The 230,686-nt window shown below is 55.5% G+C and carries 192 protein-coding genes, 4 tRNA genes, 2 rRNA genes, 5 pseudogenes, 1 riboswitch and 1 other annotated feature (2 of these 205 cut by a window edge); of the genes and pseudogenes, 114 read left to right on the top strand and 89 right to left on the bottom strand.

Going from position 1 to position 230,686, the window contains the following annotated elements:
* From PW844_RS25095 to PW844_RS25085, 3 genes are all read right to left on the bottom strand, one after another.
* A protein-coding gene (locus tag PW844_RS25095) for a YbaK/EbsC family protein (protein WP_084872445.1) crosses the window boundary here: on the bottom strand, positions 1–359 show its 5' portion. Its footprint begins 106 nt before the window's first position; only the first 359 of its 465 coding nucleotides appear in the window; it begins with the start codon at positions 357–359; its stop codon lies off the left edge, out of view.
* Positions 360–454: 95 nt separating this feature from the next.
* Positions 455–1,249, bottom strand: coding sequence for a siderophore-iron reductase FhuF (gene fhuF, locus PW844_RS25090; protein WP_299457609.1), 795 nt, complete (start codon positions 1,247–1,249; stop codon positions 455–457).
* A gap of 114 nt (positions 1,250–1,363) precedes the next feature.
* Positions 1,364–2,458, bottom strand: a complete 1,095-nt coding sequence (locus PW844_RS25085; protein WP_299457607.1) for a diguanylate cyclase — start codon at positions 2,456–2,458, stop codon at positions 1,364–1,366.
* Between the two features lie 229 nt (positions 2,459–2,687).
* Here PW844_RS25085 and PW844_RS25080 point away from each other — a divergent pair, with 229 nt between their 5' ends.
* On the top strand, positions 2,688–2,972 hold the full coding sequence (locus tag PW844_RS25080) for a DUF1435 domain-containing protein (RefSeq protein WP_084872451.1): 285 nt from the start codon (positions 2,688–2,690) through the stop codon (positions 2,970–2,972).
* 86 nt (positions 2,973–3,058) lie between these two features.
* On the opposite strand, the gene PW844_RS25075 is transcribed toward PW844_RS25080, so the two are convergent.
* The 4 genes from PW844_RS25075 to rsmC all read right to left on the bottom strand — a co-directional run bounded on the left by PW844_RS25075 (position 3,059) and on the right by rsmC (position 4,555).
* Positions 3,059–3,145, bottom strand: a tRNA-Leu gene (locus PW844_RS25075).
* A gap of 28 nt (positions 3,146–3,173) precedes the next feature.
* Positions 3,174–3,260: transfer RNA gene (locus PW844_RS25070), tRNA-Leu, on the bottom strand.
* Between the two features lie 33 nt (positions 3,261–3,293).
* Positions 3,294–3,380, bottom strand: a tRNA-Leu gene (locus tag PW844_RS25065).
* Positions 3,381–3,523: 143 nt separating this feature from the next.
* Positions 3,524–4,555 carry a 16S rRNA (guanine(1207)-N(2))-methyltransferase RsmC gene (rsmC, locus tag PW844_RS25060; RefSeq protein ID WP_299457604.1) on the bottom strand — a complete coding sequence of 344 codons (1,032 nt, stop codon included), beginning with the start codon at positions 4,553–4,555 and terminating at the stop codon, positions 3,524–3,526.
* Positions 4,556–4,661: 106 nt separating this feature from the next.
* Here rsmC and PW844_RS25055 point away from each other — a divergent pair, with 106 nt between their 5' ends.
* The 4 genes from PW844_RS25055 (at position 4,662) to yjjJ (ending at position 7,614) form a co-directional block, all read left to right on the top strand.
* Positions 4,662–5,072, top strand: a complete 411-nt coding sequence (locus tag PW844_RS25055; RefSeq protein WP_299457602.1) for a DNA polymerase III subunit psi — start codon at positions 4,662–4,664, stop codon at positions 5,070–5,072.
* Positions 5,044–5,484: a ribosomal protein S18-alanine N-acetyltransferase gene (gene rimI, locus PW844_RS25050; RefSeq protein WP_299457600.1), complete on the top strand. Its 441-nt coding sequence runs from the start codon at positions 5,044–5,046 to the stop codon at positions 5,482–5,484. Before PW844_RS25055 ends, rimI begins: the two co-directional genes overlap by 29 nt.
* Positions 5,485–5,504: 20 nt before the next feature.
* Positions 5,505–6,188, top strand: a complete 684-nt coding sequence (gene yjjG / locus PW844_RS25045) for a pyrimidine 5'-nucleotidase (protein WP_299457598.1) — start codon at positions 5,505–5,507, stop codon at positions 6,186–6,188.
* A gap of 103 nt (positions 6,189–6,291) precedes the next feature.
* Positions 6,292–7,614 (top strand): type II toxin-antitoxin system HipA family toxin YjjJ, encoded by a 1,323-nt coding sequence (gene yjjJ / locus PW844_RS25040; RefSeq protein ID WP_299457596.1) that lies wholly within the window; start codon positions 6,292–6,294, stop codon positions 7,612–7,614.
* Here the strand turns inward: yjjJ and PW844_RS25035 are convergent.
* A complete protein-coding gene (locus tag PW844_RS25035) occupies positions 7,611–8,270 on the bottom strand; it encodes a YtjB family periplasmic protein (protein WP_299457594.1) in 660 nt (219 codons plus the stop codon). The genes yjjJ and PW844_RS25035 overlap by 4 nt on opposite strands.
* 107 nt (positions 8,271–8,377) lie before the next feature.
* Between PW844_RS25035 and serB the strand changes: the two genes are divergently transcribed.
* The 3 genes from serB to nadR are packed head-to-tail and all read left to right on the top strand — an operon-like array spanning position 8,378 to position 12,040.
* Positions 8,378–9,355, top strand: a complete 978-nt coding sequence (gene serB, locus PW844_RS25030) for a phosphoserine phosphatase (RefSeq protein WP_299457592.1) — start codon at positions 8,378–8,380, stop codon at positions 9,353–9,355.
* Between the two features lie 13 nt (positions 9,356–9,368).
* A complete protein-coding gene (gene radA / locus PW844_RS25025) occupies positions 9,369–10,751 on the top strand; it encodes a DNA repair protein RadA (RefSeq protein ID WP_084872470.1) in 1,383 nt (460 codons plus the stop codon).
* 50 nt (positions 10,752–10,801) lie between these two features.
* A complete protein-coding gene (nadR, locus tag PW844_RS25020; RefSeq protein ID WP_299457589.1) occupies positions 10,802–12,040 on the top strand; it encodes a multifunctional transcriptional regulator/nicotinamide-nucleotide adenylyltransferase/ribosylnicotinamide kinase NadR in 1,239 nt (412 codons plus the stop codon).
* A gap of 31 nt (positions 12,041–12,071) precedes the next feature.
* Here the strand turns inward: nadR and PW844_RS25015 are convergent, their stop codons facing one another.
* The 3 genes from PW844_RS25015 to ettA form a co-directional block, all read right to left on the bottom strand.
* Positions 12,072–13,358 carry an MFS transporter gene (locus tag PW844_RS25015; RefSeq protein WP_299457587.1) on the bottom strand — a complete coding sequence of 429 codons (1,287 nt, stop codon included), beginning with the start codon at positions 13,356–13,358 and terminating at the stop codon, positions 12,072–12,074.
* Positions 13,351–14,508, bottom strand: coding sequence for a mandelate racemase/muconate lactonizing enzyme family protein (locus PW844_RS25010; RefSeq protein WP_299457585.1), 1,158 nt, complete (start codon positions 14,506–14,508; stop codon positions 13,351–13,353). Before PW844_RS25010 ends, PW844_RS25015 begins: the two co-directional genes overlap by 8 nt.
* A gap of 324 nt (positions 14,509–14,832) precedes the next feature.
* Positions 14,833–16,500: an energy-dependent translational throttle protein EttA gene (ettA, locus tag PW844_RS25005; protein WP_299457583.1), complete on the bottom strand. Its 1,668-nt coding sequence runs from the start codon at positions 16,498–16,500 to the stop codon at positions 14,833–14,835.
* 174 nt (positions 16,501–16,674) lie between these two features.
* Between ettA and PW844_RS25000 the strand changes: the two genes are divergently transcribed.
* Entirely contained in the window at positions 16,675–17,622 is a 948-nt protein-coding gene (locus PW844_RS25000) for a 2-hydroxyacid dehydrogenase (protein ID WP_299457581.1), read from the top strand.
* On the opposite strand, the gene deoR is transcribed toward PW844_RS25000, so the two are convergent.
* The 9 genes from deoR to atzF all read right to left on the bottom strand — a co-directional run bounded on the left by deoR (position 17,619) and on the right by atzF (position 30,050).
* A complete protein-coding gene (gene deoR, locus PW844_RS24995; protein WP_299457579.1) occupies positions 17,619–18,383 on the bottom strand; it encodes a DNA-binding transcriptional repressor DeoR in 765 nt (254 codons plus the stop codon). The two genes, PW844_RS25000 and deoR, sit on opposite strands and share 4 nt — an antisense overlap.
* A 50-nt stretch (positions 18,384–18,433) precedes the next feature.
* Positions 18,434–19,132, bottom strand: coding sequence for an urea ABC transporter ATP-binding subunit UrtE (urtE, locus tag PW844_RS24990; RefSeq protein WP_299457577.1), 699 nt, complete (start codon positions 19,130–19,132; stop codon positions 18,434–18,436).
* Between the two features lies 1 nt (position 19,133).
* Positions 19,134–19,925, bottom strand: coding sequence for an urea ABC transporter ATP-binding protein UrtD (gene urtD / locus PW844_RS24985; RefSeq protein WP_299457575.1), 792 nt, complete (start codon positions 19,923–19,925; stop codon positions 19,134–19,136).
* A complete protein-coding gene (urtC, locus tag PW844_RS24980) occupies positions 19,918–20,994 on the bottom strand; it encodes an urea ABC transporter permease subunit UrtC (RefSeq protein WP_208713939.1) in 1,077 nt (358 codons plus the stop codon). Before urtC ends, urtD begins: the two co-directional genes overlap by 8 nt.
* Positions 20,994–22,559, bottom strand: coding sequence for an urea ABC transporter permease subunit UrtB (gene urtB, locus PW844_RS24975; protein WP_299457571.1), 1,566 nt, complete (start codon positions 22,557–22,559; stop codon positions 20,994–20,996). Before urtB ends, urtC begins: the two co-directional genes overlap by 1 nt.
* Before the next feature lie 61 nt (positions 22,560–22,620).
* A complete protein-coding gene (urtA, locus tag PW844_RS24970) occupies positions 22,621–23,889 on the bottom strand; it encodes an urea ABC transporter substrate-binding protein (RefSeq protein WP_299457570.1) in 1,269 nt (422 codons plus the stop codon).
* A gap of 30 nt (positions 23,890–23,919) precedes the next feature.
* On the bottom strand, positions 23,920–24,621 hold the full coding sequence (locus PW844_RS24965; RefSeq protein WP_299457568.1) for a GntR family transcriptional regulator: 702 nt from the start codon (positions 24,619–24,621) through the stop codon (positions 23,920–23,922).
* Between the two features lie 9 nt (positions 24,622–24,630).
* A complete protein-coding gene (gene uca / locus PW844_RS24960) occupies positions 24,631–28,251 on the bottom strand; it encodes an urea carboxylase (RefSeq protein ID WP_299457566.1) in 3,621 nt (1,206 codons plus the stop codon).
* 2 nt (positions 28,252–28,253) lie between these two features.
* On the bottom strand, positions 28,254–30,050 hold the full coding sequence (gene atzF, locus PW844_RS24955) for an allophanate hydrolase (protein WP_299457564.1): 1,797 nt from the start codon (positions 30,048–30,050) through the stop codon (positions 28,254–28,256).
* Between the two features lie 258 nt (positions 30,051–30,308).
* On the opposite strand from atzF, the gene sltY reads away from it, so the two are divergent.
* Both sltY and trpR read left to right on the top strand, forming a co-directional pair.
* Positions 30,309–32,228: a murein transglycosylase gene (gene sltY / locus PW844_RS24950; protein ID WP_299457562.1), complete on the top strand. Its 1,920-nt coding sequence runs from the start codon at positions 30,309–30,311 to the stop codon at positions 32,226–32,228.
* A 44-nt stretch (positions 32,229–32,272) separates the two neighbouring features.
* Positions 32,273–32,596 (top strand): trp operon repressor, encoded by a 324-nt coding sequence (gene trpR, locus PW844_RS24945; RefSeq protein ID WP_084872518.1) that lies wholly within the window; start codon positions 32,273–32,275, stop codon positions 32,594–32,596.
* Here trpR and yjjX read toward each other — a convergent pair whose 3' ends face one another.
* Positions 32,597–33,115, bottom strand: coding sequence for an inosine/xanthosine triphosphatase (yjjX, locus tag PW844_RS24940; protein WP_299457556.1), 519 nt, complete (start codon positions 33,113–33,115; stop codon positions 32,597–32,599).
* A gap of 51 nt (positions 33,116–33,166) precedes the next feature.
* On the opposite strand from yjjX, the gene gpmB reads away from it, so the two are divergent.
* Positions 33,167–33,814 carry a 2,3-diphosphoglycerate-dependent phosphoglycerate mutase GpmB gene (gene gpmB / locus PW844_RS24935; protein WP_084872523.1) on the top strand — a complete coding sequence of 216 codons (648 nt, stop codon included), beginning with the start codon at positions 33,167–33,169 and terminating at the stop codon, positions 33,812–33,814.
* Between the two features lie 42 nt (positions 33,815–33,856).
* On the opposite strand, the gene robA is transcribed toward gpmB, so the two are convergent.
* A complete protein-coding gene (robA, locus tag PW844_RS24930) occupies positions 33,857–34,738 on the bottom strand; it encodes an MDR efflux pump AcrAB transcriptional activator RobA (RefSeq protein ID WP_299457550.1) in 882 nt (293 codons plus the stop codon).
* Between the two features lie 195 nt (positions 34,739–34,933).
* Here robA and creA point away from each other — a divergent pair, with 195 nt between their 5' ends.
* Complete coding sequence (gene creA, locus PW844_RS24925) at positions 34,934–35,407, top strand: protein CreA (RefSeq protein ID WP_084872528.1); 474 nt, start codon at positions 34,934–34,936, stop codon at positions 35,405–35,407.
* A 48-nt stretch (positions 35,408–35,455) separates the two neighbouring features.
* Here creA and arcA read toward each other — a convergent pair whose 3' ends face one another.
* Positions 35,456–36,172, bottom strand: a complete 717-nt coding sequence (gene arcA / locus PW844_RS24920; protein ID WP_208713949.1) for a two-component system response regulator ArcA — start codon at positions 36,170–36,172, stop codon at positions 35,456–35,458.
* A 609-nt stretch (positions 36,173–36,781) separates the two neighbouring features.
* Here arcA and PW844_RS24915 point away from each other — a divergent pair.
* From PW844_RS24915 to thrC, 5 genes are all read left to right on the top strand, one after another.
* The gene (locus PW844_RS24915; RefSeq protein ID WP_299457544.1) at positions 36,782–37,486 is read left to right on the top strand and encodes a tRNA/rRNA methyltransferase; all 705 of its coding nucleotides are present in this window, start codon (positions 36,782–36,784) and stop codon (positions 37,484–37,486) included.
* A 185-nt stretch (positions 37,487–37,671) separates the two neighbouring features.
* Positions 37,672–37,743 (top strand): thr operon leader peptide, encoded by a 72-nt coding sequence (gene thrL, locus PW844_RS24910; RefSeq protein WP_084878310.1) that lies wholly within the window; start codon positions 37,672–37,674, stop codon positions 37,741–37,743.
* Positions 37,679–37,801 (top strand) — a sequence feature (Thr leader region). It overlaps the preceding gene by 65 nt.
* Before the next feature lie 26 nt (positions 37,802–37,827).
* Positions 37,828–40,290 (top strand): bifunctional aspartate kinase/homoserine dehydrogenase I, encoded by a 2,463-nt coding sequence (gene thrA / locus PW844_RS24905; protein ID WP_299457542.1) that lies wholly within the window; start codon positions 37,828–37,830, stop codon positions 40,288–40,290.
* Between the two features lie 2 nt (positions 40,291–40,292).
* Positions 40,293–41,222, top strand: coding sequence for a homoserine kinase (gene thrB / locus PW844_RS24900; RefSeq protein WP_299458316.1), 930 nt, complete (start codon positions 40,293–40,295; stop codon positions 41,220–41,222).
* A gap of 3 nt (positions 41,223–41,225) precedes the next feature.
* Positions 41,226–42,509, top strand: coding sequence for a threonine synthase (gene thrC / locus PW844_RS24895; RefSeq protein WP_299457540.1), 1,284 nt, complete (start codon positions 41,226–41,228; stop codon positions 42,507–42,509).
* A 56-nt stretch (positions 42,510–42,565) separates the two neighbouring features.
* On the opposite strand, the gene yaaA is transcribed toward thrC, so the two are convergent.
* Entirely contained in the window at positions 42,566–43,342 is a 777-nt protein-coding gene (gene yaaA, locus PW844_RS24890; protein ID WP_299457537.1) for a peroxide stress protein YaaA, read from the bottom strand.
* 214 nt (positions 43,343–43,556) lie between these two features.
* Between yaaA and tal the strand changes: the two genes are divergently transcribed.
* The 3 genes from tal to PW844_RS24875 all read left to right on the top strand — a co-directional run bounded on the left by tal (position 43,557) and on the right by PW844_RS24875 (position 46,658).
* Positions 43,557–44,510: a transaldolase gene (tal, locus tag PW844_RS24885; protein WP_299457535.1), complete on the top strand. Its 954-nt coding sequence runs from the start codon at positions 43,557–43,559 to the stop codon at positions 44,508–44,510.
* 136 nt (positions 44,511–44,646) lie between these two features.
* Positions 44,647–45,234 carry a molybdopterin adenylyltransferase gene (gene mog, locus PW844_RS24880; RefSeq protein WP_299457532.1) on the top strand — a complete coding sequence of 196 codons (588 nt, stop codon included), beginning with the start codon at positions 44,647–44,649 and terminating at the stop codon, positions 45,232–45,234.
* A gap of 113 nt (positions 45,235–45,347) precedes the next feature.
* Entirely contained in the window at positions 45,348–46,658 is a 1,311-nt protein-coding gene (locus PW844_RS24875) for an MFS transporter (protein WP_299457530.1), read from the top strand.
* A 35-nt stretch (positions 46,659–46,693) separates the two neighbouring features.
* Here PW844_RS24875 and satP read toward each other — a convergent pair whose 3' ends face one another.
* A complete protein-coding gene (gene satP / locus PW844_RS24870) occupies positions 46,694–47,260 on the bottom strand; it encodes an acetate uptake transporter (RefSeq protein ID WP_299457527.1) in 567 nt (188 codons plus the stop codon).
* A gap of 276 nt (positions 47,261–47,536) precedes the next feature.
* On the opposite strand from satP, the gene dnaK reads away from it, so the two are divergent.
* From dnaK to nhaR, 4 genes are all read left to right on the top strand, one after another.
* On the top strand, positions 47,537–49,447 hold the full coding sequence (gene dnaK, locus PW844_RS24865; RefSeq protein WP_299457525.1) for a molecular chaperone DnaK: 1,911 nt from the start codon (positions 47,537–47,539) through the stop codon (positions 49,445–49,447).
* A 100-nt stretch (positions 49,448–49,547) separates the two neighbouring features.
* On the top strand, positions 49,548–50,693 hold the full coding sequence (gene dnaJ, locus PW844_RS24860) for a molecular chaperone DnaJ (protein WP_084872557.1): 1,146 nt from the start codon (positions 49,548–49,550) through the stop codon (positions 50,691–50,693).
* A gap of 176 nt (positions 50,694–50,869) precedes the next feature.
* Positions 50,870–52,042, top strand: a complete 1,173-nt coding sequence (nhaA, locus tag PW844_RS24855; protein ID WP_299457522.1) for a Na+/H+ antiporter NhaA — start codon at positions 50,870–50,872, stop codon at positions 52,040–52,042.
* Between the two features lie 21 nt (positions 52,043–52,063).
* A complete protein-coding gene (nhaR, locus tag PW844_RS24850; protein WP_084872563.1) occupies positions 52,064–52,957 on the top strand; it encodes a transcriptional activator NhaR in 894 nt (297 codons plus the stop codon).
* Between the two features lie 60 nt (positions 52,958–53,017).
* Here the strand turns inward: nhaR and rpsT are convergent, their stop codons facing one another.
* Entirely contained in the window at positions 53,018–53,281 is a 264-nt protein-coding gene (gene rpsT, locus PW844_RS24845; RefSeq protein ID WP_208713961.1) for a 30S ribosomal protein S20, read from the bottom strand.
* A gap of 318 nt (positions 53,282–53,599) precedes the next feature.
* Between rpsT and ribF the strand changes: the two genes are divergently transcribed.
* From ribF to folA, 10 genes and pseudogenes are all read left to right on the top strand, one after another.
* A complete protein-coding gene (ribF, locus tag PW844_RS24840; protein ID WP_299457516.1) occupies positions 53,600–54,541 on the top strand; it encodes a bifunctional riboflavin kinase/FAD synthetase in 942 nt (313 codons plus the stop codon).
* A gap of 57 nt (positions 54,542–54,598) precedes the next feature.
* The gene (gene ileS / locus PW844_RS24835) at positions 54,599–57,418 is read left to right on the top strand and encodes an isoleucine--tRNA ligase (RefSeq protein ID WP_299457513.1); all 2,820 of its coding nucleotides are present in this window, start codon (positions 54,599–54,601) and stop codon (positions 57,416–57,418) included.
* Positions 57,418–57,918, top strand: coding sequence for a signal peptidase II (gene lspA, locus PW844_RS24830; RefSeq protein WP_299457510.1), 501 nt, complete (start codon positions 57,418–57,420; stop codon positions 57,916–57,918). Before ileS ends, lspA begins: the two co-directional genes overlap by 1 nt.
* Positions 57,919–57,927: 9 nt before the next feature.
* Positions 57,928–58,372: pseudogene (fkpB, locus tag PW844_RS24825) on the top strand (FKBP-type peptidyl-prolyl cis-trans isomerase); the annotation flags it as partial.
* 6 nt (positions 58,373–58,378) lie between these two features.
* Positions 58,379–59,332 carry a 4-hydroxy-3-methylbut-2-enyl diphosphate reductase gene (gene ispH, locus PW844_RS24820; RefSeq protein WP_299458314.1) on the top strand — a complete coding sequence of 318 codons (954 nt, stop codon included), beginning with the start codon at positions 58,379–58,381 and terminating at the stop codon, positions 59,330–59,332.
* 205 nt (positions 59,333–59,537) lie between these two features.
* The gene (gene dapB / locus PW844_RS24815; RefSeq protein WP_299457508.1) at positions 59,538–60,353 is read left to right on the top strand and encodes a 4-hydroxy-tetrahydrodipicolinate reductase; all 816 of its coding nucleotides are present in this window, start codon (positions 59,538–59,540) and stop codon (positions 60,351–60,353) included.
* 470 nt (positions 60,354–60,823) lie between these two features.
* Positions 60,824–61,972 carry a glutamine-hydrolyzing carbamoyl-phosphate synthase small subunit gene (carA, locus tag PW844_RS24810; RefSeq protein WP_299457506.1) on the top strand — a complete coding sequence of 383 codons (1,149 nt, stop codon included), beginning with the start codon at positions 60,824–60,826 and terminating at the stop codon, positions 61,970–61,972.
* Between the two features lie 13 nt (positions 61,973–61,985).
* Positions 61,986–65,210 (top strand): carbamoyl-phosphate synthase large subunit, encoded by a 3,225-nt coding sequence (gene carB, locus PW844_RS24805; RefSeq protein ID WP_299457504.1) that lies wholly within the window; start codon positions 61,986–61,988, stop codon positions 65,208–65,210.
* Positions 65,211–65,446: 236 nt separating this feature from the next.
* On the top strand, positions 65,447–66,589 hold the full coding sequence (locus PW844_RS24800; protein WP_299457503.1) for a porin: 1,143 nt from the start codon (positions 65,447–65,449) through the stop codon (positions 66,587–66,589).
* Positions 66,590–66,877: 288 nt separating this feature from the next.
* Positions 66,878–67,360: a type 3 dihydrofolate reductase gene (gene folA, locus PW844_RS24795; protein ID WP_299457502.1), complete on the top strand. Its 483-nt coding sequence runs from the start codon at positions 66,878–66,880 to the stop codon at positions 67,358–67,360.
* Between the two features lie 57 nt (positions 67,361–67,417).
* Here folA and apaH read toward each other — a convergent pair whose 3' ends face one another.
* From apaH to lptD, 6 genes are read right to left on the bottom strand one after another with little or no spacing between them, the layout of a single operon-like run.
* The gene (gene apaH, locus PW844_RS24790) at positions 67,418–68,269 is read right to left on the bottom strand and encodes a bis(5'-nucleosyl)-tetraphosphatase (symmetrical) ApaH (protein ID WP_299457501.1); all 852 of its coding nucleotides are present in this window, start codon (positions 68,267–68,269) and stop codon (positions 67,418–67,420) included.
* Between the two features lie 51 nt (positions 68,270–68,320).
* Complete coding sequence (gene apaG, locus PW844_RS24785) at positions 68,321–68,698, bottom strand: Co2+/Mg2+ efflux protein ApaG (protein WP_084872598.1); 378 nt, start codon at positions 68,696–68,698, stop codon at positions 68,321–68,323.
* A gap of 4 nt (positions 68,699–68,702) precedes the next feature.
* The gene (gene rsmA / locus PW844_RS24780) at positions 68,703–69,527 is read right to left on the bottom strand and encodes a 16S rRNA (adenine(1518)-N(6)/adenine(1519)-N(6))-dimethyltransferase RsmA (protein WP_084872600.1); all 825 of its coding nucleotides are present in this window, start codon (positions 69,525–69,527) and stop codon (positions 68,703–68,705) included.
* Entirely contained in the window at positions 69,520–70,512 is a 993-nt protein-coding gene (pdxA, locus tag PW844_RS24775) for a 4-hydroxythreonine-4-phosphate dehydrogenase PdxA (protein WP_299457497.1), read from the bottom strand. Before pdxA ends, rsmA begins: the two co-directional genes overlap by 8 nt.
* Positions 70,502–71,797, bottom strand: coding sequence for a peptidylprolyl isomerase SurA (surA, locus tag PW844_RS24770; RefSeq protein WP_299457494.1), 1,296 nt, complete (start codon positions 71,795–71,797; stop codon positions 70,502–70,504). Before surA ends, pdxA begins: the two co-directional genes overlap by 11 nt.
* Before the next feature lie 54 nt (positions 71,798–71,851).
* Entirely contained in the window at positions 71,852–74,227 is a 2,376-nt protein-coding gene (gene lptD, locus PW844_RS24765) for an LPS assembly protein LptD (RefSeq protein ID WP_299457492.1), read from the bottom strand.
* A gap of 182 nt (positions 74,228–74,409) precedes the next feature.
* On the opposite strand from lptD, the gene djlA reads away from it, so the two are divergent.
* Entirely contained in the window at positions 74,410–75,225 is an 816-nt protein-coding gene (gene djlA, locus PW844_RS24760) for a co-chaperone DjlA (RefSeq protein WP_084872607.1), read from the top strand.
* Positions 75,226–75,319: 94 nt separating this feature from the next.
* On the opposite strand, the gene rluA is transcribed toward djlA, so the two are convergent.
* The 3 genes from rluA to polB form a co-directional block, all read right to left on the bottom strand.
* A complete protein-coding gene (gene rluA, locus PW844_RS24755; protein ID WP_299458312.1) occupies positions 75,320–75,979 on the bottom strand; it encodes a bifunctional tRNA pseudouridine(32) synthase/23S rRNA pseudouridine(746) synthase RluA in 660 nt (219 codons plus the stop codon).
* Between the two features lie 30 nt (positions 75,980–76,009).
* Entirely contained in the window at positions 76,010–78,916 is a 2,907-nt protein-coding gene (gene rapA / locus PW844_RS24750) for an RNA polymerase-associated protein RapA (RefSeq protein WP_299457488.1), read from the bottom strand.
* A 153-nt stretch (positions 78,917–79,069) separates the two neighbouring features.
* On the bottom strand, positions 79,070–81,430 hold the full coding sequence (polB, locus tag PW844_RS24745) for a DNA polymerase II (protein ID WP_299457485.1): 2,361 nt from the start codon (positions 81,428–81,430) through the stop codon (positions 79,070–79,072).
* A gap of 167 nt (positions 81,431–81,597) precedes the next feature.
* Between polB and PW844_RS24740 the strand changes: the two genes are divergently transcribed.
* The gene (locus PW844_RS24740) at positions 81,598–82,359 is read left to right on the top strand and encodes a DedA family protein (protein ID WP_299457483.1); all 762 of its coding nucleotides are present in this window, start codon (positions 81,598–81,600) and stop codon (positions 82,357–82,359) included.
* On the opposite strand, the gene thiQ is transcribed toward PW844_RS24740, so the two are convergent.
* The 4 genes from thiQ to sgrR form a co-directional block, all read right to left on the bottom strand.
* On the bottom strand, positions 82,356–83,057 hold the full coding sequence (gene thiQ / locus PW844_RS24735; RefSeq protein ID WP_299457480.1) for a thiamine ABC transporter ATP-binding protein ThiQ: 702 nt from the start codon (positions 83,055–83,057) through the stop codon (positions 82,356–82,358). The two genes, PW844_RS24740 and thiQ, sit on opposite strands and share 4 nt — an antisense overlap.
* Entirely contained in the window at positions 83,041–84,651 is a 1,611-nt protein-coding gene (gene thiP, locus PW844_RS24730; protein ID WP_299457477.1) for a thiamine/thiamine pyrophosphate ABC transporter permease ThiP, read from the bottom strand. Before thiP ends, thiQ begins: the two co-directional genes overlap by 17 nt.
* On the bottom strand, positions 84,627–85,613 hold the full coding sequence (thiB, locus tag PW844_RS24725; RefSeq protein ID WP_299457474.1) for a thiamine ABC transporter substrate binding subunit: 987 nt from the start codon (positions 85,611–85,613) through the stop codon (positions 84,627–84,629). The genes thiP and thiB overlap by 25 nt, the downstream gene beginning before the upstream one ends.
* A gap of 47 nt (positions 85,614–85,660) precedes the next feature.
* Positions 85,661–85,758, bottom strand: a riboswitch (TPP riboswitch).
* Positions 85,759–85,793: 35 nt separating this feature from the next.
* A complete protein-coding gene (gene sgrR / locus PW844_RS24720) occupies positions 85,794–87,455 on the bottom strand; it encodes an HTH-type transcriptional regulator SgrR (RefSeq protein WP_299457472.1) in 1,662 nt (553 codons plus the stop codon).
* 258 nt (positions 87,456–87,713) lie between these two features.
* Here sgrR and PW844_RS24715 point away from each other — a divergent pair, with 258 nt between their 5' ends.
* Positions 87,714–88,892 (top strand): MFS transporter, encoded by a 1,179-nt coding sequence (locus PW844_RS24715; protein WP_299457470.1) that lies wholly within the window; start codon positions 87,714–87,716, stop codon positions 88,890–88,892.
* A gap of 76 nt (positions 88,893–88,968) precedes the next feature.
* On the opposite strand, the gene leuD is transcribed toward PW844_RS24715, so the two are convergent.
* The 5 genes from leuD to leuL all read right to left on the bottom strand — a co-directional run bounded on the left by leuD (position 88,969) and on the right by leuL (position 93,823).
* A complete protein-coding gene (gene leuD / locus PW844_RS24710; RefSeq protein WP_299457468.1) occupies positions 88,969–89,574 on the bottom strand; it encodes a 3-isopropylmalate dehydratase small subunit in 606 nt (201 codons plus the stop codon).
* A 3-nt stretch (positions 89,575–89,577) separates the two neighbouring features.
* Positions 89,578–90,984 carry a 3-isopropylmalate dehydratase large subunit gene (leuC, locus tag PW844_RS24705; RefSeq protein ID WP_299457466.1) on the bottom strand — a complete coding sequence of 469 codons (1,407 nt, stop codon included), beginning with the start codon at positions 90,982–90,984 and terminating at the stop codon, positions 89,578–89,580.
* Between the two features lie 4 nt (positions 90,985–90,988).
* The gene (leuB, locus tag PW844_RS24700; protein WP_299457464.1) at positions 90,989–92,080 is read right to left on the bottom strand and encodes a 3-isopropylmalate dehydrogenase; all 1,092 of its coding nucleotides are present in this window, start codon (positions 92,078–92,080) and stop codon (positions 90,989–90,991) included.
* A gap of 2 nt (positions 92,081–92,082) precedes the next feature.
* Entirely contained in the window at positions 92,083–93,645 is a 1,563-nt protein-coding gene (gene leuA, locus PW844_RS24695) for a 2-isopropylmalate synthase (RefSeq protein WP_084872644.1), read from the bottom strand.
* A 94-nt stretch (positions 93,646–93,739) separates the two neighbouring features.
* Positions 93,740–93,823, bottom strand: a complete 84-nt coding sequence (gene leuL / locus PW844_RS29500; RefSeq protein WP_367187773.1) for a leu operon leader peptide — start codon at positions 93,821–93,823, stop codon at positions 93,740–93,742.
* A 735-nt stretch (positions 93,824–94,558) separates the two neighbouring features.
* Between leuL and ilvI the strand changes: the two genes are divergently transcribed.
* From ilvI to mutT, 22 genes and pseudogenes are all read left to right on the top strand, one after another.
* Complete coding sequence (gene ilvI / locus PW844_RS24690) at positions 94,559–96,283, top strand: acetolactate synthase 3 large subunit (RefSeq protein WP_084872647.1); 1,725 nt, start codon at positions 94,559–94,561, stop codon at positions 96,281–96,283.
* Positions 96,284–96,285: 2 nt separating this feature from the next.
* Positions 96,286–96,777, top strand: a complete 492-nt coding sequence (ilvN, locus tag PW844_RS24685) for an acetolactate synthase small subunit (RefSeq protein WP_084872650.1) — start codon at positions 96,286–96,288, stop codon at positions 96,775–96,777.
* Positions 96,778–96,974: 197 nt separating this feature from the next.
* Entirely contained in the window at positions 96,975–97,985 is a 1,011-nt protein-coding gene (gene cra / locus PW844_RS24680; protein ID WP_299457461.1) for a catabolite repressor/activator, read from the top strand.
* Between the two features lie 490 nt (positions 97,986–98,475).
* A complete protein-coding gene (gene mraZ / locus PW844_RS24675; RefSeq protein ID WP_299457460.1) occupies positions 98,476–98,934 on the top strand; it encodes a division/cell wall cluster transcriptional repressor MraZ in 459 nt (152 codons plus the stop codon).
* 2 nt (positions 98,935–98,936) lie between these two features.
* Positions 98,937–99,788 (top strand): annotated as a pseudogene (rsmH, locus tag PW844_RS24670) (16S rRNA (cytosine(1402)-N(4))-methyltransferase RsmH); the annotation flags it as partial.
* Positions 99,789–99,794: 6 nt separating this feature from the next.
* Positions 99,795–100,115: a cell division protein FtsL gene (gene ftsL / locus PW844_RS24665; protein ID WP_299458309.1), complete on the top strand. Its 321-nt coding sequence runs from the start codon at positions 99,795–99,797 to the stop codon at positions 100,113–100,115.
* 28 nt (positions 100,116–100,143) lie between these two features.
* A pseudogene (locus PW844_RS24660) lies at positions 100,144–101,905 on the top strand (peptidoglycan glycosyltransferase FtsI).
* Positions 101,892–103,379, top strand: a complete 1,488-nt coding sequence (gene murE, locus PW844_RS24655; RefSeq protein WP_299457458.1) for a UDP-N-acetylmuramoyl-L-alanyl-D-glutamate--2,6-diaminopimelate ligase — start codon at positions 101,892–101,894, stop codon at positions 103,377–103,379. Before PW844_RS24660 ends, murE begins: the two are co-directional and overlap by 14 nt.
* Positions 103,376–104,737 carry a UDP-N-acetylmuramoyl-tripeptide--D-alanyl-D-alanine ligase gene (murF, locus tag PW844_RS24650; RefSeq protein ID WP_299457456.1) on the top strand — a complete coding sequence of 454 codons (1,362 nt, stop codon included), beginning with the start codon at positions 103,376–103,378 and terminating at the stop codon, positions 104,735–104,737. Before murE ends, murF begins: the two co-directional genes overlap by 4 nt.
* Positions 104,731–105,813 (top strand): phospho-N-acetylmuramoyl-pentapeptide-transferase, encoded by a 1,083-nt coding sequence (gene mraY / locus PW844_RS24645; protein ID WP_084872672.1) that lies wholly within the window; start codon positions 104,731–104,733, stop codon positions 105,811–105,813. Before murF ends, mraY begins: the two co-directional genes overlap by 7 nt.
* A gap of 2 nt (positions 105,814–105,815) precedes the next feature.
* Positions 105,816–107,132, top strand: a complete 1,317-nt coding sequence (gene murD / locus PW844_RS24640) for a UDP-N-acetylmuramoyl-L-alanine--D-glutamate ligase (RefSeq protein ID WP_299457453.1) — start codon at positions 105,816–105,818, stop codon at positions 107,130–107,132.
* Positions 107,132–108,346 (top strand): cell division protein FtsW, encoded by a 1,215-nt coding sequence (ftsW, locus tag PW844_RS24635; protein WP_299457451.1) that lies wholly within the window; start codon positions 107,132–107,134, stop codon positions 108,344–108,346. Before murD ends, ftsW begins: the two co-directional genes overlap by 1 nt.
* Entirely contained in the window at positions 108,343–109,401 is a 1,059-nt protein-coding gene (gene murG, locus PW844_RS24630) for an undecaprenyldiphospho-muramoylpentapeptide beta-N-acetylglucosaminyltransferase (protein ID WP_299457450.1), read from the top strand. The genes ftsW and murG overlap by 4 nt, the downstream gene beginning before the upstream one ends.
* A 70-nt stretch (positions 109,402–109,471) precedes the next feature.
* Positions 109,472–110,947: a UDP-N-acetylmuramate--L-alanine ligase gene (gene murC / locus PW844_RS24625; RefSeq protein ID WP_299457449.1), complete on the top strand. Its 1,476-nt coding sequence runs from the start codon at positions 109,472–109,474 to the stop codon at positions 110,945–110,947.
* A complete protein-coding gene (locus PW844_RS24620; RefSeq protein ID WP_084872685.1) occupies positions 110,940–111,860 on the top strand; it encodes a D-alanine--D-alanine ligase in 921 nt (306 codons plus the stop codon). Before murC ends, PW844_RS24620 begins: the two co-directional genes overlap by 8 nt.
* A gap of 1 nt (position 111,861) precedes the next feature.
* Positions 111,862–112,701 carry a cell division protein FtsQ gene (ftsQ, locus tag PW844_RS24615; RefSeq protein WP_299457448.1) on the top strand — a complete coding sequence of 280 codons (840 nt, stop codon included), beginning with the start codon at positions 111,862–111,864 and terminating at the stop codon, positions 112,699–112,701.
* Complete coding sequence (gene ftsA / locus PW844_RS24610) at positions 112,698–113,954, top strand: cell division protein FtsA (protein WP_013507861.1); 1,257 nt, start codon at positions 112,698–112,700, stop codon at positions 113,952–113,954. The genes ftsQ and ftsA overlap by 4 nt, the downstream gene beginning before the upstream one ends.
* 71 nt (positions 113,955–114,025) lie before the next feature.
* Entirely contained in the window at positions 114,026–115,180 is a 1,155-nt protein-coding gene (gene ftsZ / locus PW844_RS24605; protein WP_299457442.1) for a cell division protein FtsZ, read from the top strand.
* 101 nt (positions 115,181–115,281) lie between these two features.
* The gene (lpxC, locus tag PW844_RS24600; protein WP_084872691.1) at positions 115,282–116,199 is read left to right on the top strand and encodes a UDP-3-O-acyl-N-acetylglucosamine deacetylase; all 918 of its coding nucleotides are present in this window, start codon (positions 115,282–115,284) and stop codon (positions 116,197–116,199) included.
* Positions 116,200–116,469: 270 nt separating this feature from the next.
* Positions 116,470–116,976: a secA translation cis-regulator SecM gene (secM, locus tag PW844_RS24595; protein ID WP_299457439.1), complete on the top strand. Its 507-nt coding sequence runs from the start codon at positions 116,470–116,472 to the stop codon at positions 116,974–116,976.
* Positions 116,977–117,044: 68 nt separating this feature from the next.
* Positions 117,045–119,750, top strand: a complete 2,706-nt coding sequence (gene secA, locus PW844_RS24590) for a preprotein translocase subunit SecA (protein ID WP_299457436.1) — start codon at positions 117,045–117,047, stop codon at positions 119,748–119,750.
* 100 nt (positions 119,751–119,850) lie between these two features.
* A complete protein-coding gene (gene mutT, locus PW844_RS24585; RefSeq protein WP_299457434.1) occupies positions 119,851–120,246 on the top strand; it encodes an 8-oxo-dGTP diphosphatase MutT in 396 nt (131 codons plus the stop codon).
* A 25-nt stretch (positions 120,247–120,271) separates the two neighbouring features.
* Here the strand turns inward: mutT and yacG are convergent, their stop codons facing one another.
* The 3 genes from yacG to coaE are packed head-to-tail and all read right to left on the bottom strand — an operon-like array spanning position 120,272 to position 121,834.
* Complete coding sequence (gene yacG, locus PW844_RS24580; RefSeq protein WP_299457432.1) at positions 120,272–120,469, bottom strand: DNA gyrase inhibitor YacG; 198 nt, start codon at positions 120,467–120,469, stop codon at positions 120,272–120,274.
* Positions 120,470–120,477: 8 nt separating this feature from the next.
* The gene (gene zapD, locus PW844_RS24575; protein WP_299457430.1) at positions 120,478–121,221 is read right to left on the bottom strand and encodes a cell division protein ZapD; all 744 of its coding nucleotides are present in this window, start codon (positions 121,219–121,221) and stop codon (positions 120,478–120,480) included.
* A 4-nt stretch (positions 121,222–121,225) separates the two neighbouring features.
* Entirely contained in the window at positions 121,226–121,834 is a 609-nt protein-coding gene (gene coaE, locus PW844_RS24570) for a dephospho-CoA kinase (protein WP_299457428.1), read from the bottom strand.
* A gap of 229 nt (positions 121,835–122,063) precedes the next feature.
* Between coaE and PW844_RS24565 the strand changes: the two genes are divergently transcribed.
* Positions 122,064–123,104, top strand: coding sequence for a GMP reductase (locus PW844_RS24565; protein WP_299457426.1), 1,041 nt, complete (start codon positions 122,064–122,066; stop codon positions 123,102–123,104).
* A 33-nt stretch (positions 123,105–123,137) separates the two neighbouring features.
* Here the strand turns inward: PW844_RS24565 and hofC are convergent, their stop codons facing one another.
* The 4 genes from hofC to nadC all read right to left on the bottom strand — a co-directional run bounded on the left by hofC (position 123,138) and on the right by nadC (position 127,219).
* Positions 123,138–124,337 (bottom strand): protein transport protein HofC, encoded by a 1,200-nt coding sequence (gene hofC, locus PW844_RS24560; RefSeq protein ID WP_299457424.1) that lies wholly within the window; start codon positions 124,335–124,337, stop codon positions 123,138–123,140.
* Positions 124,330–125,718 carry a type II secretion system protein GspE gene (gene gspE / locus PW844_RS24555; RefSeq protein ID WP_299457422.1) on the bottom strand — a complete coding sequence of 463 codons (1,389 nt, stop codon included), beginning with the start codon at positions 125,716–125,718 and terminating at the stop codon, positions 124,330–124,332. Before gspE ends, hofC begins: the two co-directional genes overlap by 8 nt.
* Entirely contained in the window at positions 125,705–126,160 is a 456-nt protein-coding gene (gene ppdD / locus PW844_RS24550) for a prepilin peptidase-dependent pilin (RefSeq protein ID WP_299457421.1), read from the bottom strand. The genes gspE and ppdD overlap by 14 nt, the downstream gene beginning before the upstream one ends.
* Positions 126,161–126,322: 162 nt before the next feature.
* Positions 126,323–127,219: a carboxylating nicotinate-nucleotide diphosphorylase gene (gene nadC, locus PW844_RS24545; protein WP_299457419.1), complete on the bottom strand. Its 897-nt coding sequence runs from the start codon at positions 127,217–127,219 to the stop codon at positions 126,323–126,325.
* A gap of 182 nt (positions 127,220–127,401) precedes the next feature.
* Between nadC and ampD the strand changes: the two genes are divergently transcribed.
* Together ampD and ampE are read left to right on the top strand one after the other, a co-directional pair.
* Positions 127,402–127,953 (top strand): 1,6-anhydro-N-acetylmuramyl-L-alanine amidase AmpD, encoded by a 552-nt coding sequence (gene ampD / locus PW844_RS24540; protein ID WP_299457417.1) that lies wholly within the window; start codon positions 127,402–127,404, stop codon positions 127,951–127,953.
* Positions 127,954–127,969: 16 nt separating this feature from the next.
* Positions 127,970–128,831 (top strand): annotated as a pseudogene (ampE, locus tag PW844_RS24535) (beta-lactamase regulator AmpE).
* Here the strand turns inward: ampE and PW844_RS24530 are convergent.
* The 3 genes and pseudogenes from PW844_RS24530 to aroP all read right to left on the bottom strand — a co-directional run bounded on the left by PW844_RS24530 (position 128,813) and on the right by aroP (position 132,712).
* Positions 128,813–129,775, bottom strand: a pseudogene (locus PW844_RS24530) (family 43 glycosylhydrolase). The pseudogenes ampE and PW844_RS24530 overlap by 19 nt on opposite strands.
* Entirely contained in the window at positions 129,772–131,184 is a 1,413-nt protein-coding gene (locus tag PW844_RS24525) for a glycoside-pentoside-hexuronide (GPH):cation symporter (RefSeq protein WP_299457415.1), read from the bottom strand. Before PW844_RS24525 ends, PW844_RS24530 begins: the two are co-directional and overlap by 4 nt.
* A 172-nt stretch (positions 131,185–131,356) precedes the next feature.
* Positions 131,357–132,712: an aromatic amino acid transporter AroP gene (gene aroP / locus PW844_RS24520; RefSeq protein WP_299457413.1), complete on the bottom strand. Its 1,356-nt coding sequence runs from the start codon at positions 132,710–132,712 to the stop codon at positions 131,357–131,359.
* A gap of 505 nt (positions 132,713–133,217) precedes the next feature.
* Between aroP and pdhR the strand changes: the two genes are divergently transcribed.
* From pdhR to lpdA, 4 genes are all read left to right on the top strand, one after another.
* Positions 133,218–133,982, top strand: a complete 765-nt coding sequence (gene pdhR, locus PW844_RS24515) for a pyruvate dehydrogenase complex transcriptional repressor PdhR (RefSeq protein ID WP_013507880.1) — start codon at positions 133,218–133,220, stop codon at positions 133,980–133,982.
* Between the two features lie 128 nt (positions 133,983–134,110).
* The gene (gene aceE, locus PW844_RS24510; RefSeq protein WP_299457410.1) at positions 134,111–136,777 is read left to right on the top strand and encodes a pyruvate dehydrogenase (acetyl-transferring), homodimeric type; all 2,667 of its coding nucleotides are present in this window, start codon (positions 134,111–134,113) and stop codon (positions 136,775–136,777) included.
* A gap of 14 nt (positions 136,778–136,791) precedes the next feature.
* Positions 136,792–138,672 (top strand): pyruvate dehydrogenase complex dihydrolipoyllysine-residue acetyltransferase, encoded by a 1,881-nt coding sequence (gene aceF / locus PW844_RS24505; protein ID WP_299457408.1) that lies wholly within the window; start codon positions 136,792–136,794, stop codon positions 138,670–138,672.
* Between the two features lie 174 nt (positions 138,673–138,846).
* Positions 138,847–140,271, top strand: coding sequence for a dihydrolipoyl dehydrogenase (gene lpdA / locus PW844_RS24500; protein WP_084878317.1), 1,425 nt, complete (start codon positions 138,847–138,849; stop codon positions 140,269–140,271).
* Positions 140,272–140,413: 142 nt separating this feature from the next.
* Here the strand turns inward: lpdA and PW844_RS29495 are convergent, their stop codons facing one another.
* Positions 140,414–140,560, bottom strand: coding sequence for a Hok/Gef family protein (locus PW844_RS29495; protein ID WP_367187771.1), 147 nt, complete (start codon positions 140,558–140,560; stop codon positions 140,414–140,416).
* A gap of 254 nt (positions 140,561–140,814) precedes the next feature.
* Positions 140,815–141,732 carry a LysR family transcriptional regulator gene (locus tag PW844_RS24495; RefSeq protein WP_299457406.1) on the bottom strand — a complete coding sequence of 306 codons (918 nt, stop codon included), beginning with the start codon at positions 141,730–141,732 and terminating at the stop codon, positions 140,815–140,817.
* 98 nt (positions 141,733–141,830) lie between these two features.
* Here PW844_RS24495 and PW844_RS24490 point away from each other — a divergent pair, with 98 nt between their 5' ends.
* The 3 genes from PW844_RS24490 (at position 141,831) to yacL (ending at position 146,203) form a co-directional block, all read left to right on the top strand.
* Entirely contained in the window at positions 141,831–142,832 is a 1,002-nt protein-coding gene (locus tag PW844_RS24490; RefSeq protein ID WP_299457404.1) for an aldo/keto reductase, read from the top strand.
* 237 nt (positions 142,833–143,069) lie between these two features.
* Positions 143,070–145,667, top strand: coding sequence for a bifunctional aconitate hydratase 2/2-methylisocitrate dehydratase (gene acnB / locus PW844_RS24485; protein ID WP_299457402.1), 2,598 nt, complete (start codon positions 143,070–143,072; stop codon positions 145,665–145,667).
* Positions 145,668–145,840: 173 nt separating this feature from the next.
* Entirely contained in the window at positions 145,841–146,203 is a 363-nt protein-coding gene (gene yacL / locus PW844_RS24480; protein ID WP_084872746.1) for a protein YacL, read from the top strand.
* A gap of 45 nt (positions 146,204–146,248) precedes the next feature.
* Here the strand turns inward: yacL and PW844_RS24475 are convergent, their stop codons facing one another.
* Genes PW844_RS24475 through PW844_RS24460 form a run of 4 tightly spaced genes read right to left on the bottom strand, consistent with a single transcriptional unit; the run spans position 146,249 to position 150,669 of the window.
* A complete protein-coding gene (locus tag PW844_RS24475; RefSeq protein WP_299457397.1) occupies positions 146,249–147,559 on the bottom strand; it encodes an MFS transporter in 1,311 nt (436 codons plus the stop codon).
* A gap of 45 nt (positions 147,560–147,604) precedes the next feature.
* Complete coding sequence (locus PW844_RS24470; protein ID WP_299457395.1) at positions 147,605–148,558, bottom strand: phosphoglycerate dehydrogenase; 954 nt, start codon at positions 148,556–148,558, stop codon at positions 147,605–147,607.
* A 60-nt stretch (positions 148,559–148,618) separates the two neighbouring features.
* Positions 148,619–149,503, bottom strand: a complete 885-nt coding sequence (locus tag PW844_RS24465; protein WP_299457393.1) for a dihydrodipicolinate synthase family protein — start codon at positions 149,501–149,503, stop codon at positions 148,619–148,621.
* A gap of 17 nt (positions 149,504–149,520) precedes the next feature.
* Positions 149,521–150,669: an iron-containing alcohol dehydrogenase gene (locus PW844_RS24460; RefSeq protein ID WP_299457390.1), complete on the bottom strand. Its 1,149-nt coding sequence runs from the start codon at positions 150,667–150,669 to the stop codon at positions 149,521–149,523.
* Positions 150,670–150,861: 192 nt separating this feature from the next.
* Between PW844_RS24460 and PW844_RS24455 the strand changes: the two genes are divergently transcribed.
* From PW844_RS24455 to PW844_RS24445, 3 genes are read left to right on the top strand one after another with little or no spacing between them, the layout of a single operon-like run.
* On the top strand, positions 150,862–152,133 hold the full coding sequence (locus tag PW844_RS24455; RefSeq protein WP_299457388.1) for a four-carbon acid sugar kinase family protein: 1,272 nt from the start codon (positions 150,862–150,864) through the stop codon (positions 152,131–152,133).
* Positions 152,126–153,106 (top strand): D-threonate 4-phosphate dehydrogenase, encoded by a 981-nt coding sequence (locus PW844_RS24450; RefSeq protein WP_299457386.1) that lies wholly within the window; start codon positions 152,126–152,128, stop codon positions 153,104–153,106. The genes PW844_RS24455 and PW844_RS24450 overlap by 8 nt, the downstream gene beginning before the upstream one ends.
* A 6-nt stretch (positions 153,107–153,112) precedes the next feature.
* The gene (locus PW844_RS24445; RefSeq protein WP_299457384.1) at positions 153,113–153,874 is read left to right on the top strand and encodes a DeoR/GlpR family DNA-binding transcription regulator; all 762 of its coding nucleotides are present in this window, start codon (positions 153,113–153,115) and stop codon (positions 153,872–153,874) included.
* A gap of 47 nt (positions 153,875–153,921) precedes the next feature.
* On the opposite strand, the gene speD is transcribed toward PW844_RS24445, so the two are convergent.
* The 3 genes from speD to PW844_RS24430 form a co-directional block, all read right to left on the bottom strand.
* Positions 153,922–154,728, bottom strand: coding sequence for an adenosylmethionine decarboxylase (gene speD / locus PW844_RS24440; RefSeq protein ID WP_299457382.1), 807 nt, complete (start codon positions 154,726–154,728; stop codon positions 153,922–153,924).
* A 28-nt stretch (positions 154,729–154,756) separates the two neighbouring features.
* Entirely contained in the window at positions 154,757–155,620 is an 864-nt protein-coding gene (gene speE, locus PW844_RS24435) for a polyamine aminopropyltransferase (RefSeq protein WP_299457380.1), read from the bottom strand.
* Positions 155,621–155,728: 108 nt separating this feature from the next.
* Complete coding sequence (locus tag PW844_RS24430) at positions 155,729–156,076, bottom strand: YacC family pilotin-like protein (RefSeq protein WP_084872772.1); 348 nt, start codon at positions 156,074–156,076, stop codon at positions 155,729–155,731.
* A 176-nt stretch (positions 156,077–156,252) separates the two neighbouring features.
* Here PW844_RS24430 and cueO point away from each other — a divergent pair, with 176 nt between their 5' ends.
* On the top strand, positions 156,253–157,872 hold the full coding sequence (gene cueO / locus PW844_RS24425) for a multicopper oxidase CueO (protein WP_299457377.1): 1,620 nt from the start codon (positions 156,253–156,255) through the stop codon (positions 157,870–157,872).
* On the opposite strand, the gene PW844_RS24420 is transcribed toward cueO, so the two are convergent.
* Positions 157,869–159,149, bottom strand: a complete 1,281-nt coding sequence (locus PW844_RS24420; protein WP_299457375.1) for a cystathionine gamma-synthase family protein — start codon at positions 159,147–159,149, stop codon at positions 157,869–157,871. The two genes, cueO and PW844_RS24420, sit on opposite strands and share 4 nt — an antisense overlap.
* Before the next feature lie 155 nt (positions 159,150–159,304).
* Between PW844_RS24420 and hpt the strand changes: the two genes are divergently transcribed.
* From hpt to PW844_RS24405, 3 genes are all read left to right on the top strand, one after another.
* Positions 159,305–159,841, top strand: coding sequence for a hypoxanthine phosphoribosyltransferase (hpt, locus tag PW844_RS24415; RefSeq protein ID WP_299457373.1), 537 nt, complete (start codon positions 159,305–159,307; stop codon positions 159,839–159,841).
* A 228-nt stretch (positions 159,842–160,069) separates the two neighbouring features.
* Entirely contained in the window at positions 160,070–160,996 is a 927-nt protein-coding gene (locus PW844_RS24410; RefSeq protein ID WP_299457372.1) for an ABC transporter ATP-binding protein, read from the top strand.
* Positions 160,993–161,763 carry an ABC transporter permease gene (locus PW844_RS24405; RefSeq protein WP_084872784.1) on the top strand — a complete coding sequence of 257 codons (771 nt, stop codon included), beginning with the start codon at positions 160,993–160,995 and terminating at the stop codon, positions 161,761–161,763. The genes PW844_RS24410 and PW844_RS24405 overlap by 4 nt, the downstream gene beginning before the upstream one ends.
* Positions 161,764–161,877: 114 nt before the next feature.
* On the opposite strand, the gene panD is transcribed toward PW844_RS24405, so the two are convergent.
* The 9 genes from panD to thpR all read right to left on the bottom strand — a co-directional run bounded on the left by panD (position 161,878) and on the right by thpR (position 168,914).
* Positions 161,878–162,258 (bottom strand): aspartate 1-decarboxylase, encoded by a 381-nt coding sequence (gene panD / locus PW844_RS24400; RefSeq protein WP_013507914.1) that lies wholly within the window; start codon positions 162,256–162,258, stop codon positions 161,878–161,880.
* A 28-nt stretch (positions 162,259–162,286) separates the two neighbouring features.
* On the bottom strand, positions 162,287–163,141 hold the full coding sequence (gene panC, locus PW844_RS24395; protein WP_299457366.1) for a pantoate--beta-alanine ligase: 855 nt from the start codon (positions 163,139–163,141) through the stop codon (positions 162,287–162,289).
* 15 nt (positions 163,142–163,156) lie between these two features.
* Positions 163,157–163,951, bottom strand: a complete 795-nt coding sequence (panB, locus tag PW844_RS24390; RefSeq protein ID WP_299457364.1) for a 3-methyl-2-oxobutanoate hydroxymethyltransferase — start codon at positions 163,949–163,951, stop codon at positions 163,157–163,159.
* An 81-nt stretch (positions 163,952–164,032) separates the two neighbouring features.
* Positions 164,033–164,518, bottom strand: a complete 486-nt coding sequence (gene folK, locus PW844_RS24385; protein WP_299457362.1) for a 2-amino-4-hydroxy-6-hydroxymethyldihydropteridine diphosphokinase — start codon at positions 164,516–164,518, stop codon at positions 164,033–164,035.
* Entirely contained in the window at positions 164,515–165,927 is a 1,413-nt protein-coding gene (gene pcnB, locus PW844_RS24380) for a polynucleotide adenylyltransferase PcnB (RefSeq protein WP_208617307.1), read from the bottom strand. Before pcnB ends, folK begins: the two co-directional genes overlap by 4 nt.
* A 38-nt stretch (positions 165,928–165,965) precedes the next feature.
* Positions 165,966–166,895, bottom strand: coding sequence for a tRNA glutamyl-Q(34) synthetase GluQRS (gene gluQRS, locus PW844_RS24375; protein ID WP_299457360.1), 930 nt, complete (start codon positions 166,893–166,895; stop codon positions 165,966–165,968).
* A 72-nt stretch (positions 166,896–166,967) separates the two neighbouring features.
* Positions 166,968–167,423 (bottom strand): RNA polymerase-binding protein DksA, encoded by a 456-nt coding sequence (dksA, locus tag PW844_RS24370; protein WP_084872798.1) that lies wholly within the window; start codon positions 167,421–167,423, stop codon positions 166,968–166,970.
* 246 nt (positions 167,424–167,669) lie between these two features.
* On the bottom strand, positions 167,670–168,374 hold the full coding sequence (gene sfsA, locus PW844_RS24365) for a DNA/RNA nuclease SfsA (RefSeq protein ID WP_299457356.1): 705 nt from the start codon (positions 168,372–168,374) through the stop codon (positions 167,670–167,672).
* Positions 168,375–168,914 (bottom strand): RNA 2',3'-cyclic phosphodiesterase, encoded by a 540-nt coding sequence (thpR, locus tag PW844_RS24360; protein WP_299457353.1) that lies wholly within the window; start codon positions 168,912–168,914, stop codon positions 168,375–168,377. It lies immediately after the preceding gene.
* A gap of 25 nt (positions 168,915–168,939) precedes the next feature.
* On the opposite strand from thpR, the gene hrpB reads away from it, so the two are divergent.
* The 6 genes from hrpB to fhuB all read left to right on the top strand — a co-directional run bounded on the left by hrpB (position 168,940) and on the right by fhuB (position 180,107).
* Positions 168,940–171,417 carry an ATP-dependent helicase HrpB gene (gene hrpB / locus PW844_RS24355; RefSeq protein ID WP_299457352.1) on the top strand — a complete coding sequence of 826 codons (2,478 nt, stop codon included), beginning with the start codon at positions 168,940–168,942 and terminating at the stop codon, positions 171,415–171,417.
* Between the two features lie 96 nt (positions 171,418–171,513).
* Positions 171,514–174,006 carry a bifunctional glycosyl transferase/transpeptidase gene (gene mrcB, locus PW844_RS24350; RefSeq protein ID WP_299457351.1) on the top strand — a complete coding sequence of 831 codons (2,493 nt, stop codon included), beginning with the start codon at positions 171,514–171,516 and terminating at the stop codon, positions 174,004–174,006.
* Between the two features lie 205 nt (positions 174,007–174,211).
* Positions 174,212–176,404 (top strand): ferrichrome porin FhuA, encoded by a 2,193-nt coding sequence (gene fhuA / locus PW844_RS24345; RefSeq protein ID WP_299457349.1) that lies wholly within the window; start codon positions 174,212–174,214, stop codon positions 176,402–176,404.
* Positions 176,405–176,446: 42 nt separating this feature from the next.
* Positions 176,447–177,241 carry a Fe3+-hydroxamate ABC transporter ATP-binding protein FhuC gene (gene fhuC, locus PW844_RS24340; protein WP_299457347.1) on the top strand — a complete coding sequence of 265 codons (795 nt, stop codon included), beginning with the start codon at positions 176,447–176,449 and terminating at the stop codon, positions 177,239–177,241.
* An 8-nt stretch (positions 177,242–177,249) separates the two neighbouring features.
* Positions 177,250–178,128 carry a Fe(3+)-hydroxamate ABC transporter substrate-binding protein FhuD gene (fhuD, locus tag PW844_RS24335; protein WP_299457346.1) on the top strand — a complete coding sequence of 293 codons (879 nt, stop codon included), beginning with the start codon at positions 177,250–177,252 and terminating at the stop codon, positions 178,126–178,128.
* Positions 178,128–180,107 carry a Fe(3+)-hydroxamate ABC transporter permease FhuB gene (fhuB, locus tag PW844_RS24330; protein WP_299457345.1) on the top strand — a complete coding sequence of 660 codons (1,980 nt, stop codon included), beginning with the start codon at positions 178,128–178,130 and terminating at the stop codon, positions 180,105–180,107. The genes fhuD and fhuB overlap by 1 nt, the downstream gene beginning before the upstream one ends.
* A 30-nt stretch (positions 180,108–180,137) precedes the next feature.
* On the opposite strand, the gene hemL is transcribed toward fhuB, so the two are convergent.
* The gene (gene hemL, locus PW844_RS24325) at positions 180,138–181,418 is read right to left on the bottom strand and encodes a glutamate-1-semialdehyde 2,1-aminomutase (protein ID WP_299457343.1); all 1,281 of its coding nucleotides are present in this window, start codon (positions 181,416–181,418) and stop codon (positions 180,138–180,140) included.
* A 221-nt stretch (positions 181,419–181,639) separates the two neighbouring features.
* Here hemL and erpA point away from each other — a divergent pair, with 221 nt between their 5' ends.
* Positions 181,640–181,987: an iron-sulfur cluster insertion protein ErpA gene (gene erpA / locus PW844_RS24320; RefSeq protein ID WP_084872819.1), complete on the top strand. Its 348-nt coding sequence runs from the start codon at positions 181,640–181,642 to the stop codon at positions 181,985–181,987.
* Between the two features lie 28 nt (positions 181,988–182,015).
* Here erpA and PW844_RS24315 read toward each other — a convergent pair whose 3' ends face one another.
* The 3 genes from PW844_RS24315 to mtnN form a co-directional block, all read right to left on the bottom strand.
* The gene (locus PW844_RS24315; protein ID WP_299457340.1) at positions 182,016–182,267 is read right to left on the bottom strand and encodes a hypothetical protein; all 252 of its coding nucleotides are present in this window, start codon (positions 182,265–182,267) and stop codon (positions 182,016–182,018) included.
* Between the two features lie 106 nt (positions 182,268–182,373).
* Positions 182,374–183,186, bottom strand: a complete 813-nt coding sequence (btuF, locus tag PW844_RS24310) for a vitamin B12 ABC transporter substrate-binding protein BtuF (RefSeq protein WP_299457337.1) — start codon at positions 183,184–183,186, stop codon at positions 182,374–182,376.
* Positions 183,179–183,877: a 5'-methylthioadenosine/S-adenosylhomocysteine nucleosidase gene (gene mtnN / locus PW844_RS24305; protein ID WP_299457335.1), complete on the bottom strand. Its 699-nt coding sequence runs from the start codon at positions 183,875–183,877 to the stop codon at positions 183,179–183,181. Before mtnN ends, btuF begins: the two co-directional genes overlap by 8 nt.
* A gap of 99 nt (positions 183,878–183,976) precedes the next feature.
* Here mtnN and dgt point away from each other — a divergent pair, with 99 nt between their 5' ends.
* The 4 genes from dgt (at position 183,977) to PW844_RS24285 (ending at position 189,616) form a co-directional block, all read left to right on the top strand.
* On the top strand, positions 183,977–185,470 hold the full coding sequence (gene dgt / locus PW844_RS24300; RefSeq protein ID WP_299457332.1) for a dGTPase: 1,494 nt from the start codon (positions 183,977–183,979) through the stop codon (positions 185,468–185,470).
* A gap of 137 nt (positions 185,471–185,607) precedes the next feature.
* The gene (degP, locus tag PW844_RS24295) at positions 185,608–187,047 is read left to right on the top strand and encodes a serine endoprotease DegP (protein ID WP_299457330.1); all 1,440 of its coding nucleotides are present in this window, start codon (positions 185,608–185,610) and stop codon (positions 187,045–187,047) included.
* 167 nt (positions 187,048–187,214) lie between these two features.
* Positions 187,215–188,372 carry a CdaR family transcriptional regulator gene (locus PW844_RS24290; protein WP_084872832.1) on the top strand — a complete coding sequence of 386 codons (1,158 nt, stop codon included), beginning with the start codon at positions 187,215–187,217 and terminating at the stop codon, positions 188,370–188,372.
* Entirely contained in the window at positions 188,372–189,616 is a 1,245-nt protein-coding gene (locus tag PW844_RS24285; RefSeq protein WP_299457325.1) for an alginate lyase family protein, read from the top strand. The genes PW844_RS24290 and PW844_RS24285 overlap by 1 nt, the downstream gene beginning before the upstream one ends.
* A 28-nt stretch (positions 189,617–189,644) precedes the next feature.
* On the opposite strand, the gene PW844_RS24280 is transcribed toward PW844_RS24285, so the two are convergent.
* The 4 genes from PW844_RS24280 to map form a co-directional block, all read right to left on the bottom strand.
* Complete coding sequence (locus tag PW844_RS24280; protein ID WP_084872836.1) at positions 189,645–190,037, bottom strand: DUF3461 family protein; 393 nt, start codon at positions 190,035–190,037, stop codon at positions 189,645–189,647.
* 276 nt (positions 190,038–190,313) lie between these two features.
* Positions 190,314–191,138 carry a 2,3,4,5-tetrahydropyridine-2,6-dicarboxylate N-succinyltransferase gene (dapD, locus tag PW844_RS24275; protein WP_084872838.1) on the bottom strand — a complete coding sequence of 275 codons (825 nt, stop codon included), beginning with the start codon at positions 191,136–191,138 and terminating at the stop codon, positions 190,314–190,316.
* Between the two features lie 76 nt (positions 191,139–191,214).
* Positions 191,215–193,869, bottom strand: coding sequence for a bifunctional uridylyltransferase/uridylyl-removing protein GlnD (gene glnD / locus PW844_RS24270; RefSeq protein ID WP_299458302.1), 2,655 nt, complete (start codon positions 193,867–193,869; stop codon positions 191,215–191,217).
* Between the two features lie 69 nt (positions 193,870–193,938).
* Positions 193,939–194,733: a type I methionyl aminopeptidase gene (gene map / locus PW844_RS24265; protein WP_299457323.1), complete on the bottom strand. Its 795-nt coding sequence runs from the start codon at positions 194,731–194,733 to the stop codon at positions 193,939–193,941.
* A gap of 315 nt (positions 194,734–195,048) precedes the next feature.
* Between map and rpsB the strand changes: the two genes are divergently transcribed.
* From rpsB to PW844_RS24160, 21 genes are all read left to right on the top strand, one after another.
* Positions 195,049–195,774: a 30S ribosomal protein S2 gene (rpsB, locus tag PW844_RS24260; protein ID WP_013507942.1), complete on the top strand. Its 726-nt coding sequence runs from the start codon at positions 195,049–195,051 to the stop codon at positions 195,772–195,774.
* A gap of 183 nt (positions 195,775–195,957) precedes the next feature.
* Positions 195,958–196,809, top strand: coding sequence for a translation elongation factor Ts (tsf, locus tag PW844_RS24255; RefSeq protein ID WP_299457321.1), 852 nt, complete (start codon positions 195,958–195,960; stop codon positions 196,807–196,809).
* A 158-nt stretch (positions 196,810–196,967) separates the two neighbouring features.
* On the top strand, positions 196,968–197,693 hold the full coding sequence (gene pyrH / locus PW844_RS24250; RefSeq protein ID WP_084872843.1) for a UMP kinase: 726 nt from the start codon (positions 196,968–196,970) through the stop codon (positions 197,691–197,693).
* 160 nt (positions 197,694–197,853) lie between these two features.
* Positions 197,854–198,411 carry a ribosome recycling factor gene (gene frr / locus PW844_RS24245; protein WP_084878324.1) on the top strand — a complete coding sequence of 186 codons (558 nt, stop codon included), beginning with the start codon at positions 197,854–197,856 and terminating at the stop codon, positions 198,409–198,411.
* A 137-nt stretch (positions 198,412–198,548) separates the two neighbouring features.
* A complete protein-coding gene (gene ispC, locus PW844_RS24240) occupies positions 198,549–199,751 on the top strand; it encodes a 1-deoxy-D-xylulose-5-phosphate reductoisomerase (RefSeq protein WP_299457319.1) in 1,203 nt (400 codons plus the stop codon).
* Between the two features lie 166 nt (positions 199,752–199,917).
* On the top strand, positions 199,918–200,670 hold the full coding sequence (gene ispU / locus PW844_RS24235; protein ID WP_299457318.1) for a (2E,6E)-farnesyl-diphosphate-specific ditrans,polycis-undecaprenyl-diphosphate synthase: 753 nt from the start codon (positions 199,918–199,920) through the stop codon (positions 200,668–200,670).
* A gap of 18 nt (positions 200,671–200,688) precedes the next feature.
* On the top strand, positions 200,689–201,546 hold the full coding sequence (gene cdsA / locus PW844_RS24230; RefSeq protein ID WP_084872849.1) for a phosphatidate cytidylyltransferase: 858 nt from the start codon (positions 200,689–200,691) through the stop codon (positions 201,544–201,546).
* Positions 201,547–201,558: 12 nt separating this feature from the next.
* The gene (gene rseP, locus PW844_RS24225; RefSeq protein WP_299457317.1) at positions 201,559–202,908 is read left to right on the top strand and encodes a sigma E protease regulator RseP; all 1,350 of its coding nucleotides are present in this window, start codon (positions 201,559–201,561) and stop codon (positions 202,906–202,908) included.
* Positions 202,909–202,959: 51 nt separating this feature from the next.
* Positions 202,960–205,371 carry an outer membrane protein assembly factor BamA gene (bamA, locus tag PW844_RS24220; protein ID WP_299457316.1) on the top strand — a complete coding sequence of 804 codons (2,412 nt, stop codon included), beginning with the start codon at positions 202,960–202,962 and terminating at the stop codon, positions 205,369–205,371.
* 106 nt (positions 205,372–205,477) lie between these two features.
* On the top strand, positions 205,478–205,978 hold the full coding sequence (locus PW844_RS24215) for an OmpH family outer membrane protein (protein WP_299457315.1): 501 nt from the start codon (positions 205,478–205,480) through the stop codon (positions 205,976–205,978).
* A 3-nt stretch (positions 205,979–205,981) separates the two neighbouring features.
* Positions 205,982–207,007: a UDP-3-O-(3-hydroxymyristoyl)glucosamine N-acyltransferase gene (gene lpxD, locus PW844_RS24210; RefSeq protein ID WP_299457314.1), complete on the top strand. Its 1,026-nt coding sequence runs from the start codon at positions 205,982–205,984 to the stop codon at positions 207,005–207,007.
* 193 nt (positions 207,008–207,200) lie between these two features.
* Positions 207,201–207,656, top strand: a complete 456-nt coding sequence (gene fabZ / locus PW844_RS24205; RefSeq protein ID WP_013507953.1) for a 3-hydroxyacyl-ACP dehydratase FabZ — start codon at positions 207,201–207,203, stop codon at positions 207,654–207,656.
* 3 nt (positions 207,657–207,659) lie between these two features.
* Positions 207,660–208,448 (top strand): acyl-ACP--UDP-N-acetylglucosamine O-acyltransferase, encoded by a 789-nt coding sequence (gene lpxA / locus PW844_RS24200; protein ID WP_299457295.1) that lies wholly within the window; start codon positions 207,660–207,662, stop codon positions 208,446–208,448.
* A gap of 3 nt (positions 208,449–208,451) precedes the next feature.
* On the top strand, positions 208,452–209,600 hold the full coding sequence (gene lpxB, locus PW844_RS24195) for a lipid-A-disaccharide synthase (protein WP_299457293.1): 1,149 nt from the start codon (positions 208,452–208,454) through the stop codon (positions 209,598–209,600).
* On the top strand, positions 209,593–210,219 hold the full coding sequence (gene rnhB / locus PW844_RS24190) for a ribonuclease HII (protein ID WP_299457291.1): 627 nt from the start codon (positions 209,593–209,595) through the stop codon (positions 210,217–210,219). Before lpxB ends, rnhB begins: the two co-directional genes overlap by 8 nt.
* A 31-nt stretch (positions 210,220–210,250) precedes the next feature.
* Positions 210,251–213,733, top strand: coding sequence for a DNA polymerase III subunit alpha (gene dnaE / locus PW844_RS24185; protein ID WP_299457289.1), 3,483 nt, complete (start codon positions 210,251–210,253; stop codon positions 213,731–213,733).
* A gap of 12 nt (positions 213,734–213,745) precedes the next feature.
* Positions 213,746–214,705 carry an acetyl-CoA carboxylase carboxyl transferase subunit alpha gene (gene accA, locus PW844_RS24180; protein ID WP_299457286.1) on the top strand — a complete coding sequence of 320 codons (960 nt, stop codon included), beginning with the start codon at positions 213,746–213,748 and terminating at the stop codon, positions 214,703–214,705.
* A 134-nt stretch (positions 214,706–214,839) separates the two neighbouring features.
* Positions 214,840–216,990 carry a lysine decarboxylase LdcC gene (locus PW844_RS24175; protein ID WP_299457283.1) on the top strand — a complete coding sequence of 717 codons (2,151 nt, stop codon included), beginning with the start codon at positions 214,840–214,842 and terminating at the stop codon, positions 216,988–216,990.
* Positions 216,991–217,065: 75 nt separating this feature from the next.
* Positions 217,066–217,455, top strand: a complete 390-nt coding sequence (locus tag PW844_RS24170) for a VOC family protein (RefSeq protein WP_299457281.1) — start codon at positions 217,066–217,068, stop codon at positions 217,453–217,455.
* Between the two features lie 52 nt (positions 217,456–217,507).
* The gene (tilS, locus tag PW844_RS24165; RefSeq protein ID WP_299457279.1) at positions 217,508–218,809 is read left to right on the top strand and encodes a tRNA lysidine(34) synthetase TilS; all 1,302 of its coding nucleotides are present in this window, start codon (positions 217,508–217,510) and stop codon (positions 218,807–218,809) included.
* Positions 218,810–218,823: 14 nt separating this feature from the next.
* Positions 218,824–219,132 carry a cytochrome c gene (locus PW844_RS24160; RefSeq protein ID WP_299458300.1) on the top strand — a complete coding sequence of 103 codons (309 nt, stop codon included), beginning with the start codon at positions 218,824–218,826 and terminating at the stop codon, positions 219,130–219,132.
* Positions 219,133–219,173: 41 nt separating this feature from the next.
* Here the strand turns inward: PW844_RS24160 and rof are convergent, their stop codons facing one another.
* Positions 219,174–219,437 (bottom strand): Rho-binding antiterminator, encoded by a 264-nt coding sequence (gene rof, locus PW844_RS24155; protein ID WP_084872879.1) that lies wholly within the window; start codon positions 219,435–219,437, stop codon positions 219,174–219,176.
* The gene (locus PW844_RS24150; protein WP_013507964.1) at positions 219,424–219,624 is read right to left on the bottom strand and encodes a YaeP family protein; all 201 of its coding nucleotides are present in this window, start codon (positions 219,622–219,624) and stop codon (positions 219,424–219,426) included. Before PW844_RS24150 ends, rof begins: the two co-directional genes overlap by 14 nt.
* 216 nt (positions 219,625–219,840) lie before the next feature.
* On the opposite strand from PW844_RS24150, the gene arfB reads away from it, so the two are divergent.
* Positions 219,841–220,251 carry an alternative ribosome rescue aminoacyl-tRNA hydrolase ArfB gene (arfB, locus tag PW844_RS24145; RefSeq protein WP_084872881.1) on the top strand — a complete coding sequence of 137 codons (411 nt, stop codon included), beginning with the start codon at positions 219,841–219,843 and terminating at the stop codon, positions 220,249–220,251.
* A 35-nt stretch (positions 220,252–220,286) separates the two neighbouring features.
* Here the strand turns inward: arfB and proS are convergent, their stop codons facing one another.
* The 6 genes from proS to metN all read right to left on the bottom strand — a co-directional run bounded on the left by proS (position 220,287) and on the right by metN (position 225,861).
* Complete coding sequence (gene proS / locus PW844_RS24140; protein ID WP_299457276.1) at positions 220,287–222,005, bottom strand: proline--tRNA ligase; 1,719 nt, start codon at positions 222,003–222,005, stop codon at positions 220,287–220,289.
* A 91-nt stretch (positions 222,006–222,096) separates the two neighbouring features.
* Positions 222,097–222,804 (bottom strand): tRNA (N6-threonylcarbamoyladenosine(37)-N6)-methyltransferase TrmO, encoded by a 708-nt coding sequence (gene tsaA, locus PW844_RS24135; RefSeq protein WP_299457275.1) that lies wholly within the window; start codon positions 222,802–222,804, stop codon positions 222,097–222,099.
* Complete coding sequence (gene rcsF, locus PW844_RS24130; RefSeq protein ID WP_299457274.1) at positions 222,801–223,202, bottom strand: Rcs stress response system protein RcsF; 402 nt, start codon at positions 223,200–223,202, stop codon at positions 222,801–222,803. Before rcsF ends, tsaA begins: the two co-directional genes overlap by 4 nt.
* Before the next feature lie 129 nt (positions 223,203–223,331).
* Positions 223,332–224,147 (bottom strand): MetQ/NlpA family lipoprotein, encoded by an 816-nt coding sequence (locus tag PW844_RS24125; RefSeq protein WP_084872890.1) that lies wholly within the window; start codon positions 224,145–224,147, stop codon positions 223,332–223,334.
* Positions 224,148–224,183: 36 nt separating this feature from the next.
* On the bottom strand, positions 224,184–224,837 hold the full coding sequence (locus tag PW844_RS24120) for a methionine ABC transporter permease MetI (RefSeq protein WP_013507970.1): 654 nt from the start codon (positions 224,835–224,837) through the stop codon (positions 224,184–224,186).
* Positions 224,830–225,861 carry a methionine ABC transporter ATP-binding protein MetN gene (gene metN, locus PW844_RS24115; RefSeq protein WP_299457268.1) on the bottom strand — a complete coding sequence of 344 codons (1,032 nt, stop codon included), beginning with the start codon at positions 225,859–225,861 and terminating at the stop codon, positions 224,830–224,832. Before metN ends, PW844_RS24120 begins: the two co-directional genes overlap by 8 nt.
* 188 nt (positions 225,862–226,049) lie before the next feature.
* Here metN and gmhB point away from each other — a divergent pair, with 188 nt between their 5' ends.
* From gmhB to PW844_RS24095, 4 genes are all read left to right on the top strand, one after another.
* Positions 226,050–226,610, top strand: coding sequence for a D-glycero-beta-D-manno-heptose 1,7-bisphosphate 7-phosphatase (gmhB, locus tag PW844_RS24110; RefSeq protein ID WP_084872894.1), 561 nt, complete (start codon positions 226,050–226,052; stop codon positions 226,608–226,610).
* A 382-nt stretch (positions 226,611–226,992) separates the two neighbouring features.
* Positions 226,993–228,534: ribosomal RNA gene (locus tag PW844_RS24105) — 16S ribosomal RNA — on the top strand.
* Positions 228,535–228,623: 89 nt separating this feature from the next.
* Positions 228,624–228,698: transfer RNA gene (locus PW844_RS24100), tRNA-Glu, on the top strand.
* 216 nt (positions 228,699–228,914) lie between these two features.
* A 23S ribosomal RNA gene (locus PW844_RS24095) occupies positions 228,915–230,686 on the top strand; it runs 1,132 nt beyond the window's last position.
* Together the 16S and 23S rRNA genes with 1 tRNA gene alongside form the textbook arrangement of a ribosomal RNA operon.

Here is a 230,686-nt window from a genome sequence, read left to right as displayed (position 1 = left end):
TCCTCAAAGCCGCGCAGTGACACATCGCAATACACGGTCAGCGGGTTTTCCAGCCCGAACGGGCAGACGCCGCCAACCGGATGGCCGGTCCAGTTCACCACTTCATCGACGCTCAGCATGCGCGCTTTGGCACCCAGTGCGGCTTTCAGTTTGCGGTTGTCGAGGCGCGCATCACCGCGCGTGACGATCAGCACCACGTTATCTTTCACCTTTAACGACAGGGTCTTGGCGATCTGCCCCGGCTCCACGCCGTGGACGCGGGCGGCCAGTTCAACGGTGGCGGTGCTTTCTGGCATCTCGATGATGTCGACATCCGGTGCGTGTTCGGCAAAGAAGTGCCGTACCGATTCCAGGCTCATTTTTTTCTCCGGCAAAAACGAAGCCTAAAAGCTGCCATAAGCCTTTTCTGCTGTAAACGGGAGAAAGGGAGAATCTGTAACAGAATGCGCAGGCTTTACACCGCTTTTAACGTGCAGTTACCACAGCGCTCAACATCGGGAATACGATAGCGCTGGCAGCAACTCTTGCGTTCCATCTCGCCGTGACGCGGGATCATGGTGCGGTACAGCGGATTGTCGCTGCCATCCAGCAGGGACTGGCTGAAAAACCATGCCTGCTCCAGCTGTGACGCCAGCCCGGCAGGCAGCCGCGTTTTCAGTTCGCTGAGGAACCACCAGAAGGAGAAACCCATGTTGTTCCAGATAAGCCTGGCGTTGATGTCGCCGTGCTGCGTCATGCCGTTCACTGCCGGGATCAACAGCTGCTGAATCAGGCGGTCAATGCGTTGTTGCGGATTCAGGTAGCGTGCGTCTTCATCTTCCTGCACATCAATCCAGAAGGCACAGGGATGGCCGTTTTCATGGAACTCAACGTGGATCAGATGGGGCGAGCAGTTCAGCGCCCGCGGCTCCAGCAGCAGCGCCAGCATCAGCGGGGGCAGCAACAGGCCAAAATACCATTGCGCCCACAACGACTGGAGCGGTTTGGCTTCCTGCTGCACATCGGGATGATTACGGTAGAGATGATCGCTGTAGCGTTGTGTCAGACGGCGGTAATGCGGGGTGGCAGACCAATCGGCCAGCGTCAGCGTACCTGACGGAGCGGGCTGGCCGAGTTTGATGGTTTCCAGCATATAGCTGCGCTGCTCACGCATCAGATCTTCCAGCGCGCTCGCAAGCCCGCGGTCGCTCTGCATAAAGATCAACGGATGTTCGCTGAAGCGATGATCCTGACGAGTGATAATGGCCATGCCGATCCTGAATGAAAACGGTAAGCGAAAAACAAATGATAATCGTTCCTGCTTAACCTCACAAGACTGTCGGCGGAAGGATTCAACGCCTTTGCGCGGTGAATCCCCGGTTTTTCAGGCCAAATCCTGGCTACTCAGCGCAGTTTTCGGTAAATCTTCCCAGGCAAGAATGGTGTTACGTCCCTGATTTTTCGCCACATACAGAGCACGGTCGGCATTGGATACCGCCTGATCAAAATCGTCAGCAAAAATCGGGGCGATGCCTGCACTGATGGTCACGTGGGTGGAAACCCGCTCATTAAACCGATGGGGAATCTCCAGGTTGAGCACATACTGGCGAATCCGTTCCGCCAGTTTCATGGCAATGGAAGCATTCACGTTGGTCATCAGCACCAGAAACTCTTCGCCGCCGTAGCGGGTCACCACATCCCGCGAGCGTACTGCATCGCGAATCGCTACGGAAACCCGAGCCAGTGCCTGATCGCCCATCGCATGACCATAATTATCGTTGTAAGCCTTAAAATGATCGATATCCAGCAGCAGCACAAAGTGGCTGCCTGCGTGGTTTTCCAGAATGGTATCGAGTCGATTTTTCAGCCCGCGGCGGTTATACAAACCGGTTAGCGGGTCCAGCATACTTAAATCGCTAAAACTTTCTTTTTCTTCATACAGCTGGCGCACCAGACGGCGGGTGAAATGATCGAAGCGGCGACGCATCAGATGGTGTAATGAAAAACCGATCAGCGGCAGGGTGATGGTGAACAAAATCATCACTAAATGCTGGCCATCATCCAGCAGTAAAACGGTTAATACGGGCGGCGTGATATGTAAACTGAAAGCAACTAAATAATCACTGAGCGCAATAGCACTGACAAAAAATACGCTTAACAGACTGATTATTAAAAAACTGCCATCAAAATAAAACACCAGATGGTACTTATGGTCAATGTGCCATGCCCATAATGCACCGAATAACAGCGCAACAGGATTTAATAGCGGGAATTTAAGTTTTGGAATGATTAAACAAACGGTAAGCAAGGTGATGCTAAAGCCCGCCACCAGTGCTGCTGGCAATGACCAGGTGCTGGAACCCTCCCCTAAAAATGGTAACAAACTAAATAGCGAAACAGCGACATTAAGAAACAGAAAAAGCATCACTGAAAGACGATATTTGCTGTGTTTCAATTCATCGTAAGATTGTAATTTCATTATTATTACTCGTGACAGCCCTGAAATATCAAAGCGCTATCCGGCCGAGATATTCTCTCCACCAGATACTGAGCACATTATTGCTGTGTTTTCGAAATAGTTATCGGCGGCAATTTAGCATTTTCCAGTAGCAGTGTCATCCGCATGGCACCGCACATAAAAAATCCGCTGCAAGATGAGAAGTATTATCATATGATAATGGGAATACTTATCATTTGAGGGTTGCGCGATGATCATGGCGATGATAGCTGCCTGCGGGCTGTGGGGCGTGAGCTGGATGATGGGCAAACGTCTGGATAGCGGCTGGGGCGTGTTGTTACCGTGCGCGGCGATGCCGGTCTTCGCGTTGTGGGAACCCAGCTTCAGTCAGTGGCGTGTGGTGATGATGGTGGCACTGTTGCTGACGGTGGTGATGTTGTTTCATCATCGCCTGCGTCACTATCTGCTGTTGCCTTCCTGCCTGGCGCTGGCAGGTGGACTGGCTGCGGTATCGGTGAATTTTCACCTGATCTGAAAAGCAGAAACGACAAAATCACGCCAGAGCGTGTTCAGGAATAATGAAAAATCTGAGGGAGATAACACCGGGAAGGATGACAACGTTGGTGCGAAGAGAGGGACTTGAACCCTCACGTCCGTAAGAACACTAACACCTGAAGCTAGCGCGTCTACCAATTCCGCCACCTTCGCATCGAGTTGTCTGTTTATATCATCGCATTGGTGCGAAGAGAGGGACTTGAACCCTCACGTCCGTAAGGACACTAACACCTGAAGCTAGCGCGTCTACCAATTCCGCCACCTTCGCGCAGTGCGCTACGATATAAACTTTGTGGTTTTTTGGTGCGAAGAGAGGGACTTGAACCCTCACGTCCGTAAGGACACTAACACCTGAAGCTAGCGCGTCTACCAATTCCGCCACCTTCGCATACCTGCAACACCTTAGAGTATTGCTAACCACGGAGGCGCATTTTAGAGATTTTACTCAATGCGTCAACACATATTTCGCGACGGTGAAACGATTGCTGCAAAAAGCAACGTTTCTGCCGCCGCGTCAGCCACATCGCTGAATTAACGCGCTTTCGCGCCGCGTCCGTAAACCGCACGATAAACCTTAAAGCGTCCGGTTTGCGCCAGCACTTCATGATTACCGAAGGTTTCATCCAGCACCTGCGGATAGGGCAGGAAGGCGTTGGCGACAATGCGCAGCTCACCGCCGGTGCTGAGATGCTTCAGCGCGCCCCGGATCAGCGTGTTTGCCGCATCCAGGCTGGTTTGCAGGCCATCGTGGAACGGCGGGTTGGAGATGATCAGATCGAAACGGCCATTCACATCAGAGAAGACGTTGCTGGCAAACACTTCACCTTCGAGACCGTTGGCCGCAAGGGTGGCTTTACTCGCGGCAATCGCGGCGGCATGCACGTCGCACAGCCACAGACGCACTTTCGGTGAGTGCTGCGCCAGTACCGTCGCCAGCACACCGCTGCCACAGCCGATATCCAGCACTTTCCCTTTGGTATGCGGCGTCAGCGTAGACAGCAACAGCGCGCTGCCAGCATCGAGGCCGTCACGGCTGAAGACACCCGGCTGGGTATGGATGGTGAGATCGTCCAGCATGTAGCTGTCACCGAACGCGGCAGCATCAAAGGCCGGTTGCTGCTCCAGCTGGCCGTGATACAGGCCGCAGCGGCGTGCGCTGTCGATCTTCTCTAATTTGGCCCAGGGTTCGATCATGCCTTCCGCGCTGCGGACACCGCTGCGGTTTTCACCCACCACAAAGATATCGCTACCAACCGGCAGCAGAGAGAGCAGGTTTTGCAGCTGGAACTGGGCTTCTGGTTTGTTCTTTGGCCAGAAGTAGATCAGGGTATCGCAACCGGCAACATCGTCGGCGCTTGCCACCAGACCATACACCGCGCGCTCTGCGAGGCGACGGCTGAGGTTCTGCCAGTGATGATATTGCTGGGTATGCACGCGCGTTGAAGCGGTTTCCAGCTGGGCGGGCAGGTCATCCTGCAAATCGCCAGCAAATAAAACGTGGCGGGCGGTAAATTCATCACTGTGGCGCAGAATCACTTCGCTGGCCGGGGTTAAAGCTGACATGAATGGCTCCTGTTAAATCAGAGCGGGGATTATAGTGCTTTGTTGGCGCATGTTCGATGGGTTTGCTAGCATAGCGTCGCATTATGGCCGCACAACGGGTAACAGCATGACATCAAGGCGCGACTGGCTTTTACAGCAAATGGGGATTACGCAGTATCAATTGCGGCGTCCGCGCGTGCTCCAGGGCGAAATAGCGGTGAGTCTTTCGCCCGATACCCGACTGGTGCTGGTGGCCGAACACGCGCCCGCCTTGCACGAACCACTGGTGCAGGATGTGCTGCGTACGCTGCATCTTCAGCCCGCTCAGGTGATGACGCTCACCCCGGAACAACTGCCGATGCTGCCGGAAAAGGTCGATTGCGCAGGCTGGTTGCTGGGTGTTGACGGCGCGCATCCTTTTAATGGCGTCACCTTCACGACTGCCGCTTTCAATGAATTAATCAGCAGCGGCGCGGCGAAACGCGCCCTCTGGCAACAGATGTGTAATCATGACAGCCATCTCTTTAATCACCCCTGAAGACCAGCCACAACTGCTGGCGATTGAACGCCGCAGCCACGCTTTTCCCTGGAGCGAACAGACGTTTGCCAGCAATCAGGGCGAGCGGTTTTTAAATTTACGTTTTGAAGCGGAAGGCAAGCTGGTGGCCTTTGCCATCACCCAGGTGGTGCTGGACGAAGCCTCGCTGTTCAATATCGCGGTCGATCCTGATTTTCAGCGCCGGGGTTATGCGCGCCAGCTGTTGCAGCATCTGATTGCCGAGCTGGAGAAGCGCGAGGTGATGACACTGTGGCTGGAAGTGCGCGCGTCCAACTTGCCTGCCATTGCTTTGTATGAGCAGCTGGAGTTTCACCAGGTCAGCCGCCGCCCGAATTATTACCCCACTGCCAGCGGACGAGAAGATGCCATCATCATGGCATTAACGCTGTAGCCCTTTGGCTTAGGAGATCTATGTTAAACGATTGGGACTGCATTATTTTTGATGCGGATGACACGCTGTTTCACTTCGACGCCTATGCCGGCCTGCAACGTATGTTTGCCGGTTATGATGTGCAATTCACCGACCAGGACTACGCCGATTATCAGGCGATCAACAAGCCGTTGTGGGTCGATTATCAGAACGGTGCGATTTCGGCCTTGCAGCTACAGACACGTCGTTTTACCGGCTGGGGCGAGAAGCTCAGCGTAGCGCCGGAAGTGCTGAATCACGGCTTCCTCACTGCGATGGCCGAGATCTGTCTGCCTTTGCCGGGCGCGACCAGTCTGCTGAACGCGCTGCACGGTAAGGTGAAAATGGCGATCATCACCAATGGTTTCACCGCCTTGCAACAGGCGCGGCTGGAACGCACCGGTTTCCGTGATTATTTTGCTACCGTGGTGATTTCTGAGCAGGTAGGTGTGCCGAAACCCGATCGCGCCATCTTCGATCACACGCTGGAGCTGCTGGGTAATCCGGCGCGTGAGCGCGTGCTGATGGTGGGTGACACGCCGGAGTCGGACATTCTCGGCGGCATCAATGCCGGATTGAAAACCTGCTGGCTGGATCACGGCACGCGTCCGCTGTCACAGGAGATTATCCCAGACTGGCGGGTAACCTCGCTGTCTGAGCTGGAGAGCTTACTGACGCAGCGTTAAAAGTATCTATTCATCATTGCGATGAGTCTGCGCCTGAAGGCCCGCTGAGCGGGCCTTTTTTTATGATAGTATCTATTCATAAATCTATTCATTTGGGGGCGAGATGGCGGATATCACTTCACAACTGCTGGATGGCCCACTGGGCGCGCCTGAACTGGTACGCCGTCTTGGTATCAGCCAGGCAACGTTGTCGCGCCAGTTACGTCAGCAGGATCAGATCGTCAGATGGGGCAAAGCGCGCGCCACACGTTATGCGCTATTGCGGCCGCTGCGGGGTGAAAGCCGTTTTCCTCTCTATCGGGTGCTGCCGTCGGGGCAAACGGTGCAAACGGGCTGGCTGGTGCGTACCTGGCCGCAGGGCAGCTGCCTCCATCTTGATGCACAGGACAACGGGACGTTTTACGAAGGATTGCCGTGGTTTCTCAGCGATATGCGCCCGCAGGGTTTTCTCGGACGGCTTTGGGGGCGGGAGAATGCGCAATCCCTTGGGCTGACCGAGGATCTGCGTGTATGGAGTGATGAACAGTGCCTGATGGCGCTGACGGTAACCGGCATGGATATGCCAGGCAATTGCCTGCTGGGGGCTACCGCATATCAGCGCTGGTTGCAGCAATCGGCTCCCACGGTGTTGAGTGCCGGGCAAAAAATCATGCGTTATCCGCAGCTGGCGCAGCAGGTGCTGGACGGTGATGAAGTGGGATCGTCGGCAGCGGGTGAGCAGCCCAAATTTCTTTGTTATGCCGAAACCACCTCCGGACAGCGCCATTGTCTGGTCAAATTTACCGTGGCGCGCCAGAGCGAAAGCAGCCAGCGCTGGCGCGATTTGCTGCGTGCGGAGGATCGAGCGCTGCGGCAACTGGCGGCGGCGGGGCTGGCGGCGGCAAATAGTCAGATTCTCGAACAGGGCGGTCAGCTGTTTCTTGAGGTCCAGCGCTTCGATCGTGAAGGTGAGCGGGGCCGTCGGGGCATGTGTTCCCTTGAGGCGGTCAGTGCCGAATTTTTAGGGCGACAGCAGCACTGGCCGGATGCGCTGCGCGAGCTGGCGCAGCAGCAGCGCATTGATGAGGCGTCAGTGCAGCGCGGCACGCTGCAATGGGCGTTTGGTCGCCTGATCGCCAATAGCGACATGCATGCCGGGAATTTGTCATTTTTTACTGATGGCGAGCGGCTGCAACTCACCCCGGCTTACGACATGTTGCCGATGGCGCTGGCGCCGAATTCGCTGGGACACATGCGCGACGAAGTGAATTTAACCCTCGATTTCTCATTGCCGGGAGATGTCTGGCGGGCTGCCAGCGCAATGGCGAAAAGTTACTGGCAGACGATTGCGGCAGAGGGGGCGTTTAGCGACGGATTCCGGCAGATTGCACGCCAGGCGCAGCAACAGCTGGCTGCGCTGGATGTGACTATCGAAAAAATGGCCTAAGATTTGGTTTCTTCGGTGGCCGTTTCTTCTTCTTTATCTTCCTTCACTGGCGTACTGGCGGTAAGCAGGAAAGGGGATTGCTGCCAGCGGGTACGGCGGTCGCGCAGCAGGGTACGGGTCAGGATGATACCGATCGCCAGCGCCAGCAGCATCATCAGGCGCAAAATATTGGTGGTGTTATCCACCTGGCGTGATTCGGTGACCAGCACGTGGGTATCCAGCGTGACGCGCAAAAAACCCAGCGGGCCATCTTTGCCGTTGAGCGGCTGGACAATCTGGTGGTTGAAGTAACTCCCGGCGCGTTTGCCGTCGAGCGCCAGGCGATCCCGCACATTGATGTTTTCACCGCTATGCGCCACCAGGCTGCCATCATCGTCATAGACGGAGGCATCCAGAATACGGCTGTTATCGGTGAGCTGATTGAGGATGGCTTCAATCTGCGGGCGATTGTCGTCGCTGTTATCCATCAGGGGTTGCAGGCTGAACGCCACCTGTTTGGTCAGGGTACGTGCGAGTTCATCCACCTGTTCGGAGCGTGCCATTTGATGGCCGAGACTAAACCAGGATGCACCCTGCATCAGCACCACTAACAGGGCCAGCGAGATAAGAACAATTACCGTGCGGTGCAGGCGAAATTTCAGTGCCGTTTTAACCATCAGAAACCCGTGTGACATAACAACAGAAAGCCTGGCAATTATGTTGCCAGAACCCGCGCAGACAAGGTAGCCTCTTGCGTGGTTTTGTTGTCCCTACAGGAGCTGTAATGCCAAATCGTCTTACCTGGTGCGATCTGCCTGCCGATGTGTCCCTCTGGCCGGGCTTACCCCTTTCCCTCAGCGGTGATGAAGTGATGCCGCTGGATTACCGTGCCGGTCGGACTGGCTGGTTACTGTATGGGCGCGGGCTTGATAAACAAAAGCTGACCGACTACCAGCATCAGCTGGGGGCGGCGATGGTGATCGTCAGCGCCTGGAATGTCGATGAGTACCAGGTGATGCGTCTGGCTGGCTCGCTGACGCCGCGTGCCATGAAACTGGCACATGATGCCGGTTTTGATGTGGCGCCGCTCGGCAAGATCCCGCATCTGAAAACGCCTGGCCTGCTGGTGATGGACATGGATTCCACCGCGATTCAGATCGAATGCATCGATGAAATCGCCAAACTGGCGGGCTGTGGTGAGCAGGTGGCGGAAGTCACCGAGCGTGCGATGCGCGGCGAACTGGATTTCAAAGCCAGCCTGCGTGAACGCGTCGGCACCCTGAGCGGGGCGGATGCTAATATCCTGAAGCAGGTACGCGATACGCTACCGCTGATGCCGGGCCTGACCACGCTGGTGCAAAAGTTGCAGGCGCTGGGCTGGCAGGTAGCGATAGCTTCCGGCGGCTTCACCTACTATGCCGATTATCTGCGTGACACGCTGCATCTGGCAGCGGCCATGGCAAATGAGCTGGAAATCCGCGACGGCAAGCTGACCGGCCAGGTGCTGGGACAGATTGTCGATGCCCAATTTAAAGCCGATACCCTGAACAATCTGGCGCAGCGTTTTGCCATTGCGCCGGAGCAGACCGTGGCGATTGGCGACGGGGCTAACGACCTGCCGATGATTAAAGCCGCGGGTCTGGGTATCGCCTATCATGCTAAACCGAAAGTGAATGAGCAGACGGAAGTGATTATCCGCCATGCTGACCTGATGGGGGTGTTCTGCATCCTGAGCGGCAGCCTGATTCACGAAGAGCGTTAATTAAGGAACTGATTTGGCCAAAGCGGCAAAACGCGCGTTCGTTTGTAATGAATGCGGCGCTGATTATCCGCGCTGGCAGGGGCAATGCAGCGCCTGCCACGCCTGGAATACCATCACCGAGGTACGTATTGCGGCCTCGCCTGCGAGCGCGCGTAACGAGCGTCTGAGTGGCTATGCCGGTAGCGCGGGCACCAGCCGGGTGCAGAAGCTTTCTGAGATCAGCCTTGAGGCGTTGCCACGCTTCTCCACCAGTTTTAAAGAGTTTGACCGTGTGCTCGGCGGCGGCGTGGTGCCGGGCAGTGCTATTCTGATTGGCGGCAATCCCGGTGCCGGGAAATCGACGCTGCTGTTGCAGGTGATGTGTAAGCTGGCGGAAGGGATGAAAACCCTGTACGTCACTGGCGAAGAATCCCTGCAACAGGTGGCGATGCGCGCCCATCGTCTGGGATTACCCACCGAAAACCTGAATATGCTGTCGGAAACCAGTATCGAGCAGATCTGTCTGATCGCCGAGCAGGAACAACCGAAGCTGATGGTGATCGACTCGATCCAGGTGATGCATATGGCGGAGATCCAATCTTCGCCCGGTAGCGTGGCGCAGGTACGCGAAACCGCCGCCTACCTGACTCGCTTCGCCAAAACGCGTGGCGTGGCGATTGTGATGGTGGGACACGTCACCAAAGATGGCTCGCTGGCGGGCCCCAAAGTGCTGGAACACTGCATCGACTGTTCAGTGCTGCTGGATGGCGATGCCGATTCCCGTTTCCGCACCCTGCGCAGCCATAAAAACCGCTTTGGTGCGGTGAACGAGCTGGGGGTGTTCGCCATGACCGAGCAGGGCATGCGCGAGATCAGCAACCCGTCGGCCATCTTCCTGTCCCGTGGTGATGAGGTGACCTCAGGCAGCTCGGTGATGGTGGTGTGGGAAGGCTCACGTCCCTTGCTGGTGGAGATTCAGGCGCTGGTCGATCACTCGATGATGGGTAATCCACGTCGTGTGGCGGTTGGCCTGGAACAGAACCGTCTGGCGATTCTGCTGGCGGTGCTGCATCGCCACGGTGGCTTGCAGATGGCGGACCAGGATGTGTTCGTGAACGTGGTCGGTGGCGTGAAGGTCACCGAAACCAGTGCCGACCTGGCGCTGCTGCTGGCGATGGTCTCCAGCCTGCGCGATCGTCCACTGCCGCAGGATCTGGTGATCTTTGGTGAAGTCGGGCTGGCGGGGGAGATTCGTCCGGTACCAAGTGGCCAGGAACGTATTTCAGAAGCGGCCAAGCACGGCTTTAAACGTGCGATTGTGCCTGCGGGCAATGCCCCCAAAAAACCTATCGACGGAATGAAAGTTTACAGCGCGAAGAAGCTGGCCGATGCGCTGGCGATTCTGGATGAGCTGTAAACCGGCAGACTCGTGGATATTTGCACACTATTTTATGCAGGAGGCACGCAGTGTCATCATTTGACTACCTGAAAACCGCCATACGCCAGCAGGGCCACACGCTGCAACAGGTGGCGGATGCCAGCGGGATGACCAAAGGCTACTTAAGCCAGTTGCTGAATGCCAAAATCAAAAGTCCCAGTGCGCAAAAGCTGGAAGCGCTGCACCGTTTTCTCGGGCTGGAATTTCCGCGTCGGCAGAAAACGGTCGGCGTGGTGTTCGGTAAATTCTATCCGCTGCATACCGGGCATATTTATCTGATCCAGCGCGCCTGTAGCCAGGTGGATGAGCTGCATATCATCATGGGACATGACGATCCGCGTGATCGTGAGTTGTTTGAAAACAGCGCCATGTCACAGCAGCCGACGGTCAGCGATCGTCTGCGCTGGCTGCTGCAAACCTTTAAATACCAGAAAAATATCCGTATCCACTCGTTCAATGAAGAAGGGATCGAACCGTATCCGCACGGCTGGGATGTGTGGAGTGAAGGGGTGAAAGCGTTTCTGGCGCAGCAGGGGATTGAAGCCGATTGCGTTTATACCAGCGAAGCGCCGGATGCGCCGATGTATCAGCAGCATCTCGGTATCGAAGCGGTGGTAATCGATCCCAGCCGATCTTTTATGAGCATCAGCGGCGGGCAGATTCGTCAGGATCCGTTCCGCTACTGGGAATATATCCCCACCGAGGTGAAACCGTTCTTTGTGCGCACCGTAGCGGTGCTGGGCGGTGAATCGAGCGGTAAATCGACGCTGGTGAATAAGCTGGCGAATATATTTAATACCACCAGCGCGTGGGAATATGGCCGCGATTATGTCTTCTCCCACCTCGGCGGGGATGAGATCGCGCTGCAATATTCCGACTATGACAAAATTGCCCTCGGCCAGGCGCAGTACATTGATTTTGCCGTCAAGTACGCCAACAAGGTGGCGTTTATCGACACCGATTTCATCACTACGCAGGCGTTCTGTCTCAAGTATGAGGGGCGTGAACACCCCTTTGTACAGGCGTTGATTGATGAATACCGTTTCGATCTGGTGATCCTGCTGGAGAATAACGTGCCCTGGGTGGCGGATGGATTGCGCAGCCTCGGCAGTTCGGTGGATCGACGCGAATTTCAGTCGCTGCTCATCACCATGCTGCGCGAGAACAATGTTGAATTCGTGCATGTGAAAGAAGATGACTACGACACGCGCTTCCTGCGCTGTGTCGAGTTGGTGAAGCAGATGCTGGGGGATGGTGCCCCACGTTAAGCAAAGCCGGGCATCAGGCCCGGCAAAGATTTTAATGCGTCGCCAGTGCGCGCAGGGTATTCACCCCTTTTTGTCGCACCAGCAGCGCCAGCAATAACATGCCTGCCAGCGCCAGCACACTCGCCAGCACGAAGGCGGTGTGATAGCCGCCACCATACTGAATCAGGAAGCCGGTGATCCCCGGCGACAAAATGCCTGCCAGATTCGCCAGCAGATGGACGAAGCCGCCCGCAGTGCCGATGCGACCCGCCGGGACGATATCCTGCAACAACGACCAGCACGCCTGTGGCGTCATATAGGCAAACACGCTTGCCAGCGTAATCAGCGTCACCGCGCCTGCCAGGCTCTGGCTCCAGGCGGTGAGCAGCACGCACAACGCCGCCACCGCCAGACCGACAAAGATCACCAGCTTGCGCGACAACAGGAAGTTCTGGGTGCGGCGAAACAGCATGTCACATACCACGCCGCCACCGAGAAAACCCACTGTGGCACCGAGCCACGGCAGAATGCCGATGATGCTCATGCTTTTGATATCCAGATGCTGGAAATCGGTCAGGTAGCTGGGCAGCCAGGAGAGGAAGAAATACTGGATGTAATTGAAGCAGAAGAACGCACTGGCGACGCCCAGCACCGGCAGCGAGAAGACATAACGCCACAGCGAATGATTGTCCTGCTGCGGCGTGCTGGTGCTCTGGCTGGCGGGACGTTGCTGCATAATCAGCTGGCTTTCCGCCTGGCTGACGCGCGGATGTTGCTCCGGTTTATCACGGAACAGCAGCAACCAGCAGGCGACCCAGACAAAGCCCAGTGCGGCAATCACCACAAAGGCGATACGCCAGCCATAATTCAGCCCCACCAGTCCGACGATCGGTGCGGCAATCGCTGCCCCCAGCGGTTGTCCGGCATTGGTAAAGCCGACGGCCCGGCCCACCTCCTGGCGTGGGAACCAGTTGGCAATCGATTTATTGGTGGTGGTACCCATCGGGCCTTCGCCAATGCCAAACAGCATACGGACAATCAGCAGATGGCCAAAGCCGGTGACCAGCGCCGTTGCGCCACAGAACAGCGACCAGATAGTGGCAGCCCAGGCGTAAACGCGGCGTGGACCAAAGCGGTCCGCACCCCAGCCACCGAGGAAGCAAAACAGGCAGTAGCCGATAAAGAAGCAGCTGAACAGGATGCCCATCTGCGCATCATCAATCCCCAGATCCTTTTTCACCAGCGGCGCCATCACTGACAGGGCCGCGCGATCGAGATAGTTGAGCATACCGGCACAGAACAGCAGCAGGGCAATAACCACACGATAGTTTTTAAACATGGCGCTGTACTCCCTGTTGATCAATCTGCTGATGGGTTAACCGATATTCCCGCAGAACTTGTTCATCGGGCTGATAACCGAGGCCAGGGCGCTGGCTCAGGGTAAAGCTCACCTCGGCAGGCAGGTCGGGATAGAGTGGGGCGGCAAAATCGATCCACGGGATCTCCATTTTGACGCTCTCCGGCAGTACAGCCACCAGATGCGCCGTTGCCAGCATCCCTGCGCCGTAATAGAAGCAGTGCGGTACCACACGCACACGATATTGTTGCGCCAGTTCGAATACATGCAGGGCCGCCGTGATGCCACCCACTTTGGTGACGCTGGGTTGCACCACATCGACGGCACCACTTTCCAGCAGATTGACGAAACCAAAATCGCCATCGACATTTTCCCCTGCTGCCAGCGGCACGCCCACGCGGCGTAGCTGCGACAGGCCATCAAAATCATCCGGTGGCCAAATCGGTTCCTCCAGCCAGCCTAAATCCAGCGAGCGTAATGCGTAAGCCTGCTGGCTGGCCTGTTCGCGCGTCCACGGGCAATTGACGTCCACCATCAATTGCACCTCGGCAGGCAGCGCGGCGCGTGCGGCGGCAATGGCGGACTGGGCGGTTTCATGCAGCTTCAGGGTGCGGAAACCCTGCTGGTGGGCGCGCTGCACCTGAGCAGCGACTTCCTGCGGATCGTTGGCGTAACTCACCAGGCTGGCGTAACGCTCTATGCGGTGCCGCGTGGCTCCCAGCAGTTGCCACAGTGGTTGCTGGCGCTGCTGGCCGAGCAGATCCCACAGGGCGATATCCATCGCCGATAACGCGTAGCGTACCGGACCGCTGCGACCAAATGCATGTAAGGCCTGCTCGGCGCTTTGCATCAGCGCCGCGATGGCCGATTGGCTATCGGGCAACTCCCGTTGCAGGAAAAACGGTGCCACCAGGCTGGACAGCGCCTGCTCGGTCACCGGATTCGCCAGATGCCCAAAAGCTTCACCCCAGCCAACCAGTCCGGTGTCACTGGTGACTTTTACCAGCAGCGTTTCCATCCGGCTGAGTGACGGCGAGGCGGCGTTAAAGGTGGTTTCCTGTTCCGCTGGTGGGCGTCGATGCGCATCAAACGGGATCGCGATACGCATCACTTCGATCATAGTTATTTTCATGCCATAGACCTCAATAGGGGTAACGCCCGGCGTGAATAGTTATGAAGAATGCCGGGACTGAGAGAGATAAGTCAGGTCAATAGCGAGTATAAAAAGCGGGCAAAGCGGCGACATCGGGCAACAGCCCAGGAGTGAAAGCGGATTCAGGCGAGTTTTTGGGCCGATCAACGGAGCAGGGTGCAGGGGATCACAAATAGGGTTTTAAAAATCAAAACCGCGCGATAAATCGCGCCGCTACGGACCAGGCAAGTATCTGTAGCGGCGCGATTTATCGCGCAAAACAAAGGCACCGTTGAAGGTGCCTCATTTCATGTATTAGCGCAATTACTTCGCCATACGTTTGTACTTCATACGCTTCGGCTCCAGTGCATCGGCGCCGAGGGTGCGTTTTTTGTACTCTTCGTATTCGGTGAAGTTACCTTCGAAGAACTCCACTTTGCCCTCATCCTGATAATCGATGATGTGGGTAGCGATACGGTCGAGGAACCAGCGGTCATGCGAGATCACCATCGCACAGCCCGGGAACTCCAGCAGGGCGTTTTCCAGCGCGCGCAGGGTTTCGATATCGAGGTCGTTAGTCGGTTCATCGAGCAGCAGCAGGTTGCCGCCTACCTGTAACAGTTTTGCCAGGTGCAGACGACCGCGCTCACCACCAGACAGCTCGCCAACGCGCTTGCCCTGGTCAGTGCCTTTAAAGTTGAAGCGACCGACGTAAGCTCGGCTTGGCATTTCGGTGTTACCGATACGCATAATGTCCTGGCCGCCAGAAACTTCTTCCCACACGGTTTTGCTGCCATCCATCGCATCACGGAACTGATCGACTGACGCCAGCTTAACGGTTTCACCCAGCTCGATGCTGCCGGAATCCGGCTGCTCCTGACCCGACATCATACGGAACAGGGTGGATTTACCCGCGCCGTTCGGTCCGATAATCCCGACAATCGCGCCTTTCGGCAGCGAGAAGGACAGATCATCAATCAGAACACGGTCACCATAGGATTTGCTCAGATGGCTGACTTCCACCACCTTGTCACCGAGGCGTGCACCTGGCGGAATGAACAGTTCGTTGGTTTCGTTACGTTTCTGGTATTCGGTGTTGTTCAGTTCTTCAAAGCGTGCCAGACGGGCCTTGCCCTTTGACTGGCGGCCTTTCGCGCCCTGACGCACCCACTCCAGCTCTTTCTCAATCGATTTGCGACGTGCAGCTTCAGACGACGCTTCCTGCGCCAGACGCTGATCTTTCTGCTCCAGCCAGGAGGAGTAGTTACCTTCCCACGGAATACCTTCACCGCGGTCCAGCTCCAGAATCCAGCCAGCGACGTTGTCGAGGAAGTAACGGTCATGGGTGATCGCCACCACGGTGCCTTCGAAATCGTGCAGGAAACGTTCCAGCCACGCCACGGATTCGGCATCCAGGTGGTTCGTCGGTTCGTCGAGCAGCAGCATGTCTGGCTTTTCCAGCAGCAGACGGCACAGCGCGACACGGCGGCGCTCACCACCGGACAGGTTGGCGATTTTCGCATCCCAGTCTGGCAGACGCATCGCGTCAGCCGCACGGTTCAGCTGCGTTTCGAGGTTGTGACCATCGTGCGCGTGGATCACTTCTTCCAGACGGCCCTGTTCGGCGGCCAATTTGTCAAAATCTGCATCCGGATCGGCGTACAGCGCGTAGACTTCGTCGAGACGCTTCAGTGCGCCTACCACTTCGGACACCGCTTCCTCAACGGATTCACGCACGGTGTGCTCCGGGTTGAGCTGCGGTTCCTGCGGCAGGTAGCCGACTTTAATACCCGGCTGCGGGCGCGCTTCCCCTTCGATATCTTTATCAATCCCGGCCATGATGCGCAGCAGGGTAGATTTACCCGCGCCGTTCAGGCCGAGGACACCAATTTTTGCCCCAGGGAAAAAGCTAAGAGAGATATTCTTCAGAATATGACGCTTCGGCGGAACCACTTTGCCGACGCGATGCATGCTATAGACGAATTGAGCCACGTTGTATGGAACTCCTGGTCTGTGGAGGTGAACGTCAGATGCTGAAGTTTAGCCGTTTTCCCGTGGTATTCACAGCCACGCGGCGGTGAAACTCGCCGGAAATGGATAACTGATTGATTCTCACTCAGTCGCCGGACTATGCTGCCTTTTTGCCTTAAAACGGGAGGAGGTGCGATGAGAGTGCTGATTGCTGCGGATGAACATGCCTGGGGCGGATTGATACCGTCGATTCGTCAGACATTACCCGACGTGGAGTTTGTAGCGTCTGCCGGTCATGCGGCGGAAAGTCTGGCGGGATTCGATGCGCTGGTGCCCGGCATGTGCCGGGTGGATGCACGGCTGCTGGCCACCGCCGATCGTCTGAAGCTGATCCAGCAGGCGGGTGTCGGGCTGGAAGGCGTCGATATCGATGCGGCAAAGAAGGCTGGCATTATGGTGGCGAACGTCCCCTCCGACCATTCCGGCAATGCTGATTCAGTGGCGGAGCTGGGCATCTGGATGATGATTGGTCTGGCGCGTCGCCAGCAGGAAATTGCCCAGTGTCTGGCACAACAGCGCCTTGGACAACCGATTGGCATGGGGCTGATGGGCAAAACCGTGGGGCTGGTGGGCCTGGGCGGCATCGGTAAAGCGCTGGCGAAGCGTCTCGCGCCCTTTGGTATGCGTATGATTGGCGTGAAACGTGAAGCCGATGAGGCCTTTGCGCGTCAGCATCAGCTCGACTGGGCGGGTGGTATCGGCCAGTTGCCGCAGCTGCTGGCAGAGTCCGATTTTGTGGTGCTGAGTCTGCCGGATAGTGCCGAGACGCACCACATCATCGACGCCGCCGCGCTGGCGCAGATGAAGCCAGACAGCTTCCTGGTAAACCTTGGACGTGGCGGCCTGATCGACAAAGCGGCGTTTCTGGCGGCGCTGGAAAATAAAACCCTGGCCGGTGCGGGATTAGATGTGTTCTGGCAGGAGCCGCCGGACCCGAACGATGCGGTGTTCCGTCATAACGTGATTGCCACGCCACACATCGGTGGCGTCACCGATATCTCACTGGCGGGCAATATCAAAGGGGTGTGCGATAACCTGCGTCGTCTGCGCGATGGCGAAGCGGTAGTCGATCGCTGGGCCTAACCACAACACAGCTTCACCTCTGCCGCCTGCATCACTTTCAGTAACGCGGGCGGCGGCGGGCTGTCGCTCACCAGAATATCAAACAGCGAAAAATCGCCGATACGGGCAGGCAGTACCTTGCCATATTTGCTGCTGTCGCCCACCATGATGCGCGTCTGCGCACGCTGTAACGCCAGATGTTTAATCGGCAACTCATTCAGGTTGTAGCAGGTGACGCCCTGACGGATATCCATCCCGGCGGCGGAGATAAAGGCTTTGGTCGGGCAGAGCGCGTCCAGCACCGTGACCTGCTCCAATGGGGTAAACACTGCGTTATCGGCGTGAAATTCCCCGCCCGATAAAATCACCCGACAGTTCGGTTTCTCCTTCAGCGCCAGAAAGGTATTGATAGCGCTGCAAATGGCGGTGAACGGCAGGTCATTGTCGATGGCATCCACCACCAGCGGCAGCGTGGTGCCGCAGTCGAAAAACACGGTATCGTTAGGCTCAATCAGCGCAGCTGCATACTGGGCCAGCTGCTGCTTTTTGCTTACGTTGAGGTTTTGTTGGTCGCTGACAAAGTAATGCGCGATGTGCTGGCGTGGGTCACGCATGATATAGCCACCCAGCAACACCACGCCGTTTGCCGCAGCGGGCAGATCGCGGCGAATGGTCATTTCAGACACGCCCAGCAGCTGGGCGGCTTCTTTCAGATGCAGTTTGTCGGTGCGCTTCAGCGCCTGGGCCAGGCGGGTGATGCGGTCATCGCGGCGGGTTTCCATCTCTCGGTTTTTCCTGGCAAAAACATAGGTCATGTTAACCAGAAATCACCTCAAATCGCCACCAGTCCGCGTACCCCATCAGCTTCCATCGCCTCGCCCCGTCCACGTTGCACGATTTCGCCGCGCGACATCACCAGATAGCTGTCGGCCAGCTCGGCGGCAAAGTCGTAAAACTGCTCCACCAGCAGGATCGCCATATCGCCGCGCTGGGCCAGCTGGCGGATCACCGCGCCGATCTCTTTGATCACCGATGGCTGGATCCCTTCGGTGGGTTCATCGAGGATCAACAGCTGCGGTTTGCAGGCCAGCGCGCGACCAATCGCCAGCTGCTGCTGCTGACCACCGGAGAGATCGCCGCCGCGGCGTGCCTTCATTTCGCGCAGTACCGGGAACAGCTGATAAATCTCCTCCGGTACCGCTTTGGCCTGCGCCCCTGAAAAGCGCGCCAGCCCCATCAGCAGATTCTCTTCCACCGTCAGACGGGGGAAGATCTCCCGCCCCTGTGGCACGTAAGCAATCCCGGACTGCACGCGCTGATGCGGTTTGCGGTTGTTGATCACTTTATCCTGCCAGCGGATTTCACCGGATTTTGCCGGAATCAGCCCCATCAGACACTTCAGCAGCGTGGTTTTCCCCACGCCATTGCGTCCCAGCAGGCAGGTGATTTCACCGGGTTTTGCGTCGAACGACAGGCCGCGCAGAATATGGCTGCCGCCGTAATATTGATTCAGTTCCGATACCTGTAACATCTCAGCGCCCCAGATAAACGTCGATAACCCGATCGTCGGCCTGTACTTCGCGCAACGACCCCTCGGCCAGCACCTGCCCCTGATGCAGCACCGTCACATGATCGGCGATGGTCTCGACAAACCCCATGTCGTGTTCCACCACCATCAGCGAATGTTTACCGGCGAGGCTGCGGAACAGCTCGGCGGTGTACTCGGTTTCCGCATCGGTCATACCCGCCGCCGGTTCATCCAGCAGCAACAGATGCGGGTCCTGCACCAGCAACATGCCGATCTCAAGAAACTGTTTTTGCCCGTGCGACAGCAAACCCGCTTTGCGCTGCCGTTCAGCGCCGAGCCGCAGCAGTTTCAGCACCTCGTCGATGCGATCCTGCTGTTCGCCGCTGAGGCGGGCGCGCAAACTGGCCCATACCGATTTGTCATTTTTCAGCGCGATTTCGAGGTTTTCGAACACCGTCAGCGCTTCAAAAACCGTGGGTTTCTGGAACTTGCGGCCAATGCCAGCGCGCGCGATCTCGACCGAAGACAGGCGGGTGAGATCGGTATCCTGGTCATAGATCACCCGGCCATTATCGGGACGGGTTTTGCCGGTGATCACATCCATCAGTGTGGTTTTGCCCGCGCCGTTAGGGCCGATGACGCAACGCAACTCGCCGACGCCAATCTGCAACGACAGATCGGTCAGCGCACGGAAGCCATCGAACGAGACGTTAATATTTTCCAGCAGCAGCACCGGATCGCTTTGATCACGATGGCGATCCGCCGGATGAGGTTGGGTAAACAGGGGTTCAGTCATCTCGCCTCCGGCGCAGCAGACCAATCACGCCACGCGGCAGGAACAGCGTGACGAGGATAAACATCAGGCCAAGGAAGAACAGCCAGTATTCCGGGAACGCCACGGTGAACCAGCTTTTGGCACCGTTAACAATTGCCGCGCCGAGCAGTGGACCGATCAGCGTGCCGCGACCACCCAGCGCTACCCAGATTGCGGCTTCGATCGAGTTGGTCGGGGACATTTCACTCGGGTTGATGATGCCCACCTGCGGCACATACAGCGCGCCTGCCAGGCCACACAGCACGGCGGAGAGCGTCCAGACAAACAGCTTAAAGCCGCGTGGATCGTAACCGATGAACATCAGGCGGTTTTCCGCATCACGCACCGCGGTCAGCACCCGGCCAAACTTGCTGCGCGCCAGGGCAAAACCGATGCCGAGGCTGACCAGCAACAACAGGACGGTGGCGACAAACAGGCCGATACGCGTGCTGGTGGCGGTGACGTTGAAACCGAGCAGGGTGGTGAAGCCGGTAAAACCGTTGTTGCCGCCAAAGCCGGTTTCGTTGCGGAAAAACAGCAGCATCCCGGCGTAGGTCAGCGCCTGAGTCATGATCGAGAAGTAGACGCCTTTGATCTTCGAGCGGAAGGCAAAGAAGCCAAACACCAGCGCCAGCAGGCCGGGCACCAGCACGATTAGGCACAGCGCCCAGGCAAAATGCTGGGTACCGGCCCAGAACCACGGCAGCTGATTCCACGACAGAAACGACATAAAGGCGGGCAGGCCATCACCCGATGCCTGACGCATCAGGTACATCCCCATACCGTAGCCGCCGAGGGCGAAAAACAGGCCGTGGCCGAGGGAGAGCAGCCCGGCATAGCCCCACACCAGATCAAGCGCCACCGCGACGATGGCGTAGCACAGGATTTTGCCCACCAGCGTCAGGGTGTAGGTGGAAAGTGCCAGCGGGTGGCTGGCGGGCAGCAGCGCAAAGAACGGCATGATCAGCAGCAGCAGGGCGATGATCACGCCGAGGCTGAGGGTCAGGCGCGGCGCTTTGCGCGCGGCGGTTAAGGTTAGCGGCTGGCTCATCAGTCAATCACCCTCCCTTTAAAGGCAAACAGGCCTTGTGGTCGTTTCTGAATAAACAGCACGATCAACACCAGGATAAGGATTTTGCCCAGCACCGCACCAATTTGCGGTTCCAGCACTTTATTAAGAATGCCGAGGCCGAAAGCGGCCACCACGGTGCCCGCCAGCTGCCCGACACCGCCGAGCACCACCACGAGGAAGGAGTCGATGATGTAGCCCTGGCCGAGTTCCGGGCCGACGTTACCCAGCTGGGACAGGGCGACCCCACCCAGTCCGGCGATGCCGGAACCGAGGCCAAACGCCAGCATATCAATACGTCCGGTGGGAACACCGCAGCAATCCGCCATCGCACGGTTTTGCGTGACTGCGCGCACGCTGAGGCCGAGACGGGTTTTATTCAGCAGCAGCCAGGTCAGCCCCAGTACCGCAAACACAAACAGGATCACCGCAATACGGTTGTAAGGCAGCACCAGGTTCGGCAGCACCTGCATGCCACCCGAAAGCCAGTCCGGGTTGGAAACCTCAAGGTTCTGCGCGCCAAACAGCATCCGCACCAACTGGATCAGCATCAGGCTGATGCCCCAGGTGGCGAGCAGGGTTTCCAGCGGGCGGCCGTACAGATGACGGATAATGGTACGTTCCAGCACCATGCCCATCACCGCAGTGACAAGAAAGGCGACCGGCAGCGCCAGCAGCGGATACCACGCCAGCCACTGCGGTGCGAACTGCTGGAACAGGTTCTGCACCAGCCAGGTGGCATACGCGCCCAGCATCAGCATCTCACCGTGCGCCATGTTGATCACCCCCAGCAGGCCATAGGTGATAGCCAGCCCGAGTGCCGCCAGCAGCAGGATCGATCCCAGCGACAGGCCGGTAAACGCCTGGCCGAGCAGATCCCCCCACATCAGGCGATGTTTGATTTGTTGCAGGCTGGCGCTGGCAGCGGCACGGACCTGGGCGTTAGGTTCGTTCGCCGGTTGTGTCAGGTTTAGCAGGCTGGCCTGCATATTGGGATCGCTGGATTCCCCCAGCAGCTGCACCGCTTTCAGCCGCACCTGCGCATCCGGGCTGGCGAGTTGCAGGTTGGCGGCAGCCATCGCCAGCGTAGCATGGACCTTGCTGTCTTTTTCGCTGGCAAGACGTTGTTCAATCAGCGGCAACTGTTCGGCCGCGCCATCATTTTGCAGCTGCTGCGCGGCGCGCAGACGGATGTATGGATCATCGCTCACCAGCTGGTGTGCAGCGAGCGCACTGGCGATCAGCACGCGCAGCCGGTTGTTCATAAAGAGCTTTTTGGCATCGCCGGTCGGCTGCTGTGCGCTGTCGAGCGGCTGGAATTTGTCGTCCTGTTTACTGAACGGTTGTTTGTTTTCATCAATGACCACGGTTTCATTGTGCAACGCCTCCAGCAGTGGCAGGCGGCTGGCCTGCGGCGCGGCGGCCCATTGCTGGAGCAGCGTGGCCTGTTGAGTACGACTGGCGGCAGCGAAATCTGCGCCATCGCCCGCCTGGGCCAGCCAGGGCAGGAGCAACAGCAGACAGCAGAGAAAGCGGCGAATTGTCATGGTTCTGGCCCTGTGGTTGCGGGTTAATGATCACGGTCGCCATCAATGGCGACCGTCAACATTACTGGGTGGATTTCACTGGGTGATCCGGCTTCTTATCGTTACCGGCGATATACGGGCTCCACGGCTGGGCGCGTACCGGTTTATCGGTCTGCCACACCACGTTGAACTGACCGTTTTCTTCCACTTCACCAATCATCACCGGCTTATGCAGATGGTGGTTGGTTTTGTCCATGGTCAGGGTGAAACCGTCTGGTGCTTTGAAGGTTTGTCCGGCCATCGCCGCACGGACTTTGTCCACGTCGGTGGTGCCCGCTTTCTCTACCGCCTGCGCCCACATATGGATGCCGACATAAGTCGCTTCCATCGGATCGTTGGTCACTACGGTGTTGGCGTTCGGCAGGTTATGCGCTTTGGCGTAGGCACGGTAATCGGCGACAAACTTTTTGTTGGTTGGGTTATCAACGGACTCAAAGTAGTTCCAGGCTGCTAACTGACCCACCAGCGGTTTGGTGTCGATACCGCGCAGTTCTTCCTCGCCCACCGAGAAGGCAATCACCGGAATATCGGTGGCTTTGATGCCCTGGTTCGCCAGTTCTTTGTAGAACGGCACGTTGGAATCACCGTTAATGGTGGAGATCACCGCAGTTTTACCGCCAGCCGAGAATTTCTTGATGTTAGAAACGATGGTCTGGTAATCGCTGTAACCAAACGGCGTATACACTTCCTGGATATCTTTATCCTGAACCCCTTTCGAATGCAGGAAGGCGCGCAGAATCTTGTTGGTGGTGCGCGGATAGACGTAGTCGGTGCCCAGCAGGAAGAAGCGTTTCGCACTGCCGCCATCTTCGCTCATCAGGTATTCCACCGCCGGAATCGCCTGCTGGTTCGGGGCTGCGCCGGTGTAAAATACGTTCGGTGACATCTCTTCGCCTTCATACTGCACCGGATAGAACAGCAGGCCGTTCAGCTCCTCAAACACCGGCAGTACCGATTTACGCGATACGGAAGTCCAGCAGCCAAACACCACCGCCACTTTGTCCTGAGTCAGCAGCTGGCGGGCTTTCTCGGCAAACAGTGGCCAGTTGGACGCCGGGTCAACCACCACCGGTTCGAGCTTTTTGCCCAGCACGCCGCCCTTGGCGTTAATTTCATCAATCGTCATCAGCGCAACATCTTTCAGCGGTGTCTCCGAAATGGCCATGGTGCCGGAGAGCGAATGCATAATCCCCACTTTGATGGTATCGGCAGCCTGAGCACCAAAGGCAAAGCCCATGCTGACGACGGTAGCGGAGAGAGCGAAAGCCTTAAGCAACGAACGTCTTTTCATCGTTTAAACCCCTAAATGTGTAATGTGTTGTTATTCAATGGGTTGAAGCCGGGCCTGCTGTAACATGTGTAAAGTGATTTTCCTGACCTCGGCCTTACTGACGGCGATATGGTCGGTCAGAATGCGCTGTGCCTCCTCGGTGTGTTGCTGAAAAATCGCCCGTAAGATCTGAGCGTGTTCGCGGTACGTGGCATCGACCCGGTCGTCTCGCGTGAAGTCGAGACGGCGGATGATGCGAATCTTTTCAGTCAGTTCGGCGTGCACCCGTGCCATCTCACGGTTGCCGGTGGCGCTGACCAGCGCCATATGAAACGCTTCGTCATGCAGCGACACGGCTTTGCCATCCTCCAGTCGTGCATTGTCGATCCAGAAGATTTTCAGTTCGGTCAGGGTTTCCGCGCACTGCAATGGGGGCAGGGCGCAGAGCCGGCGCACCGCTTCCCGTTCCAGCACGGTGCGGAAGTCATACAGTTCCTCGAAGTATTCGAAGTTGAACGGTTTGATCTGCCAGCCGCTGCGGAACCACACCTCGACATAACCCTCACGCTCCAGCCAGAACAACGCCTGACGTACCGGGGTGCGGCTGACCTCCATCCGTTCAGCGATTTCGCTCTCGCTGAAGCGGTCGCCGGGCATCAGGCGAAACTCGAAAATATCGTTCTTCAGCGCCTGGTAGACTTTCTCTGCCAGCGCTTCCGGACGGCCTTTGCCGCGTTGCGGGTGAGTGCTCATAACCCTTCCTTATTCCAGCCACAGCAGGGTGTCGCCCGGACTCACCGGACGGCCCGCCTGGCAGGCGATACGTTTCACGCGACCCGCCTGTGGGGCAGTGATCGCCAGTTCCATCTTCATCGCTTCCACGATGATCAGCGTCTGACCGGCTTCGACCTCGTCACCCGGCTGCACCAGCACTTTCCAGATGTTGCCGTTCATATCGGCACACACCGCCAGTGCGCTGTCATCCTGTTCGTCGCTCACCACCAGCGTCTCTTCGCTGGTCAGCGGCGCGTTCTGTTCTTCCTGCGCCCAGAGCGTCACTTCCTGCTCAAACGCGGCAGCCTGGCGGCTACGGAACTCGTCGATAGAGGCGGCATGCTCGGCGAGGAATTGCTGATGCGCGGCGAAATCAAACACCGTCTCCTCGATGCGGATACGCGCCCGGCCTTCGCGGAAGTCGTCACGCAGTTGGGTCAGTTCGTCTTCGCTCACCGGGTAGAAACGTACCTGGTCGAAGAAGTGCAGCAGCCAGGGCTCGTCGGCGGCGAATTGATCGTTTTTCAGGAATTTGTTCCAGATCGGTAGCGTACGGCCAACCAGCTGGTAGCCACCGGGGGAGTCCATGCCGTAGATACACATGTACATGCCGCCGATACCCACCGTGCCTTCGGCGGTAAAGGTACGCGCCGGGCTGTATTTCGAGCTGAGCAGACGATGACGCGGATCGACCGGCACCGCGCAGGGCGCGCCGAGATACACATCGCCCAGACCGAGGATCAGGTAGCTGGCATCGAAAATGGTGTCGCGCACCGCTTCGCGACTCGCCAGTCCGTTAATACGCTGGATAAAGTCAACGTTGTTCGGCAGCCACGGCGCAGTGGCGCGCACCGTTTCTTTGTAGCGTTCCACCGCACCGAGTGTGGCGCTGTCTTCAAACGCCATCGGCATCCAGACGATACGCGACGGCACTTTCAACTGGCTGACATCACCCAGCCCGGCTTCCAGTTCCAGCAGCAACGCCATCAGGCGCGGCTGGCTGAGGATCAGGCTGTCGTAGCGAATTTGCAGTGAGCGTACGCCGGGGGATAATTCTTCCACGCCGGGCACCGCACGTTCGCGCAGGGCATTCATCAGCAGATGTACGCGCAGACGCAGCGCCAGATCCAGCACGTTGTCGCCGTATTCAATCAGCACGTATTTATCCCCCGCCTGGCGATAGGCCACCGCCGGAGTACGGGTAGTGGCGGGCAGGGCGGCCAGCAGGGTAGCGGAACCGAGGTCGCTATCGGCCAGCGACGGCACTTCGAAGGCGGGCGCATGGGTCGGACGCAACGTCTCGACGCTGTGTGCCTGGGCTTTTTCCAGCGCTACCGCTTCGTCAGCGCTAATCGGATGGAAACGGATGCTATCGCCCGGTTTGACCTGGCCGACTTTCCACAACTCTGCTTTGGCGATAGTCACCGGGCAGACGAAGCCACCGAGGCTTGGGCCGTCATGAGTCAGGATCACCGGGAAGTCGCCGGTGAAGTTAACGGCACCGATAGCGTATTCGCAATCGTGCACGTTGGAGGGATGCAGCCCGGCCTCGCCGCCGTTGGCGCGCGTCCAGCTTGGTTTCGGCCCTACCAGGCGCACGCCCAGACGGTTGGAGTTGTAGTGCACCTGCCAGTCGCTGGCAAAGAACTCGTCAATGGCGGCCTGAGTGAAGAAATCCGGTGCGCCATGCGGTCCGTACAGCACGCCGATGCGCCATTCGCTGCCGTAGTGCGGCACCAGCGCATGATCCAGTGGCTGCGGCTCGCTGACCGGAGCGGGCGTGGTACAGGCGGCCAGCTGCGGCTGGGAAATCGGCAGCATATCGGCGACGCGCAGGGTGCGTCCGGCATGACCACCAAACTGGCCGAGGGAGAAGGTGGCGCGGCTGCCAAGATATTCCGGCACATCAAAGCCGTTGCGTACCGCCAGATAGGTGCGACAGCCGCTGTGCGCACGGCCCAGCGTCAGGGTCTGTCCAGCGCTGACGTTGACCGGCTGCCAGTAGCTGATCGCTTCACCATCGAGATCTGCCGGGCAATCCGCGCCGGTCAGGGCAATCACTGCGTCACTGTGGAAACGCAGCGTCGGTCCCTGCAAGGTAAATTCCAGCCCGGCAGCGGCTTCATGGTTGCCGACAATACGGTTGGCGAGGCGGAAGGCGAAATCATCCATCGGGCCGGATGGCGGCACGCCGATGTCCCAGTAGCCGAGGCGGCCCGGGAAATCCTGAATGGTGCTGAAGGTGCCGGGTTGCAATACTTCAATTACGCTGGCTGACGGGGTGAAGCTATCAAGGAAACGCGTCCAGACGGTGCCGCTGCGGAACGCTTCGGTGGCGACGATCTGGCGTAGATAATCCAGGTTGCTGGCAATGCCGTGCAGCTGGGTCGCGCCCAGCGCTTGCTGCATTTTAGCCAGCGCGGCGTCACGGGTCGCGGCATGCACGATCAGTTTGGCAACCATCGGGTCGTAATATGCCGAGACCTCGGTGCCGGTATCGATCCAGCCATCGACGCGAACGTCGTCCGGGAAGCTGACGCCAGTCAGTACGCCAGGGCTGGGCTGGAAGTTTTTCAACGGATCCTCCGCGTACAGGCGCACCTCAATCGACGCACCCTGTGGTGCCTGCTGCATCCGCGCCCAGTCGAGGCTGTCGCCTGCGGCCACTTTCAGCATGCATTCCACCAGGTCGAGGCCGGTGACACACTCGGTCACCGGATGCTCCACCTGCAAACGGGTGTTCACTTCGAGGAAATAAAACGCATCCTGTTCGGCGTCGTAGATATATTCCACGGTACCGGCGCTGCGGTAGCTCACCAGCTCGCCAAGACGTACCGCTGAAGCCAGCAACGCTTCGCGCGTCGCCTGCGGCAGATTGGGGGCCGGGGTTTCCTCCACCACTTTCTGATTGCGACGTTGCAGCGAGCAGTCGCGCTCGCCAAGGGCGATGACCTTGCCGTTGCCGTCACCAAAAATCTGTACTTCGACATGACGGGCGCGATCGATGCAGCGCTCAAGAAACACACCGGCATCGCTAAAGAATTGTTCGCCGAGACGGCGCACGCTCTCCCACGCGTTGCGCAGGGCATCGGCATCGGCGCAGCGCGTCAGGCCGATGCCGCCGCCACCGGCGGTGCTTTTCAGCATCACCGGATAACCGATGTCATCGGCGGCGCTCAGCGCCTCGTCCAGCGAGCTCAGCAGCGGGGTGCCCGGCGTCATGGGGACTCCGGCGCTGGCCGCCAGTTCACGCGCACGGTGTTTCAGGCCGAATTCGCCGATTTGCCGGGCGGTGGGGCCGACAAACGCGATGCCCGCTTCTTCACAGGCGGCCGCAAACGGCAGGCTTTCCGACAGGAAGCCGTAGCCCGGCCAGATGGCTTCAGCACCGGTTTCTTCTGCGGCAGCGAGGATTTTGTCGATCTTCAGGTAGCTGTCGCTGGCTTTATCGCCGCCCAGCGCAATGGCAACATCGGCTTCTTTAACGTGACGCGCGTTGCGGTCGGCGTCGGAATAAACCGCCACGCTTTTCACGCCAAGGCGCTTCAGGGTGCGGATGGCACGGCAGGCGATTTCGCCACGGTTAGCAATCAGAACGGTGCTGAACATGATTATTTACTCCCCTGAGTCGCCAGCCAGTTGCGCCAGCCGCCGAATTCGGTGATCTCCAGTGCCTGTTTCAGCACCGCCGGTTCACAGATAAAACCTTTCACGACGCGACCATCGGCCAGCGTCAGTGAGCCAATGCCCAGCGGCGGCGGGATTTCCGCCACGAATTCGCCAAAGCGCGCCAGCGGGATGTCCCACAGTTCAACGGTGATCGCCGCGCCCTGCTCATCGCGCAGCAGGCCGGGTTTTTTGATTGGCCCATCAAGCAGGGCAAACAGCCGGTAATTGCTGGCGGTGGTGGTTTCTTCCACCAGAACCGCCTGGCGGGTGGTGAGCTGGAAATTCAGTGGCATACCGGTCAGATGCGCACCGACTACCGCGACACGCACATGGTCGGCTGAAGGAGGCAAGGCGGCGTGCTGCGCCGGTTGCGCTTTGCCGGTGGCACCGAGCGGCAATGCCAGCTGTTGTTGCCAGCGCATGCCAAACTCCACCAGCGCACGATCGTGCCAGGCGGGAGCGATCAGGGTGATGCCCGCAGGCAGGCCATCGGCACGGAACGGGGCTGGCAGCGCCAGCGCGCTGAGATCGGCCAGGTTGGTGAAATTGGTGTAGGTGCCGAACTGCGAGTTGTAGTGCACCGGCTCCTGTTGCATCTCTTCCAGCGTGTGGATAGTTGGCGAGGTGGGCACCACCACGGCATCAAACTGCGCCAGGGTTTGCTGGATCTGACGCGTCAGTTCGGCGCGCAGGTATTCAGCCTGATAAGCCTCCACGGCGCTGTACTTCAGACCGCTGCTGACGATGCCGTACACCACCGGATCCATCTCTTCCGGGCGGTTGATCATCTCGCCCACCGCCACGGTGCGCTCGGCAACCCACGGGCCGTAGTACAGCTGCTCTGCCAGCTGATGGAATGGGGTAAAGTCGATCGGATGCAGCGTGGCACCGCTGGCCAGCAGGCGCTCCAGCGCACTATCCCAGGCGGCTTCGGCTTGTTTGTCATCAAAGAATTCCGGGTTGGCCGGAATGGCAAAGTCCGGATGGGCCTTGATGCTGGCGGGCGCAGTATGCGGGTTGCTGCGTGAGTAGGCATCGTCCGCATCATAACCACCGGCGGCGCTGGCGACGGCGAAGGCATCTTCCACCGTCAGTGCAAACACGGAAACGGTGTCATTCAGGCGACAGGCGGGCAGTAAGCCACTGGCGGAGAACCAGCCTTTGGTGGGTTTCAGGCCGACAATATTGTTAAACCCGGCCGGTACGCGGCCAGAACCGGCGGTATCGGTACCGAGGGAGAAGCCGACCAGACCGCGTGCCAGTACCGAGGCGGAGCCTGAACTGGAGCCGCCGCTGACGTAGTCCGGGTTAAAAGTATTGCTGACCGCACCAAACGGCGAGCGGGTGCCGACCAGGCCGGTAGCGTATTGGTCAAGATTAGTTTTACCGATCAGCACCGCACCTGCGGCTTTCAGTTGTGCCACGACGAAGGCATCGGCGGTGGCGGTGTAGGTCAGTGCCGGACAGGCAGCAGTGGTCGGCCAGCCCGCGACATCGATATTGTCTTTAACCGCAAAGGGGACGCCGAACAGCGGCAGCGCAGCCGGGTTGCTCAGGTAGCTGGCGAGCAGTGGCTCAATTTGCGCCTGCAATTGTGCCGGGGTGGCGAGGTAAAGCCAGGCGTTGTCCTGAGGATCAATGGCGTTGAGGTGCGCAGTCAGCAGGGCAGTAATCTGCTGCGGTTCCTGTTGATAGCGCTGTTGCCAATCCTGAATTGTGAGACCAAAAGTCGATGCCATGGGTGAATTCCAACTGGTATACAAGATGGAATTCAACAGAGCAAAGGGCGTGCCATTTTTGTAACAGAATGATTAGGCGCAATTAATGCCTTTACGATAAGTTTTTGTGATGAATAAATGCACAATGGCAGCGCGTCGGGTGGTCGATGACGGTGCGTGAGCGTAAATTTTGTGAAGAACATGGCAAGAGGCCGTGGGCCTGGTTAGCATGAATGAAGTCCGGCATGAGCTGGATCGCAGCACAAAGAGGAGATCGTAGTGGAGAAGTGGCGTAACTGGATGATAGGGATCTGTCTGGTCAGCGCGGCCAGCAGCGTATGGGCCGATTCGCTTGATCAACAACGACAGCGCTATGCCCAGATAAAACAAGCCTGGGATAGCAACCAGATGGATACCGTGGCGCAGCTGATGCCAACGCTACAGGATTACCCGCTTTATCCTTATCTGCAATATCGGATGCTGGCGCAGGATCTCGATCAGGAAACACCGCTGGCGGTGAAAAATTTTATTCAGCAATATCCCACGTTGCCGCCTGCGCGATCGCTGGCGACGCGTTTCGTCAACGTGCTGGCACACCGTCAGGATTGGCAGGAGTTGCTGAGTTTCAGCCCGGAAGAACCCAAGCCGGTGCAGGCGCGCTGTAACTGGTACTACGCCAAATGGGCGACCGGCCAGCAGCAGGCGGCGTTTGACGGGGCGAAATCCATCTGGCTGCGCGGCACCGCGCTGCCCAATGATTGCGACCAACTGTTCTCGGTGTGGCAATCCAGTGGACAACTGTCGCCGATCACCATCCTCGAACGCATTCGACTGGCGATGAAAGAAGGCAACGATAGCCTGGTAAATTACCTGGCGAAGATGCTGCCTGCGGATTACCAGACCACAGCGAACGCGGTGATGACGTTACAGCAGAACCCGCTCACCATCACCAACTTTGCCAGCAGCGTCGGACCGACCGATTTTACCCGTCAGGCCACCACTTATGCCTTTGCCCGCGTAGCGCGCCAGGATGTGGAGAATGCCAGGCTGATGATTCCGATTCTGGTGCAATCACAGAAGATGGGGCCGGAAGAGGACCAGGCGCTGAAAGAGATCGTGGCCTGGCGACTGATGGATAATGATGTCACCTCGGATCAGGCGCGCTGGCGCGATAACGTGGTGATGAACAGTGAATCCACCACCTTGATTGAGCGTCGCGTGCGGCTGGCGCTGGCGAATAACGATCGTCGCGGGCTGAACACCTGGATTGCCCGTTTGCCGGTGGAAGCCAAAGAGAAGGATGAGTGGCAATACTGGCAGGCCGATCTGCTGATCTCCCAGGGTCGTAAAGAAGAAGCCGATGAAATTCTGCGTAAGCTGATGCAGGCGCGCGGCTTCTATCCGATGGTGGCGGCGCAGCGGCTGGGGGTGGATTATCCGATACAGGTTGATAAGGCCCCGGCACCGGACAATAACCTGGTGCAGGGCGCGGAGCTGGCTCGGGTGCGTGAGCTGATGTACTGGGGTCTGGATAACCTGGCGCGCAGCGAGTGGGCCAATCTGATCGCCAGTAAAACCCGCGATCAGCAGCAGATGCTGGCGCGCTACGCCAACGAGCAGGATTGGTGGGACCTCAGCGTGCAGGCGACCATCACCGCTAAAATGTGGGACAGCCTGAAAGAGCGCTTCCCGCTGGCATGGCAGAACCTGTATCAGCAATACACCGGCGGCAAAGGCATTCCGCAGAGCTATGCGATGGCGATTTCGCGCCAGGAAAGCGCGTGGAACCCGAAAGCGCGTTCGCCGGTGGGGGCGAGCGGCCTGATGCAAATCATGCCTGCCACCGCGACCCATACCGTGAAGATGTATAGCATCCCTGGTTATGTGAACAGCAGCCAGCTGCTTGATCCACAAACCAATATTCAGATCGGTACGCAGTATCTGGAATATGTTTATCAGCAGTTTGATCAGAACCGTATCTTCGCCTCGGCGGCCTATAACGCCGGACCCGGGCGGGTGCGCAGCTGGCTGAATAACAGTGGCGGACGTCTCGATGCTGTCGCCTTTATCGAGACCATTCCGTTCTCGGAAACCCGTGGCTACGTGAAGAACGTGCTGGCCTATGATGCCTACTATCGTTACTTCATGGGCAAGCCAGATAAGATTCTGGCTGATGGCGAGTGGAATCGCCGCTACTGACTGTGCTATGCTTCCGTACTCGTTAATGAGTACGGAAGCCCTTCATGAGCCAACCCCTTTCTTCCCAGCCGGAATCGGCACAGCCTGTTGAAGATAACTGGCTGCGTTTTGTCGAACTGATGCAAAACGCCTACGCCGATGGCGTGGCACTGCCGTTGCTGCATCTGATGATGACCCCGGATGAGCGGGAATCTTACGGTACGCGTCTGCGGATTATTGAAGAGTTGATGAACGGTGAAATGAGCCAGCGCGAACTGAAAAACGAGCTGGGCGTCGGTATCGCCACTATCACCCGTGGCTCCAACAGCCTGAAAGAAGCGCCGCCGGAGCTGAAACGCTGGCTGGAAGCGCGTCTGGGACGCGCCTGATTACTGCTGATACAGCGGATGGGTGAACGGGCAGAGCGCCAGAATCAACGCCTGATGGTACACGCTGGAGCGGGTCAGCAGGCCGTGCGTAAAGGCACCAATCGCACCCCCTTTGTGTTTGATATTCTCCACACCGGTTAAGCGCGCCATTTCATCACCCAGCTCGTTACCTGCGGCCAGGCCGAGCATCACTACCGGTGGCAGCGTAAAGCTGGCAGAACGTGATTCACCGCGCTGCTGTGCATTCTCCACCACCATCCAGGCGAAGGCGCTATCGCCCTCAATGCCAGCTTCTATCGCCACCCAAAAATCGGCATCGGCTTTTTTTGCACGCGCATTGACGACGCGCTGACGTGCGCCAGTTCGCGTTTCTACATCACTTAGCGGCTGGGCAGCAACGCCACTCTCGACCTCGACCCCTTCAATATGGCAGGATCCTTCGCCGAAAACGTCGTTGAACGCCTGTGCAATCGCGCGGATTTTTGCCGGGTTGATGGTGGCTGCGACAACATGGTACATAATTGTTTGAACCCTCAAGGCAAATTTGTCGCAGTATAACGGAAATTAAGCATGCTACAGGTCTATCTTGTTCGTCACGGTGAAACGGTATGGAATGCGGCCCGACGCATTCAGGGGCAGTCCGACAGTCCGCTGACGGAAACAGGTGAACAGCAGGCCCATCAGGTGGGCGAGCGCGTTAAATCGCTGGGCATTACCCACGTGATTGCCAGCGATTTAGGACGTACCCGGCGCACCGCAGAAATTATCGCGGATGCCTGCGGTTGCACCGTCACTGTCGATGCGCGTCTGCGCGAACTGAATATGGGCGTGTTAGAGAAGCGCCCCCTCGACGGCCTGACGCCGGAAGAGGAAAGCTGGCGTAAAACGCTGGTGGATGGCACCGAAGGTGGCCGTATCCCGGGCGGAGAGTCAATGGCGGAAATGGCGACGCGTATGCACGCAGCGCTGAATGCCTGTCTTGACTTACCGGCGGGTAGCCGTCCGCTGATTGTCAGCCACGGTATGGCGCTGGGTGTGCTGGTGAGCACCATTCTTGGCTTACCGGCCCATGCGGAGCGTCGTCTGCGTCTGCGTAACTGCTCAATCTCACGCGTTGATCATCAGCAGAGCGCCTGGCTGGCAGCGGGTTGGGTGGTGGAAACGGCGGGCGATGTGTCGCATCTCGATGCACCCGCGCTGGATGAATTGCAGCGCTGACATCGAACGAAAACAATGCCGTCATTATGACGGCATTGTTGTTTAGAGCGCCTGCGCCGGGCGAATCGGAATCAGGTATTCGCAGCGGATTTCCGTTGGCGGCTCGCTACGCTTTTTACCACCGTGAGTAAAGAAGCGCTCGATATCCTGCCCCTGACGACGCACCAGACCCAGCGTTGGCATACAGGTGCCGTACAGCAGCAGAATAAACTCCTGCAACGCAGTGCGCGGCCCGGTGTAGGTGAACTGCACATAATCACCCGCTTCCAGAATCACACTCTGGTTGGACTGCATGCTTTTCCCTAACTGATCGGCCGTCACCGCAGTGGTGTAGAGAATTTCCTGCTCATCATCTTTCTCGTGGCTGGCACGTACCTGATGCAGGCCGTATAGCACCGGCGGCACGGTGTCGGTTTCCAACAGGAACTGCTTCCAGAAATGCACGCGCATTTCGTCACGATAGCTGGAGATCTGTTCCAGCGTGCAGCTGTAAATCTGCGTCTGACCCACCAGCACCGTTTCCGGCAGGGTGACATACTGCGGCTCAGGCAGGTAATTATCGTCCAGACGGATCGGGGGACGGATACCGAAGGAGTTCCAGTCTGACGAACGACGATACCAGGCGGGCGTTTGGTTAAACTGCTTTTTGAACGCACGGGTAAAGGTCTGCTGGGAATCGAAACGGTATTGCAGGGCGATGTCGAGAATTGGGCGGCTGGTCAGGCGTAATGCGACCGCTGCCTTCGACAGCCGGCGTGCGCGGATATACGCGCCGATCGCGTGGCCTGCCACGTCCTTAAACATGCGCTGCAGGTGCCATTTGGAGTAACCCGCTTTCAGGGCGACATTATCCAGTGAAAGGGGTTGATCCAGATGGCTCTCCAGCCAGACAAGCAAATCGCGAATGATACCGGCTTGGTCCATAAAACATCCTCATAATTCTCTGGTGGCGCAACTTATGAAGTCGTCGAATAATAGCACGAAATGCAAAAAGGCGAGAGGGCGGTTTTGTAAGTCGACTGTGCTACATCAATGCGGGTTGTTACCCATTTGGTTTGGTTCTGTTACCAATTGCCAGTACATTACATTCTCATCTATTCCGTTTGCAATGGTAACTCAATGACAGTAACTCGCCTTCTTATAGTCACCCTGGCAACTTTCGCCTTCTCTGGTCCCCTCTTTGCCGAGGAGATCGGCTCTGTTGACACGGTGTTCAAGATGTTTGGCCCCGATCATAAGATCGTGGTGGAAGCCTTCGATGACCCTGATGTAAAAAATGTAACCTGTTATATCAGCCGGGCAAAAACCGGTGGGATCAAGGGCGGATTAGGCCTGGCGGAGGATACTTCCGACGCGGCGATTTCCTGCCAGCAGGTTGGACCGGTAACGCTTAGCGATAAAATTGCACAGGGTAAGGCGCAGGGGGATGTGGTGTTCCAGAAACGCACATCGCTGGTTTTTAAGAAGTTGCAGGTTGTACGCTTTTATGACCAAAAGCGCAATGCTTTGGTGTACCTGGCTTATTCCGACAAAGTGGTCGAAGGCTCACCGAAGAACGCGCTTAGCGCGGTGCCGATCATGCCGTGGCACTGATCATCGCCCATAAAAAAACGCCCTGACGGGCGTTTTTTTGCGGATAACTCAGTCCTGCAGCTCGCCGCAGAAGCGGTAACCTTCGCCGTGAATGGTGGCGATGATTTCTGGCGTATCCGGTGTGGACTCGAAATGCTTACGGATGCGGCGGATGGTGACATCCACGGTACGGTCATGCGGCTTCAGCTCGCGACCGGTCATCTTCTTCAGCAGATCAGCACGGGTCTGAATTTTGCCCGGGTTCTCGCAGAAGTGCAGCATGGCGCGGAATTCGCTGCGCGGCAGTTTGTACTGCTCGCCGTTCGGGCTGATCAGTGAGCGGCTATTGATATCCAGCTCCCAGCCGTTGAAACGGTAGCTTTCCACCTGACGACGTTCTTCATTCGGCATCGCCAGATTCATGGTGCGTGACAACAGGTTGCGCGCACGGATGGTCAGCTCACGCGGGTTGAATGGTTTGGTGATGTAATCATCCGCACCAATTTCCAGACCAAGAATTTTGTCCACTTCATTATCACGGCCGGTCAGGAACATCAGTGCGACGTTCGCCTGCTCACGCAGTTCACGTGCCAGCAACAAGCCGTTTTTCCCGGGCAGGTTGATGTCCATGATCACCAGATTGACGTCGTTATCCGTCAGGACCTGATGCATTTCGGCGCCGTCGGTGGCTTCATAGACCACATAACCTTCCGCCTCAAAGATACTTTTGAGGGTGTTACGCGTGACCAGTTCGTCTTCAACGATAAGAATGTGCGGGGTCTGCATGTTTCGCTACCTAAAATTTGCCAACAAATCGAAAACAGGGCGTACGGCGGTTGAACTTACTGTGAGTAATAACAGCATGCCGTTCACAACCGGTGTACGAAATAATCTTCGGAATACACCATCCATCTACGTCAACTTCAGTGTTAGCTCAGCCAGTCAGGATGAATATTTGCGTGCCCCGTGGGTATCGGACTGGCGCTTATCCTAACCGTATTAACAGCAACCTAACAGCACCAACAACAACCGATAAGCATAAAAACAACGCTTCGTTGACTTATATCAAATGCAAGTGTAGCACGTTAACACTTTTATGAAAAACTTCTCCAGGAATGCCAGCTTAGCTCACAAAAAGCAGCATTTTTGCTACATTTCAGCTGCATAATAGCAAAACCAAAACCTGCCGGAAATTATATTTCAATAAGATGATATCTAATGCTTTTATATTAAAATGGTCCGGAAATTTAGCTTTAATACGTTAATTTATGCTACCCATCGGTTTTATTCGCTTTTAACATCCTTAACATCTTATTTTCTTATAGCGCTATGGTTGGTATTTTGCGGTCTGCATGCCAACATAGGCCGCGTTGTTAACAGTTCGATGGAAAAATCATGCATTTCCCCCTCATTCTTGTCTCTCCCGCCCGACCAGAAAATATCGGTGCGGCAGCCCGTGCGATGAAAACCATGGGATTTAGTGAGTTGCGTATCGTTGCCAGTGATGCCTGGCAGGACCCGGCAGCCAGGCGTGTGGCACATGGCGCGGGCGAGATCCTTGATAGCGTAAAAACTTATGACACGCTGAGCGCGGCATTGCAGGATGTGGACTTCTCTGTCGCGACCACCGCCCGCAGCCGGGCGAAGTTTCGTTACTACGCCACGCCCGCTCAGGTGGAAACCATTTTGCAGGAGAAACGCCAGTGGCTGAGCCGCATTGCACTGGTCTTTGGTCGTGAAGATAGCGGGTTAACTAACGAGGAACTGGACCAGGTGGATCTGCTGACCGGGATCCCGATGGCCAATGATTATCCCTCGCTGAATCTCGGCCAGGCGGTGATGGTGTACTGCTATCAGCTTGCGGCGCTGAATCAGGTGGTGGCTCCTGCGGCAGAGCGGGGAGACGCTCAGCAATTGCAGGCATTACGCGCGCGTTTCCAGCAATTACTGGTGCGTCTTGAGGTCAGCGACGATGCCAAGATGGCTGACTGGATCGATCAACGTATCGGTTTACTTGAGCAGCGCGACAGCGCCATGCTGCACCGTCTGCTGCATGATGTAGAAAAAAAACTTATAGATAATAACTCGGGTAAATCCTGATTTTATAGTGACAGATCGGGATTTGTGGCTATTTGCTGAACGATTCCGATAGCATTTTCCGGGCAAAGCGTAGCACTGCGTAGTGGCGAAAAATCCAGCAAAGGACAAATTCGTTGACTTAACCGGCACTTTGCTTTAATTCTGGAAGGCAGACGGACAATCAAGACAGACAGAAAAAAATCTCAATGCGTACAATCAGCCTGAACACCACAATTATTATTACCACCACCATTACCACAGGTAACGGTGCGGGCTGACGCATACAGGAAAAACAAAAAAAGAAGCCCGCACCTAAACAGTGCGGGCTTTTTTTTCGGCAAAAATTCAGGAGAGCTTCAACCATGCGAGTGCTGAAATTCGGCGGGACCTCAGTAGCCAATGCGGAACGTTTTCTCCGCGTGGCAGACATTCTGGAAAGCAATGCGCAACAGGGACAGGTCGCCACCGTACTCTCTGCGCCAGCGAAAATTACCAATCATCTGGTCGCGATGATTGAGAAAACCATTAGCGGGCAGGATGCGTTGCCGAATATCAGCGATGCCGAACGTATTTTTGCCGAGTTGTTGCAGGGGCTGGCCGATGCTCAGCCAGGCTTCGATTTTGATGGTTTAAAAACCCGTGTTGATCTCGAATTTGCTCAGCTGAAACAAGTGCTGCATGGCATCAGCCTGCTGGGACAGTGCCCGGATGCGGTGAATGCTGCCATTATCTGTCGGGGTGAGAAGCTGTCGATTGCCATCATGGAAGCACTGTTACAGGCGCGTGGTCACAAGGTCACGGTGATCGATCCGGTAGAAAAACTGCTGGCGGTGGGGCATTACCTGGAATCGACAGTCGATATCGCGGAATCCACCCGCCGTATCGCTGCCAGCCAGATTCCGGCGGATCATATGATCCTGATGGCCGGTTTCACCGCCGGTAACGAGCGTGGTGAGCTGGTGGTGCTGGGCCGTAACGGTTCTGACTACTCGGCAGCGGTGCTGGCGGCCTGCTTGCGCGCGGATTGCTGTGAGATCTGGACTGACGTGGATGGCGTTTATACTTGTGATCCGCGTCAGGTGCCGGATGCGCGTCTGCTGAAATCCATGTCCTACCAGGAAGCGATGGAGCTGTCGTACTTTGGTGCCAAAGTTCTGCATCCCCGCACCATCGCCCCGATTGCTCAGTTCCAGATTCCCTGCCTGATCAAAAACACCGCCAATCCGCAAGCACCGGGCACCTTAATCGGTGGCGAAGGCGAGCATGATGAGAATCCGGTAAAAGGCATCACCAACCTGAACAACATGGCGATGTTCAACGTCTCCGGTCCGGGGATGAAAGGCATGGTGGGTATGGCCGCACGCGTGTTTGCGGCGATGTCCCGTACCGGCATCTCAGTGGTGTTGATCACCCAATCTTCTTCTGAATACAGCATCAGCTTCTGCGTACCGCAGAACGAGCTGGCGCGTGCGCGCCGCGTGCTGGAAGATGAATTCTATCTGGAACTGAAAGATGGCCTGCTGGATCCGCTCGAAGTGGTTGAGCAGCTGGCGATCATTTCCGTGGTCGGGGATGGCATGCGCACGCTGCGCGGCATCTCTGCCAAGTTCTTCTCCGCACTGGCGCGCGCCAATATCAACATCGTGGCGATTGCGCAAGGGTCGTCTGAGCGCTCCATCTCCGCCGTGGTCAGCAACGATGAAGTCACCACCGGAGTGCGCGTCGTTCACCAGATGCTGTTCGCCACCGATCAGGTGATAGAAGTGTTTGTGGTCGGCGTGGGTGGCGTGGGTGCTGCGTTGCTGGAGCAGCTGCATCGCCAGCAGGCCTGGCTGAAGCAGAAGCATATTGATTTGCGTGTGTGCGGCATCGCTAACTCACGCGCCTTGTTGACCAACGTCCACGGTATCGATCTCAGCAACTGGGAGTCGGCGCTGGCGGAAGCCAAAGAGCCGTTCAACCTCGGTCGCCTGATTCGTCTGGTGAAGGAATATCATCTGCTGAACCCGGTGATCGTCGATTGTACTTCCAGCCAGGCAGTGGCCGATCAATACGCCGATTTCCTTGCTGATGGTTTCCACGTGGTGACGCCGAATAAAAAGGCCAACACCTCATCGTGGAATTACTACCAGCAGATGCGCGCCGCCGCAGAGAAATCACGCCGTAAATTCCTGTATGACACCAACGTGGGTGCCGGTCTGCCGGTGATCGAAAACCTGCAAAATCTGTTGAATGCCGGTGATGAGCTGATCAAATTCTCCGGTATTCTCTCTGGCTCGCTGTCGTTTATTTTCGGCAAACTGGATGAGGGCGTGTCACTGTCGGCAGCGACCAACATGGCACGCGAACTGGGCTTTACCGAGCCGGACCCGCGCGATGATCTCTCCGGCACCGATGTGGCGCGCAAACTGTTGATTCTGGCGCGTGAAGCGGGACACCAGCTGGAACTGAGCGATATCGAGATCGAGCCGCTGCTGCCTGCCAGCCTGACGGAGATTGCCGATGTTGAGCAATTTATGCAGCGTTTACCGGAACTGGATAACGCCTTTGCGGCGCGCGTTGCCAAAGCACGCGATGAAGGTAAAGTGTTACGCTTCGTCGGTGCCATCGAAGAGGGTGGTGCCTGCAAGGTGAAAATTGATGCGGTGGATAGCAATGATCCGCTGTTTAAAGTCAAAAATGGCGAAAACGCGCTGGCCTTCTACAGCCGTTATTATCAGCCGATCCCGCTGGTTCTGCGTGGATACGGTGCCGGGAATGATGTGACAGCCGCTGGCGTATTTGCCGATCTGCTGCGCACTCTGTCGTGGAAGTTGGGAGTTTGATGATGGTAAAAATTTATGCACCGGCCTCGATAGGTAACGTCAGCGTCGGCTTTGATGTGCTGGGCGCGGCAGTTTCGCCGGTGGATGGCACCCTGCTGGGTGATTGTGTGTCGGTCGCAGCGGCCGACAGCTTTAGCCTGGTGAACGAAGGGCGCTTTGTCAGCAAACTGCCGACTAATCCCCAGGAAAACATTGTTTACCAGTGCTGGCAGCGTTTTTGTGAAGCGATTGGCAAAGAAGTCCCGGTGGCGATGACGCTGGAAAAAAACATGCCGATCGGTTCGGGTCTTGGCTCCAGCGCCTGCTCCGTGGTGGCGGGACTGATGGCGATGAACGAATTCTGCGGCAAGCCGCTGAACGACACCGAACTGCTGGCGCTGATGGGCGAACTGGAAGGGCGCATTTCCGGCAGCGTGCATTACGACAACGTAGCGCCTTGTTTCCTCGGCGGCGTACAGCTGATGATTGAAGAGGATGGCATCATCAGCCAGCCAGTACCGTCGTTTGATGAGTGGCTGTGGGTGATGGCCTATCCGGGCATTAAAGTCTCCACTGCCGAAGCGCGCGCCATTCTGCCCGCGCAATATCGTAAGCAGGACATTATCAAGCATGGCCGTCTGCTCGGCGGTTTTATCCACGCCTGTCACACCGGTCAGCCCGCGCTTGCGGCTAAACTGATGCAGGATGTGGTGGCCGAGCCGTATCGCACCAAACTGCTGCCGGGCTTTGCCGAAGCGCGTAAAGCCGCTGCCGATATCGGTGCACTGGCTTGCGGTATTTCGGGGTCCGGCCCGACGCTTTTCGCCGTTTGCAACGAGATGGCAACGGCACAGCGGATGGCAGACTGGCTGAGCCAGCACTATCTGCAGAATGAAGAAGGTTTCGTCCACATCTGCCGTCTTGATACGGCTGGCGCACGTAAATTGGGATAACGCATGAAACTCTATAACCTTAAGGATCATAACGAGCAGGTGAGCTTCGCTCAGGCAGTGAAGCAGGGCCTCGGCTCACAGCAGGGGCTGTTTTTCCCGCTTGAACTGCCGGAATTTGAACTGACCGATATTGACGCGATGCTGGAGATGGATTTTGTCACTCGCAGCAGCAAAATCCTCTCGGCTTTTATCGGTGATGAAATTGCCGCCCATCAGCTGGCTGAACGTGTCAAAGCCGCGTTTGCCTTCCCGGCACCGGTGGCAAAAGTCAGTGACGATGTGGCCTGTCTGGAACTGTTCCACGGCCCGACGCTGGCGTTTAAAGATTTCGGCGGCCGCTTTATGGCGCAGATGCTTTCCTACGTGAGTGGTGCCGATGAGAAGATCACCATTCTGACAGCCACCTCAGGCGACACCGGTGCTGCGGTCGCGCATGCGTTTTACGGCATGGAAAACGTGCGTGTCGTGATCCTCTATCCGCAGGGCAAAATCAGCCCGTTGCAGGAAAAACTGTTCTGTACCCTGGGCGGCAACATCGAAACCATCGCCATTGATGGCGACTTTGATGCCTGTCAGGCACTGGTGAAGCAGGCATTTGATGATGAAGATCTGAAAAAGGCCATTGGCCTGAACTCAGCTAACTCCATCAATATCAGTCGTCTGTTGGCGCAGATTTGCTACTACTTCGAAGCGGTAGCCCAGCTGCCACAGGAAAAACGCAATCAGCTGGTAGTGTCGGTGCCGAGCGGCAACTTTGGCGACCTGACAGCAGGCCTGCTGGCAAAATCACTCGGCCTGCCGATCAAACGTTTTATCGCGGCCACCAACGCCAACGATACCGTACCGCGCTTCCTTGCCAACGGTGAGTGGACACCGCATGCCACCGTGGCAACGCTGTCCAACGCGATGGATGTGAGCCAGCCGAACAACTGGCCGCGCGTGGAAGAGTTGTTCCGTCGCAAAACCTGGCGTCTGGGCGATCTGGCCTACGGCGCGGTGAGTGACGAGACCACCAAAGCCACCATGCGTGAGCTGGCGGCAATCGGTTATCTCTCTGAACCGCATGCGGCGATTGCTTATCGTCTGCTACGCGATCAGTTACAGGAAGGTGAGTACGGCCTGTTCCTCGGCACTGCGCATCCGGCGAAGTTTAAGGAGAGCGTGGAAGCGATTCTGGAACAGACGCTGCCGTTGCCGGAAGCCCTGGCCGAGCGTGCTGACCTGCCGCTGCTGTCACATGATATGCAAGCAGACTTCGCCCCGTTGCGTGCGTTTTTGATGAAATAACGTAAAAAATGGCTGGCATTCGCCAGCCATTTTTTTCATCCGGTGTAACGGCGCGATTATTTCTGTTCGTGACGCTTAAACACCAACTCGCTTTCGCTGCTCTCTGCCGCCGCAAAGAAATACCCATCCACATCGAATGTCTTCAGTTGTTCCGGCTTGCTCAGGCGATGCTGGATGACATAACGGCTCATCAGGCCACGCGCTTTCTTGGCATAGAAACTGATGACCTTAAATTTGCCGTTCTTCTCATCGAGGAAGACGGGTTTGATCAGACGTCCGGCCAGTTTCTTCGGTTTGATGGCTTTGAAATATTCGTCTGAGGCGAGATTAATCAGCACATCATCACCTTGCTCCGCCAACGCTGCATTCAGCTTATCAGTCAGCAAATCACCCCAGAAGCCGTACAGATCTTTCGCGGCGGGGTTCGCCAGTTTGATCCCCATCTCCAGTCGGTACGGCTGCATCAGATCAAGCGGACGCAGCAAACCATACAAACCTGACAGCATGCGCAGATGCTGCTGAGCGAAGGTAAAATCTTTATCGCTGAAGGTCTCCGCCTGCAAACCGGTATAAACATCACCTTTGAATGCCAGAATCGCCTGACGCGCATTCTCCAGCGTGAAAGGCGGTTGCCAGTCATTAAAACGGTCAGCATTAAGGTGCGCCAGTTTGTCGCTGATGCCCATCAGCGAGGCGATTTGTGCCGGTGACAGGTCGCGGGCGACATCAATCAGCTGTTGTGACTTTTCTAACAGCGCCGGTTGAGTGAATTGTTGTGTCGCAAGCGGGCTTTCAAAATCCAGTGTCTTGGCTGGCGAGATTACCATCAGCATTATTGTGTCCTCGATTGACCCGCAGATTTATCAGGGTATTAACGGAAAATGAGTTCGGGCGAGTGTAGCAAAAAAGCGGCACGGATCGGCAAATCGCTCCCATTTGCGAATGCTTAGTAAAGGGCACGCCACGACCTTGCACCGTGGTTACCGCGTGATATTATCGCAACAGCCTTTTTACACCCTGACAGTCAACCTAAGAGAAAAGAGAACCATGACGGACAAACTTACTTCCTTGCGTCAGCTGACTACTGTGGTAGCCGACACCGGTGATATCGCGGCGATGAAACTTTATCAACCGCAGGATGCAACCACCAACCCTTCTTTAATCCTCAATGCCGCTCAAATTCCTGAATACCGTAAACTGATTGACGAAGCCATTAGCTGGGCGCGTCAGCAGAGCAGCAACAAAGAAGAACAATTGCAGCTGGTTTCTGACAAGCTGGCCGTCAACATTGGTCTGGAAATTCTCAAACTGATCCCGGGTCGTATTTCGACTGAAGTGGATGCACGCCTGTCATACGACACCGAAGCGAGCATCGCCAAAGCCCGTAGCCTGATCAAACTGTATAACGATGCCGGCATCAGCAACGATCGCATCCTGATCAAACTGGCTTCTACCTGGCAGGGCATCCGCGCTGCGGAGCAGCTGGAGAAAGAAGGCATCAACTGTAACCTGACCCTGCTGTTCTCCTTCGCTCAGGCGCGTGCCTGTGCAGAAGCGGGCGTGTTCCTGATCTCTCCGTTCGTTGGCCGTATTCTTGACTGGTACAAAGCTAACACCGACAAGAAAGAGTACGCTGCGCACGAAGATCCGGGCGTGGTTTCTGTTTCTGAGATCTACGATTACTACAAACAGCACGGTTACGAAACCGTGGTGATGGGCGCGAGCTTCCGTAATGTCGGCGAAATCATCGAGCTGGCCGGTTGCGACCGTCTGACTATCTCCCCGAACCTGCTGAAAGAGCTGGCTGAGAGCGAAGGTACCGTTGAGCGTAAACTGAGCTACAGCGGCGAAGTGAAAGCGCGTCCGGCAAAAATGACCGAATCCGAGTTCCTGTGGCAGCATAACCAGGATCCGATGGCGGTGACCAAACTGGCTGAAGGCATCCGTAACTTTGCCATCGACCAGGGCAAACTTGAGAAGATGATTGCCGAACTGCTGTAAGTGATGACCCCGTGGCGGCAACACACCACCGTCCGCCACGGTTTTAAACTTTCTTCTCCCTTTCGCTTTGTATTATCCTTCTTTAAATCCCCCTTATATATTTATGCCGCATGCGGTAAACCACAGCGATAACTCTATGGATACATTACGTATTGGATTAATTTCCGTTTCCGATCGCGCTGCGAACGGCATTTATCAGGATCAGGGCATTCCGGCACTGGAGAGCTGGCTCGGCAGCGCGCTGACCACGCCGTTTGAAATCGAAACCCGCCTGGTACCGGATGAACAACCAATGATCGAGCAGGCGATTTGTGAACTGGTTGATGAGCTTTTTTGCCATCTGGTGTTAACCACGGGCGGTACCGGACCGGCGCGCCGTGATGTGACACCGGATGCCACCCTGGCGGTGGCCGACCGTGAGATGCCGGGCTTTGGCGAGCAGATGCGTCAAATCAGCCTGCAATTTGTGCCGACGGCGATCCTGTCGCGCCAGGTAGGGGTGATCCGCAAACAATCGTTGATCCTCAACTTGCCTGGGCAGCCGAAATCAATCAAAGAAACGCTGGAAGGGCTCAAAGCGGAAGATGGCAGCGTAAAAGTACCTGGCATCTTTGCATCTGTACCATATTGTTTACAGTTGCTGGAGGGGCCATATGTCGAAACAAACCCGCAGGTGGTAGCAGCATTTCGGCCAAAAAGCGCACGTCGGGAAACAAACGTCTGAAAATCGCCATTTTCAGGCATAAAATTCAGTCTTACTGGTGTGGCAAAAAATTTACGGTATAGTAAGTATAACTTTACAACTACACTAATTTTGCCTCTGGATACCGGTACGTTATGGATTCGCACTCAACGCGTCGCCTCAATCGACAGGATTACAAAACTCTGGCGCTGGCTGCCCTTGGCGGGGCACTGGAATTTTACGACTTCATCATCTTTGTGTTTTTCGCTGCGGTCATCGGTGAACTCTTCTTCCCGGCCGATATACCGGAGTGGCTGCGTCAGGTGCAGACCTTTGCCATCTTTGCGGCGGGTTATCTGGCGCGTCCGCTGGGCGGCATCATCATGGCGCACTTTGGTGACAAGGTTGGCCGTAAAAAGATGTTCAGCCTGAGTATATTGCTGATGGCCTTACCGACGCTGGCGATGGGCGCGTTGCCGACCTACGCCAGCATCGGGATTGCGGCTCCGTTATTGATGCTGCTGCTGCGTGTATTGCAGGGGGCCGCCATCGGTGGCGAAGTGCCCGGCGCATGGGTGTTTGTGGCTGAGCACGTACCCGAAAAACGCGTCGGTTTTGCCTGCGGTACCTTAACGGCGGGCTTAACTGCCGGCATTCTGCTCGGTTCGCTGGTGGCAACCATTATCAATACCTCACTGACCCCGGCGGCGATTGCCGATCATGGCTGGCGTATTCCGTTCTTCCTCGGCGGGGTGTTTGGTCTGCTGGCGATGTATCTGCGTCGCTGGTTACATGAAACACCGGTGTTTCAGCAGATGCAGCAGCGTAAAGCGCTGGCCGATGCACTGCCGCTGCAAACTATCCTGACCCATCATAAACGTAGCATCGTGATTTCCATGCTGCTCACCTGGCTGCTCTCCGCCTGCATTGTGGTGGTGATTCTGATGGCGCCAACCCTGATGCAAAAACAGCACGCGATTCCGGCTGCGCTCAGTTTGCAGGCCAACAGTTTTGCCACAGTGATGCTGCTGTTTGGCTGTGTCATTGCGGGCTGGGTGGTGGATCGCTTCGGTGCGGCGCGCACGCTGGTGGTGGGGTCATTGTTGCTGGCTATCGCCAGCTGGAATTTCTTCCATCAACTCGACGGAGCGCCAGAGATGTTGTTTGTCTGGTATGGCCTGGCGGGACTGTGCGTCGGTGTTGTGGGGGTGGTGCCTTTTGTGATGGTACGCGCCTTCCCGGCGGCGGTGCGTTTCACCGGCATTTCCTTTTCCTATAACGTCGCCTACGCCATCTTTGGTGGTCTGACCCCGATTAGCGTGACGCTAATGATGCGTGTGACGCCGATGGCCCCCGCCTGGTATGTACTGGCGCTGGCGGGTATTGGCTTCGTCGTTGGTATCTGGCTGTTGCGCGATAATCGGCAGGAAAGTGTGCAGCTTGAGAGGCCCATCCACACCTCATAAATGATCACGCGGAGCCAGCAGGCTCCGCGTGGCTATCAGCGGGCGGCGCCAATCGGCAGGATGGTCCGTCCCCATTGTTCATTCAGCACTTCACCCATCGCCAGATAGATGGCGCTGGCACCGCACACCAGGCCGATCCACCCCCCTATGCGTACCAGCAGGGTGTTATCGATCAAATGCCCAATTGCCAGCATGGCAAACAGCACTGTCAAACTGGCAAAAACAAATTGCAGCATCAATGGGCCGGTCAGAGTGCCGAAGAACAAAAACAGCGTGAATACGCCCCATAAGCCGAGATAAGCGCCGAGGAAATGGCTATCGGCGGCTTCTGCCAGCCCCATTTTGGGCAGCAGCAGAATCGCGACCAGCGTCAGCCAGAAGCTACCGTAAGAGGCAAACGCTGTCAGACCAAAGGTGTTACCTTTTTTAAACTCCAGCAGGCCCGCAAAGATTTGCGCCAGGCCGCCATAAAAAATGCCCATCGCCAGAATGATGGTGTCCATCGCGAAGAGTCCGGTGTTGTGCAGGTTGAGCAGAATGGTGGTCATGCCGAAACCCATTAAGCCCAGCGGCGCAGGATTCGCCAGAGAGATGTTGCGCATAGTTCCTCAGAGGTAATGTTGTGTAGACCCCTCGTTGCGGGGGTGCTGCATAATAATCAGCCACCACAAGGGCATCTTTGATCTGAAAGGGGGGAGATAATTAAAATTTTTTTAGTTTTAACCCTTGATGCGCTTCGAAGCGGCCCCATCTAGTTGTCATCGAGTGTTGTGGAGCAGGAAAAAAAAGCCTGCTCAGGCAGTTGAAAGCGGCAAGATTTGCCCGCATCTCTGCTTCACAACCCAATTTGGCACAGAATTTAAGTGGGAGACGTTTAGATGGGTAAGATTATTGGTATTGACCTGGGTACAACCAACTCTTGTGTTGCGATTATGGACGGCACTAAAGCACGCGTGCTGGAAAATGCCGAGGGCGATCGTACCACGCCTTCAATTATTGCTTATACACAGGATGGCGAAACTCTGGTCGGTCAACCGGCTAAACGTCAGGCGGTGACTAACCCGCAGAACACTCTGTTCGCGATTAAGCGCCTGATTGGCCGTCGTTTTCAGGACGAAGAAGTGCAGCGTGATATCAAAATCATGCCGTACAAAATCACCGCAGCAGATAACGGTGATGCATGGCTGGAAGTGAAAGGCCAGAAAATGGCTCCGCCGCAGATTTCTGCGGAAGTGCTGAAAAAAATGAAGAAAACTGCGGAAGACTTCCTCGGTGAGCCAGTGACTGAAGCGGTGATTACCGTTCCGGCTTACTTCAACGACGCACAGCGTCAGGCAACCAAAGATGCCGGTCGTATCGCGGGCCTGGAAGTAAAACGTATTATTAACGAACCGACTGCTGCGGCGCTGGCTTACGGCCTCGACAAAGGTCAGGGCAACCGCACCATCGCGGTCTATGACCTGGGCGGCGGTACGTTCGATATCTCCATCATCGAAATCGACGAAGTTGATGGCGAAAAAACCTTTGAAGTGCTGGCAACCAACGGTGATACCCATCTGGGTGGTGAAGACTTCGACAGCCGTCTGATCAACTACCTCGTTGCTGAGTTCAAGAAAGATCAGGGCATCGATCTGCACAACGATCCGCTGGCGATGCAGCGTCTGAAAGAAGCCGCAGAGAAAGCGAAAATCGAACTGTCTTCTGCCCAGCAGACTGACGTGAACCTGCCGTACATCACTGCGGATGCGACTGGTCCTAAGCACCTGAACATCAAAGTGACCCGTGCGAAACTGGAATCATTGGTAGAAGACCTGGTTGCGCGTTCTATTGAGCCGCTGAAAGTGGCACTGCAGGATGCTGGTCTGTCAGTTTCTGACATCAACGATGTCATCCTGGTGGGCGGTCAGACGCGTATGCCGCTGGTTCAGGCCAAAGTTACCGAGTTCTTTGGTAAAGAACCACGTAAAGACGTGAACCCGGACGAAGCGGTTGCTGTAGGTGCTGCGGTACAGGGTGGTGTTCTGGGCGGCGACGTGAAAGACGTACTGCTGCTGGACGTAACCCCGCTGTCACTGGGTATCGAAACCATGGGTAGCGTGATGACTTCGCTGATCAGCAAGAACACCACCATCCCGACCAAACACAGCCAGGTGTTCTCGACTGCTGAAGATAACCAGTCTGCCGTGACCATTCACGTGCTGCAGGGTGAGCGTAAACGTGCCAGCGATAACAAATCACTGGGCCAGTTCAACCTCGACGGTATCCAGGCTGCACCGCGCGGTATGCCGCAGATCGAAGTGACCTTCGACATCGATGCGGATGGTATCCTGCATGTGTCTGCGAAAGACAAAAACAGCGGTAAAGAGCAGAAGATCACCATTAAAGCTTCTTCTGGTCTGAACGAAGAAGAGATCGAAAAAATGGTACGTGACGCGGAAGCGAATGCTGAAGCTGACCGTAAATTCGAAGAGCTGGTGCAGACGCGTAACCAGGGCGACCAGATTGCGCACAGCACCCGTAAGCAGCTGGATGAAGCCGGTGACAAGCTTTCTGCCGATGATAAAGCACCGATTGAATCTGCGCTGAACGATCTGAACACCGCGCTGAAAGGCGAAGACAAAGCCGAAATCGAAGCGAAGATGCAGGCTCTGATGCAGGTTTCCAGCAAACTGATGGAAATGGCACAGCAGCAGGGTCAGGCGGGCGCGGCAGATGCTGGCGACGCTTCCGCGAAGAAAGATGACGACGTAGTCGACGCTGAATTCGAAGAAGTTAAAGATAAAAAATAATTGCCCCTGACCGGGCGCGACGGCTGGCCTGACAGCCGTTGAAACCAGCACGGGCGTAGGAGATCTCTCCACGCCCGTGCGATCATGTTAAGGGCAGAAGATGGCGAAGAGTGATTTTTACGAGATCTTAGGCGTCTCTAAATCGGCTGATGAGCGCGAAATCAAAAAGGCTTATAAGCGCCTGGCGATGAAGTATCACCCGGACCGTAACCCGGGCGATAAAGAAGCCGAAGCGAAATTCAAAGAGGTTAAGGAAGCCTACGAAATTCTGACCGATGCGCAGAAGCGTGCGGCCTACGACCAGTACGGTCATGCGGCGTTTGAACAAGGTGGCATGGGCGGCGGTGGATTTGGTGGCGGCGGCTTCGGCGGCGGCGGTGCTGATTTCAGCGATATCTTTGGCGACGTATTTGGCGATATTTTTGGTGGTGGCCGCCGTCAGCGTGCTGCCCGTGGCGCCGATTTACGCTACAACATGGACCTGACGCTGGAAGAAGCGGTGCGCGGCGTGACCAAAGAGATCCGCATTCCAACCCTGGAAGAGTGTGAGGTCTGCCACGGCAGCGGCGCGAAGGCGGGTACGCAACCCCAAACCTGTCCGACCTGTCATGGTGCTGGTCAGGTGCAGATGCGCCAGGGCTTTTTCACTGTGCAGCAGGCGTGCCCGACCTGTCATGGTCGCGGCTCGGTGATTAAAGATCCGTGCAACGCCTGTCATGGTCACGGTCGCGTTGAGCGCTCGAAAACCCTGTCGGTGAAAATCCCGGCTGGCGTTGATACCGGTGACCGTATCCGTCTGAGCGGAGAAGGGGAAGCGGGTGAGCATGGCGCACCGGCTGGCGATCTTTATGTTCAGGTGTCAGTGAAAAAACACCCGATCTTCGAACGTGAAGATAACAACCTGTACTGTGAAGTGCCGATCAACTTCGCGATGGCAGCCCTGGGCGGCGAGATTGAAGTACCGACCCTGGATGGCCGTGTGAAGCTGAAAGTACCGTCAGAAACGCAGACCGGTAAATTGTTCCGCATGCGCGGTAAAGGCGTGAAATCAGTACGAGGTGGTGCGGTGGGTGACCTGCTGTGCCGCGTGGTGGTGGAAACCCCTGTCAGCCTGAACGACAAACAGAAAGCGCTGCTGCGTGAACTGGAGGAGAGTTTTGGCGGCCCGACCGGTGAGAAAAATAGCCCTCGTTCCAAGAGCTTCTTTGACGGCGTGAAGAAGTTTTTTGACGACTTAACCCGCTAAGTTTTTCTGCGTCATCCTGAAAGCCAGCGCTACGCCGCTGGCTTTTTATTGCCTGCCTTCCCCCAATCATTCGGTTTTTTCGAACCTGGCCTAATAAATAATCTGTTTTTTTCGAGTTAATATTGCCGCTAAGCTAATCGCCTTTTTACTATTCGCTTACAACAAGGAATCTGGACGTGAATATCCGTTTGAAAAAATTGCTTAACAGCGACGCCAGCAGCGGCGTCGTGCTGATTATTGCCGCGGCCATTGCCATGCTGCTGGCTAACAACGTCAACACCCATCAGGGTTATCTCGATCTGCTTAACATTCCGGTGGAGTTCCGTTTTGGTGCGCTGGACATCAGCAAAAATTTGCTGCTGTGGATCAACGATGCGCTGATGGCGGTGTTCTTCCTGATGGTTGGCCTGGAGGTGAAGCGGGAAATGGTGATGGGGGCGCTGGCCCGACGCGATCAGGCGATTTTCCCGCTGATTGCGGCGCTTGGCGGTATGGTGGTCCCCGGCTTAGTGTTCCTGCTCTTTAACGTCGGTGATGCAGCCACCCGCAGCGGCTGGGCCATTCCCACAGCAACTGATATCGCTTTCGCGCTGGGTATCCTGGCACTGCTGGGTAGCCGGGTTCCGCCTGCGCTGAAGATCTTCCTGATGGCGCTGGCGATCATTGACGATCTGGGCGCTATCGTGATTATCGCGCTGTTCTATACCAGCGATCTTTCTTTAATGTCTTTAGGTGTGGCCGCTGGCGCGATTGTGGTGCTGGGCATCATGAACCTGCTGAATGTGCGTAACACCGGTTTGTATTTGCTGGTGGGGCTGGTGCTGTGGACCGCAGTGTTGAAATCCGGCGTGCATGCCACGCTGGCTGGCGTGGTGGTGGGTTTCCTGATCCCGCTGAAGAAGAAAGAGGGCCATTCCCCGGCCATCCATCTGGAGCACGCGCTGCATCCATGGGTACGTTGGCTGATTCTGCCGCTGTTTGCCTTCGCCAATGCAGGCGTTTCGCTGGCGGGAGTGACACCAGGCAGCCTGTTCTCGCTGCTGCCGCTCGGCATCATGCTGGGGCTGTTTATCGGCAAACCCCTTGGCATCACGCTGTTTTGCTGGCTTGGCGTAAAAACCGGGGTAGCAAAATTGCCGGATAATACCTCGTTACGCGATATCGCTGCCGTCGGCGTGTTGTGCGGCATCGGCTTTACCATGTCGATTTTTATAGCCTCGCTGGCGTATGGCGAAGCCGATCCCCAGCTGATCACGTTGGCGAAACTGGGTATTTTGCTGGGGTCGGTCATCTCGGCCATCGTCGGCTATTTCCTGCTGTGGCGACGTCTGCCGCGCCAGGTGGCATAAGCTGACGCAGGGAGAGCGCAGATGTCACATATCAACTACAACCATCTGTATTACTTCTGGCATGTCTGCCGTGAGGGTTCGATTGTTGGTGCGGCGGAGGCGCTATTCCTCACGCCGCAAACCATCACCGGGCAAATCAAGGCGCTGGAAGACCGTCTGCAAGGCAAACTGTTTCGCCGTCAGGGACGCGGGCTGGTCCCAACCGAGCTGGGGCAGCTGGTGTTTCGCTATGCCGATCGCATGTTTATGCTGAGCCAGGAAATGCTCGATATCGTCAACTACCGCAAAGAGTCCCATCTGCTGTTTGATGTCGGCATTGCCGATGCGCTGTCCAAGCAACTCGTCAGTAAGGTGCTGGAGGCGGCGGTAGTGGCCGATGAGAAGATACATCTGCGCTGCTTTGAATCGACGCATGAGCTGCTGCTGGAGCAACTGAGCCAGCATAAGCTGGATATGATAGTCTCCGACTGCCCGATTGATTCGACGCAGCAGGAGGGGCTGTTCTCGGTCAAATTGGGTGAGTGTCCGGTCAGCTTTTGGTGTAGCGCGCCCTGGCCGGAACAGGCTTTCCCGGCCTGCCTGGAACAGCGGCGTTTGCTGATTCCAGGCCGTCGTTCCATGTTGGGACGTAAGCTGCTGAACTGGATCCACAGCCAGGGATTACAAGTTGAGATTCTTGGCGAGTTTGATGATGCGGCATTAATGAAGGCGTTTGGGGCGCAGCATAACGCGATTTTTGTCGCCCCTACGCTCTACGGTGATGCCATTTATCGCGATGATACGATTCAGGAGATGGGGCGTCTGGACGCGGTGATGGAGGAGTATCACGTGATTTTTGCCGAGCGTATGATTCAGCATCCGGCGGTGCAGCGCATCTGTCATGGTGACTTCAGCACGTTGTTTAGCGGCAAATAACAGGCAGAAAAAAACCGGCTTAGCGCCGGTTCTTTCACAAAGCGATTAACAGCCGGGCGATTAAGCCAGTTTGTTGATCTGTGCAGTCAGGTTTGACTTATGACGTGCAGCTTTGTTTTTGTGGATCAGACCTTTAGCAGCCTGACGGTCCACGATCGGTTGCATTTCGTTGAATGCGTTCTGCGCAGCAGCTTTGTCGCCTGTTGCGATAGCCGCGTATACTTTCTTGATGAAAGTACGCATCATAGAACGGTTGCTCGCGTTATGCTTGCGACGTTTCTCAGATGTTACGGCGCGTTTCTTAGCTGATTTGATATTAGCCAAGGTCCAACTCCCAAATGTGTTCTATATGGACAAATCAAAGGCCGAGGACTATGCCTTTTGTGCCTTCTTTTGTCAATGGATTTGTGCAAATAAGCGTCGTTTTACAAACGACACCCGGTTACGTAATTGATGGCGCAAGATTCTACCAGCATCACCTCGTTGAATACAGTATTTCGCAATAAAATTCTCAAGATCGCACCTAAGCCCCTGCCTGCACGCGGATTAAGCTGCAACAGAAGCAGGAAAGGCACGCATACGGGTTAACCTGAACGCTATTCAAGGGTATAATCCGCCGATTTCCACCGGTTTGAGTCAGCCATGAAGTTTATCCGCGGTATTTACAATCTCAATGAGCAGCATCGCGGCTGCGTCCTGACCATTGGTAATTTTGACGGTTTCCATCGCGGCCATCAGGCATTGATGGCTGAACTGATTGAAGAAGGCCGCAGGCGGCAGCTGCCGGTGATAGTGATGCTGTTCGAACCACAGCCGCTGGAGCTGTTTGCAGGTGATAAAGCGCCGGCACGCCTGACGCGTCTGCGTGAAAAGCTGAAGTATTTACAGCAGGCAGGTGTGGATGAGGTGTTGTGTGTACGCTTCGATCGCCGCTTTGCTGCCCATTCGGCACAAAGCTTTATCGCTGAACTGTTGGTGGAAAAGCTGAACGTCAAATTCCTCGCAGTCGGCGATGATTTCCGCTTTGGTGCTGGTCGCCAGGGCGATTTCCTGTTATTACAGAAAGCCGGTACGGAATATGGCTTTGATGTCATCAGCACCCAGACTTTTTGTGATGGTGTTGGTATACGCATCAGCAGTACCGCGGTGCGGCAGGCGTTGGCGCAGGATGACTTTGCTCAGGCGCAGGCATTGCTGGGCCATCCCTTCAGCATTTCAGGCCGCGTGGTGCACGGTGATGCACTGGGGCGCACCATTGGTTTTCCCACCGCGAATCTCCCTTTACGCCGTACGGTAACGCCGGTGAAAGGCGTATTTGCGGTTGAAGTGCTGGGTCTGGGTGACGAACCTATCCCTGGCGTTGCCAACATTGGTACGCGCCCGACGGTAAAAGGTCTGCGTCAGCAGCTTGAAGTTCACCTGCTCGACACAAATATGAATCTTTATGGGCGTCACATTGAAGTGGTGCTGAGGCATAAGATTCGCAGCGAACAGCGTTTCGCCTCGCTGGACGCCCTGAAAGAACAAATAGCGAAAGATGTGGTGACGGCCCGACAATTTTTTGGGCTATACCCTGCAACCTGAAGTATGGCGGGTATAAAAACACCGGTTTAATGACCGAAATATGGAACCGAGAATCTGATGAGTGACTATAAATCTACCCTGAATTTGCCGGAAACGGGGTTCCCGATGCGTGGCGATCTGGCTAAACGCGAACCGGGAATGCTGCAACGTTGGTATGATGACAACCTGTACGGCATCATCCGCGAAGCCAAAAAAGGGAAAAAAACCTTTATTCTGCATGATGGCCCTCCCTACGCGAACGGCAGCATTCATATTGGTCACTCCGTTAACAAGATTCTGAAAGACATTATCGTTAAGTCGAAAGGCATGGCGGGCTTTGATTCGCCTTATGTACCGGGCTGGGACTGCCACGGTCTGCCGATCGAACACAAAGTTGAGCAGATGATTGGTAAGCCGGGCGAGAAAGTCAGCGCGGCGGAATTCCGTGAAGCCTGCCGTAAATACGCGGCGGAGCAGGTGGAAGGACAGAAAAAAGACTTTATCCGTCTTGGTGTGCTGGGTGACTGGGATCATCCGTACCTGACCATGAACTTCCAGACTGAAGCCAACATCATCCGTGCGCTGGGCAAAATCATCGGCAATGGTCACCTGCATAAAGGCGCGAAGCCGGTGCACTGGTGTCTGGATTGCCGTTCGGCGCTGGCTGAAGCGGAAGTCGAATACTACGACAAAACGTCTCCATCTATCGACGTGATGTTCAACGCACTGGATGCTGATACGGTACGCGCCAAATTTGGCGTCACTGCGTCTGAAGGCCCGGTTTCTCTGGTTATCTGGACTACCACCCCGTGGACCATGCCAGCCAACCGCGGTATCTCTCTGCATCCGGAATTTGAATACCAGCTGGTGCAAATCGAAGGCCGTAGCCTGATCCTCGCCAAAGACCTGGTAGAAAGCGTGATGAAGCGCGCCGGTATCAGCGAGTGGCGCGTGCTGGGTGAGTGCAAAGGCGCGGCGCTGGAGCTGCAACTGTTCCAGCATCCTTTCCTGGAAAACATCCAGTCGAAAGTGGTGCTGGGCGAACACGTCACCCTTGAAGCCGGTACCGGTGCGGTGCATACCGCTCCGGGTCACGGTCCTGATGACTACGTGATTGGTCAGAAATACGGCCTGGAAACTGCTAACCCGGTTGGACCGGATGGCGCGTATCTGCCGGGCACCTACCCGACGCTGGACGGCGTTAACGTATTTAAAGCCAACGATATGATCGTTGAGCTGCTGAAGGAAAAAGGCGCGCTGTTGCATGTGGAAAAACTGCTGCACAGTTATCCACACTGCTGGCGTCATAAAACGCCGATCATCTTCCGTGCGACGCCGCAGTGGTTTATCAGCATGGATCAGAAAGGCCTGCGTGCGCAGTCGCTGAAAGAGATCAAAGGCGTGCAGTGGATCCCGGACTGGGGCCAGGCACGTATCGAAGCGATGGTGGCCAACCGCCCGGACTGGTGTATCTCCCGTCAGCGCACCTGGGGTGTGCCGATGGCGTTGTTCGTCCATAACGAGACCGAACAGCTGCACCCGGATACGCTGGAGCTGATGGAGAAAGTGGCACAGCGTGTGGAGCAGGATGGTATTCAGGCGTGGTGGGATCTCGACCCACGCGATCTGATGGGCGACGACGCTGACAACTACACCAAGGTGCCGGATACGCTGGATGTGTGGTTCGATTCAGGTTCAACCAGCTATGCCGTAGTTGACGCCCGCCCGGAATTTGAAGGCCATAGCCCGGATATGTATCTGGAAGGCTCGGATCAGCATCGCGGCTGGTTTATGTCTTCACTGATGATTTCGACCGCGATGAAAGGCAAAGCGCCATATCGCCAGGTACTGACGCACGGTTTTACCGTGGATGGTCAGGGCCGCAAAATGTCGAAATCCATCGGCAACACCGTCGCACCGCAGGATGTGATGGACAAGCTGGGCGCAGACATTTTGCGTCTGTGGGTGGCTTCAACCGACTATTCCGGTGAGATGGCGGTCTCCGATGAGATCCTGAAGCGTTCAGCGGATGCTTATCGTCGTATCCGTAACACCGCACGTTTCCTGCTGGCTAACCTGAGCGGCTTCAATCCGGCGACCGATAAAGTCAGCCCGGAAGAGATGGTGGTACTGGATCGCTGGGCCGTAGGCCGTGCACAGGCTGCGCAGGCGGATATCGTGGAATCCTACGCTAACTACGATTTCCATGAAGTTATCCAGCGTCTGATGCAGTTCTGCTCGATTGAGATGGGGTCGTTCTACCTCGACATCATCAAAGACCGTCAGTACACCGCGAAGGGCGACAGCCTGGCGCGTCGCAGCTGCCAGACCGCGCTGTGGCACATCGTGGAAGCGCTGGTTCGCTGGATGGCACCGATCATGTCCTTCACTGCAGATGAAATCTGGGGTTACCTGCCGGGCGATCGTGCGCAATACGTGTTTACCGAAGAATGGTACGACGGCCTGTTTGGTCTGGCGGCAGACGAAGCGCTGAATGATGCGTACTGGGCTGAACTGCTGAAAGTACGCGGTGAAGTGAACAAGGTGATTGAACAGGCGCGTGGCGATAAACGTATCGGTGGCTCGCTGGAAGCAACGGTTACGTTGTACGCGGATGCTGAACTGGCGACCAAACTGCAGGCGCTGGGCAATGAGCTGCGCTTTGTACTGCTGACCTCCGGTGCCACGGTGGCGGATTACGTTACGGCAAGCGACGAAGCACAGCAGAGCGAATTGCTGAAAGGTCTGAAAATCGCGTTGCATAAAGCAGAAGGCGAGAAATGTCCACGCTGCTGGCATTACACTACCGACGTTGGTCAGAACCCGGAGCACGCGGCGGTCTGCGGACGTTGTTACACCAACGTGGCCGGTAACGGCGAAGAGCGTAAGTTTGCCTGATGAGTAAAGCTATTTTCTCAACCGGATTGCGCTGGCTGTGGCTGGTGCTGGTGGTGATTGTTGTCGACTTCGCCAGTAAGCAGTGGGTCATGAATAACATGATGCTGCACGAAACGCGGTCGCTGATGCCGTTCCTGAACCTGTTCTATGCGCACAACTATGGCGCGGCGTTCAGCTTCCTGGCGGACAAAGGCGGCTGGCAGCGCTGGTTCTTTGCTGGGATCGCGATCGCCATTGTGGTTGCGTTACTGGTGATGATGTATCGCAATCCTGCCCGCAACAAGTTAACCAATATTGCTTACGCGCTGATCATCGGCGGGGCATTAGGTAACCTGTTTGATCGTGCTTACCACGGGTTCGTGGTCGATTTTATCGACTTCTATATCGGTGACTGGCACTTCGCGACCTTCAACATCGCCGACTGCGGGATCTGCATCGGCGCGGCGCTGGTGGTGCTGGAGGGCTTCTTTAGCCCGAAAGGCAAACAGGTTAAAGATTAAGGGTAAATGATGACAGACACTGTACAGCGCGATAGCGCCCTGCTGGTGCATTTTACGCTGAAGCTGGAAGATGGCTCGACAGCGGAATCAACGCGCGCCAACGGCAAACCCGCGCTGTTTCGTCTGGGCGATGGCAGCCTGTCGGCAGCGCTGGAGCAGGAACTGCTGGGACGTAAAGTCGGCGACAAGCACGGCTTTACCCTGGCGCCGGAGGATGCCTTCGGTGGCATCAGCCCGGACCTGATCCAATACTTCTCCCGTCGTGATTTTATCGATGCTGGAGAGCCGGAAGTCGGTGCCATTATGCTGTTCAGCGGCATGGGTGGCAGCGAGATGCCGGGGGTGATCCGTGAAATCTCTGGTGATTCGATCACTGTGGATTTCAACCATCCGCTGGCGGGCGCAGGCATTCAATTTCGATATTGAAGTGCTGGAGATCGATCCGCAGCTGGAGGGGACCATGCAAATCCTGTTAGCTAACCCACGCGGTTTCTGTGCAGGCGTGGATCGTGCCATTAGTATCGTAGAGCGCGCGCTGGAAATGTACGGCGCGCCTATCTATGTTCGCCATGAAGTGGTGCATAACCGCTATGTGGTGAGCAGCCTGCGCGAGCGCGGTGCTATCTTTATCGAAGAAATCAGTGAAGTGCCGGATGATGCCATTCTCATCTTCTCTGCCCATGGTGTGTCGCAGGCGGTTCGTGCCGAAGCGAAGGCGCGTAACCTGACCATGCTGTTTGACGCCACCTGTCCGCTGGTGACCAAAGTGCATATGGAAGTGGCGCGCGCCAGCCGTAAAGGCGTTGAAGCCATCCTGATTGGCCATGCGGGGCATCCGGAAGTGGAAGGCACCATGGGGCAGTACAACAACCCCAACGGTGGCATGTATCTGGTGGAATCACCGGAAGACGTGTTCAAACTGCATGTCAAAGATGAAAGCAACCTGTGCTTTATGACCCAGACCACACTGTCGGTGGATGATACCTCCGACGTGATTGACGCGCTGCGTCAGCGCTTCCCGGCGATCATCGGTCCACGTAAAGATGATATCTGCTACGCCACCACGAATCGCCAGGAAGCGGTGCGTGTGCTGGCTCGCGACGCTGAAGTGGTGCTGGTCGTCGGGTCGAAAAACTCCTCCAACTCCAACCGTCTGGCGGAACTGGCGCAGCGTGCCGGTAAACTGGCAAAGCTGATCGATTCTGCCGACGATATTCAGGAAGAGTGGGTAAAAGACGTGACCACCATTGGCGTGACGGCGGGGGCTTCTGCGCCGGATATTCTGGTGCAGCAGGTGATTCAGCGTCTGCGCGAGTTCGGCGGTGAAGCGGCGATCGAGCTGATTGGCCGTGAAGAAAACATTGTGTTTGAAGTGCCGAAAGAGTTGCGCGTTGACGTGCGCAACGTGCAGTAACCCCTCCCTGGTAACGGCGCGATAAATCGCGCCGTTACATCATCCGCTCAGACCTATTTCCACCTGGTGAGATTGCTTTTACTGATAATCTGACGCGGCTGGCATAAAATTCTAATTATCCCTTTTTTATTGTGGCGTGACTGTTATCTCACCGTTAACCTGTTTGCGCTTTGCATGCATAGTTTTGTATCAGGAATGAATAAATATGAGTGAAATCCGCATTGCTATTGTTGGTGCGCCGGGTCGTATGGGACGCAATTTGATTCAGGCTGCGCAGCAGGCGGAAGGCGTAGTATTAGGTGCCGCGCTGGCACGCAGCGGTTCATCGCTGATCGGCAGCGACGCCGGTGAACTGGCGGGCATCGGTAAAACCGGGGTGTTGGTCACCGCCGATTTACAGCAGGTCGTAGATGATTTTGACGTGCTGATCGACTTCACCCGCCCGGAAGGCACGCTGGAGTACCTGGCCTTCTGCCGTCAGCATCAGAAAGCGATGGTGATTGGCACCACCGGTTTTGATGAAGCCGGTAAAGCAGCGATTCGCGCGGCGGCGGAAGAGATTGGCATCGTGTTCGCCGCAAACTTCAGCGTGGGTGTAAACCTGGTGCTGGAGCTGCTGAAACAAGCGGCGAAAGTGATGGGCGATTACGCTGATATTGAAATCGTTGAAGCGCATCACCGTCACAAAGTTGATGCACCATCAGGGACGGCGCTGGCAATGGGTGAAGCGATTGCCGAAGCGATGGACTGGAAACTGGACGAGCACGCGGTCTACGCGCGTGAAGGCCATACCGGTGAGCGCAAAGCGCAGACCATCGGTTTCGCTACCGTCCGTGCAGGCGATATCGTCGGCGAGCATACCGCGATGTTTGCAGATATTGGCGAACGCGTAGAGATTACCCACAAGGCTTCCAGCCGCATGACCTTTGCAAATGGAGCTGTTAAAGCTGCTTTTTGGCTTAAAGACAAGAAATCTGGCCTTTATGATATGCGTGATGTGCTGGATTTATCGATGTTGTGAGTGTTGTGAACCATCGTGATGTGGTTATTTCAATCGGTAAGACATTGATTGAATAGGGCAATATTATTATTGCCCTTTATTTTGTCTTTAAAATGACGATTATGCATCTGTTTCTGTTTGAAGTGTGTTTTTTTCTGTACTTGCGATCGTTTTTCATCCTGTAAATCATCATTTTTGACCATTTGGTCAAAAATTTTCTCCCGCTAGCACCCTTTTAAGATTATTTCCGCCTCGCAACCGTTTATTTTTCCCAGTTGTCTCGCTCTTTTGTCGCTTATTGTGGATTTTAACATTCAGTTGCCCGAAAAAAGCAAAAAAATACCGTCTCAGGGTAGACAAGGTGCAGGTCGATCATTAGAATGCGCGCAATTTGCCAAAAATCGACCAGTCAGGCGGTTTTTGCATTGATTCAGGACAGTATTTTGAATTAATATGCAAATATTGTGACTGTTTATTCCCTGGAGGATGTTTTGATTAAGTCAGCGCTCTTGGTTCTGGAAGACGGAACCCAATTCCACGGTCGGGCCATCGGGGCAACGGGATCGGCAGTGGGGGAGGTCGTTTTCAACACGTCAATGACCGGTTATCAAGAAATCCTCACTGATCCCTCCTATTCCCGCCAGATCGTCACCCTCACTTATCCCCATATCGGCAATGTTGGCGCTAACGCCGCCGACGAAGAATCCAGCCAAATTCATGCTCAGGGCCTCGTTATTCGCGATCTGCCGCTGATTACCAGCAACTTCCGTAGTGAAGAAAGCCTGTCAGCCTATTTGCAGCGCAACAACATCGTCGCCATTGCCGATATCGATACCCGCAAGCTGACGCGTCTGCTGCGTGAAAAAGGGGCACAGAACGGCTGCATCATCGCCGGTGACAATCCGGATGCCGCGCTGGCGTTACAGAAAGCGCAGGCGTTCCCGGGTCTGAAAGGTATGGACCTGGCAAAAGAAGTGACGACGGCTGAAACCTATGCCTGGCAGCAGGGGAGCTGGACGCTACAGGGCGACCTGCCGGAGCAAAAATCCGCAGAAGAATTACCGTTCCACGTTGTCGCCTACGATTTTGGCGCCAAGCGCAACATTCTGCGTATGCTGGTGGATCGCGGCTGCCGCCTGACGGTGGTTCCGGCGCAAACTTCGGCGGAAGAGGTACTGAAGCTGAATCCGGACGGCATTTTCCTCTCCAATGGCCCGGGTGACCCGGAGCCGTGTGACTACGCTATCAACGCGATTCAGGCTTTCCTGAATACCGATATTCCGGTATTCGGCATCTGCCTCGGCCATCAGCTGCTGGCGCTGGCGAGCGGTGCGAAGACCATCAAAATGAAGCTGGGCCATCATGGTGGTAACCATCCGGTCAAAGATCTCGACAACAATACCGTGATGATCACTGCACAGAACCACGGTTTCGCCGTTGATGAAAGCAACTTACCCGCAAATCTGCGTGTGACCCATGTGTCACTGTTCGACCAGACCGTGCAGGGCATTCACCGTACCGATAAACCGGCCTTTAGCTTCCAGGGACACCCGGAAGCCAGCCCAGGCCCGCACGATGCAGCACCGCTGTTCGATCACTTTATCGAACTGATCGAAGCCTACCGTTCTAACGCGAAGTAATCAGGAGCTAACGATGCCAAAACGTACAGACATAAAATCCATCCTGATCCTTGGCGCAGGTCCGATCGTTATCGGCCAGGCATGTGAATTTGACTACTCCGGTGCGCAGGCGTGTAAAGCGCTGCGTGAAGAGGGCTACCGCGTCATTCTGGTGAACTCTAACCCGGCAACCATTATGACCGACCCGGAAATGGCCGATGCTACCTATATCGAGCCGATTCACTGGGAAGTGGTACGCAAAATCATTGAAAAAGAGCGCCCGGATGCGGTTCTGCCGACCATGGGTGGCCAGACAGCGCTGAACTGTGCGCTGGAGCTGGAACGCCAGGGCGTGCTGGCAGAGTTCGGTGTGACCATGATTGGTGCCACCGCCGACGCCATTGATAAAGCCGAAGACCGCCGTCGTTTTGACGTGGCGATGAAAAGCATTGGTCTGGATACCGCGCGTTCGGGTATCGCGCACACCATGGAAGAAGCGCTGGCCGTGGCCGAAGACGTTGGCTTCCCGTGCATTATCCGTCCTTCTTTCACCATGGGCGGCACCGGTGGCGGTATCGCGTATAACCGTGAAGAATTTGAAGAGATTTGCGAACGCGGTCTGGATCTGTCGCCGACCAATGAGCTGCTGATTGACGAGTCGCTGATTGGCTGGAAAGAGTACGAGATGGAAGTGGTGCGTGATAAAAACGACAACTGCATCATCGTCTGCTCCATCGAAAACTTCGATGCGATGGGGATCCACACCGGTGACTCCATCACTGTGGCCCCGGCCCAGACCCTGACCGACAAAGAGTATCAAATCATGCGTAACGCCTCGCTGGCGGTACTGCGTGAAATCGGCGTTGAAACGGGCGGTTCCAACGTGCAGTTCTCGGTTAACCCGAAAGATGGTCGCCTGATCGTCATCGAAATGAACCCGCGCGTGTCACGTTCTTCGGCGCTGGCCTCCAAAGCGACCGGCTTCCCGATTGCTAAAGTGGCAGCAAAACTGGCGGTGGGCTTCACCCTCGACGAACTGATGAACGACATCACCGGTGGTCGTACCCCGGCCTCGTTTGAGCCGTCCATCGACTACGTTGTCACCAAGATTCCTCGTTTCAACTTCGAGAAGTTCGCTGGTGCCAACGATCGCCTGACTACCCAGATGAAATCTGTCGGTGAAGTGATGGCGATTGGCCGTACTTTCCAGGAGTCGATGCAGAAAGCGCTGCGCGGTCTGGAAGTGGGTGCCAACGGTTTCGACCCGAAAGTGAACCTGGACGATGCCGAAGCACTGACCCGTATCCGTCGCGAGCTGAAGGATGCCGGTTCCGACCGTATCTGGTACATCGCGGATGCGTTCCGTGCGGGTATGTCCGTTGATGGCGTCTTCAACCTGACCAATATCGACCGCTGGTTCCTGGTGCAGATTGAAGAACTGGTTCGTCTTGAAGAGCAGGTGGCGCGTGAAGGTGTGCAGGCGTTGGACTTTGCCTTCCTGCGTGCACTGAAGCGTAAAGGTTTTGCCGACGCACGTCTGGCAGCGTTGGCTGGCGTTGCAGAAGGTGAAATCCGTAAACTGCGTCAGCAGTTCAATCTGCACCCGGTTTATAAGCGTGTCGATACCTGTGCAGCAGAGTTCGCTACTGACACTGCTTATATGTACTCGACTTATGAAGAAGAGTGCGAAGCCAATCCGAACCAGGATCGCGACAAAATCATGGTGCTGGGCGGCGGTCCGAACCGTATCGGCCAGGGCATTGAGTTTGACTACTGCTGTGTCCATGCGGCGCTGGCGCTGCGTGAAGATGGTTTTGAGACCATCATGGTTAACTGTAACCCGGAAACCGTCTCAACTGACTACGACACCTCTGACCGTCTCTACTTCGAGCCGGTAACGCTGGAAGACGTGCTGGAAATCGTGCGTATCGAGCAGCCTAAGGGCGTGATCGTGCAGTACGGTGGTCAGACTCCGCTGAAACTGGCGCGCGCGCTGGAAGCGGCAGGTGTGCCGGTTATCGGCACCAGCCCGGATGCGATTGACCGTGCGGAAGACCGTGAGCGTTTCCAGCAGGCAGTTGAGCGTCTGAACCTGAAACAACCGGCCAACGCCACCGTCAGCACGCTGGAGCAGGCGGTAGAGAAAGCGGTCGGCATCGGCTATCCGCTGGTGGTTCGCCCATCCTACGTACTGGGTGGCCGGGCGATGGAAATTGTTTACGACGAAATCGACCTGAAGCGTTACTTCCAGACGGCGGTATCGGTTTCTAACGATGCACCGGTACTGCTGGACCGCTTCCTCGATGACGCGGTAGAAGTGGATGTGGATGCGATTTGCGACGGTGAGCGTGTGCTGATTGGCGGCATCATGGAACACATCGAGCAGGCGGGGGTGCACTCCGGTGACTCAGCCTGTTCACTGCCGGCTTACACCCTGAATGCGGATATCCAGAACGTGATGCGTCAGCAGGTGGAAAAACTGGCGTTCGAACTGAACGTGCGTGGTCTGATGAACGTGCAGTTCGCGGTGAAGGACAACGAGGTTTACCTGATTGAAGTGAACCCGCGTGCGGCACGTACCGTACCGTTCGTCTCTAAAGCGACCGGTGTCCCACTGGCGAAAGTGGCAGCGCGTGTGATGGCCGGTAAAACGCTGGCTGAGCAGGGCGTCACCAAAGAGGTGATTCCGCCGTACTACTCCGTGAAAGAAGTGGTGCTGCCGTTCAACAAATTCCAGGGCGTTGACCCGATCCTCGGCCCGGAAATGCGTTCTACCGGTGAGGTGATGGGTGTTGGTCGTACCTTCGCTGAAGCCTTCGCTAAAGCGATGCTGGGTGCGCAGAGCAACATGAAGAAATCAGGCCGTGCGCTGCTGTCGGTACGCGAAGGCGATAAGAAGCGTATCGTTGACCTCGCTGCGAAACTGCTGAAGTTTGGTTTCGAGCTGGATGCGACGCATGGTACGGCGGTGGTACTGGGGGAAGCCGGGATTAACCCGCGTCTGGTGAACAAGGTGCACGAAGGTCGTCCGCATATTCAGGATCGTCTGAAGAACGGCGAGTACACCTATATCGTTAACACCACCGCAGGTCGTCAGGCGATTGAAGATTCCAAACTGATTCGCCGCAGTGCGCTGCAATACAAAGTTCACTACGACACCACCCTGAACGGCGGTTTTGCCACCGCGATGGCGCTGAACGCAGATCCAACCGAGAAGGTGATTTCGGTGCAGGAAATGCATGCGCAAATCAATGGTTGATCTCTGAACGTTTGTTACAAATAACGGCTCCGAAAGGGGCCGTTATTTTCGCTATTGTTAATCGGTGCATAACATTAGTTTATGACAATATTATGATTTTAAGAATTTTTAGCGACTGGTGCGGTATTTTTTGTCTACACATTTATTAGCACGAATTTATAAATAGAAAGCGATACCGCTAGCCTTAGTATTCCAGTCGCTCATCTTTTCGAGCTTAACTGGGATAGATATAAAAAATGAAAATGCGTGCTTTCACTCTCACCGCCATTGCTGCGCTGGTCGCAGCGGCTCCTCTCGCCAGCCAGGCTGAAGTTACTCTTCTGAAGGCGGATCCGCAGGCTAACGATCCGCTTAGCCGTCTCACCTTCCAGGTCGGCGGCAGTATTCGTCCGCAGTTCCAGCATCAAGCCGGCGTAAGCGACCAATCTTACAAGCGTAATGGCTATGACGGCGGTTCCCGTTTCCGTTTCACCGCCAATTACTACCTGTTTGATGATGTAAGTTGGGTAGGTTACTACGAGCTGGGCGTTAACTTCCCGGCGTGGTGGGGCTGGGATAATCACTATGCCGACGGTGCGAACAACACCACCCGCCGTCAACTGTATACCGGCTTCAAGAGTGCCACTTGGGGTCAGCTGACTTTCGGTCAGCAGAACAGCGTCTACTATGATGTGGTCGGTGTGAAAACCGATATCTGGGACTACGATATGCTGGCCCAGGCACCCACCGTAGGTATCAACGGCGACTACGATGGTACCTACCGTGGACGTAAGATGCTGAAATACAAAAATACTTTCGGCAACGTTGATGTTTATGCTTCATATCTGTTTGCTGATAATGAACTGCTGCGTGGCAATTACCTGCGTTATAAGCGTAAAGGTGGCGGTTCGCTGGGTGTGGATTACCACATCAACAAAGACCTGACCTGGGGTACTGCGTGGAACTACACGCGTGCTGAAATGCGTAACACTTCAACGGGTGATGACAAAAATTACGACCAGAACATCTACGGTACGGCTCTGAGCTGGACACCGGATCACTGGACGCTTTCTGCTGGGGTTGGCTGGTATCAGAACTTCTCACCTACAGGCGTGAAAAATGCTCAGAACTACTTTGCTGACGATGCCTGGGGTGTGGAATACTTTGCGGGCTATAAATTCCCGATTGGTCAGTATGCGGTTAAATCCATCCAGCCGTACTTTATGGGTGACCGTCTGCAATACGTTAATGGTCGTGACTACCAGCGTATCGACAATGGTCTGGGTGTCTCGTTCCAGCTCGACTACGGCTTCCGTGTTGACTATGAATATGTGATCACTTCCAGCACTGACAAATCACTGGGTAACATGAATCTGGTGCGTCTGCGCTACGATTTCTAACCCTGTTACAACGGCTCCCGCGGGAGCCGTTTTCAATTGTCGCACGCAGTGCGCATTTCTTTACACGCCTGTACACGCCCGATCGTCTTTTCACGCTGCCTTGTGCCGTTTCACCACCCATTTATGGCGCCTCTTTCGGAAAATGGTGAGAAAAGCGGTGTAAAACTCTGTCCAATAACAAAAATGCGGTGGCAAAGGAGCTTTACGTAAATAGCGACTTCACCCTATCGACGAAAGTTTCGCCTTTACGTATGATGGCGCCAATTTTTTTCCTGTAGGTCTTTTAACATGATTAGTCTGATCGCGGCACTGGCAGCGGATCGCATCATCGGTATGGAAAATGCCATGCCCTGGAACCTGGCGGCTGATTTGGCCTGGTTCAAACGTAACACCCTGAATAAGCCCGTGATTATGGGGCGTCTGACTTTTGAATCTATTGGCCGTCCGTTACCGGGACGCCTGAATATTGTGGTCAGCAGCCAGCCGGGCACCCATGATGGCGTGACCTGGGTGACGTCACTGGAAGATGCGGTCAATGCCGCGGGTGATGCTGAAGAGGTGATGGTGATTGGTGGTGGGCGTATTTATGAGCAGATGCTGCCGCGCGCCGATCGTCTCTATCTCACCCACATTGACGCTGAAGTGGAAGGCGACACGCAATTCCCGGACTACGAACCGGATGAATGGCAGTCAACCTTCAGTGAATTCCATGATGCCGACGCCCAGAACTCACACAGTTACTGCTTCGAAATTCTGGAACGCCGCCGTTAATTAACGGCAGGTCGGTTTATCGCGCGAATTACACAAGACGCGCGATAAATCGCGCCGCTACGGATGCGGATGGGTTGCGCTCTGTGCCATCGCCTGTTCGCGGTTGGAATGCTGGACGTAATATTGCTGCGTTTCCCAGTGCAACAACGTTAGCGTGCCACCCCAGCAGCAGCCGGTATCAAGACCGATAATCCCTTCCGGTGTACCTTTGCCTTCCAGCGATGCCCAGTGACCAAACACCACGGTGTAATCCTGTGCTACCGGACTTGGGATCTTAAACCAGGGCTTGAGCGGAGGTGGGGCGGATTCCGGCGTATCTTTGCAGATCATATCCAGCTGGCCATTCGGGAAGCAGAAACGCATACGCGTCAGCGCGTTGGTGCTGAAACGCAGGCGTGACAGCCCACTTAGTTCTGGCGTCCAGTTATTCGGCATATCGCCATACATGGCATCGAGGAACAGCGGATAACTGTCGCTGGAGAGCACCGCTTCAACTTCGCGCGCGCACATTTTTGCTGTCGCCAGATCCCACTGCGGCGTGATACCCGCATGTGCCATCACCAGCTTTTTCTCTTCATCTACCTGCAACAATGGCTGGCGACGCAGCCAGTTGATCAACTCATCGGCATCGTCAGCTTCCAGCAGGGGAGTCAGGCGATCTTTTGGTTTATTGCGGCTGATACCGGCAAACACCGCCAGCAGATGCAGGTCGTGGTTGCCCAGCACCAGCCGTACGCAATCCCCCAGCGATTTCACATAGCGCAGTACGTCGAGAGAGCCGGGGCCGCGTGCCACCAGGTCACCGGTCAGCCACAGGGTATCCTGTTGCGGATCGAAATCAACCTGTGCCAAAAGGGCACGAAGCTCGTCGTAACAGCCGTGAATATCGCCAATCAGGTATGTACTCATTACGTCAGTCCGGTTAAAACGCGCCGCCCGGATGGACCGGGCGGAGAAGGATTAGTGGATGTGGGTTTGTACCGCAAGCCGGAATACCGGGATCTCGACAAAGAACTCTTCACCTTCCTCGTCGATCATCACGTAGTGGCCTTGCATGGTGCCCATCGGCGTTTCAAGGATCGCGCCGCTGGTATATTGAAATTCGTTGCCCGGGGCGATATGAGGCTGCTCGCCAACCACACCTTCGCCCTGAACTTCGGTCTGACGGCCATTACCGTTGGTGATCAACCAGTATCGGCCGCGTAGCTGGACGCTGTTGCGTCCCAGATTGCGGATGGTGATGGTGTAGGCAAACACGTAGCGCTCCTCGTCAGGTGACGATTGCGACTCCACATACAGGCTTTGTACCTGGATACAGACGCGGGCCAGTTCACTCATGCACTCAGTTCTCCGGGGTTGCTGCCTGATGATTGCCAAGCCAGTTGGCCAGTTGACAATACTGCGCCACCGAGACGTTTTCTGCACGCAGGGTCGCATCAATATTCAGTGCATCCAGCGCACCCGCAGTAAACAGGTGACTCAGGCTATTGCGCAGCGTTTTACGGCGCTGACCAAAGGCTTCAGTCGTAATGCGGCTGAGCAGACGCACATCACTGACCGGATGTTGCGGCTGGGTAAAAGGCACCAGGCGTACCACCGCAGAGTCCACTTTGGGCGGTGGTGTGAAAGATTGTGGCGGCACTTCCAGCACCGGAATCACCTGACAATAATACTGCGCCATCACGCTGAGTCGACCATAGGCTTTGCTGCCCGGTCCGGCCACCAGACGATTGACCACTTCTTTCTGCAGCATGAAGTGCATATCTTTAATCGAACCAGTATAGCTGAAAAGGTGGAACATCAGCGGGGTGGAAATGTTGTACGGCAGGTTGCCAAAAACACGCAACGGCTGGCCTTTCTCCTGCGCCAGCGCAGAGAAATCAAAGGTCATCGCATCCTGCTGGAAGATGGTCAGTTTAGGACCGAGGAACGGATGCGTTTGCAAACGTGCGGCAAGGTCGCGGTCCAGTTCCACCACGGTCAGTGCATCCAGACGCTCGCCCACCGGCTCAGTCAATGCGCCAAGGCCAGGGCCTATCTCCACCAGGGCTTCACCTTTTTGCGGATGAATGGCGGAGACGATGCTGTCGATAATGTACTGATCGTTCAGGAAGTTTTGCCCGAAACGTTTACGGGCGTAATGCCCCTGATGGACGCGATTATTCATTACTGCTCTTGATCATAGTGATGGCGAGGTTAAGCGCCGTAATAAAGCTGCCCGGTTCCGCCTGGCCCAGTCCGGCCAATTCCAGCGCGGTACCGTGGTCAACGGAGGTACGGATAAAGGGCAGGCCCAGCGTGATATTTACCGCACGGCCAAACCCCTGAAATTTTAGCACTGGCAGGCCCTGATCGTGATACATCGCCAGTACCGCATCCGCATGTTGCAGATATTTGGGCTGGAACAGGGTGTCAGCGGGGAGCGGGCCGGTCAACTGGATGCCTTGCTGGCGTAATTCGTCCAGCGCCGGAATGAGGGTATCGATCTCTTCGCGGCCCATATGGCCGCCTTCGCCCGCGTGCGGATTCAGGCCGCAGACGAAAATATGCGGATTCGGCAGACCGAATTTCTGCTGCATATCGCGATGCAAAATGGTGATCACTTCATGCAGGCTGTCACGGGTGATGGCTGCCGAGACATCTTTGAGCGGCAAATGGGTGGTCGCCAGCGCTACCCGAAGCTCTTCGGTCGCCAGCATCATCACCACGCGATCACCGCCAGCGCGATCGGCAAAAAACTCGGTATGCCCGGTAAAGGGGATACCGGCATCGTTGATCACACCTTTGTGCACCGGACCGGTAATCAGGGCAGCAAATTCACCATTCAGACAACCGTCACAGGCGCGCGCCAGGGTTTCCAGCACGTAGTGGCTGTTGGCGACCGTCAACTCACCGGGGGTGACAGGCTGGGCGGTATCGACCTGTAACAGCGTCAGCGAACCGGCTTGCTGCGGCTGGGGCGCGACACCGGGCTGGTAATCGCGCAGCGTCAGCGGTAAACCCAGCTGTGCCGCGCGGCGACGCAACAGCTCGCCGTCGGCACACACCACCAGTTCAACTGGCCAGTCACGCTGGGCCAGTTGCACGGTTAAATCAGGACCAATCCCGGCAGGCTCGCCGGGAGTGATCACCACACGATAATTACTGACCATTGTTATCCAGAATCTTCACGTAAGCACTGGCGCGCTGTTCCTGCATCCAGGTTTGCGCTTCTTCCGTGAATTTACGGTTAAACAGCATACGATAGGCACGTTCTTTCTGCGCGGCGTCAGTTTTATCAACCTGACGGGTATCCAGCAGCTGAATCAGGTGCCAGCCAAACGACGAGTGAACCGGCTGGCTGGTCTGGCCTTTCTGCAGACGCATTAACGCATCGCGGAATGCCGGATCAAACGCTTCCGGAGAGGTCCAGCCCAGATCGCCACCCTGGTTCGCTGAACCCGGGTCGTCCGAATATTGTTTGGCTGCCGCTGCGAAAGTGGTCTTACCGCTGCGAATATCAGCGGCGATCTCTTCCAGCTTAGCGCGTGCCTGGTCGTCAGTCAGGATCGGTGACGGTTTCAGCAGGATATGACGCGCATGCACCTCGGTGACGGAGATGTTTTTGCTCTCACCACGCAGATCGTTCACTTTCAGGATATGGAAGCCAACGCCTGAGCGGATAGGGCCGACCACATCACCTTTCTTCGCGGTTGCCAGTGCCTGAGAGAACAGGGTCGGCAGCTCTTCAATTTTGGCCCAACCCATATTGCCGCCTTTCAGCGCCTGCGGATCAGCAGAATAGGTCACCGCCAGCTTGCCGAAGTCAGCGCCTTTTTTCAGTTCACCCACCAGCTGATGAGCCAGAGCTTCCTGATCATCAACCTGTTTCTGCGTGGGGTTTTCCGGCAGCGGCAGCAGGATCTGGCTCACGTTCAACTCAGTACCCTGGGTGTTCTGTGAACCCACCTGCTTCGCCAGCGTATCCACTTCCTGCGGCAGAATGGTGACGCGACGACGGACTTCATTGTTACGTACTTCAGAGATCATCATCTCTTTACGGATCTGCGCACGGTACTCGTTGTAGTTAATACCATCGTAGGCGATGCGGCTGCGCAGTTGATCAAGGGTCATATGGTTCTGCGCGGCGATGTTCTGGATCGCTTCATCCAGCTGCTGATCGCTGATCTGCAGGCCCGCTTTTTCACCCATTTGCAGAATGATGCTATCCATGATCTGGCGTTCAAGGATCTGATGACGCAGGGTGTTGTCATCCGGAAGTTGCTGATGGGCCTGCTGTGCCTGTGCTTTCACTGTGCGCAGCATGCTATCAACATCACTCTCCAGCACCACGCCGTTATTCACAACGGCGGCAACTTTGTCTACCATTTGCGGGGCTGCGAACGCGGTGTTAGCGACAACCGCCACACCAAGAATCAGCATTCTCCAGTTCTTCATACTTTATCCATTGTTGTTTCCGCACTGCGGGATAGCCTGTCAAACATCACAACATCAGAAACCCTGCTGGTAAGGGATAATGCCCTGACGCAGCATTTGATGGGTGCCTAAGCCATAGTCGGAGCTAAGGCCACGTAGCTCAATGTTGAATGAGATTTGGTTGTCATACTTACTTTCGTTGTTTTCCCAACCGTTGATTTTGCGCTCGTAGCCAAGACGGATCGCGTAGCAGCAGGAGCTATACTGCAGGCCCAGCAACTGATCAGCCGGTTTGCTGTTGCGGGTGTCGTAGTAATACGCACCCACCAGCGACCAGGCATCAGCAATCGGCCAGCTGGCAGTAGCACCCACCTGGGATATCCCGTTTTTATAGATCGGGTTAGTCAGCAGACTTGAATCATTCAGCGCCTGCGCCACGTATTCCGGGCTGCTGTAGCGGTAGCTCAGCTGCACCATACGGTCAGCGTCCTGACGATACTCCAGCACCGCATTGCCCTGCGCTACGTTATCAAGGCGGGTATCGTATTGCAGCCCGCCACGCACGGCCCAGCGATCGCTTACCTTCCAGTAAGTGTCACCGGCCCAGATCAGGCTGCCGGTGTCATCTTCATCACTGGTCTGGTTAACACCAGTCCGCGATGGGGTAAACGAGTAGATTTGACCCACAGAAACGTTAAAACGTTCAACCAGATCGTTATCATAAATTCGGGTGGTGACACCGGTTGCCACCTGATTGGCTGAAGCGATGCGATCGAGGCCACTGTAGGTGCGATCGCGGAACAGACCGGTGTAGTCGGTTTGCAGCAGCGTTGAGTCATATGGGTAGATACTGCTCTGGTCACGGTACGGAATATAGAGGTACTGTACGCGCGGTTCCAGCGTCTGGGTGTAGCCCTCAGCCCAGTCCATATCGCGGTCAAACACCAAACGCCCGTCCACTTTAAACTGTGGCAGCGTGCGGTTGACGGAATCTTTCAGCAAACCGCTGGCGGTGCGATCGTATGATGCGCTGTTGTAATAATCGAGGCCGTCCTGCTGGTAATGCGTAGCGAGGAATTTGGCTTCGGTATCGAGGCTGGCCCAGCCATTCGACAACGGCAGATCCAGCGTCGGTTCGATATGCAGACGCGTCGCTTCTGGCATCCGGCTATTGACGTTGGTGAATTTCACCGCCTGCGCATAAATATGTCCATCAAACGGCCCGATATCGTTCTGATAGAAATTCAGATCGAGCTGCGGCATCGCGCGGTAAACGTTGCTGGTACTGGTGCTGCCAAAGACCTGGAAGTCTTTGGTAGAAAGTGTCGCGTCCCAGTTAGTATCCGCATAGCCTACGCTGAATTTCTGCGTCGCATAGCCATCAGTGGAGCTGTAGTACTTCGACGTGAGATCGGTGAAGTAGTAAGGATCGCTGACTTTGGTGTAGTCGGCGTTGAAGCGCCAGTGTTGATCGTAAACACCCGCGTGACGCCAGTAGAACAGCCAGCGATCGGAGCTGGCATCCTGCGAAATGCCGCGCACCGCTTTATCGTTATCGTACTGTTTGTCTGATGGCAGATAATCGAATTCCATCAAACCGCCACCGAACTCGCTCAGATAACGGAATTCGTTCTGCAACTGCATGCCGCGCTTACTCATGTAGTGCGGCGTAATGGTGGCATCGGCCTGCGGCGCAATGTTCCAGTAATACGGCAGCATGAACTCGAAGCCATTGGTGCTGCTGTATTTTGCGTTAGGGATCAGGAAACCGGAACGACGACGATCGCCAATCGGCAGCTGCATATATGGGCTGTAGAACACCGGCACATTGCCCAGTTTGAAGCGCGCGTTCCATATCTCCGCCACTTCTTCCTGGCGGTCCTGAATCACTTCAGAACCGACCACGCTCCAGCTATTGGAGCCAGGCAGGCACGAGGTAAAGCTGCCGTTTTCGAGGATGGTATAACGATTGTCGCCGCGCAGTTTCATCTGGTCAGCATCACCACGCCCCTGACGGCCCACCATTTGATAGGTGCCGTTCCAGACGTTGGTGTCTTTGGTGTTCAGATTTGACCAGGCTTTCGGACCTTTCAGGATGACCTGATTGTCGTCGTAGTGCACATTACCCAACGCATCAACAGTACGCACCGGCGTCGTTTGCCCATCCTGCTGACGCTGATGCAGCTGAACTTCGTCGGCATTCAGGCGGCTGTTACCCTGCTGTACATCGACATTGCCGGTGAACACCGCGTCGTTGGGATAGTTCCCTTTAGAGGTGTCAGAATGAATCGTGACGGGCAGCGAGTTCGTGTCTTTACTCTCCACCAACGGGCGGTTAAAGCTCGGCACGCCCAGCATACACTGCGACATTAAGTCGTCGGCCAGTGAATACTGACTGTATAACGCTGCACCAATCATGGTAGCCAGCACGGTAGGTATACGTTTTTTCATACGCGGTTTCGATAATTCCATGAAAACTGGCATCATGCCGACAATCCGGTCAGAGACTAACTTACTGCCCGGCGTTGCGCCAGTGTTAATCCTTGTCTGTCCGCGTTGCCGTTAGGCGCTGAGATAAATGACAGGTATGATAATGCAATTTTCAGCCGCAAGCATGGCGAATTGAGGAGTTTATGCGCTACTGGGGAAAAGTAATTGGTCTGGCTTTGGGCTTGCTATCCGGGCTGGGCTTTTGGGGCATCGTACTGGGTCTCATCATTGGTCATATGTTTGATAAAGTGCGCAGCGTTAAAGGACAAGGCTATTTCGCCAACAACCAGACCCGCCAGACACTGTTTTTTAGCACCACTTTTCAGGTGATGGGCCATTTGACCAAGTCAAAAGGGCGTGTCACCGAAGCGGATATTCAGATTGCTTCCTTGCTGATGGACCGGATGCAGCTGCATGGCGATGCGCGTACCGCCGCGCAGCGTGCTTTCCGTGAAGGGAAACAGGGTGACTATCCATTACGCAATAAATTGCGTGAACTGCGCAGTGCCTGTTTTGGTCGTTTTGATCTGATTCGGATGTTTCTGGAAATTCAGATTCAGGCGGCGTTTGCCGATGGTTCGCTGCATCCGAATGAGCGGCAGGTGTTGTACGTTATCGCTGAGGAGCTTGGCATTTCGCGGATGCAGTTTGACCAGTTCCTGCGCATGATGGAAGGCGGCCAGCAATTTGGCGGTGGCGGTTCTTCTTACAGCGGTGGGGGATTCCAGCAGGCCAAACGGGGTCCGACGCTGGAAGATGCCTGTAGCGTGCTGGGCGTGAAAAGCAGTGACGACAGCACCACTATTAAACGTGCTTACCGTAAGCTGATGTCGGAACATCATCCGGATAAGCTGGTGGCGAAAGGGCTGCCGCCGGAGATGATGGAGATGGCGAAGCAGAAAGCGCAGGAAATTCAGGCGGCTTACGATCTGATTCGTAAGGAAAAAGGATTTAAATAAATCCTTTCCTCCTGTGTAGCGGCGCGATTTATCGCGCAGTTTTTTCCAGCCACGCGCACGAATTGCGCGAGAAATTGCGCCGCTACGACAAAGGTCAGAAGTCAGCTGGCTGGCGAAACGTCATGCTGTTACCAAACGCCGGATGGGTAATGGTGAGCGACTCAGCATGCAGCAGCAGGCGCTGAGCCATTGCCAGCGCTTCCGGTGGCGCATAGAAGCGGTCACCGAGAATCGGATGCCCCAGCGCCAGCAGATGCACGCGCAGCTGGTGCGAGCGTCCGGTGATGGGCTTCAGCGCCACGCGCGCGCTGTTATCCGCGTCATACGCCAATACCTGATATTCCGTCTGCGCCGGTTTTCCCGTCTCGAAACACACCTTTTGCTTTGGCCGGTTCGGCCAGTCACAAATCAGCGGCAGATCGATTAACCCTTTCTCCTGCGCCGGGTGGCCCCAGACGCGCGCGACATATTGTTTGGCGGGTTCGCGTTCGCGGAACTGGCGCTTCAGCTCACGTTCCGCCGCTTTGTTCAGTGCCACCACGATCACGCCGCTGGTGGCCATGTCCAGACGATGCACCGATTCAGCCTGTGGATAATCGCGCTGGATGCGCGTCATCACGCTGTCTTTATGCTCATCGAGGCGGCCCGGCACCGACAGCAAACCACTCGGCTTGTTGACCACCATAATGTGGTCGTCCTGATACAGGATATGCAGCCAGGGTTCGAGCGGTGGGTTATAAGGTTCCATCAGCAGTTCCGTAAGGGGCCTGACGGCCCCGTTCAGTTATTGGTGCGTCACCACAATCAGACGTAACGCATCAAGACGCCAGCCTGCTTCACCGAGACTTGCCAGCACCTGACGACGGTTGCTTTCCAGCGCGTCAACCTCATCATCACGGATGTTGGGGTTGACGGCGCGCAGCGCTTCGAGACGTGACAGCTCCGCACTCAGCTTCTCATCGGCTTCCACTTTGGCTGCGGCGATCACCGCCTGGGCTTCCGGTATTACGGCGCTTTCGGCCAGCGTCAGAATCTGATGCACATCCTGCTGGACGGCATTAACCAGCTTGCTGCCGGTATGACGATTCACCGCGTTCAACTGGCGGTTAAAGCTTTCGAACTCCACCTTCGTCGCCAGATTGTTGCCGCTGCGATCCATTAGCAGACGAACCGGCGTTGGCGGCAGGAAGCGGGTCAGTTGCAGATGTTTCGGTGCCTGTGCTTCCACGACGTAGATCATCTCAAGGAGCAGGGTGCCGACCGGCAACGCTTTGTTTTTCAGCAACGACAGCGCACAGCTGCCGGTATCGCCGGAAAGAATCAAATCCAGCCCGTTGCGGATCAGCGGGTGCTCCCAGGTAATGAACTGGGTATCTTCGCGCGACAGTGCCTGGTTGCGGTTGAAGGTGACGGTGCAGCCATCTTCCGGCAGGCCTGGGAAATCCGGCACCAGCATATGATCGGACGGCGTCAGTACGATCAGGTTATCGCTACGATCTTCCTGATTGATGCCAACGATATCGAACAGGTTGAGGGCAAAATTGACCAGACCGGTATCATTGTCCTGCTCGGCAATGGCGTCGGCCAGCGCCTGGGCGGCATCTCCCCCGTTGGAGTTTTGCTCCAGCAGACGGTCGCGTCCCTGTTCCAGCTGGATTTTCAGCTGGTCATGCTGCTTGCGACACTCAGTGATAAATTCATCCAGCCCCTGTGGATTTTCCGGTGCCGCCAGGTATTCAATCAGTTGATTGTAAACGCTGTCGTAAATGGTGCGGCCGGTAGGGCAGGTGTGCTCAAACGCGTCCAGACCTTCGTGGTACCAGCGCAGCAGCACCGCCTGGGCGGTTTTTTCCAGCCACGGCACCAGAATCTGGATATCGTGCGCCTGGCCGATACGGTCGAGACGGCCTATACGCTGCTCCAGCAGGTCCGGGTTGAACGGCAGGTCAAACATCACCAGACGGCTGGCAAACTGGAAGTTGCGGCCTTCAGAACCGATTTCCGAGCACAGCAGCACCTGTGCGCCATCTTCTTCGGAGGCAAACCAGGCCGCGGCACGGTCGCGTTCAATGATCGACAGACCTTCATGGAATACCGCTGCACGGATGCCTTCGCGCTCACGTAGTACCTGCTCAAGTTGCAGGGCGGTGGCGGCTTTGGCGCAAATCACCAGCACTTTCTCTTTACGGTTGCTGGTGAGGTAGCCCATCAGCCACTCAACGCGCGGATCGAAGTTCCACCAGGTGCCACTGTCACCTTCAAACTCCTGATAAATCTGCTCGGGGTAGAGCATGTCACGTGCGCGTTCTTCGGCGCTTTTGCGTGCCCCCATAATGCCGGAGACTTTAATCGCCGTCTGGTACTGCGCGGGCAGCGGCAGGCGAATCTGGTGCAGTTCGCGTTTCGGGAAGCCTTTCACGCCGTTACGGGTGTTGCGGAACAGCACGCGGCTGGTGCCGTGGCGGTCCATCAACATCGAGATCAGTTCTTTACGTGCATCTTCTTTGCCATCGCGGTCGCTATTCGCCACCTGCAACAACGGTTCGATATCCTGCTCACCGACCAGATCGTTAATCAGGTTCATCTCATCTTTGGAGATGGATTTGTCGGCCAGCAGCGTGCTGACTGCATCCGCCACCGGACGGTAGTGCTGCTGCTCAGCGACAAACTGGCTGAAATCGTGGAAGCGATTAGGATCGAGCAGGCGCAGACGGGCAAAGTGACTTTCCAGGCCGAGCTGCTCCGGCGTGGCGGTCAGCAGTAACACGCCGGGGGTTTGTTCCGCCAGCTGTTCAATCACCTGATATTCGCGGCTTGGCGCATCTTCGCTCCAGGCCAGATGGTGCGCTTCATCCACCACCAGCAAATCCCAGGCGGCATCGGCCAGCTGTTCCAGACGCTGCTTGTTACGGCGCACAAAATCGAGGGAGCAGATGATCAGTTGTTCGGTATCGAACGGGTTATCGCTGTCATGCTGGGCTTCGGTGTAGCGGCCGTCATCAAACAGCGCAAAGCGCAGATTGAAGCGGCGTAGCATTTCCACCAGCCACTGATGTTGCAGGGTTTCCGGCACCACAATCAGCACGCGTTCAGCCCGGCCTGCCAGCAGTTGTTGCTGGATGATCATCCCGGCTTCGATGGTTTTACCGAGGCCTACTTCGTCGGCCAGCAGTACGCGAGGGGCGTGGCGACGGCCGACATCGTGCGCAATGTGCAGCTGATGCGGGATCAGGTTAGTACGCATGCCGCGCAGGCCGCTGGTGGGCAGGTTGTACTGCTCACTCTGATATTTACGGGCGCGGAAGCGCAGCGCAAAGCGGTCCATTCGGTCCAGCTGACCGGCGAACAGACGATCCTGCGGTTTGCTGAACACCAGTTTGCTGTCGAGCATCACCTCGCGCATCAACACGTTAGCTTCTTCGGTATCGAGGCGCGTGCCGATGTAGGTGATTAAATCGTTTTCGTTGCGAACTTCGTCAACGCGCATCTGCCAGCCTTCGTGGCTGGTGACGGTATCACCCGGATTGAAGATAACGCGGGTAACGGGAGAATCGTTACGGGCATACAGGCGGTTTTCGCCGGTTGCCGGAAACATCAGGGTGATCATGCGCGTATCCAGCGCAACTACCGTTCCCAGTCCCAGTTCACTTTCCGTATCACTTATCCAGCGTTGACCCAGTGTAAAAACCATATATTTTTTGCTCGACTCTCTGTCATGTCATGAAGATGTGCACCCGCTCTCAGGCAAAGCACTCCCGCCAAACAAGATGGTTTGGGAAGGCATCGATGCGGTGAGATTCAGGAAGGGCGCTATGGTACTGGATGACAGGGGTTTCGTCACCTGTCAAAAAAGCCCCAACTGCCCGGTAATCAGTGTAGCAAAATCATCGCCGACGAAGGGTAAAATGCCTTCAGCCACCGGTTGTAGCTGCTTTGACACATAGTGATCATAGTCGAGTGGCGTGCTGCGCGCCTCCAGTGGCTCCGGGCCTGCGGTGGCGATGACATAGCGGATGGAGCCGCCATTTTGATACTGCAACGGACGTCCTAACTTGTGATTAACCTCATCGGCCTGCCGGGCGGCACGCACATGCGGTGGCACGTTACGTTCATAATCTTTTAGCGGGCGGCGCAGGCGTTTTTTATAGACCAGCAAATCATCAAGTTCACCTGCCAGCAACTGTGCCACGGTATCGCGAATATAATCCTGCCAGGGTTCACCACGAAAAATGCGGCCATACAGCGTTTGCTGAAACTGCTGCGCCAGCGGGGTCCAGTCGGTCCGCACCGATTCCAGCCCCTTAAACACCAGCCGTTCCGTCCCTGCAGAGCGAATCAATCCGGCATAGCGTTTTTTGCTGCCCTGTTCGGCACCCCGAATGGTGGGCATTAGGAAACGGCTGAAATGGTTTTCGTACTCCAGCTCCAGCGCGCTGTCGAGAGCGTAGGTCTGCTGCAAATGGTTTTTCCACCAGCCATTGACGTGATCGGCCAGCTGACGGCCAATCTCCGCCGCTTGTTCCTCGCTGTGCGCACCTTTCAGCCAGACAAAGGTGGAATCGGTATCGCCATAAATTACGTCGTAGCCCTCGGCCTCAATCAGCTCGCGCGTTTGCTGCATAATGGCGTGGCCGCGCAGGGTGATCGATGACGCGAGGCGCGGATCGAAAAAGCGGCAGGCGCTGGTGCCCAGCACACCGTAAAAAGCGTTCATGATAATTTTCAGCGCCTGCGACAGCGGCCTATTGTGCTGACGCTTGGCCTGCTCGCGGCCCTGCCAGATCTGTTCAACAATGGCTGGCAGGCAGTGGGTTTGACGGGAAAAACGTGCGCCGCGAAAGCCGGGCACCGAGTTGGCATCATCCGGGTGTGCCAGTCCTTCCACAAGCCCGACCGGATCGATCAGGAAGGTACGGATAATTGACGGGTAGAGGCTTTTGTAATCCAACACCAGCACCGAATCGTACAGCCCTGGGCGCGAGTCCATCACATAACCGCCGGGGCTGGCTTCGGGGGTGACTTCACCGAGATTAGGCGCAACGAATCCGGCGCGATGCATCCGCGGAATGTAGAGATGGCCAAAAGCGGCCACCGAGCCGCCGTGGCGATCCACCGCCAGCCCGTTAACGGTGGCGCGTTCCAGCAGAAACGGCATGATGGCGGTATGCTGGAAAATGCGCGTTACCAGCTCGCAATCTTTCAGGTTATAGCGTGCCAGCGCGGGTTTATCATGAGCGAAGCGCCAGTTAATCTCCTCCATACGCTGCCACGGATTGTCGATGGCTTTGCCTTCGCCCAGTAATTCACGCGACACCGCTTCGAGGCTGAAGGAGGGGAAATCCCAGAAGGCAGATTTTAACGCCTCAATACCATCAACAATCAGGCGGCCGGTGGCCTGGGCGAAGAAGACGCCGGGTTTGAAACCGTGTTCGCGCCACTCCAGCGCTTGTTGCTGGCGGCCCAGGCGTAACGGGATACCGTAGCGATCGGCATGTTTTTGCAGCACGCGCAGATCGAACTGCACCAGGTTCCAGCCAATGATCACATCCGGTTCATGGCGGGCAAACCAGGCATTCAGCTGCTCCAGCAGCTTCGGGCGGCTCTCGACATAAATCAGTTCGAAATCAAGCGCGCTGGCATCGCCGTTCGGCGGGCCGAGCATAAACACCTGACGCTGACCACACCCCTCTAACCCGATGCAATACAGCTCGCCGTGCTCGGTGGTTTCAATATCCAGCGACACCCAGGAAAGCTGCGGTCGGTAGTCGGGATGGGGTTTAAGACGCGTATTCACCACACTGTCGCCACGTACATCGCCGCTGAACCACACCGGCGCGGTGATAAAGCGCTCCATCAGGTAGCGCTCCGGCGGGCGAATATCCGCTTCATAGACCGGGATGCCGTTTTCCCGCAGGCGTTTTTCCAGGTTTTGCAACTGGCGGTAGCTGCGGCAATAGAGGCCCAGCACCGGGCGGCGGCGGAAATCTTTCAGCGTCAGGGATTGCAGGCGGGTATGGCGCTCATCACGCAGCAGCGCTTCAATCCGGGGTTGAAACTCGCTCGGGACAAAAGCCACCGACTCCTGAGCAGGCAGAACCACGCGCTGTGCGCCCTGGTCGGTCGCCAGCCATAGCACCACTTCGCTGCCTGTGGGGGTGTCTCGCCAGTGTCGGGTAAGCAGAAATCCTGCGCGTGGATCGGTCACGGTAACTCCAGGTGTGAATACCCCTTAAGTGTATCATGGATGTTTATACAGTGTCTGTTGCTTGCTTAAACTGTCAGCATAACGTCAACATTGATGTACAAATCTTGCCTTGACGCTGTGGCGCTGGCTCTGGACAATCCAGCCTTCATATTCCGCAGAGGAAATTTATGGAAGCCTGGGTACAACATCTCTTTACGCAATCTCTGGAATGGGCACTGTTTGCTGTGGCGCTGGTGACCTTTCTGGAGTCACTGGCCTTCGTGGGATTGCTACTGCCGGGCACGGTTTTAATGGCGAGTCTCGGAGCACTGGTGGGCAGCGGCCAGATTGGTCTTTATCCCGCCTGGGCCGCCGGTCTGGTCGGATGCCTGATTGGTGACTGGGTGTCCTACGGCATTGGCTGGAGATTTCAGGGACCGCTGCATCGCTGGAAATATCTGCAAAAATACCGTGGGCTGCTGGATAAAACTGAGCATGCGCTGCATCAGCACAGCATGTTTACCATCCTGGTGGGCCGTTTTGTCGGGCCGACGCGTCCGCTGATCCCGCTGGCTGCGGGGATGCTGGAGCTGCCGGTACGCAAGTTTCTGCCACCCAATATCATCGGTTGCATCCTGTGGCCGCCAGCCTACCTGATGCCAGGCATTCTGGCGGGGGTGGCGATTGATGTGCCCAAAGCGGCGCAAGGTGGCCACTTTACCTGGCTGTTGTTGCTGGTGGCACTGCTGGTATGGCTGGGGTTCTGGCTGTGCTGGCGCTGGTGGCGTAGCGGTAAATCGGTCGACTGGGCAACGGCATATCTGCCTGCGGCGCGTCTGCGCTGGCTGGCTCCGTTAGCCGCGCTGATCGGGCTGGCGGCGTTTGTCGCGATTCAGTTCCATCCGATGATGCCTGTCTTCCGCCATCTGCTGTGGAAGGTATTCTTCTAACGCGTTGCCACTCCGAGGATGGCCGCCGCTGGACTACTGCCGTTAAGCAGGTCAGCGGTGTTGCCATCCCAGTACACCCGTCCATCGACCACCACCAGGCTACGCGGCGCTATTTGCTGCGCATCTTCCAGGCTGTGCGACACCATCAGCAACGTGATATTGCGTGCTTCACACACGCTTCGTACCAGTTGCAGCATCTCATTGCGCAGTGCCGGATCGAGTGCCGAGAAGGGTTCGTCCAGCAACAGAATCGGCTGATTACGCAGCAGGCAGCGTGCCAGCGCCACGCGTTGCCGCTGGCCGCCAGAAAGTTGTCCTGGCAGGCGGTCGAGCATCTCGCTGAGCCCGGTTTGTAAGGCGATGTCGTTCAGCTGCTGCTGCTGGTCGTGGCTGAGCTTCAGACCGGGATGCAGGCCCAGGCCCAGATTTTGCCGCACGGTCAGATGTGGAAACAGGTTGTTTTCCTGAAACAGCATTGATACCGGACGCACGGCAGGCACGCTATGGGTATGATCCTCATCTTTCAGCAGCAGGGTGCCGCTGCTGACAGGCAGAAACCCGCCAATCAGACTGAGCAGGGTGCTTTTCCCGGCTCCGCTCGGGCCGAGAATCGCCAGCCGCTCGCCCGGTTGTGCGCTGAACTGAAAGCGCATCGGCAGATGCTGGTAGAGGTAAGTGAGGTTATTCAGTGTCAGCATGACGACCCGGTAATTTTTCCATCAGGGTAAACAGAAGCAGGCACAGCACCAGCAGCAACAGGGCGGTCACCGCGCCATCTGCGCCACGATAGGCACCAATTTGCTGGTACAGATAGAATGGCAACGTACGGAAATCTGCGCTGCCAAATAATGCCACTACGCCAAAATCACCAATCGATAGCACGCAGGCAAATGCCAGCGCCTGTGCCAGTGGGCGTTTCAGCGCACGGAGTTCAATCAGACGCAGCCGGTTCAGCCCCTGCACCCCGAGCGAGGCGCATAACTGATGGTAACGTGCGCTGAGATCGCGCATCGGGTTCTCCAGCACTTTCATGGCATAGGGAATGGCGATCAGCGCATTGGTGAGGATCACCAACCCATCGGCGGATTGCGGCAGGCCAACGGTGGCGTTGAAGAGCAGGAAAAAGCCGCTGGCCAGCACGATGCCTGGCATTGCCAGAATCAGCATGCCGCTGAGTTCCATCGCCTGTGCCGCCACGATTTTGTGGCGCAGACGCAGCTCACGGCTGCTCCACAACAGCATCACTGTCAGGATGACGCACAACACGCCAGCACCGATGGCAATACGCAATGAAGTAAAGGTGGCCTGCCATAAGGCCGGTTGCTGCATCGCTCCGGTCACGCCGCCGCGCAGACCATCAGCCACCACCGCCAGCAGCGGGGGGAGCAACAGCAGCAGGGCCATACCAATTAACAGGCTGTCGCTGATACGGGCGCGCCAGCTATCAGCGGGATCGCGCCAGCCGCGTATTTGCTGATGACCTGCGGGAATTGCTTTGCTGAAGCGCTGGCTCAGCAACACCAGCAGCAGGCAGCAACCGAGCTGAAGCAGTGCCAGCAGCGCCGCGCGTCCGGGGTCGTAGTCAAAATTCAGCGCCTGATAAATCGCCAGCTCCAGCGTGGTCGCCTGTGGGCCGCCGCCCAGCGCCAGCACGGTGGCAAAACTGGCAAAGCACAGCATAAAGATCAGGGCGGCAGTGGGGAAAATTTGCCGCCGCAGCCACGGCCACTCCAGCAGACGAAACAGATTCCAGCCGCGCAGACCGAGTTGTGCCGCCAGCTGGCGTTGTTCGCCGGGAATACTTTCCAGCGCCTGCAACAACATACGCGTCGCCAGCGGCAGATTGAAGAACACGTGCGCCAGCAGAATGCCTTGCAAGCCATAGGGCGAGAAATGCCAGGGGATCCCCAGCGCTGCGCACAGTTGTGCCAGCCAGCCGCTGCGGCCATAGACACTCAGCAGACCAAACACCGCCACCAACACCGGCAGCACCAGCGTCATGGCGCACAGACGCAGCAACAGTTCACGACCAGGAAAGCGCCGCCGATACAGGGCGCGCGCCAGTGGGATGGCCGGAAGGACCGAAAACAGCGCTGACAGCAGCGCCTGCCAGAAGGAGAAAGCCAGCACATGATGCAGATAGTCATCACTGAGCAGGGCGCGCCAGTCGCCGATGGGCGCTGACATCAGCAGCGCGCCAAATGCCAGCAGCGCTACAGCACACAGCAGCAGCGCAGTGAAACTGCCGGGCAACAGCCAGCCAGGGATTAACGGCTGACGGCGCGTTGCCATGCACTGATCCACGCTTTGCTGTGGTCGGCAACTTCCGCCGGGCTATATTGCAGCGCCGTTTGCGGCACGTTGAGTGTTTGATAACCGGCAGGCAGATCGCTCTTGATCACCGGATACATCCAGTTGCCGGTCGGGATGGTCTGCTGGAAGGCCGGGGACACCATAAACTGCATGAATTCCTGCACTAGCTGCGGTTGTTTGCTGCTGGCCAGCTGCGCCGCCACTTCAACCTGCAAATAATGGCCTTCGCTAAACGGCGCAGCGGCGTAATTTTCTTTCTTCTCTTCAATGATGTGATAAGCCGGGGAGGTGGTGTAACTCAGCACCAGATCGCCTTCGCCCTTCAGGAACAACCCATAGGCTTCACTCCAGCCTTTGGTGACGGTGACGGTTTTCTGCGCCAGCTTCTGCCAGGCATCCGGCGCTTTGTCGCCATAGACTTTCTGCATCCACAGCAGCAGGCCGAGGCCTGGGGTGCTGGTGCGCGGATCTTCATAGATAACGCGCCATTTTTCCGGGCTTTCGACCAGTTCCTTCAGGCTTTTCGGTGGGTTTTTCAGTTTGTTTTTATCGTAGACGAAGGCGAAGTAACCGTAGTCGAACGGGATAAAGGTATCGTTATGCCAGCCACCTGGCAGCTGGAGCGCGTGGGTATCTACCTGGCTTTTGGCAAACAGCCCGGTTTTTTCTGCGGCCTGCACCAGGTTGTTATCCAGCCCCAGCACGATATCCGCTTTGCTGTTTTTACCTTCCATCCGCACGCGGTTGAGCAGCGAGACGCCATCTTCCAGCGCCACGTATTTCAGCTCGCAGCCGCACTGGGCTTCAAAGGCTTTTTTCACCGCCGGGCCAGGGCCCCAGTCAGCAGAGAATGAATCGTAGGTGTAGACGGTAAGTACCGGTTTGGCAGCCAGCACCGGGGCAGAAACCAGCAACAGCACAGGCAGAACTTTGTTTAACACTTTGCGCTCCTTGAGGAGAAGATAAGGTTGAGTCGCAAAGGATCTGAGCGGTGAGGCATCTCAAATCCCTACGCCGGTATTAACCGGATCAGGTTCGACGGGTCTCTCTCAGCCCCTGTAATGCAGGGCACCCCGTTGAGAACGGCACATTCTAGACATTTCCGGGGCAGGGCGAAAGGATCACAGTTCCGGCGGGGCAAACCAGGCGGATTTGAAGTCAAACCAGCCGAGCGTATTCATGCGTACGCCACGCATACTGCGCTGCCCTTCCAGCAACAACCAGTGGTGAAACAACGGGTGCAAATAGTCACTATCCACCAGTTGCTTACTCCATTCTGCGAGCGGCAGCGTTTTTTCGCGCCAGTGGGTGGCGGCATTTTCCCAGTCAATCGGGATACACTGCTGCATCAGCGGCAATTCGTACAGCTGAGCGAACAGCGAGTAGTCGAGCGGCAGGGTGAAGTTGACGCTGCCGAGCCAGATGTCGCTCTCGCCTTCTCCGTTAAACCATGCTTCGTAGCTCAGCTCACGGGTAATCAGCTCCACACCCTGTTGCGCCAGCAGTGGGCGTAGGGCATTGGCGATACCTTCGTGTTCCACATGGTGGCTATACCAGCTGATGGTGAGCTGCTTCAGGTTATCCGGCTTGCTGACCGCCGTCAGATCGCGGCGATGATGCCAGCGCGGTAATAAACCATAAGCCGGGAACCAGTAGCGCTGATAACCGATACCCGCATTATTCAGCAGGGCGATAGGATTGAGCAGGTAGCTGACCCAGCGGCGGAAATGCGCATCCCGGCCTTGTTCCGAACGCCGGTCATACAGCAGAAAATAGCAGCCTTCTTCCAGACGACTCTCTTCCGATTTCTCATCAGCGGTTTCGCCTTGTAACTTCACCCCGGCATACACCAGCTCATCACTGATCTCCGGCAGTACCCAGATGGAGACATCATCAATTAACGCGCGATAACCGAAGTAGTCGTCAAAGGCGGCGATCTTCAGCTGACTTTGTTGGTTGCGCACCACGCTGTAGGGACCGGTGCCGATCGGCTGGCGCGCGAAACCTCGCAGGGTCTGCCATTCACGCGGCAGGATCATCGCGCTGACGCTGCCAAGCAGCCACGGTAGCCAGTTGTCGGGCTGAGTCAGCTGAATATCCAGCGTCCAGGGGGCCGGGGAGTGCAGTTGTGCGATATGGGAGAACAGTGGCTGACTGCGCAGACGCTCCAGCGAGCTGATGACGTCTTCCATCTCCAGTTCACGGCCATGATGAAAGCGAATGGCCGGACGCAGGAAGAAGCGCCAGTGCAACAGTGAGGTTTGTTGCCAGTGATGGGCGATATCCGGTTCGATTTCCCCCTTTTCCTCATTTATGCGCGTCAGGCCGCTGAAAATCTGTCGTGCCAGATGGGTTTCCGAACGCCGCAGCGGTGAACCCGGCAGCAAATTCGGCAACGGGCGATAGTAAAGCACGCGCAGAATATGTTTGCCCTGACGAAAGCTGCGGCCCAGATGCGCGGCAATCATCTGACGAACCTGGTTTTTGTCACCCACCAGCTGCACTAACTGGTCGATACGATCCTGCTCCAGCAAATCCTCCGCGCGCTGCTGCTGTAATGCCAGCCCGGTGTAGCAGAAGCTCAGCGTGGAGCGTTTACCGCGGCCCGCTTCCGCCTGCCAGATGAGCCAGCCTGCATCCTGCATGGCATTCAGCAGGTTACGCATATGGCGGCGCGAGCAGTGCAGCAGCTCCGCCAGCTCGCTCAGGGTGGTTTCCTGATCCTGGCCCTGGCAGCTTTGCCACAGGCGGATAAATTGCTGTTGCAGTCGTGAAGAGGACATAAAAGGGGAACTCCAGCGCATAATCGCTCAGTTTTTTCTGCCCTATATTAGAGGCATAGTAGACCTCATTGGAAGAGCGGGAGGCATTCAGTCATGAATGGCGCTCTGACAGTGGTTCCGCCGACGTGGAACCTTTTCTGAGTAGGGTGCAATTTCACCGCCAGCAGTGTTTTCTCTGCTGGCTTTTTTCGTTTTGCTGTGGAATCTTCTACCCTCTTTTTTTGGTTCTCTGCTTTTCTTCCGCAAAGGGATTTCACCATGAAATCGCTGTTAACGCGTCAGCGTCGCCTCAACCCGGTTTATCTGGCTTTTATGGCCGTCTCCTTTATGACGGGCGTGGCCGGTGCGTTACAGGCACCCACGCTAAGTCTGTTTCTGACGCGTGAAGTGCAGGTACGCCCGTTCTGGGTCGGGCTGTTTTTTACCGTCAATGCGATTGCGGGCATTGTCATCAGCCTGCTGGTGGCGAAACGATCCGATAGCCATGGCGACCGCCGCAAACTGATCCTGTTCTGCTGCCTGATGGCGGTATGCAATTCCTTGTTGTTTGCCTTCAGCCGCCACTATCTGACGCTGATTACGTTGGGCGTGCTGCTGTCGGCGCTGGCCAGCGTGGCGGTGCCGCAGATATTTGCGCTGGCGCGTGAGTATGCGGACCATTCGGCGCGCGAAGTAGTGATGTTCAGCTCGGTGATGCGGGCGCAGCTGTCGCTGGCGTGGGTAATCGGGCCGCCACTATCCTTCGCTCTGGCGCTGAATTACGGTTTCATCACCTTATTTAGCGTGGCGGCGGTGATTTTTTTGCTCAGTACCGTGCTGATCTGGCGCACCTTGCCATCGGTGCCGCGTGTCGCGGCTTCCCCCGAGCAGGTGCTGACGCAACTGAGTCCGTGGAAGGATAGCCAGGTACGTCTGCTGTTTATCGCTTCGGTGATTATGTGGACCTGCAACGTGATGTATATCATTGATATGCCACTGTATATCAGCTCCACGCTCGGCCTGCCGGAAAAGTTGGCGGGTCTGCTGATGGGAACGGCAGCAGGGCTGGAGATCCCGATTATGCTGCTGGCCGGACATTATGCGCGCCGGTTTGGTAAACGTCGTCTGGTATTGGTGGCGCTGGTGGCTGCTATCCTGTTTTACCTCGGGCTGGGGCTGTTCCGCTCGCGTACGGCGCTGATGGTGTTGCAGCTGTTCAACGCGGCGTTTATCGGCATTGTCGCCGGGATTGGGATGCTCTGGTTTCAGGATCTGATGCCGGGACGCGCGGGTGCGGCAACCACCATGTTTACCACCTCGATCTCCACCGGCATGATTGTGGCGGGGGTGATTCAGGGATCGTTAAGCGAACGCTTCGGGCATGAGTCGGTGTACTGGCTGGCGTTGGGGCTGGCGGTGCTGGCGCTGGGACTGACGTCGCGCGTGCGGGATGTATAAAACCGCGCGATAAATCGCGCCGCTACAGGTACGCACTGGCCCGTAGCGGCGCAATTTATTGCGCGCCGTTACTTTTTTAACGTAAAAACGCAGGCTGGTTGGTCTCGTAGCTGGCGATTGACGCTTCGTGTTGCAGCGTCAGGCCGATGCTATCGAGGCCATTGATCATGCAGTGACGACGGAAACTGTCGATTTCAAAGCTATAGCTTTTGTCACCAGCAGTCACGGTCTGGGCTTCCAGGTCAACGGTAAAGCTGACACCCGGATGGCTTGCCACCAGTTTGAACATCTCATCCACTTCTTCATCGCTCAGCTTCACCGGCAGCAGCTGGTTGTTAAAGCTGTTGCCATAGAAGATGTCCGCGAAGCTTGGCGCAATTACCACCTGAAAACCGAAATCGGTCAGTGCCCACGGCGCGTGCTCACGTGAGGAGCCACAGCCAAAGTTCTCACGCGCCAGCAAAATGCTGGTGCCTTTATATTCCGGCTTGTTCAGTACGAAGCTGGCCGTCGGCACGGTGCCGGCGTCGTCATCGAAGCGCCAGTCGTGGAACAGGTGCGCGCCAAAACCGGTACGGGTCACTTTTTGCAGGAACTGCTTCGGAATGATGGCATCGGTATCGACATTCGCTGCATCCAGCGGTGCGACAATCCCGGTGTGCTGGGTAAATTTCTTCGCCATGGCTTAAGCTCCCTGAGTCAGTTCACGAATATCGGCAAAACGGCCAGTGACCGCCGCCGCAGCGGCCATCGCCGGGCTGACCAGGTGGGTACGTCCACCACGGCCCTGACGACCTTCAAAGTTACGGTTGCTGGTTGAGGCACAGCGCTCGCCTGGGTTCAGACGGTCATTGTTCATCGCCAGACACATCGAGCAGCCTGGCAGACGCCATTCAAAACCGGCTTCGAGGAAAATCTTATCCAGACCTTCCGCTTCCGCCTGCGCTTTTACCGGACCAGAACCTGGCACCACCATTGCCACCACACCCGGTGCCACATGGCGTCCTTTGGCGATAGCGGCGGCGGCACGCAGGTCTTCAATACGTGAGTTGGTGCAGGAGCCGATAAAGACTTTGTCGATGGCAACGTCAGTCAGTTTGATGCCTGGCTGCAGATCCATATATGCCAGCGCTTTCTCGGCAGAGGCACGCTCAACCGGATCGGCGAAGGAAGCCGGATTCGGGATGGCCTGATCCACCGCCATCACCTGACCCGGGTTGGTGCCCCAGGTTACCTGCGGTGCGATATCGGCCGCGTTCAGGGTCACGATGGTGTCGAATTTCGCGTCGCTGTCAGATTTCAGGGTACGCCAGTAAGCGACGGCCTGATCCCATTGTTCGCCTTTCGGTGCAAACTGTTTGTCTTTCAGGTAATTAAAGGTGGTGTCATCCGGCGCAACCAGGCCCGCTTTGGCACCCATTTCAATCGCCATGTTGCACAGCGTCATGCGGCCTTCCATGGTCAGCGCTTCAATCGCCGGGCCGCAAAATTCCACCACATGTCCGGTACCGCCAGCGCTGCCGGTTTTACCGATAATCGCCAGTACGATATCTTTCGCGGTGATGCCCGGTGCAGCTTCGCCCAGCACTTCAATCTTCATGGTTTTGGCACGGCCCTGCTTCAGGGTCTGGGTGGCAAATACATGCTCCACCTCGGACGTGCCGATACCGAATGCCAGTGAACCAAAGGCTCCATGGGTGGCGGTGTGTGAGTCGCCGCAGACAATTGTCATACCCGGCAGCGTCATCCCCTGCTCAGGACCGATTACGTGCACGATGCCCTGGAACGGGTGGTTCAGGTCATACAACTGGATACCGAATTCAGCACAGTTCTTGATCAGCTCCTGCATCTGAATACGCGCCATCTCGCCAGAGGCGTTGATGTCTTTGGTCTGGGTAGAAACGTTGTGGTCCATGGTGGCAAACGTCTTAGACGGCTGACGCACTTTGCGACCATGAGCGCGCAGGCCATCAAAGGCCTGCGGTGAGGTCACTTCATGGATCAAATGACGATCGATATACAGTAACGGTGTTTCATTCGGTGCTTCGTGGACGACATGTGCATCAAATAACTTCTGGTATAAGCTTTTCATTTTTTTATTTTTCCTCGGCAATGAAACGGGCAATGATGCTGCCCATTTCATCGGTGCTCACGGATTGACCGTCACCGGCCAGGTCACGGGTGCGATAACCCGCTTCCAGCGCGCGGTTGATGGCACGCTCAATGCTGTCGGCAACCTCAGCGGCATTCAGGCTATAACGCAGCAGCAGGGACAACGAGAGGATCTGGGCAACCGGGTTGGCAATGTTCTGACCGGCGATATCCGGCGCGGAGCCACCGGCTGGCTCGTACAGGCCGAAGCCCTCTTCATTCAGGCTAGCGGATGGCAGCATGCCCATGGAACCGGTAATCATCGCGCATTCATCCGACAGAATGTCACCGAACAGGTTAGAACACAGCAGCACGTCAAACTGTGAGGGATCTTTAATCAGCTGCATGGTGGCGTTATCGATGTACATATGGCTCAGCTGCACATCCGGGTAATCCTTTGCCACTTCGTTGACGATCTCGCGCCACATCACTGAGGTCTGCAATACGTTGGCTTTATCGACAGACGTCACCTTGTTACGACGTTTGCGCGCAGATTCAAAGGCAATGCGGGCGATACGTTCAATCTCAAAACGGTGATACACCTCGGTGTCGAACGCACGTTCATGCGGGCCGCTACCTTCGCGGCCTTTCGGCTGACCGAAGTATATGCCGCCAGTCAGTTCGCGTACGCACAGGATGTCGAAGCCACGTGCAGCGATGTCGCTACGCAGTGGGCAAAATGTTTCCAGGCCTTTATACAGCGCAGCCGGACGCAGGTTACTGAACAGTTTGAAGTGCTTACGCAGCGGCAGCAGCGCACCGCGCTCCGGCTGCTGTGCCGGTGGCAGGTGTTCCCATTTCGGGCCGCCAACCGAACCAAACAGGATGGCGTCGGCTTGCTCGGCACCGGTAACGGAGGCCGGTGGCAGGGGTTCGCCGTGACGATCGATGGCGATACCACCCACATCATATTCGCTAGTGGTGATACGCATGTCGAAACGCGCGCGAATCGCGTCCAGCACTTTCATGGCCTGCGCCATCACTTCCGGGCCGATTCCGTCGCCCGGCATGACTGCGATATGAAAAGACTTAGTCATAGTTACACCGTTTCCTTCTGTTCTTTAAATTTACGCTGCAATTCTTTTTCCACCTGCTTAGCACGCCAGATATTGTTCAGGGCGTTAACCATCGCTTTAGCGGAAGATTCGACGATATCGGTCGCCAGACCCACGCCGTGGAATTTGCGATTGTTGTAGTTCACCACGATATCGACCTGGCCCAGCGCGTTCTCGCCGTGGCCTTTAGCCGTGAGCTTGTAGTTCACCAGTTCCGCTTCAAAACCGGTGATACGATTAATCGCCTGGTAAACGGCATCAACCGGGCCGTTGCCGGTGGCGGCGTCAGCTTTGGTTTCTTCGCCACAGCCCAGCTGTACCGACGCGGTGGCAGTGACGCTGGAACCGGTCTGCACGTTGAATTCTTTCAGCTGGAAATGTTCTGGTTCTTCATTCTGTTTGTTGATGAAGGCCAGTGCTTCCAGATCGTAATCGAATACCTGGCCTTTTTTGTCCGCCAGCTTCAGGAAGGCGTCGTACAGGGTATCCAGGTTGTAGTCGGTCTCTTTGTAACCCATCTCTTCCATACGGTGTTTCACTGCCGCACGGCCTGAACGTGAGGTCAGGTTGAGCTGGATTTTGTGCAGGCCGATGGATTCCGGCGTCAGGATTTCGTAGTTTTCGCGGTTTTTCAGCACGCCATCCTGATGGATACCGGAGGAGTGGGCGAAGGCGTTTGAACCGACCACCGCTTTGTTCGCCGGGATCGGCATGTTGCAGATCTGGCTGACAGTCTGGCTGGTACGGTAGATTTCCTGATGTTTGATATTGGTGTGCACGTTCATGATCTGCTGGCGGGTTTTAATCGCCATGATCACTTCTTCCAGTGCACAGTTACCGGCACGTTCGCCCAGGCCGTTCAGCGTACCTTCAACCTGACGCGCACCCGCCATCACGGCGGCAATGGCGTTACCGGTGGCCATACCCAGGTCATCATGGGTATGCACAGACAGGATAGCTTTATCGATGTTCGGTACGCGATTCACCAGCTGGCTGATGATGTTGGCGTATTCGTGCGGCAGGGTGTAACCCACGGTATCCGGGATATTGATGGTGGTGGCACCTGCGTTGATCGCGGCTTCCACCATACGGCACAGGTCATCAATCGGCGTACGGCCACCATCTTCGCAGGAGAACTCGACGTCGTTGGTGTAGTTGCGGGCGCGTTTGATCATATGCACGGCACGCTCAATCACCTCGGGCAGCGTGCTGCGCAATTTGGTGGCGATATGCATCGGCGAAGTCGCGATAAAGGTATGGATACGGAATGCTTCAGCGACGCGCAGGGATTCGTAAGCGGCATCGATATCCTTTTCAACGCAACGTGCCAGTCCGCAGACGCGGCTGTTTTTGATGGTGCGCGCGATGGTCTGAACCGATTCAAAATCACCCGGTGAGGAGACCGGGAAACCGACTTCCATCACGTCTACGCCCATACGTTCCAGCGCCAGGGCGATCTGCAGTTTTTCTTTAACACTCAGGCTGGCCTGTAATGCCTGCTCGCCATCACGCAGAGTGGTATCGAAAATAATAACTTGCTGGCTCATCGTAATCTTCCTTATGCATTAACTTCGCCGGTGCTACGAGCATAAAAAAACCCGCGCATGGCGCGGGTTTTTTTAAACTTTCTGCAGGTTCGAATCAGTTGTCGATTCCGCCCACGAGTCTACCGCGCAATGAGGATGCGTTTAGTAGTAGACCAAGTAGACGGAAAGAACGGGACATGGATCAAACCTCGTAAATTGAGTGCTGCACATATTGATACTGAGAAAGGCCGACGATGTCAACCATAAGTGAAAGGTTATTTCCCGATGTGCTTAAGGCGGATCTGCTGTGATAATCCGCTTGTTCAGAGGAAAAACAAATATTAAGGGGGGATGGGTTAGCTGAATCCGCTTAAAAAAAGTTTTAAAAATGAATGTTAATTTTAACATAATGATTTTTAGGTGTTTTTTACGGGTTGTTTCTCTGGCAATAAGTCAGTATTCACCGGGTTGTTTAGACGATTCTCATGTGAGAGACAGATTTTAAAGATAATCACGCCAGAAATTAATTGGCGGGTAAGATTGTGGGCTGGAACGTTGCAAAATATGCATCGTATATTTCTTATAACTCGCTGGAAATAATCACCAGACCAGCATTATCCTCTGCCCTTCAGTGCTGGCATTAGTTTAATCCTCGCAAGCGATTATCACCCCTTAGTGCCTTTACTGCCATCATCAGCACGGTACGGCGTTGCGGCGTTTGCCTGCCGGGTTTTCTGCGGTTATGGTAATCGACCTACTCTCAAAAGAATGAACTCAAGTAGATTTCCCTGTACCTGGAAGGTGGAAATGACTTCCCTCTTCTGAGCATAAACATAAGGTTTTGATCTTAATTGGCGAATATGGGGCAGGATGCAAGTGGCGCGCCGGAAAGCGGTCGTCAGTGGATTCAGTTCCTCAAGCCTGGAGGCAGAAAATGGAGATGTTGTCAGGAGCCGAAATGGTCGTCCGTTCGTTAATCGATCAGGGCGTTAAGCAGGTATTCGGTTATCCGGGCGGAGCGGTGCTCGATATTTATGACGCTCTGCAAACGGTCGGCGGTATCGACCACGTATTAGTTCGCCATGAGCAGGGCGCTGTGCATATGGCTGACGGCCTGGCGCGCGCCACTGGCGAAGTTGGCGTCGTGCTGGTGACTTCCGGCCCGGGTGCCACCAATGCCATTACCGGCATCGCGACTGCCTATATGGACTCCATCCCGATGGTGGTGCTGTCGGGTCAGGTGCCTTCTTCGCTGATCGGTTATGACGCTTTCCAGGAGTGCGACATGGTCGGGATTTCCCGTCCGGTGGTGAAGCACAGCTTCCTGGTGAAAAGCACCGAAGAAATCCCCACCGTGATCAAGAAAGCCTTCTGGCTGGCGTCCAGTGGGCGTCCGGGTCCAGTGGTCATCGATCTGCCGAAAGATATTCTTAACCCGGCCAATAAGCTGCCCTACGTCTGGCCGGAATCGGTCAGCATGCGTTCCTACAACCCGACGATTCAGGGCCACAAGGGACAGATTAAGCGCGCATTGCAGACGCTGCTGGCGGCGCATAATCCGGTGATGTACGTGGGTGGCGGTGCCATTACCTCGGGTTGTGAAGCGGAACTGCTGCAACTGGCGGAAACGCTGAACATTCCGGTGACCACTTCCCTGATGGGATTGGGTGCCTTCCCGGGTACGCATCGCCAGTGCGTGGGTATGCTCGGCATGCACGGCACCTATGAAGCCAACATGGTCATGCACAACGCCGATCTGATTTTCGGCATCGGTGTGCGCTTCGATGACCGCACCACCAACAACCTGGCGAAATATTGCCCGAACGCTACGGTGATGCATATCGACGTTGATCCAACTTCGATCTCCAAAACCGTCGCGGCCGATATCCCTATTGTTGGCGATGCGAAACAAACGCTGTCGCAAATGCTGGAGTTGCTGGCACAGACCGACGTGAAGCAGGAGCTCGACAGCCTGCGTGACTGGTGGCAACGCATTGACGGCTGGCGCAGCCGCAAATGCCTCGAATTTGATCGCACCAGCGACAAAATCAAACCGCAGGCGGTTATCGAAACCATCTGGCGTTTGACCAAAGGCGAGGCTTACGTCACGTCAGATGTCGGTCAGCACCAGATGTTTGCTGCGCTGTATTATCAGTTTGATAAGCCGCGTCGCTGGATCAACTCCGGTGGCCTCGGCACCATGGGCTTTGGCCTGCCTGCCGCGCTGGGTGTGAAAATGGCGCTGCCGGAAGAAACCGTTATCTGTGTCACCGGTGACGGCAGTATCCAGATGAACATTCAGGAGCTCTCGACCGCGCTGCAATACGATTTGCCTGTGCTGGTGCTGAACCTGAACAACCGCTTCCTCGGCATGGTGAAGCAGTGGCAGGACATGATCTACTCTGGCCGCCATTCGCAATCCTATATGGAATCACTGCCGGACTTCGTGCGTCTCGCTGAGGCTTATGGCCACGTGGGGATCGCCATTCAGCATCCGGCCGAGCTGGAAGAGAAACTGACGCAGGCGCTGGAGACCCTGGCGAAAGGGCGTCTGGTGTTTGTGGATGTGACCGTGGATGGCAGCGAGCACGTTTACCCGATGCAGATTCGTGGTGGCGGTATGGACGAGATGTGGTTGAGCAAAACGGAGAGGACATAATTATGCGTCGCATTTTATCGGTACTGCTGGAGAACGAATCCGGCGCATTGTCCCGCGTGATTGGGCTGTTTTCGCAGCGTGGCTACAACATCGAAAGTCTGACGGTCGCCCCGACTGACGATCCCACCCTGTCCCGCATGACGATTCAAACCGTCGGCGATGCCAAGGTGCTGGAGCAGATCGAGAAGCAACTGCATAAGCTAGTGGACGTGTTACGTGTCAGCGAACTGGGGCAGGGTGCCTACGTTGAACGTGAAATCATGCTGGTGAAAATCCAGGCTACCGGTTATGGCCGCGAAGAAGTGAAGCGTAGCGCGGAAATTTTCCGTGGGCAGATCATCGATGTGACGCCGACGCTGTACACGGTTCAGCTGGCGGGCACCAGCGACAAACTGGATGCGTTCCTGAACACCGTCCGCGACGTCGCGGAAATCGTGGAAGTGGCGCGCTCCGGTATCGTCGGCGTGGCGCGTGGCGAGCGCATCATGCGTTAATTGTCACTGCCCAGATTGAGTCTCAATGCTAACCCGGCGGAATGCCGGGTTTTTTTATTTTATGCGCTTGCACACCCCGGCGGATAAAAGCGGTTGCTCAGCGTAGTTTTCTGCGGTTAGATGTTACAAATGTTTTACCCTTAGCTACTCTGCGGACATTTTCGCCAGCATGGCTAATCAGGAATTAAGGTGTCATCGTGAAACTGGATGAAATCGCGCGCCTGGCTGGCGTGTCGCGCACCACGGCCAGCTACGTCATTAATGGCAAAGCGCGGCAATATCGTGTCAGCGACAAAACCGTCGAGAAAGTGATGGCGGTGGTGCGTGAGTACAATTATCACCCGAATGCCGTGGCGGCGGGCTTGCGTGCTGGACGTACCCGTTCAATTGGCCTGGTGATCCCCGATCTGGAAAATACCAGCTATACGCGTATCGCGAACTATCTTGAGCGTCAGGCGCGCCAGCGTGGCTACCAGCTGCTGATCGCCTGCTCGGAAGATCAGCCTGACAATGAAATGCGTTGCATCGAACATTTGTTGCAGCGTCAGGTAGATGCGATCATCGTCTCCACCTCGTTGCCGCCAGAGCATCCGTTTTATCAGCGCTGGATCAACGATCCACTGCCGATCATTGCGCTGGATCGCGCGCTGGATCGTGAACATTTTACCAGCGTGGTGGGTGCCGATCAGGATGATGCTCATCAGCTTGCCGCTGAATTGCGTCAGCTACCGGTGAAAAATGTGCTGTTCCTTGGAGCACTGCCGGAGTTGTCGGTGAGTTTCCTGCGTGAAATGGGCTTCCGTGAAGCATGGAAGGACGACGAACGCCCGATTGATTATATCTACTGCAATAGCTTTGAACGTACTGCGGCAGCGGCCCTGTTCGAGAAGTATCTGGAAGATCACCCGATGCCGGAGGCCTTGTTCACCACTTCCTTCGGTCTGTTGCAGGGCGTTATGGATGTCACGCTGAAACGTGACGGGCGGTTGCCCACCGATCTGGCGATTGCCACTTTTGGCGACCACGAGTTACTGGATTTCCTTGAGTGTCCGGTGTTGGCGGTGGGACAGCGTCATCGTGATGTTGCCGAGCGCGTTCTGGAACTGGTTTTAGCCTCGCTGGATGAACCGCGAAAGCCGAAGCCAGGTTTAACCCGAATTCGCCGTAATTTATTCCGTCGTGGGCAATTAAGCCGCCGGATAAAATGAATGATGGGCGGCGTGCTGCCCACTTTATTCATCATGCTTTTAATTTCCCCCGCAACCTTTCACGTAAAAAAGCGTAAATTCTCGTCGACCTTGCTAACAAATTAAGCGCACTACCTTTTCTTATTTGTTTACATCTTCGGCATCTGCTGGTAGCAGAGCTGTCGCGATGGTGCTGGGCTTCCTTTAGGAAATCCCCTAAAATGCAGCCGCTGTCGCATATCGTCAGATATTTATCAAAACGCGATAAAGCGCTTTATTTTTCGCCGCTTTTCAATACGTGAAAATTTTTATTCCATTATTCATCAGGTTAATTTTTATTTTGCCATTCACGACCTTCTTATTCCCACCGCCAAATAATTTCACCCGCTGTAAAGAGTGATATTCACTTGCCGTTGCGGCTTGACAAGGATTTCATCGGCTCCGTAAACTCTTTTCGTGGTAAAATGTGGGATAAAGTGGTGAAAAAGGGTATCTGAGGGGTGAGGCTGGCATGTTCCGTGGGGCAACGTTAGTCAATCTCGACAGCAAAGGCAGGCTCGCCGTGCCGACCCGTTATCGGGAAAAGCTGATCGAGGAAACGGAGGGCTTGATGGTCTGTACCATTGACCTTCACCAGCCATGCCTGTTGCTTTACCCTCTGCCGGAATGGGAAACCATCGAACAAAAGCTGTCGCGCTTGTCGAGCATGAATCCCGCCGAACGCCGTGTTCAGCGTTTGCTGCTGGGTCATGCCAGCGAATGTCAGATGGACGGTGCCGGTCGGTTGTTAATCGCGCAAACATTACGGCTCCATGCCGGGCTGACCAAAGAAGTGATGCTGGTTGGACAGTTCAACAAGTTTGAATTGTGGGATGAACAGACCTGGTATCAACAAGTTAAGGACGATATTGACGCAGAACAGTCGGCTCAGGAGCCTTTATCTGAGCGGTTGCAGGACTTGTCGCTATAGCTATGCAGGAAACTTATCTACATACCACCGTCTTGCTGGATGAAGCGGTTAACGGCCTGAACATCACGCCCCGATGGCATATACATTGACGGCACTTTCGGTCGCGGTGGTCATTCCCGTCTGATCCTGTCCCGCCTTGGCGCGAACGGGCAGCTACTGGCGATAGATCGCGATCCGCAAGCCATAGCCGCAGCCGCTGAGATAAAAGATCCGCGCTTCTCGATCGTCCACGGGCCGTTTTCGGCGCTGGCAGAGTACGTGACCGAGCGCGGTCTGAACGGAAAAATTGACGGCGTTCTACTGGATTTGGGCGTTTCGTCGCCGCAGCTGGACGATCCGCTGCGGGGATTTCTCATTTATGCGCGACGGACCGCTGGATATGCGGATGGACACCACCCGAGGCCTGTCCGCCGCCGAATGGCTGCTGAAGGCCGGACGCCGAAGACATCGCCTGGGTACTGAAAACCTTCGGCGAGGAGCGGTTCGCCAAACGCATCGCCCAGGCCATTGTTAAGCACCCGGCGACCCGCAGCTTTCAGGCGATTCGTATCTGGATCAACAGCGAACTGGAAGAGATCGACATCGCGCTGAAAGGGGCATTGTCGGTGCTGGCACCTGGCGGCAGGCTGTCAGTGATCAGCTTCCATTCACTGGAAGATCGCCTGGTGAAACGTTTTATGCGCGATCAAAGTCGTGGTCCGCAGGTGCCGGCTGGTATTCCGATGACCGAAACGCAGCTGAAAGCGCTGGGTGGTCGGGAGCTAAAAACCCTCGGCAAACTGGTGCCGGGAGACGCCGAAGTCGCTGAAAACCCACGCGCACGGAGTTCCGTGTTGCGTATTGCTGAAAGGACTGCCGTCATGATCGGCAACGAACGCCACGGTCTGCCCGGAGTCATCGGTGGCGATTTGCTGCGTTTTGGCAAGATCCCGGTGCTGTTACTGGTGGCAGTTTTGGTTTCCGCCATGCTGGTGGTGACGACGACGCACAAAACGCGTCGTCTGACGGCAGAACGCGAACAGTTGGTGCTGGAGCGTGACGCATTAGATATCGAATGGCGCAACCTGATTCTTGAAGAGAACGCCCTCGGCGACCACAGCCGGGTAGAACGAATCGCAACCGACAAACTGCAAATGCAGCATGTCGATCCTTCGCAGGAAAACATTGTGGTGCAGCAATAAGGAATCGCAAACGGATGGCCATACATCGATGAAAGCCGCACGGGCGATTAAATTGAAACGCTAGGAAGATAAGGCCAGCTTTGTAAGCTGGCGTTTTGCGTTGCTGTGTGGCTGCATTTTACTGGCACTGGGTGGTCTGCTGTCTCGGGTGGCCTGGTTGCAGGTGATTAATCCTGACAAACTGGTGAAAGAAGGCGACCTGCGTTCGCTGCGCGTCCAGGCGGTGCCGACTGCCCGTGGCATGATCAGCGACCGTGCGGGCCGACCGCTGGCTGTCAGCGTGCCGGTGAACGCCATCTGGGCCGACCCAAAAGAATTGAATGAACACGGCGGTGTCTCCCTCGACAGCCGCTGGAAAGCCCTTTCCGATGCATTGTCGATCCCACTCGATCAACTCTCCACGCGTATCAATGCCAATCCGAAAGGACGTTTTGTCTATCTGGCACGTCAGGTCAATCCGGCCATCGGCGACTACATCAAAACTGAAACTGCCGGGTATCTATTTACGTGAAGAATCACGCCGTTACTACCCGGCGGGGCAGGTTACCGCACATCTGATTGGCTTCACCAATATCGACGGCCAGGGCATTGAAGGCACAGAAAAAAGCTTCGACAAATGGCTGACCGGTGAACCCGGTGAACGTACCGTGCGTAAAGATCGCTTTGGTCGCGTGATTGAAGATATCTCGTCGGTTGATAGCCGTGCCGCCCATAACCTGACGCTGAGCATTGATGAACGCTTGCAGGCGCTGGTGTACCGCGAACTGAATAACGCGGTGGCTTTCAACAAAGCGGAATCGGGCTCGGCGGTGCTGGTGGACGTCAATACCGGTGAAGTGCTGGCCATGGCCAACAGCCCGGCCTACAACCCGAACAATCTGGGCAACACACCGAAAGATGTGATGCGTAACCGCGCCATCACCGACATCTTCGAACCGGGTTCTACTGTGAAGCCGATGGTGGTGATGACCGCCCTGCAACGCGGTGTGGTGAAAGAAAACAGCGTATTGAATACCGTGCCTTATCGTATCAATGGTCATGAGATCAAAGATGTGGCGCGTTACAACGAATTGACCCTGACCGGGGTTCTGCAGAAGTCGAGTAACGTCGGGGTTTCCCGTCTGGCGTTAGCGATGCCGTCCTCAGCTCTCGTAGAAACTTACGCGCGCTTTGGACTGGGTAAGCCGACCAATTTGGGGTTGGTCGGAGAAAGCAGTGGCTTATATCCTCAAAAACAACGGTGGTCTGACATAGAGAGGGCCACCTTCTCTTTCGGCTACGGGCTAATGGTAACGCCGTTACAGTTAGCGCGAGTCTACGCAACCATTGGCAGCTATGGCGTCTATCGCCCGCTGTCGATTACCAAAGTTGATCCACCGGTACCCGGTGAGCGTGTTTTCCCGGAAGAACTGGTGAAAACCGTGATGCATATGATGGAAAGCGTCGCGCTGCCCGGTGGCGGTGGTGTGAAGGCGGCCATCAAGGGCTACCGTATTGCGATTAAAACCGGGACCGCGAAAAAAGTCGGACCGGATGGGCGCTACGTCAATAAATACATTGCTTATACCGCGGGCGTTGCGCCTGCCAGTCATCCTCGTTTCGCGCTGGTGGTGGTGATCAACGATCCCCAGGCCGGTAAATATTATGGTGGTGCGGTCTCCGCGCCGGTGTTCGGTGCCATCATGGGCGGCGTGCTGCGTACCATGAACATCGAGCCCGATGCGCTACCGGTAATTGATAAGAACGAGTTGGTGAAAAACCGAAGTGAGGAATCAAGTGACAGATCGTAACCTGCGCGATTTACTGGCCCCGTGGGTGCCGGGCGCGCCGGCGCGTCCACTCCGTGACATGACACTGGATAGCCGCTCTGCGGCTTCTGGCGATCTGTTTATCGCCGTGGCGGGCCATCATGCTGATGGACGTCGATTTATTCCGCAGGCTATTGCCCAGGGCGTAGCGGCAGTGATTGCCGAAGCCGAGGGTGAGGCCAGCGATGGAGATATCCGTGAGATGCATGGCGTCCCGGTTATCTACCTTGCGCAGTTGCCGCAGCGTCTCTCGGCACTGGCTGGACGCTTTTATCAGCAGCCTGCTGAAAAGCTTAAATTAATTGGTGTCACCGGCACCAACGGTAAAACCACCACCACCCAGTTGATTGCGCAGTGGGCCAATCTGCTGGGTGAAACCGGTGCCGTAATGGGCACCGTCGGTAATGGACTGTACGGTCGTCTGGTGCCAGCTGAAAACACCACCGGTTCCGCAGTGGATGTGCAGCACGTCCTGCACGATCTGGTTGGCCTGGGCGCAACGCTGGCGGCGATGGAAGTGTCATCGCACGGTCTGGTGCAACATCGCGTGGCCGCGCTGCCGTTTGCCGCCGCGGTATTCACCAATCTGAGCCGTGATCACCTCGATTATCACGGCGATATGCAGAGCTATGAATCTGCCAAATGGCTGCTGTTCTCAGAACATCAGGTCGATGCGGCGATTATCAATGCGGATGACGAAGTCGGACGCCGCTGGCTGGCCAAACTGCCGGATGCCGTTGCCGTCACCATGCAGGATAACCTGCAACCCGGCTGTCATGGCCGCTGGCTGAAAGCCACGCAAGTGACGTATCACGATGGTGGCGCACATATTCGCTTTAGCTCCAGCTGGGGCGACGGTGAGTTCGATAGCCGCCTGATGGGCGCTTTCAATGTCAGCAATCTGCTGCTGGCGCTGGCAACCCTGCTGTCGCTGGATTATCCGCTGGCGTCGCTGGTCAGCAGTGCGTCACAGTTACTGCCGGTGACCGGTCGCATGGAAGTCTTTAGCGCACCTGATAAACCTACCGTAGTGGTGGATTACGCCCATACGCCCGATGCGCTGGAGAAAGCGCTGGAGGCCGCTCGCCTGCATTGCAAAGGCCAGCTGTGGTGCCTGTTTGGTTGTGGCGGCGATCGCGACAAAGGTAAGCGCCCACTGATGGGAGCCATCGCAGAACAGTTCGCTGACGTGGTGGTGATTACCGATGACAACCCACGCAGCGAAGATCCGCAGGCGATTGTGAATGATATTTTGACCGGTCTGCTCGATCCGGGCCGCGCCCGTGTGGTGGCTGGCCGCGCGCAGGCGGTAACTAACGCCATTATGCAGGCCAAAAGTAACGATATCGTGCTGGTGGCTGGCAAGGGCCATGAAGATTACCAGATCGTCGGCAATCGTCGTCTGGATTACTCGGATCGCGATACCGTCGCGCGTCTGCTGGGGGTGATGGCATGATCCCGCTTTCACTCACAACCCTGGCGGAAATCTCAGGCGGCACGCTTAACGGTCACGATCTCAGCGTTAGTGACGTGGTGACCGACACCCGCAAAGTGACGGCGGGTTGCCTGTTTGTCGCGCTGGTGGGTGAGCGTTTCGATGCCCATGATTTCGCAGCGGATGCCATTGCCCAGGGGGCGCAGGCGTTACTGGTCAGTAAACCATTACCGGCGGCTGTACCGCAGGTGGTGGTGGCCGATACGCGCATTGCTTTTGGTCGCCTCGGTGCCTGGGTGCGCCAGCAGGTGAAAGCACGCGTGGTGGCGTTGACCGGTTCGTCGGGTAAAACCTCGGTCAAAGAGATGACCGCCGCGATTCTGCGCCAGTGTGGTGAAACGCTGTATACCGCTGGCAACCTGAACAATGATTTTGGCGTGCCGATGACGCTGCTGCGTCTGACCAAAGAACATGAATATGCGGTGATTGAGCTGGGTGCTAACCATCAGGGCGAAATTGCTTACACCACCGATCTGGTGCGTCCGGAGACGGCGCTGGTCAATAACCTGGCCGCTGCGCATCTGGAAGGGTTTGGTTCACTGGCAGGCGTTGCCAAAGCGAAGGGCGAGATTTTTGCCGGTTTGCCGCCTCATGGCACAGCCATCATCAACGCAGAGAGTAATGATCTGCTGAACTGGCAGCCGCAGTTTGCCGGTAAAACCCTGTGGCGTTTCTCGCCGCAGCCGCAGGCGGATGCTGAGTTCCGTGCCAGCGATATCACGCTACGCCCGGATGCCACCCTGTTCACGCTGCATACCCCGCGTGGCGACATTGCCATCACGCTGCCACTGCCGGGACGTCACAACATTGCCAACGCGCTGGCGGCAGCGGCATTAGCGTTATCGGTCGATGCACCGCTGAGCGCGATTCAGGCTGGCCTGAAAACCTTGCAGCCGGTTCCCGGACGCTTGTTCCCGGTTCGTCTGGCTGAACATCAACTTCTGCTTGATGATAGCTACAACGCCAATGTCGGTTCTATGACCGCTGCTGCGCAGGTGCTGGGTGATATGCCGGGCTACCGCGTGATGGTGGTGGGTGATATGGCCGAACTTGGGGAGGAGGCTGAAGCTTGCCATCGTCAGGTCGGTGACGCGGCAAAAGCCGCCGGAATTGATTGTGTGCTGAGCACCGGACGCTTAAGCCAGTTGATCAGTGAAAACAGTGGCAATGGCGAGCATTTCGCCAGTAAAGCCGCGCTGATTGAACGTTTGCGGACGCTATTGTCCGAACATCAGGACATTACCATTTTGATTAAGGGTTCGCGTAGTGCCGCCATGGAGCAGGTAGTACAGAGCTTACAGGAGAAAGGAACATGCTAGTCTGGCTGGCCGAGCATTTGGTCGCACTTTATTCCGGCTTTAACGTCTTTTCCTATCTGACGTTTCGCGCCATTGTCAGCCTGCTGACCGCGTTGTTCATCTCATTGTGGATGGGCCCCCGTCTGATTGCCTGGCTGCAAAAGCTGCAGATTGGTCAGGTGGTGCGTAACGATGGTCCTGAGTCGCATTTCAGTAAACGCGGCACCCCGACCATGGGCGGCATCATGATCCTCACCTCCATCACCGTGTCGGTGCTGATGTGGGCGTATCCGTCGAACCCGTATGTCTGGTGCGTACTGGCTGTGCTGATCGGCTTTGGCATTATCGGTTTTGTCGATGATTACCGCAAAGTGGTGCGCAAAGACACCAAAGGCCTGATTGCACGCTGGAAATATTTCTGGATGTCGGTGATCTCGCTGGGTGTGGCCTTCGCGCTCTATCTGGCGGGCAAAGATACCCCGGCGACCGAGCTGGTGGTGCCGTTCTTTAAAGACATCATGCCGCAGCTGGGGCTGTTCTACGTTCTGCTGGCCTACTTCGTGATTGTCGGCACCGGGAACGCGGTCAACCTTACCGATGGTCTGGATGGCCTGGCAATCATGCCCACGGTGTTTGTCGCGGCCGGTTTTGCGCTGGTGGCCTGGGCGACCGGTAACGTGAAGTTTGCTGAGTACTTACACATCCCGTATCTGCGTCATGCCGGTGAGCTGGTGATTGTGTGTACCGCCATTGTCGGGGCCGGTCTTGGCTTCCTGTGGTTCAACACCTATCCGGCGCAGGTCTTTATGGGCGATGTAGGTTCACTGGCGCTGGGTGGCGCGCTGGGTACCATTGCGGTGCTGCTGCGTCAGGAATTTTTGCTGGTGATCATGGGGGGCGTGTTCGTGGTTGAAACGCTGTCGGTGATCCTGCAGGTGGGATCGTTCAAGCTGCGCGGGCAACGTATTTTCCGCATGGCCCCGATCCATCACCATTATGAATTGAAAGGCTGGCCGGAGCCGCGCGTCATCGTGCGCTTCTGGATCATTTCGCTGATGCTGGTGCTGATTGGCCTGGCAACGCTGAAGGTACGTTAATTATGGCTGACTATCGGGGCAGAAAAGTCGTCATCATCGGGTTGGGCCTGACGGGCCTGTCCTGTGTTGATTTCTTTTTAGCGCAGGGGGTGACCCCTCGCGTGATGGACACCCGTGTGTCACCACCTGGGCTGGATAAATTGCCGGAGCAGGTGGAGCGCTATGTCGGTGGGTTGAACGACGACTGGCTGCTGGCGGCAGACCTCATCATCGCCAGTCCGGGCATTGCCCTGGCGCATCCGGCGCTGAGCGAGGCGGCGGATGCGGGTATCGAAATCGTGGGCGATATCGAACTGTTTTGCCGTGAAGCCCAGGCACCGATTGTGGCGATTACCGGCTCTAACGGAAAAAGCACCGTGACCACGCTGGTCGGTGAGATGGCGCGTTCCGCAGGCTGGCAGGTGGGGGTGGGCGGCAACATCGGTTTACCGGCGCTGTCGCTGCTGAAATCCCCGGCGCAGCTGTATGTGCTGGAACTATCCAGCTTCCAGCTGGAAACCACCCATAGCCTGAAAGCCGCAGCGGCAACCATCCTTAACGTGACCGAAGACCATATGGATCGCTACCCGCTGGGGATGCAGCAATATCGTGCCGCCAAATTGCGAATCTATGAAAACGCCAGCGTCTGCGTGGTGAATGCCGATGACGGCATGACCATGCCGGTTCGCGGTGCCGATACCCGCTGCGTCAGTTTTGGTATCGACCTCGGTGATTATCATCTCAACCGGCAGCAGGGGAGCACCTGGCTGCGGGTGAAAGGTGAGAAAGTGCTGAACACCGACGAAATGAAGCTGGTGGGTCAGCACAACTATACCAACGCGCTGGCGGCACTGGCGCTGGCGGATGCGGTGCATATTCCGCGTGCGTCCAGCCTGAAAGCGTTAACCACCTTCACCGGCCTGTCGCACCGTTTCCAGCTGGTGCATGAAGCGAAAGGTGTGCGCTGGATTAACGATTCAAAAGCCACCAACGTGGGCAGCACCGAAGCGGCACTGAATGGTTTGCAGGTCAAAGGAACGTTGTGGCTGCTGTTGGGCGGTGATGGTAAATCGGCCGATTTCAGTCCGCTGGCGCGTTACCTGCAAGGTAACAACATACAACTGTTTTGCTTTGGTCGTGATGGCGACGCGCTGGCCGCGCTGCGCCCGGAAATTGCCACGCGCACCGAAACCATGCAGCAGGCAATGGAGCAGATCGCCAGCCAGGTGAAAGCGGGCGATATGGTTTTACTGTCACCGGCCTGCGCCAGCCTCGATCAGTTCCGTAATTTTGAACAGCGCGGCGACCAGTTCGCGCAACTGGCGAAGGAGTTAGGCTGATGCGAATTCCCGGCACCGCGATAGCCAGCTTCCTCTCCCTGCGTCTGAAAGATTGGGTGATGGGGTCGCGTGAGAACGAAGATGCGCCAGTGGTGCTGTATGACCGCACGCTGCTGTGGCTAACTTTGGGTCTGGCGATTGTCGGTTTCGTGATGGTGACCTCGGCTTCAATGCCGGTAGGGCAGCGACTGAACGAAGATCCGTTCTATTTTGCCAAGCGCGATGCGTTTTACATCATTCTGGCACTCGGTATGGCGCTGGTTACGTTGCGTGTACCGATGGATTTCTGGCAGCGCTATAGCAACGTGATGCTGGTGGTAACAGTGGTGATGCTGCTGATCGTGCTGGTGGTGGGTAGCTCGGTTAACGGGGCATCGCGCTGGATTGCGTTGGGACCACTGCGTATCCAGCCTGCGGAGCTTTCCAAGCTGTCGTTGTTTTGCTACCTCGCCAGCTATCTGGTGCGCAAGGTTGAAGAGGTGCGGAATAACTTCTGGGGCTTTTGTAAACCGATGGGGGTGATGGTGGTGCTGGCGGTGTTGCTGCTGGCGCAGCCGGACCTCGGAACGGTGGTGGTGTTGTTCGTGACCACGCTGGCTATGCTGTTTCTCGCCGGGGCTAAGCTGTGGCAGTTCCTGGCAATCATCGGCTCCGGCATGTTTGCAGTGGTACTGCTGATTATCGCTGAACCCTACCGTATGCGCCGTGTGACCTCGTTCTGGAACCCGTGGGAAGACCCATTCGGTAGTGGATACCAGTTAACCCAGTCACTGATGGCGTTTGGTCGTGGTGAATTCTGGGGGCAGGGCCTCGGGAATTCAGTACAGAAACTGGAATATCTGCCCGAAGCGCATACCGACTTTATCTTCTCCATCATCGGTGAAGAATTGGGTTATGCCGGTGTGGTTTTGGCGCTGTTGATGGTATTCTTCGTCGCTTTTCGCGCGATGTCGATTGGCCGCCGCGCGCTGGAGATTGACCAGCGCTTTTCCGGCTTCCTGGCGTGTTCCATCGGTGTGTGGTTCAGCTTCCAGGCATTGGTTAACGTCGGTGCTGCCGCCGGTATGCTGCCGACCAAAGGTCTGACGCTGCCGCTGATCAGTTACGGCGGTTCCAGTCTGATTATCATGTCGACGGCCATCGTGTTTTTGTTGCGCATAGATTATGAAACGCGTCTGGCAAAAGCCCAGGCGTTTACCCGAGGTGGTCGATGAGTGGGAAGCGACTGATGGTGATGGCAGGCGGAACCGGTGGACATGTGTTCCCTGGTCTGGCTGTCGCCCATCATCTGATGGAACAGGGCTGGCAGGTACGCTGGCTGGGAACCGCCGATCGTATGGAAGCTGATCTGGTGCCGAAGCATGGTATCGAGATTGATTTTATCCGCATCAGCGGTTTGCGCGGTAAAGGGGTAAAAGCACAACTGCTGGCCCCGGTACGTATTTTCAATGCATGGCGTCAGGCACGCCGCATTATGAAAAACTGGCAGCCGGATGTGGTGCTGGGCATGGGTGGTTATGTTTCGGGTCCTGGTGGCCTGGCCGCCTGGAGTTGTGGCATCCCGGTGGTGCTGCATGAGCAGAATGGTATTGCCGGGCTGACCAACAAATGGCTGGCGAAAATCGCCACCAAAGTGATGCAGGCTTTCCCGGGCGCATTCCCCAACGCGGATGTGGTGGGTAATCCGGTGCGTACCGATGTGCTGGCGCTGCCGTTGCCCGCCGAACGCCTGGCAGGGCGTAGCGGGCCGGTTCGGGTGCTGGTAGTTGGGGGCAGCCAGGGCGCGCGTATCCTGAACCAGACGCTGCCTGCGGTTGCCGCCGAACTGGGCGATGCCATCACCTTATGGCATCAGACCGGCAAAGGTGCGCTGGAAACCGTCCAGCAGGCTTATCGCGATGCGGGTGAGCCGCAGCATAAAGTCACCGAGTTTATCGATGACATGGCCGCTGCCTACGCCTGGGCTGATGTAGTGGTTTGCCGCTCAGGAGCACTGACGGTGAGTGAAGTGGCTGCCGCAGGTTTACCGGCAATTTTCGTGCCTTTTATGCATAAAGATCGCCAGCAGTACTGGAATGCGTTGCCGCTGGAGCAAGCGGGCGCAGCCAAAATTTTTGAGCAGCCGCAGTTCACTGCGGCTGTGGTAGCGGACACGCTGCGCCACTGGGATCGCCCCACACTGCTGACCATGGCAGAAAAGGCCCGCCAGGTGGCAATTCCTGATGCAACCGATCGGGTTGCGCAGGAAGTGGCAGGTGCCGCGAAATAAGTTAATCGGTCAGCGAGGCTGACCCGTACCTGACTCAGGTACAAATGGAAAACACAGGTAACAGAGACAGATGAATACACAGCAATTGGCAAAACTGCGTTCTATTGTGCCCGAGATGCGTCGCGTCCGGCACATCCACTTTGTCGGCATCGGTGGTGCTGGCATGGGCGGTATTGCCGAGGTGTTAGCGAACGAAGGTTATCATATTAGCGGTTCCGATTTGGCACCCAACCCGGTCACGCAGCATCTGGCGACGCTGGGCGCAACTATCTACTTCAACCATCGTCCGGAAAATGTGACCGATGCGAGCGTAGTCGTGGTTTCCACCGCCGTGGCGCAGGACAACCCGGAGCTGGTTGCGGCACGTGAACAGCGTATTCCGGTGATTCGCCGCGCAGAGATGCTGGCTGAACTGATGCGCTTCCGTCACGGCATTGCGATTGCCGGTACGCATGGTAAAACCACCACCACGGCGATGGTAGCGAGCATTTATGCCGAAGGCGGTCTGGACCCAACCTTCGTCAACGGTGGCCTGGTGAAAGCCGCCGGGACCCATGCGCGTCTGGGTAGCAGCCGTTATCTGATTGCCGAAGCGGACGAGAGCGATGCGTCTTTCCTGCATCTGCAACCGATGGTGGCGATTGTCACCAATATCGAAGCGGATCATATGGATACCTATCAGGGCGATTTCGAGAATCTGAAGCAGACGTTCATTAACTTCCTGCACAACCTGCCGTTCTATGGCCGTGCGGTGATGTGTGTTGATGACGTGGTTATCCGTGACCTGATCCCGCGCGTCGGGCGTCAGATCACCACTTACGGATTTAGCGACGATGCGGATGTGCGCATTGAAAATTACGAGCAGCGTGGCGCGCAGGGCTATTTTACCCTGATCCGCCACGACAAGCCTGTACTGCATGTCACGCTGAACGCACCGGGTCGCCATAACGCGCTGAACGCAGCGGCGGCGGTAGCGGTAGCCAGCGAAGAAGGTATCGACGATAGCGCCATTTTGGCCGCGCTGGAGAGTTTCCAGGGCACCGGTCGCCGTTTTGACGTGCTGGGTGAGTTTGATACTGCATCCGTGAACGGTAAGCCAGGCAGCGCCATGCTGGTTGATGATTACGGTCACCATCCGACCGAAGTGGATGTGACCATTAAAGCGGCACGCGCTGGCTGGCCAGAGAAAAAGCTGGTGATGGTGTTCCAGCCGCATCGCTACACGCGTACCCGCGATCTGTTCGACGATTTCGCCAACGTGCTGTCGCAGGTGGATGTGTTGCTGATGCTGGATGTGTACCCGGCAGGGGAAACGGCAATCCCGGGAGCGGATAGTCGCTCGCTGTGCCGCGCGATTCGCGGCCGCGGCAAAGTGGACCCGATTCTGGTGTCAGAACACGATGCGCTGCCAGAAGCACTGGCCCCCCTGCTGACCGGTAACGATCTGGTTATCGTTCAGGGTGCTGGCAACATTGGAAAAATCGCCCGCAAGCTGGCAGAAATCCGTTTGCAACCCACGGTGAAAGCGGAGGTGCGCAATGGCTGAGAAGGTCGCGGTATTGTTAGGTGGCACCTCGGCGGAGCGTGAAGTTTCGCTGATGTCCGGTAACGCGGTACTGGCCGGGTTGCGTGAAATGGGCATTGACGCGCATCCGGTGGATACGCGAGAGGTGTCGGTGCTCAACCTGAAGCAACAGGGATTTGATAAAGCCTTTATCGCGCTGCATGGCCGTGGCGGTGAAGACGGTACGTTGCAGGCGGTGCTGGAATTCCAGCAGATGCCGTATACCGGCAGCGGTGTGATGGCTTCGGCGATCACCATGGATAAACTGCGCAGCAAACTGCTGTGGCAGGGCAGGGGATTGCCTGCGGGTAAATTTGTCTGGCTGACACGTCAGCAGCAGGACAACGGCTTAGATGCAGCGACGCTGGCGTCGATTGAAGCCCTGGGTTTACCGCTGTTCGTTAAGCCGAGCTGTGAAGGTTCCAGCGTGGGTATCAGCCGGGTGAACACTCTCGACGCGCTGCCTGCGGCGCTGGAAGAAGCTTTTCGTCACGACGAAGACGTGCTGGTTGAGGCCTTTTTGAGTGGTGCGGAATATACCGTCGGTATTTTAGGCGAGCAGATTCTGCCTTCCATCAGAATTAAGAGCGCCAGCGAGTTCTATGACTATGAAGCAAAATACATTTCTGACGATACTGAATACTTCTGTCCGAGTGGTTTGAGTGCCGAACGGGAAGCAGAATTGCAGGCGCTGGTGGTGGCTGCCTGGCGTGCGCTGGGATGCAGCGGCTGGGGACGTGTCGATGTGATGGTGGATGGTGATGACAATTTCCAGTTGCTGGAAGTGAATACCTCGCCGGGCATGACCAGCCACAGTCTGGTACCGATGGCGGCGAAGCAGGCGGGACTGAGTTTCCCACAGCTGGTTGCACGTATTCTGGAGCTGGCCGACTGATATGTCACAGGCGGCGCTGAACGTACGCAACCGCGAACCCCAGGAGCGCACGCGCACCGGGCGTAGCAACGGTGCCCGACTTTTCGGCATCGTGTTCCTGCTGATTGTGCTGGGCATTATGGTGGCCGGCGGGCTGGTGGTGCTGAAGTGGATGAATGATGCTTCCCGCCTGCCATTATCGAAACTGGTGGTGACCGGTGAAACGCATTACACCACGCACGATGACATTCGCCAGGCGATTTTGTCACTCGGCGCACCGGGCACGTTTATGTCGCAGAACGTCGACATCATCCAGCAGCAAATTGAACGTTTGCCGTGGATTAAACAGGTCAGCGTGCGTAAGCAATGGCCTGATGAGCTGAAGATTAACCTGGTGGAGTATGTTCCGGTGGCACGCTGGAATGACCTGCATATGGTGGACGCCGAGGGTGTCTCCTTCAGCATCCCGGCCAGTCACATTGGCAAAGAAAACATGCCGATGCTGTACGGGCCAGAAGGCAGTGAGAAAGAGGTACTGGCCGGTTATCACACCATGAGTGATGTGCTGAAGGCCAGCAAGTTTACCCTGAAGGTCGCGTCGATGACGGCGCGGCGCTCGTGGCAGCTGGTGACCAGTGACGATGTGCGCATCGAACTGGGACGCAGCGATACCATGAAGCGTCTGAACCGTTTTATTGAGCTCTATCCGGAACTGCAACAGCAGGCCCAGAGCGGTAATAAGCGCATCAGTTATGTCGATTTGCGCTATGACTCGGGTGCCGCCGTAGGATGGGCACCGGCACCGTTAGAGCCACAGGAAGTCAATCAGCAACAGAACCAGGCACAGGCTAAACAACAATGATCAAGGCAACGGACAGAAAACTGGTAGTAGGACTCGAAATCGGCACCGCGAAGGTCGCCGCCCTGGTTGGGGAAATTCTGCCCGATGGTATGGTCAACATTATTGGGGTGGGCAGCTGCCCGTCTCGCGGTATGGATAAAGGTGGCGTGAATGACCTTGAGTCGGTGGTGAAATGCGTGCAGCGCGCCATCGATCAGGCTGAACTGATGGCAGATTGCCAGATTTCATCCGTCTACCTTGCTTTATCGGGCAAACATATCAGTTGTCAGAACGAAATCGGGATGGTTCCGATTTCCGAAGAGGAAGTGACTCAGGATGATGTAGAGAATGTCGTGCATACCGCGAAATCGGTCCGCGTACGTGACGAGCATCGTATCCTGCATGTTATTCCTCAGGAATATGCCATCGATTATCAGGAAGGCATCAAAAATCCGGTTGGGCTGTCCGGCGTGCGTATGCAGGCGAAGGTTCATCTGATCACCTGTCACAACGATATGGCGAAAAATATCGTGAAGGCAGTGGAACGATGTGGCCTGAAAGTGGACCAACTGATTTTTGCCGGACTGGCGTCCAGCTTCTCAGTATTGACTGAGGATGAACGTGAGCTGGGAGTCTGTGTTGTTGACATCGGTGGCGGTACAATGGATATCGCGGTATACACCGGCGGCGCGCTGCGTCACACCAAAGTGATCCCTTATGCCGGGAACGTGGTGACCAGCGATATCGCCTATGCCTTCGGTACGCCGCCAACGGATGCCGAAGCGATTAAAGTACGCCACGGCTGTGCGCTGGGTTCCATCGTCGGTAAAGACGAGAATGTGGAAGTCCCGAGCGTAGGTGGACGTCCACCGCGCAGCCTGCAACGTCAGACGCTGGCGGAAGTGATTGAGCCACGTTACACCGAATTGCTGAATCTGGTGAATGACGAGATTCTGCAACTGCAAGAACAACTGCGCCAGCAAGGCGTGAAGCACCATCTGGCGGCCGGTATTGTGCTGACCGGTGGCGCGGCGCAGATTGAAGGCCTGGCGGCCTGCGCCCAGCGTGTTTTCCACACGCAGGTGCGTATTGGTCAGCCACTGAACATCACTGGCCTGACGGATTATGCGCAGGAGCCGTACTACTCAACCGCAGTTGGTCTGCTGCATTACGGCAAAGAGTCACATATGAACGGTGATGCTGAAACGGAAAAACGTGCTTCAGTGGGCAATTGGTTTAAACGCATCAACAGCTGGCTGAAGAAAGAGTTTTAATTTTTGTAAAAGGGGATCATGCTGGCTTTTTTTATGATCTCCAGGCGACAGGCACATAACGGAGAGAAATCATGTTTGAACCTATGGAATTAACCAATGACGCGGTGATTAAAGTCATCGGCGTCGGCGGTGGCGGTGGCAACGCCGTAGAGCACATGGTACGCGAACGTATCGAAGGTGTGGAATTCTTCGCTGTGAACACCGACGCCCAGGCGCTGCGTAAAACAGCGGTCGGCCAGACGATCCAGATCGGGACCAATATCACCAAAGGTCTGGGTGCGGGTGCGAACCCGGAAGTCGGTCGTACCTCAGCGGAAGAAGATCGCGAAGCACTGCGTTCTGCGCTGGATGGGGCAGACATGGTGTTTATTGCAGCGGGTATGGGTGGCGGCACCGGTACCGGTGCGGCGCCGGTCGTGGCAGAAGTTGCGAAAGATTTGGGTATCCTGACCGTTGCGGTGGTGACCAAGCCATTCAACTTCGAAGGCAAAAAGCGTATGGCTTTTGCCGAGCAGGGTATCGCTGAACTGTCGAAGCATGTCGATTCACTGATCACCATTCCGAACGACAAGTTGCTGAAAGTACTGGGCCGTGGCATCTCTCTGCTGGATGCATTCGGTGCAGCGAACGACGTGCTGAAAGGCGCGGTGCAGGGTATCGCTGAACTGATTACCCGTCCGGGTCTGATGAACGTTGACTTCGCGGATGTGCGTACCGTGATGTCTGAGATGGGTTACGCCATGATGGGTTCTGGCGTGGCTTGTGGTGAAGACCGTGCCGAAGAAGCGGCAGAAATGGCGATCTCCAGCCCGCTGCTGGAAGATATCGACCTGTCTGGCGCGCGTGGTGTGCTGGTTAACATCACCGCGGGCTTCGATCTGCGTCTCGACGAATTCGAAACCGTGGGTAACACCATCCGTGCTTTCGCATCGGACAACGCAACCGTGGTAATCGGTACTTCTCTGGACCCAGAGATGAACGACGAACTGCGCGTGACCGTGGTGGCTACCGGTATCGGTATGGACAAACGTCCGGAAATCACCCTGGTGACCAACAAACAGAGCAGCCAGCCAGTGATGGATCATCGCTACCAGCAGCATGGTATGGCACCGCTGCCGCAGGAGCAAAAACCTGCAGCGAAAGTGGTCAACGATCCTGCAACGGCATCTGGCAAAGAACCTGACTATCTGGATATTCCGGCGTTTCTGCGTAAGCAAGCCGACTAAGAATAACCCGAGAATTGGGTTTCTCCGCTCTTTGTGCTAAAGTGTTCGCCCGCTGGTAATTTATACTAGCGGTCGGATGGGTAATATTGCGAGATAATGCGATGATCAAACAAAGGACACTAAAACGTATTGTTCAGGCGACTGGCGTCGGTTTACATACCGGCAAAAAAGTCACACTGACCTTACGCCCTGCGTCGGCTAATACCGGGGTCATCTATCGTCGCACTGACTTGAATCCACCGGTTGATTTCCCGGCTGATGCAAAATACGTGCGCGACACCATGCTGAGTACTTGTCTGGTGAATGATGAAGGCGTGCGTATTTCGACCGTTGAACACCTGAACGCCGCCCTGGCCGGTCTGGGTATCGATAACATTGTTGTTGAAGTCGATGCACCAGAAATCCCGATCATGGACGGCAGTGCTGCACCGTTTATCTATTTGCTGATGGATGCGGGTATCCACGAGCTGAACAGCGCGAAGAAATTTGTGCGTGTTAAGCAAACGGTACGCGTTGAAGATGGCGACAAGTGGGCTGAGATCAAACCTTACAATGGTTTCTCGCTCGACTTCACCATCGATTTTAAACATCCGGCAATTGATTCCAGCTCGCAGCGCTATCAGCTTAACTTCTCGGCCGAGGCGTTTGTGCGCCAGATCAGCCGTGCGCGTACTTTCGGCTTTATGCGTGAAATCGAATATCTGCAGTCTAAAGGCCTGTGCCTGGGCGGTAGTTTAGATTGTGCGATTGGCCTCGACGACTTCCGCGTACTGAACGAAGAAGGTCTGCGTTTTGAGGATGAGTTCGTTCGTCACAAAATGCTGGACGCTATCGGCGACCTGTTTATGTGTGGTCACAACGTTATTGGCGCATTTTCTGCCTTTAAATCTGGCCACGCACTGAACAACAAACTGCTGCAGGCGGTACTGGCAAAACAGGAAGCCTGGGAATGGGCGACCTTCGAAGACGAAGCTGAACTGCCGCTGGCATTCAAAGCACCCAATCTGGTCCTGGCGTAAGTCAGGCACAAAACGGCGGGTTTCCCTGACACTCTCTCCGGTCAGTGGTACCTGCCGTTTTTTATTGTCTCCTGCCATCTCTGTCTAAAGACATGCTCATCACTGCCAACACTGGCTAAACGCTGTACGAAAAAACGTGAAATCTCCCCGCAGCCGTTTAATCACTGGTGTGGAAGCCACACATAAATGCTATTATCAGGCGCTTGTATTGGCAGGGTACGCCGTTAAGTACGGTGGATGACTTACTTACTGAAGTTTTGTGGACGGGTTGTGATCGGGATTTTTTCACGCTGGCGACAATTTGGCAGACGCTACTTCTGGCCGCATCTCCTGTTGGGGATGGTAGCAGCCAGCTTTGGCTTGCCCGCCTGTGCCCAGACTTCCGAACCTGCTTCCGCAGATACCCCTGTCAGCAGCCTGTTTACCGGCAATGTTGTTCGTTTTGACCATTTAATTCGCCTGCAGGAAACTGCGCGCCGTCCGAACTTCAATGTCGACTATTGGCATCAGCATGCCATTCGTACCGTTATCCGCCATCTTTCCTTCAGTATGACGCCTCCGGCGCAAGCGGAAAACGAGAATGCAGTACCGCTGGCGGCACAAAAGCTGGCGTTGATTGATTCATTACAGGCATTGCTGACCTCGCCAGCGATGCCGCAGATTACTGCTGAACCGCAGCCAGCTGTTCTGGCCACAGAACCGCAACTTAATACCCCCGCTTTCTGGTTGTCTGCTATTCAGGGCATTCGCGCCGGACCCTCATTGCTCAACTGCTAACTTTTATCCGCACACTTTTTAGATTTCGCAGCCCGTGAAGTCACGGCTGAATTGAGAATATATTTATCATGTTAATCAAATTGTTAACTAAAGTTTTTGGTAGCAGCAATGATCGTACTCTGCGTCGTATGCGCAAGGTTGTGGATGTCATCAACAAGATGGAGCCGGACTTTGAAAAGCTCTCTGATGATGAACTGAAAGCCAAAACCGGTTTATTCCGTGAGCGCCTGGAAAAAGGCGAAGTGCTGGAAAGCCTGATTCCGGAAGCCTTTGCAACGGTACGTGAAGCCAGTAAGCGTGTATTTGGCATGCGTCACTTTGACGTACAGCTGATCGGCGGCATGGTGCTGAACGAGCGCTGCATCGCCGAGATGCGTACCGGTGAAGGTAAAACCCTGACTGCAACCCTGCCTGCTTACCTCAATGCGTTGAGCGGCAAAGGTGTTCACGTCGTGACAGTGAACGACTACCTTGCACAGCGTGACGCCGAAAATAACCGTCCGCTGTTTGAATTCCTGGGCCTGACGGTGGGCATCAACCTGCCAGGTATGCCATCCATCGCCAAGCGCGCCGCTTACGCTGCCGATATCACCTACGGTACCAACAACGAATACGGTTTCGACTACCTGCGCGACAACATGGCGTTCAGCCCGGAAGAGCGTGTACAGCGAAAACTGCACTACGCGCTGGTGGATGAGGTGGACTCCATCCTCATCGATGAAGCGCGTACCCCGCTGATCATCTCTGGCCCGGCGGAAGACAGCTCTGACCTGTATATCAAGGTTAATAAAATCATCCCGCACCTGGTTCGTCAGGAAAAAGAAGATTCCGACACCTTCCAGGGTGAGGGTGATTTCTGGGTAGATGAAAAAGGCCGTCAGGCGCATATGACCGAGCGCGGTCTGGTTAAAGTTGAAGAGTTGCTGGTCAGCCAGAGCATTATGGATGAAGGTGAATCACTGTATTCACCGAGCAACATCATGCTGATGCATCATGTGACTGCAGCACTGCGCGCCCATGCGTTGTTCACCCGTGACGTGGATTACATCGTTAAAGATGGTGAAGTGGTCATCGTGGATGAGCACACTGGCCGTACCATGCAGGGTCGTCGCTGGTCTGATGGTTTGCATCAGGCGGTTGAAGCGAAAGAAGGCGTGGAAATCCAGAATGAGAACCAGACGCTGGCTTCGATCACCTTCCAGAACTATTTCCGTATCTATGAAAAACTGGCCGGTATGACCGGTACGGCTGATACCGAAGCCTTTGAATTTAGCTCGATTTATAAGCTTGATACCATTGTCGTACCGACCAACCGTCCGATGGTGCGTAAAGATATGGCGGATCTGGTCTACATGACCGAGAAAGAAAAGATCGATGCCATCATCGAAGATATCCGCGCCTGTACTGCCAACGGGCAGCCGGTGCTGGTGGGTACCATCTCCATCGAAAAATCGGAAGTGGTGTCCAACGAGCTGACGCGTGCGGGTATCAAGCACAGCGTACTGAACGCCAAATTCCACGCCCGTGAAGCGGATATCGTGGCCCAGGCGGGTCAGCCTGGCGCGGTAACTATCGCCACTAACATGGCAGGCCGTGGTACTGACATTATGCTGGGCGGTAACTGGCATGCCGAAGTGGCCGAGCTGGAAGCACCGACTGAAGCACAGATTGAAGAGATTAAAAACGCCTGGCAGCTGCGTCATGAAGCGGTGCTGGCTGCCGGTGGTCTGCATATTATCGGTACTGAGCGGCATGAATCGCGTCGTATCGATAACCAGCTGCGTGGTCGTGCGGGCCGTCAGGGTGACGCCGGTTCATCACGTTTCTACCTGTCGATGGAAGATGCGCTGATGCGTATTTTTGCCTCAGATCGTGTTTCTAACATGATGCGTAAGCTGGGTATGAAGCCGGGTGAAGCGATTGAGCATCCGTGGGTAACCAAAGCGATTGCCAATGCGCAACGTAAAGTGGAAAGCCGCAACTTCGATATTCGTAAACAGCTGCTGGAATATGATGATGTTGCCAACGACCAGCGTCGTGCCATTTACAGCCAGCGTAACGAACTGCTGGATGTGTCTGACGTGTCAGAAACCATCAACAGCATCCGTGAAGATGTGTTCAAAGCCACCATCGACACTTATATTCCGCCGCAGTCGCTGGAAGAAATGTGGGATGTGCCGGGACTGGAAGAACGTCTTCGTACCGATTTCGATCTGAATCTGCCGATTGCTGAATGGCTGGATAAAGAGCCGGACCTGCATGAAGAGACGCTGCGCGAACGCATCATGAAGCACGCTACGGAAAGCTACGCTGCCAAAGAAGAAGTGGTGGGCGTGGAAATGATGCGTAACTTTGAGAAAGGCGTGATGCTGCAAACGTTGGATTCGCTGTGGAAAGAGCATCTGGCGGCGATGGATTATCTGCGCCAGGGTATCCACCTGCGTGGTTATGCGCAGAAAGATCCGAAGCAGGAATACAAACGTGAATCTTTCGCCATGTTTGCTGCTATGCTGGAATCATTGAAATATGAAGTGATCAGCACCCTGAGCAAAGTTCAGGTGCGTATGCCGGAAGAAGTCGAAGCGATGGAGCAGCAGCGTCGTGAAGATGCTGAGCGTCTGGCACAGCAGCAGCAACTCAGCCATGTGGACGATGAAACCGCAGCGGCCGCCGCGCTGGCAGCACAGGGTGGTGAGCGCAAGGTCGGTCGTAACGATCCATGCCCATGTGGTTCGGGTAAAAAATACAAGCAGTGTCACGGCCGTCTGGCCTGATAAGAACAAAGGAGCCGCCTGGCTCCTTTTTCTTTGGTTAACATCTTACCGCGGCTGCTTTAAACTCAGCGCTTCATTCATCTTTAGCGGAACTCAGTTTATGAAACACCTGCAAGTCGCGGTGGGCATTATTCGCAATGCCAGTCATCAGATCTTTCTTGCTCAGCGCGCGGCAAGCTCTTACATGGCCAATAAATGGGAGTTTCCTGGCGGGAAAATCGAACAAGGCGAAACCGCTGAACAGGCGCTGAAGCGTGAATTGATGGAAGAGACCGGTATTGACGTGACGGAAGCCCAGGCGATTGGTCAGGCCGATCACAGTTATGAAGATTTACGCGTGACGCTGCATTTCTTTCTGGTCGAAGGCTGGCAGGGTGAGCCGTGGGGCAAAGAAGGGCAACCGCAACGCTGGGTTGAGCAGAAAGCGCTGGTTGCCGATGAATTTCCGCCAGCTAACCATGCGCTAATTGCGCGTCTGGTCGCGGGCGAAATCTGACATCAGGGGCGCAGGCCCCTGATGGTTACTGATGGTCTTCACTCCAGTCATCGCTTTCAGTGAGGTCACCGCTGCTGGGGATACTTTTTTCTTCCGCCGCCCACTCACCTAAATCAATCAGCTGGCAGCGTTTGCTGCAAAACGGACGCCAGGGGCTCAGCTCATCCCACATCACGTCTTTGCCACAATTGGGGCATGGCACAATAATCATTTCTTCCTGCATAACATCCTCTAACAACAGGCCAGTTCAAAATTAAGTCGTGCAGGTACGTCACCGCGCTCACTGTCCAGCGGCAGGAAACGAATGGCATAACGGCTCTTGTGGCCGGATACCTGCGGATAAAGCGCGTCTTCCAGCGTCAGTTGCAAGCGTAACAAATCAGCACCCTCGGCATTATCCTGATAAAAACCGTTCAGGCTGGTTTGATTACGGAAAACACCCGACTGACGAATCAGATCGAGGATCATCACCAGGCTATTCCGCAGCGGATTTAGCGACTCAATCCAGGCATTCACCTGCGTGTCGCGTACGAATTGTTCGAGGTGCAACCAGATATGTAATCCGGGGATGTCAAAGCTACAGCAGCCACCAGGGATGCTCAGACGCTGACGGACCAGCCCAACCAGGCGATCTTCGCGTAATTGCTGGCCCATACGTGGTGCCTGCATCAACTCGGACGATTGCTGTTTTAACTGCTTGCTGAGGGAGTCAACCCGTTGCAGATCGACGCCGGGGACATCGAGCCAGGCACGCAACTTCTGCTGCTGCCGTTCCAGTTCTTTCAACAATTCCGTGCGCATATCGCCACGTTCGAAGATATCCAGCAAATCACCAATAATGCGGAAAACACCCAGCGCCGACACGGAGCTGGTGACGGGGATGGTGTCGTGCAACTGGTTAAGCAAAAACTCAACGCGCAGCCAGGTGCGCATCTTCTCATTCAGGGGATGTTCAAACAGAACGACTGTACTCATGATGTTAATCCTGTCCTGCTGCTGCCAGTCGCAAATAGCGCTGGTGAAGTTCAGCAACACGCGGCAGCGCGTCATCAGGCGTGCCACTATTATCAATGATGTCATCCGCGACGGCCAGGCGCTGCTGTCGGCTGGCCTGCGCGGCAAGAATATTTTGGGCCTGTGTGAGAGGAATCCCATCGCGCTGTTGGGTGCGCTGCAATTGGGTTGCCTCATCCACATCCACCACCAGAACGCGATCGGCCTGATGCTGTAAGCCATTTTCCACCAGCAATGGCACCACCCACAGTACATAGGGAGACGTCGCCAGTTGCTTTAACTGCTGAGTGCGCGCATTAATCAGCGGATGCAGCAGTTGGTTCAGCCAGTTCTTTTCCTGCGGCTGTTGAAAAATAATCTCGCGCAACCGTGCGCGATAAAGGGTGCCTTCCGCCGTCAGGATGGATTCACCATGGCGTTGGGCAATGGCCTGCAATGCCGGTGTACCTGGCTCAACCACTTCTCTGGCAATGGCGTCGGCGTCAACAATATCGACACCCAGCGCCGCAAAGGCATTGGCGATGGTAGATTTGCCACTACCAATACCCCCCGTTAGCGCAACGGTAAAAGGCATAACGTTATCCCGAAGTTCGCACTGTAATGACACCACAACCGGCGTATCACTAAAGGCAAGATGAGAGCACGATCACAATCGATTTTCTCAGCTAAATTTAACGGATTGTAGCTTAAATAAAGTGAAATTCGCAGTCTTGTCGCGGAACGAATGGCGCGTATGATAACGACACTGGAGCCGTGAGCGCTACCCGAACTGCGGTTCGATGCCACTAACCAGGACACTTGTTATGCGTATTGAAGAAGATTTAAAACTGGGCTTTAAAGACGTACTCATCCGCCCTAAACGCTCCACCCTGAAAAGCCGTTCCGAAGTCGAGCTGGAACGCACCTATACTTTCAAACATTCTGGCCTGAGCTGGACAGGCGTACCGGTGATTGCCGCCAATATGGATACGGTGGGTACCTTCACCATGGCAGCCGCACTGGCAAGTTTTGGTGTGTTGACCGCCGTTCATAAACATTACAGCGTTGAAGATTGGCAGGCGTTTATCCAGCGTGTACCGGCGTCGGTATTGAGCCACGCGATGGTCTCCTCCGGGACTTCAGAAGCAGACTTCAGCAAATTAACCGCCGTTCTGGCACTTTCCCCGCAATTGAATTTTATCTGCATTGATGTTGCCAATGGTTATTCCGAGCACTTCGTCGCATTTCTGCAACGCGTCCGCGAAAGCTTCCCTGGTAAAACCATCTGCGCAGGCAATGTGGTTACCGGTGAAATGGTTGAAGAATTAATTCTTTCTGGCGCAGATATTGTGAAAGTGGGTATCGGCCCGGGGTCGGTCTGCACCACCCGCGTTAAAACCGGTGTCGGCTATCCGCAGCTTTCGGCGGTGATTGAGTGTGCGGATGCCGCGCATGGCCTTGGGGGGCAGATCGTCAGTGACGGTGGTTGTGCCGTACCGGGTGATATCGCGAAAGCGTTTGGCGGCGGAGCGGATTTTGTCATGCTCGGCGGTATGCTGGCGGCGCATGATGAATGTGAAGGCACCCTCGTGGAGGAGCATGGCGAGCAATTTATGCTGTTTTATGGCATGAGTTCAGAGTCAGCCATGAAACGCCATGTGGGCGGAGTGGCGCAATATCGGGCAGCAGAAGGTAAGACGGTGCGTTTACCGTTGCGTGGCCCGGTTGAAGAAACGATTAAAGATATTCTGGGTGGCCTGCGTTCAGCCTGTACCTATGTGGGTGCGGAAAGGCTCAAAGAGCTGACTAAGCGCACCACCTTTATCCGTGTTGCTGAACAGGAAAACCGGGTGTTTACACGCTGATGCCGTGAAGCGGGTGCATGTGATGTGCACCCGTTAGCGTATTGCATCACCCAGCCCGAACACCGGTAAATACATGGCAACCACCAGAGTGCCAACGATGCCACCAATCACCACCATCATCATCGGTTCCAGCGCAGACGCGAGGGATTCGGCACGCGTTAATGTTTGTCCCTCGTGCCATTCCGCCAGCCGCGACAGCATCACATCCAGAGCACCGGCTTGCTCACCCACTTTTATGAGCTGGGCGCATAATGGCGTAAATAACTGATGTTGTTGCAGAGCCTGATGCAATGGTGCACCACCGGCAATATGTTGCTGTAAGTCGGTGATGGCTTCCCGCCAGAGTCGTGACGTCAGCGTGACTTCAACAGCCTGTAAACTTTGCAGCAGGGTTAATCCTGCCTGCTGCGTCAATTGCAAAATGGCATAGATCTGACTGAGCTGGCTGCCGCGCCACAGCGGCGCAAGCAGCGGCAATTGCAGCAACCAGCGATGTATGCGGCGCTGCCAGTCCGCCGACCGTCGATAAATTTGCCGGGCAATAATCGAGAACGCTATACAGGTGGCCAGTAAAGGAAGCGCTGCCTGTTGCAGCAGAGCGGACAACGCCATCACACCGGCGGTGAGTGCGGGCAGTGGTGCATCGAAGCTGGCGTAAACGGCGACAAACTCCGGCAACACAAACAGCAGCATTCCGGCACTGACGGCGATCGCCACCAGTAAAATGAACAGCGGATAACGCAGCGCTTTCACCACTTTTTGCCGCAAATGTTGTTGTCCGGTTTGCTGTTGCGCCAGCTGGCGACAACATTCATCCAGTTGTCCGGTCAGTTCACCCACCTGCATCAGTGCAGGAAACAGCGGTGGAAATATTTGCGGCCAGTCGCGCAGCGCCTGAGAAAAGGGCATCCCGGTAATCACTCTTTGTTGCAAACCTTTAAGCAATATCCGCCAGCCAGTATCAGGATGACCTTCAGCAAGCAGTGTCAGGCTTTCCGCAAGCGGCAGGCCGGCCCTGAGCAAGGTTGCTAACTGGCGTATCAAATCGATTTTTTGCTGCCACTTCCAGTCGCGAGCGCGCCAGCATTTGCCCCGTTGCCAGCTCACGGCCAGCATACCTCTGTCGGCCAGGTGCTGTAACAGTGCTTCCTGATGGTTCATTAACGACTCGCCACTTTGCAGCGCGCCCTGGCTGTCCAGCGCCTGCCAGCGAAAATGGTAGAGATTAGTCATTGCCTAACCCAATGACACGCTGCATCTCTTCCAGTGAGGTTTCTCCCCGACTGACTGCCTCCAGCCCGGCGCTGACTAATGTTTTCATTCCCTGCTGGTTCGCCAGTGACAACAGATGCTCCAGCGGCATATCGGCGGAAATCGCGTTTTGTAATTTAGCGGTCATCGGCAGCAGTTCGAAAAGTGCCAGTCGTCCATAATAGCCAGAAAAACAGTGATCGCAGCCGGGGGCTCGCCAGGTTTGCAGGGTGCCAGGCCATAATCCGACAGGTAAATGCGCGATCGCTTGCCCCGGCTGTCGGCAATGTGTGCATAGTCTTCTCACCAGACGCTGTGCCACGATCAACTGCAATGCCGGGCCGAGCAGATAACCGGGAATCCCCATTTGCCGCAATCGTGTCAGAGTTTCTGCAGTGGAGTTGGTATGCAGGGTGGAAAGCACCAGATGGCCCGTTTGTGCAGCTTTAACGGCAATCCCGGCTGTTTCTGCATCGCGAATTTCGCCCACCATGATGACATCCGGATCCTGACGCAGCAGTGCACGCAGCACCAGATTAAAATCCAGCCCGCTGCGAGGCTGAATTTGTGTCTGGTTGATACCTTCCAGCGGGATCTCCAGCGGATCTTCCACGCTGCATACGTTTTTTTCCGGCACATTGAGTGCGCTCAATCCACTGTAGAGGGTGAAAGTTTTGCCGCTTCCGGTCGGGCCGGTAACCAGAATTAATCCCTGTGGTTTCGCCAGGGCGTTGCTGAACTGGCGCAGCTGCGCCACCGGCATGCCGAGTTTATCCAGGGCAATTGCGCTATTTTCGCTCTGCATCAGACGTACTACCGCTTTCTCTCCGTGGCTGACGGGCAGAGTAGAAAGGCGAAAGGCAGCGGTTTTGCCTTCGATTTCGAGGGTAAATTGCCCATCCTGAGGCAGGCGACGTTCGGCAATATCCAGACCCCCCAGAATTTTCAGACGGGCAAGTACCGCAGCAGGTTGTACATCGGGCAACTGCGTTAGTTTGTGCAGAACGCCATCGATTCGTAGTCGGATACGTAGCGCATGGCGTTGCGGCTCGAAATGGACATCGGATGCCCGTCGCAGTATGGCTTGTTGCAGGATGTGCTCAACGGCGTTGATTGCCGATTCAGCCGAAACCTGCTCGCGGGGCTTCTCAGTGCTTCCCGGCTCATGCAACAGCTGCTCAATCCGCGCGGCAGGCCAGCACTCCACTTCAACTTTGCACTGGCTGGCAAACTGTAACGCTTCCAGCAGGGCAGGTTCGGGTGTTCCCGCGACGGCCACGCGCAGCAGCGTGGCGTCATGATGCAGAATGATTGCGTGGTGGCGCTTGCATAGGGCCTTGAGCATGGCATCACATCTCTCCATTGCGGCCACCTTTGTCGGCAAAACGGAACTGTTCAAGGCAGTTTTCGCGCAGGCTGTTGTTATCGCTGGTGCAGCTGCGTTGCCAGTCAAGCGTGCCATCGGTGCTATTCCAGACGGGTTGCATTTCCACCGTTAAACCCGCAAGGCTTTCCTGGCCCGTCAGGCTGATGACGCCATTGGTCACGGCAAGTGTCGCAACATAGCGTGAACCTTTGGCCGCAGGAATACCGCGGTCGCCCGCCTGGCACTGCGCCGGTCCGCCGCGTTCAATGGCGCAGAGTTCGACCGCCGTTTTATAGGGCACCATGGTCTGCAACATATCCGTCAGTGCAGCGCGCTGCAGATAGTTTTGATAGGCCGGTACGCCGATTGCGCTGAGGATGGCGACGATGCCAATCACAATCATTAATTCGATGAGGGTAAAACCGCGTTGTCGTTCCATAAGCTGGCTCCTTGTTGTCGAGCCGCTACGGTAGAAAAGGGTTGAGCAAAGCGGAAGAGGGCAGAGTGGCACGGCTGGAAGCCGTGCGCAGAATAGATTCAGGTTTGCAACGCAATGACCAGCAAACTGGATGCGGTCACACAAATCTGCCGCGAATCACGATCAGGCGTCGCGGAAGCGCATCGACAGATCGAGGGCGCGTATGTGCTTAGTTAATGCCCCTACCGAGACATAATCTACGCCTGTCTGAGCAATTTGCGGCAACGTGCTTTCTGTGACGTTACCGGAGACTTCCAGCAACGCCTGCTTTTGCGTCAGCGTCACGGCCTCACGCATCATCTCCAGGCTGAAGTTGTCGAGCATGATGATATCCGCGCCCGCATTCAGCGCATCCTGCAATTCAGTCAGGGTTTCCACTTCGACTTCCACTGGCACATCAGGCTGTAACCACAGGGCTTTTTCCACTGCCTGGCGTACCGAGCCGCTGGCTATGATGTGATTCTCTTTAATCAAAAAAGCATCAGACAGTCCAAGACGATGATTGCTGCCTCCACCACATAGCACGGCATATTTCAGTGCGGTACGCAGTCCCGGCAGGGTTTTGCGGGTATCCAGTAGCTGGGTGTTGCTGTCTGTCAGCAAAGCCACATAGCGGCTGACTTCGGTTGCCACGCCGGAGAGGGTTTGCACAAAATTCAGTGCGGTACGTTCTGCGGTTAAAAGCAGGCGCGCCGGGCCGAGGAGTTCAAATAACAACTGGTCTGGCACGACAGCCTGTCCATCTTCAACGTGCCAGGTAATAGTGACTTTATTGCCCAACTGGATGAACACTTCTTCCACCCAGCGTTTACCACAGAAAACACCGGCCTCCCGGGTAATGATCTGTGCTTCAGCCTGTTTCTCAGCGGGCAGTAAGAGTGAAGTGATGTCACGATCGGCATCCACTTCGCCGCCTAAGTCTTCCTGAAGCGCGCGTGTAACGGCTTCGGGGATGTCATGCTCAATGCGTTTGATCAATTCGTGACGGCGATGATCGGGATCGTAACGACGTGATGCCATACTCTTCCTGCTCCAGATGACGAGATAGTGAGCGCACACCTTAGCCCTATTTTACCGGCATTGCCAGTTCATGGCGGTAAAATGTTTAGTATCCTTAACTTGGACAGGCTTTCGCATTAACGCGCAAGCAGCCGTGGAGAATCATGTTATTCTCAGCCAGACTTAAATGCAGGAAAAATGGCATGAAACTGGAAGATGGCTGGATTAGTAGCGCGCGTAAAGTGCCGTCATCGCACTTTAACCAGCGACCGGAAAATGAAACGCCTTCCCTACTGATTATTCACAATATCAGCTTGCCGCCCGGTGAGTTTGGCGGTCCGTGGATTGATCGGCTATTTACGGGCACCTTGCCCGCCGATGCGCATCCTTATTTTGCTGATATTGCCCATTTGCGTGTCGCCGCACACTGCCTGATTCGCCGTGATGGCGAGCTGGTACAATATGTTTCATTCGATGAGCGCGCCTGGCATGCGGGGGTTTCTCAGTTCGAAGGCCGGGAAAACTGTAACGATTTCTCGATGGGTATTGAGCTGGAAGGGACCGATACCCAGCCTTACACCGACGCGCAATATGCCACGTTGCAGGCGGTCACGGCGTTATTAATGCAACACTATCCACTGACCCTGGAACGCATTACCGGCCACAGCAATATTGCGCCGGAACGTAAAACCGATCCGGGTCCGGCATTTGACTGGGAACGCTATAAACACGCCTTAAAGCGGGAGAATCCCTGAAACAGCAGGAGCAGTTATGACGTTGTTTAGCTTGTTATTAGTGTTAGGTTGGGAACGGTTGTTTAAACTGGGGGAACACTGGCAGCTCGATCATCGGCTGGAGCCGCTGTTTCGTGGTCGTCAGCGTTTTTCGTTATTCCGCACCTTAGTGATGACGGTTGTGGCGATGCTGATTGTCTGGCTGCTGGTCTGGAGCCTGAAGGGTCTACTGTTTGGTGTTGCACAGCTATTATTCTGGATTGTGGTGGGTTTGCTGTGTATCGGTGCGGGTTCGGTACGTTTGCATTATCACGCCTATCTGAAAGCGGCGAGCCATGATGATCAGGCGGCTCATCAGGCGATGGCGGCAGAGCTGACGTTGATTCATGGCGTTCCTGTGGAGTGCAGTGAACGTGACTTTCTGCGCGAGCTACAGAACGCGCTTATCTGGATAAATTTTCGCTTCTATCTGGCGCCGTTGTTCTGGTTTGTCGTCGGTGGCCCCTGGGGACCGGTATTGCTGGTGGGATATGCGTTTCTGCGCGCCTGGCAAAGCTGGCTGGCACGCCGCACCATACACCGCTGAAACGCGCGCAGTCTGGCATAGACAGCGTGCTGCACTGGCTGGACTGGATACCCGTCAGGCTGGCAGGCGTAGCCTACGCCTTGCTGGGGCACGGTGAAAAAGCCCTGCCGGCCTGGTTTGCCTCGCTGGCGGACCTGCATACCGGCCAGTATCAGGTACTGACCCGCCTGGCGCAGTTCTCCCTGGCGCGTGATCCGCATATGGATGAAGTGCAGACACCGCGCGTGGCGGCGGTTTCACTGGCGAAAAAGATTACTCACTGGTGCTGGTAGTCGTGGTGGCGTTGCTGACCATCTACGGCACGCTGGTGTGATCGGCTGGCGGCACGCCAAAATCAGGTGTGCCGTCCTCGCGCCAGTCAAAATATTTTAGCCGCGTATGGCGGTTAGGATCCCACAGGGGATCACCCTCAATTTCGGTGTAGTTGCGCGCATGATAAACCAGCACATCTTCGCCCTGTTCGTCCACGGTAAAGCTGTTGTGGCCCGGGCCGAACTGTCTGTTTTGCCAGTGGGTGCGAAAGACCGGCTGCGGCAGTTTATGCCAGCCCGGGCTCGAGTGGATCGGCATTGGCATCAATGTCTCAGCATGCCCAGACAATAATTCTCATCGGTGGCGCTGGCGGAATAGGTGACAAACAGCGTCTGACCGTGGCGGATCACCGCCGGGCCTTCATTGACACAAAATCCGGCACATTCCCAGTCATATTCCGGGCGAGTCAGCATTTGCGGTGTGCCTTTCAGCGTCCAGGGATTGAGTAATTCAGCAAGATACAGGTTCGAATTGCCAGGAATCGCCGGGTCTTTTTGTGCCCACAGATACCAGTTTTTCCCCTGATGGACGAAATGCGTGGCATCGAGAGAGAAACTATCCAGCGGCGTGTGGACGCGCCGAACGGGCTGCCAATGGCCGGTCAATGGATCGGCATCACTGCACACCAACGCATACATGCGGTGCTGGAATAGTAGCCCGTCAATATCACGGCGTGTGGGCGGCGGCCGCAAATAGAGATACCATTGCCCATCGATGAGATGCAGCTCCGGTGCCCAGATCAGCGCGCTCATGGGTCCGGTATCGGGTTTGTGCCACACCACCACCGGCTCGGCCTCGGGCAGTCCGGCCAGCGTAGCGGCGCGGCGAATCTCCAGCCGGTCGTATTCCGGCACTGAGGCGACAAAGTAATAGCCTTCAGTCGTGGCGGAGAATAAAGGGATCGGCGCGCTGGGTGATAAACGGATTAGGCCATGGATTGCTCATTTAATTTCTCCGGGTTCGATAGCGGCGGAAGCGGCCGGGTGTGGGGCTTGCAGGTCACGGAAATTAGCGCGACGCAGGGCGAGATCGTCCTGAATGGTACGCATCAGTTTGCGATCGACTTTCAGCAGACGTACGACCCCGGCGGTAATCAGGTAGCCAACGCCAGGTATCACGGTAAACAGCAGCATGATGCCATTCAGCGCGCTGGGGGCTTGCTGTTTCGCCCCGGCGTCATAGCCATAAATGGAGAGTAAAAAGCCCACCATCGCGCCAGCCACCGCCAGCCCGACTTTGAGGAAAAACAGATTGCCGGAAAAGCTCATGCCGGTGATGCGTTTACCGGTTTTCCATTCGCCATAATCATCGACATCCGCCATCAGCGACCAGTGTAGCGGGGAGGGGATCTGATGCAGGATATTCAGCAGGAAATAAGCAATAACCACTGCCAGGGTGGCATGCGGATCGATCCAGTAAAAACCGCTGGAGAATAGCGCCAGCGCGATGTTGGTCCAGAAGAAGACTTTTAATTTGCACCAGCGATCGGTGAGGATTTTAGCTAGCGTACTGCCCAGCATCATGCCGATCACACCGAGGCTGATAAACAGCGTGGCAAAATGGGTCGACTGGCCCATCACCCAGGTCACGTAATACATGGTGGCGGCCATGCGGATAAAGCCAGGGCAAACGTTACAGAAAGTCAGCAACAGAATGCGCACCCACTGGTCATTTTTCCATACGTCGCGCAGGTCATTTTTCAGATCGTCATTACTGGGTATGGCCGGGCGAATACGCTCACGCACCGTGGCAAAGCAGAACAGAAACATCGCCAGACCGATCAGTGCCAGTACGCTCATTGCCATTTGATAGCCGCGTGCTTTGTTATCGCCACCAAACCACTCTGCCATCGGCAGCAGCGACAGCGACAGGATCAGCGTGGCGACACCCACCATGACAAAACGATACGACTGGCAGGAGACGCGTTCGCCAGGATCATTGGTGATAACCCCACCCAGCGAGCAGTAAGGGATGTTGATGGCGGTGTAGGTCAGTGACATCAGGAAGTAGGTAATAAATGCCCAGATCACCTTGTTGTCATAGCTCCAGTCTGGCGTGGTGAACATCAGAACGCTGAACAGGACATAGGGAACGGACACCCACAGCAACCACGGGCGAAAACGTCCCCAGCGGCTCTGCGTACGATCGGCAATGGCACCCATAATCGGATCCGTCACCGCATCCAGCACCCGCACCGAAAGCAATAAGGTGCCGACCAGTGCCGGTGCCAGGCCAAAAACATCGGTATAGAAATAGTTGAGGAACAACATGATGGCACCGCCGATCATGTTGCATCCGGCATCGCCCATGCCGTATCCCAGTTTTTCCCGGAACGAGAGTGCTGCTCCTTTCATTGTTCATCTCCAGCAATAACAGGTGCAAAAATTATTAGCGGAAAATCAGCAATCTGGCGGGGACCAATTGGTCACGATGATGGACAAAACACCTGGACGGGGAAAAGTGTGAGCAAGATCTAAAGAAGAGAAATATCTGCCCGGACATTGACGCCGGGCAGAAGGAACAGTTTTACGCCTGCTGGGCTTTATTTTTAATGGTGTAACCCACTGCCAGCACGATCAGCCAGACCGGAATCAACCAAACTGAAATCGCCATGCCTGGGGTCATCAGCATGATCACCAGAATTGCCGCGAGGAACAGCAGACAGACCCAGTTACCCAGTGGGTAAAGAATGGCGGGGAAGCGCGTGGTGACACCCTGCTGGTCTTTCTTCTTACGGAATTTCAGGTGCGCGAGGCTGATCATCGCCCAGTTGATGACCAGCGCGGAGACCACTAAAGACATCAGCAGGCCGAAAGCTTCACCTGGCATCAGATAGTTGATCAGCACGCAAAGCGCAGTCGCGACGGCTGACACCAGAATGGTTGTCACTGGGACACCGCGTTTATCGACTTTCAGCAGTGCTTTCGGGGCATTGCCTTGCTGCGCCAGGCCGAACAGCATACGGCTGTTGCAATAAACGCAGCTGTTGTACACCGACAGCGCGGCAGTCAGGATCACCACGTTAAGCGCATTGGCAACCAGTGAGTCACCCAGTTCATGGAAGATCAGCACAAATGGGCTGGTGTCAGCGGTAACGCGGGTCCATGGCAGCAGCGACAGCAGCACGGCCAGGGAGCCGATGTAGAAAATCAGAATACGCCACAGTACCTGGTTGGTGGCTTTAGGAATGCTCTGCTCCGGGTTGTCGGCTTCTGCGGCGGTGATACCCACCAGCTCCAGGCCACCGAACGAGAACATGATGATCGCCATCATCATCACCAGCCCGCCAAAACCATTTGGCAGGAAGCCGCCCTGGTTCCACAGGTTGCTGACGGTTGCCTGCGGGCCGCCGTTGCCGCTGAACAGCAGCCAGCCGCCGAACAGGATCATACCGATGACAGCGACCACTTTGATAATGGCAAACCAGAACTCCATCTCACCAAATACTTTCACGTTGGTCAGGTTGATAGCGTTGATCAGCACAAAGAAGATGGCGGCAGTAGCCCAGGTGGGAAAGTCCGGCCACCAGAACTGAACATATTTACCGACAGCGGTCAGCTCGGCCATGGCAACCAGCACATACAGCACCCAGTAGTTCCATCCTGAAGCAAAACCGGCGAAGTTGCCCCAGTATTTGTAAGCAAAATGGCTGAAGCTACCGGCAACCGGTTCTTCCACTACCATTTCGCCTAATTGGCGCATAATCAGAAAGGCAATAAATCCTGCAATGGCATAACCGAGAATCACCGCCGGACCGGCGGATTTGATCACCGATGCGCTGCCCAGAAACAGACCTGTACCCACTGCGCCGCCCAGCGCAATGAGCTGAATATGGCGATTTTTCAAGCCGCGGTGCAGCGTGTCGCCATGTTGTTGTTCCATACGAACCTCGTGATGTTGTTATTTTATGCCCAATGTAAGGCTGTTTTTACATAACGTACTCATTTATTTACGGTACCTGGCGTGCTGTGTGCATACGTAAGCTACCCTGGCGACCAGAATAGTGATAAGCGCGCCGATTTGCACCTGCTTTTGCTTTTTGTGCTGAGGGATGACTGAAAAAGCAGCAGCATCCACTGCTGGCCTGCCGCGCTATTTCTGACATGAATTGGTAATAAACACGAATAGCTTTCCCTTATGGTTGCGGGGAACGAGCAGCGCTAAATCTGTGTAAGGTTTGGTAAAAGAGAATTCTGTTAACAATTCTCCCTGAGGCTCTATTTCTGTCTTTATCAGCGCCATTTAGCGCATTTAACCAATGATAATCCCCTGAAGTGTGACGGCTGCCATATAGACACAAGGTGAATACTTTGTTACTTTACCGGCATCTTTTGGCAATTGGTATTACCAATTTACTCCGGACGCCTGGCATAACTAAGAAGGGAAGATGGCATACAGTAAGATTCGCCAACCAAAGCTCTCCGATGCAATTGAGCAACAGCTGGAATCCCTGATTATGGAAGGGACGCTGCGGCCGGGAGAGAAGTTGCTTCCCGAGCGCGAACTCGCCAAACAATTCGATGTGTCACGTCCTTCTCTTCGTGAAGCGATCCAGCGCCTGGAGGCGAAAGGATTGCTGCTACGCCGTCAGGGTGGCGGCACCTTCGTCCAAAAACATCTCTGGCAAAGCCTGAGCGACCCGCTAGTCGGCCTGCTTGCTCAACACCCTGAATCTCAGTTTGACCTGCTGGAAACTCGCCATGCACTGGAAGGTATTGCTGCCTATTATGCGGCATTACGGGGTACGGATGAGGATTTGCAGCGCATTCGCGACTGCCATGTTCAGATCCAGCAGGCACAGGACAGCGGCGATCTCGATGCCGAAGCGGACGCCGTGATGCAGTATCAGATCGCTGTCACAGAAGCGGCCCATAATGTGGTGCTTTTGCATTTGCTGCGTTCTATGGGCCCTATGCTGGAACAAAACGTCCGTCAGAATTTTGAATTGCTCTACGCTCGCCGGGAAATGCTGGCGAAAGTGAGCGGTCACCGCGCCAGTATTTTTGAGGCGATTGTGGCTCGTGAGCCAGAACAAGCACGCGAGGCATCACACCGTCACCTGGCGTTCATTGAGGAAATCTTGCTGGACAGAAGTCGGGAGCAGAGTCGTCGTGAACGCTCCCTGCGTCGTTTACAGCAACGTAAGGAATAACGCGCGGCAACGAACGTGCGGATCAAAAAGCGACGGGCCTGTCTTCTTGTGCTGTGAACTGAAGCAAAGCACAAGCAGACAGGCTCCTGACAATTCAACGTATTAGACACAGATAAGGAATACACCCCATGTCAGAACGTTTACACAATGACGTGGATCCGATCGAAACTCGTGATTGGCTACAGGCGATCGAATCGGTCATCCGTGAAGAAGGTGTTGAGCGCGCGCAGTATCTGATTGACCAGGTATTAAGTGCTGCACGCAAAGGCGGCGTAAAAGTTGCAGCAGGTTCTTCTGCTGTCAGCAACTACATCAACTCTATTGCCGTTGAAGACGAACCGGACTATCCGGGCAACGCCTCCCTTGAACGTCGTATCCGTTCCGCAATTCGCTGGAACGCCATCATGTCGGTGCTGCGTGCGTCGAAGAAAGATCTGGAGCTGGGTGGTCACCTCTCATCATTCCAGTCTTCTGCGACGATCTATGAAGTGTGCTTTAACCACTTCTTCCGTGCACGTAGCGAGAAAAATGGCGGCGATCTGGTTTACTTCCAGGGCCATATCTCTCCAGGTATCTATTCTCGTGCGTTCCTTGAAGGCCGTCTGACCGAAGAACAGATGAACAACTTCCGTCAGGAAGTACACGGCAACGGTCTCTCTTCTTATCCGCACCCGAAACTGATGCCTGAATTCTGGCAGTTCCCGACGGTTTCTATGGGTCTTGGCCCACTCAATGCGATTTATCAGGCTAAATTCCTGAAATACCTTGAGCACCGTGGTCTGAAAGATACCGCCGATCAGACGGTCTACGCTTTCCTCGGTGATGGTGAGATGGATGAACCGGAATCCAAAGGTGCGATCACTATCGCGGTCCGTGAAAAACTGGATAACCTGGTATTCATCATCAACTGTAACCTGCAGCGTCTGGATGGCCCGGTAACCGGTAACGGCAAGATCATCAACGAGCTGGAAGGCATCTTTGCCGGTGCTGGCTGGAACGTGATTAAAGTGATCTGGGGCGGACGCTGGGATGAGCTGCTGAAGAAAGACACCAGTGGAAAGCTGATTCAGCTGATGAACGAAACCGTCGACGGCGACTACCAGACCTTCAAATCACGCGATGGCGCATACGTGCGTGAGCACTTCTTCGGTAAATATCCGGAGACCGCTGCGCTGGTGAAAGACTGGTCAGACGAAGAGATCTTCGCCCTGAACCGCGGTGGTCATGATCCGAAGAAAGTCTACGCGGCACTGAAAAAAGCGCAGGAAACCAAAGGCCAGCCGACCCTGATTCTGGCGCATACCATCAAAGGTTATGGTATGGGCGACACGGCGGAAGGCAAAAACATCGCTCACCAGGTGAAGAAGATGAACATGGATGGCGTTCGCTACATCCGCGATCGCTTCAATGTGCCGGTAGCCGATGAAAACATTGAAAAACTGCCGTACGTGACCTTCGAAAAAGGGTCTGAAGAGTACAACTATCTGCATGGTCAGCGCGAGAAGCTGGGCGGCTACCTGCCGACACGTCAGCCGCATTTCACTGAGAAGCTGGAAATGCCGGCGCTGGAAGAGTTCAGTGCGCTGCTGGAAGAGCAGAGCAAAGAGATCTCTACCACCATCGCCTTCGTGCGTGCGCTGAACGTGATGCTGAAGAACAAGTCGATCAAAGATCGTCTGGTGCCGATTCTGGCAGACGAAGCCCGTACCTTTGGCATGGAAGGTCTGTTCCGTCAGATTGGTATCTATAGCCCGAACGGTCAGCAGTACACCCCACAGGACCGCGAGCAGGTTGCTTACTATAAAGAAGACGAGAAAGGCCAGATTCTGCAGGAAGGGATCAACGAGCTGGGTGCTGGTTCATCCTGGCTGGCGGCGGCGACTTCTTACAGCACCAACAATCTGCCGATGATTCCGTTCTACATCTATTACTCAATGTTCGGCTTCCAGCGTATCGGTGATCTGATGTGGCTGGCGGGCGATCAGCAGGCGCGTGGCTTCCTCGTGGGCGGTACCTCCGGTCGTACCACTCTGAACGGTGAAGGTCTGCAGCATGAAGATGGTCACAGCCATATTCAGTCGCTGACTATCCCGAACTGTATTTCTTACGATCCGTCTTATGCCTACGAAGTGGCAGTCATCATGCATGACGGCCTGGTACGTATGTACGGTGAAGCGCAGGAAAACGTTTACTACTACATCACCACGCTGAACGAAAACTACCACATGCCGGCGATGCCGCAGGGTGCGGAAGAGGGTATCCGTAAGGGTATCTACAAGCTGGAAACAGTAGAGGGTAGCAAAGGCAAAGTGCAGCTGCTGGGTTCAGGTTCTATCCTGCGTCACGTGCGTGAAGCTGCGCAGATCCTGGCGAAAGACTACGGTATCGGCTCTGACGTCTACAGCGTGACCTCGTTCACCGAACTGGCGCGTGATGGCCAGGATTGTGAGCGCTGGAACATGCTGCATCCGACAGAAACTCCGCGCGTACCTTACATCGCTCAGGTGATGAATGAGGCTCCTGCCGTGGCGTCAACTGACTACATGAAACTGTTTGCTGAACAGGTTCGTAGCTACGTGCCAGCCAGCGATTACCGCGTACTGGGCACTGACGGTTTCGGTCGTTCTGACAGCCGTGAGAACCTGCGTCACCACTTCGAAGTGGATGCATCTTATGTCGTGGTTGCAGCTCTGGGTGAACTGGCTAAACGCGGCGAAATCGATAAGAAAGTGGTGGCAGAAGCGATCACCAAATTCAACATCGATGCCGATAAAGTTAACCCGCGTCTGGCTTAAGAGGTAAGAGAGTAATGGCTATCGAAATTAAAGTGCCGGATATCGGGGCAGATGAAGTTGAAGTCACTGAGATCCTGGTCAAAGTGGGCGACAAGGTAGAAGCCGAACAGTCGCTGATCACCGTAGAAGGCGACAAAGCCTCGATGGAAGTCCCTTCGCCGCAGGCTGGCGTGGTGAAAGAAATCAAAATTGCTACCGGTGACAAAGTAGAAACCGGCTCGCTCATCATGATCTTTGACGCAGAGGGTGCAGCAGCAGCTGCACCGGCGGCAGAAGAGAAGAAAGCGGAAGCGGCACCAGCACCTGCTGCGGCAGCGGTCAGCAAAGACGTTAATGTGCCGGATATCGGCGGTGACGAAGTTGAAGTGACTGAGATTCTGGTCAAGGTTGGCGATACCGTTGCGGCTGAGCAGTCACTGATCACCGTGGAAGGCGACAAGGCTTCTATGGAAGTCCCGGCACCGTTCGCGGGCGTGGTGAAAGAGATCAAAATTGCCACCGGCGACAAAGTGAATACCGGTTCGCTTATCATGGTGTTCGAAGCGGAAGGCGCTGCACCTGCCGCTGCACCAGCGGCACAGCCTGCTGCGGCACCCGCCCCGGCAGCGGCGGCTGGCGCGAAAGACGTCAACGTCCCTGACATCGGTGGTGATGAAGTTGAAGTCACTGAAGTGCTGGTGAAAGTGGGCGACAAAGTCTCCGCTGAACAGTCTCTGATTGTGGTTGAAGGCGACAAAGCTTCGATGGAAGTTCCGGCACCGTTTGCGGGCACCGTTAAAGAGCTGAAAGTGGCTACCGGCGACAAAGTTAAAACCGGCTCGCTTATCATGGTGTTCGAAGTAGAAGGCGCTGCGCCTGCTGCTGCCGCACCGGCTGCGAAACAGGAAGCGGCTCCGGCCCCGGCAGCTGCGCAATCTGCTCCGGCTGCGGCGAAAGCGGATTCGAAAAGCGACTTTGCTGAGAACGATGCTTACGTCCACGCCACGCCGGTGATTCGTCGCCTGGCACGCGAGTTCGGTGTCAACCTGGCGAAAGTCAAAGGCACCGGTCGTAAAGGTCGCATCCTGAAAGAAGACGTGCAGGCATACGTGAAAGACGCGGTGAAACGCGCTGAAGCTGCACCGGCTGCTGCTGCCAGCGGTGGTAGCCTGCCAGGCCTGCTGCCGTGGCCGAAAGTTGATTTCAGCAAGTTCGGCGAAATCGAAGAAGTGGAACTGGGCCGTATCCAGAAAATCTCTGGTGCCAACCTGAGCCGCAACTGGGTGATGATTCCGCATGTTACCCACTTCGACAAAACCGACATCACCGATCTGGAAGCGTTCCGTAAACAGCAGAACAGCGAAGCCGAGAAACGTAAGCTGGATGTGAAATTCACCCCGGTGGTGTTTATCATGAAAGCGGTGGCGGCAGCGCTGGAGCAGATGCCTCGCTTCAACAGTTCACTGTCTGAAGACGGTCAGAAACTGACGCTGAAGAAATACATCAACATCGGTGTGGCGGTCGATACGCCGAACGGTCTGGTGGTTCCGGTGTTCAAAGATGTGAACAAAAAAGGCATCACTGAACTGTCGCGTGAACTGATGGCTGTTTCGAAAAAAGCGCGTGACGGCAAGCTGACCGCAGGCGACATGCAGGGTGGATGCTTCACCATTTCCAGCCTGGGTGGCCTCGGTACCACGCACTTCGCGCCAATCGTTAACGCGCCGGAAGTGGCTATCCTCGGTGTGTCCAAGTCTGCGATGGAACCGGTATGGAATGGTAAAGAGTTTGCACCACGTCTGATGATGCCAATCTCTCTTTCCTTCGACCACCGCGTGATCGATGGTGCTGATGGTGCGCGCTTTATCACCATCATCAACAACATGCTGTCGGACATTCGCCGTCTGGTGATGTGAAGTTAATCAAGGCCGGCAAATGCCGGCCTTGTTGTACGCATTCAGAGTTGCCGCGGTTGGCAGTTTGTTAACAATTCTGTAAACTCTTGCGGTGAAATGTGCCGGTGGAATAAGGGCATCCAGAGCCTGGGACAGGTTCGCGTCTGGCCGCCGGAAATCTAATAAGAGGTCATGATGAGTACAGAGATTAAAACTCAAGTCGTGGTACTTGGGGCAGGTCCTGCAGGTTACTCTGCAGCCTTCCGTTGCGCTGATTTAGGTCTGGAAACCGTACTGGTAGAGCGCTACAGCACCCTCGGTGGTGTATGTCTGAACGTAGGCTGTATCCCGTCAAAAGCGCTGCTGCACGTAGCGAAAGTGATTGAAGAAGCGAAAGCACTGGAAGAACACGGCATCGTGTTTGGCCAGCCTTCAACCGACATCAACAAAATTCGTACCTGGAAAGAGAAAGTCATCACCCAACTGACTGGCGGTCTGGCTGGTATGGCCAAAGGCCGTAAAGTGAAAGTGGTGAACGGTCTGGGTAAATTCACCGGTGCCAACACGCTGGTGGTAGAAGGTGAAGGCGGTGCAACCACCATCAACTTCGACAACGCCATCATTGCGGCCGGTTCTCGTCCGATTGAACTGCCGTTCATTCCGCATGAAGATCCGCGCGTGTGGGATTCCACCGATGCACTGGAACTGAAAGAAGTACCGAAGCGCCTGCTGGTGATGGGCGGCGGTATCATCGGCCTGGAAATGGGTACCGTTTACCATGCGCTGGGTTCAGAGATTGACGTGGTTGAAATGTTTGACCAGGTGATCCCGGCTGCCGATAAAGACGTGGTGAAAGTCTTCACCAAACGTATCAGCAAGAAATTCAACCTGATGCTGGAAACCAAAGTGACTGCCGTTGAAGCGAAAGAAGACGGTATTTACGTTTCCATGGAAGGTAAAAAAGCACCAACTGAAGCCCAGCGTTATGACGCGGTGCTGGTGGCGATTGGCCGCGTACCGAACGGTAAAGGCCTGGATGCGGGCAAAGCGGGCGTGGAAGTGGACGATCGTGGTTTCATCCGCGTCGACAAGCAAATGCGCACCAACGTGCCGCATATCTACGCTATCGGTGATATCGTGGGTCAGCCGATGCTGGCGCACAAAGGCGTGCATGAAGGTCACGTAGCGGCTGAAGTTATCGCCGGTATGAAGCACTACTTCGATCCGAAAGTGATTCCGTCAATCGCCTACACCGAGCCGGAAGTGGCATGGGTGGGTCTGACCGAGAAAGAAGCGAAAGAAAAAGGCATCAGCTACGAAGTTTCCACCTTCCCGTGGGCTGCTTCTGGCCGTGCTATCGCTTCTGACTGCGCTGACGGTATGACCAAACTGATTTTCGACAAAGAAACTCACCGTGTTATCGGTGGTGCCATTGTCGGTACCAACGGCGGCGAGCTGCTGGGTGAAATCGGTCTGGCTATCGAAATGGGTTGTGATGCGGAAGACATCGCGCTGACCATCCATGCGCACCCAACGCTGCATGAATCCGTTGGTCTGGCGGCGGAAGTGTTCGAAGGTAGCATTACCGACCTGCCGAACCCGAAAGCGAAAAAGAAATAAGCGCTGAGAAATAAACAGACGGCTCCTTAAGGGAGCCGTTTTTTATTACGTGGTTATTTAAGTTGAATAACGAAATGGGCGCCTGAGCTAACGCCTAAACAGTGACGGAAAAGCGGGGAAGAATCCCCGCTTAATGAAGTTTCTACGGTCTGCCTTCACAGGCCATAACCGCTGATAATTCAGCTGTGAATATCCTCAATCGTAATTCACATAATGAATTGCGGTTGATGAGACAGAGTCCTAATAAAATGACTCCGCTGATAATCAGTTTGCCGAATGTTGACCTCATCGTCACTTGCTCCTTGATTTAAAGCGAGCAAGTGACTACCCTGACATTGTTGGGTGTAGGGTAGTCGCTCGCTCGCGGTGGTTAAGTAAAATTAATCCCGCGAGCAAACTCTCCACAACCCACCTCAATATCATTTCTGATGCTTAAGACAGATTGTCTCAAGCGCCCGCAGGCAGTCTAATCTGTTTTTTATTATTTTCACCTGTTATTTTTATTCTTTTTTATTAGGCCTGATTTCTTATTTAATTAATCTACTAACAAGAGGTGTTATTTATATTTCTGTTTTCTTTAAGCCAGTCAATAAAATAGCGCAACGGCGTAGGGATATATTTACGGCTGGGATAATAAAGCCAGAAGCCTTCTTCTACCTGGGTAAATTCCGGCAGGATTTCCACCAGCTCTCCGCTTTGCAGCGCTTCAGCCACTGTGCCCTGATGCAAAAAAGCAATGCCTGCACCCGCCAGTGCGGCTTGCAGAATCCGCTCGTTATTGTCCAGTATTAGGGAGCCGCGCACGGCCACCTCCTGTTTCTGTCCATCCTGCCAGAATTCCCAGCGATAGCGACGTCCGCTGGGAAAGCGTCGCTCAATGCAGGGAAAGTGCAGCAACTCTGCCGGAGTCTGCGGCATACCGTGGCGGGTAATGAATGCCGGGGTGGCGACCGCCACGGCACGCATCGGTTCACCAAATGGCACCGCCACCATATCCTGCGCCAGTACGGCACCATAACGCACGCCTGCATCAAAACCCGCCGTCACAATGTCCAGCAGTGTGTCGTTGCTGTCGATTTCCACGCTGATCTGCGGATAGCGCTGCATAAACGGCAGAATGAGCGACTGGAAAAACAGGGCTTCGGCTGAGCGCGGGATACTGATGCGTAGATTCCCCTGCGGATCGCTGCGCCAGTCATTCAGTTCATCCACTGCCTGCGCCAAATCCTGTAACGCGGGCTGGATGCGCTGGAGAAAGCGCTCCCCGGCGGGCGTCAGTGCCACTTTGCGTGTGGTGCGATTGAGAAGCCGCATGCCGAGGCGTTCTTCAAAATTACGCATCGCGTGGCTAAGTGCCGATGGCGTGATATTGCGTTCTGCTGCGGCTTTACGAAAGCTCAGATGCTGGGCGATAGCGGCAAACATCTCCAGTTCCTGTAGCGTGGCGCGATATTGACTCATTGCTGAATTTCACTCACTAAATCGGCAAAAATGCCTCAATTGTTGCGGTGATTGTTGAGGGTTATAACAATAACACTGACAGCGAAGAGGATGAAACAATGCAACAACGTCAATTAGGCAATCAGGGATTACAGGTTTCGGCACTGGGGCTGGGCTGCATGGGGATGTCATTCGCCTACGGGGCCAATGATGAGCAACAGGCGCTGAATACCCTGGCCCGTGCCTTTGAGCTGGGTGTCGATTTTCTCGATACGGCTGAAGTTTACGGCCCCTTCACCAATGAAACCTTGCTGGCAAAAGCCCTGAAGGGGCGTAAAGAGATTAAAGTGGCGACCAAGTTTGGTTTCCGTATCAATGAGCAAGGGGAGGGCTGGGAGCGTGTGACGGGGGCCAACAGCGACCCGGCACATATTCGCCGTGCGGTAGAGGGATCGCTGCAGCGGCTTGGGGTGGAAAGTATCGACCTGCTCTATCAGCATCGTCTTGATCCTGCGGTACCGATTGAAGAGGTGGTCGGCGTGATGGCCGATTTGGTGCGCGAAGGCAAAGTCAAATATCTGGGTTTGTCGGAAGTCTCCCCGGCGACCCTGCGCCGTGCCTGTGCGGTACATCCGATTTCCGCGCTGCAAAGTGAATACTCGTTGTGGACGCGCGATCCAGAGCAAGAGCAAGAGATCTTTGCCGCCTGCCGCGAGCTTAATATCGGTTTTGTGCCTTACAGCCCGCTGGGACGTGGCTTTCTGACCGGTAAATTCCCCGCTGCGGCAACGCTGGCTGAGGATGATTTCCGTCGTTATCTGCCGCGTTTCCAGCAGGACGCTCAAACGCATAACCAGAAGTTAGTGAATCAGCTGACAGAGCTGGCTGTAGGTTATGACGCCACGCCAGCGCAACTGGCACTGGCCTGGGTGCTGGCGAAAGGCGAGTTTATTGTGCCGATTCCGGGAGCCAGCAAAATTGCCCATCTGGAGCAAAACTGTGCTGCCGCAACCCTGCAATTAAGCAGCGCTGACATTAGCGCGCTGGATGTGCTATTTGATCCGCAACAGATTCAGGGTGAGCGTTATAACGCCACGGAGTTTGTGCTGGTGGATCGTTAAGGAGCAGCGCGAGCGACATAACATAGCAGGCATCTGATGCCTGCTTTTTTTCGTGATGGGGTTCAACTTCAGCGGAATCTGCTGCTTAACCAAAGGATGTTGCTTTTTTGTAAACAGATTAACAATCAGCCGAAATGCTGCTATGCTGGCCGACGCGGAACCGGGCACCTCACCCTACTTTTGGACTGCGTCACAGGGTGCACCGGAAAGCTATACAATGAGAGCGAGGAGAACGTCGTGCTAGAAGAATACCGTAAGCACGTTGCCGAGCGTGCTGCCCAGGGAATCGTACCTAAGCCGTTAGATGCTTCCCAAATGGCCGCGCTGGTTGAACTGCTGAAAAACCCGCCAGCGGGTGAAGAAGAATTCCTTACTGACCTGTTGGTCAACCGTGTCCCGCCAGGTGTTGATGAAGCGGCCTATGTAAAAGCCGGATTCCTGGCAGCGGTCGCAAAGGGCGAAGCCCACTCTCCTCTGGTTACTCCTGAAAAAGCAGTCGAACTTCTGGGCACCATGCAGGGTGGCTACAACATCCACGCATTGATTGAATCCCTCGACGATGAGACGCTGGCGCCGATTGCTGCAGAAGCCCTGTCCCATACGCTGCTGATGTTCGATAACTTCTACGATGTCGAAGAGAAAGCCAAAGCGGGTAACCCCCACGCGAAAAAAATTATCCAGTCCTGGGCCGATGCAGAATGGTTCCTGAAGCGTCCAAAACTGGCAGAAAAAATCACCACCACCGTGTTCAAAGTGACCGGCGAAACCAACACCGATGACCTCTCTCCGGCACCGGATGCATGGTCTCGCCCGGATATTCCACTGCACGCACTGGCGATGCTGAAAAACCCACGTGAAGGCATCGAACCCGATGATGCTGGTAACATTGGCCCGATCAAACAGATCGAAGCATTACAGAAAAAAGGTTTCCCGCTGACTTACGTCGGTGACGTCGTGGGTACCGGTTCTTCGCGTAAATCCGCCACCAACTCGGTGCTGTGGTTTATGGGTGATGACATTCCGTATGTCCCCAACAAGAAGGGCGGTGGCCTGTGCCTCGGCGGTAAAATCGCTCCGATCTTCTTCAACACCATGGAAGATGCTGGCGCACTGCCGATCGAAGTGGAAGTTGACCGTTTGAATATGGGCGATGTCATTGACGTCTATCCGTATAAAGGTGAAGTGCGTAACCATGACACCGATGAAGTGCTGGCGACATTCGAACTGAAAACCGAAGTGTTGCTGGATGAAGTTCGCGCGGGCGGTCGTATTCCGCTGATTATCGGGCGTGGTCTGACGGCCAAAGCCCGTGAATCTCTGGGTCTGCCGCACAGCGATGTCTTCTTGCAAGCCAAAGATGTGGCTGCCAGCAGCCGTGGCTTCTCACTGGCGCAGAAAATGGTCGGTCGCGCCTGTGGCGTCGATGGTATCCGCCCGGGCGCTTACTGCGAACCTAAAATGACCTCGGTCGGTTCTCAGGACACCACCGGTCCGATGACCCGTGATGAACTGAAAGACCTGGCCTGCCTCGGCTTCTCAGCCGATCTGGTGATGCAATCCTTCTGTCACACTGCCGCTTACCCGAAACCGGTAGACGTGACCACGCATCACACCCTGCCAGACTTCATCATGAACCGTGGCGGTGTGTCGCTGCGTCCAGGTGATGGCGTGATCCACAGCTGGCTGAACCGTATGCTGCTGCCGGATACCGTAGGTACCGGTGGTGACTCGCATACCCGTTTCCCGATTGGTATTTCGTTCCCGGCCGGTTCTGGTCTGGTGGCGTTTGCTGCGGCGACGGGTGTCATGCCGCTGGATATGCCGGAATCAGTGCTGGTGCGCTTCAAAGGCGAAATGCAGCCAGGCATTACCCTGCGCGATCTGGTGCATGCGATCCCGCTGTACGCGATCAAACAGGGCCTGCTGACCGTTGAGAAGAAAGGCAAGAAAAACATCTTCTCTGGGCGCGTGCTGGAAATCGAAGGTCTGCCGAAACTGAAAGTGGAGCAGGCGTTTGAACTGACCGATGCTTCTGCTGAACGTTCTGCGGCGGGTTGCACCATCAAACTCGATAAAGAACCGATCATCGAGTACCTCAACTCGAATATCGTACTGCTGAAGTGGATGATCTCTGAAGGCTACGGCGATCGCCGTACGCTGGAGCGTCGCGTTGAAGGCATGGAAAAATGGCTGGCTGATCCGCAGCTGCTGGAAGGTGATGCCGATGCCGAATATGCAGCGGTGATCGACATTGATCTGGCGGAAATCAAAGAGCCGATCCTGTGTGCGCCGAACGATCCGGACGATGCGCGTCTGCTGTCTGATGTGCAGGGCGAGAAGATTGATGAAGTGTTCATCGGTTCCTGCATGACCAACATCGGTCACTTCCGTGCGGCCGGTAAATTGCTGGACAGCCACAAAGGCCAGCTGCCGACCCGTTTGTGGGTGGCTCCGCCAACCAAGATGGATGCGGCACAGCTGACGGAAGAAGGCTACTACAGCGTGTTCGGTAAGAGCGGCGCGCGTATCGAGATCCCGGGTTGTTCGCTGTGCATGGGTAACCAGGCGCGTGTGGCGGACGGTGCGACGGTGGTATCCACCTCGACCCGTAACTTCCCGAACCGTCTCGGTACCGGTGCCAACGTCTATCTGGCGTCTGCGGAGCTGGCGGCGGTTGCATCGCTGCTGGGCAAATTGCCGACGCCGGACGAGTATCAGCAGTTTATGACTCAGGTTGATAAGACAGCGGCAGATACCTACCGCTATCTCAACTTTGATCAGCTGAACCAGTACACCGATAAAGCAGATAACGTGATCTTCCAGACCGCGCTGTAATCGGCTGTAAACTCAGCAAGGGGGTGATGAAAATCACCCCCTTTTTTTGCGCCCTTTTTTCCTCTGTCGTGGCCTGACATAATGCGAGCGCGATCCCACTTTATTCAGCGTGTTGCGCACAAAATGAATTCAGGCAGTGCCACGCGGCGCGCCATTGGTAAGAGGTTACACACATGGAGTATGAATTTTTGCGCGATCTGACCGGCAAGGTCAAAGTGCGTATGTCGATGGACCACGAAGCGGTGGGGCACTGGTTCAACGAAGAGGTTGATGAAAATCTGGCTTTGCTGGATGACGTTGAAGCCGCCGCGCAACAGGTAAAAGGCACCCATCAGCAATGGCAACGTGTCGGTCATGAATACACGATATGGCTGGATGAAGAAGAGGTGATGATCCGGGCCAATCAGCTGGCATTAGAAGACGACGGGCTGGAAGAGGGGATGACCTATTACGACGAAGAGAGTCTGTCATTCTGCGGCGTCGAAGATTTTCTGGCGGTCATCGCGGCGTACCGGCAGTTTCTGGCAGGGAAATAATAATCAGGAAACGCCGCATCAGGACGATGCGGCGTGTCAGGGCACTTACGCGCCGCTGGTCAGGGTGTGTGGATGATGAACTTTTTCCTCATCCACGATCGGTTCAACTTTGCCCATCAGGAACAGGTAGTTGAGGATACCAATCACCACCAGCACGGCGGAGAACACCAGTGCCCAGGTAAAGTGACCCGTGGCACCGACGATGGCACCGGTAATGATCGGACCCACCGCGCCGCCCATATTGGATACGGTGTTCTGTAAACCGGCAACTATCGACACGCTGTTTTTCGGGGCGACGTCGCCCGGCAGTGCCCACACCTGGGAAGCCGCCACGGTGGTGCCGGATTTAGCGATACACAGTAGCAATACCGTCATAAATACCGAATCGGTGAAGGGGGCGAAACCGATACACAGCGCCATCAGCAGGCCAATGGTCAGGAACAGTTTGCGTGTGGCAGTGAGCGATAGCACTTTGTTATGCACCATACGGTCCGATGCCCAGCCCGCCAGCACTTCAATCACCATGCCGCAAATCAGCGGCAGTGCAGCCACCATGCCCATTTTCAGGAAATCCATGCCTTTGTCTTTCACCAGGTAGGTTGGCAGCCAGGTGATAAAGAAATAGGAAGTGTAGTTAATGGTGAAGAAGCCAATACACATCGCCCAGATGTTGCGATAGCGCAGCAGCTTGTACCATTTCATCGGCAGCACGCTTTTATCGCCATGCTTGTTGGCCTGGCCATCACGGATCAGGCGAACTTCGTCGCGGCTGATCGCTTTATGGTCTTCCGGATTTTCCGCGTAGATAAAATACCAGGCGATCACCCAGAACAAACCGATCGCGCCGATGGCGAGGAAGGTGATACGCCAGTCAAACATGGCGATCATCCAGACGATCAGCGGCATTGCGACGGCACCACCAAACTTGGAGGCGCTATCAAAGAGGCCAGAAACCGTTGCGCGTTCGCGATCCGGGAACCAGCGCGCGGCGATCCCGGCGTTGCTTGGGTAGGCAGCGGCTTCACCGACGCCCAACGCCAGGCGCAGCGCCAGCAGTGATTTAAAGCCTGTCGCCAGTCCCATCGCCATAGTAGCGATGGACCACCAGCCAACAGCAATGCCGAGACCTTTTTTCTGACCGAAACGGTCAGCAAACCAGCCCGCCGGGATTTGCAGCAGCGCATACGACCAGAAAAACGCCGCCATGATCACGCCCATCATTTCGGGATTGATCGACAGTTCTTTGATCAGATGTGGGGCAGCAGCAGAGAGTACAGTACGGTCAATATAGTTAATGGCAACCGCCAGCCACATCAGGCCTGCGATCCACCAGCGAATGCGAGAGGTGTTGTTCATAATAATAATCCACCAGACATTTCGTAGGGTTGAGCCGGGCGGCCTTTAGGCCAGCCCGTTCATCACGTTCACCGGGCGTTCGCCCTGTTTAATGCACTGCACAATCTGCATCACGCAGCGTTCGCCGATGGCGCTGATGGCTCCGTCGGTGTAGCCCGCGATGTGCGAGGTTGGGATAAAGTTACTCAGCGTGAACAACGGGTGTTCCACCAGCGGTTCCTGCTCAAATACATCGGCAGCGGCACCGGCAATCACATTGTCTTGCAATGCCAGGAACAGATCCTGTTCGTTCACCACGCCGCCGCGTGACACGTTGATCAGGAAGGCGCTTTTCTTCATGCGTCTGATGCGTGCCGCATCAAACAGGTTGCGCGTTTCGTTGGTCAGCGGGGTATGCAGGGTGATGAAGTCACTCGCTTCGGTCAGTTGTTCCATATCGACGAATTCAATACCGTGTTCGGCAGCGAATTTTGCATCCGGGTAGAAATCAAAAGCGATGACGCGCATGTTAAATCCTTTGGCACGCAGTGCGACCTGCTTGCCAATGTTGCCCAGACCGACGATACCGAGGGTTTTGCCATACACATCGGTGGCAAAAATGCGTGGCCAGTGACCGGCGCGGGTATCTACGGCGGCCTGGGTCACCTGGCGTGCGCTGTTGAGAATTAGCGCAAAGGCGAAGTCGGCCACGGCGTGCTTATTGGCGTCCGGCACGTTGGTGACATAGATGCCGCGTGCGCGCGTGGCGTCGAGGTTGATGTTATCGACGCCAACGCCGTGCTTGCAGACAATCTTCAGCTGCGGCGCTTTGCTCAGCAGTTCTTCATTCACGTCGGTAAAGGCGACAATCATCGCTACGGTTTCAGCCAGATGAGGTTCCAGCGCGCTGAGCGGGGCATCGGCCGGCAGGGTAATCAGCTCGAAACCCTGCTGCTGTAAGGTCGTAATTGGTGTGGCGTCATATTTGGCGAATGACGGTGAGGTACAGATGACTTTCATAACGCTTCCCGGTGTAAAAAGTGGAACAGGCAAGGGCAGCAGCGGCTGCCCTGACGGCCGTTACTGCAAATACTGGTTCACTACCTGGCGGATCTTCTGCTCTTCTTCGGCAGAGAAGCGCACCGCATAGCGGCTGTCGCCCACGTCATAACCCAGCAGGTAGAGGGCTTTCTTCACCGCTGCCGGGGAGAACCCGATGCTGTAAAGATCGGTACGCAGGCCGGTGACGTTTTCCTGAGCCAGACGCGAACCTTCAATATCACCAGCATGGAAGCGCGCCCAGATGGCGTTGATCTCTTTCGGTGCTACGTTGGCAAGGCCGGAGATGCAGGCAGAGCAGCCATCGACAAAGCCCTGATGGATTAAGGAATCCGGGCCGTTCAGCACATCAAAACCATCGATACCTTCCGCTGCCTTGAGGAAACCGCTCAGGCTCTCATAGCTGCCTGCACTGTCTTTGATACCGACGATATTGGGATGCGCGGCCAGCTGGCGCACGGTTTCCGGTTGCAGCGTATTACCGGTGCGCGCCGGAATGTTGTAGAGAAACAGCGGCACGCTCAGGGCATCAGCCACGCTCTGATAGTGATAAATCAGCTCATCCTGTTTCAGCGGCACAAAATAAGGGGTGATCACCGACACCGCATCCACGCCCAGCTTCTCAATCTGCTTACCGAGACGGATGGTTTCACGCGTCGAGATCTCGCCAATATGGGCCACGACAGGCGCGCTGCCGTTGACTTCATCGACACAGGTTTCGGTGACGGCCAGCTTCTCCTGCTCATTCAGCACGAAGAATTCGCCGTTAGTGCCGCCGCAGAAAATACCGTTACCGGCGCTCAGCTGACGTTTGACCTGCTCACGCTGGGTCGCAGGGTTGAAGGCACCGTCGCGGTCGAAGGTGGTGACAATGGCGGTCAGTACGCCCTGGATTTTGTTACTCATGATTTCCTCGATAGTCCTTAGTGATTCAATGCCGGAAACAGCGTCAGGTAGACGTTTCGTACGTCATCGGCGCTCACTTTCATCGGTACATTCTTCATCAGGCGTTGCACGTCGAGCGCGGCTTCCACCAGATAGGGCAGGTGATCCGGGCCGATACCCAGTTCTTCCAGGCTGGCAGGCAGCTTCAGGCGTTGCACCAGCGCGGCGAAATATTCCACCAGCGCGTGCGACTTCGCCTCTTCATCCAGCTGGAGGTCGGCATCGGGCAGTAAATCCCAGACCTGAGCAAATTTACTCACCGCCGCCGGACGCACAAAGCGCATGCAGGGTGCCAGCAGGATGGCGTTGGCGACGCCGTGTGGGATGTGATATTTGCCGCCCAACGGATAAGACATGGCGTGCACCAGGTGCGTACCGGCATGGGCAATCGACGCGCCACCATAGTAAGACGCCCACAGCATATTCAGGCGCGCTTCGAGATTACCCGGTTCGGCAACGGCGGTTTCCAGGCTGGCAAACAGCTTCTTCATGCCGATCATCGCGTAGTTATCGCTAACCGGATTCGCCACTGTCGCGGTGAAGCACTCAATCAGGTGGCACAACGCATCGATACCGGTTGAGGAGGCAATATGCGGCGGCATGCTGGTGGTCAGCTCCGGTATCAGTGCCACGTAATCCGGCAGCATCACCGGGGTGATAATGCCCACTTTGGTCTCTTTCTCCGGGATCGCCAGAATGGCGTTCGGCGTGGCTTCTGAACCGGTACCGGCGGTGGTGGGAATCAACAGCGAGGTGGTGCGGGTCAGTGGTTTTTCCCCGGCCAGCAGCGCATCCAGGGTGGGTGCGCCTGCTACGCACAGAATAGACAGCAGCTTGGCGACATCCAGTACGCTACCGCCACCCACGCCAATCACCAGATCGACATCAGTGGTGGGCAGGGCCGCGACGATCGCCGCCACATCGTGCTGGCTCGGTTCCGGTGGCACGCTATTGACCAGGCTGAGGCTGGCAATCTGCTGCTTCAGCTGGGCGATTAACGTCTGTACTGCCGGAATGCCCTCTATATTCTTATCAGTAACCAGCAGAGCTTTTTGCTTACCTTTCAGCAGGTAGCTGAGGTCATTAAGTGCCTGGTAGCCGCTGATCACGGTGCTGTTGATATTCATTTCGTACCCTTTTCCCGGTGTTATCGCACTGATTGATTGTTATTGCTCAATGCAATGCGATATCTGTCACTAACTGTGCCTGAATTTATAGGGCATATTGATTTCAATTAATTTGATCTTGCTCACATATAATCAATCATGATTGAATATAATCAATCTCAATACGGCAAGCTGCCCGTGACAGGAGAGAGAATGCGTTTACATCCATGGAAAACGCCGGTGCTGGTGATTGCCGATGATTTTACCGGCGCTAACGATGCGGGAAGCGGGCTGGCCAGGGCAGGTGCGCGCGTCCATGTGCTGTTTGATAGCCAGACACCGCACGATGCTGGTGCTGCTGATGTGCTGGTCATTAGCACCGACAGCCGGGCGGTGAGTGCAACCGACGCGGCCGAACGCACCCGTCATGCGGTGCAGCAGCATCAGGCGATGGCTCAGGATGGCTGGCTGTTCAAGAAGATTGACTCCACGTTACGTGGCAACCCCGGTGCGGAGATCGCTGCGGCATTGCAGGCCAGTGGCAAAGCGCTGGCGCTGGTGGTACCGGCGGTGCCGAAACTCGGGCGGACCACGCGCAACGGTGAAGTGTGGATCAACCAGCAGCGCCTGACCGACACCGAATTTGCCAGCGACCCGAAGACGCCGGTCACCAGCAGCCATGTTTTGACGTGCCTGCAAATGCAGAGCGATTTACCGGGCGAGGTTGTCGATGTTGCCACGCTACGCAGCGGCAAGTTTACGCAACTGCTGGCTACGATGCGCGGGCTGGTGGTGATTGATATTGAGCAGGATGCTGACCTGGTTTTGCTGATGCAGGCTGCCGTGACGCTGAAAACCCGCCCATTGCTGGCTGGCGCGTCCGGCCTCGGTGATGCCTTAGGTGAGTACCTCGCCGAACGCCCGGCACGCCCGGTGCTGGCGATCGTTGGTTCGATGAGTGCCATTGCGCAGCAGCAGATTGACCGGCTCGCCAGCCAGCGTGCCATCCGCATTATCGATATTGATATCCGCCAGCTGTTTGCCCAGCCCGCATGGCCGCAGGCCCGCGTCTGGCAGCAGGAGATACAACAGGCGCTGCACGCAGGTATCCACTGCGTGGTTCGTACCACGCAACATGCCGGGCAGCGCCATGAGATTGATGCGCTGTGTCAGCAGCATCAGTTATCGCGTCAGGCGCTGGGCGAGCAGATTTGCCAGTTTCTGGCGCAGCTGACTAACACGGTCTGCCGCGATCGTCAGCCAGCCGGGCTGTATCTTTCCGGCGGTGATGTTGCGATCGCCGTGGCGCAGGCACTGGGTGCCAGTGGTTTCCAGATTCAGGGCCTGGTGGCGGGCTGTGTGCCGCACGGGGTTCTGCTTAATAGTGATTTACACCTGCCGGTGATGACCAAAGCGGGTGGCTTTGGTGACGAAAACACCCTGGTAGAAGCCATTCGTTTTATTGAGGAGAAGTCGAGTGAATAAAATTATTGCGGTGACCATGGGCGATCCGGCGGGCATCAGCCCGGAGATCATCATTAAAGCGCTGGCGGAAGGCGACCTGGCAGGCGTACCTGCGATAGTGGTTGGCTGCGCCAGTACGCTGCGTCGGGTGATGGGATTGAACATTACGCCGCAGGTCGAACTGCGCGTGCTGGATCAGGTAAAAGATGCACACTTTGCGCCAGGCATCATCAACGTGATTGATGAACCGCTGGCGAATCCGGAGGCGCTGAAACCGGGTGTGGTACAGAAGGAAGCGGGCGATCTGGCCTGGCGCTGCGTGAAACGCGCCACCGAGCTGGCGCTGGCCGGGGAAGTCCATGCCATTGCCACCGCACCGCTGAACAAAGAAGCGCTGCATTCGGCCGGTCATATCTATCCGGGGCATACTGAACTGCTGGCGCAACTGACCAATACCAAAAATTACGCCATGGTGCTGTATACCGACCATCTGAAGGTGATTCACGTCACCACCCATATTGCGCTGCGTAAATTCCTCGATACCCTGAATCGGCCGCGTATTGAAACGGTGATCGGCATGGCGGATAGCTTCCTGCGTCGCGTTGGGTTCGACAAGCCACGCATTGCGGTAGCGGGGGTTAACCCGCATGCCGGTGAAAACGGCCTGTTCGGCGATGAAGAGATCACTACCGTGGCACCGGCTATCCGGGCGATGAAGGAAAAAGGCATTGATGTGTACGGCCCGTGCCCGCCGGATACCGTGTTCCTGCAATGTCAGCAAGGCCAGTACGATATGGTGGTGGCGATGTACCACGATCAGGGACATATTCCACTGAAATTACTCGGTTTTTATGATGGTGTAAACATCACTGCCGGGCTGCCGTTTATCCGCACTTCAGCAGACCACGGCACCGCCTTTGATATCGCCTGGACAGGTAAGGCGAACTCTGCGAGCATGGCGATCTCCATCAAACTCGCGATGCAACTTGCATAGGGAAATATGAAGGGACAAAGTCGCCTCGACCAGATTATGGATTATCTGAAAAGCCATAATCTGGTTACTGTTGAACAACTGGTGAGTGCCATTTCTGCCTCACCGGCCACTATTCGCCGCGATCTGATTAAGCTGGACAAGGAAGGCGTGGTAAGCCGCAGTCATGGCGGCGTAACCTTAAATCGTTTTATTCCCGCCCAGCCCACCACGCTGGAAAAAATGCAGCGTAACCTGGCAGAAAAACAGGCGATTGCCCATTTTGCCGCTGGTTTTGTACAGTCCGGGGATGCGGTAGTGCTGGATGCCGGTACCACCATGCTGGAATTGGCGCGTCAACTGACCCATTTGCCGTTGCGGGTGATTACCGCCGATCTGCATATCGCGCTGTTCCTGTCAGAATTCAAACAGATTGAAGTCACCATTATTGGCGGGCGTATCGATGATTCCAGCCAGTCGTGTATTGGCGAACATGGCCGCCGCCTGCTACGCAGCATCAATCCTGATATCGCTTTTGTCAGCTGTAACTCGTGGAGCATTGAACGCGGGATAACCACGCCAACCGAGGAGAAGGCCGGTCTGAAGATGGATCTGCTGGCGAATGCCCGGCGGCGGATTCTGCTGGCGGACAGTAGCAAATACGGTTCCTGGTCGCTGTTTTGCGCGGCACCGATTGACAGCCTGACCGACATCGTCACCGATGCGCGGCTGGATGAAGTGGTATGCCATAGCCTGCGTGAGCGCGGCATTGCGCTGCAACTGACGGCATAAGGACATACCCTGTAATGGCGCGATAAATCGCGCCGCTACGGGTTCGGTTATGCCTTTAACCCAATCGACGGGATGTTACGTCCGTAATAAATCTCCCGCATCTCTTTCCACAGCAAGCTGGTTATACGCTTATGTTCCTGCGGGCTGAGATCTTCCGGTTTGGTATTGAACAGGTAATGCTTCAGGTCAAATTCTTTCAGCAACATCTTGGTATGAAAGATATTTTCCTGGTAAACGTTCACGTCCAGCATGTCATACATTGATTTCATATCGTCAGACATAAAGTTCTGAATCGAGTTAATCGCATGATCAATGAAGTGCTTCACGCCATTCACATCGCGGGTGAAACCACGCACGCGATAATCAATGGTGACGATGTCGGATTCCAGCTGGTGAATCAGATAATTTAACGCTTTCAGCGGGGAAATCACGCCGCAAGTCGAGACTTCGATATCGGCACGGAAGGTGCATAATCCGCCTTCCGGATGGCTCTCCGGATAGGTATGCACGCAGATATGGCTTTTATCGAGATGGGCGACAACCGAGTTAGGCAGTGGGCCGGGGTGCTCTGAGTTATCGATATCTTTCGGATCCATCGGCTCCTCGCTCACCAGAATGGTGACGCTCGCGCCTTGTGGTTCATAGTCCTGGCGCGCGATGTTGAGCACGTTAGCACCAATGATCGAGCAGGTTTCTGTCAGGATTTCGGTCAGACGGTTGGCGTTATATTGCTCATCAATATAAGCGATGTAACCATCACGCTCAGCTTCAGTATTTGCATAGCAAATATCGTAAATACAAAAACTCAGGCTCTTTGTCAGGTTGTTGAAGCCATGTAGTTTTAGCTTTTGCAATTTCGTTCACCCCCTTATAAATGTCCGATCAGCGCGCGTCTGACAGGGCATTCAACAGATATTGCGGCAGGGCAAAGCTGCCAGTATGGATTGCCGGATTGTAGTAACGGCAGTTCAGGCCAGCGGCCACAAAACGTGACTGCAAGGTCGCGCTGTCGAGCGTGCGCAGCGCCGGATTGTCGCTTGCCCAGGCAAAGGTCATGATGCCGCCGTAGTAGGTCGGGATCGCGGCCTGATAAAAACTGACATCGGAAAAGTAGTGGCTGAGTTTGCGATGGCTGTTAACCGCTTCATCTTGTTGCAGAAAACAGACGCCGTTCTGCGCCACAAAAATGCCGCCAGGGTTGAGGGCGTTTTTGCAACCGGCATAGAACTCCGAAGTGAACAGGCTCTCTCCCGGACCGATCGGGTCGGTACAGTCGGAGATGATCACATCGAATTTTTCCTGTGTCTGATTGACGAAGTTGACGCCATCGTCAATCACCAGCTGTAAACGTGCATCGTCGTAAGCGCCAGCGCTGTGGTTCGGCAGGTACTGCTTACAGAAGCTCACCACACCCGCATCGATCTCCACCATGGTGATCTGTTCGATGCTGCGATGACGTGATACTTCGCGCAGCATGGCACCATCGCCACCGCCGATGATCAGCACACGTTTCGCCGCGCCGTGCGCCAGAATCGGTACATGGGTCATCATTTCATGGTAAATGAATTCATCACGCTCGGTGGTTTGTACCACGCCGTCCAGCGCCATAACGCGACCAAAAGCCGCATTTTCGAAGATGACGAGATCTTGATGCGCGGTTTTATCACGGTAGAGTTCTTTATCAACCGTGAAATACTGTCCGAAACCGGCATGAAGGGTTTCATACCACATTTCATTTTGGGCCATGATGAGGCTCTCCTGTAATGACATCGCCATGAAAATGGGCGGCAAATCATAGCGAATTATGACCGTGGTTGCACGGTCAAATGTTCAGCAGGAGAGCGGGGCAGCAGGTTATTTCACGTAGGCGAGCAGGCTCAGAGAATCCCGTGCCAGCGACTTACATTTCTTGTCGTTGGTGATGGCGATGCCGCTCAGATCTTTATAACTGTCTTCGCCGAGCGCTTTCATGTTGAAGGTGCTGTAGTTACTCAAATCCCAGCGATTCTGCTGGGCGAAAAACACCAGAGCCTTGCGAATCTGCGCATCGGGGAGATCCTGATAGCCGCAATCATTCTTCAGATAAACAAAAACCGCCGTCAGATCAGCCAGATCTTCCGCTTCGGATTCGCTCAGGGCAAAGCTGGTGGAGGAGAAGCCAAGGAGTCCCGCCAGCAGCAGGATCTTGATGCTTTTCGACATAATCATTCTCAACAGGGGGCAATAAAATGACGTTAGCACAGATATTGGCAGGATTCTGATAAATTTGCCGCCGTGGCGCTCGGCACACTTTTTTTCGGTGCATTCTGCAGCAGGGCTTGACCCTCCCGCAGGGGCAAGGTTTACGCTGTGCCCTTATGCACAATAAGGATATGAATATGCAACGTCGTCATTTTCTGAAGCTGACTGCCGCACTCAGCGCGGCAGGTGCCCTGCCCATGTGGAGCCGTTCGCTGATGGCCGCCACGCGACCGCTGCTGCCTATCCCCAACCTGCTGGAAGCGGATGCACACGGTAACTACAACCTGACCGCTCAGGCGGGCACCAGCCAGTGGAATGGCAAAGCGGTGCCGACCTGGGGCTACAACGGCAGCCTGCTTGGGCCAGCAATTGTGCTTCAGCGGGGTAAACCGGTCACGGTGAATATTCATAACCGTCTGCCGGACGCCACCACTGTGCACTGGCACGGGCTGGAAATTCCGGGCGCGGTGGATGGAGGTCCACAGGCGACCATCGCACCAGGAGCATCGCGCCAGGTGACCTTTACGCCCGATCAACCCGCCGCTACCTGCTGGTTTCATCCCCATCAGCATGGCAAAACTGGCTATCAGGTGGCGCAAGGGCTGGCGGGGTTGGTGCTGTTGCAGGATGAGGCGGCTGGCAAACTGCGCTTGCCGGTGCAGTGGGGCATTGACGATGTACCGCTGATTTTCCAGGACAAGCAACTGAGTTCGGATGGTACGCGGATTGATTACCAGCTCGATGTCATGCGTGCGGCGGTGGGCTGGTTTGGCGACATGATGCTGACCAATGGCGTGCAGTACCCGCAACACGCGGTACCGCGTGGCTGGTTACGCCTGCGTCTGCTGAACGGTTGTAATGCGCGTTCATTGCATATTGCCACCAGCGACCAGCGTCCGCTGTATGTGATTGGCAGCGATGGTGGCCTGCTGGCCGAGCCGGTAAAAGTGGACAGCCTGCCACTGTTGCCCGGCGAGCGTTTTGAAGTGATGGTGGATACCTCGGACGGTAAAAGCTTTGACATGGTGACGCTGCCGGTGACGCAAATGGGCATGATGTTGGCACCGTTTGATCAACCGTTGCCGCTGGTGAATATCCTGCCATTACGTGTGATGGCAAGCGCTTCGCTACCGGATAAGCTGGTGGATGTGCCGCCGCTGCCCGCCACCGACGGGCTGCAAACCCGCTGGCTGCAACTGATGATGGACCCGCAACTCGATAGCCAGGGGATGCAGGCGCTGATGGATCGCTATGGCGCGAAAGCCATGGGCAGCATGGAAGGCCATCACGCGATGAGCATGCCTCAGGGGCAAAAGCAGGGCGATATGAAGATGGACATGGGTGACATGCCGATGGATCACAGCAAGATGGCGATGGATCATAGCGGCCATGGCAAGGCTGCCGGTTATGATTTCCACAATGGCAACAAGATCAACGGCATCGCCTTTGATATGACCAAACCGATGTTCGATGTGAAGCTCGGCAGCATGGAAAAGTGGACGATTTCCGGCGAAGGCGACAGCATGCTGCATCCGTTCCATATCCACGGCACCCAGTTCCGTATTTTGTCCGAAAACGGCAAGCCGCCAGCCCCGCATCGTCAGGGCTGGAAGGACATGGTCAGCGTCAACGGCTGGCGCAGTGAAGTGCTGGTGCGCTTCGATTATGTCGCCAGCGCTGAACAGGCGTATATGGCCCATTGCCATCTGCTGGAACATGAGGACACCGGCATGATGCTGGGCTTCACCGTGACTTAACCGGCCAGCGCCTGACGGATATCCTCAATTAAATCATCGGCATGTTCGATGCCGATCGACAAACGGACGGTGGCGTCAGTGATACCAATGCGCTGACGCACCTCCGCAGCCACCCCGGAATGGGTGGTGCTGGCCGGATGGCTGGCCAGCGATTCGGTCCCCCCCAGACTCACCGCCAGTTTGAACAACCCCAGTGCATTGAGGAAACGAAACGCTGCTGGCTGCCCGCCGCGAATATCAAAGGAAAAGGTCGAACCTGCGCCGAAACACTGGCGGCGATAGGTCTCTCCTGCGCTGCTGTTTTTATCCAGATAAGGTAGCCAGTGCAGCTTTTCCACCTGAGGTTGATCGCGCAGGAACGCCGCCACCCGCGCCGCATTGTGCGCCGCTTTCTCCATGCGCAGCGCCAGGGTTTCCAGCGAACGGCCAATCATCCAGCTGGAGTGGGGATCAAGCTGGGTGCCGATCGCGCTGCGTAGTGAGCGTACCTGGTCGATCAACGCTTTCCTGCCCAGCACCGCACCGGCAATCAAATCCGAATGGCCGCCAACGTATTTGGTGAGTGAATACAGCGACAGGTCGGCACCCTGTTCCAGCGGGCGCTGAAACAACGGACCGAGCAGGGTGTTATCACAGGCGATGATCGGTCGCGATCCCTGATGCTGCGCAATCACCTCGGCCACCTGCACCATCAATTTAATATCCACCAGGCTGTTGGTGGGATTGGCAGGGGTCTCAATCAGGATCAATGCCACCCGCCCACGCTGCCAGGCCAGCTTGGCCGCTTCGTGGACTTTCTCCTCATCGGTGCCGTCGCTAAAACCCACCGCTTTGATTTCCAGATTATGCAGCGTTTTGCTCAGCAGGGTTTCGGTGCCACCGTACAGCGGCTGGGAATGCAGAATCACCTCACCAGGCCGGGCGAAGGTCAGCAGCGTGGTGGCAATGGCCGCCATGCCGGAGGAGAACAGCGCGGCCTTTTCTGCGCCTTCGTAAATCGCCAGTCGGTCTTCGACAATTTCGCTATTGGGGTGATTGAAACGTGAATAGACCAGCCCGCCACTTTTTCCTTCTGGCGGTTCACGCCGTCCGGCGACGAAATCAAAGAAATCTTTCCCCTCTTCGGCGCTGTTAAACACAAAGGTGGAGGTGAGAAACACCGGCGGCTTCACCGCGCCTTCGGACAGACGCGGATCGTAACCGTAATTCAGCATCTGGGTTTCCGGATGGAGATGATGATTGCCAGGCTGCGTTTTTTTGCTGGATGAAGAGGTCATAACGTCTCCGGTTTGGCGGGGGCTTTGCATACAGTTAACGTCAGAGCACTATTTTTCGCCACGGTAACGTTTGCGTTGTGTGCGCGGCGTCAGTGCTTAAATGGACTATGATAGACTGCGTGGCTTTCTGAGATACCTAACCCAGGCTGAATGCAATGAAACACACCGTTGACGTGATGATCTCTGAGCAGGAGATCGCAACCCGTATCGCCGAACTGGGCAAGCAGATAAGCGACCACTACCGTAACAGCGGTAGCGAAATGGTGCTGGTCGGTCTGCTGCGCGGTTCCTTTATGTTTATGGCCGATTTGTGCCGTGCCGTTGAGGTGCCACACGAAGTCGACTTTATGACCGCCTCCAGCTACGGCAGCGGCATGTCCACCACCCGTGATGTGAAGATCCTGAAAGATCTCGATGAAGATATTCGCGGCAAAGACGTGTTGATCGTTGAAGACATCATCGACTCCGGCAACACCCTGAGCAAAGTGCGTGAGATCCTGCGCCTGCGCGAACCCAAATCACTGGCCATTTGTACCCTGCTGGATAAGCCGGAACGCCGTGAAGTGGAGGTAACGGTGGAGTACGTCGGTTTCTCCATCCCGGACGAATTCGTGGTGGGTTTTGGCATCGATTATGCCCAGCGCTACCGCCATCTGCCGTACATCGGTAAAGTGGTGCTGCTTGACGAATAACCGCACAATCTTCCAAGGCTAACCTTTCCCGCCTGCGATAAGATGCGCAGCCCGTCGGCCAGTGGCTGGCGGGCATTCTGCTGCGTTTCCCTGCGGCGCGCAGAGTGATAGACTCTGCCCGACTCCTTTGATTTCACAACCTTTATCCCAGCGAACGCGCACGTACCGCTCGCGCACACTATCATTTCAACAGGCAATGATGTCACTACAACAAGGTATGGACTCGCAATGACTTATGCACTGGAACTTTCCGGGCTGATCAAGACCTATCCTGGCGGCGTACAGGCGCTGAAAGGGATCGATCTCAGCGTGGAAGCAGGTGATTTTTACGCCTTACTGGGGCCGAACGGTGCCGGTAAGTCCACCACCATCGGCATTATCAGCTCACTGGTCAATAAATCTGGCGGCAGCGTTCGCGTGTTTGGCTATGACCTGGAAAAAGATGTGGTCAACGCCAAGCGTCAGCTCGGGCTGGTGCCGCAGGAATTCAACTTCAACCCGTTCGAAACTGTGCTACAGATTGTGGTTAATCAGGCGGGTTACTACGGTGTGGAACGTCGCGAAGCCAATCAGCGCGCCGAAAAATACCTGAAACAGCTCGATCTCTGGGGTAAACGCAACGAACGTGCGCGGATGTTGTCCGGCGGTATGAAACGCCGTCTGATGATTGCCCGCGCGCTGATGCACGAACCCAAGTTGCTGATCCTTGATGAGCCGACGGCGGGGGTCGATATTGAGCTGCGTCGTTCGATGTGGGTGTTCCTGAAAGAGCTAAACGCCAGGGGCACCACCATCATTCTGACCACCCACTACCTGGAAGAAGCGGAAATGCTGTGCCGCAATATCGGCATTATCCAGAGCGGTGAACTGGTGGAAAACACCTCGATGAAAGGACTGCTGTCCAAGCTGCAATCCGAAACGTTTATCCTCGATTTAGCGCCACGCAGCCCGCTGCCGCAGCTGGAAGGCTTCCAGTATCGTCTGGTGGATACCTCCACACTGGAAGTGGAAGTGATGCGTGAGCAGGGGCTAAACAGCGTGTTCAGCCAGCTGAGTGCGCAGGGGGTGCAGGTGCTGAGTATGCGTAACAAAGCTAACCGCCTTGAGGAGCTGTTTGTCAGCCTGGTGCAGGGAAAAACAGGAGCGAAAGCATGACGCATTTGTATTGGGTAGCGCTCAAGAGCATCTGGACCAAAGAGATCAACCGTTTTGCCCGCATCTGGATTCAGACGCTGGTGCCGCCGGTGATCACCATGACCCTGTATTTCATTATTTTCGGCAATCTGATTGGTTCGCGTATCGGTGATATGCATGGTTTCAGCTACATGCAATTTATCGTGCCGGGCCTGATCATGATGGCGGTGATCACCAACGCTTACGCTAACGTGGCTTCTTCCTTCTTTAGCGCCAAGTTCCAGCGCAATATTGAGGAGCTGCTGGTGGCACCGGTGCCGACGCACATTATCATCGCGGGTTATGTTGGCGGTGGCGTGGCGCGTGGCGTCTGCGTCGGCATTCTGGTCACGGCAATATCGCTGTTTTTCGTGCCCTTCCATGTGTATTCATGGTCGATGGTGGCGCTGACGTTACTGTTGACGGCAATTCTGTTCTCGCTTGCCGGTTTGCTGAACGCGGTGTTTGCCCGCACCTTTGATGATATCAGCCTGATTCCGACCTTTGTGCTGACACCGTTAACCTATCTGGGCGGGGTCTTTTACTCACTGACGCTGCTGCCACCGTTCTGGCAGATGGTGTCAAAACTGAACCCGATAGTGTATATGATCAGTGGCTTCCGCTATGGTTTCCTCGGCATCAATGATGTGCCGCTGGAGTTGACCTTGTCGGTGTTGGTGGCGTTTATCGTGGTGTTTTACGCGGTGGTGTATGTGCTGATTCAGCGTGGACGTGGGCTGCGTAGCTAAGGTGAAGCTCGGACGTAGCGGCGCGATTTATCGTGCTGTTTTTTTAAAACCCGCGCGATAAATCGCGCCGCTACGGGATCAGATGGGGCGGGATAACATCCCGCCCGTATTGTATCAGGCGACCTGAACCGGCAGCGCTTTGGCTATCCGCTTCATCTCGTTATCGCCCTCAAAATAGGCCACTTTCGGCTGCCAGCTACGCGCGACTTCATCTTCCACCTGCACATAAGAACAGATGATCATAATATCGCCCTCGCAGGCACAGCGGGCGGCCGCGCCGTTGACGGAGATAATCTTTGAGCCACGCTCAGCGGCAATGGCGTAGGTAGAGAAACGCTGGCCGTTGGTCACGTTGTAGATGTCGATGGCTTCATATTGCAGAATGCCAGACGCATCCAGGAAGTCCTGGTCGATGGCGCAGGAACCTTCGTAATTCAAATCTGCCTGAGTCACTTTGACGCGGTGCAGTTTGCCCTGTAATACGGTACGAATCATGGCGGTACAACCTTCTATAAACGATCCCTTACTGGGTCAGATCTACTTGCTGATTATCGATCAGACGAGCATTGCCCAGCCACGCGGCCATCAGAATCACGGCCTGCTTGCTATCAACGGTCAGCGCCTGCAACGTTTCGGCATCGCAAATCGCCAGCCCGTCCGGGCGGAAACCTTTCTCGCGTAACGCCTGTTCGGCGTGTTCAATAATTTCTTCCACATGGCGCTCGCCATTGCTGAGGCGCTCTGCCATGCTGTTCATCACCTGGCTTAAGCCGGGTGCCAGTGTACGCTCATCTGCGGTGAGATAGCCATTACGCGAGCTGAGGGCTAAGCCATCTTTGGCGCGTACCGTGGGAACACCGACAATCTCGATGTCAAAACCCATATCCGCCACCATCTTGCGGATAATAGCCAACTGCTGAAAATCTTTTTCACCAAAGCAGGCAATATCCGGCTGCACCAGGTTGAACAGCTTGCTGACAATGGTGGAGACGCCACGAAAATGTCCCGGACGGGCGGCACCTTCCAGCAGTGATGACAGACCCGGGACTTCCACGAAGGTTTGGGTATCGAGGCCTTTGGGGTAGACGTCTGCCGGGGCAGGGGCGAACACCAAATCAACGCCATGGCGATTCAGCTTTTCGCAATCATCCTGCAAAGTGCGGGGGTAGCGCGCTAAATCGTCCGGACGATCAAACTGCATTGGGTTAACAAAAATCGACGTCACCACGATATCGGCACGCGCGCGCGCTTCATCGACCAGCGTCATATGTCCATCATGCAGGTTGCCCATAGTAGGCACCAGCGCGATACGTTTGCCTTCCTGACGCCAGCGACGGATCTCGTGACGCAGCATCGGCAGTGTTTCAATGATCAGCACTGCACATCTCCTGATTTACTGGAAACTGTGTTCGGCGGCCGGGTAACTGCCCGCCTCAACTTCGGCAATATACTGGCGAATCGCAGCGCGAATGTCGCCGGTTTCCGCGAGGAAATTTTTAGCGAATTTCGGGATATGGCCGCCGGTGATCCCAAAGGCATCATGCATCACCAGAATCTGTCCGTCGGTTACGTTACCGGCACCGATGCCAATCACCGGGATGGTGAGCGCCTTGGTGACGCGTTCTGCCAGCGCCACCGGCACGCACTCCAGCACCAGCAGCTGTGCACCCGCTGCTTCCAGCGCCAGCGCATCGGCCAGTAGGCGTTCCGCTCCGGCTTCGTCACGGCCCTGTACTTTATAGCCGCCGAAGATATTCACCGACTGCGGCGTTAAGCCGAGGTGACCACACACCGGTACCGCGCGATCGGTCAGCATTTTTACGGTTTCCGCCAGCCAGGCACCGCCTTCCAGTTTGACCATATTGGCACCGGCGCGCATCAGCTGGGCCGCGTTAGCAAAAGTCTGATCCGGGGTGGCATAACTCATAAACGGCAGATCGGCCATCACCAGCGCTTGCGGAGCGCCACGGCGCACCGCTGTGGTGTGGTAGGCGATATCATTGACGGTAACCGGCAGGGTCGATTCGTGGCCCTGCACCGTCATGCCAAGTGAATCGCCAATCAGCAGGACCTGAATGCCCTCGTCAGCAAACAGACGGGCAAAGCTGAAGTCGTAGGCCGTTAGGGTGGCAAATTTGCGGCCACTGGCTTTCCACTGGCGCAAATGGGAGATAGTTGTGGGTTTCATCGCACACTCTCAGTATTTTCTGATGGGCGCAGTGTACTGGATCGAAAGGGGAGGCGATACGATTGCCGTGCGATTCTGGGGTTACTCAGACCAGAAACGAATCTCGCTTTGATCGAGCGCAGCCAGCAGGGGAGCTAGCGGGGTGCCATCGGGGAAAGTGAGCTGGGGCGCGAGCTCCAGCAGCGGCAACAGCATAAACGCGCGGTTGTGCATATCGTAATGTGGCACCGTCAAACGTGGCGTGTTAATCACCGCGTCGCCAAACAGCAAGATATCCAGATCGAGCGTACGCGGACCCCAGCGCTCGGCTTTGCGCACCCGGCCATGTTCCAGTTCAATGCGCTGGGTCTGGTCGAGTAAGCTTTCGGCTGAAAGCCCGGTTTCCAGCGCAACCACGGCGTTGAGGTAATCAGGCTGATCCGGCGGGCCATAAGGCGGGGTGCGATACAACGAGGACGTCGCCACGCGGCGGGTTTGCGGTATCGCATCCAGCGCCGCCAGCGCTGCATCAACCTGATGCAGCGGGTCGGCGAGGTTACTGCCTAAGGCGAGATAAACGCGGGTCATGGCGCGCTGTTGTTGCGCGGTGCCGCCGGACGGCGACGCGGACGACGCGGTTTACGGCGTGGCGCAGGATCGTCACCCAGCGTGTTCAGCATGTTTTTCTGCTGCGTCGGTGCTGCGGCCTGGAATTCACCCCACCACTGGCTCAGGCGTTGCAGTTCCGGGTTATTTTCCACATCGGCACGCAATGCCAGCAGGTCATAGGCGGCGCGGAATTTCGGATGTTCCATCAGCTTCCACGCACGTTTGCCGTGGCGGCGTGACATGCGCAACTGCAACTGCCAGATATCGCGAATCAGCGTGGTGATACGCTTCGGAATCGCCAGCGCGCGGCAGGCTTCATCCAGCGTTTCATTCATCGCCAGCGCAAAGGCATCGTAATAGGTCAGGCCGCTTTCCTGGGCAATCTGCTCAGCAGACTCCAGTTGCGGATACCAGAACATCGCGGCAAACAGGAACGCCGGATTGACGCGCATATCATTCTGAATGCGGGTATCGGTATTTTTCAGCACCTGCGCCAGCATACGCTCCATTGAGCTGTCGCTGTGCTCGGTGAAACCGCGCGTCAGCGTCGGGAACAACGGCTGGAACAGCTGATATTCGCGCATCATCTGATAGGTGCGGTAGCCGTAACCGGCCTGTAGCAGCTTGAGCGACTCTTCGAACAGACGTGCGGGCGGAATATCATGCAACAGCGTCGCCAGGCGCGGAATCGGCTCGGCGGTTTCTGCGGCAATGCTCATCTCCAGCTTGGCGGCAAAACGCACCACGCGCAACATACGCACCGGATCTTCGCGATAGCGCGTTTCCGGATCGCCAATCATACGAATGACGCCCTGCTGCAAATCCTGTAAACCGCCGACGTAATCACGCACAGTGAAATCCGCCACGCTGTAATACAGGCTGTTGATGGTGAGATCGCGACGCTGGGCATCATCTTCGATGCTGCCGAAGATGTTATCGCGCAGCAGCATACCGCTTTGCGCGCGCTGTGAGCTGTTGCGATCTTCTTCTTCGGCTTCTTCCATCTGATGATGGCCACGGAAGGTCGCGACTTCAATCACTTCCGGTCCGAACATGACGTGAGCCAGACGGAAACGACGTCCGACCAGACGACAGTTGCGGAACAGTTTACGCATTTGTTCCGGCGTGGCGTTGGTGGTGACATCGAAATCTTTGGGTTTTTTACCCAGCAGCAAATCGCGCACGCCGCCACCTACCAGGTAGGCTTCGTAACCGGCTTTATTCAGGCGATAGAGCACTTTGAGGGCATTTTCGCTGATATCTTTGCGTGAGATGTTGTGGCTTTCACGGGGAATAACGGTCATCAGACTTTCGGTTTCCACCTCTTCAGGCGCCTCCTCGTCACGCTTGAGGACTCTCCGGCAAAAATTAGCGACTCGGGTAAAAATGGGACACCTCGACAGTGACATTAGTGGTGTTAGTAAAATCAGCGGCTAATCATAGCCTGTTGCGAACCATTTGAGAATGGCGTTGTCATTTCAACTGGCCTCAGGGCGTTCTCCAGTGGGATCAGACGGATATTCCACTGGTTAATCGCCGTCTTAAGCAGGGTTTCCAGCGATTCGTCCTGCCAGCCTGGTGATACCGGCTGCCCCAAAAAGTGTAACGCCTGCACCAGCAGTGGCCGGGGATCACCCGCAGGCAGCGCGGGCGCATGGTTTTGCTTCGATAACTTGTTGCCATCGTCATTCACCGCCAGCGGCAGATGCAGATATTCCGGCACCGGCCAGCCAAACTGCTGATACAGCGCAATCTGGCGGACTGTCGGCTCGATCAAATCAGCACCGCGTACAATCTCGGTCATGCCCTGAAAATGGTCATCCACCACCACAGCCAGGTTATAGGCGAACAGGCCATCGCGGCGATGGATAATAAAATCCTCTTCCGCCAGCCGTGTGTCGGCCTGCAAATGACCCCGCAGGCGATCGTCAAAGCCATACACCGGCGTATGCTGGCGCAGGCGCAGTGCGGCGTTTTCCGCTGGCAGCTGCAACTCGCGGCAGTGACCATCATAAAAACCGCCCAGCTGCTGAATGCGGCTGCGTGTACAGGTACAGAAATAACTCTGGCGCTGCTCCCGCAACCAGTTTAACGCCGCGCGGTAAGCCTCATGGCGCTGTGACTGCCACAGCACCTCACCATCCCAGTGCAAGCCATAATGTTCCAGCTGTTGCAGAATGCGGGTTGCGGCACCCGGTACTTCACGCGGTGGATCGATATCTTCAATACGCACCAGCCAGCGCCCCTGTTGTGCGCGGGCACTCAGGTAGCTGCCTAACGCAGCAATGAGCGAGCCAAAATGAAGTTCACCAGAAGGAGAGGGGGCAAAGCGCCCAATACAGGGAAGGTTAGACATTTTTTGATGCGCACCGCACGGCGGGAAAACAGTGGTTTTCCCTGCCGTACGGTGACAGTCTGTTCACGGCCATTAGCCTGCCATCTGTTTCTCGCGGATTTCTGCCAGCGTTTTACAGTCAATGCAGAGATCGGCGGTCGGACGCGCTTCCAGACGACGAATACCAATTTCAACACCGCAGGATTCGCAGTAGCCGAAATCGTCATCTTCCACTTTCTTCAGCGTCTTCTCGATCTTTTTGATCAGCTTACGCTCACGATCGCGGTTACGCAGTTCCAGACTGAATTCCTCTTCCTGCGCGGCACGGTCAACCGGATCCGGGAAGTTGGCAGCTTCATCCTGCATATGCGACACAGTACGGTCGACTTCATCCCTGAGTTGATTGCGCCAGGCTTCCAGAATCTTGCGGAAGTGGTTCAGCTGGGCTTCGTTCATATACTCTTCGCCCGGTTTCTCCTGATACGGCTCCACCCCAGCGATGGCGAGGATACTCAGGGACGATGTTTTACGGTTTTGCCCTTCTTGCATGTTGTTTCTCCTGGATAACACGCACTACCCTTGATACTTCAGATTGCATGCGGCAAGGCCGTCTTCCTGCAACCCGAGTTACTTTGGGTTTATCGATTCCCAACAGGGAAAAAAACAGGCCGCTATAAATAGCAGAAGCAATCAAGGTTGGCAATTATTCATGATCGCACCTTGACAAGCCTGTGAGGAACAGCGTATTTAGCGCACCACTCGGAACATTCCTATCACACCAAATTGCTAAGAATATTACAACTCTACCCTTATCGGCCGCGTCAGTAACATTTTTAGCGGGGAGATGTGAGCCTGATACGCCAATACTTCCACGCCACGCCGCTGCGCCTGTACCAGTAGTTCCGCGTACTGCGCGTCGATATGGCGCGCCGGGGAAACGTCCTCAATCCCCGTATGCAGAACAGCAAACAACAAAACGGCTCGATGGCCTTCTGCCGCGATTTGTGTCAGTTCGCGCAGATGCTTTTGCCCGCGAGTCGTCACCGCATCCGGAAAATAGCCTTTACCGTGTTGTAAAAGTGTGACGGACTTGACTTCAATATAGCAGTTTGATCTGTCATCCGCTCGCAACAGGAAATCAATTCGGCTTTTTTCCGTGCCGTATTTTACCTCAGGCTGGCAGTGCTCATAAGAGGATAATTCTGGAATCGCAGCAGAGATCAACGCTTCTTTCACCAGCTGATTGGCACGCAGGGTATTGACGCAGATCCATTGGCCCTGCTGGGTTTCGGTCAGTTCCCAGCTGTGCGGATATTTGCGCGTCGCGCTATCAGAAGTGGAATACCACACCGTATCGCCTGGCGTGGCGCAACCGGTCATGGCACCGGTATTCGCGCAATGAATGGTCAGCGTTTCCCCTTCGGGGGTGATCACATCCGCTAAGAAACGCTTATAGCGGGTAATTAAACGGGCCGGTTTGAGCGGCGGGGAGAAAAGCATTCAGTCTCCTGTGGTGGCGGATAGCGGCCAGCGGGCCAGCGCCTGATAATGGGTGCGGCCTTTCTCGAAACGCGACGAAAACAGCGCAAAATGGCTGACATCAACACGCCAGTGAAAGCCGCGCGGCGGAAGCGCCACTTTTTGCGTGGCGTTACGCCACAGGGTGACGTGCGGATGAAACGACGGTGCGTTTTGCGCGCAGCCGTGACGCGCCGCCTGCGCCCGCAACAGATTCGCCAGTTGCAGTAACCCGCGCGGCGGACGCTGACAGCCCAGCCACACCACACCGGGACGCGGCCAATGGCCAGCATCATCCAGATCGAGTGCAAAGCCGGGTTGCGTGATGCGCGCAGCCAGCTGCTGCAAACGTTGCGAGGTGTCATCGCTGACCTCACCGAGAAACGCCAGCGTCAGGTGCAGATTCGCTGCCGCAATCGGCCTGCCGATATTTTCAGCAAAATTCTCCGCCCGCCAGTGCACCAGCTGCTGTTGCAGCGCGGCGGGCAGTTCGAGAGCAAAAAACAGACGTTGCGTTGCCATGATGGACTCTGCGGGGAATGCTACAATGCGCGCCATCTTAGCACAGGCAGAAACGGAGTTGAGTGTGAGTGAGTTACCGGTAAGCGAGGTGCTGCCTGAACTGCTGGCCGCGCTGGCGCAGTCGCCCCAGGTACTGCTGGCGGCACCCACCGGCGCAGGTAAATCCACCTGGCTACCTTTACAACTGCTGCAACAGGCGCAGTTACCTGGCCGCATCATTATGCTGGAACCGCGGCGGCTGGCCGCACGCAATGTGGCACAGCGGCTGGCGGAATTGCTCGGCGAACAACCGGGCGGCACCGTGGGCTATCGCCTGCGCGGGGAAAATTGCTGCGGGGCCGATACCCGGCTGGAAGTGGTCACCGAAGGTATTCTGACGCGCATGCTGCAACGCGATCCGATGCTGGAAGGGGTTTCTCTGGTGATCCTCGATGAGTTTCATGAGCGTAGCCTGCAAGCCGATCTGGCGCTGGCGCTGCTGCTGGATGTGCAGCAGGGGTTACGTGATGATCTGAAGATTCTGCTGATGTCGGCGACGCTGGATAACCAACGCCTGCGTAACCTGTTGCCGGATGCTCCGTTTATCGCCTCTGAGGGCCGTAGTTTCCCGGTGACTCGCCGTTACGCCTCGCTGAATAATCAACAGCGCTTTGAGGAGGCGGTGGCGCGGGAAGTGGCGCAGCTGCTGCGTGAAGAGCAAGGGTCGTTGTTGTTGTTCCTGCCGGGTGTGGCGGAAATCGAACGCGTCAAACGCGAGCTGGAAGCGCGGGTGAGCGAAGACGTTGATCTCTCTCCTTTATATGGCGCGTTATCGCTTGAAGCGCAACGCCGGGCGATTCTGCCGTCACCGCCGGGCCGCCGCAAAGTGGTGCTGGCCACCAATATCGCGGAAACCAGCCTGACGATTGAAGGTATCCGGCTGGTGGTGGATAGCGCGCTGGAGCGCGCGGCGCAGTTTGAGGTGCGCAGCGGCGTGACCCGGCTGCAAACGCAGCGTATCAGCCAGGCATCGATGACGCAGCGCGCAGGGCGTGCCGGACGCCTCGAACCGGGTATCTGCCTGCATCTGCTGCCGCAGGAGCAGGCATTAAGGGCAGCGGCCCAGAGCGAGCCGGAAATCCTGCACAGTGACCTGGCCTCGCTGCAAATCGATCTGCTGCAATGGGGTTGCCCGGATGTCGCACAATTCAACTGGCTGGATATGCCGCCTGCGCGCCATCTGCGTGCTGCGCGGGAGTTGCTGGCCCGGTTGGGGGCATTGGATGAGGCGGGGCGACTAACCACGACTGGCCGCAAAATGGCTGAATTGGGCAGCGATCCCCGTCTGAGCGCCATCTTGTGCGCGGCCGGACAAGATAAGAATGCCGTTGCCAGCGCCGCGTTATTGGTGGCGATTCTGGAGGAGCCGCCGCGCAGCGGCAGTGCTGACCTGCGCGATGCGCTGCATCGTCCACAATCGATGTGGCAACGGCGTGCCCGTCAGTGGCAGCAGCGTCTCAACGCCAGCGGCGGCAATATTGATGCGGATCGTTTTCCGGCGCTACTGGCTGCCGGATTTGCCGACCGGCTGGCGCAGCGCCGCGGCGGCAGCGCGCGTTATCAGCTGGCGAACGGTATTGGCGCGATGCTGGATGAGCAGGACGGTCTGAGCCGCAGCGAATGGCTGATTGCTCCCTCCTTATTGCAGGGGGCCAGCGCGGCCGATGCGCGTATCCTGCTGGCGTTGCCGGTGAATATCGATCAACTGCGCCAGCAATGCCCGCATTTGGTTGAACAGCGCACCGATGTGGAGTGGGATGAAGAGAAAGGGACGCTGCGTGCCTGGCGACGTGAAGTGGTGGGTGCGCTGGTCCTGAAAGCACAACCGCTGACGCGGCCGGAACCGGAGGTGTTACATGCGGCGATGCTGCGCTGGATCCGCGAAAAAGGTTTGGCGGTGCTGGGCTGGACGCCGGAAGCGGAACAGCTGCGCCTGCGTTTGCATTGTGCCGCGTTGTGGCTGCCGGAAGAGGCCTGGCCATCACTGGATGACGATACCTTGCTGGATACGCTGGAAAGCTGGCTGCTGCCGGAGATGAGTACGGTGCGCGATTTGAAGGGCTTGCAGAGCGTCAATCTTGTCAGCGCATTATTACATTTGCTGACATGGTCACAACGCCAGCGGCTGGATAGTGTGCTGCCAACTCATTACACTGTGCCGACCGGAAGCCGCCTGCCGATCCGCTACGATGCAGAGAAGCCACCCGCATTAGCGGTGCGTATTCAGGAAATGTTTGGCGAAGCGCGTAACCCGGCTGTGGCTGATGGACGGGTGCCGCTGGTACTGGAGCTGCTGTCACCGGCGCACCGACCGTTGCAGATCACCCGTGACCTGGCGGCGTTCTGGCGTGGGGCATATCCTGAAGTACAGAAAGAGATGAAAGGGCGCTATCCCAAACATCCCTGGCCGGATGATCCGGCCAACGCCTTACCAACGAGGCGGACTAAAAAATTTTCATCGTGATCCTTTGGTATCGAATTCAGAGGGTTCTGCCATGCGCAGCACGAGAAAGCAGTTAGAGTAACGGCGCAGCCGTAGCTATGCCTGGAGAATAAAAGCATGTCTGGGAACGATCGCGAACCGATTGGGCGCAAAGGAAAACAGCCCAAACCACCGCGCAGCACCGCGCGCCGGGGTCGCCGCAGGGAACTTGATGATGATACAGAGCAGGATGATGACGAGGAGAGTGAGCCAGTGCCACGTAAAGGTAAAGGAAAACGCCCGCCGCGTGCGAAACGCCGCTGGTTAGGCTGGTTCATCAAACTATTCCTGGTGTTTGTGGTGGTGATGGTCATCTGGGGCGTCTATCTCGACTCAGAAATCCGCAGCCGTATCGACGGTAAAGTGTGGCAATTGCCCGCTGCCGTTTATGGCCGCATGGTCAGCCTCGAACCGGGAATGCCTTACGACAAAAAAGAGATGATTGCGCTGCTGGAAGGCACGCAGTACCGCGAAGTCTCGCGCATTACCCGCCCTGGCGAGTTTAGCGTGAAGGGTAACACTATCGACCTGCTGCGCCGTCCGTTTGATTTCCCGGACAGCAAAGAGGGGCAGATCCGTGCCCGTATGAGTTTCAGCAACAACGAACTGAGCGAGATTAAAAATCTCGATACCGGGCGTGATTTTGGCTTCTTCCGTCTCGATCCGCGACTGATCACCATGTTGCAGTCTCCGAACGGTGAACAGCGCCTGTTTGTGCCGCGCGCCGGATTCCCGGATCTGCTGGTTGATACGCTGATCGCCACCGAAGACCGCCACTTCTACGAGCACGATGGCATCAGCCCGTACTCAATCGGTCGTGCGTTTCTCGCCAACATCACCGCCGGTAAAGCGGTGCAGGGCGGCAGTACCCTGACGCAGCAGCTGGTGAAAAACCTGTTCCTCACCAACGAACGTTCGTTGTGGCGTAAAGCGCGTGAAGCCTATATGGCGATAATCATGGATGCGCGCTACAGCAAAGACCGCATTCTGGAGCTGTACCTCAACGAGGTGTACCTTGGCCAGGCCGGTAACGATCAGATCCGCGGCTTCCCGCTGGCGAGTCTGTACTACTTTGGCCGTCCGGTGGATGAGCTGAGTCTCGATCAGCAGGCGATGCTGGTGGGGATGGTGAAAGGCGCTTCGCTGTATAACCCGTGGCGTAATCCGCAGCTGGCACTGGAACGTCGTAACCTGGTGTTGCGTCTGTTGCAGCAGCAAAAGATTATCGACGAGGAGCTGTACAACATGCTGTCGGCGCGTCCACTGGGCGTGCAGCCGAAGGGCGGGGTGATTACACCACAGCCTGCCTTTATGCAGATGGTACGTAATGAATTGCAGGCCAAACTCGGCGATAAAATGAAAGATCTCTCCGGTGTGAAGATCTTCACTACGCTGGACCCGATTTCCCAGGATGCGGCAGAGAAAGCGGTGGAAGAAGGTATTCCGACGCTGAAGAAACAACGCGGCCTGAAAGATCTGGAAACCGCGATGGTGGTGGTGGACCGCTTCAGTGGTGAAGTCCGCGCCATGGTGGGTGGCTCTGATCCGCAGTTCGCCGGTTATAACCGTGCGTTGCAGGCGCGTCGTTCCATCGGTTCACTGGCAAAACCGGCCACCTATCTGACCGCGCTGAGCCAGCCGAACAGCTATCGTCTCAACAGCTGGATCGCCGATGAACCTATCGCGCTGAAACAGCCGAACGGTACCGTCTGGAAACCGCTCAATGACGATCGTCGCTTCAGCGGCAAAGTGATGCTGGTGGATGCGCTGACCAACTCGATGAACGTGCCGACGGTTAACCTCGGTATGACGCTGGGGCTGAATTCGGTGGTGGATACCTGGGCTAAACTTGGCGTGCCGAAAGACCAGCTGAACCCGGTTCCGGCGATGTTGCTGGGGGCGCTTAACCTGACGCCGGTTGAAGTAGCGCAGGCGTTCCAGTCCATCGCCAGTGGCGGCAACCGTGCTGAGCTGTCGGCGGTACGTTCGGTGATTGCGGAAGACGGTACCGTGTTGTATCAAAGCTTCCCGCAGGCACAGCGTGTGGAACCGCCGCAGGCCGCGTATCTGACGCTGTACAGCATGCAGCAGGTGGCGGATCACGGTACGGCGCGTGCGCTGGGGGCGCGTTTCCCGAATGCGCATCTGGCGGGCAAAACCGGTACCACCAATGACCTGGTCGATAGCTGGTTTGCCGGTATCGATGGCAAAGAAGTGGCAATCACCTGGGTAGGCCGCGACAACAACCAGACCACCAAACTGTACGGTGCCAGTGGTGCGATGCAGCTTTATCGCCGCTACCTCGATAACCAGGCACCGATGCCGCTGGTATTGACGCCGCCGGAAGATATCAGCCAGATGAATATTGATTCGGCCGGTAACTTTGTCTGCGGTTCTGGCAGCAGCACCTGGCGCACTTTGCCGGTGTGGACACTCGATCCGAACTCCCTGTGTCAGCAACAGCAACAGCAGGTTCAGCAGCAGCAACAATTGCAACAGCAGCAGCAGGAAGAACAGAAAGACAGTAATGGCGTTGCTGGCTGGATCAAAGAAATGTTCGGCAATAACTAAGTTGCTGAAATTTAAAAAGGGTGCTGCGGCACCCTTTTTTTATGGCCGTTTTTTCGTAACAAAAATGAACGAACTTGCGGCAAACGCACCGCCATCAGGCTTTATATCTTGCGGATCTTGCGGCGTTTCGCCTAAAATCCAACCTTTCTAATAATCATTCTCGTTTACATTCGCCTGCACCGACTTTTTTTCGAGAGATCCTGATATGAATGCGCGAACTGTTTCCTTTCCGCGCGGAACGTCTACCAAACGTCCGCTCGCTTTACTGATTTCCTTAATCCTGGGTTCCCTGAGCGCGCAAGCGCTGGCTGAAGATACCGTCGTGGTCACCGCCGATGGGGGTTCTGCCGTTCCACAGGAAAGTGCCTGGGGACCGGCACCGACTATTGCCGCGAAGCGCAGCGCCACGGCCACCAAAACCGATACGCCGATAGAGAAGACGCCGCAGTCGATTTCTGTCGTCACCCAGGAAGAGATGGCGATGCACAATGTCCAGTCGGTCAAACGTGCCTTCAGCTATACCCCCGGTATCAGCGATAACCGCGGCAGCTCGGATGTCATCGATGCTTTCTCTATTCGTGGCTTCAGCGAAACCAACACCAACCAATATCTTGATGGCCTGAAGTTACAGGGTGATAACTACTCCGAATTTGCCATCGATCCTTACTTCCTTGAGCGCGCCGAATTGCTGCGTGGCCCGGCTTCGGTGCTGTACGGTAAAAGCAACCCAGGTGGCGTGGTGTCGCTGGTGAGTAAGCGCCCGACCCAGGAAACCTTGCGCGAAGTGCAGTTCCAGATGGGGACGGATAACCGCTTCTCCACCGGTTTTGATTTCGGTGGCGCGCTGGATGACAGCGGCGTTTACAGCTATCGCCTGACCGGGCTGGCGCGCAGCCAGGACGCGCAGCAGGAGATGAACAAAGAGAAGCGCTATACCATCGCGCCTTCCTTTAGCTGGCGTCCTGATGCCAACACCCGTTTTGATCTGCTGACCTACTTCCAGAACGAACCCGAAACCGGCTACTACGGCTGGCTGCCGCGTGAAGGCACTGTGGTACCGATTATTCGTCCCGATGGCAGCCAGTACAAACTGCCGACCAACTTTGATGAAGGCGAACCGAGCAACAAGATTTCGCGCAACACCAAAATGGTGGGCTACAGCTTTGAGCACAGCTTCAACGACACCTGGACGGTGCGTCAGAACCTGCGCTATGCCGATCTGCGTACCGATTATCGCAGCATTTACGGCAGTAGTTTTAATCCTGATACATTGCAAATTAATCGTGGCTCTGCGGTTTCAGATGAACACTTAAATGAATTCTCAGTTGATACCCAGGCACAGGCGAAATTTAACACAGGTGCCTTGAGCCATACTCTGCTGATGGGTGTGGATTATCAGCAAATGCGTAATGATATCAATGCACAGTTTGGTACTGCCAGCAGCCTGAACGCCGTTAATCCGCAGTACGGGAATGATACGGTGACGCCGTTTGCAGATCCCTATCAACATCTGGACAAACAACGGCAGACCGGTCTGTATACCCAGGATCAGATGGAGTGGAATCGCTGGGTGTTAACGCTGGGTGGTCGTTACGATTACGCCATGACATCCGTGTATGACCGTGTGGCCAGTTCTCTCGATCGTCAAAACGACCAGGCATTTACCTGGCGCGGCGGTCTGAATTACGTGTTCGACAATGGTATCGCACCGTATTTCAGCTACAGCGAAGCTTTCATTCCTAATTCCGGTTCAACTTTTGATGGTAAGGCGTTCGATCCATCACGTGCCAAACAATATGAAGCAGGCATCAAATATGTACCTAAAGATCGCCCAATTGTTATAACGGCGGCGGTGTATCAACTGACCAAAAACAATAACCTGACAGCCGATCCTGAGCATCAATATGCCAGCATCCAGACGGGTGAGATCCGCTCACGCGGTGTGGAGCTGGAAGCGAAAGCGGCGCTGAGTGCCAATATCAACCTGACAGCGGGTTATAGCTACACCGATGCGGAGTATACCGAAGATACTACGCTGAAAGGAAAAACCCCGGCACAGGTGCCGAAGCAAACTGCGTCCGTGTGGGGAGACTATACCTTCCACGAAACCGCACTTTCTGGCCTGACGCTGGGTGCCGGTGTGCGTTATACCGGTGCCAGCAAAGGGCTGTACAGCACCGGCGACAATGCTAACCAAAACTTCGATGTGAAGGGCTATACCGTGGTTGATGCGGCAGTGAAATATGATCTGGCTCGTTTTGGCCTGCCGGGATCGTCGCTGGGTATCAACGTCAACAACCTGTTTGATCGCGAGTATGTCGCCAGCTGCTACCGCGAATATGCCTGCTACTGGGGCACCGATCGCCAGATTGTTGGTACTGCAACCTTCCGTTTCTGATAGAAAAGGGCGCGGAATGCGCCCGTAACGCCAGGGATTATCATGCAGCATCCGCACCACCAGGAAACAACCTTTACGCTGGATAACGTCAGTTTTCGCGTGCCTGGGCGCACGCTGCTCCATCCGCTTTCCCTCACCTTTACGCCGGGCAAAGTCACGGCGTTGATCGGCCATAACGGCTCCGGTAAATCGACATTGCTGAAAATGCTCGGACGCCATCAGGCTGCGAGTGAAGGCCGCGTGTTGCTGAACGGTGAAGCGGTGGATCAGTGGGGCAGCAAGGATTTTGCCCGCCAGGTAGCCTATTTGCCGCAGCAATTACCGGCGGCAGAAGGGATGACGGTACGCGAGCTGGTGGCGATTGGGCGTTATCCGTGGCACGGGGCGCTGGGGCGTTATGGTCAGGAGGATCGCGACCGCGTGGAGGAAGCCATTGCGCTGGTAGGACTAAAACCCTTTGCCGGGCGTCTGGTGGATAGCCTGTCAGGGGGGGAACGTCAGCGTGCCTGGCTGGCGATGCTGGTGGCACAAAACAGCCGCTGCCTGCTGCTGGATGAACCCACCTCGGCGCTGGATATCGCCCATCAGGTGGAAGTGCTGGCGCTGATTCAGCGGCTCAGCCAGGAGCGTGGTTTGACGGTGATCGCGGTGTTGCATGATATCAATATGGCGGCGCGCTATTGCGACCAACTCGTCGCATTACGTGGCGGCGAGATGATTGCCGAAGGTGGACCAGAAGTGATCATGCAGGCTGATGTGCTGGGCAGCATTTACGGCATTCCGATGGGCATTCTGCCCCATCCGCAGGGCGGTGCGCCCGTCAGTTTCGTTTACTGAGGCTGGCGATGCTGGATATTTCTCGCCGTCGGCTGCTGGCGGTGCTGGCGTTATCGCCATTAATGAAAATGACGCCGTTACAGGCGGCGTTGCCGGATACCCAGCGCATCCTGGCGCTGGAGTGGTTGCCCACCGAACTGCTGATGGCATTGGGCGTAGCTCCGCTGGGTGTCGCGGATATATCCAACTACCGGGTATGGGTGGGAGAACCGGCACTGCCTGCCGGGACAATTGATCTCGGCCTGCGCACTGAACCCAATCTGGAGCTGATGACTCAGCTCAATCCTTCTTTGATCCTGCACTCTAACGGCTACGGTCCTTCAGCAGCTAACCTGGCACGCATCGCCCCCACCATGGGCTTTGATCTGAACAGTGGCGATGGTAAACCGCTCAGCACCGCACGCAAATCATTGCATCTGCTCGGGGCGCGTATTGGCCGTGAAGCACAGGCGGTGCAGCATTTGCAGTACGTTGATGGTGTGCTGGCGGCGGCGCGTGAACGCCTCAAACCCTGGGCAGAGCGACCTATCCTGCTGATGTCGATCCTCGATAGCCGCCATGCCATTACCTTTGGTAAAGGCAGCCTGTTTCTGGAAGTGATGGAACAGCTGGGACTGCAAAGCGCCTGGCATGGCGAAACCAACTTCTGGGGCAGCGCGGTGATTGGCATTGAGCGACTGGCTGCCGTGGGGGATGTGCCGGTGATTTGTTTTGATCACGATAATGAATGGCAGATGCAGGAGATGATGGCAACGGCGCTCTGGCAGGCGCTGCCGTTTGTGCGCGCCGGACATTTTCAGCGTGTGCCTGCCGTCTGGTATTACGGTGCCACCTGGTCGGCACTGAAATTTGTCCGCGTGCTGGAACACGCGCTGGAGTCGCACTGATGCGCAATCGTCTCTTCCCTGTCGCGCTCTTAAGTGCCTTGTTTCTGCTGGCGCTGGGGTTAACCCTCGTTAACCTGCGCCAGGCACTGCCGATGACCGAGTGGGCGCAGGCGTTTGTCGCGCCAGACGTCAACAATATCCAGCAGGTGGTGTTCCATCACAGCTTGCTGTCGCGCCTCGCGCTGGCGCTGCTGGTGGGAGCCGGGCTGGGACTGGCGGGGTTGTTGTTTCAGCAGGTGCTGCGTAACCCGCTGGCGGAACCTACAACTTTAGGTGTCTCTTCCGGTGCCCAGCTTGGCATTACGGTCGCTACCCTGTGGCAACTGCCTGGCGGTGCGCTGACGCAGCAATTTGCTGCGATGGGCGGGGCGGTGGTGGTGGGTATTCTGGTGTTTGGCGTGGCCTGGGGCAAACGCCTGTCGCCGGTGACGCTGATTCTTGCCGGGCTGGTGCTCAGCCTGTATGCCGGTGCGGTCAACCAGATCTTTGCCATCTTCAATCACGACCAATTGCAGAACATGTTTCTGTGGAGTACCGGTGCGCTGAACCAGCTGGATGGGCGCAACGTGGCGTTGTTATGGCCGCGTCTGCTGCTGGCCTTTGTGCTGGCGTTGGCGTTGCTGCGTCCGCTCACCCTGATGGGGCTGGATGATGGGGTTGCCAAAAATCTCGGACTGGCGCTGTCGCTGGCGCGGGTGGTTACCCTGGCGCTGGCGATTCTGCTCAGTGCTCAGCTGGTCAACGTGGCAGGTATTATCGGTTTTATTGGCTTGTTTGCTCCACTGCTGGCGAAGATGCTGGGTGGTCGCCGCCTGCTGAGCCGGATGCTGCTGGCACCGTTGATTGGTGCTCTGCTGCTGTGGCTGGCGGATCAATGCGTGTTGTGGCTGACAACGCACTGGCGTGAAGTGTCCACTGGCACGGCAACCGCGCTGATTGGCGTGCCGATTCTGTTGTGGCTGCTGCCGCGTCTGCGCACCGGCTCGGTACCTCCGCCGCTCAATCGGGGGGACAAGGTTCCGGCTGAACGTCAGGCGGTGGCGCGCTGGTGCCTGTCTGGCCTGCTGATACTGGCGTTGCTGGCAGTGGTCGGCGTGACCTTTGGCCGCGATGCGTACGGCTGGGCCTGGGTGAGCGGAGATATGTTGCATCAGCTGCTGCCGTGGCGCGCGCCGCGTGTGCTGGCCGCAATGGTGGTCGGGCTGATGCTCGGGGTAGCCGGGGCGCTGATTCAGCGTTTAACCGGCAATCCGATGGCCAGCCCGGAAGTGTTGGGGATCAGTTCCGGGGCCGCTTGTGGCGTAGTCGTAATGATGTTTTTTGTGCCGGGCAATGCGGTTGCCTGGTTGCTGCCGGCCGGTGCGCTGGGCGCGGCGGTCACCTTGCTGACCATTATGCTGGTAGCCAGCCGTGGCGGCTTTTCGCCGGAACGCATGTTGCTGGCGGGGATGGCCCTGAACAGCGCCTTCGTCACTTTGCTGATGTTGCTAATGGCGAGCGGCGATCCGCGTATGGGCGGCCTGCTGAGCTGGATCTCGGGGTCCACCTACAACATGACTATGCAGCAGGCGCTGCAAAGCGCGGTGTGTGGCGTGGTGCTGGTGGCACTGGCACCGCTGGCGAGTCGCTGGCTGACGTTACTGCCACTGGGTAGCGCCACAGCGCGTTCGGCGGGGATGGCGCTGACGTCATCGCGTCTGGCGTTGCTATTGCTGGCTGCGGCGCTGACGGCAACCGCGACCTTAACTATCGGGCCGTTAAGTTTTGTTGGTTTGATGGCCCCTCATATCGTGCGCATGCTGGGCTTTCGCCGTGCCTTACCGCAGGTGTTAATGGCAGGTCTGCTGGGGGCGGGGTTGATGGTGTTTGCTGACTGGTGCGGGCGTATGCTGGCGTTTCCGGATCAAATCCCGGCCGGGTTGATGGCGACCTTCTTTGGTGCGCCGTATTTTATCTGGCTACTGCGACGGGCGCGATAAAAGCAGGGCACCGAACGGTGCCCTGCTTGATTACAGCTGCGCGAAGCAGCGGCGTGCGGCATCAATGGTGCGCTGAATATCTTCCTGGCTGTGCGCCAGCGACATAAAGCCTGCTTCGAACGCGGAAGGCGCCAGGTAGACGCCTTCTTCCAGCATCAGGTGGAAGAAACGTTTGAAGCGCTCCACATCGCACTGCGTGACGTCCTGATAGCAGGTCACGCTGTCGGCTGCGGTAAAGAACAGGCCAAACATGCCGCCCACATGGTTAATCACCAGCGGGATGTTTTCCTCTTTAGCCGCCGCCAGCAGACCTTCTGACAACTGGGTGGTCAGCTCGGTCAGGGTTTCATGGGTGCCGGGCTGAGCAATTTGCGACAGGCAGGCAAAACCTGCCGCCATGGCAATGGGGTTGCCGGACAGGGTTCCCGCCTGGTACACCGGACCCGTCGGTGCCAGTGCTGCCATCACATCACGACGGCCACCAAAGGCACCCACCGGCATACCGCCGCCGATGATTTTACCGAGGCAGGTCAGATCCGGGGTGACATCGTAATATGCCTGAGCACCGCCGAGAGCGACACGGAAACCGGTCATCACTTCGTCAATAATCAGCAGCGCGCCAAACTCATCGCACAACGCACGCAGGCCTGGCAGGAAATCCGGCTGCGGTGGAATGCAGTTCATGTTACCCGCTACCGGCTCGACGATGATGCAGGCGATATCCTCAGGATACTGCTCGAACGCGCTGCGCACGGTGGACAAATCGTTGTAAGTACAGGTCAGGGTATGTTTGGCGAAATCAGCTGGAACGCCTGGGGAGTTCGGCTGGCCGAGGGTCAGTGCGCCGGAACCGGCTTTCACCAGCAGGCAGTCGGCATGGCCGTGGTAGCAGCCTTCAAACTTGATGATCTTGTCGCGATGGGTGAAACCACGCGCCAGACGAATCGCGCTCATGGTGGCTTCGGTGCCGGAGTTGACCATGCGCACCATATCCATGCTCGGCACCAGCTCGCAAACCAGCTGCGCCATTTTGACTTCCATCTCGGTCGGCGCACCAAAGCTCAGGCCACGCGAGGCCGCTTCAATCACCGCGTTACGGATGGTGGCGTTGTTGTGACCGAGCACCATCGGACCCCATGATCCGACATAGTCGATATAGGCTTTGCCGTCGGCATCATACAGGTAAGCGCCATCAGCGTGTTCAATGAACAGCGGCACGCCGCCCACACCGGTAAACGCACGTACCGGGGAGTTCACACCGCCAGGGATCAGGCGCTGTGCTTCGGCATACAGGTTTTCTGACTTACTCATTCTTCGGCTCCGGCTGTGTCTTAGAAAAACTCGCGCCATTCTACGGGAAGATAGCGGTCAGGTGAAAGGCACCCGGGCGCTAAAGCCGCCATGTGGCTATACTTTAAAGCATAACAGGCGGCACGCAGTGCGAAGGGCAAGACTTGATTGCACTCAGCGGCTGGCAGATAATAGTGTGATTGAGGTCGTTTTCTGACCTGGACGTTTACCCGGAGTAAAACATGAGTGACGATGTAGCAGCACTGCCTTTGCAATTCACCGATGCAGCAGCCAAAAAAGTGAAAAATCTGATCGCGGATGAAGAAAACCCGGATCTGAAATTGCGTGTTTACATCACCGGCGGCGGCTGTAGCGGCTTCCAGTACGGTTTCACTTTTGACGATCAAATGAATGACGGCGACATGACCATCGAGAAACAAGGCGTGGCGCTGGTGGTGGATCCGATGAGCCTGCAATATCTGGTGGGTGGTTCGGTTGACTACACCGAAGGGCTGGAAGGCTCACGCTTTATTGTGACCAACCCGAATGCCAAAACCACCTGCGGTTGCGGTTCTTCCTTCAGTATCTGATTTATCAGGCCGCCGTTCTGGCGGCCTGTTACCACTCTATCGTAACTAATCGTGACGTTTCGTGGCGCATCGCATCGCGCGGCATTGTGCTTTGCGTGATACGTGGCTGGGCGCTGAAATGACGACCACAATCCACCGCAGGCAGCGATTGAATGCCGGGGCGTGAAATATCACAGCGGGAGAAAATAGTCAGCGTAGCGACGATAGAGCCGGTGGTGGTGGCTGCACCGATGGGTACAGCGATCACAAGCCCTATGGCCAGCAGCAGAGCTCTGGTCATATTGATTTCCTGGTGTTTTTAAAATTGCGCTTAGCGCAAAAAGGGCACAGAGCATACATGGCCGCTGTGCTTTGTTACCTGATTAACGACAATCTTTGCTGATTCTTTAATCGTTTTTGGTACTGATTTTCGCCGCATGCAGTGCTGTGCACAGCTGTTGCGCCGCCAGCAGCAGACGTGGACCCGGCCTGCTTAGCCAGTCATCATTAAGCGCAATCACTGGCACCGATAACTGCGGTTGCCAGAACTGCCCGATAGCACTGGCCTGTGCGGCCGTACCGCCCATCACAATCGCCTGGGGATGGCGCGCCAGGACCTGTTCGCGGCTGACCTGCGGCCAGCTCACCGTGCTATCGGCAAAGATATTACGGCCTCCGCACAATTCGATCACTTCATTTTGCAATGTGTTGCGCGCGGCGGTGAACAGCGGCTGCTGACCAAACTGCAAAAACACCCGCACAGGCTTCTGCGCCTGATACTGCTGACGCAACTGCGCTTCCTGGCTGCGCAGTGCCTGAGCAGCATCGCGCGCCTGCTGCGGATGTGGACTCCAGCGTTGCAGTGCCGCCAGTGCATCAATCATCTGATCAAGGGTTTGTGGATCGATCCACTCCACCTTAATGCCTAAGCGTTGCAGTTGATCAATTTGCCGCTGCGGATTACCACCACGCCACGCCAGCACCACATCCGGCTTGAGTTGCACAATGCGTTCAATGCGGATGCCCTGCCAGTTCGCCACTTGCTCCAGCGATTTGGCACTGGCCGGGTAATCCGACCAGGCGCTCACCGCCACCGGGGTAATACCGGCAGCGAATGCCAGTTCCGTCAGATGTGGGGCGAGGGTAATAACACGCGGCGGGGCAGCCAGCAGGCTGCTGCAAAACAGCAGCAGCCCGGCCAGCCAGAACGATTTAGCCACGCGCCAGCTGCGCCAGCAGGTTTTCCACCATCAGGGAAGATTGCTTCGCGGCAACACTGAGGAATTCATCAAAGCTGAGATGCGATTCCTGATCGGCGACATCAGAGATGGCGCGAACCACCACGAAAGGCACCTTGAATTGGTGACATACGTGACCGATCGCGGTGGCTTCCATTTCGACGGCAATCGCCTGCGGGAAGGTGCTGCGAATGCGTGCCAGCGGTGCGGCACCATTAATAAAGGCGTCGCCACTGACCACCAGGCCACGCACTGCGTTGAGATCCAGCTGTTTGATCACCTGCTCAGCCGCAGCGATCAGTTTTTCGTCGGCCACGAAAGCCGCCGGGCAACCGGCCATCTGACCTGGCTCGTAACCAAAAGCGGTCACATCGGCATCGTGATAACGCACTTCGTCAGAAACCACGATATCGCCGACTTTCAGGGTCGGGGCCAGACCACCGGCCGATCCGGTGTTGATCACCACATCTGGTTTGCAGAGTTGCAGCAGCAGCGTGGTGCCGAGGGCCGCTGCGGTTTTACCAATGCCCGATTTCAGCAGGGCAACCTCAACACCATTCAGCGTGCCAGTGTAAATTTCGCACCCGGCCAGCGTCAGCGTCTGACGGTTTTCAATTTTGTCACGCAGCAGGGTAACTTCCTGCTCCATCGCGCCAATAATGCCTGCTTTCATAAAAGAGTCTCGCTAATGTTGTGGATGTAAACGGCAAAAGTGAGGCATAGTCTAACATGGCTGTCAGAGGAAGAATTCACGAAAAAATAAGGGGTAATTATGGCGACGATCAATTTCAGGAAGAAGATCAGCTTCACCCGACCCTATACCAGCCGCAAAGATCCCGAAGGGGAATACTTTATTACCCGTCATTTTGAGAGCGATCGCGGACGCATTATTAATTCCGCCGCGATCCGCCGTCTGCAACAAAAAACCCAGGTCTTTCCGCTGGAGCGCAATGCGGCAGTGCGCTCGCGTCTGACCCATTCGCTGGAAGTGCAGCAAACCGGGCGCTATATCGCTAAAGAGATCCTGCAAACCCTGAAAACGCAGGGTGGTGGGCTGGCGAAATACGGCCTGGATGAACTGGAAGGCGCATTTGAAAGCCTGATCGAGATGGCTTGCCTGCTGCACGATGTGGGAAATCCGCCTTTTGGTCACTTCGGTGAGGCGGCGATCAATGACTGGTTCGATGACAATTTGCCTGCTGAACTGGTTGATCCGCTGGTGGCGGGTGTCGAAGATGATGAGCAACGGGTCGCTTTTGACCAGCTGAATGCAATGATTCGTCAGGATTTGTGCCACTTCGAGGGCAATGCCCAGGCGATTCGCATGGTCCATACCTTGCTGCAACTGAACCTCAGTTATGCTCAGGTGGCCTGTATTTTGAAATATACCGCCCCCGCCTGGTGGCAGGGAGATAAACCGGCTGAGTTCAGCGTATTAATGAAAAAGCCGGGTTTTTATTTATCAGAGCGGGAATATGTCGCTAATCTTCGCGTGGCGACCGATATAAAAGAACATCATCGTTATCCGCTGACCTGGATAATGGAAGCTGCCGATGATATCTCTTATTGCATCGCCGATCTTGATGACGCAGTAGAGAAAGACATCTTCAATGTCGATACCTTATATGATTATTTGTCGAAAGCCTGGGGTGTGGTGAAACCGGGGGATGCGTTCAGTCGTACTATTGGTGAGGCCTGGAAAGACGCCTGTCAGAAAAAATGGCGTACTAAAGGCGATCAGTTTTTTATGTCGTTGCGCGTCAACGTACAAAATGTGTTAGTCAGCCATGCGGTACGGCGCTTTATCGATAACTTACCGGCTATTTTTACAGGTAATTTTAACCACGCCTTGCTGGAAGATGATGGTGAAGAGGGGCGTCTGCTGATGTTATTTAAGACGGTTGCTCGCCAGCAGGTGTTTAATCATCCGGAAGTCGAACAGCTGGAATTACAAGGCTATCGTGTGATTAAAGGATTACTGGAAATTTATCAGTCATTAATGCAGCTGGATTATGAACAGTTCACCACGCTGATGAATGATGATTTCTTAGCCAGACACCCAATTGAAACGCGTCTGTTTCATAAACTTTCTGGCAAACATCGCAAAGCGTATCAGCAATCAATGCGTGTCTTGATCGTCGAACATAAATATGAGCGCCTGCTGTGGGAACGCTATTATCGTTCACGTCTTATTCAGGACTATATCAGTGGTATGACCGATCTTTATGCCTGGGATGAGTACCGTCGTTTGATGGCGGTGGAATAAGCGAAGTTTTGTAAAGAAGAGGAATAATTTTTTACTTTTACCCAAAACTTTATCAGGAACTTCGCGTTTACAATTTAATCTCATCATCACGACCACAGCAATGGTCCGGACGTAAATCTTATATGAGACACAGATGAATGAAAAAAAGCACATTAACGTTAAGTGCGCTGGCACTTAGTCTGGGCATGGCGTTCAGCCCTGTCAGTGTTTTCGCGGCGGAGACAGCTTCCTCCTCCAGTCAACAGCTGCCAAGCCTTGCACCAATGCTGGAAAAAGTGATGCCTTCCGTGGTGAGTATCAGCGTGGAAGGTAGTACGACGGTAAAGACCCCGCGTATGCCGCAGCAATTCCAGCAGTTCTTTGGTGATAACTCGCCGTTCTGCCAGGACGGTTCGCCGTTCCAGAGTTCACCGATGTGTCAGGGCGGTGGCGGCGATAACAGTGGCGGCGGTAGCGACACGCAGCAGGAGAAATTCCGTGCGCTGGGCTCTGGCGTGGTGATCAATGCGGATAAAGGCTACGTGGTCACCAACAACCATGTGGTTGAAAACGCGACGAAAATCCAGGTGCAGCTGAGCGATGGCCGTCGCTACGATGCGAAGGTGATCGGTAAAGATCCGCAGTCGGATATTGCGTTGATTCAGCTGCAAGACGCGAAAAACCTGACGGCGATTAAGATTGCCGATTCTGACAATCTGCGCGTGGGCGATTACACCGTCGCCATCGGTAACCCGTATGGCCTCGGCGAAACCGTCACCTCGGGCATTGTTTCGGCGCTGGGTCGTAGTGGCCTGAATGTCGAAAACTATGAAAACTTCATCCAGACGGATGCCGCGATCAACCGGGGTAACTCGGGTGGTGCGCTGGTGAACCTTAACGGTGAGCTGATCGGTATCAATACCGCAATTCTGGCACCGGACGGCGGCAACATCGGTATCGGTTTTGCTATCCCGAGTAACATGGTGAAAAACCTCAGCGCGCAGATGGTGGAATACGGCCAGGTGAAACGCGGCGAGCTGGGTATTATGGGTACCGAGCTGAACTCCGAGCTGGCAAAAGCGATGAAAGTCGATGCGCAGCGCGGGGCCTTCGTCAGCCAGGTACTGCCAAATTCAGCGGCGGCGAAAGCCGGTATCAAAGCGGGTGACGTCGTTGTTTCCATGAACGGTAAACCGCTGACCAGCTTCTCAGCACTGCGTGCGGAAGTCGGTTCGCTGCCGGTCGGCACCAAACTGCAACTGGGTCTGCTGCGTGACGGCAAACCGGTGAGTGTCACCGTCGAGTTGCAGCAGAGCACCCAGGATAAAGTGCAGTCAGCCACGATCTACACTGGTATTGAAGGTGCTGACCTGAGCAATGTCGACAGCAACGGCCAGAAAGGCGTGCGTGTCGATAGCGTGAAAGCGGGGAGTGCGGCGGCGCGCATCGGCCTGAAAAAAGGCGATGTGATCCTCGGCGTGAACCAGCAGAGCGTGGCGAATCTGGGCGAATTACGCAAGATCCTCGACACCAAACCGTCGGTTCTGGCGTTGAATGTACAGCGCGGCGACAGCAGCCTGTACCTCCTGATGCAGTAATCTCTGTAGCGTTAACTCAAGGCGGACTTCGGTCCGCCTTTTTTGTGGTTACAGATGTGACCTCCCCCGCAATTCCCGCATTATCCCTGCGGCTATGTGCATTTGCACAATGTCAGCTGTCTGATGGGCGCGTATTCTGTCTTCTCGTCTTTTTTCCGGAGTGATTGATGGCCACCTATCATCTCGATGCGCGCCTGGCACAGGACATTGTTGCCCGCACCATGAAAATTATTGACAGCAATGTCAACGTGATGGATGCCCGTGGCCGCATTATTGGCAGTGGAGATCGCGAACGTATTGGCGAATTGCACGAAGGTGCATTGCTGGTACTGTCGCAGGGCAGGGTGGTGGACATTGATGAGGCAGTCGCCCGACATCTGCATGGCGTCCGCCCTGGTATTAATCTGCCGTTACGTATTGATGGCGAAATCGTCGGCGTAATCGGCTTGACCGGGCAGCCGGTCGCACTGCGTCATTACGGCGAGCTGGTTTGCATGACGGCTGAAATGATGCTGGAACAGGCACGTTTGCTGCATATGCTGGCGCAGGATAGCCGCCTGCGTGAAGAGCTGGTGCTTAATCTGGTGCGGAGCGAAAGCCTGTCACCGGCGTTGAGTGAATGGGCGCAGCGACTGGGTATTGACCTTAATCAGCCACGCGTTGTGGCGGTGGTGGAGGTGGATAGTGGCCAGCTGGGCGTGGATAGCGCCATGTCGGAATTGCAGCAACTGCAAACGCTGCTGACCACACCTGAGCGCGATAACCTGATCGCTATCGTTTCACTGACTGAAATGGTGGTGTTAAAGCCTGCGCTGAATGCGCATGGCCGTTACGATCAGGACGATCATCGCCGCCGGGTCGAACAACTGTTGCATCGGATGAAAGAGAGTGGCCATCTGCGCATGCGTATTGCGCTGGGCAACTACTTCACCGGGCCTGGCAGCATCGCGCGATCCTATCGTACTGCCCGCACTACCATGATGGTGGGCAAGCAGCGTATGCCGGAGCAGCGTAGCTATTTTTATCAGGATTTGGTGCTGCCGGTGCTGCTCGACAGTTTACGTGGTGGCTGGCAGGCGAATGAGCTGGCCCGGCCGCTGGCGAAATTAAAAAATATGGATAACAACGGTCTGCTGCGCCGGACCCTGATCGCCTGGTTCACACATAATGTGCAGCCGAGCGCCACGGCACGCGCGTTGTTTATCCACCGCAACACGCTGGAATACCGTTTGAATCGTATCTCGGAACTGACCGGTCTGGATTTGGGCAACTTTGACGATCGCCTGCTGCTGTATGTGGCACTGCAACTGGATGAGCAGACCTGATGAAACTGGCTGCGGTACTGACATCGCTATTGTGGCTGTACAGTGGTTTTGGTCTGGCGACTGAGCTGGCCTTTCTCTCCCTGACCGATTTACAACAGGTCAGGCAACAGCTGGTGCAGCAGACTGCCGCAGCGCCAACCCTTGCCGCCTGGCAGCAATTGCAGCGGGAAGCGCAACAGGCGCTGAAACATCCGGACCCGAGCGTCACTGATAAAGGGCTGTTGCCACCGAGCGGTTCAAAGCATGATTATCTCAGTCTGAGCGCCTATTGGTGGCCAGACGACACGCATCCGACAGGTTTGCCGTGGCAGCGACGCGATGGGGTGGTCAATCCTTCCAGCAAAAACGATCAAAGCGATGGTGTACGGCTGGCGCGTTTTACCGCCGATTTGCAGGTATTGACCCTCGCCTGGTACTTCTCGGGTGAGCAGCGTTATGCCGATAAAGCACAGTCGATGGCGCGGCATTGGTTCATTGATCCCGCCAGCCGCATGAATCCTAACCTCAATTTTGCCCAGGGTGTGCCGGGTGTGGCGCAGGGGCGTCATACCGGGGTGCTGGATGGGCGTTATTTCGCCACCCGGGTGGTGGATGCGCTGACGTTGTTGCGCGGAGCGCCGGGCTGGAAACGTGCGGATGAGCAGGGCGTGCAGCAGTGGTTTCATGCCTATCTGCACTGGCTGCAACAGAGTCCGCTGGCGCAACAGGAGGCTGCGGCGGCTAACAACCATGGCAGCTGGTACTGTACGCAGGTGGCGGGCATCGCCTGGTATCTTGGCGATCGCGCGACGGTGCAGGCGATGGTGGCGCTGGCGCGCAGTAAGATCGACCAACAAATTCGGGCTGATGGTACGCAACCGGCGGAACTGGCGCGCACGCGATCCTTTCATTACAGCTATTTTAATCTGCAGGCACTCAGCAACCTTGCCTGGCTGGCACAACGAAGCGGCTTCGGCGATCTCTGGCATTACCAGAATCCGCAGGGCGGATCGTTGCTTGCAGCGCTGGCAACCATGGCCCCTTACAGCGATCCGGCCAAAGTATGGCCGTGGAAAAATCGCGATCGTGTCAGCGTGCGGCTGATTCCTTTACTGTCACTGGCGGATAACAGTTTGCAGCAATCACGCTGGCGGCAGCGCATTGCTCAGGCAGACTGGACGGCATCGGGTGGCGCAGTGCAACAGGCACAGCGAGATACCTGGCTGTTTTCACTGCCTTATGCGCAGAAAAAAGGCCAGCATTAGCTGGCCTGAGCAGAGCAGGAAGAAAGTATTAACGACCGCTGCGGGTCAGTTTATCGAGGTCAGATTCGATCTCGGCAATCTTGTTCGACACCACGTTTTCCAGATGGCGCAGGTCATCAAGGATTTTGCGTTTCAGATCGACTTCAACCTGATCGCGCTGGCAAATCTGATCCAGCTCATCAATCACATAACGCAGGTTAGGGCTGATTTCCTGAACTTCTTTGTATCCCTGGCTGCTGTGGTCGGCCACAACGGTTTTGCGTTGACGCGGGTATTTGAACTTCACGCTTTTGGCGAAGAATTCACCTTTGTCTTTGCGGAAGTAGATTTTCAGGATGTCGTTATTGGCTTCCTGACGCAGGCTGTAGCGGTCAATGTCGTCAGGGTTGCTGATACCTAAGCTTTTCAGGTTGTCGTACATAGCTTTATATTCCATCAAAAGTGGGGGAGCGCGCAGGACCATCATCATTCAGGATGCAGCTGAAACGCAGCAACCAGCTTAAACAACTGTAGACATAAAAAACCGGGATGAACATTGCGCGGCCTGAGTTAACTGGCGCGGATTATGACCTGTTTGAAAAACAAACGCACTTGTTAATTCGCGGTGAGAAACAGGTTGTCAGGTGGGATGTGTAAAGAAAAAATTACGGGCCTGAATACAGGCCCGTCGGATAAGTTTATTTAAGGCAAATTCGCCTTAGTCAATGGTGCGCAGCAGCTCATTGATACCGACTTTGCCACGGGTTTTCGCATCAACTTTCTTCACGATAACTGCGCAGTACAGGCTGTAGCTGCCGTCTTTAGAAGGCAGGTTACCTGAAACCACCACAGAACCCGCCGGTACACGGCCATAATGAACTTCGCCGGTTTCACGGTCATAAATTTTGGTGCTCTGGCCGATGTAGACGCCCATGGAGATCACGGAACCTTCTTCAACGATCACGCCTTCAACAATTTCTGAACGTGCGCCGATAAAGCAGTTGTCTTCGATGATGGTCGGGTTAGCCTGCAGCGGCTCCAGTACGCCACCGATGCCGACGCCGCCGGACAGGTGAACGTTTTTACCGATCTGCGCACAGGAACCGACGGTTGCCCAGGTATCGACCATTGAACCTTCATCAACGTAAGCGCCGATGTTAACGTAAGACGGCATCAGCACGGTGTTGCGCGCAATAAATGCACCCTGACGTACTGCTGCCGGAGGAACAACGCGGAAGCCTTCTTTTTTGAAGCGTGCTTCGTCCCAGTTAGCGAATTTCATCGGTACTTTGTCGTAGAAACGGGTTTCTGCGCCTTCCATCACCTGGTTGTCGTTGATGCGGAACGACAGCAGCACTGCTTTCTTCAGCCACTGATGCGTTACCCACTCACCGTTGATCTTTTCAGACACGCGCAGTTCACCGCTGTCCAGCAGACCGATGACCTGGTTGATGGCTTCACGAGTGGCGCTGTCCACGCTGGCTGGCGTGATGTCGGCGCGGCGCTCAAAGGCAGATTCAATAACGCTCTGTAACTGTTGCATGATAATTTCCTGAGTCTGTCATACGGGTGCCAGCGTCACGCTGGCACAGAAAAAAGGGATAATAAATCGATTGCGGTCACACTTTATCGTTTGGATTAAGGGCCTCTGTCAACCGTTGTTGCAACACATTGCGCATTTCGACATCAAGCGCGCGTCGCTCGCTGTTTGCCAGGATGAAAAGATCCTCAACCCGCTCACCAATTGTACTGATGCGTGCACCATGTAGCGAGACGCCTAAATCGGCAAAGACTTCACCTACCCGCGCCAGCAGGCCAGGCTGATCGAGCGCGATCAATTCCAGATAGCTGCGGCGATCGGTATGGGTTGGCAGGAAGCTGACTTCGGTGTCCACGCTGAAGTGCTTGAGGCGTGATGACTGGCGACGCACGCGCGGCGGCACCCACTCGGTTTGCGCGATCGCCTGTTCCAGCGCGTGGATGATCATCGGATGACGATCGGCGGCCAGCGGGCTGCCATCGGGTTCCAGCACGATAAAGGTATCCATTGCCATGCCATCACGGCTGGTAAAGATCTGCGCGTCGTGCACGCTAAGGTTGCGCCGATCCAGCTCGCCTGCCACTGCGGCGAACAGGTAAGGGCGATCCGGGCTCCAGATAAAAATCTCGGTGCCGCCACGGGTGGCCTGTGGGCTGACCAGCACCAGTGGTTTGCTCAAATCATGGTTAATCAGATGGCGGGCATGCCATGCCAGCTGATTAGGGGTATGGCGCAGGAAATAGTCGGAACGGCAGCGGCTCCAGATATGCTGCAACCGTTCTTCGTCGAGGTTTTCCATGCGCAGCAGGGCCAGCGCCTGCAACCGATGATGGCGCACGCGCTCGCGCAGGTCCGGGCTGTTTTCCATTCCGCGGCGCAGCTGTTTTTCGGTGGCAAAAAACAGTTCGCGCAGCAGGCTTTGCTTCCAGCTGTTCCACAGGCTTTCGTTAGTGGCGCAAATATCCGCTACCGTTAAGCACACCAGATAACGCAGACGGTTTTCGTTCTGCATCACTTCAGCAAATTGCTGAATGACGGTGGGGTCCTGAATATCACGACGCTGCGCCGTTACCGACATCAACAGATGGTGGCGCACCAGCCAGGCAACCAGCTGGGTTTCGCGTGAATTGAGACCATGCAGTTCGGCAAAATCCAGCGCATCCTGCGCCCCCAGAATCGAATGGTCACCACCGCGCCCTTTGGCGATGTCATGCAACAGCGCCGCCATCAGCAGCAGTTCCGGTTGTGGCAGACGTGGCCAGAGTTCAACACACATGGGATGCATCGGACGCGTGGCTTCGTCGGCAAAGCTCTCCAGCTTCTGCAATACGCGGATGGTGTGTTCATCCACGGTGTAGGCATGGAACAGGTCAAACTGCATCTGGCCGACGATATTGCCCCATAGCGGCGTGTAGGCCCACAGCACGCTATGGCGATGCATTGGCAACAGCGCGCGCTTCACAGCGCCGGGGTGGCGCAGAATCGCCATAAAGGTCTGGCGGGCTTCCGGGATCTGGCATAACGGTTGTTTCAGGTGACGACGTGAATAACGCAGCTGGCGCAAGGTGGTGGAATAGATACCTTTAATGTCCTCGTTGCGTACCATTACGTAAAACATACGCATAATCGATTGTGGCTCACGATCGAACAATGTCGGATCCCGCAGGTCGATCAAATCGCCCCGCAGCTGGAAATCGTCGTCAATGCTGCGCGGTTTTTCCGTCGAGGAAAGTCCGAGAATGGCTTCATCAAACAATTGCAGCAGCATCTGATTCAGTTCGCCAATACGGCGTGTGACGCGGAAAAAGTCCTTCATCATGCGCTCAACTGGCTCATTACCTTCGCCGAGGTAGTTAAGGCGTTGGGCGACGTTTAACTGGCGATCAAACAACAGCCGGTTATCGTAACGCGTTAACGTCAGATGCAAAGCAAAGCGGATACGCCAGAGAAATTCCTGGCATTCATTCAGTTCGTTGCGTTCAGCTTCAGTGAGAAAACCGAAACCGACCATTTCATCCAGCGTGGTGGCCCCAAAATGACGGCGCGCCACCCATTGCAGCGTGTGAATATCGCGCAAGCCGCCGGGGCTGCTTTTAATATCGGGTTCCAGGTTGTAGCTGGTGCCGTGATAGCGCTTATGGCGTTCCTGTTGTTCTTCAATTTTGGCGGCAAAGAAACGTGCCGAAGGCCAGAAACCATCGCTAAAGATGTTTTTTTGCAGTTCGAGAAACAGCGCCACGTCGCCGGTCAGCATGCGCGACTCAATCAGGTTGGTGGCGACAGTCAGATCCGACAGTCCTTCCAGCAGGCATTCTTCCAGCGTACGGACGCTATGACCGACTTCCAGTTTCAGATCCCACATCAGCGTCAGCAGTTGGCTGGTGCGCTGTGCTGCCTGCTCATCCAGCGGGCGACGGCTGAGGATCAGCACATCGATGTCTGACAGCGGATGCAATTCGCCACGGCCATAACCACCGACCGCCAGCAGAGCGATCTCTTTCATCTGATCAAAGCCAAAGAAGCGCCATAAGCGACGCAACAGCCGATCGATAAACAACGTGCGCACATCAATCAGCGATTCAACATCGGTCCCGGCATCAAATGCCACGCCCATGTGTTGCTGAAATTGTTCGAGATAGAGTTTGAGGTTCTCGCGGGTTAAGGCTTCATCGGGCCAGTCGGCAGGGGAATCGGTCAGGCCCTTGTGTACTGCTTCGGTCACGCTACCACTCATCGACATCGTCTCGTCTGCACGCCATAAAAAAGCCGACACGTGGTCGGCGAGGTCATTATTGGAAGAGATTTACGCTACGTTTTCCAGCACTGCTGGAATGGTGTCGTCTTCACGCAGGGTCAGAATCTCACAGCCGTTTTCCGTCACCACAATAGTATGCTCGTACTGCGCGGACAAGCTGCGATCTTTGGTTTTCACGGTCCAGCCATCCTTCATGGTACGGATGCGGTAGTCACCGGCGTTAACCATCGGCTCGACGGTAAAGGTCATGCCAGCCTGCAACACCACGCCACTGTCATCAGCATCGTAATGCAGCACCTGCGGTTCTTCATGGAAACCTTTACCAATGCCGTGGCCGCAATATTCACGCACCACGGAGAAATCCTGCGCTTCAACGTACTTCTGAATCGCACGGCCCAGTTCACGCAGGCGAATGCCCGGTTTTACCAGACGCAGCGCCAGATACAGGCTTTCCTGCGTGACCCGGCACAGGCGCTCACCCTGAATGGTTGGCTTGCCAACAATGAACATTTTCGAGGTGTCGCCGTGATACTCATCTTTGATCACCGTGACATCGATATTGACGACATCGCCATCTTTCAGGATGCGATCGTCGCTGGGAATGCCGTGACACACCACTTCATTGATTGAGATGCACACCGATTTCGGGAAACCGTGGTAACCGAGACAGGCGGAAATGGCCTGCTGCTGTTGGGTGATATGCTCGTGGCAGAGACGGTCCAGTTCACCGGTAGAGATACCCGGTACCACGTGTGGTGCAATCATTTCCAGCACTTCAGCGGCCAGGCGGCCCGCAACACGCATTTTTTCGATTTCTTCAGGGGTTTTGATTGAGATTGCCATTAAATTAATCCGCGGCTGTCGAAAATTTCGACGATAATTGAATTCTGTGCAGTCATGTTAGCAGCAGGCATTTAGGCTGCCAAATCGGGAAACACTAAGCCTTTTCCCGCTAACTACTATTGGCGTATTCCTGCACATTATGGTATAAAGCGCGCCGACGATTCTCTGTCAGCCGCCAGGCCGACAGGAAACGCATAAATCTCATTATGTGTACTAAAACACACATGTATCGACACGTACGCCGGGGTGCCTCGTAAGAGGTCGGTTGTATGGGATACATGGAGGCCCAACCCCAATCAAACTTTAGAGGTAATCATGGCAACTGTTTCCATGCGCGACATGCTCAAGGCTGGTGTTCACTTCGGTCACCAGACCCGTTACTGGAACCCGAAAATGAAGCCGTTCATCTTCGGTGCGCGTAACAAAGTTCACATCATCAACCTTGAGAAAACTGTACCGATGTTCAACGAAGCCCTGGCTGAGCTGAACAAAATTTCTTCCCGTAAAGGTAAGATCCTGTTCGTCGGTACTAAGCGCGCTGCTGCCGAAGCGGTAAAAGAGTCTGCACTGAGCTGCGACCAGTTCTTCGTTAACCACCGCTGGTTGGGTGGCATGCTGACCAACTGGAAAACCGTTCGTCAGTCAATCAAACGCCTGAAAGATCTGGAAACTCAGTCTCAGGACGGTACTTTCGACAAACTGACCAAAAAAGAAGCGCTGATGCGCGCTCGTGAGCTGGCCAAGCTGGAAAACAGCCTGGGCGGTATCAAAGATATGGGCGGTCTGCCGGATGCACTGTTCGTTGTTGATGCTGACCACGAGCACATTGCAATCAAAGAAGCAAACAACCTGGGTATTCCGGTATTTGCTATCGTTGATACCAACTCTGATCCGGACGGCGTTGATTTCGTTATCCCGGGTAACGACGATGCAATCCGTGCTGTAAGCCTGTACCTGACTGCCGTTGCCACTACCGTGCGCGAAGGCCGTTCACAGGATCTGGCTGAGCAAGCTGAAGACGCGTCTTTAGAGAACGCCTGATAAGGTCTGCTCTTTCACAGAGCCCTTAGACATCAGATGTAATCTGTTAAGGGGGCCGCACAGGCCCCTTTATTATATCCAAGTTTGTCACGCTGACCTGTCAGGTGAGCGGGGCAGAGTAAATTTTCCGCAACAAGTTTCTGGCAGTGTGCAAACACTGAGAAACGAATCGAGGATTCTGGAATGGCTGAAATTACCGCTGCACTGGTAAAAGAACTGCGCGAGCGTACTGCCGCTGGCATGATGGATTGCAAAAAAGCGCTGACTGAAGCGAATGGCGATATCGAACTGGCCATCGAAAACATGCGTAAGTCTGGCGCAATCAAAGCAGCGAAAAAAGCGGGTAACGTTGCTGCTGATGGCGTGATCAAAACCAAGATCGCTGACGGCTATGCTGTGATCCTGGAAGTTAACTGCCAGACCGACTTCGTCGCAAAAGATGCCGGTTTCCAGGCGTTTGCTGACAAAGTGATTGACGCAGCAGCTGCTGGCAAAGTGACCGACGTTGAAGTTCTGAAAGCGCAGTTCGAAGAAGAACGCGTAGCACTGGTTGCGAAAATCGGTGAGAACATCAACATCCGTCGCGTTGCGATTCTGGAAGGTGCTGAGCTGGGTAGCTACCTGCACGGCGCACGTATTGGCGTTCTGGTTTCTACCAAAGGCGCAGACGAAGAGCTGATCAAGCAGGTTGCAATGCACGTTGCAGCAAGCAAGCCGGAATTCGTTAAGCCGGAAGACGTGTCTGAAGACGTGGTGGCTAAAGAGTACCAGGTTCAGCTGGACATCGCCATGCAGTCTGGTAAGCCGAAAGAAATCGCAGAGAAAATGGTTGAAGGCCGCATGAAGAAATTCACCGGCGAAGTTTCTCTGACTGGTCAGGCTTTCGTTATCGACCCGAGCAAAACTGTTGGCCAGGCTCTGAAAGAGAAAGGCGCAGACGTGATCAACTTTATCCGCTTCGAAGTGGGTGAAGGTATCGAGAAAGTTGAGACTGACTTCGCAGCAGAAGTTGCTGCAATGTCCAAACAGTCTTAATTGGTCCGAAAGAACCGCCGGAAGGCGGTTCTTTTTTGTCTGCATTTTGTTGCGGACGCATTTTCAGTCACTTCCCAATAGCTTTTCTCTCTCGCTAAGCGGATGATTGATCAGATTTAACTTCTCCTTTTCATCATATCTTCCAGGAAGAATTGACCATGGCGACCAACGCAAAACCTGTATATCAACGTATCCTGCTAAAACTGAGTGGCGAAGCACTGCAAGGTGCCGAAGGTTTTGGTATTGACGCGAGTGTGCTTGACCGCATGGCGCAAGAGGTGAAAGAGCTGGTTGAGCTGGGTATCCAGGTAGGTGTGGTTATTGGTGGCGGTAACCTGTTCCGTGGCGCGGGCCTGGCGCAGGCGGGTATGAACCGTGTGGTCGGTGACCATATGGGTATGCTGGCTACCGTGATGAATGGCCTGGCGATGCGCGATGCGCTGCACCGTGCCTATGTCAATGCGCGTCTGATGTCAGCGATTCCGCTGAATGGCGTATGTGATAACTACAGCTGGGCCGAAGCGATCAGCCTGCTGCGCAATAACCGCGTTGTGATTTTCTCGGCCGGTACTGGCAACCCGTTCTTTACCACCGACTCAGCCGCCTGCCTGCGTGGCATTGAAATTGAAGCGGACGTGGTGCTGAAAGCGACCAAAGTCGATGGCGTCTATTCTGCCGATCCGGTTAAAAATCCGGACGCAACGCTGTATGAACAGCTGAGCTATGCCGAAGTGTTGGATAAAGAGCTGAAAGTGATGGATCTGGCAGCCTTTACGCTGGCTCGCGATCATCAGCTGCCAATCCGCGTCTTCAACATGAACAAGCCTGGCGCACTGCGCCGCGTGGTGATGGGTGAAAAAGAAGGCACCCTGATTACGCATTAATACCCGACGCAAGATAAAATAGGGTATATTCTGTTGGCGCGGCGCTCGGGCGCTGCACCATACCCGAAGTATGACGGGTATCAGGATGATCGATGATTATCGATACCGCTTCCGGTTAGCCCGGAAATGGCCAGGTCAAACCGAATCCAAGGGTTTCAACGTGATTAACGAAATTAAAAAAGATGCTGAAACGCGCATGGACAAATGCGTGGAAGCATTCAAAAACACCATTAGCAAAGTGCGCACTGGTCGCGCTTCTCCCTCTCTGCTCGACGGCATTGTTGTTGAATATTACGGTACGCCAACGCCGCTGCGTCAGCTGGCTAGCGTCACTGTAGAAGATTCCCGTACGCTGAAAATCAACGTCTTCGATCGCTCCCTGGGTCCGGCAGTTGAAAAAGCGATTATGGCATCCGATCTGGGTCTGAACCCAAGTTCAGCAGGTAGCGACATCCGTGTTCCGCTGCCAGCGCTGACGGAAGAACGTCGTAAAGATCTGATCAAAATCGTCCGTGGCGAAGCGGAGCAGGGTCGTGTGTCAGTACGTAACGTACGCCGCGACGCCAACGACAAGATCAAAGCGTTGCTGAAAGATAAAGAGATCAGCGAAGACGACGAACGTCGTACGCAGGACGAAATCCAGAAAATGACCGATGCACGCATCAAGAATGTTGATGCAGCACTGGCAGAGAAAGAAAAGGAACTGATGGAGTTCTGATTCCATCTTTGTCCGACAAACGCCGTCAAGAGAGGTATACCCATTTGGGAATGCACGATCTTGCGGCGTTTTATTTTTGTCCCTGCAGAAGAGGGCATTTTCTGCCTGCCTTCTCCGGAAAACACACGGAAAGCGTCATGAAGCGATTAACTCTGCTTGGTTCCACCGGCTCAATTGGTACCAGCACACTGGCAGTGGTGCGGGAAAATCCCGAGCAATATCAGGTAACAGCGCTGGTGGCTGGTCAGAATGTGGCGTTAATGGCCGAGCAATGCCAGCAGTTTGCGCCGCGCTATGCGGCGATGGCGGATGAAATCTCCGCACAGTCGCTGCGTGAGCGACTGAGAGCACTCAACATTAAAACTGAAGTGCTCTCCGGCGTTCAGGCTGCCTGTGAACTGGCTGCGCTGGATGAAGTTGATCAGGTGATGGCGGCGATTGTCGGTGCATCGGGTCTGCTGCCGACGCTGGCAGCCATTCGCGCCGGGAAAACCGTGCTGCTGGCGAATAAAGAATCTCTTGTCACATGCGGCCGCCTGTTTATGGAGGCGGTACAGCGCCATCAGGCCCGGTTATTGCCCGTTGATAGCGAGCACAATGCCATTTTTCAGAGTTTACCGGCTTCCATACAGCAACAGTTGGGGTACGCTGATTTGCGGGAGAACGGCATTGAGTCGATTATCCTCACGGGATCAGGTGGCCCTTTTCGTGACACGCCATTAGCTGAGTTAGCGGCCATGTTGCCGGATCAGGCATGTGCGCATCCGAACTGGTCAATGGGGCGTAAAATCTCTGTTGATTCAGCCACCATGATGAATAAAGGTCTTGAATACATTGAAGCCCGCTGGCTATTTAACGCAACGGATGCGCAGATGGAGGTGATCCTGCACCCGCAGTCGGTCATCCATTCTATGGTGCGTTATTGCGATGGTAGCGTGCTGGCGCAACTGGGATCGCCCGATATGCGTACCCCTATTGCTCACAGCATGGCATGGCCAGCACGTATTTCTGCAGGCGTAACACCGCTCGATTTCACCCGAATGAAAGCGCTGACCTTCGCTGAGCCAGATTACGCGCGCTATCCCTGCCTGAAGCTGGCAATTGACGCCTGCGCCACTGGCCAGGCCGCCACGACGACGCTGAATGCAGCGAACGAGGTGGCGGTCGCCGCATTTCTACAGCATCAGATCCGCTTTACCGATATCGCAGCACTGAACAGTGAAGTGCTGGCATCGCTGAGCTGCGGGGAACCCGATAGCGTTGAGGCGGTAGTGGAGATTGATCGGTTAGCGCGGGTATGTGCCACGGAAATGTTGCCACGTTTGCGCATAGCAGGTTGATTGTCCCCGCTATTTGTTAGCTCAGGGCGAAAATGGTATAGTCGCTCGCTCGCGTTTCACGGCCTGGCATTGTTTCGATGCCAGCCGACTGAAAAGTCGGTGTTTGCTGCAGGCGCAATGTATTCAGAAACCACAGCATTTCTGATTAAAGGAATTATTACGCGTTATGTCGTCCAACAATCACAACACATTCGATGACCGGTCTGATTGTACGCCGCGTCACGTGGCCATCATTATGGATGGTAATGGTCGCTGGGCAAAAAATCAGGGCAAACTGCGTATTTCAGGCCACAAAGCCGGGGTAAAATCAGTACGCCGGGCCGTCAGCTTTGCGGTCAGCCACAAGCTGGAAGCGCTCACACTTTACGCATTCAGTAGCGAAAACTGGAGCCGACCGATACAGGAAGTGACGGCCTTGATGGAGTTGTTTGTCTGGGCGCTTGATAGTGAAGTCAAAAGCCTGCACAAACACAATGTACGTCTGCGTGTTATTGGCGACATCAGTCGTTTCAATTCCAGAATCCAGGAACGCATTCGTCGCGCCGAGGAACTGACTCAGCAAAATAATGGACTGACTCTCAACATTGCTGCCAACTATGGCGGTCGTTGGGATATTATCCAGGGTGCCAGAAAACTGGCCGAGCAGGTTCAGGAAGGTTTGTTACGTCCTGACCAGATAACCGAAGAGAGTCTGGCTCCGTACCTTTGTATGAATGAGCTGGCGCCGGTGGATTTAGTGATAAGGACCGGGGGAGAGCATCGGATTAGCAACTTCCTGCTGTGGCAAATCGCCTATGCTGAGTTCTGGTTTACTGATGTTCTTTGGCCTGATTTTGATGAACAAGTTTTTGAAGGTGCACTGAATGCTTTCTCTCTGCGGGAGCGTCGCTATGGCGGCGCTGCACCAGGCGGCGCCTGAGCAACCTGGGGGTAACCTTTGCTGAAGTCTCGTTTAATTACCGCGTTTATTTTAATTCCGCTGGTGATTGCTGCGTTGTTCTGGTTACCACTGTCCGGTTTTGCGATAACAACCATCATCATTTGTATGCTTGCCGCCTGGGAATGGGGGCAGCTGGCGGGTATGGCGACCCGTCAGCAACGCATCTGGCTAGCTGTGCTTTGTGGCTTGCTGCTGGCTGTGATGTTATTCACGCTGCAACCTTATCAACGTGATTTGCACCAGGTGCAGATGGAAAGCTCGTTATGGGCGTCTCTTATCTGGTGGGTCGTGGCGTTGGTGCTGGTTCTATTCTATCCCGCCTCTGCGGCCGTCTGGCGTCATTCGCGCCCGTTACGTCTCTTGTTTGGTGTGCTCACCGTGATCCCCTTCTTCTGGGGCATGATGGCGTTGCGCCAGTATCATTACGATACCGATCATTTCGCCGGAGCCTGGTGGCTGCTGTTTGTCATGTTTCTGGTGTGGGGTGCCGATTCAGGTGCCTATATGTTTGGCCGGTTATTTGGTAAACACAAGCTGGCTCCCAAAGTCTCGCCGGGTAAAACCTGGGAAGGCTTCCTCGGCGGGTTAGTCTGCTCTGCCGTGATTGCCTGGCTGTTTGCCACGTTCGCGCCATTAACCATTGCCACGTCAACCCTGATTATCTGTGCTGTTATCGCCGCATTGGCTTCGGTACTGGGCGATTTGACAGAAAGTATGTTCAAACGTGAAGCCGGTATCAAAGACAGCGGTAACTTAATTCCGGGCCACGGTGGTATCCTCGATCGCATTGATAGCCTGACAGCAGCGGTGCCAGTCTTTGCCTGCCTGTTGCTGCTGGTGTTCCGCACCCTCTGAGGATAGGCGACGATGTTGAGCATACTCTGGAGTTTTGCAGCCTTTATTGTGGCGCTCGGCGTGCTGATTACCGTGCACGAGTTCGGCCATTTTTGGGTTGCGCGCCGTTGCGGTGTCAAAGTTGAACGTTTTTCGATTGGTTTTGGCAAAGCGCTGTTCAGTCGCCGCGATCGTCAGGGCACGGAATATGTCATTGCCCTGATCCCCCTTGGCGGTTACGTCAAAATGCTTGATGAACGCGTGGAGAGTGTTCCCGCTGAACTGCGTCATCAGGCCTTCAATAACAAAGCTATCTGGCAGCGTGCATCGATTATTGCTGCTGGACCGATTGCCAACTTTATTTTTGCCATCATTGCGTACTGGGCGGTGTTTATTCACGGCGTGCCCGGTGTGCGACCTGTTGTTGGTGAAATTCTGAACGGTTCCATTGCTGCGGAAGCGCAAATTACCTCCGGTATGGAACTTAAAGCGGTAGATGGTATCGAAACGCCTGATTGGGATGCGGTACGCATGGCACTGATCGGCAAAATCGGTGACCAAAGTACAACGCTAACCGTCTCGCAGTTTGGTGAACAGGCCACCCAGCAGAAGCAGCTGGATTTGCATGACTGGCAGTTTGAGCCAGACAAGCAGGACCCGGTAGTTGCGTTAGGTATTCGTCCACGTGGACCGCAGATTGAAACGACCCTCGCCGAAGTGCAGGCTAACTCTCCGGCGAGTGAAGCCGGTTTGCAAGCGGGCGACAGGATCGTTAAAGTCGATGGTCAGCCGTTAACGCAATGGCAGGCTTTTGTGGTGCAGGTGCGCGATAACCCAGGCAAAAACATGGCGCTGGAGGTGGAGCGTAACGGTGAATCGCTGGCATTAACGCTGACACCCGAAGCGAAGTCGGGTGATAAAGCGGAAGGTTTTGCGGGAGTTATCCCGCGAGTGATTCCGCTACCTGACGAGTACAAAACGGTAAGGCAGTATGGGCCTTTCGCCGCGATTGGTGAAGCCAGTGTAAAAACCTGGCAACTGATGAAGCTGACGGTTTCCATGCTGGGCAAGTTGATAACCGGGGATGTGAAGCTGAATAATCTGAGCGGGCCGATTTCGATCGCGCAGGGTGCCGGGTTATCAGCAGAATATGGGGTGATTTACTACCTGATGTTCCTGGCGCTTATCAGCGTCAACTTAGGGATAATTAACCTGTTCCCACTGCCGGTTTTAGATGGTGGACATTTGCTCTTTCTGGCGATCGAAAAGATCAAAGGTGGACCTGTGTCCGAGCGAGTTCAGGACTTTAGTTATCGCATTGGCTCAATTCTGCTGGTGCTGTTAATGGGGCTTGCACTTTTCAATGATTTCTCACGTCTGTAATAGCTGGAATGCAGACAGACGTGGGATGTGTTAGGAAAACGCATAACAACGATGGCGATGAAAAAGTTGCTCATAGCGTCGCTGCTGTTTAGCAGCGCCACCGTGTACGGTGCAGACGATTTCGTGGTGAAGGATATTCATTTCGAAGGGCTACAGCGAGTCGCCGTCGGCGCGGCTCTGCTAAGCATGCCGGTTCGTGTCGGCGATACAGTGAATGATGATGACATCAGAAATACCATTCGCTCACTGTTCGCCACCGGCAACTTTGAAGATGTTCAGGTTCTGCGCGACGGTACTACGCTGATTGTCCAGGTGAAAGAACGCCCGACCATTGCCAGCATCACTTTCTCCGGTAACAAAGCGGTGAAAGAAGATCAGCTGAAGCAAAATCTTGAGGCATCAGGTATCCGAGTCGGTGAAGCGCTTGACCGCACCACGCTCTCTTCCATTGAGAAGGGGCTGGAGGATTTTTACTACAGCGTCGGTAAATATACTGCCAGCGTCAAAGCGATTGCTACGCCGCTGCCGCGTAACCGTGTCGATCTGAAGTTTGTCTTCCAGGAAGGTGTTTCTGCACAGATTCAGCAGATCAACATCGTGGGCAACAAAGCGTTCAGCTCTGATGAACTGATTTCCCGCTTCCAGCTGCGTGACGAAGTACCGTGGTGGAACGTGGTGGGCGATCGTAAATATCAGAAACAGAAACTGGCCGGGGACCTCGAGACCCTGCGTAGCTTCTATCTGGATCGTGGTTATGCGCGTTTTAACATCGATTCAACGCAGGTGAGCCTGACGCCGGACAAAAAAGGTATCTACATCACCGTCAACATCACCGAAGGCGATCAGTACAAGATTGCCGGTGTGATTGTTAACGGCAGCATGGCAGGCCACTCGGCGGAAATTGAACATCTGACGAAAATCCCTGCGGGTGAGCTGTATAACGGCACTAAAGTCACCCAGATGGAAGATGATATCAAGAAACTGCTGGGCCGTTACGGCTATGCTTACCCGCGTGTGGTGACACAGCCGGAAATCAATGATGCCGATAAGACGGTAAAACTGCATATCAACGTTGATGCAGGTAACCGTTACTACGTGCGTAAAGTCCGCTTCGAAGGTAACGATACGTCGAAAGATTCGGTACTGCGTCGTGAGATGCGTCAGATGGAAGGTGCCTGGCTGGGTAGCGATCTGGTTGATCAGGGTAAAGAACGTCTGAACCGTACCGGTTACTTTGAAACTGTGGACGTGGATACCCAGCGCGTGCCGGGTTCACCTGATCAGGTAGACGTGGTCTACAAGGTGAAAGAACGTAATACCGGTACCTTTAACTTCGGCGTGGGCTACGGCACCGAGAGTGGTGTGAGCTTCCAGGTCGGTGTGACCCAGGATAACTGGCTCGGCACCGGTAACACCGTCGGTATCAGCGGTACCAAAAACGATTATCAGACCTACGCTGAATTCTCACTGACCGATCCGTATTTCACGGTGGACGGTGTCAGCTTGGGTGGTCGTATTTTCTATAACGACTTTAAAGCTGACGATGCTGACCTGTCTGACTACACCAACAGAAGTTATGGTGTTGATGGTACGCTGGGCTTCCCGATTAACGAGAACAACTCCCTGCGTGTTGGTTTAGGTTACGTACATAACGACCTGTCCAATATGCAGCCGCAAATTGCGATGTGGCGTTATCTCGACTCGGTAGGTCATGAGCAGGGTCTGAACAAAAATGGTGATTACTCAGCCAACGATTTCACCTTTAACTATGGCTGGACATATAACACCCTGGACCGTGGGTTCTTCCCAACGTCAGGTAACCGTACCAACCTGAACGGTAAGATCACCATTCCGGGTTCAGACAACAGCTTCTACAAAGCGACGCTGGACACTCAGCAATACGTGCCGATTAACCAGGATCGTACCTGGGTGCTGTTGGGCCGTGGCCGTGTGGGCTATGGTGGCGGACTCGGTGGTAAAGAGATGCCGTTCTATGAGAACTTCTACGCCGGTGGTTCCAGCACCGTTCGAGGCTTCCAGTCCAACACCATTGGTCCAAAAGCTGCGTATCTGAACGATGGCTCGTCTACCTGTACGCTGTCGGATCCGAATGGCGTCTGTAAGTCGGATGATGCGGTGGGTGGTAACGCGATGGCAGTGGCCAGCCTTGAGCTGATCACACCAACACCGTTCCTGAGTGAGAAGTACGCTAACTCAGTACGTACCTCATTGTTTGTCGATGCCGGTACGGTCTGGGATACTAAATGGCAGAATACCGCTGAAACGCGTGCGGCAGGGATTCCTGACTACAGCGATCCAAACAATATTCGCGTATCCAGCGGTATCGCACTACAGTGGATGTCACCGTTGGGGCCGTTGGTGTTCTCATATGCCCAGCCGGTCAAGAAAGTCGAGGGAGACAAGTCAGAGCAGTTCCAGTTTAACATCGGTAAAACCTGGTAAAGCTCTGAGCAGGGAAGTGTATACCCAACGGGTATAAATAGCGTCTTGCAAGCGTGTAGTTCTGCTACACGCTGCAAACACACATGTTGAGGGTAAGGAGTTTATAGTGAAAAAGTTGTTCTGTGCCGCTGCTCTGGGTGTTGCATTAGCTGCTTCTGCTGGTGCCCAGGCGGCAGACAAAATCGCCGTTGTTAACCTGAGCCAGGTTTTCCAGCAGTCTCCGCAGCGTGCTGCTGTTGCTAAGCAACTTGAGAGTGAGTTCCAGGGCCGCGCCTCCGATCTCCAGTCTCAGCAGCAGAAAATTCAGCAGGAAATCCAGGATCTGCAGCGCAATGCTTCAACCATGAAAGCTAGCGATCGTACCAAGAAAGAGAAACAGATCTCCTCTGAGCGTGCGGCTTTCGAAGCAAAAGCTCAGGCTTTTGAAAAAGACAACCAGACCCGTCAGATGCAGGAGCGCAACAAGCTGCTGGCTAAAATCCAGACCGCAGTTCAGTCTGTAGCGAAAAGCGAAGGGTACGATCTGGTCCTGGACTCTCAGGCCGTGCTGTACACTTCTTCCGATGCTAAAGACATCACTGCAGACGTTGTAAAACAGGTTAAATAATCGATGTCATCTATTCGACTGGCTGATTTAGCCCAGCAGTTGGATGCAGAATTGCACGGAGATGGCGATATCGCCATCTCCGGCATTGCTTCTATGCAATCCGCCACAACTGGCCAAATCACTTTTCTTGCAAACAGCCGTTACCGCGAGCAACTCGCCCAGGTTCAGGCTTCGGCCGTGGTGCTGACGGAAGCGGATCTGGAGTGGTGTAATACGGCCGCGCTGGTGGTGAAAAATCCTTACCTGACTTACGCTCGCATGGCACAACTGCTGGACACCACGCCTCAGCCCGCGCAAAATATCGCGCCCAGCGCCGTGATCGACCCGACCGCGAAGCTGGGGAATAATGTGTCGGTAGGCGCGAATGCGGTGATCGAGTCCGGTGTTGAGCTGGGCGACGACGTCGTTATCGGTGCCGGATGTTTTGTCGGTAAGCAGACGCGTATTGGTCGCGGTTCACGTTTGTGGGCGAACGTGACGATTTATCACGAAATCCAGATTGGTCAGGATTGTCTGATTCAATCAGGCACCGTCATCGGTGCGGACGGATTCGGATATGCCAACGATCGCGGCAATTGGGTGAAAATCCCGCAGCTGGGAACGGTGATCATCGGTGATCGGGTGGAAATTGGTGCCTGCACCACCATCGATCGCGGTGCGCTGGATAACACTCTGATCGGCAATGGTGTTATCATAGATAACCAGTGTCAGATTGCGCACAACGTTGTGATCGGCGATAACACCGCGGTTGCTGGTGGTGTGATCATGGCGGGTAGTCTGAAGATTGGGCGTTACTGTATGATTGGCGGTGCCAGCGTCATTAACGGACATATGGAAATCTGTGACAAAGTGACTGTGACCGGAATGGGCATGGTCATGCGGCCGATCACAGAGCCTGGGGTATACTCTTCGGGTATTCCGCTGCAACCCAACAAAACCTGGCGTAAAACGGCAGCGCTGGTGATGAATATCGATGACATGAGCAAACGTCTCAAAGCCATCGAGCGTAAAGTCGGCAAAGACGACTGACGCCATCCCGCGTAACCCGCTTCATAATAAGTAGCGTATCTGCTTTCCACCTCAGCAGCTTTGAGGAAGTGCAGCAGGTATCGCAGAGAAGCGAAACGCCACCGAACTGATTTGCGGCCTGCAGATGATCATTTTGATCGATGCAGGCCGTGTTATTGTTGCCATCAGAATTTTTTAGGACAGGAAGAGTATTTTGACTACTGAAACGCATACTCTGAAAATTGAAGAGATTTTAGAATTGCTGCCGCACCGCTATCCATTTTTGCTGGTTGACCGCGTGCTGGAGTTTGAAGAGCATAAATATCTGCGTGCGGTGAAGAACGTTTCTGTTAACGAACCGTTTTTCCAGGGACACTTCCCTGGTAAACCGATTTTCCCTGGCGTTCTGATTCTGGAAGCTATGGCGCAGGCGACGGGCATTCTGGCGTTTAAAAGCGTTGGAAAACTGGAGCCGGGCGAACTTTACTACTTCGCAGGTATCGATGAAGCCCGTTTCAAGCGTCCGGTTGTGCCGGGCGATCAGATGATCATGGAAGTCACTTTCGAGAAAACCCGTCGTGGTCTTACTCGCTTCAAAGGTGTTGCTACCGTAGACGGTAAAATTGTCTGCGAAGCGACCATGATGTGTGCCCGTAGCCGGGAGGCATAATTAGTGATTGATTCAACCGCCAACATCCATCCCAGTTCTGTTATCGAAGAAGGTGCCATTATCGGTGCCAATGTTCACATCGGCCCGTTTTGCTTTATTGGTGCTAACGTGGAAATTGGTGAAGGTACGGTGCTTAAATCGCATGTGGTGGTAAATGGCCATACGCGTATCGGTAAAGACAACCAGATCTATCAGTTTGCTTCCATTGGTGAAGTAAATCAGGACCTGAAGTATGCCGGTGAACCGACCCGTGTGGAAATTGGTGATCGCAACCGCATCCGCGAAAGCGTCACCATTCACCGTGGTACAGTGCAGGGTGGCGGTTTGACTAAAGTCGGCAGTGACAATCTGCTGATGGTGAATGCCCATATCGCGCATGACTGTGTGATTGGCAATCGCTGCATTTTCGCCAATAACGCCACGCTGGGCGGCCATGTTACCGTTGATGATTTTGCGATCATTGGCGGTATGACCGCCGTGCACCAGTGGTGCACCATTGGCGCACATGTGATGGTCGGTGGTTGTTCTGGCGTGGCTCAGGACGTGCCTCCTTATGTCATCGCGCAGGGTAACCATGCAACACCTTTTGGTATCAATATCGAAGGTCTGAAGCGTCGTGGTTTCAGCAAAGAAGCACTGCATGCGATTCGCAATGCCTACAAATTGTTGTATCGCAGCGATAAAACGCTGGAAGAAGCCAAGCCGGAAATTGAAGCACTGGCAAAAGCTCACAGCGAAGTGCAGCCTTTCTATGACTTCTTTGCCCGTTCTACCCGTGGGTTGATTCGTTAATCCATGTCAGTGCGTCCCCTGACTATTGCCCTGGTCGCCGGAGAAACCTCCGGCGATATTCTTGGTGCCGGACTTATTCGCGCGTTAAAGGCGCGTCACCCTGATGCGCGTTTTGTTGGCGTTGCGGGCCCGCGTATGCAGGGTGAGGGTTGCGAAGCCTGGTATGAGATGGAAGAACTGGCGGTGATGGGCATTGTTGAAGTGCTGGAGCGTCTGCCGCGCTTACTGAAAATCCGTCGCGACCTGACGCAGCGTTTCACTGAACTGCAACCGGACGTGTTCGTAGGCATTGATGCGCCAGATTTTAATATCACGCTGGAAGGCCGCCTGAAGCGTGCGGGTATCCGTACCATCCACTATGTCAGTCCGTCTGTCTGGGCCTGGCGTCAAAAGCGCGTATTTAAAATCGGTCGTAACACCAATCTGGTGCTGGCATTTCTGCCGTTTGAAAAAGCGTTCTACGACCGTTTCGACGTGCCATGCCGTTTTATCGGGCATACCATGGCCGATGCGATGCCAATGCAACCCGATAAGCAGGCGGCACGGCGTGATTTAGGCATTGCCGACGATGCGATTTGTCTTGGCCTGTTGCCGGGCAGCCGTGGTGCAGAAGTCGAAATGCTGAGCGCTGATTTTCTGCGTGCCGCGCAGCTGCTGCGCCAGCGTTACCCGACGCTGGAAATAGTGGTGCCGTTGGTAAACGCCAAACGCCGCGAACAATTCGAGCAGATCAAAGCCGAGGTTGCACCAGAGCTGCCGATGCATCTGCTGGATGGCAAAGGGCGTGAGGCGATGATCGCCAGCGATGCAGCGATTCTGGCATCAGGTACGGCAGCCCTGGAATGTATGCTGGCAAAATGTCCGATGGTGGTGGGTTATCGTATGAAACCCTTCACCTTCTGGCTGGCGAAACGACTGGTGAAAACCCCGTATGTTTCTTTACCGAATTTACTCGCCGGGCGTGAATTGGTGAAAGAGTTGTTGCAGGATGAGTGCCAGCCGGAGGCGTTAGCCGCCGCACTGGAACCGCTGCTGCATGCTGGCCCGGAGCGTGATGCGTTGCTCAACACCTTTAACGAGCTACATGCACAGATTCGCTGGAATGCCGATGAGCAGGCCGCGGATGCCGTATTGGAGATTGCCCATGGCTGAGTTTATTTATCCAGATGCGCGTTTGATTGCGGGTGTTGACGAAGTGGGGCGTGGTCCGCTAGTCGGTGCGGTGGTGACTGCTGCGGTGATCCTGGATCCGGCAAAACCGATCGTCGGTCTGGCCGATTCCAAGAAGTTGTCAGAAAAACGCCGTGTGGCGTTGTATGAAGAGATCAAAGAGAAAGCGCTGGCGTGGAGTCTCGGACGCGCCGAGCCAGAAGAGATCGATCAGCTGAACATCCTGCACGCGACCATGCTGGCGATGCAGCGTGCGGTAGCCGGTTTGGCGCTGGTGCCGGATTTTGTGTTGATTGACGGTAATCGTTGTCCGGCATTGCCCATGCCTTCACAGGCGGTGGTAAAAGGCGATAGTCTGGTGGCGGAGATCAGTGCCGCGTCGATCCTGGCCAAAGTAACGCGCGATCGTGAAATGGCCGAGCTGGATTTGCTGTTCCCTCAGTATGGTTTTGCGCAGCACAAGGGTTATCCTACGGCGCTGCACATGGAAAAACTCACTCAGCATGGTGCCACACCCCATCACCGTCGCAGTTTTGCGCCGGTACGTAACGCCTTGATTGATGCCGACGTGCTGGCCGCGCGTCAGCCGACTACGCTTTAATAGCCTGACGCTGTTTTAACCGGAAACTGATATGGCTGAACCCCGTTTTATACATCTGCGTGTCCACAGTGACTACTCAATGGTTGATGGTCTGGCGAAGACCGGGCCGCTGGTAAAAAAAGCTGCCTCATTAGGTATGCCAGCCATCGCCATTACCGACTTCACCAATCTGTGCGGGTTAGTGAAGTTCTATGGCACAGCGCATGGTGCCGGGGTGAAACCGATTATCGGCGCTGATTTTAACGTTGCCAGTGAGCTGATGGGCGATGAACTCACTCAGCTTACCGTTCTGGCGGCCAATAACACCGGTTATCAGAACCTGACGTTGTTGATTTCACGCGCTTATCAGCGCGGCTACGGCATTGCCGGCCCGGTGATTGATCGTGACTGGCTGGCTGAGTATCAGGAAGGCTTGATTCTGCTTTCCGGTGGTCGCCGTGGTGATGTGGGGCGTAGCTTGCTGCGCGGCAATAACGCACTGGTAACGCAGTGCCTGGCGTTTTATCAGCAACACTTTCCTGATCGCTATTATCTCGAACTGACACGTACGGGCCGCCCGGATGAAGAAAGCTATCTGCACTCCGCAGTAGAACTGGCGATAGCGCAAGGTGTGCCGGTGGTGGCGACCAATGAAGTTTGCTTCCTGAATGAAGACGATTTTGATGCACATGAAATTCGTGTGGCAATCCACGACGGTTATACGCTGGACGATCCTAAGCGCCCACGTAACTACAGCCCTCAGCAATATATGCGTAGCGAAGCGGAAATGTGCGAGTTGTTCTCGGACATCCCGGAAGCGCTGGAAAATAGCGTAGAAATTGCTAAGCGTTGTAACGTCACGGTGCGTCTCGGTGAATACTTCCTGCCGCAGTTCCCCACCGGTGATATGACCACTGAAGACTTCCTGGTGCTGAAATCGCAGGAAGGTCTGGAAGAACGTCTGGAGTTTCTGTTTCCCGACCCGGCAGTACGCGCCGAGAGGCGGCCGGAATATGATGAACGTCTGGAGATTGAGCTCAACGTTATTAACCAGATGGGTTTCCCCGGTTACTTCCTGATCGTTATGGAGTTTATCAAGTGGTCGAAAGATAACGGCGTACCTGTGGGGCCAGGACGTGGTTCCGGTGCCGGTTCGCTGGTGGCCTATGCGCTAAAAATCACCGACCTTGATCCGCTGGAATTTGACCTGCTGTTCGAACGTTTCCTTAACCCGGAACGTGTGTCGATGCCTGACTTTGACGTCGACTTCTGCATGGAAAAACGCGATCAGGTGATTGATCACGTAGCAGAAATGTACGGTCGTGATGCGGTATCGCAGATCATTACCTTCGGTACCATGGCGGCTAAAGCGGTTATCCGTGACGTAGGCCGCGTGCTGGGTCATCCCTATGGTTTCGTCGATCGCATCTCCAAACTGGTGCCACCCGATCCGGGCATGACGCTGGAAAAAGCCTTTGCTGCCGAACCGCAACTGCCGGAAATCTACGAGGCAGATGAAGAGGTTAAAGCGCTGATCGATATGGCGCGTAAGCTGGAAGGTGTCACGCGTAACGCCGGTAAACACGCCGGTGGTGTGGTGATCGCGCCGACCAAAATCACCGATTTTTCCCCGTTGTATTGCGATGAAAACGGCAATCATCCGGTGACGCAGTTTGATAAGAATGATGTGGAATACGCGGGGCTGGTGAAGTTCGACTTCCTCGGCCTGCGTACACTCACCATTATCGATTGGGCGCTGAAGATGATAAACCCGCGTCGCGAGAAGCAGGGGCTGGAACCGATTGATATCGCTGCCATTCCGCTCGATGACAAAAAGAGTTTTGACATGCTGCAACGCGCGGAAACCACCGCGGTGTTCCAGCTTGAATCGCGCGGCATGAAAGATCTGATCAAACGTTTGAAGCCGGACTGCTTCGAAGACATGATCGCACTGGTGGCGTTGTTCCGTCCTGGTCCGTTGCAATCAGGCATGGTGGATAACTTTATCGACCGTAAGCATGGTCGTGAAGCGATCTCTTATCCGGATATTGAGTGGCAGCACGAGTCGCTGCAACCGGTGCTGGAACCTACCTATGGCATCATTCTTTACCAGGAACAGGTCATGCAGATCGCCCAGGTGCTATCCGGTTACACCCTAGGCGGCGCGGATATGTTGCGTCGTGCGATGGGTAAAAAGAAACCGGAAGAGATGGCGAAGCAGCGCTCGGTGTTCCAGGAAGGCGCAGAGAAGATGGGCGTCAACGGCGAGCTGGCGATGAAGATCTTTGACCTGGTGGAAAAATTCGCCGGTTATGGCTTCAACAAATCGCACTCCGCAGCCTACGCACTGGTTTCTTATCAAACGCTGTGGCTGAAAGCACACTACCCGGCAGAATTTATGGCGGCGGTAATGACCGCTGATATGGATAACACCGAGAAGGTGGTGGGGCTGGTGGACGAGTGCTGGCGTATGGGCCTCAAGGTTCTGCCGCCGGATATCAACGCCGGGCTTTATCCGTTCCATGTTAACGATGATGGTGAAATTGTTTACGGCATCGGTGCCATCAAAGGGGTGGGTGAAGGCCCGATCGAAGCGATCCTCGAAGCGCGTAATCGCGATGGTTACTTCAAAGAGCTTTTCGATCTCTGTGCGCGTACCGATACCAAAAAGATCAACCGGCGGGTGATGGAAAAACTGATCATGTCCGGGGCGTTTGATCGCTTAGGTCCGCATCGTGCAGCACTGATGAGCTCGCTTAGCGATGCGCTGAAAGCGGCCGATCAGCACGCGAAAGCCGAGGCCATTGGCCAGGCGGATATGTTTGGCGTACTGGCGGAAGAACCGGAGCAGGTGGAGAAATCCTATGCCAGCGTGGCGCCATGGCCGGAACAGATTCAGCTGGATGGCGAACGTGAAACGCTGGGTCTGTATCTCACCGGCCATCCGATTAATCAGTATCTGAAAGAAATTGAACGTTACGTCGGCGGCATGCGCCTCAAGGACATGCATCCGACCGATCGTGGTAAAGTGACCGTCGCGGCGGGGCTGGTAATTTCAGCCCGGACGATGGTCACCAAGCGCGGCAACCGAATTGGTATCTGTACTCTGGATGACCGCTCTGGTCGTCTGGAAGTGATGTTATTTACCGATGCATTGGATAAATACCAGCAATTGCTGGAGAAGGACCGAATCCTGATCGTCAGCGGACAGGTCAGCTTTGATGACTTTAGTGGCGGCCTTAAAATGACCGCCCGAGAAGTGATGGACATTGACGAAGCGCGGGAAAAATACGCGCGTGGTCTTGCTATCTCGCTGACGGACAGGCAAATTGATGACCAGCTTTTAAACCGTCTCCGCCAGTCTCTGGAGCCTCATCGTTCCGGGACTATTCCGGTGCATCTCTATTATCAGAGAGCAGATGCGCGGGCGAAGCTGCGCTTTGGTGCAGCGTGGCGTATTTCGCCCAGCGATCGTTTACTCAACGATTTGCGGTTGTTAGTTGGGTCGGAGCAGGTGGAACTGGAGTTTGACTAAAACAGGAACATTATGAGTCTTAATTACCTGGATTTTGAACAGCCAATCGCTGAACTGGAAGCGAAAATCGATTCGCTGAAATCGATTGGCCGTCAGGATGAGAAACACGATATTAATCTGGATGAAGAAGTGCAGCGTCTGCGTGAAAAAAGCGTCGAGCTGACCCGTAAAATCTTCTCCGATTTGGGTGCATGGCAGGTCGCGCAACTGGCGCGTCATCCGCTGCGTCCTTATACGCTGGACTATGTCCGCAATGCCTTTGATGATTTTGACGAGCTGGCAGGCGATCGCGCCTATGCTGACGATAAAGCCATTGTTGGCGGTATCGCGCGTCTCGATGGTCGCCCGGTGATGATCATTGGTCATCAGAAAGGCCGTGAAACCAAAGAGAAGATTCGCCGCAACTTCGGGATGCCAGCACCAGAGGGCTACCGTAAAGCGCTGCGTCTGATGGAGATGGCGGAACGCTTTAAGATGCCGTTGATCACCTTCATCGACACGCCGGGTGCTTATCCGGGTGTGGGTGCGGAAGAACGTGGTCAGTCTGAAGCGATTGCGCGGAACCTGCGTGAGATGTCTGGCCTGAAAATCCCGGTGATCTGCACCGTGATCGGCGAAGGTGGCTCTGGTGGTGCGTTGGCGATTGGTGTGGGCGATAAAGTCAACATGCTGCAGTACAGCACCTATTCGGTGATCTCACCGGAAGGCTGTGCCTCTATCCTGTGGAAGAGTGCCGACAAAGCACCACTGGCCGCAGAAGCGATGGGTATCACTGCCGATCGTCTGAAAGAGTTGAAGCTGATCGATACCATCATCCCGGAACCGCTGGGTGGTGCGCATCGTCACCCGCTCGATATCGCTGCGTCGCTGAAAAATCAGCTGCTGGCCGATCTGGCCGATCTCGATGTGCTGAGCACGGAAGAGTTGCTGAACCGTCGTTATCAGCGTCTGATGAGCTACGGCTACGCCTGATGCTGATTTGATCAAAACAAGCGGACTCCGGTCCGCTTTTTTTACGTCTGAACAACAGCAGAGCATTCTGACGGCCAGCTTCCCCCACTTTTCGCTATCATTATTCAGTGCCACAACACCACAGGAGGTGAGCATTGAATATTCTTGCGATCATGGGAGCGCACGGCGTTTTCTACAAAGATGAACCGATTCGTGAGCTGGATGCTGCGCTGAAGCTACAGGGGTTTCAGACCGTCTATCCCACCAATGCCAGCGATCTGCTCAAGCTGATTGAGCAAAATCCACGCATTTGCGGCGTAATTTTTGACTGGGACGACTACAGCCTGGAATTATGCAGCGAGATCAATCAGCTCAATGAATATCTGCCGTTGTATGCCTTTATCAACACCCATTCGCAAATGGATGTCAGCATCAACGAGATGCGCATGGCGCTGCATTTCTTTGAGTATGCATTAAGTGCCGCCGACGATATCGCACTGCACATCCGGCAGTACACCGATGAATACATTGATAAAATCACACCTCCGCTGACTAAAGCGCTGTTCACCTATGTCAAAGAAGGAAAATATACCTTCTGTACGCCGGGCCATATGGGGGGCACGGCGTTTCAGAAAAGCCCGGTCGGCAGCCTGTTCTATGATTTCTTTGGGGCTAACACGCTAAAAGCGGATATCTCCATTTCGGTCACAGAGCTGGGTTCACTGCTCGATCACACCGGCCCGCATCTGGAAGCAGAAGAGTACGTAGCGCGTACCTTTGGTGCCGAGCAAAGCTACATGGTGACCAATGGCACCTCGACTTCAAATAAGATCGTCGGTATGTATGCGGCCCCGGCGGGCAGCACGGTGTTGATCGACCGCAATTGTCATAAGTCACTGACGCATCTGCTGATGATGAGCGATATTATTCCGCTGTGGCTGAAGCCTACGCGCAATGCACTGGGAATTCTGGGGGGTATTCCGCAGCGCGAGTTTACGCGCGACAGCATCCAGCACAAAGTTGATGCAACGGCTCGCGCCAGTTGGCCGGTACATGCGGTGATCACCAACTCAACCTACGATGGCCTGTTGTACAACACGCAATACATCAAACAAACGCTGGATGTGCCCTCGATCCACTTCGATTCGGCCTGGGTGCCCTACACCAATTTTCACCCGATCTACGCCGGTAAAAGCGGTATGAGCGGCGATCGTGTGCCAGGCAAGGTGATCTACGAAACGCAGTCAACGCATAAACTACTGGCAGCTTTTTCGCAGGCTTCACTCATTCACATTAAAGGTGATTACGATGAGCAGACTTTCAACGAAGCCTACATGATGCATACCACCACCTCGCCGAATTACGCGATAGTTTCCTCAATCGAAACGGCAGCGGCGATGCTGCGGGGTAATCCGGGTAAACGGCTGGTCAATCGTTCGGTAGAGCGGGCGTTGCATTTCCGTCGCGAGATCCAGCGCTTGCGCGAGGAGTCTGACGGCTGGTTCTTTGATATCTGGCAGCCGGAGCAGGTTGATGAAGCGGAATGCTGGCCGATCCAGCCCGGTGAAGAAGAGTGGCACGGCTTTACTCAGGCCGATCGCGATCATATGTATCTCGATCCGATCAAGGTAACCATCCTGACGCCGGGTATGAGTGAGTTGGGCGTAATGACGGAGGAGGGGATTCCGGCGGCGCTGGTGGCAAAATTCCTCGACCAGCGGGGTGTGGTGGTGGAAAAAACCGGGCCATATAACCTGTTGTTCCTGTTCAGTATCGGTATTGATAAAACCAAAGCAATGAGCGTACTGCGCGGCCTGACGGAGTTTAAACGTGCCTACGATCTCAACCTTCGGGTAAAAAACATGTTGCCGGACCTGTATGCCGAAGATCCCGATTTCTACCGCAACATGCGAATTCAGACTCTGGCGCAGGGCATCCATCAGTTGATCCTGCAACATGATCTCCCTCGCCTGATGCTGAAAGCATTTGATGTCTTGCCGGAGATGAAGATGACGCCCCATCAGGCCTTTCAGCAGCAGGTGAAAGGACAGGTGGAAACGGTAGACATACGTGAGCTGGTGGGCCGAATTTCAGCCAATATGATTTTACCCTACCCACCGGGCGTGCCGCTGGTGATGCCGGGGGAAATGATCACCGAGCAAAGCCGCGCGGTGCTAGATTTCCTGCTGATGCTCTGTACCATCGGGCGGCACTACCCTGGCTTTGAAACCGATATCCACGGTGCCACCCTGACGGAGGATGGACGCTATCTGGTTCGGGTATTAAAAGGCGAGAACGATCATTAACTTCGGACAAAAGCCTCTTTTCAGCTGGCCGCCTGCCGCGTAAGGTAGGCGGCAAATCAGAAAACCGGAGCCGCTATGCTGCAAATTAAACAGATCCACCACATTGCCATTATCGCGACGGATTATGCGCGCAGTAAGGCGTTCTATTGTGATGTGCTGGGCTTTGAATTGCTGAGGGAGTTTTACCGGGCGGAGCGTGATTCCTGGAAGGGCGATCTCGGCCTGAATGGGGTGTACACCATTGAGCTGTTCTCCTTTCCGTCGCCACCGGCACGCGTCAGCCAGCCGGAAGCCTGTGGTTTACGCCATCTGGCGTTCTGCGTTGAGGATGTTGAACAATCGGTCGCGGCGCTGGCAGAGAAAGGCGTGGTTTGTGAACCGGTTCGTATCGATGCCCTGACCGGTAAAGCCTGTACTTTCTTCTCAGACCCGGATGGTTTGCCGCTGGAGCTGTATCAGGCGTAAAATACCACCGTCGCGAGCCGCAATCAGGTGGCTCGCTTTCACGGAACGCGCCATGTCTTTGTCCCATCTTGCTGCACTGCTGACACCCGACGCCCGCTATGTGCTGGCGTTCAGCGGTGGGCTGGATTCCACCGTTCTGCTGCACCAATTGGTTTGCTGGCAACAGCAGCACCCGCAGCTTCACTTGCGCGCCTTACATGTTCATCATGGTTTAAGCCCCAATGCGGATGGCTGGGCGGCGCATTGCCAGCAAATTTGCCAGCAATGGGGTATCCCCTTAGCGGTGTTGCCTGTTCAGGTCGATGGTCGCGAGCAGGGGATAGAAGCCGCAGCCCGTGAGGTACGTTACCAGGCGTTGTTTCAGCAGTTGCAGCCCGGTGAGTGCTTACTTACCGCCCAGCACCTTGATGATCAATGTGAAACCCTGTTGCTGGCGCTAAAGCGTGGCAGCGGTCCGGCGGGGCTGGCAGGGATGCCTGCGCAACGTTCCCTCGGAGAAAAGCAGCATCTGCGTCCGCTGTTAGGGATCAGCCGTCAGCAGCTGGAAGCCTGGGCGGCAGAACATCAACTGCGCTGGATTGAAGACGAGAGCAACGCTGATTGTCGCTACGATCGCAACTTTCTGCGTCAGCGGGTGATCCCTGAGTTGCAGGCGCGCTGGCCGCATTTTAGCGCTGCCGCTGCACGCAGTGCCGCACTGTGCGGTGAGCAGGAGCAACTGCTGAATGAGCTGCTGGCGGAGCAGCTCACACAGCTTACGGATGAGCAGGGCCGGCTGACCTTCACGTCTCTGTTGAGCATGAGCGAAGCACGTCGCCATGCGTTGCTGCGTCGCTGGATTGCCCGGCAGGGAGGGGCGATGCCTTCGCGTGATGCCTTGTTACGTATCACCCGTGAAGTCATGCAAAGCCGGGAAGATGCAAAACCCTGCCTGAACTTTGGCTCTTTCGAGCTACGCCGTTATCGCCAGCACCTTTACTGGCTGCCACCGCAGATCTCCCTCAGTCAGCACTTACTTACCTGGGATGACCGTTCACAGCCGCTGCAATTACCTGATCAACTGGGTGAATTGCAGGCGCGCCCTGAAGTCCCACAGTTACGTTTTCCCGCCGCAGATGAACAAGTAAGCGTGCGTTTTCAGGCGCAGGGCTATTTTCACCTGCAGGGTCGGACGGGCGGGCGCGAGATGAAAAAGCTATGGCAGGAAGCCGGTATTCCACCGTGGCAGCGCGAACGCATTCCACTGATTTACTACAACCAGACGTTAATCTGCGCCCCGGGTTTATTTATCATCCGTGAAGGCGCGGCCAGTAATGAGCAAGGCTGGCAGGCGATTTGGTTAAAACAACAATAAAACGGAGAGCAATGATGAAACACTGGATCGCGGCGGCGTTTTTAGTCGTGGCACTGCCTGCACTGGCCGACGGTGATATCAAGGCAGGTGCGCAGAAAGCCGCCAGCTGTATGGCATGCCACGGTGCTGAGGGAAAAAGCGCAGTGCCTTTGTATCCTAATCTGGCCGGGCAGCATGCGCCTTATCTGCTGCATTCCCTGCAGGCATACAAAAAAGGCGAGCGTAGTGGCGGTCAGGCTGAAGTCATGAAGGCGTTTGTGGCTGGGTTAAGTGATGAGGATATGGCCGATTTGGCGGCGTATTACAGTTCGCTACAACCGTAAATGAGGGGGGCGGGATGTGAAACTTCCCGCCCATTGGAAGGTTACTCGTCTTCGCTGACGATGACGGTGCCCAGCTCAGGATGACTGAAGCTGGCGATGTGATCGAGCCGCAGCTCGCGTGTTTCACCGGAGAGGTCGACAGCAAGATACTCAACGTTTTTACGTGAGACCATGTCCACGGCTTTCGCCTTGAGCTGTTCGCCGCTTTTCAACTCCAGCGACAGCGTCCAGTGTTTTTGGCAGGCGAGTTCCAGGTTGTCGTAGTCATCGCAGTTGATGGGTTTGTAGGCTTCATTCGTCAACATAGTCGCTCACCAATAAGTTCGCAGCGGCATAGGCTGCCTGTTCCCTGACAGAAGAGTTTAGCGCAGAATTAGCGGCAATATCATTGAGTGCATTCAGCGCACATCCAATGGCGTCTGGCACATACCCCAGGTCGCCGCTGCCAATCTCGGCATATTTCTGGCGAACTAACTCACAATACTTTTGCACATTCACCTCCTCAGCAGAGTATCAATACTCTGGTTGATAGGTGACTATATCACAGGCATTTCATTGAAATCAGCCAGGCAACAGCGTGAAGCACGCAGAGAAAAACATGAAAGTGACAAAATTCGCTGGTCCTGAGCATGAGTCATGAGCACAAAAGGTTAAGTTGATGAACAGGTTATTACGCGGTATCTCCCCCCAACAGGCAGCAGGTGACAGATGATTGTATTGTCACGCTCCGTTTCACTGCCGGAAAATGAGGTTGAGCTGAGTGCCATTCGTGCGCAGGGTGCAGGTGGACAGCATGTAAATAAAACTTCTACCGCCATTCATCTGCGTTTTGATATCGCAGCATCGTCGCTGCCACCGTTCTACAAAGAGCGTCTGCTGGCAGCCCGCCACCATCTGATCACCGATGAAGGGGTGGTGATTATCAAAGCTCAGGAGTACCGCAGCCAGGAAATGAATCGTGAGGCGGCTGTGCAGCGATTGATTAACCTGATTCGGGAACTCACTACCGTGGAGAAAGTACGGCGTGCCACTCGTCCAACACGCGCATCGAAAGAACGGCGGCTGGAAGGTAAAGCGCGGCGGAGTAGCACCAAGTCGTTGCGGGGGAAAGTACGCTAAAAAAAAGCGCCTCCGGAGGGAGGCGCCTGGGGACATTACTTGTTCAGAGCCTTTGCCAGGAAATCAACGATTTCGCTGTGCTTAATCATCTCTTTCTCACTGGCAGAGCGCGCTTTGTACTCGATCTCTGCGTTATCGAGGTTGCGGTCGCCAATGACGATGGTGTGTGGCACACCAATCAGTTCCATATCGGCAAACATCACGCCCGGACGCTCTTTACGGTCATCCAGAATCACGTCGATGCCTTTAGCACGCAGGGTGTTGTACAGCTCTTCCGCGACTTCTTTCACACGGAAAGATTTGTGCATATTCATCGGCAGAATCGCGACTTCAAACGGCGCCAGCGCGGCTGGCCAGATGATGCCACGATCATCATGATTCTGCTCAATGGCGGCTGCAACAACGCGGGTAATACCGATACCGTAGCAACCCATGGTCATGACCTGATTACGGCCATCTTCGCCCTGGACTGCTGCTTTCAGTGCGTCTGAGTACTTGGTGCCAAGCTGGAAAATGTGGCCGACTTCGATACCACGCTTAATCAGCAGTGTACCTTTACCGTCCGGGCTTGGATCGCCAGCAACGACGTTACGGATATCTTCCACGCGCGGTTCTGGCAGGTCACGGCCCCAGTTAATACCGCTCAGGTGTTTACCATCGATGTTAGCACCCGCGCAGAAATCGCTGGTTTTCGCCACGGTACGATCCGCAATGACCGGCATGGTCAAACCTACCGGGCCGAGGGAGCCCGGGCCTGCGCCCAGCACTGCACGGATTTCAGCTTCAGTTGCCATTTCCAGCGGAGCAGCGACGATATCCAGCTTCTCGGCTTTCACTTCGTTCAACTGGTGGTCGCCACGCAGCAACAGGGCAACCAGCGCATGGCCGCTTTCTGCTGTGCCTTTCACGAACAACGTTTTAACGGTTTTCTCAATCGGCAACTGATGTTGCTCAACCAGTTCGGCGATGGTCTTAGCGTTCGGCGTGTCGAACTGCACCATTTCCTGCGTCGGCTGCGGGCGTTCACCTGCCGGTGCCAGTGCTTCAGCTTTCTCAATGTTGGCCGCGTACTCAGATTCGCTGGAGAAGATCACATCATCTTCACCGCTCTGGGCCAGTACCTGGAACTCATGCGAAGCGCTACCGCCAATCGAACCGGTATCGGCCTGCACGGCACGGAAATCCAGCCCCATACGGCTGAAGCTCTGGCTGTAGGCGCGATACATTGCGTCATAGGTTTCCTGCAGCGATTCCTGAGAAACGTGGAACGAGTAAGCATCTTTCATGATGAACTCGCGCGAACGCATCACACCGAAGCGCGGACGGACTTCGTCACGGAATTTGGTCTGGATCTGATACAGGTTGAGTGGCAGCTGTTTGTAGGAGCTTAACTCGTTGCGAATCAGGTCAGTAACGACTTCTTCATGCGTCGGACCCAGCACGAACGGACGATCGTGACGGTCTTTAATACGCAGCAGTTCGGGGCCATATTGCTCCCAACGGCCACTCTCTTCCCACAGATCGGCTGGCTGAACCACTGGCATGGAGATCTCAATCGCGCCAGCGTTGTTCATCTCTTCACGCACGATGTTTTCAACTTTTCTCAGTACGCGGATGCCGGTCGGTAACCAGGTATAGAGTCCTGAAGCCAGTTTGCGGATCATCCCGGCGCGCAGCATCAGCTGGTGGCTGATGACTTCCGCATCGGAGGGCGTCTCCTTCAGAGTGGAGAGCAAATATTGAGTAGTACGCATTGATTACGATTCCAGTTATACGGAAGGTCACTGACAAAAAATTTTGCTGGCGGCTAGTGTACCAGCGAGATCAGCCACTCAAAAGCGGGTTTTAGCGCGGATCGATCGCGACCACCTCTGTACCTGCCTCATCAATCCGCCAGCGCACATTAAAATCGAGCAGCCATGCGGCATATTCGCGACAGGCTTCCTCTCCTTTGCGATACGCCGGACGGGGATCCTGCGCCAGCACATCGCTGATAAAACGCGTCAGATGAGGATGTTGTTGCTGGTGTTGCTGAAGTTGCGTCAGTGCGAGCGGGGAGAAACGCACCGGCATTGAGGCTTCAGGCGCGGCCTGCGCGAATCCAGCGCGTGCATCAGGCAAGGCCTCGGCAAACGGCAGATAGGGTTTGATATCGACAACCGGCGTACCATCCACTAAATCGAGGCTACCAAGTTGTAAAATGACCTGCTGCTTCTCACAGCGAATATCTTTGAGTTCAACCAGCGACATACCGATAGGGTTCGGGCGAAAGGTTGAACGTGTGGCAAATACCCCCATGCGTGCATTGCCACCAAGGCGTGGCGGACGCACGGTGGGACGCCAGCCACCTTCCATCGTCTGATGAAAGATAAACAGCACCCATAAATGGCTGAATGCTTCCAGGCCACGTACCGCTTCAGGCTGATTATAAGGCGGCAGCAGATGCAGCTCACCACCGCCATCCTGCACCAGACCGGGCTGGCGCGGGACGGCAAATTTCTCTTTCCACGGTGAGCGGATCACACCGATTTGCGCAAAGGCAAACTCACTCATTGATTGGCGACTTTCAGTGCAGAACCCTGACAGATGGCCTGACGATAGCAGCCCGGGGTGGTGGAGACGATTTCGCATTTGTGCAGCAGCACGGCGTTCGCTTTCATTCCTGCGGCTCTCTGTTGCAGGCGTTTACGGGCGGTATTGATATTCGGTGGTGAATCCTGATTGCTGTTCTGGCAATCATCGCCGGAGACTTCGCCCAGATCGCGGAACGGTTTGCTGACCAGGTCGGTCGCATCAGTATAGATCTTCACCGGGGCCGGGCGCGGAGCAGGTTTGCGTTCCGGCTCGCTGGATTGCTGCTGCGGGCGCGATGAAGCACTGCTTATCGGGTGATATTCACGCACACACCCGGTTAGCATCAATGCTAACAAGCAGAGCGGTAAAAAACGCATGGCAACATCCTCATGTTTTAAAAAGTGGCGTTATTGAAACAAGGACAACGGTAAATAACAAGTCAGGTGCCACAACCGGCAAAAGAAAGGGCGGCCGAAGCCGCCCTGCAAGGTATGAAGGGGGAGGGATTACCAACCCTTCACAGCACCGCCATTGAAGATTTTGTTCGCTGCTTCAGCAACTTCGTCAGACTGGTAAGCCTCGACAAATTTTTTCACGTTTTCAGCGTCTTTATTATCTTCACGGCTAACGATCAGGTTCACGTACGGTGAATCTTTATCTTCTACGAAGATACCGTCTTTAGCCGGAGTCAGGCCAATCTGGCTGGCGTAGGTGGTGTTGATCACGGCCAGCGCAATCTGCTGATCGTCCAGTGAACGCGGTAACTGCGGCGCTTCCAGCTCAACAATCTTCAGGTTTTTCGGGTTTTCGGTGATATCCAGCGAGGTTGGCAGCAGACCAACACCGTCTTTCAGTTTGATCAGGCCCACTTTCTGCAGCAGCAGCAGTGAACGGCCGAGGTTAGTCGGGTCATTCGGAATGGCAATCTGTGCGCCGTTCTGCAGTTCATCCAGAGATTTGATCTTTTTGGAGTAACCGGCAATCGGGTAAACGAAGGTGTTGCCAACCGGTACCAGTTTATAACCACGATCTTTGATCTGCTGATCCAGATACGGCTTGTGCTGGAAGGCGTTGACGTCAATATCACCTTTGCTCAACGCTTCGTTCGGCAGAACGTAATCGTTGAAAGTAACCAGCTCAACATCAAGCCCATATTTCTCTTTCGCGACTTTCTGTGCTGTCTCAGCAACCTGCTGCTCAGCACCGACGATCACACCCACTTTAATGTGGTTTGGATCTTTTGCTTTCTGATCGCATCCTGCCAGCGCAATCACGCCAATCAGAGCGCCCACAGCGGCAATCTTTTTAAATGTAAAAGACATATCCTTTCCTTAATAGAGAATTTTGATATTGCTTGCTTACTTATGGGACACAGCACGCACGATGCGGTCGCCACAGAATTGGATTAAATAAACCAGCACAACCAGCAGTACCAGCACGGTATTCATCACAGTGGCGTTATAGCCGATGTAACCATACTGATAGCCAATCTGGCCCAGGCCGCCAGCACCCACGGCACCACCCATGGCGGAGTAACCGACCAGCGTAATCAGGGTAATTGTAGCGGCATTCACCAGTCCCGGCAGGGCTTCTGGCAACAGGACTTTACGGACGATTTGCAAGGGTGTGGCACCCATGGCGCGTGATGCTTCGATTAAACCAGTAGGCAGCTCCAGCAGGGCGTTTTCGACCATGCGGGCGATAAACGGAGCCGCACCGACGGTAAGCGGAACGATAGCCGCCTGCAGACCAATTGAGGTGCCGACGATCGCGCGGGTAAAGGGAATCATCCATACCAGCAGAATAATGAACGGAATCGAACGGAAGATATTCACCAGCGCAGAAAGTACGCGATACAGCGCTCCGTTCGCCAGAATCTGGCCCGGACGCGTGACGTACAGCAGAACGCCAACCGGCAGACCGAGCACAAAACCAAAAAAGCCGGAGACGAAGGTCATCATCAGCGTTTCCCAAATGCCACGTCCCAGCAGCCACATCATCGCTTCAGACATAACCCAGTACCTCTACTTTCACGTGGTTCTCTTTTAGCCAGATAATCGCGGCTTTGGTATCTTCTTCATTACCGTCCATTTCGGCCAGCATAATGCCGAACTTCACGCCACCGGCGTAATCCATCTGCGCACTAATAATGTTGTTGTTAACGTTGAAGCGGCGTGCCGCTTCCGACAGCAGTGGGGCATCGACCGACTTGCCGGTAAATTCCAGACGTAATAAAGGTACGCTTCCCGCTACAGGTTGTGCGGACATACGTTGCTGATAGTCGTCAGGAATATCGAGATGCAGCGTTGACTGAATAAACTGCTGTGCCAGCGGTGTTTTCGGATGAGAGAACACTTCACTTACGCTGTCTTTCTCGATAAGTTCACCATTGCTGATGACAGCTACCTGATCACAGATGCGCTTCACAACGTCCATCTCATGAGTGATCAAGAGAATGGTCAGGCCGAGACGACGGTTAATATCCTTCAGCAGCTCCAGGATGGAACGCGTAGTGGCTGGATCCAATGCGCTGGTGGCTTCGTCGCACAGCAGTACCTTAGGATTGCTTGCCAGTGCACGAGCAATCGCCACACGTTGCTTCTGGCCGCCGGACAGATTGGCTGGCCAGGCGTCATGCTTATCCGCCAGTCCAACCAGCTCCAGCAATTCGCTGACGCGTTTCTTAATCTGTTCACGTGAAAGATTACCCAGCTCCAGCGGCAAAGCGACATTGCCGGAGACGGTGCGCGAGTTCATTAGATTAAAATGCTGGAAGATCATGCCAATCTGGCGGCGAGCCAGAGTCAGTTGACCACCTGAGAGCGAGGTCAGATCCTGACCACCGACGACCACACGGCCAGAAGTGGGGCGCTCCAGCAAATTGACGCAGCGAATGAGTGTACTTTTACCGGCACCGGATGAACCGATGACGCCATAAATCTGTCCGGCAGGCACATGCAGGCTGACGTTTGACAACGCCTGAATAGTGCGTGAACCTTGCTGGAACACTTTGCTAATATTTTCTAGTTTAATCATTAGGTTAATTATTATCGTGTTGCGTTATCCGTGGTGTTTCGGTTTTCATCGGTCTGAGCCATATGAAATCAGGATGGATGTTAAGGCATCCAGACGGCTAAATCAACGAAAGTCATTCAATCTGCCATTCTCTCATTATGCGCAATCATGCCATACTGAGCGGCAATTTTTGCAGCAGGAGTTTCTACGTGGCGAACAAAGTCCCGGCTATTTTTCTTGATCGTGATGGCACATTGAATGTCGATCACGGCTATGTTCATGAGATCGATAATTTTCAGTTTATTGAAGGCACCATCGAGGCGCTGCAGGCGCTGAAAAAAATGGGCTTTGCATTGGTATTGGTGACTAATCAGTCGGGCATTGCGCGCGGCATGTTTACGGAAGACCAGTTTATGCAGCTGACCGAGTGGATGGACTGGTCGCTGGCAGACCGTGATGTTGATCTCGACGGTATCTATTTTTGTCCGCATCTGCCGGATGCGACTGTGGAAGCTTATCGTCAGCAATGTGATTGCCGGAAACCACAGCCTGGCATGCTGCTTTCGGCGCAGGAACATTTGCATATTGATATGGCCGCTTCTTATATGGTGGGTGACAAACTGGAAGATATGCAGGCAGCGCAGGCGGCTGGTGTAGGTACTAAAGTGCTGGTGCGCACTGGCAAACCGGTGACGGCGGAAGGCGAAGCGGCGGCAGATTGGGTAATTGATAGCCTGGCTGACCTGCCAGCACGCATTAAAAAGGGCTAAAAACGGGCCTTTTGCACAAATTTCAGCCGAACAGTAAAAAAGTTGAAATTTGCGCTTGCGCTTCGTCAGAGTCTCCCTATAATGCGCCTCCACTGACACGGCAAAGCGGCAACGCAGACGGGTCAGAAAGGGACGAAGTGATTCATCCCGCCGGAGAAAATCGCTGAAAAAAGTGATTGACTCTGAAGGAGGAAAGCGTAATATACGCCACCTCGCGACAGACGGTTAACCCGCTGCTCGCACTGCTCTTTAACAATTTATCAGACAATCTGTGTGGGCACTCGCAGGATTGATATCAAAAGTCTACGGACTTAAAAAATATCAAGTCTCAAGAGTGAACACGTAATTCATTACGAAGTTTAATTCTTTGAGCATCAAACTTAAATTGAAGAGTTTGATCATGGCTCAGATTGAACGCTGGCGGCAGGCCTAACACATGCAAGTCGAACGGTAGCACAGAGGAGCTTGCTCCTTGGGTGACGAGTGGCGGACGGGTGAGTAATGTCTGGGGATCTGCCCGATGGAGGGGGATAACTACTGGAAACGGTAGCTAATACCGCATAACGTCGCAAGACCAAAGTGGGGGACCTTCGGGCCTCACACCATCGGATGAACCCAGATGGGATTAGCTAGTAGGTGGGGTAACGGCTCACCTAGGCGACGATCCCTAGCTGGTCTGAGAGGATGACCAGCCACACTGGAACTGAGACACGGTCCAGACTCCTACGGGAGGCAGCAGTGGGGAATATTGCACAATGGGCGCAAGCCTGATGCAGCCATGCCGCGTGTATGAAGAAGGCCTTCGGGTTGTAAAGTACTTTCAGCGGGGAGGAAGGCGGTGGAGTTAATAGCTTCATCGATTGACGTTACCCGCAGAAGAAGCACCGGCTAACTCCGTGCCAGCAGCCGCGGTAATACGGAGGGTGCAAGCGTTAATCGGAATTACTGGGCGTAAAGCGCACGCAGGCGGTCTGTCAAGTCGGATGTGAAATCCCCGGGCTTAACCTGGGAACTGCATTCGAAACTGGCAGGCTGGAGTCTCGTAGAGGGGGGTAGAATTCCAGGTGTAGCGGTGAAATGCGTAGAGATCTGGAGGAATACCGGTGGCGAAGGCGGCCCCCTGGACGAAGACTGACGCTCAGGTGCGAAAGCGTGGGGAGCAAACAGGATTAGATACCCTGGTAGTCCACGCCGTAAACGATGTCGACTTGGAGGTTGTGCCCTTGAGGCGTGGCTTCCGGAGCTAACGCGTTAAGTCGACCGCCTGGGGAGTACGGCCGCAAGGTTAAAACTCAAATGAATTGACGGGGGCCCGCACAAGCGGTGGAGCATGTGGTTTAATTCGATGCAACGCGAAGAACCTTACCTGGCCTTGACATCCACGGAATTTGGCAGAGATGCCTTAGTGCCTTCGGGAACCGTGAGACAGGTGCTGCATGGCTGTCGTCAGCTCGTGTTGTGAAATGTTGGGTTAAGTCCCGCAACGAGCGCAACCCTTATCCTTTGTTGCCAGCGATTCGGTCGGGAACTCAAAGGAGACTGCCGGTGATAAACCGGAGGAAGGTGGGGATGACGTCAAGTCATCATGGCCCTTACGGCCAGGGCTACACACGTGCTACAATGGCGCATACAAAGAGAAGCGACCTCGCGAGAGCAAGCGGACCTCATAAAGTGCGTCGTAGTCCGGATTGGAGTCTGCAACTCGACTCCATGAAGTCGGAATCGCTAGTAATCGTAGATCAGAATGCTACGGTGAATACGTTCCCGGGCCTTGTACACACCGCCCGTCACACCATGGGAGTGGGTTGCAAAAGAAGTAGGTAGCTTAACCTTCGGGAGGGCGCTTACCACTTTGTGATTCATGACTGGGGTGAAGTCGTAACAAGGTAACCGTAGGGGAACCTGCGGTTGGATCACCTCCTTACCTGAAGATACCTTCCTTCGAAGTGCTCACACAGATTGTCTGATGAAAACGTAATGAGCAAGACGGCTGCGAAGTCGTGACACATTCGTGTCCCCTTCGTCTAGCGGTTAGGACTCCGCCCTTTCACGGCGGCAACAGGGGTTCGAATCCCCTAGGGGACGCCACTTGCTTGGTGACAGGTGAAAGGTGTCGCTGCTCAGTATCTCAAAACTGGCTTACGAGTCACGTTTGAGATATTTGCTCTTTAACAATCCGGAACAAGCTGAAAATTTGAAACGACGCGTTGTTTCATTTCTCCGTAATAAGAAATGAAAGCGGCGCGTTCGAGTCTCTCAAAAGCTTGCGATTCATAAGCGTTGCAAAACGCCTGTGGGTTGTGAGGTTAAGCGACTAAGCGTACACGGTGGATGCCCTGGCAGTCAGAGGCGATGAAGGACGTGCTAATCTGCGAAAAGCGCCGGCAAGGTGATATGAACCGCAACAGCCGGCGATGTCCGAATGGGGAAACCCAGTGCACTTGTGCACTATCGTTAACTGAATACATAGGTTAACGAGGCGAACCGGGGGAACTGAAACATCTAAGTACCCCGAGGAAAAGAAATCAACCGAGATTCCCCCAGTAGCGGCGAGCGAACGGGGAACAGCCCAGGACCTGAATCAGTTTGTGTGTTAGTGGAAGCGTCTGGAAAGTCGCGCGATACAGGGTGACAGCCCCGTACACGAAAATGCACGGACTGTGAGTCCGACGAGTAGGGCGGGACACGTGGTATCCTGTCTGAATATGGGGGGACCATCCTCCAAGGCTAAATACTCCTGACTGACCGATAGTGAACCAGTACCGTGAGGGAAAGGCGAAAAGAACCCCGGCGAGGGGAGTGAAACAGAACCTGAAACCGTGTACGTACAAGCAGTGGGAGCACCCTTTGGGGTGTGACTGCGTACCTTTTGTATAATGGGTCAGCGACTTATATTCTGTAGCAAGGTTAACCGCATAGGGGAGCCGAAGGGAAACCGAGTCTTAACCGGGCGTTAAGTTGCAGGGTATAGACCCGAAACCCGGTGATCTAGCCATGGGCAGGTTGAAGGTTGGGTAACACTAACTGGAGGACCGAACCGACTAATGTTGAAAAATTAGCGGATGACCTGTGGCTGGGGGTGAAAGGCCAATCAAACCGGGAGATAGCTGGTTCTCCCCGAAAGCTATTTAGGTAGCGCCTCGTGAACTCATCTCCGGGGGTAGAGCACTGTTTCGGCTAGGGGGCCATCCCGGCTTACCAACCCGATGCAAACTGCGAATACCGGAGAATGTTATCACGGGAGACACACGGCGGGTGCTAACGTCCGTCGTGAAGAGGGAAACAACCCAGACCGCCAGCTAAGGTCCCAAAGTCATGGTTAAGTGGGAAACGATGTGGGAAGGCACAGACAGCCAGGATGTTGGCTTAGAAGCAGCCATCATTTAAAGAAAGCGTAATAGCTCACTGGTCGAGTCGGCCTGCGCGGAAGATGTAACGGGGCTAAACCATGCACCGAAGCTGCGGCAGCGACACAATGTGTTGTTGGGTAGGGGAGCGTTCTGTAAGCCGCTGAAGGTGGACTGTGAGGTCTGCTGGAGGTATCAGAAGTGCGAATGCTGACATAAGTAACGATAAAGCGGGTGAAAAGCCCGCTCGCCGGAAGACCAAGGGTTCCTGTCCAACGTTAATCGGGGCAGGGTGAGTCGACCCCTAAGGCGAGGCTGAAAAGCGTAGTCGATGGGAAACAGGTTAATATTCCTGTACTTGGTGTTACTGCGAAGGGGGGACGGAGAAGGCTAGGTTATCCGGGCGACGGTTGTCCCGGTTTAAGCGTGTAGGCTTGCATTCCAGGCAAATCCGGAATGCTTTAAGGCTGAGGCGTGATGACGAGCCACTACGGTGGTGAAGTAACTGATGCCCTGCTTCCAGGAAAAGCCTCTAAGCTCCAGGTAACACGAAATCGTACCCCAAACCGACACAGGTGGTCAGGTAGAGAATACCAAGGCGCTTGAGAGAACTCGGGTGAAGGAACTAGGCAAAATGGTGCCGTAACTTCGGGAGAAGGCACGCTGGCATTAGGTGAAGGGACTTGCTCCCGGAGCTGAAGCCAGTCGAAGATACCAGCTGGCTGCAAC

The sequence above is a fragment of the Pantoea sp. genome, assembly GCF_028283705.1.
GTDB lineage: Bacteria > Pseudomonadota > Gammaproteobacteria > Enterobacterales > Enterobacteriaceae > Pantoea.
This window is presented reverse-complemented; position numbering and strand designations above follow the sequence as displayed.

Excerpts from the sequence above, each read along its gene's own strand:
- fhuF (WP_299457609.1), bottom strand. The coding sequence starts at position 1,249 with ATGGCCATTATCACTCGTCAGGATCATCGCTTCAGCGAACATCCGTTG.
- PW844_RS25085 (WP_299457607.1), bottom strand. The coding sequence starts at position 2,458 with ATGAAATTACAATCTTACGATGAATTGAAACACAGCAAATATCGTCTT.
- PW844_RS25080 (WP_084872451.1), top strand. The coding sequence starts at position 2,688 with ATGATCATGGCGATGATAGCTGCCTGCGGGCTGTGGGGCGTGAGCTGG.
- rsmC (WP_299457604.1), bottom strand. The coding sequence starts at position 4,555 with ATGTCAGCTTTAACCCCGGCCAGCGAAGTGATTCTGCGCCACAGTGAT.
- PW844_RS25055 (WP_299457602.1), top strand. The coding sequence starts at position 4,662 with ATGACATCAAGGCGCGACTGGCTTTTACAGCAAATGGGGATTACGCAG.
- rimI (WP_299457600.1), top strand. The coding sequence starts at position 5,044 with ATGACAGCCATCTCTTTAATCACCCCTGAAGACCAGCCACAACTGCTG.
- yjjG (WP_299457598.1), top strand. The coding sequence starts at position 5,505 with ATGTTAAACGATTGGGACTGCATTATTTTTGATGCGGATGACACGCTG.
- yjjJ (WP_299457596.1), top strand. The coding sequence starts at position 6,292 with ATGGCGGATATCACTTCACAACTGCTGGATGGCCCACTGGGCGCGCCT.
- PW844_RS25035 (WP_299457594.1), bottom strand. The coding sequence starts at position 8,270 with ATGGTTAAAACGGCACTGAAATTTCGCCTGCACCGCACGGTAATTGTT.
- serB (WP_299457592.1), top strand. The coding sequence starts at position 8,378 with ATGCCAAATCGTCTTACCTGGTGCGATCTGCCTGCCGATGTGTCCCTC.
- PW844_RS25015 (WP_299457587.1), bottom strand. The coding sequence starts at position 13,358 with ATGTTTAAAAACTATCGTGTGGTTATTGCCCTGCTGCTGTTCTGTGCC.
- PW844_RS25010 (WP_299457585.1), bottom strand. The coding sequence starts at position 14,508 with ATGAAAATAACTATGATCGAAGTGATGCGTATCGCGATCCCGTTTGAT.
- PW844_RS25000 (WP_299457581.1), top strand. The coding sequence starts at position 16,675 with ATGAGAGTGCTGATTGCTGCGGATGAACATGCCTGGGGCGGATTGATA.
- deoR (WP_299457579.1), bottom strand. The coding sequence starts at position 18,383 with ATGGAAACCCGCCGCGATGACCGCATCACCCGCCTGGCCCAGGCGCTG.
- urtE (WP_299457577.1), bottom strand. The coding sequence starts at position 19,132 with ATGTTACAGGTATCGGAACTGAATCAATATTACGGCGGCAGCCATATT.
- urtD (WP_299457575.1), bottom strand. The coding sequence starts at position 19,925 with ATGACTGAACCCCTGTTTACCCAACCTCATCCGGCGGATCGCCATCGT.
- urtC (WP_208713939.1), bottom strand. The coding sequence starts at position 20,994 with ATGAGCCAGCCGCTAACCTTAACCGCCGCGCGCAAAGCGCCGCGCCTG.
- urtB (WP_299457571.1), bottom strand. The coding sequence starts at position 22,559 with ATGACAATTCGCCGCTTTCTCTGCTGTCTGCTGTTGCTCCTGCCCTGG.
- urtA (WP_299457570.1), bottom strand. The coding sequence starts at position 23,889 with ATGAAAAGACGTTCGTTGCTTAAGGCTTTCGCTCTCTCCGCTACCGTC.
- PW844_RS24965 (WP_299457568.1), bottom strand. The coding sequence starts at position 24,621 with ATGAGCACTCACCCGCAACGCGGCAAAGGCCGTCCGGAAGCGCTGGCA.
- uca (WP_299457566.1), bottom strand. The coding sequence starts at position 28,251 with ATGTTCAGCACCGTTCTGATTGCTAACCGTGGCGAAATCGCCTGCCGT.
- atzF (WP_299457564.1), bottom strand. The coding sequence starts at position 30,050 with ATGGCATCGACTTTTGGTCTCACAATTCAGGATTGGCAACAGCGCTAT.
- trpR (WP_084872518.1), top strand. The coding sequence starts at position 32,273 with ATGAGCCAACCCCTTTCTTCCCAGCCGGAATCGGCACAGCCTGTTGAA.
- yjjX (WP_299457556.1), bottom strand. The coding sequence starts at position 33,115 with ATGTACCATGTTGTCGCAGCCACCATCAACCCGGCAAAAATCCGCGCG.
- gpmB (WP_084872523.1), top strand. The coding sequence starts at position 33,167 with ATGCTACAGGTCTATCTTGTTCGTCACGGTGAAACGGTATGGAATGCG.
- robA (WP_299457550.1), bottom strand. The coding sequence starts at position 34,738 with ATGGACCAAGCCGGTATCATTCGCGATTTGCTTGTCTGGCTGGAGAGC.
- creA (WP_084872528.1), top strand. The coding sequence starts at position 34,934 with ATGACAGTAACTCGCCTTCTTATAGTCACCCTGGCAACTTTCGCCTTC.
- arcA (WP_208713949.1), bottom strand. The coding sequence starts at position 36,172 with ATGCAGACCCCGCACATTCTTATCGTTGAAGACGAACTGGTCACGCGT.
- PW844_RS24915 (WP_299457544.1), top strand. The coding sequence starts at position 36,782 with ATGCATTTCCCCCTCATTCTTGTCTCTCCCGCCCGACCAGAAAATATC.
- thrA (WP_299457542.1), top strand. The coding sequence starts at position 37,828 with ATGCGAGTGCTGAAATTCGGCGGGACCTCAGTAGCCAATGCGGAACGT.
- thrB (WP_299458316.1), top strand. The coding sequence starts at position 40,293 with ATGGTAAAAATTTATGCACCGGCCTCGATAGGTAACGTCAGCGTCGGC.
- thrC (WP_299457540.1), top strand. The coding sequence starts at position 41,226 with ATGAAACTCTATAACCTTAAGGATCATAACGAGCAGGTGAGCTTCGCT.
- yaaA (WP_299457537.1), bottom strand. The coding sequence starts at position 43,342 with ATGCTGATGGTAATCTCGCCAGCCAAGACACTGGATTTTGAAAGCCCG.
- tal (WP_299457535.1), top strand. The coding sequence starts at position 43,557 with ATGACGGACAAACTTACTTCCTTGCGTCAGCTGACTACTGTGGTAGCC.
- mog (WP_299457532.1), top strand. The coding sequence starts at position 44,647 with ATGGATACATTACGTATTGGATTAATTTCCGTTTCCGATCGCGCTGCG.
- PW844_RS24875 (WP_299457530.1), top strand. The coding sequence starts at position 45,348 with ATGGATTCGCACTCAACGCGTCGCCTCAATCGACAGGATTACAAAACT.
- satP (WP_299457527.1), bottom strand. The coding sequence starts at position 47,260 with ATGCGCAACATCTCTCTGGCGAATCCTGCGCCGCTGGGCTTAATGGGT.
- dnaK (WP_299457525.1), top strand. The coding sequence starts at position 47,537 with ATGGGTAAGATTATTGGTATTGACCTGGGTACAACCAACTCTTGTGTT.
- dnaJ (WP_084872557.1), top strand. The coding sequence starts at position 49,548 with ATGGCGAAGAGTGATTTTTACGAGATCTTAGGCGTCTCTAAATCGGCT.
- nhaR (WP_084872563.1), top strand. The coding sequence starts at position 52,064 with ATGTCACATATCAACTACAACCATCTGTATTACTTCTGGCATGTCTGC.
- ribF (WP_299457516.1), top strand. The coding sequence starts at position 53,600 with ATGAAGTTTATCCGCGGTATTTACAATCTCAATGAGCAGCATCGCGGC.
- ileS (WP_299457513.1), top strand. The coding sequence starts at position 54,599 with ATGAGTGACTATAAATCTACCCTGAATTTGCCGGAAACGGGGTTCCCG.
- lspA (WP_299457510.1), top strand. The coding sequence starts at position 57,418 with ATGAGTAAAGCTATTTTCTCAACCGGATTGCGCTGGCTGTGGCTGGTG.
- ispH (WP_299458314.1), top strand. The coding sequence starts at position 58,379 with ATGCAAATCCTGTTAGCTAACCCACGCGGTTTCTGTGCAGGCGTGGAT.
- dapB (WP_299457508.1), top strand. The coding sequence starts at position 59,538 with ATGAGTGAAATCCGCATTGCTATTGTTGGTGCGCCGGGTCGTATGGGA.
- carB (WP_299457504.1), top strand. The coding sequence starts at position 61,986 with ATGCCAAAACGTACAGACATAAAATCCATCCTGATCCTTGGCGCAGGT.
- PW844_RS24800 (WP_299457503.1), top strand. The coding sequence starts at position 65,447 with ATGAAAATGCGTGCTTTCACTCTCACCGCCATTGCTGCGCTGGTCGCA.
- folA (WP_299457502.1), top strand. The coding sequence starts at position 66,878 with ATGATTAGTCTGATCGCGGCACTGGCAGCGGATCGCATCATCGGTATG.
- apaH (WP_299457501.1), bottom strand. The coding sequence starts at position 68,269 with ATGAGTACATACCTGATTGGCGATATTCACGGCTGTTACGACGAGCTT.
- apaG (WP_084872598.1), bottom strand. The coding sequence starts at position 68,698 with ATGAGTGAACTGGCCCGCGTCTGTATCCAGGTACAAAGCCTGTATGTG.
- rsmA (WP_084872600.1), bottom strand. The coding sequence starts at position 69,527 with ATGAATAATCGCGTCCATCAGGGGCATTACGCCCGTAAACGTTTCGGG.
- pdxA (WP_299457497.1), bottom strand. The coding sequence starts at position 70,512 with ATGGTCAGTAATTATCGTGTGGTGATCACTCCCGGCGAGCCTGCCGGG.
- surA (WP_299457494.1), bottom strand. The coding sequence starts at position 71,797 with ATGAAGAACTGGAGAATGCTGATTCTTGGTGTGGCGGTTGTCGCTAAC.
- lptD (WP_299457492.1), bottom strand. The coding sequence starts at position 74,227 with ATGAAAAAACGTATACCTACCGTGCTGGCTACCATGATTGGTGCAGCG.
- djlA (WP_084872607.1), top strand. The coding sequence starts at position 74,410 with ATGCGCTACTGGGGAAAAGTAATTGGTCTGGCTTTGGGCTTGCTATCC.
- rapA (WP_299457488.1), bottom strand. The coding sequence starts at position 78,916 with ATGGTTTTTACACTGGGTCAACGCTGGATAAGTGATACGGAAAGTGAA.
- PW844_RS24740 (WP_299457483.1), top strand. The coding sequence starts at position 81,598 with ATGGAAGCCTGGGTACAACATCTCTTTACGCAATCTCTGGAATGGGCA.
- thiQ (WP_299457480.1), bottom strand. The coding sequence starts at position 83,057 with ATGCTGACACTGAATAACCTCACTTACCTCTACCAGCATCTGCCGATG.
- thiP (WP_299457477.1), bottom strand. The coding sequence starts at position 84,651 with ATGGCAACGCGCCGTCAGCCGTTAATCCCTGGCTGGCTGTTGCCCGGC.
- sgrR (WP_299457472.1), bottom strand. The coding sequence starts at position 87,455 with ATGTCCTCTTCACGACTGCAACAGCAATTTATCCGCCTGTGGCAAAGC.
- PW844_RS24715 (WP_299457470.1), top strand. The coding sequence starts at position 87,714 with ATGAAATCGCTGTTAACGCGTCAGCGTCGCCTCAACCCGGTTTATCTG.
- leuD (WP_299457468.1), bottom strand. The coding sequence starts at position 89,574 with ATGGCGAAGAAATTTACCCAGCACACCGGGATTGTCGCACCGCTGGAT.
- leuC (WP_299457466.1), bottom strand. The coding sequence starts at position 90,984 with ATGAAAAGCTTATACCAGAAGTTATTTGATGCACATGTCGTCCACGAA.
- leuB (WP_299457464.1), bottom strand. The coding sequence starts at position 92,080 with ATGACTAAGTCTTTTCATATCGCAGTCATGCCGGGCGACGGAATCGGC.
- leuA (WP_084872644.1), bottom strand. The coding sequence starts at position 93,645 with ATGAGCCAGCAAGTTATTATTTTCGATACCACTCTGCGTGATGGCGAG.
- leuL (WP_367187773.1), bottom strand. The coding sequence starts at position 93,823 with ATGTCCCGTTCTTTCCGTCTACTTGGTCTACTACTAAACGCATCCTCA.
- ilvI (WP_084872647.1), top strand. The coding sequence starts at position 94,559 with ATGGAGATGTTGTCAGGAGCCGAAATGGTCGTCCGTTCGTTAATCGAT.
- ilvN (WP_084872650.1), top strand. The coding sequence starts at position 96,286 with ATGCGTCGCATTTTATCGGTACTGCTGGAGAACGAATCCGGCGCATTG.
- mraZ (WP_299457460.1), top strand. The coding sequence starts at position 98,476 with ATGTTCCGTGGGGCAACGTTAGTCAATCTCGACAGCAAAGGCAGGCTC.
- ftsL (WP_299458309.1), top strand. The coding sequence starts at position 99,795 with ATGATCGGCAACGAACGCCACGGTCTGCCCGGAGTCATCGGTGGCGAT.
- murF (WP_299457456.1), top strand. The coding sequence starts at position 103,376 with ATGATCCCGCTTTCACTCACAACCCTGGCGGAAATCTCAGGCGGCACG.
- mraY (WP_084872672.1), top strand. The coding sequence starts at position 104,731 with ATGCTAGTCTGGCTGGCCGAGCATTTGGTCGCACTTTATTCCGGCTTT.
- murD (WP_299457453.1), top strand. The coding sequence starts at position 105,816 with ATGGCTGACTATCGGGGCAGAAAAGTCGTCATCATCGGGTTGGGCCTG.
- ftsW (WP_299457451.1), top strand. The coding sequence starts at position 107,132 with ATGCGAATTCCCGGCACCGCGATAGCCAGCTTCCTCTCCCTGCGTCTG.
- murG (WP_299457450.1), top strand. The coding sequence starts at position 108,343 with ATGAGTGGGAAGCGACTGATGGTGATGGCAGGCGGAACCGGTGGACAT.
- murC (WP_299457449.1), top strand. The coding sequence starts at position 109,472 with ATGAATACACAGCAATTGGCAAAACTGCGTTCTATTGTGCCCGAGATG.
- PW844_RS24620 (WP_084872685.1), top strand. The coding sequence starts at position 110,940 with ATGGCTGAGAAGGTCGCGGTATTGTTAGGTGGCACCTCGGCGGAGCGT.
- ftsQ (WP_299457448.1), top strand. The coding sequence starts at position 111,862 with ATGTCACAGGCGGCGCTGAACGTACGCAACCGCGAACCCCAGGAGCGC.
- ftsA (WP_013507861.1), top strand. The coding sequence starts at position 112,698 with ATGATCAAGGCAACGGACAGAAAACTGGTAGTAGGACTCGAAATCGGC.
- ftsZ (WP_299457442.1), top strand. The coding sequence starts at position 114,026 with ATGTTTGAACCTATGGAATTAACCAATGACGCGGTGATTAAAGTCATC.
- lpxC (WP_084872691.1), top strand. The coding sequence starts at position 115,282 with ATGATCAAACAAAGGACACTAAAACGTATTGTTCAGGCGACTGGCGTC.
- secA (WP_299457436.1), top strand. The coding sequence starts at position 117,045 with ATGTTAATCAAATTGTTAACTAAAGTTTTTGGTAGCAGCAATGATCGT.
- mutT (WP_299457434.1), top strand. The coding sequence starts at position 119,851 with ATGAAACACCTGCAAGTCGCGGTGGGCATTATTCGCAATGCCAGTCAT.
- yacG (WP_299457432.1), bottom strand. The coding sequence starts at position 120,469 with ATGCAGGAAGAAATGATTATTGTGCCATGCCCCAATTGTGGCAAAGAC.
- zapD (WP_299457430.1), bottom strand. The coding sequence starts at position 121,221 with ATGAGTACAGTCGTTCTGTTTGAACATCCCCTGAATGAGAAGATGCGC.
- coaE (WP_299457428.1), bottom strand. The coding sequence starts at position 121,834 with ATGCCTTTTACCGTTGCGCTAACGGGGGGTATTGGTAGTGGCAAATCT.
- PW844_RS24565 (WP_299457426.1), top strand. The coding sequence starts at position 122,064 with ATGCGTATTGAAGAAGATTTAAAACTGGGCTTTAAAGACGTACTCATC.
- hofC (WP_299457424.1), bottom strand. The coding sequence starts at position 124,337 with ATGACTAATCTCTACCATTTTCGCTGGCAGGCGCTGGACAGCCAGGGC.
- gspE (WP_299457422.1), bottom strand. The coding sequence starts at position 125,718 with ATGGAGAGATGTGATGCCATGCTCAAGGCCCTATGCAAGCGCCACCAC.
- ppdD (WP_299457421.1), bottom strand. The coding sequence starts at position 126,160 with ATGGAACGACAACGCGGTTTTACCCTCATCGAATTAATGATTGTGATT.
- nadC (WP_299457419.1), bottom strand. The coding sequence starts at position 127,219 with ATGGCATCACGTCGTTACGATCCCGATCATCGCCGTCACGAATTGATC.
- ampD (WP_299457417.1), top strand. The coding sequence starts at position 127,402 with ATGAAACTGGAAGATGGCTGGATTAGTAGCGCGCGTAAAGTGCCGTCA.
- PW844_RS24525 (WP_299457415.1), bottom strand. The coding sequence starts at position 131,184 with ATGAAAGGAGCAGCACTCTCGTTCCGGGAAAAACTGGGATACGGCATG.
- aroP (WP_299457413.1), bottom strand. The coding sequence starts at position 132,712 with ATGGAACAACAACATGGCGACACGCTGCACCGCGGCTTGAAAAATCGC.
- pdhR (WP_013507880.1), top strand. The coding sequence starts at position 133,218 with ATGGCATACAGTAAGATTCGCCAACCAAAGCTCTCCGATGCAATTGAG.
- aceE (WP_299457410.1), top strand. The coding sequence starts at position 134,111 with ATGTCAGAACGTTTACACAATGACGTGGATCCGATCGAAACTCGTGAT.
- aceF (WP_299457408.1), top strand. The coding sequence starts at position 136,792 with ATGGCTATCGAAATTAAAGTGCCGGATATCGGGGCAGATGAAGTTGAA.
- lpdA (WP_084878317.1), top strand. The coding sequence starts at position 138,847 with ATGAGTACAGAGATTAAAACTCAAGTCGTGGTACTTGGGGCAGGTCCT.
- PW844_RS29495 (WP_367187771.1), bottom strand. The coding sequence starts at position 140,560 with ATGAGGTCAACATTCGGCAAACTGATTATCAGCGGAGTCATTTTATTA.
- PW844_RS24495 (WP_299457406.1), bottom strand. The coding sequence starts at position 141,732 with ATGAGTCAATATCGCGCCACGCTACAGGAACTGGAGATGTTTGCCGCT.
- PW844_RS24490 (WP_299457404.1), top strand. The coding sequence starts at position 141,831 with ATGCAACAACGTCAATTAGGCAATCAGGGATTACAGGTTTCGGCACTG.
- yacL (WP_084872746.1), top strand. The coding sequence starts at position 145,841 with ATGGAGTATGAATTTTTGCGCGATCTGACCGGCAAGGTCAAAGTGCGT.
- PW844_RS24475 (WP_299457397.1), bottom strand. The coding sequence starts at position 147,559 with ATGAACAACACCTCTCGCATTCGCTGGTGGATCGCAGGCCTGATGTGG.
- PW844_RS24470 (WP_299457395.1), bottom strand. The coding sequence starts at position 148,558 with ATGAAAGTCATCTGTACCTCACCGTCATTCGCCAAATATGACGCCACA.
- PW844_RS24465 (WP_299457393.1), bottom strand. The coding sequence starts at position 149,503 with ATGAGTAACAAAATCCAGGGCGTACTGACCGCCATTGTCACCACCTTC.
- PW844_RS24460 (WP_299457390.1), bottom strand. The coding sequence starts at position 150,669 with ATGAATATCAACAGCACCGTGATCAGCGGCTACCAGGCACTTAATGAC.
- PW844_RS24455 (WP_299457388.1), top strand. The coding sequence starts at position 150,862 with ATGCGTTTACATCCATGGAAAACGCCGGTGCTGGTGATTGCCGATGAT.
- PW844_RS24445 (WP_299457384.1), top strand. The coding sequence starts at position 153,113 with ATGAAGGGACAAAGTCGCCTCGACCAGATTATGGATTATCTGAAAAGC.
- speE (WP_299457380.1), bottom strand. The coding sequence starts at position 155,620 with ATGGCCCAAAATGAAATGTGGTATGAAACCCTTCATGCCGGTTTCGGA.
- PW844_RS24430 (WP_084872772.1), bottom strand. The coding sequence starts at position 156,076 with ATGTCGAAAAGCATCAAGATCCTGCTGCTGGCGGGACTCCTTGGCTTC.
- cueO (WP_299457377.1), top strand. The coding sequence starts at position 156,253 with ATGCAACGTCGTCATTTTCTGAAGCTGACTGCCGCACTCAGCGCGGCA.
- PW844_RS24420 (WP_299457375.1), bottom strand. The coding sequence starts at position 159,149 with ATGACCTCTTCATCCAGCAAAAAAACGCAGCCTGGCAATCATCATCTC.
- hpt (WP_299457373.1), top strand. The coding sequence starts at position 159,305 with ATGAAACACACCGTTGACGTGATGATCTCTGAGCAGGAGATCGCAACC.
- PW844_RS24410 (WP_299457372.1), top strand. The coding sequence starts at position 160,070 with ATGACTTATGCACTGGAACTTTCCGGGCTGATCAAGACCTATCCTGGC.
- PW844_RS24405 (WP_084872784.1), top strand. The coding sequence starts at position 160,993 with ATGACGCATTTGTATTGGGTAGCGCTCAAGAGCATCTGGACCAAAGAG.
- panD (WP_013507914.1), bottom strand. The coding sequence starts at position 162,258 with ATGATTCGTACCGTATTACAGGGCAAACTGCACCGCGTCAAAGTGACT.
- panB (WP_299457364.1), bottom strand. The coding sequence starts at position 163,951 with ATGAAACCCACAACTATCTCCCATTTGCGCCAGTGGAAAGCCAGTGGC.
- folK (WP_299457362.1), bottom strand. The coding sequence starts at position 164,518 with ATGACCCGCGTTTATCTCGCCTTAGGCAGTAACCTCGCCGACCCGCTG.
- gluQRS (WP_299457360.1), bottom strand. The coding sequence starts at position 166,895 with ATGTCTAACCTTCCCTGTATTGGGCGCTTTGCCCCCTCTCCTTCTGGT.
- dksA (WP_084872798.1), bottom strand. The coding sequence starts at position 167,423 with ATGCAAGAAGGGCAAAACCGTAAAACATCGTCCCTGAGTATCCTCGCC.
- sfsA (WP_299457356.1), bottom strand. The coding sequence starts at position 168,374 with ATGCTTTTCTCCCCGCCGCTCAAACCGGCCCGTTTAATTACCCGCTAT.
- thpR (WP_299457353.1), bottom strand. The coding sequence starts at position 168,914 with ATGGCAACGCAACGTCTGTTTTTTGCTCTCGAACTGCCCGCCGCGCTG.
- hrpB (WP_299457352.1), top strand. The coding sequence starts at position 168,940 with ATGCGCGCCATCTTAGCACAGGCAGAAACGGAGTTGAGTGTGAGTGAG.
- mrcB (WP_299457351.1), top strand. The coding sequence starts at position 171,514 with ATGTCTGGGAACGATCGCGAACCGATTGGGCGCAAAGGAAAACAGCCC.
- fhuA (WP_299457349.1), top strand. The coding sequence starts at position 174,212 with ATGAATGCGCGAACTGTTTCCTTTCCGCGCGGAACGTCTACCAAACGT.
- fhuC (WP_299457347.1), top strand. The coding sequence starts at position 176,447 with ATGCAGCATCCGCACCACCAGGAAACAACCTTTACGCTGGATAACGTC.
- fhuD (WP_299457346.1), top strand. The coding sequence starts at position 177,250 with ATGCTGGATATTTCTCGCCGTCGGCTGCTGGCGGTGCTGGCGTTATCG.
- fhuB (WP_299457345.1), top strand. The coding sequence starts at position 178,128 with ATGCGCAATCGTCTCTTCCCTGTCGCGCTCTTAAGTGCCTTGTTTCTG.
- hemL (WP_299457343.1), bottom strand. The coding sequence starts at position 181,418 with ATGAGTAAGTCAGAAAACCTGTATGCCGAAGCACAGCGCCTGATCCCT.
- erpA (WP_084872819.1), top strand. The coding sequence starts at position 181,640 with ATGAGTGACGATGTAGCAGCACTGCCTTTGCAATTCACCGATGCAGCA.
- PW844_RS24315 (WP_299457340.1), bottom strand. The coding sequence starts at position 182,267 with ATGACCAGAGCTCTGCTGCTGGCCATAGGGCTTGTGATCGCTGTACCC.
- mtnN (WP_299457335.1), bottom strand. The coding sequence starts at position 183,877 with ATGAAAGCAGGCATTATTGGCGCGATGGAGCAGGAAGTTACCCTGCTG.
- dgt (WP_299457332.1), top strand. The coding sequence starts at position 183,977 with ATGGCGACGATCAATTTCAGGAAGAAGATCAGCTTCACCCGACCCTAT.
- degP (WP_299457330.1), top strand. The coding sequence starts at position 185,608 with ATGAAAAAAAGCACATTAACGTTAAGTGCGCTGGCACTTAGTCTGGGC.
- PW844_RS24290 (WP_084872832.1), top strand. The coding sequence starts at position 187,215 with ATGGCCACCTATCATCTCGATGCGCGCCTGGCACAGGACATTGTTGCC.
- PW844_RS24285 (WP_299457325.1), top strand. The coding sequence starts at position 188,372 with ATGAAACTGGCTGCGGTACTGACATCGCTATTGTGGCTGTACAGTGGT.
- PW844_RS24280 (WP_084872836.1), bottom strand. The coding sequence starts at position 190,037 with ATGTACGACAACCTGAAAAGCTTAGGTATCAGCAACCCTGACGACATT.
- dapD (WP_084872838.1), bottom strand. The coding sequence starts at position 191,138 with ATGCAACAGTTACAGAGCGTTATTGAATCTGCCTTTGAGCGCCGCGCC.
- glnD (WP_299458302.1), bottom strand. The coding sequence starts at position 193,869 with ATGAGTGGTAGCGTGACCGAAGCAGTACACAAGGGCCTGACCGATTCC.
- map (WP_299457323.1), bottom strand. The coding sequence starts at position 194,733 with ATGGCAATCTCAATCAAAACCCCTGAAGAAATCGAAAAAATGCGTGTT.
- rpsB (WP_013507942.1), top strand. The coding sequence starts at position 195,049 with ATGGCAACTGTTTCCATGCGCGACATGCTCAAGGCTGGTGTTCACTTC.
- tsf (WP_299457321.1), top strand. The coding sequence starts at position 195,958 with ATGGCTGAAATTACCGCTGCACTGGTAAAAGAACTGCGCGAGCGTACT.
- pyrH (WP_084872843.1), top strand. The coding sequence starts at position 196,968 with ATGGCGACCAACGCAAAACCTGTATATCAACGTATCCTGCTAAAACTG.
- ispC (WP_299457319.1), top strand. The coding sequence starts at position 198,549 with ATGAAGCGATTAACTCTGCTTGGTTCCACCGGCTCAATTGGTACCAGC.
- ispU (WP_299457318.1), top strand. The coding sequence starts at position 199,918 with ATGTCGTCCAACAATCACAACACATTCGATGACCGGTCTGATTGTACG.
- rseP (WP_299457317.1), top strand. The coding sequence starts at position 201,559 with ATGTTGAGCATACTCTGGAGTTTTGCAGCCTTTATTGTGGCGCTCGGC.
- bamA (WP_299457316.1), top strand. The coding sequence starts at position 202,960 with ATGGCGATGAAAAAGTTGCTCATAGCGTCGCTGCTGTTTAGCAGCGCC.
- lpxD (WP_299457314.1), top strand. The coding sequence starts at position 205,982 with ATGTCATCTATTCGACTGGCTGATTTAGCCCAGCAGTTGGATGCAGAA.
- lpxB (WP_299457293.1), top strand. The coding sequence starts at position 208,452 with ATGTCAGTGCGTCCCCTGACTATTGCCCTGGTCGCCGGAGAAACCTCC.
- rnhB (WP_299457291.1), top strand. The coding sequence starts at position 209,593 with ATGGCTGAGTTTATTTATCCAGATGCGCGTTTGATTGCGGGTGTTGAC.
- dnaE (WP_299457289.1), top strand. The coding sequence starts at position 210,251 with ATGGCTGAACCCCGTTTTATACATCTGCGTGTCCACAGTGACTACTCA.
- accA (WP_299457286.1), top strand. The coding sequence starts at position 213,746 with ATGAGTCTTAATTACCTGGATTTTGAACAGCCAATCGCTGAACTGGAA.
- PW844_RS24170 (WP_299457281.1), top strand. The coding sequence starts at position 217,066 with ATGCTGCAAATTAAACAGATCCACCACATTGCCATTATCGCGACGGAT.
- tilS (WP_299457279.1), top strand. The coding sequence starts at position 217,508 with ATGTCTTTGTCCCATCTTGCTGCACTGCTGACACCCGACGCCCGCTAT.
- PW844_RS24160 (WP_299458300.1), top strand. The coding sequence starts at position 218,824 with ATGAAACACTGGATCGCGGCGGCGTTTTTAGTCGTGGCACTGCCTGCA.
- rof (WP_084872879.1), bottom strand. The coding sequence starts at position 219,437 with ATGTTGACGAATGAAGCCTACAAACCCATCAACTGCGATGACTACGAC.
- arfB (WP_084872881.1), top strand. The coding sequence starts at position 219,841 with ATGATTGTATTGTCACGCTCCGTTTCACTGCCGGAAAATGAGGTTGAG.
- proS (WP_299457276.1), bottom strand. The coding sequence starts at position 222,005 with ATGCGTACTACTCAATATTTGCTCTCCACTCTGAAGGAGACGCCCTCC.
- tsaA (WP_299457275.1), bottom strand. The coding sequence starts at position 222,804 with ATGAGTGAGTTTGCCTTTGCGCAAATCGGTGTGATCCGCTCACCGTGG.
- rcsF (WP_299457274.1), bottom strand. The coding sequence starts at position 223,202 with ATGCGTTTTTTACCGCTCTGCTTGTTAGCATTGATGCTAACCGGGTGT.
- PW844_RS24125 (WP_084872890.1), bottom strand. The coding sequence starts at position 224,147 with ATGTCTTTTACATTTAAAAAGATTGCCGCTGTGGGCGCTCTGATTGGC.
- PW844_RS24120 (WP_013507970.1), bottom strand. The coding sequence starts at position 224,837 with ATGTCTGAAGCGATGATGTGGCTGCTGGGACGTGGCATTTGGGAAACG.
- metN (WP_299457268.1), bottom strand. The coding sequence starts at position 225,861 with ATGATTAAACTAGAAAATATTAGCAAAGTGTTCCAGCAAGGTTCACGC.